Source organism: Bacillus salacetis (assembly GCF_003581585.1).
Taxonomy (GTDB): domain Bacteria; phylum Bacillota; class Bacilli; order Bacillales; family Bacillaceae_B; genus Rossellomorea; species Rossellomorea salacetis.
Genome location: NZ_QXIR01000001.1, coordinates 57,672 through 288,357 on the forward strand (window position 1 = coordinate 57,672; position 230,686 = coordinate 288,357).

228 protein-coding genes, 2 tRNA genes, 1 other RNA gene, 2 pseudogenes and 5 riboswitches (2 of these 238 only partly in view) are annotated in these 230,686 nt (G+C 45.1%); of the genes and pseudogenes, 51 read left to right on the forward strand and 182 right to left on the reverse strand.

The annotated features are described in order from the left end of the window. From D3H55_RS00255 to D3H55_RS00265, 3 genes are all read right to left on the reverse strand, one after another. Positions 1-184 carry the 5' portion of a superoxide dismutase family protein gene (locus tag D3H55_RS00255; protein ID WP_119544805.1) on the reverse strand. Its footprint begins 350 nt before the window's first position, so 184 of the gene's 534 nt are visible here — the first part of the coding sequence; it begins with the start codon at positions 182-184; the stop codon falls past the left edge of the window. Positions 185-257: 73 nt separating this feature from the next. Further along, the gene (locus D3H55_RS00260) at positions 258-464 is read right to left on the reverse strand and encodes a hypothetical protein (RefSeq protein ID WP_119544806.1); all 207 of its coding nucleotides are present in this window, start codon (positions 462-464) and stop codon (positions 258-260) included. 122 nt (positions 465-586) lie between these two features. Beyond that, positions 587-1,342: a peptidylprolyl isomerase gene (locus D3H55_RS00265; protein WP_240628441.1), complete on the reverse strand. Its 756-nt coding sequence runs from the start codon at positions 1,340-1,342 to the stop codon at positions 587-589. A gap of 85 nt (positions 1,343-1,427) precedes the next feature. On the opposite strand from D3H55_RS00265, the gene D3H55_RS23920 reads away from it, so the two are divergent. Together D3H55_RS23920 and kapB are read left to right on the forward strand one after the other, a co-directional pair. Continuing rightward, positions 1,428-1,601: a hypothetical protein gene (locus D3H55_RS23920; RefSeq protein WP_168412908.1), complete on the forward strand. Its 174-nt coding sequence runs from the start codon at positions 1,428-1,430 to the stop codon at positions 1,599-1,601. Between the two features lie 43 nt (positions 1,602-1,644). After that, positions 1,645-2,043, forward strand: coding sequence for a kinase-associated lipoprotein KapB (gene kapB / locus D3H55_RS00270; protein WP_119544807.1), 399 nt, complete (start codon positions 1,645-1,647; stop codon positions 2,041-2,043). A gap of 37 nt (positions 2,044-2,080) precedes the next feature. Here kapB and kapD read toward each other — a convergent pair whose 3' ends face one another. Continuing rightward, positions 2,081-2,728: a 3'-5' exonuclease KapD gene (gene kapD / locus D3H55_RS00275; RefSeq protein ID WP_119544808.1), complete on the reverse strand. Its 648-nt coding sequence runs from the start codon at positions 2,726-2,728 to the stop codon at positions 2,081-2,083. Between the two features lie 1,137 nt (positions 2,729-3,865). Here kapD and D3H55_RS00285 point away from each other — a divergent pair. Both D3H55_RS00285 and D3H55_RS00290 read left to right on the forward strand, forming a co-directional pair. Continuing rightward, on the forward strand, positions 3,866-5,077 hold the full coding sequence (locus D3H55_RS00285; protein ID WP_119545166.1) for an MFS transporter: 1,212 nt from the start codon (positions 3,866-3,868) through the stop codon (positions 5,075-5,077). Positions 5,078-5,123: 46 nt separating this feature from the next. After that, positions 5,124-6,974, forward strand: coding sequence for a transglycosylase domain-containing protein (locus tag D3H55_RS00290; protein ID WP_119544810.1), 1,851 nt, complete (start codon positions 5,124-5,126; stop codon positions 6,972-6,974). Positions 6,975-7,103: 129 nt separating this feature from the next. Here the strand turns inward: D3H55_RS00290 and D3H55_RS00295 are convergent, their stop codons facing one another. The 3 genes from D3H55_RS00295 to D3H55_RS00305 all read right to left on the reverse strand — a co-directional run bounded on the left by D3H55_RS00295 (position 7,104) and on the right by D3H55_RS00305 (position 8,370). Further along, a complete protein-coding gene (locus D3H55_RS00295; protein ID WP_119544811.1) occupies positions 7,104-7,319 on the reverse strand; it encodes a hypothetical protein in 216 nt (71 codons plus the stop codon). Between the two features lie 104 nt (positions 7,320-7,423). Beyond that, entirely contained in the window at positions 7,424-8,005 is a 582-nt protein-coding gene (locus D3H55_RS00300; RefSeq protein ID WP_119544812.1) for a DUF5366 family protein, read from the reverse strand. A 125-nt stretch (positions 8,006-8,130) separates the two neighbouring features. Next, a complete protein-coding gene (locus D3H55_RS00305; RefSeq protein WP_119544813.1) occupies positions 8,131-8,370 on the reverse strand; it encodes a hypothetical protein in 240 nt (79 codons plus the stop codon). 325 nt (positions 8,371-8,695) lie between these two features. On the opposite strand from D3H55_RS00305, the gene D3H55_RS00310 reads away from it, so the two are divergent. Genes D3H55_RS00310 through mnhG form a run of 7 tightly spaced genes read left to right on the forward strand, consistent with a single transcriptional unit; the run spans position 8,696 to position 14,430 of the window. Further along, complete coding sequence (locus D3H55_RS00310) at positions 8,696-11,086, forward strand: Na+/H+ antiporter subunit A (protein ID WP_119544814.1); 2,391 nt, start codon at positions 8,696-8,698, stop codon at positions 11,084-11,086. Then, positions 11,083-11,505: a Na(+)/H(+) antiporter subunit B gene (locus D3H55_RS00315; RefSeq protein ID WP_119544815.1), complete on the forward strand. Its 423-nt coding sequence runs from the start codon at positions 11,083-11,085 to the stop codon at positions 11,503-11,505. Before D3H55_RS00310 ends, D3H55_RS00315 begins: the two co-directional genes overlap by 4 nt. Next, positions 11,505-11,846 carry a Na(+)/H(+) antiporter subunit C gene (locus D3H55_RS00320; RefSeq protein ID WP_119544816.1) on the forward strand — a complete coding sequence of 114 codons (342 nt, stop codon included), beginning with the start codon at positions 11,505-11,507 and terminating at the stop codon, positions 11,844-11,846. The genes D3H55_RS00315 and D3H55_RS00320 overlap by 1 nt, the downstream gene beginning before the upstream one ends. Then, positions 11,839-13,320, forward strand: coding sequence for a Na+/H+ antiporter subunit D (locus D3H55_RS00325; protein WP_119544817.1), 1,482 nt, complete (start codon positions 11,839-11,841; stop codon positions 13,318-13,320). The genes D3H55_RS00320 and D3H55_RS00325 overlap by 8 nt, the downstream gene beginning before the upstream one ends. A gap of 6 nt (positions 13,321-13,326) precedes the next feature. Next, complete coding sequence (locus D3H55_RS00330) at positions 13,327-13,803, forward strand: Na+/H+ antiporter subunit E (RefSeq protein ID WP_119544818.1); 477 nt, start codon at positions 13,327-13,329, stop codon at positions 13,801-13,803. Beyond that, positions 13,803-14,087 carry a Na(+)/H(+) antiporter subunit F1 gene (locus D3H55_RS00335; RefSeq protein ID WP_119544819.1) on the forward strand — a complete coding sequence of 95 codons (285 nt, stop codon included), beginning with the start codon at positions 13,803-13,805 and terminating at the stop codon, positions 14,085-14,087. Before D3H55_RS00330 ends, D3H55_RS00335 begins: the two co-directional genes overlap by 1 nt. After that, a complete protein-coding gene (gene mnhG / locus D3H55_RS00340; RefSeq protein ID WP_119544820.1) occupies positions 14,071-14,430 on the forward strand; it encodes a monovalent cation/H(+) antiporter subunit G in 360 nt (119 codons plus the stop codon). Before D3H55_RS00335 ends, mnhG begins: the two co-directional genes overlap by 17 nt. Before the next feature lie 741 nt (positions 14,431-15,171). Here the strand turns inward: mnhG and D3H55_RS00345 are convergent. Continuing rightward, positions 15,172-15,540 carry a DUF2188 domain-containing protein gene (locus tag D3H55_RS00345; RefSeq protein ID WP_119544821.1) on the reverse strand — a complete coding sequence of 123 codons (369 nt, stop codon included), beginning with the start codon at positions 15,538-15,540 and terminating at the stop codon, positions 15,172-15,174. A 121-nt stretch (positions 15,541-15,661) separates the two neighbouring features. Then, complete coding sequence (locus tag D3H55_RS00350; protein ID WP_119544822.1) at positions 15,662-16,045, reverse strand: hotdog fold thioesterase; 384 nt, start codon at positions 16,043-16,045, stop codon at positions 15,662-15,664. A gap of 346 nt (positions 16,046-16,391) precedes the next feature. Here D3H55_RS00350 and D3H55_RS00360 point away from each other — a divergent pair, with 346 nt between their 5' ends. Further along, positions 16,392-16,787, forward strand: a complete 396-nt coding sequence (locus D3H55_RS00360; RefSeq protein WP_119544824.1) for a YuzC family spore coat inner layer protein — start codon at positions 16,392-16,394, stop codon at positions 16,785-16,787. A 40-nt stretch (positions 16,788-16,827) separates the two neighbouring features. On the opposite strand, the gene D3H55_RS00365 is transcribed toward D3H55_RS00360, so the two are convergent. The 3 genes from D3H55_RS00365 to D3H55_RS00375 form a co-directional block, all read right to left on the reverse strand. Continuing rightward, on the reverse strand, positions 16,828-17,049 hold the full coding sequence (locus D3H55_RS00365; protein ID WP_119544825.1) for a hypothetical protein: 222 nt from the start codon (positions 17,047-17,049) through the stop codon (positions 16,828-16,830). A 275-nt stretch (positions 17,050-17,324) separates the two neighbouring features. After that, positions 17,325-18,641: a Na+/H+ antiporter family protein gene (locus tag D3H55_RS00370; protein ID WP_119544826.1), complete on the reverse strand. Its 1,317-nt coding sequence runs from the start codon at positions 18,639-18,641 to the stop codon at positions 17,325-17,327. A 267-nt stretch (positions 18,642-18,908) separates the two neighbouring features. Next, the gene (locus D3H55_RS00375; RefSeq protein WP_119544827.1) at positions 18,909-20,414 is read right to left on the reverse strand and encodes a leucyl aminopeptidase; all 1,506 of its coding nucleotides are present in this window, start codon (positions 20,412-20,414) and stop codon (positions 18,909-18,911) included. 188 nt (positions 20,415-20,602) lie between these two features. On the opposite strand from D3H55_RS00375, the gene D3H55_RS00380 reads away from it, so the two are divergent. Both D3H55_RS00380 and D3H55_RS00385 read left to right on the forward strand, forming a co-directional pair. Next, positions 20,603-21,076 (forward strand): divergent PAP2 family protein, encoded by a 474-nt coding sequence (locus D3H55_RS00380; protein ID WP_119544828.1) that lies wholly within the window; start codon positions 20,603-20,605, stop codon positions 21,074-21,076. A gap of 21 nt (positions 21,077-21,097) precedes the next feature. Next, a complete protein-coding gene (locus D3H55_RS00385; protein WP_119544829.1) occupies positions 21,098-21,889 on the forward strand; it encodes a cobalamin-binding protein in 792 nt (263 codons plus the stop codon). A 39-nt stretch (positions 21,890-21,928) separates the two neighbouring features. Here the strand turns inward: D3H55_RS00385 and spsC are convergent, their stop codons facing one another. From spsC to D3H55_RS00405, 5 genes are all read right to left on the reverse strand, one after another. Next, complete coding sequence (spsC, locus tag D3H55_RS00390) at positions 21,929-22,633, reverse strand: stationary phase survival protein SpsC (RefSeq protein ID WP_119544830.1); 705 nt, start codon at positions 22,631-22,633, stop codon at positions 21,929-21,931. 532 nt (positions 22,634-23,165) lie between these two features. After that, complete coding sequence (locus tag D3H55_RS00395; RefSeq protein WP_119544831.1) at positions 23,166-23,489, reverse strand: YuiB family protein; 324 nt, start codon at positions 23,487-23,489, stop codon at positions 23,166-23,168. Positions 23,490-23,693: 204 nt separating this feature from the next. After that, a complete protein-coding gene (locus D3H55_RS23925) occupies positions 23,694-23,816 on the reverse strand; it encodes a YuiA family protein (RefSeq protein ID WP_168412909.1) in 123 nt (40 codons plus the stop codon). A gap of 164 nt (positions 23,817-23,980) precedes the next feature. Next, positions 23,981-24,463, reverse strand: a complete 483-nt coding sequence (locus D3H55_RS00400; protein ID WP_119544832.1) for an NUDIX hydrolase — start codon at positions 24,461-24,463, stop codon at positions 23,981-23,983. 300 nt (positions 24,464-24,763) lie between these two features. Beyond that, positions 24,764-25,981, reverse strand: coding sequence for an NAD(P)/FAD-dependent oxidoreductase (locus D3H55_RS00405; RefSeq protein ID WP_119544833.1), 1,218 nt, complete (start codon positions 25,979-25,981; stop codon positions 24,764-24,766). A gap of 402 nt (positions 25,982-26,383) precedes the next feature. Here D3H55_RS00405 and D3H55_RS00410 point away from each other — a divergent pair, with 402 nt between their 5' ends. Beyond that, a complete protein-coding gene (locus D3H55_RS00410; protein ID WP_119544834.1) occupies positions 26,384-27,379 on the forward strand; it encodes an NAD(P)/FAD-dependent oxidoreductase in 996 nt (331 codons plus the stop codon). Positions 27,380-27,701: 322 nt separating this feature from the next. After that, positions 27,702-28,343, forward strand: a complete 642-nt coding sequence (locus D3H55_RS00415; protein ID WP_119544835.1) for an SDR family oxidoreductase — start codon at positions 27,702-27,704, stop codon at positions 28,341-28,343. A gap of 153 nt (positions 28,344-28,496) precedes the next feature. Here the strand turns inward: D3H55_RS00415 and D3H55_RS00420 are convergent, their stop codons facing one another. Beyond that, positions 28,497-28,859, reverse strand: a complete 363-nt coding sequence (locus D3H55_RS00420; protein ID WP_119544836.1) for a HesB/IscA family protein — start codon at positions 28,857-28,859, stop codon at positions 28,497-28,499. Positions 28,860-29,055: 196 nt separating this feature from the next. Between D3H55_RS00420 and D3H55_RS00425 the strand changes: the two genes are divergently transcribed. After that, positions 29,056-29,757, forward strand: coding sequence for a DUF2225 domain-containing protein (locus D3H55_RS00425; RefSeq protein ID WP_119544837.1), 702 nt, complete (start codon positions 29,056-29,058; stop codon positions 29,755-29,757). Positions 29,758-29,782: 25 nt separating this feature from the next. Here the strand turns inward: D3H55_RS00425 and D3H55_RS00430 are convergent, their stop codons facing one another. Next, positions 29,783-30,049, reverse strand: a complete 267-nt coding sequence (locus D3H55_RS00430; RefSeq protein ID WP_119544838.1) for a VOC family protein — start codon at positions 30,047-30,049, stop codon at positions 29,783-29,785. Between the two features lie 206 nt (positions 30,050-30,255). Beyond that, positions 30,256-30,492 carry a YuzB family protein gene (locus tag D3H55_RS00435; protein ID WP_119544839.1) on the reverse strand — a complete coding sequence of 79 codons (237 nt, stop codon included), beginning with the start codon at positions 30,490-30,492 and terminating at the stop codon, positions 30,256-30,258. A 363-nt stretch (positions 30,493-30,855) separates the two neighbouring features. Between D3H55_RS00435 and D3H55_RS00440 the strand changes: the two genes are divergently transcribed. Continuing rightward, complete coding sequence (locus tag D3H55_RS00440) at positions 30,856-31,923, forward strand: NAD(P)/FAD-dependent oxidoreductase (RefSeq protein ID WP_119544840.1); 1,068 nt, start codon at positions 30,856-30,858, stop codon at positions 31,921-31,923. A gap of 496 nt (positions 31,924-32,419) precedes the next feature. Here D3H55_RS00440 and D3H55_RS00450 read toward each other — a convergent pair whose 3' ends face one another. Next, the gene (locus tag D3H55_RS00450) at positions 32,420-33,283 is read right to left on the reverse strand and encodes a 5'-methylthioadenosine/S-adenosylhomocysteine nucleosidase (RefSeq protein WP_119544842.1); all 864 of its coding nucleotides are present in this window, start codon (positions 33,281-33,283) and stop codon (positions 32,420-32,422) included. Between the two features lie 156 nt (positions 33,284-33,439). Beyond that, positions 33,440-33,543, reverse strand: a riboswitch (purine riboswitch). Between the two features lie 287 nt (positions 33,544-33,830). Next, positions 33,831-34,157 (reverse strand): YuzD family protein, encoded by a 327-nt coding sequence (locus D3H55_RS00455; RefSeq protein WP_119545167.1) that lies wholly within the window; start codon positions 34,155-34,157, stop codon positions 33,831-33,833. A 138-nt stretch (positions 34,158-34,295) separates the two neighbouring features. Here D3H55_RS00455 and D3H55_RS00460 point away from each other — a divergent pair. Then, a pseudogene (locus tag D3H55_RS00460) lies at positions 34,296-34,590 on the forward strand (NifU family protein). A gap of 146 nt (positions 34,591-34,736) precedes the next feature. Here D3H55_RS00460 and D3H55_RS00465 read toward each other — a convergent pair. Then, entirely contained in the window at positions 34,737-35,702 is a 966-nt protein-coding gene (locus tag D3H55_RS00465) for a 2-hydroxyacid dehydrogenase (protein ID WP_119544843.1), read from the reverse strand. A 72-nt stretch (positions 35,703-35,774) separates the two neighbouring features. Continuing rightward, complete coding sequence (gene yutH, locus D3H55_RS00470) at positions 35,775-36,776, reverse strand: spore coat putative kinase YutH (RefSeq protein ID WP_119544844.1); 1,002 nt, start codon at positions 36,774-36,776, stop codon at positions 35,775-35,777. 268 nt (positions 36,777-37,044) lie between these two features. Between yutH and D3H55_RS00475 the strand changes: the two genes are divergently transcribed. After that, positions 37,045-37,551 carry a phosphatidylglycerophosphatase A family protein gene (locus tag D3H55_RS00475; RefSeq protein ID WP_119544845.1) on the forward strand — a complete coding sequence of 169 codons (507 nt, stop codon included), beginning with the start codon at positions 37,045-37,047 and terminating at the stop codon, positions 37,549-37,551. A gap of 529 nt (positions 37,552-38,080) precedes the next feature. Here D3H55_RS00475 and D3H55_RS00480 read toward each other — a convergent pair. Next, on the reverse strand, positions 38,081-38,845 hold the full coding sequence (locus D3H55_RS00480; protein ID WP_119544846.1) for a TIGR01457 family HAD-type hydrolase: 765 nt from the start codon (positions 38,843-38,845) through the stop codon (positions 38,081-38,083). Between the two features lie 473 nt (positions 38,846-39,318). Next, a complete protein-coding gene (locus D3H55_RS00485) occupies positions 39,319-39,756 on the reverse strand; it encodes a DUF86 domain-containing protein (protein WP_119544847.1) in 438 nt (145 codons plus the stop codon). Positions 39,757-39,924: 168 nt separating this feature from the next. Between D3H55_RS00485 and D3H55_RS00490 the strand changes: the two genes are divergently transcribed. Next, positions 39,925-40,239: a cytosolic protein gene (locus D3H55_RS00490; protein ID WP_119544848.1), complete on the forward strand. Its 315-nt coding sequence runs from the start codon at positions 39,925-39,927 to the stop codon at positions 40,237-40,239. A 90-nt stretch (positions 40,240-40,329) separates the two neighbouring features. Here the strand turns inward: D3H55_RS00490 and D3H55_RS00495 are convergent, their stop codons facing one another. Next, a complete protein-coding gene (locus tag D3H55_RS00495; RefSeq protein ID WP_119544849.1) occupies positions 40,330-40,605 on the reverse strand; it encodes a YutD family protein in 276 nt (91 codons plus the stop codon). 130 nt (positions 40,606-40,735) lie between these two features. Between D3H55_RS00495 and D3H55_RS00500 the strand changes: the two genes are divergently transcribed. Further along, entirely contained in the window at positions 40,736-41,467 is a 732-nt protein-coding gene (locus D3H55_RS00500) for a YhcN/YlaJ family sporulation lipoprotein (protein WP_119544850.1), read from the forward strand. A gap of 113 nt (positions 41,468-41,580) precedes the next feature. Here the strand turns inward: D3H55_RS00500 and lipA are convergent, their stop codons facing one another. Then, positions 41,581-42,498: a lipoyl synthase gene (lipA, locus tag D3H55_RS00505; RefSeq protein ID WP_119544851.1), complete on the reverse strand. Its 918-nt coding sequence runs from the start codon at positions 42,496-42,498 to the stop codon at positions 41,581-41,583. Positions 42,499-42,800: 302 nt separating this feature from the next. On the opposite strand from lipA, the gene D3H55_RS00510 reads away from it, so the two are divergent. Beyond that, positions 42,801-43,775, forward strand: coding sequence for a M23 family metallopeptidase (locus D3H55_RS00510; RefSeq protein ID WP_119545168.1), 975 nt, complete (start codon positions 42,801-42,803; stop codon positions 43,773-43,775). Positions 43,776-43,933: 158 nt separating this feature from the next. On the opposite strand, the gene D3H55_RS00515 is transcribed toward D3H55_RS00510, so the two are convergent. The 25 genes from D3H55_RS00515 to D3H55_RS00645 all read right to left on the reverse strand — a co-directional run bounded on the left by D3H55_RS00515 (position 43,934) and on the right by D3H55_RS00645 (position 67,035). Continuing rightward, positions 43,934-44,032 carry a methionine/alanine import family NSS transporter small subunit gene (locus tag D3H55_RS00515; protein ID WP_119544852.1) on the reverse strand — a complete coding sequence of 33 codons (99 nt, stop codon included), beginning with the start codon at positions 44,030-44,032 and terminating at the stop codon, positions 43,934-43,936. A gap of 1 nt (position 44,033) precedes the next feature. Continuing rightward, positions 44,034-45,560 (reverse strand): sodium-dependent transporter, encoded by a 1,527-nt coding sequence (locus D3H55_RS00520; protein WP_119544853.1) that lies wholly within the window; start codon positions 45,558-45,560, stop codon positions 44,034-44,036. Positions 45,561-46,051: 491 nt separating this feature from the next. After that, complete coding sequence (locus D3H55_RS00530) at positions 46,052-47,620, reverse strand: Na+/H+ antiporter NhaC family protein (protein ID WP_119544855.1); 1,569 nt, start codon at positions 47,618-47,620, stop codon at positions 46,052-46,054. A 114-nt stretch (positions 47,621-47,734) separates the two neighbouring features. Continuing rightward, positions 47,735-47,927, reverse strand: a riboswitch (Lysine riboswitch). A 109-nt stretch (positions 47,928-48,036) separates the two neighbouring features. Then, positions 48,037-48,792 carry a sporulation protein YunB gene (gene yunB / locus D3H55_RS00535; protein ID WP_119544856.1) on the reverse strand — a complete coding sequence of 252 codons (756 nt, stop codon included), beginning with the start codon at positions 48,790-48,792 and terminating at the stop codon, positions 48,037-48,039. A 60-nt stretch (positions 48,793-48,852) separates the two neighbouring features. Then, positions 48,853-49,965 (reverse strand): HD-GYP domain-containing protein, encoded by a 1,113-nt coding sequence (locus D3H55_RS00540; protein WP_119544857.1) that lies wholly within the window; start codon positions 49,963-49,965, stop codon positions 48,853-48,855. A gap of 266 nt (positions 49,966-50,231) precedes the next feature. After that, the gene (locus tag D3H55_RS00545; protein ID WP_420808721.1) at positions 50,232-50,540 is read right to left on the reverse strand and encodes a YunC family protein; all 309 of its coding nucleotides are present in this window, start codon (positions 50,538-50,540) and stop codon (positions 50,232-50,234) included. Between the two features lie 51 nt (positions 50,541-50,591). Further along, complete coding sequence (locus D3H55_RS00550) at positions 50,592-51,962, reverse strand: bifunctional metallophosphatase/5'-nucleotidase (RefSeq protein WP_119544859.1); 1,371 nt, start codon at positions 51,960-51,962, stop codon at positions 50,592-50,594. 26 nt (positions 51,963-51,988) lie between these two features. Then, complete coding sequence (locus D3H55_RS00555) at positions 51,989-52,813, reverse strand: sulfite exporter TauE/SafE family protein (RefSeq protein WP_119544860.1); 825 nt, start codon at positions 52,811-52,813, stop codon at positions 51,989-51,991. Between the two features lie 41 nt (positions 52,814-52,854). Beyond that, complete coding sequence (locus D3H55_RS00560) at positions 52,855-53,697, reverse strand: DUF72 domain-containing protein (protein WP_119545169.1); 843 nt, start codon at positions 53,695-53,697, stop codon at positions 52,855-52,857. A 563-nt stretch (positions 53,698-54,260) separates the two neighbouring features. Continuing rightward, positions 54,261-55,658, reverse strand: coding sequence for a Fe-S cluster assembly protein SufB (sufB, locus tag D3H55_RS00565; protein WP_119544861.1), 1,398 nt, complete (start codon positions 55,656-55,658; stop codon positions 54,261-54,263). A 36-nt stretch (positions 55,659-55,694) separates the two neighbouring features. Next, positions 55,695-56,129, reverse strand: a complete 435-nt coding sequence (gene sufU / locus D3H55_RS00570; RefSeq protein ID WP_119544862.1) for a Fe-S cluster assembly sulfur transfer protein SufU — start codon at positions 56,127-56,129, stop codon at positions 55,695-55,697. Further along, positions 56,119-57,348 (reverse strand): cysteine desulfurase, encoded by a 1,230-nt coding sequence (locus D3H55_RS00575; RefSeq protein WP_119544863.1) that lies wholly within the window; start codon positions 57,346-57,348, stop codon positions 56,119-56,121. Before D3H55_RS00575 ends, sufU begins: the two co-directional genes overlap by 11 nt. Further along, a complete protein-coding gene (gene sufD, locus D3H55_RS00580; RefSeq protein ID WP_119544864.1) occupies positions 57,348-58,658 on the reverse strand; it encodes a Fe-S cluster assembly protein SufD in 1,311 nt (436 codons plus the stop codon). The genes D3H55_RS00575 and sufD overlap by 1 nt, the downstream gene beginning before the upstream one ends. 17 nt (positions 58,659-58,675) lie before the next feature. Continuing rightward, positions 58,676-59,461 (reverse strand): Fe-S cluster assembly ATPase SufC, encoded by a 786-nt coding sequence (gene sufC, locus D3H55_RS00585; RefSeq protein WP_119544865.1) that lies wholly within the window; start codon positions 59,459-59,461, stop codon positions 58,676-58,678. A 502-nt stretch (positions 59,462-59,963) separates the two neighbouring features. After that, entirely contained in the window at positions 59,964-60,140 is a 177-nt protein-coding gene (locus tag D3H55_RS23930) for a YuzK family famiily protein (protein ID WP_168412910.1), read from the reverse strand. Positions 60,141-60,420: 280 nt separating this feature from the next. Then, positions 60,421-60,786, reverse strand: coding sequence for a carboxymuconolactone decarboxylase family protein (locus D3H55_RS00590; protein WP_119544866.1), 366 nt, complete (start codon positions 60,784-60,786; stop codon positions 60,421-60,423). 475 nt (positions 60,787-61,261) lie between these two features. Beyond that, positions 61,262-62,095 carry a MetQ/NlpA family ABC transporter substrate-binding protein gene (locus D3H55_RS00600; RefSeq protein ID WP_119544868.1) on the reverse strand — a complete coding sequence of 278 codons (834 nt, stop codon included), beginning with the start codon at positions 62,093-62,095 and terminating at the stop codon, positions 61,262-61,264. Between the two features lie 26 nt (positions 62,096-62,121). Beyond that, a complete protein-coding gene (locus tag D3H55_RS00605; protein ID WP_119544869.1) occupies positions 62,122-62,790 on the reverse strand; it encodes a methionine ABC transporter permease in 669 nt (222 codons plus the stop codon). Continuing rightward, a complete protein-coding gene (locus D3H55_RS00610; RefSeq protein WP_119544870.1) occupies positions 62,783-63,802 on the reverse strand; it encodes a methionine ABC transporter ATP-binding protein in 1,020 nt (339 codons plus the stop codon). The genes D3H55_RS00605 and D3H55_RS00610 overlap by 8 nt, the downstream gene beginning before the upstream one ends. A 184-nt stretch (positions 63,803-63,986) precedes the next feature. Beyond that, a riboswitch (SAM riboswitch) is annotated at positions 63,987-64,095 on the reverse strand. 119 nt (positions 64,096-64,214) lie between these two features. Beyond that, the gene (locus D3H55_RS00615) at positions 64,215-64,568 is read right to left on the reverse strand and encodes a hypothetical protein (RefSeq protein WP_119544871.1); all 354 of its coding nucleotides are present in this window, start codon (positions 64,566-64,568) and stop codon (positions 64,215-64,217) included. Positions 64,569-64,890: 322 nt separating this feature from the next. Continuing rightward, entirely contained in the window at positions 64,891-65,190 is a 300-nt protein-coding gene (locus D3H55_RS00625) for a thioredoxin family protein (RefSeq protein ID WP_240628443.1), read from the reverse strand. Between the two features lie 35 nt (positions 65,191-65,225). Then, positions 65,226-65,582: a toprim domain-containing protein gene (locus D3H55_RS00630; protein ID WP_119544873.1), complete on the reverse strand. Its 357-nt coding sequence runs from the start codon at positions 65,580-65,582 to the stop codon at positions 65,226-65,228. 305 nt (positions 65,583-65,887) lie between these two features. Next, entirely contained in the window at positions 65,888-66,127 is a 240-nt protein-coding gene (locus D3H55_RS00635) for a DUF2553 family protein (RefSeq protein WP_119544874.1), read from the reverse strand. A gap of 89 nt (positions 66,128-66,216) precedes the next feature. After that, positions 66,217-66,600: a glycine cleavage system protein GcvH gene (gene gcvH / locus D3H55_RS00640; protein ID WP_119544875.1), complete on the reverse strand. Its 384-nt coding sequence runs from the start codon at positions 66,598-66,600 to the stop codon at positions 66,217-66,219. A gap of 78 nt (positions 66,601-66,678) precedes the next feature. Next, on the reverse strand, positions 66,679-67,035 hold the full coding sequence (locus D3H55_RS00645; RefSeq protein WP_119545171.1) for an arsenate reductase family protein: 357 nt from the start codon (positions 67,033-67,035) through the stop codon (positions 66,679-66,681). Between the two features lie 112 nt (positions 67,036-67,147). Here D3H55_RS00645 and D3H55_RS23935 point away from each other — a divergent pair, with 112 nt between their 5' ends. Beyond that, positions 67,148-67,300, forward strand: coding sequence for a hypothetical protein (locus D3H55_RS23935; protein WP_168412911.1), 153 nt, complete (start codon positions 67,148-67,150; stop codon positions 67,298-67,300). 42 nt (positions 67,301-67,342) lie between these two features. On the opposite strand, the gene D3H55_RS00650 is transcribed toward D3H55_RS23935, so the two are convergent. From D3H55_RS00650 to D3H55_RS00670, 5 genes are all read right to left on the reverse strand, one after another. After that, on the reverse strand, positions 67,343-67,645 hold the full coding sequence (locus D3H55_RS00650; RefSeq protein ID WP_119544876.1) for an ArsR/SmtB family transcription factor: 303 nt from the start codon (positions 67,643-67,645) through the stop codon (positions 67,343-67,345). A 36-nt stretch (positions 67,646-67,681) separates the two neighbouring features. Continuing rightward, positions 67,682-68,464 carry an SDR family NAD(P)-dependent oxidoreductase gene (locus D3H55_RS00655; RefSeq protein WP_119544877.1) on the reverse strand — a complete coding sequence of 261 codons (783 nt, stop codon included), beginning with the start codon at positions 68,462-68,464 and terminating at the stop codon, positions 67,682-67,684. A 356-nt stretch (positions 68,465-68,820) separates the two neighbouring features. Further along, positions 68,821-70,605, reverse strand: coding sequence for an acyl-CoA dehydrogenase FadE (locus D3H55_RS00660; protein ID WP_119544878.1), 1,785 nt, complete (start codon positions 70,603-70,605; stop codon positions 68,821-68,823). 70 nt (positions 70,606-70,675) lie between these two features. Then, positions 70,676-71,854, reverse strand: a complete 1,179-nt coding sequence (locus D3H55_RS00665) for an acetyl-CoA C-acetyltransferase (RefSeq protein WP_119544879.1) — start codon at positions 71,852-71,854, stop codon at positions 70,676-70,678. A gap of 37 nt (positions 71,855-71,891) precedes the next feature. Beyond that, entirely contained in the window at positions 71,892-74,276 is a 2,385-nt protein-coding gene (locus D3H55_RS00670; protein WP_119545172.1) for a 3-hydroxyacyl-CoA dehydrogenase/enoyl-CoA hydratase family protein, read from the reverse strand. A gap of 199 nt (positions 74,277-74,475) precedes the next feature. Here D3H55_RS00670 and D3H55_RS00675 point away from each other — a divergent pair, with 199 nt between their 5' ends. Further along, complete coding sequence (locus D3H55_RS00675) at positions 74,476-74,607, forward strand: YuzL family protein (protein WP_119544880.1); 132 nt, start codon at positions 74,476-74,478, stop codon at positions 74,605-74,607. A gap of 1,209 nt (positions 74,608-75,816) precedes the next feature. Here D3H55_RS00675 and D3H55_RS00690 read toward each other — a convergent pair. Further along, positions 75,817-76,734: a proline dehydrogenase family protein gene (locus D3H55_RS00690; protein ID WP_119544881.1), complete on the reverse strand. Its 918-nt coding sequence runs from the start codon at positions 76,732-76,734 to the stop codon at positions 75,817-75,819. A 272-nt stretch (positions 76,735-77,006) separates the two neighbouring features. On the opposite strand from D3H55_RS00690, the gene D3H55_RS00695 reads away from it, so the two are divergent. Then, positions 77,007-77,267, forward strand: coding sequence for a hypothetical protein (locus D3H55_RS00695; protein WP_119544882.1), 261 nt, complete (start codon positions 77,007-77,009; stop codon positions 77,265-77,267). 18 nt (positions 77,268-77,285) lie between these two features. Continuing rightward, a complete protein-coding gene (locus D3H55_RS00700) occupies positions 77,286-77,627 on the forward strand; it encodes a spore coat protein (RefSeq protein WP_119544883.1) in 342 nt (113 codons plus the stop codon). A gap of 432 nt (positions 77,628-78,059) precedes the next feature. Here the strand turns inward: D3H55_RS00700 and D3H55_RS00705 are convergent, their stop codons facing one another. The 5 genes from D3H55_RS00705 to D3H55_RS00725 all read right to left on the reverse strand — a co-directional run bounded on the left by D3H55_RS00705 (position 78,060) and on the right by D3H55_RS00725 (position 82,022). Continuing rightward, on the reverse strand, positions 78,060-78,308 hold the full coding sequence (locus D3H55_RS00705; protein WP_119544884.1) for a YusU family protein: 249 nt from the start codon (positions 78,306-78,308) through the stop codon (positions 78,060-78,062). Further along, positions 78,308-79,075 (reverse strand): IucA/IucC family C-terminal-domain containing protein, encoded by a 768-nt coding sequence (locus tag D3H55_RS00710; RefSeq protein WP_168412912.1) that lies wholly within the window; start codon positions 79,073-79,075, stop codon positions 78,308-78,310. Before D3H55_RS00710 ends, D3H55_RS00705 begins: the two co-directional genes overlap by 1 nt. A gap of 11 nt (positions 79,076-79,086) precedes the next feature. Continuing rightward, positions 79,087-79,905, reverse strand: a complete 819-nt coding sequence (locus tag D3H55_RS00715) for an ABC transporter ATP-binding protein (protein ID WP_119544885.1) — start codon at positions 79,903-79,905, stop codon at positions 79,087-79,089. Between the two features lie 68 nt (positions 79,906-79,973). Continuing rightward, a complete protein-coding gene (locus tag D3H55_RS00720) occupies positions 79,974-81,029 on the reverse strand; it encodes a FecCD family ABC transporter permease (protein ID WP_119544886.1) in 1,056 nt (351 codons plus the stop codon). A gap of 3 nt (positions 81,030-81,032) precedes the next feature. Then, on the reverse strand, positions 81,033-82,022 hold the full coding sequence (locus D3H55_RS00725; protein WP_119544887.1) for a FecCD family ABC transporter permease: 990 nt from the start codon (positions 82,020-82,022) through the stop codon (positions 81,033-81,035). Between the two features lie 207 nt (positions 82,023-82,229). Between D3H55_RS00725 and D3H55_RS00730 the strand changes: the two genes are divergently transcribed. From D3H55_RS00730 to D3H55_RS00745, 4 genes are all read left to right on the forward strand, one after another. Beyond that, positions 82,230-83,198, forward strand: coding sequence for an ABC transporter substrate-binding protein (locus D3H55_RS00730; protein WP_119544888.1), 969 nt, complete (start codon positions 82,230-82,232; stop codon positions 83,196-83,198). A 131-nt stretch (positions 83,199-83,329) separates the two neighbouring features. Continuing rightward, on the forward strand, positions 83,330-84,835 hold the full coding sequence (locus D3H55_RS00735; protein ID WP_119544889.1) for a spore germination protein: 1,506 nt from the start codon (positions 83,330-83,332) through the stop codon (positions 84,833-84,835). Positions 84,836-84,852: 17 nt separating this feature from the next. After that, a complete protein-coding gene (locus D3H55_RS00740) occupies positions 84,853-85,941 on the forward strand; it encodes a GerAB/ArcD/ProY family transporter (protein ID WP_119544890.1) in 1,089 nt (362 codons plus the stop codon). Then, positions 85,938-87,029, forward strand: coding sequence for a Ger(x)C family spore germination protein (locus D3H55_RS00745; protein ID WP_119544891.1), 1,092 nt, complete (start codon positions 85,938-85,940; stop codon positions 87,027-87,029). The genes D3H55_RS00740 and D3H55_RS00745 overlap by 4 nt, the downstream gene beginning before the upstream one ends. A 28-nt stretch (positions 87,030-87,057) precedes the next feature. On the opposite strand, the gene D3H55_RS00750 is transcribed toward D3H55_RS00745, so the two are convergent. After that, positions 87,058-87,438, reverse strand: a complete 381-nt coding sequence (locus D3H55_RS00750) for a hypothetical protein (protein ID WP_119544894.1) — start codon at positions 87,436-87,438, stop codon at positions 87,058-87,060. Between the two features lie 157 nt (positions 87,439-87,595). Between D3H55_RS00750 and D3H55_RS00755 the strand changes: the two genes are divergently transcribed. Further along, positions 87,596-87,913, forward strand: coding sequence for a thioredoxin family protein (locus D3H55_RS00755; protein ID WP_119544896.1), 318 nt, complete (start codon positions 87,596-87,598; stop codon positions 87,911-87,913). A gap of 145 nt (positions 87,914-88,058) precedes the next feature. After that, complete coding sequence (locus tag D3H55_RS23940) at positions 88,059-88,244, forward strand: hypothetical protein (RefSeq protein ID WP_168412902.1); 186 nt, start codon at positions 88,059-88,061, stop codon at positions 88,242-88,244. A 138-nt stretch (positions 88,245-88,382) separates the two neighbouring features. Here the strand turns inward: D3H55_RS23940 and D3H55_RS00760 are convergent, their stop codons facing one another. From D3H55_RS00760 to D3H55_RS00780, 5 genes are all read right to left on the reverse strand, one after another. Continuing rightward, positions 88,383-88,520, reverse strand: a complete 138-nt coding sequence (locus D3H55_RS00760) for a YjcZ family sporulation protein (protein ID WP_119544898.1) — start codon at positions 88,518-88,520, stop codon at positions 88,383-88,385. 105 nt (positions 88,521-88,625) lie between these two features. Further along, on the reverse strand, positions 88,626-89,948 hold the full coding sequence (locus D3H55_RS00765; protein ID WP_420808724.1) for a TrkH family potassium uptake protein: 1,323 nt from the start codon (positions 89,946-89,948) through the stop codon (positions 88,626-88,628). Positions 89,949-89,971: 23 nt separating this feature from the next. Further along, positions 89,972-90,628, reverse strand: a complete 657-nt coding sequence (locus D3H55_RS00770; RefSeq protein ID WP_119544900.1) for a potassium channel family protein — start codon at positions 90,626-90,628, stop codon at positions 89,972-89,974. 146 nt (positions 90,629-90,774) lie between these two features. After that, positions 90,775-90,905, reverse strand: a riboswitch (cyclic di-AMP (ydaO/yuaA leader). A 316-nt stretch (positions 90,906-91,221) separates the two neighbouring features. Continuing rightward, complete coding sequence (gene zupT / locus D3H55_RS00775; protein WP_119544902.1) at positions 91,222-92,031, reverse strand: zinc transporter ZupT; 810 nt, start codon at positions 92,029-92,031, stop codon at positions 91,222-91,224. A 380-nt stretch (positions 92,032-92,411) separates the two neighbouring features. After that, positions 92,412-93,947 carry a BCCT family transporter gene (locus tag D3H55_RS00780; protein ID WP_119544904.1) on the reverse strand — a complete coding sequence of 512 codons (1,536 nt, stop codon included), beginning with the start codon at positions 93,945-93,947 and terminating at the stop codon, positions 92,412-92,414. Between the two features lie 201 nt (positions 93,948-94,148). Here D3H55_RS00780 and pepF point away from each other — a divergent pair, with 201 nt between their 5' ends. Beyond that, complete coding sequence (pepF, locus tag D3H55_RS00785) at positions 94,149-95,960, forward strand: oligoendopeptidase F (protein WP_119544906.1); 1,812 nt, start codon at positions 94,149-94,151, stop codon at positions 95,958-95,960. 266 nt (positions 95,961-96,226) lie between these two features. On the opposite strand, the gene D3H55_RS00790 is transcribed toward pepF, so the two are convergent. From D3H55_RS00790 to D3H55_RS00805, 4 genes are all read right to left on the reverse strand, one after another. After that, on the reverse strand, positions 96,227-96,583 hold the full coding sequence (locus tag D3H55_RS00790) for an eL43 family ribosomal protein (RefSeq protein WP_168412913.1): 357 nt from the start codon (positions 96,581-96,583) through the stop codon (positions 96,227-96,229). 134 nt (positions 96,584-96,717) lie between these two features. After that, a complete protein-coding gene (locus D3H55_RS00795; protein ID WP_119544910.1) occupies positions 96,718-97,026 on the reverse strand; it encodes a nuclease-related domain-containing protein in 309 nt (102 codons plus the stop codon). After that, positions 97,014-97,193 (reverse strand): hypothetical protein, encoded by a 180-nt coding sequence (locus D3H55_RS00800; protein ID WP_119544912.1) that lies wholly within the window; start codon positions 97,191-97,193, stop codon positions 97,014-97,016. The genes D3H55_RS00795 and D3H55_RS00800 overlap by 13 nt, the downstream gene beginning before the upstream one ends. Positions 97,194-97,197: 4 nt before the next feature. Further along, positions 97,198-98,886 carry an ABC1 kinase family protein gene (locus tag D3H55_RS00805; RefSeq protein WP_119544914.1) on the reverse strand — a complete coding sequence of 563 codons (1,689 nt, stop codon included), beginning with the start codon at positions 98,884-98,886 and terminating at the stop codon, positions 97,198-97,200. A gap of 151 nt (positions 98,887-99,037) precedes the next feature. On the opposite strand from D3H55_RS00805, the gene D3H55_RS00810 reads away from it, so the two are divergent. Further along, positions 99,038-99,442, forward strand: coding sequence for a VOC family protein (locus D3H55_RS00810; RefSeq protein ID WP_119544916.1), 405 nt, complete (start codon positions 99,038-99,040; stop codon positions 99,440-99,442). A 42-nt stretch (positions 99,443-99,484) separates the two neighbouring features. On the opposite strand, the gene D3H55_RS25125 is transcribed toward D3H55_RS00810, so the two are convergent. The 6 genes from D3H55_RS25125 to D3H55_RS00835 form a co-directional block, all read right to left on the reverse strand. Beyond that, the gene (locus tag D3H55_RS25125; protein ID WP_276310190.1) at positions 99,485-99,610 is read right to left on the reverse strand and encodes a hypothetical protein; all 126 of its coding nucleotides are present in this window, start codon (positions 99,608-99,610) and stop codon (positions 99,485-99,487) included. 12 nt (positions 99,611-99,622) lie between these two features. Beyond that, positions 99,623-102,046, reverse strand: coding sequence for a heavy metal translocating P-type ATPase (locus D3H55_RS00815; RefSeq protein ID WP_119544918.1), 2,424 nt, complete (start codon positions 102,044-102,046; stop codon positions 99,623-99,625). Between the two features lie 75 nt (positions 102,047-102,121). Beyond that, entirely contained in the window at positions 102,122-102,328 is a 207-nt protein-coding gene (gene copZ, locus D3H55_RS00820; protein ID WP_119544919.1) for a copper chaperone CopZ, read from the reverse strand. 13 nt (positions 102,329-102,341) lie between these two features. Further along, positions 102,342-102,680 carry a metal-sensitive transcriptional regulator gene (locus D3H55_RS00825; RefSeq protein ID WP_119544921.1) on the reverse strand — a complete coding sequence of 113 codons (339 nt, stop codon included), beginning with the start codon at positions 102,678-102,680 and terminating at the stop codon, positions 102,342-102,344. Positions 102,681-102,999: 319 nt separating this feature from the next. Next, positions 103,000-103,899, reverse strand: a complete 900-nt coding sequence (locus D3H55_RS00830) for a TIGR03943 family putative permease subunit (RefSeq protein WP_119544923.1) — start codon at positions 103,897-103,899, stop codon at positions 103,000-103,002. 11 nt (positions 103,900-103,910) lie between these two features. Further along, a complete protein-coding gene (locus D3H55_RS00835) occupies positions 103,911-104,918 on the reverse strand; it encodes a permease (protein ID WP_119544925.1) in 1,008 nt (335 codons plus the stop codon). Positions 104,919-105,075: 157 nt separating this feature from the next. Between D3H55_RS00835 and D3H55_RS00840 the strand changes: the two genes are divergently transcribed. Continuing rightward, a tRNA-Arg gene (locus D3H55_RS00840) sits at positions 105,076-105,149 on the forward strand. A gap of 801 nt (positions 105,150-105,950) precedes the next feature. On the opposite strand, the gene D3H55_RS23945 is transcribed toward D3H55_RS00840, so the two are convergent. Together D3H55_RS23945 and D3H55_RS23950 are read right to left on the reverse strand one after the other, a co-directional pair. Further along, a complete protein-coding gene (locus D3H55_RS23945; protein ID WP_168412914.1) occupies positions 105,951-106,127 on the reverse strand; it encodes a hypothetical protein in 177 nt (58 codons plus the stop codon). 53 nt (positions 106,128-106,180) lie between these two features. Next, a complete protein-coding gene (locus D3H55_RS23950; RefSeq protein ID WP_168412915.1) occupies positions 106,181-106,324 on the reverse strand; it encodes a hypothetical protein in 144 nt (47 codons plus the stop codon). 320 nt (positions 106,325-106,644) lie between these two features. On the opposite strand from D3H55_RS23950, the gene D3H55_RS00850 reads away from it, so the two are divergent. Continuing rightward, on the forward strand, positions 106,645-107,847 hold the full coding sequence (locus D3H55_RS00850; protein WP_119544929.1) for an MFS transporter: 1,203 nt from the start codon (positions 106,645-106,647) through the stop codon (positions 107,845-107,847). A gap of 39 nt (positions 107,848-107,886) precedes the next feature. On the opposite strand, the gene D3H55_RS00855 is transcribed toward D3H55_RS00850, so the two are convergent. The 28 genes and pseudogenes from D3H55_RS00855 to secG form a co-directional block, all read right to left on the reverse strand. Next, a complete protein-coding gene (locus D3H55_RS00855) occupies positions 107,887-109,569 on the reverse strand; it encodes an acyl-CoA dehydrogenase family protein (RefSeq protein WP_119544931.1) in 1,683 nt (560 codons plus the stop codon). Then, positions 109,566-111,089, reverse strand: a complete 1,524-nt coding sequence (locus D3H55_RS00860) for a class I adenylate-forming enzyme family protein (protein WP_119544932.1) — start codon at positions 111,087-111,089, stop codon at positions 109,566-109,568. The genes D3H55_RS00855 and D3H55_RS00860 overlap by 4 nt, the downstream gene beginning before the upstream one ends. Continuing rightward, positions 111,089-111,472, reverse strand: a complete 384-nt coding sequence (locus tag D3H55_RS00865) for a MerR family transcriptional regulator (protein ID WP_119544933.1) — start codon at positions 111,470-111,472, stop codon at positions 111,089-111,091. The genes D3H55_RS00860 and D3H55_RS00865 overlap by 1 nt, the downstream gene beginning before the upstream one ends. Before the next feature lie 588 nt (positions 111,473-112,060). Next, positions 112,061-112,204, reverse strand: a complete 144-nt coding sequence (locus tag D3H55_RS23955) for a hypothetical protein (RefSeq protein ID WP_168412916.1) — start codon at positions 112,202-112,204, stop codon at positions 112,061-112,063. A 138-nt stretch (positions 112,205-112,342) separates the two neighbouring features. Continuing rightward, positions 112,343-112,651 (reverse strand): DUF3784 domain-containing protein, encoded by a 309-nt coding sequence (locus D3H55_RS00870; RefSeq protein ID WP_119544934.1) that lies wholly within the window; start codon positions 112,649-112,651, stop codon positions 112,343-112,345. Between the two features lie 18 nt (positions 112,652-112,669). Then, the gene (locus D3H55_RS00875) at positions 112,670-113,026 is read right to left on the reverse strand and encodes a hypothetical protein (protein WP_119544935.1); all 357 of its coding nucleotides are present in this window, start codon (positions 113,024-113,026) and stop codon (positions 112,670-112,672) included. A 98-nt stretch (positions 113,027-113,124) separates the two neighbouring features. Then, positions 113,125-113,436 (reverse strand): MGMT family protein, encoded by a 312-nt coding sequence (locus D3H55_RS00880; protein WP_119544937.1) that lies wholly within the window; start codon positions 113,434-113,436, stop codon positions 113,125-113,127. Positions 113,437-113,448: 12 nt separating this feature from the next. After that, the gene (locus D3H55_RS00885; protein ID WP_119544939.1) at positions 113,449-114,513 is read right to left on the reverse strand and encodes a phosphatidylglycerol lysyltransferase domain-containing protein; all 1,065 of its coding nucleotides are present in this window, start codon (positions 114,511-114,513) and stop codon (positions 113,449-113,451) included. Positions 114,514-114,645: 132 nt separating this feature from the next. Further along, positions 114,646-116,106: an aldehyde dehydrogenase family protein gene (locus D3H55_RS00890; RefSeq protein ID WP_119544941.1), complete on the reverse strand. Its 1,461-nt coding sequence runs from the start codon at positions 116,104-116,106 to the stop codon at positions 114,646-114,648. 166 nt (positions 116,107-116,272) lie between these two features. Continuing rightward, entirely contained in the window at positions 116,273-118,210 is a 1,938-nt protein-coding gene (locus D3H55_RS00895; RefSeq protein WP_119544942.1) for a DUF2207 domain-containing protein, read from the reverse strand. A gap of 105 nt (positions 118,211-118,315) precedes the next feature. After that, positions 118,316-118,798: a type VII secretion protein EssA gene (gene essA, locus D3H55_RS00900; protein WP_119544944.1), complete on the reverse strand. Its 483-nt coding sequence runs from the start codon at positions 118,796-118,798 to the stop codon at positions 118,316-118,318. Then, complete coding sequence (esaA, locus tag D3H55_RS00905) at positions 118,788-121,808, reverse strand: type VII secretion protein EsaA (RefSeq protein WP_119544946.1); 3,021 nt, start codon at positions 121,806-121,808, stop codon at positions 118,788-118,790. Before esaA ends, essA begins: the two co-directional genes overlap by 11 nt. Continuing rightward, positions 121,780-125,781: pseudogene (gene essC, locus D3H55_RS00910) on the reverse strand (type VII secretion protein EssC); the annotation flags it as partial. The pseudogene essC and the gene esaA, both read right to left, overlap by 29 nt. A 22-nt stretch (positions 125,782-125,803) precedes the next feature. After that, entirely contained in the window at positions 125,804-127,123 is a 1,320-nt protein-coding gene (gene essB / locus D3H55_RS00915; RefSeq protein WP_168412917.1) for a type VII secretion protein EssB, read from the reverse strand. Between the two features lie 14 nt (positions 127,124-127,137). Beyond that, positions 127,138-127,377 (reverse strand): ESX secretion system protein YukD, encoded by a 240-nt coding sequence (gene yukD / locus D3H55_RS00920; protein ID WP_119545175.1) that lies wholly within the window; start codon positions 127,375-127,377, stop codon positions 127,138-127,140. 79 nt (positions 127,378-127,456) lie between these two features. Further along, positions 127,457-127,750 (reverse strand): WXG100 family type VII secretion target, encoded by a 294-nt coding sequence (locus tag D3H55_RS00925; protein ID WP_119544952.1) that lies wholly within the window; start codon positions 127,748-127,750, stop codon positions 127,457-127,459. A 465-nt stretch (positions 127,751-128,215) separates the two neighbouring features. Then, entirely contained in the window at positions 128,216-128,941 is a 726-nt protein-coding gene (locus D3H55_RS00930; RefSeq protein ID WP_119544954.1) for a hypothetical protein, read from the reverse strand. 46 nt (positions 128,942-128,987) lie between these two features. Next, on the reverse strand, positions 128,988-129,782 hold the full coding sequence (locus D3H55_RS00935; protein WP_119544956.1) for a hypothetical protein: 795 nt from the start codon (positions 129,780-129,782) through the stop codon (positions 128,988-128,990). Between the two features lie 78 nt (positions 129,783-129,860). Then, a complete protein-coding gene (locus D3H55_RS00940) occupies positions 129,861-130,298 on the reverse strand; it encodes a hypothetical protein (RefSeq protein ID WP_119544958.1) in 438 nt (145 codons plus the stop codon). A gap of 349 nt (positions 130,299-130,647) precedes the next feature. Next, a complete protein-coding gene (locus tag D3H55_RS00945) occupies positions 130,648-131,349 on the reverse strand; it encodes a hypothetical protein (RefSeq protein WP_119544959.1) in 702 nt (233 codons plus the stop codon). Positions 131,350-131,382: 33 nt separating this feature from the next. Next, positions 131,383-132,825: a ribonuclease YeeF family protein gene (locus D3H55_RS00950; protein WP_119544961.1), complete on the reverse strand. Its 1,443-nt coding sequence runs from the start codon at positions 132,823-132,825 to the stop codon at positions 131,383-131,385. A 14-nt stretch (positions 132,826-132,839) separates the two neighbouring features. After that, entirely contained in the window at positions 132,840-133,118 is a 279-nt protein-coding gene (locus tag D3H55_RS00955) for a YwqI/YxiC family protein (protein ID WP_119544963.1), read from the reverse strand. A gap of 25 nt (positions 133,119-133,143) precedes the next feature. Further along, positions 133,144-133,500 (reverse strand): YwqH-like family protein, encoded by a 357-nt coding sequence (locus D3H55_RS00960; protein WP_119544965.1) that lies wholly within the window; start codon positions 133,498-133,500, stop codon positions 133,144-133,146. A 625-nt stretch (positions 133,501-134,125) separates the two neighbouring features. Beyond that, positions 134,126-134,465, reverse strand: a transfer-messenger RNA (tmRNA) gene (ssrA, locus tag D3H55_RS00965). A gap of 186 nt (positions 134,466-134,651) precedes the next feature. Beyond that, positions 134,652-135,125, reverse strand: coding sequence for an SsrA-binding protein SmpB (gene smpB, locus D3H55_RS00970; protein ID WP_119544967.1), 474 nt, complete (start codon positions 135,123-135,125; stop codon positions 134,652-134,654). Positions 135,126-135,254: 129 nt separating this feature from the next. Further along, on the reverse strand, positions 135,255-137,585 hold the full coding sequence (gene rnr / locus D3H55_RS00975) for a ribonuclease R (RefSeq protein ID WP_119544969.1): 2,331 nt from the start codon (positions 137,583-137,585) through the stop codon (positions 135,255-135,257). 24 nt (positions 137,586-137,609) lie between these two features. After that, positions 137,610-138,356 (reverse strand): alpha/beta hydrolase, encoded by a 747-nt coding sequence (locus tag D3H55_RS00980; RefSeq protein WP_119544971.1) that lies wholly within the window; start codon positions 138,354-138,356, stop codon positions 137,610-137,612. A 419-nt stretch (positions 138,357-138,775) separates the two neighbouring features. Then, positions 138,776-139,009 carry a preprotein translocase subunit SecG gene (secG, locus tag D3H55_RS00985; RefSeq protein ID WP_119544973.1) on the reverse strand — a complete coding sequence of 78 codons (234 nt, stop codon included), beginning with the start codon at positions 139,007-139,009 and terminating at the stop codon, positions 138,776-138,778. 436 nt (positions 139,010-139,445) lie between these two features. Between secG and D3H55_RS00990 the strand changes: the two genes are divergently transcribed. From D3H55_RS00990 to D3H55_RS01000, 3 genes are read left to right on the forward strand one after another with little or no spacing between them, the layout of a single operon-like run. Further along, positions 139,446-140,939 carry a phytoene desaturase family protein gene (locus D3H55_RS00990; RefSeq protein WP_119544974.1) on the forward strand — a complete coding sequence of 498 codons (1,494 nt, stop codon included), beginning with the start codon at positions 139,446-139,448 and terminating at the stop codon, positions 140,937-140,939. Beyond that, complete coding sequence (locus tag D3H55_RS00995; RefSeq protein ID WP_119544976.1) at positions 140,936-142,381, forward strand: phytoene desaturase family protein; 1,446 nt, start codon at positions 140,936-140,938, stop codon at positions 142,379-142,381. Before D3H55_RS00990 ends, D3H55_RS00995 begins: the two co-directional genes overlap by 4 nt. Then, positions 142,378-143,211, forward strand: a complete 834-nt coding sequence (locus tag D3H55_RS01000) for a phytoene/squalene synthase family protein (RefSeq protein WP_119544978.1) — start codon at positions 142,378-142,380, stop codon at positions 143,209-143,211. Before D3H55_RS00995 ends, D3H55_RS01000 begins: the two co-directional genes overlap by 4 nt. 696 nt (positions 143,212-143,907) lie before the next feature. Here D3H55_RS01000 and D3H55_RS01005 read toward each other — a convergent pair. The 4 genes from D3H55_RS01005 to D3H55_RS01020 are packed head-to-tail and all read right to left on the reverse strand — an operon-like array spanning position 143,908 to position 148,806. Then, on the reverse strand, positions 143,908-145,380 hold the full coding sequence (locus D3H55_RS01005) for a phytoene desaturase family protein (protein WP_119544980.1): 1,473 nt from the start codon (positions 145,378-145,380) through the stop codon (positions 143,908-143,910). Then, positions 145,377-146,498 (reverse strand): glycosyltransferase family 2 protein, encoded by a 1,122-nt coding sequence (locus D3H55_RS01010; protein ID WP_240628445.1) that lies wholly within the window; start codon positions 146,496-146,498, stop codon positions 145,377-145,379. The genes D3H55_RS01005 and D3H55_RS01010 overlap by 4 nt, the downstream gene beginning before the upstream one ends. 3 nt (positions 146,499-146,501) lie before the next feature. Then, on the reverse strand, positions 146,502-147,308 hold the full coding sequence (locus D3H55_RS01015; RefSeq protein ID WP_119544982.1) for a carotenoid biosynthesis protein: 807 nt from the start codon (positions 147,306-147,308) through the stop codon (positions 146,502-146,504). After that, a complete protein-coding gene (locus D3H55_RS01020) occupies positions 147,301-148,806 on the reverse strand; it encodes a phytoene desaturase family protein (RefSeq protein WP_119544984.1) in 1,506 nt (501 codons plus the stop codon). Before D3H55_RS01020 ends, D3H55_RS01015 begins: the two co-directional genes overlap by 8 nt. A gap of 147 nt (positions 148,807-148,953) precedes the next feature. Between D3H55_RS01020 and D3H55_RS01025 the strand changes: the two genes are divergently transcribed. From D3H55_RS01025 to fni, 4 genes are read left to right on the forward strand one after another with little or no spacing between them, the layout of a single operon-like run. Further along, complete coding sequence (locus D3H55_RS01025; protein WP_119544986.1) at positions 148,954-150,381, forward strand: aldehyde dehydrogenase family protein; 1,428 nt, start codon at positions 148,954-148,956, stop codon at positions 150,379-150,381. A 12-nt stretch (positions 150,382-150,393) separates the two neighbouring features. Next, on the forward strand, positions 150,394-151,497 hold the full coding sequence (locus D3H55_RS01030; protein ID WP_119544988.1) for a glycosyltransferase family 2 protein: 1,104 nt from the start codon (positions 150,394-150,396) through the stop codon (positions 151,495-151,497). A 4-nt stretch (positions 151,498-151,501) separates the two neighbouring features. After that, a complete protein-coding gene (locus D3H55_RS01035; RefSeq protein WP_119544989.1) occupies positions 151,502-152,044 on the forward strand; it encodes a glycosyl-4,4'-diaponeurosporenoate acyltransferase CrtO family protein in 543 nt (180 codons plus the stop codon). Next, positions 151,992-153,038 (forward strand): type 2 isopentenyl-diphosphate Delta-isomerase, encoded by a 1,047-nt coding sequence (gene fni / locus D3H55_RS01040; protein WP_119544991.1) that lies wholly within the window; start codon positions 151,992-151,994, stop codon positions 153,036-153,038. The genes D3H55_RS01035 and fni overlap by 53 nt, the downstream gene beginning before the upstream one ends. Before the next feature lie 127 nt (positions 153,039-153,165). Here fni and eno read toward each other — a convergent pair whose 3' ends face one another. The 11 genes from eno to D3H55_RS01095 form a co-directional block, all read right to left on the reverse strand. Next, positions 153,166-154,458 (reverse strand): phosphopyruvate hydratase, encoded by a 1,293-nt coding sequence (gene eno / locus D3H55_RS01045; protein WP_119544993.1) that lies wholly within the window; start codon positions 154,456-154,458, stop codon positions 153,166-153,168. A gap of 540 nt (positions 154,459-154,998) precedes the next feature. Further along, the gene (gene gpmI / locus D3H55_RS01050) at positions 154,999-156,534 is read right to left on the reverse strand and encodes a 2,3-bisphosphoglycerate-independent phosphoglycerate mutase (RefSeq protein WP_119544994.1); all 1,536 of its coding nucleotides are present in this window, start codon (positions 156,532-156,534) and stop codon (positions 154,999-155,001) included. Further along, a complete protein-coding gene (gene tpiA / locus D3H55_RS01055; RefSeq protein ID WP_119544996.1) occupies positions 156,527-157,288 on the reverse strand; it encodes a triose-phosphate isomerase in 762 nt (253 codons plus the stop codon). The genes gpmI and tpiA overlap by 8 nt, the downstream gene beginning before the upstream one ends. Positions 157,289-157,304: 16 nt before the next feature. Beyond that, complete coding sequence (locus tag D3H55_RS01060) at positions 157,305-158,489, reverse strand: phosphoglycerate kinase (RefSeq protein ID WP_119544998.1); 1,185 nt, start codon at positions 158,487-158,489, stop codon at positions 157,305-157,307. A gap of 186 nt (positions 158,490-158,675) precedes the next feature. Continuing rightward, a complete protein-coding gene (gene gap / locus D3H55_RS01065) occupies positions 158,676-159,683 on the reverse strand; it encodes a type I glyceraldehyde-3-phosphate dehydrogenase (RefSeq protein ID WP_119545000.1) in 1,008 nt (335 codons plus the stop codon). Positions 159,684-159,737: 54 nt separating this feature from the next. Further along, a complete protein-coding gene (locus tag D3H55_RS01070) occupies positions 159,738-160,760 on the reverse strand; it encodes a sugar-binding transcriptional regulator (protein ID WP_119545002.1) in 1,023 nt (340 codons plus the stop codon). 140 nt (positions 160,761-160,900) lie between these two features. Beyond that, entirely contained in the window at positions 160,901-161,158 is a 258-nt protein-coding gene (locus D3H55_RS01075) for a glutaredoxin family protein (protein ID WP_119545004.1), read from the reverse strand. Beyond that, on the reverse strand, positions 161,151-162,440 hold the full coding sequence (gene rpoN, locus D3H55_RS01080) for an RNA polymerase factor sigma-54 (RefSeq protein WP_119545006.1): 1,290 nt from the start codon (positions 162,438-162,440) through the stop codon (positions 161,151-161,153). The genes D3H55_RS01075 and rpoN overlap by 8 nt, the downstream gene beginning before the upstream one ends. Before the next feature lie 85 nt (positions 162,441-162,525). Further along, a complete protein-coding gene (locus D3H55_RS23960) occupies positions 162,526-162,741 on the reverse strand; it encodes a hypothetical protein (protein WP_119545008.1) in 216 nt (71 codons plus the stop codon). Positions 162,742-162,756: 15 nt separating this feature from the next. Continuing rightward, positions 162,757-163,425 carry a DsbA family oxidoreductase gene (locus tag D3H55_RS01090; RefSeq protein ID WP_119545010.1) on the reverse strand — a complete coding sequence of 223 codons (669 nt, stop codon included), beginning with the start codon at positions 163,423-163,425 and terminating at the stop codon, positions 162,757-162,759. Between the two features lie 175 nt (positions 163,426-163,600). Continuing rightward, positions 163,601-163,672 (reverse strand) — tRNA-Arg (locus D3H55_RS01095). A 799-nt stretch (positions 163,673-164,471) separates the two neighbouring features. On the opposite strand from D3H55_RS01095, the gene clpP reads away from it, so the two are divergent. Then, the gene (gene clpP / locus D3H55_RS01105) at positions 164,472-165,071 is read left to right on the forward strand and encodes an ATP-dependent Clp endopeptidase proteolytic subunit ClpP (protein ID WP_119545014.1); all 600 of its coding nucleotides are present in this window, start codon (positions 164,472-164,474) and stop codon (positions 165,069-165,071) included. Between the two features lie 200 nt (positions 165,072-165,271). On the opposite strand, the gene D3H55_RS01110 is transcribed toward clpP, so the two are convergent. The 20 genes from D3H55_RS01110 to hprK all read right to left on the reverse strand — a co-directional run bounded on the left by D3H55_RS01110 (position 165,272) and on the right by hprK (position 183,436). Then, entirely contained in the window at positions 165,272-165,529 is a 258-nt protein-coding gene (locus tag D3H55_RS01110) for an HPr family phosphocarrier protein (protein WP_119545015.1), read from the reverse strand. 27 nt (positions 165,530-165,556) lie between these two features. Beyond that, positions 165,557-166,504, reverse strand: coding sequence for a DNA-binding protein WhiA (gene whiA / locus D3H55_RS01115; RefSeq protein ID WP_119545017.1), 948 nt, complete (start codon positions 166,502-166,504; stop codon positions 165,557-165,559). Positions 166,505-166,585: 81 nt separating this feature from the next. After that, complete coding sequence (locus D3H55_RS01120) at positions 166,586-167,566, reverse strand: gluconeogenesis factor YvcK family protein (protein ID WP_119545019.1); 981 nt, start codon at positions 167,564-167,566, stop codon at positions 166,586-166,588. Next, on the reverse strand, positions 167,563-168,456 hold the full coding sequence (gene rapZ / locus D3H55_RS01125) for an RNase adapter RapZ (RefSeq protein ID WP_119545020.1): 894 nt from the start codon (positions 168,454-168,456) through the stop codon (positions 167,563-167,565). Before rapZ ends, D3H55_RS01120 begins: the two co-directional genes overlap by 4 nt. Before the next feature lie 17 nt (positions 168,457-168,473). Then, positions 168,474-168,932, reverse strand: coding sequence for an 8-oxo-dGTP diphosphatase (locus D3H55_RS01130; RefSeq protein WP_119545022.1), 459 nt, complete (start codon positions 168,930-168,932; stop codon positions 168,474-168,476). A gap of 461 nt (positions 168,933-169,393) precedes the next feature. Further along, positions 169,394-170,344, reverse strand: a complete 951-nt coding sequence (gene trxB / locus D3H55_RS01135; RefSeq protein WP_119545024.1) for a thioredoxin-disulfide reductase — start codon at positions 170,342-170,344, stop codon at positions 169,394-169,396. A gap of 184 nt (positions 170,345-170,528) precedes the next feature. Further along, positions 170,529-172,043, reverse strand: coding sequence for a tetratricopeptide repeat protein (locus tag D3H55_RS01140; protein WP_119545026.1), 1,515 nt, complete (start codon positions 172,041-172,043; stop codon positions 170,529-170,531). A 161-nt stretch (positions 172,044-172,204) separates the two neighbouring features. Beyond that, positions 172,205-172,834 (reverse strand): bifunctional phosphoribosyl-AMP cyclohydrolase/phosphoribosyl-ATP diphosphatase HisIE, encoded by a 630-nt coding sequence (gene hisIE / locus D3H55_RS01145; RefSeq protein WP_119545027.1) that lies wholly within the window; start codon positions 172,832-172,834, stop codon positions 172,205-172,207. Further along, positions 172,831-173,589 carry an imidazole glycerol phosphate synthase subunit HisF gene (gene hisF / locus D3H55_RS01150; protein ID WP_119545029.1) on the reverse strand — a complete coding sequence of 253 codons (759 nt, stop codon included), beginning with the start codon at positions 173,587-173,589 and terminating at the stop codon, positions 172,831-172,833. The genes hisIE and hisF overlap by 4 nt, the downstream gene beginning before the upstream one ends. After that, positions 173,583-174,308 (reverse strand): 1-(5-phosphoribosyl)-5-[(5-phosphoribosylamino)methylideneamino]imidazole-4-carboxamide isomerase, encoded by a 726-nt coding sequence (hisA, locus tag D3H55_RS01155; protein WP_119545031.1) that lies wholly within the window; start codon positions 174,306-174,308, stop codon positions 173,583-173,585. The genes hisF and hisA overlap by 7 nt, the downstream gene beginning before the upstream one ends. Continuing rightward, positions 174,308-174,934, reverse strand: a complete 627-nt coding sequence (hisH, locus tag D3H55_RS01160) for an imidazole glycerol phosphate synthase subunit HisH (protein WP_119545033.1) — start codon at positions 174,932-174,934, stop codon at positions 174,308-174,310. The genes hisA and hisH overlap by 1 nt, the downstream gene beginning before the upstream one ends. Beyond that, positions 174,935-175,519, reverse strand: a complete 585-nt coding sequence (gene hisB, locus D3H55_RS01165; protein ID WP_205685289.1) for an imidazoleglycerol-phosphate dehydratase HisB — start codon at positions 175,517-175,519, stop codon at positions 174,935-174,937. It lies immediately after the preceding gene. Between the two features lie 121 nt (positions 175,520-175,640). Next, a complete protein-coding gene (hisD, locus tag D3H55_RS01170; protein WP_119545036.1) occupies positions 175,641-176,909 on the reverse strand; it encodes a histidinol dehydrogenase in 1,269 nt (422 codons plus the stop codon). Positions 176,910-176,926: 17 nt separating this feature from the next. Beyond that, on the reverse strand, positions 176,927-177,565 hold the full coding sequence (gene hisG / locus D3H55_RS01175) for an ATP phosphoribosyltransferase (RefSeq protein ID WP_119545038.1): 639 nt from the start codon (positions 177,563-177,565) through the stop codon (positions 176,927-176,929). Further along, positions 177,562-178,746, reverse strand: a complete 1,185-nt coding sequence (locus D3H55_RS01180; protein ID WP_119545040.1) for an ATP phosphoribosyltransferase regulatory subunit — start codon at positions 178,744-178,746, stop codon at positions 177,562-177,564. Before D3H55_RS01180 ends, hisG begins: the two co-directional genes overlap by 4 nt. A 633-nt stretch (positions 178,747-179,379) precedes the next feature. After that, positions 179,380-179,913 carry an acyltransferase gene (locus D3H55_RS01185; protein WP_119545042.1) on the reverse strand — a complete coding sequence of 178 codons (534 nt, stop codon included), beginning with the start codon at positions 179,911-179,913 and terminating at the stop codon, positions 179,380-179,382. Beyond that, positions 179,910-180,563: a pyrophosphatase PpaX gene (ppaX, locus tag D3H55_RS01190; protein WP_119545044.1), complete on the reverse strand. Its 654-nt coding sequence runs from the start codon at positions 180,561-180,563 to the stop codon at positions 179,910-179,912. The genes D3H55_RS01185 and ppaX overlap by 4 nt, the downstream gene beginning before the upstream one ends. Further along, on the reverse strand, positions 180,560-181,510 hold the full coding sequence (locus tag D3H55_RS01195) for a nucleoside recognition domain-containing protein (protein ID WP_119545046.1): 951 nt from the start codon (positions 181,508-181,510) through the stop codon (positions 180,560-180,562). Before D3H55_RS01195 ends, ppaX begins: the two co-directional genes overlap by 4 nt. A gap of 31 nt (positions 181,511-181,541) precedes the next feature. After that, a complete protein-coding gene (gene lgt / locus D3H55_RS01200; protein ID WP_119545048.1) occupies positions 181,542-182,363 on the reverse strand; it encodes a prolipoprotein diacylglyceryl transferase in 822 nt (273 codons plus the stop codon). Between the two features lie 137 nt (positions 182,364-182,500). After that, positions 182,501-183,436, reverse strand: coding sequence for an HPr(Ser) kinase/phosphatase (gene hprK, locus D3H55_RS01205; protein WP_119545050.1), 936 nt, complete (start codon positions 183,434-183,436; stop codon positions 182,501-182,503). A gap of 250 nt (positions 183,437-183,686) precedes the next feature. Between hprK and D3H55_RS01210 the strand changes: the two genes are divergently transcribed. Next, positions 183,687-184,358, forward strand: a complete 672-nt coding sequence (locus tag D3H55_RS01210) for an N-acetylmuramoyl-L-alanine amidase (protein ID WP_119545052.1) — start codon at positions 183,687-183,689, stop codon at positions 184,356-184,358. 236 nt (positions 184,359-184,594) lie between these two features. On the opposite strand, the gene D3H55_RS01215 is transcribed toward D3H55_RS01210, so the two are convergent. The 14 genes from D3H55_RS01215 to D3H55_RS01280 form a co-directional block, all read right to left on the reverse strand. After that, positions 184,595-184,957: a phage holin family protein gene (locus D3H55_RS01215; protein ID WP_119545054.1), complete on the reverse strand. Its 363-nt coding sequence runs from the start codon at positions 184,955-184,957 to the stop codon at positions 184,595-184,597. Between the two features lie 15 nt (positions 184,958-184,972). Continuing rightward, the gene (locus D3H55_RS01220; RefSeq protein ID WP_119545056.1) at positions 184,973-185,155 is read right to left on the reverse strand and encodes a PspC domain-containing protein; all 183 of its coding nucleotides are present in this window, start codon (positions 185,153-185,155) and stop codon (positions 184,973-184,975) included. A gap of 35 nt (positions 185,156-185,190) precedes the next feature. After that, positions 185,191-186,348: a DUF4097 family beta strand repeat-containing protein gene (locus D3H55_RS01225; protein WP_119545058.1), complete on the reverse strand. Its 1,158-nt coding sequence runs from the start codon at positions 186,346-186,348 to the stop codon at positions 185,191-185,193. 20 nt (positions 186,349-186,368) lie between these two features. After that, the gene (locus tag D3H55_RS01230) at positions 186,369-186,683 is read right to left on the reverse strand and encodes a magnetosome magnetite crystal formation protein family (RefSeq protein ID WP_119545060.1); all 315 of its coding nucleotides are present in this window, start codon (positions 186,681-186,683) and stop codon (positions 186,369-186,371) included. A gap of 385 nt (positions 186,684-187,068) precedes the next feature. Further along, on the reverse strand, positions 187,069-189,948 hold the full coding sequence (gene uvrA, locus D3H55_RS01235; protein ID WP_119545061.1) for an excinuclease ABC subunit UvrA: 2,880 nt from the start codon (positions 189,946-189,948) through the stop codon (positions 187,069-187,071). A 7-nt stretch (positions 189,949-189,955) separates the two neighbouring features. Then, a complete protein-coding gene (gene uvrB / locus D3H55_RS01240) occupies positions 189,956-191,938 on the reverse strand; it encodes an excinuclease ABC subunit UvrB (RefSeq protein WP_119545177.1) in 1,983 nt (660 codons plus the stop codon). A gap of 433 nt (positions 191,939-192,371) precedes the next feature. Continuing rightward, positions 192,372-193,226, reverse strand: coding sequence for an alpha/beta fold hydrolase (locus D3H55_RS01245; protein ID WP_119545063.1), 855 nt, complete (start codon positions 193,224-193,226; stop codon positions 192,372-192,374). Then, positions 193,223-194,239 carry a serine hydrolase domain-containing protein gene (locus tag D3H55_RS01250; protein ID WP_119545065.1) on the reverse strand — a complete coding sequence of 339 codons (1,017 nt, stop codon included), beginning with the start codon at positions 194,237-194,239 and terminating at the stop codon, positions 193,223-193,225. The genes D3H55_RS01245 and D3H55_RS01250 overlap by 4 nt, the downstream gene beginning before the upstream one ends. A 259-nt stretch (positions 194,240-194,498) precedes the next feature. Next, positions 194,499-194,732 carry a CsbA family protein gene (locus D3H55_RS01255; protein WP_119545067.1) on the reverse strand — a complete coding sequence of 78 codons (234 nt, stop codon included), beginning with the start codon at positions 194,730-194,732 and terminating at the stop codon, positions 194,499-194,501. 65 nt (positions 194,733-194,797) lie between these two features. Next, positions 194,798-195,448, reverse strand: a complete 651-nt coding sequence (locus tag D3H55_RS01260; RefSeq protein ID WP_119545069.1) for an HD domain-containing protein — start codon at positions 195,446-195,448, stop codon at positions 194,798-194,800. Between the two features lie 60 nt (positions 195,449-195,508). After that, the gene (locus tag D3H55_RS01265; protein WP_119545071.1) at positions 195,509-196,279 is read right to left on the reverse strand and encodes an alpha/beta fold hydrolase; all 771 of its coding nucleotides are present in this window, start codon (positions 196,277-196,279) and stop codon (positions 195,509-195,511) included. A gap of 174 nt (positions 196,280-196,453) precedes the next feature. Next, positions 196,454-197,332, reverse strand: a complete 879-nt coding sequence (locus tag D3H55_RS01270) for a GNAT family N-acetyltransferase (protein WP_119545073.1) — start codon at positions 197,330-197,332, stop codon at positions 196,454-196,456. 132 nt (positions 197,333-197,464) lie between these two features. Next, on the reverse strand, positions 197,465-197,992 hold the full coding sequence (locus D3H55_RS01275; RefSeq protein ID WP_119545075.1) for a BsuPI-related putative proteinase inhibitor: 528 nt from the start codon (positions 197,990-197,992) through the stop codon (positions 197,465-197,467). A gap of 182 nt (positions 197,993-198,174) precedes the next feature. Then, entirely contained in the window at positions 198,175-199,380 is a 1,206-nt protein-coding gene (locus D3H55_RS01280) for a PDZ domain-containing protein (protein ID WP_119545077.1), read from the reverse strand. A gap of 197 nt (positions 199,381-199,577) precedes the next feature. Here D3H55_RS01280 and D3H55_RS01285 point away from each other — a divergent pair, with 197 nt between their 5' ends. Next, positions 199,578-200,120: a DUF402 domain-containing protein gene (locus D3H55_RS01285; protein WP_119545079.1), complete on the forward strand. Its 543-nt coding sequence runs from the start codon at positions 199,578-199,580 to the stop codon at positions 200,118-200,120. A gap of 145 nt (positions 200,121-200,265) precedes the next feature. On the opposite strand, the gene D3H55_RS01290 is transcribed toward D3H55_RS01285, so the two are convergent. The 6 genes from D3H55_RS01290 to D3H55_RS01315 all read right to left on the reverse strand — a co-directional run bounded on the left by D3H55_RS01290 (position 200,266) and on the right by D3H55_RS01315 (position 207,414). Further along, positions 200,266-201,705, reverse strand: coding sequence for a S41 family peptidase (locus D3H55_RS01290; RefSeq protein WP_119545081.1), 1,440 nt, complete (start codon positions 201,703-201,705; stop codon positions 200,266-200,268). A gap of 334 nt (positions 201,706-202,039) precedes the next feature. Further along, a complete protein-coding gene (gene metX / locus D3H55_RS01295; RefSeq protein ID WP_119545083.1) occupies positions 202,040-203,080 on the reverse strand; it encodes a homoserine O-acetyltransferase MetX in 1,041 nt (346 codons plus the stop codon). Positions 203,081-203,083: 3 nt separating this feature from the next. Beyond that, positions 203,084-204,382, reverse strand: coding sequence for an O-acetylhomoserine aminocarboxypropyltransferase/cysteine synthase family protein (locus D3H55_RS01300; protein ID WP_119545085.1), 1,299 nt, complete (start codon positions 204,380-204,382; stop codon positions 203,084-203,086). Positions 204,383-204,488: 106 nt separating this feature from the next. Further along, a riboswitch (SAM riboswitch) is annotated at positions 204,489-204,606 on the reverse strand. A gap of 358 nt (positions 204,607-204,964) precedes the next feature. Beyond that, complete coding sequence (locus tag D3H55_RS01305; RefSeq protein ID WP_119545086.1) at positions 204,965-206,095, reverse strand: trans-sulfuration enzyme family protein; 1,131 nt, start codon at positions 206,093-206,095, stop codon at positions 204,965-204,967. A 150-nt stretch (positions 206,096-206,245) separates the two neighbouring features. Then, positions 206,246-206,833, reverse strand: coding sequence for a redoxin domain-containing protein (locus tag D3H55_RS01310; protein WP_119545087.1), 588 nt, complete (start codon positions 206,831-206,833; stop codon positions 206,246-206,248). Next, positions 206,830-207,414, reverse strand: a complete 585-nt coding sequence (locus D3H55_RS01315; protein WP_119545088.1) for a hypothetical protein — start codon at positions 207,412-207,414, stop codon at positions 206,830-206,832. The genes D3H55_RS01310 and D3H55_RS01315 overlap by 4 nt, the downstream gene beginning before the upstream one ends. A 449-nt stretch (positions 207,415-207,863) precedes the next feature. On the opposite strand from D3H55_RS01315, the gene D3H55_RS01320 reads away from it, so the two are divergent. The 4 genes from D3H55_RS01320 to D3H55_RS23965 are packed head-to-tail and all read left to right on the forward strand — an operon-like array spanning position 207,864 to position 211,897. Beyond that, the gene (locus D3H55_RS01320) at positions 207,864-209,396 is read left to right on the forward strand and encodes a spore germination protein (RefSeq protein ID WP_240628447.1); all 1,533 of its coding nucleotides are present in this window, start codon (positions 207,864-207,866) and stop codon (positions 209,394-209,396) included. Next, on the forward strand, positions 209,393-210,490 hold the full coding sequence (locus D3H55_RS01325) for a GerAB/ArcD/ProY family transporter (protein WP_119545090.1): 1,098 nt from the start codon (positions 209,393-209,395) through the stop codon (positions 210,488-210,490). The genes D3H55_RS01320 and D3H55_RS01325 overlap by 4 nt, the downstream gene beginning before the upstream one ends. Then, positions 210,487-211,713, forward strand: a complete 1,227-nt coding sequence (locus tag D3H55_RS01330) for a Ger(x)C family spore germination protein (RefSeq protein WP_119545091.1) — start codon at positions 210,487-210,489, stop codon at positions 211,711-211,713. The genes D3H55_RS01325 and D3H55_RS01330 overlap by 4 nt, the downstream gene beginning before the upstream one ends. Positions 211,714-211,726: 13 nt before the next feature. Beyond that, on the forward strand, positions 211,727-211,897 hold the full coding sequence (locus tag D3H55_RS23965; protein WP_168412918.1) for a hypothetical protein: 171 nt from the start codon (positions 211,727-211,729) through the stop codon (positions 211,895-211,897). Positions 211,898-212,137: 240 nt separating this feature from the next. On the opposite strand, the gene D3H55_RS01335 is transcribed toward D3H55_RS23965, so the two are convergent. The 17 genes from D3H55_RS01335 to D3H55_RS01410 form a co-directional block, all read right to left on the reverse strand. Further along, positions 212,138-213,496: a murein hydrolase activator EnvC family protein gene (locus D3H55_RS01335; RefSeq protein WP_119545092.1), complete on the reverse strand. Its 1,359-nt coding sequence runs from the start codon at positions 213,494-213,496 to the stop codon at positions 212,138-212,140. Positions 213,497-213,528: 32 nt separating this feature from the next. Then, positions 213,529-214,413, reverse strand: coding sequence for a permease-like cell division protein FtsX (gene ftsX, locus D3H55_RS01340; RefSeq protein WP_119545093.1), 885 nt, complete (start codon positions 214,411-214,413; stop codon positions 213,529-213,531). Beyond that, positions 214,403-215,089 carry a cell division ATP-binding protein FtsE gene (gene ftsE, locus D3H55_RS01345; protein WP_119545094.1) on the reverse strand — a complete coding sequence of 229 codons (687 nt, stop codon included), beginning with the start codon at positions 215,087-215,089 and terminating at the stop codon, positions 214,403-214,405. Before ftsE ends, ftsX begins: the two co-directional genes overlap by 11 nt. A 621-nt stretch (positions 215,090-215,710) precedes the next feature. After that, complete coding sequence (cccB, locus tag D3H55_RS01355) at positions 215,711-216,055, reverse strand: cytochrome c551 (RefSeq protein WP_119545096.1); 345 nt, start codon at positions 216,053-216,055, stop codon at positions 215,711-215,713. Between the two features lie 59 nt (positions 216,056-216,114). Beyond that, positions 216,115-216,990 (reverse strand): YitT family protein, encoded by an 876-nt coding sequence (locus tag D3H55_RS01360; protein ID WP_119545097.1) that lies wholly within the window; start codon positions 216,988-216,990, stop codon positions 216,115-216,117. 352 nt (positions 216,991-217,342) lie between these two features. Beyond that, a protein-coding gene (gene prfB, locus D3H55_RS01365; protein WP_119545098.1) for a peptide chain release factor 2 occupies positions 217,343-218,444 on the reverse strand; the annotation gives its coding sequence in 2 pieces (ribosomal slippage) (positions 217,343-218,371 and positions 218,373-218,444; 1,101 coding nt in all). Between the two features lie 239 nt (positions 218,445-218,683). Continuing rightward, positions 218,684-221,203 carry a preprotein translocase subunit SecA gene (secA, locus tag D3H55_RS01370; protein WP_119545099.1) on the reverse strand — a complete coding sequence of 840 codons (2,520 nt, stop codon included), beginning with the start codon at positions 221,201-221,203 and terminating at the stop codon, positions 218,684-218,686. A 467-nt stretch (positions 221,204-221,670) separates the two neighbouring features. Then, complete coding sequence (locus D3H55_RS01375; protein WP_119545100.1) at positions 221,671-223,140, reverse strand: methyl-accepting chemotaxis protein; 1,470 nt, start codon at positions 223,138-223,140, stop codon at positions 221,671-221,673. 148 nt (positions 223,141-223,288) lie between these two features. Further along, a complete protein-coding gene (locus D3H55_RS01380; RefSeq protein ID WP_168412919.1) occupies positions 223,289-224,665 on the reverse strand; it encodes a vWA domain-containing protein in 1,377 nt (458 codons plus the stop codon). 287 nt (positions 224,666-224,952) lie between these two features. Further along, the gene (locus D3H55_RS01385; protein ID WP_119545102.1) at positions 224,953-225,999 is read right to left on the reverse strand and encodes a YecA family protein; all 1,047 of its coding nucleotides are present in this window, start codon (positions 225,997-225,999) and stop codon (positions 224,953-224,955) included. Positions 226,000-226,417: 418 nt separating this feature from the next. Beyond that, complete coding sequence (locus D3H55_RS01390; RefSeq protein ID WP_168412920.1) at positions 226,418-227,650, reverse strand: glycosyltransferase family 4 protein; 1,233 nt, start codon at positions 227,648-227,650, stop codon at positions 226,418-226,420. A 75-nt stretch (positions 227,651-227,725) separates the two neighbouring features. Next, the gene (locus D3H55_RS01395; protein WP_119545104.1) at positions 227,726-228,481 is read right to left on the reverse strand and encodes a glycosyltransferase; all 756 of its coding nucleotides are present in this window, start codon (positions 228,479-228,481) and stop codon (positions 227,726-227,728) included. A 48-nt stretch (positions 228,482-228,529) separates the two neighbouring features. Further along, positions 228,530-228,652, reverse strand: a complete 123-nt coding sequence (locus D3H55_RS25130) for a hypothetical protein (RefSeq protein WP_276310191.1) — start codon at positions 228,650-228,652, stop codon at positions 228,530-228,532. After that, positions 228,649-229,068: a M67 family metallopeptidase gene (locus tag D3H55_RS01400; RefSeq protein WP_119545105.1), complete on the reverse strand. Its 420-nt coding sequence runs from the start codon at positions 229,066-229,068 to the stop codon at positions 228,649-228,651. The genes D3H55_RS25130 and D3H55_RS01400 overlap by 4 nt, the downstream gene beginning before the upstream one ends. Continuing rightward, positions 229,055-229,192 (reverse strand): hypothetical protein, encoded by a 138-nt coding sequence (locus tag D3H55_RS23970; protein WP_168412921.1) that lies wholly within the window; start codon positions 229,190-229,192, stop codon positions 229,055-229,057. The genes D3H55_RS01400 and D3H55_RS23970 overlap by 14 nt, the downstream gene beginning before the upstream one ends. Positions 229,193-229,206: 14 nt before the next feature. After that, positions 229,207-229,836 (reverse strand): hypothetical protein, encoded by a 630-nt coding sequence (locus D3H55_RS01405; RefSeq protein WP_119545106.1) that lies wholly within the window; start codon positions 229,834-229,836, stop codon positions 229,207-229,209. Positions 229,837-229,927: 91 nt separating this feature from the next. Further along, a protein-coding gene (locus tag D3H55_RS01410) for a BMQ_0737 family morphogenetic spore coat protein (RefSeq protein WP_119545107.1) crosses the window boundary here: on the reverse strand, positions 229,928-230,686 show its 3' portion. It continues 420 nt past the right edge of the window; the window shows 759 of its 1,179 coding nt (coding positions 421-1,179); its start codon lies beyond the right edge, outside the window; its stop codon occupies positions 229,928-229,930.

Consider the following 230,686-nt stretch of genomic DNA (forward strand, 5'->3'; position numbering starts at 1 on the left):
GAGGCAGGCCGACAAGATCCAGGTCCAGTTCCACACCGGCAGCCATCTCCTGCATCTTCACCTTGCCCAGAGAGTCACCGACAGGATTTTTGATATCAACCTCTGTCTTCTTCGGATTTTGAACTGCACACCCCTGAAGCAAGATTGCCGATGCGAGCAGGCCTGTCACTAGCTTTGCATTCATGATATCTCCTCCAACAACAAAATCATCTCTACCATTGTTGCCTTTGTTGAAGGAAAATATTCTTACTCAATGCTTAAGACTGATTCTCCTCAGCTCTTCTTCTTGCTTCTTCCTCGGCATGCTTTGTCTTCTCTTCCTCTTTCTTTGATAATTTGATGATCCAACGGAATGTCAGTACGGCAGCTGTTCCAAACAGGATCATCCAGAAGGCGGCTGGAATATATTCTGTTTTATCTTCAGGAAAATAAAGAAACAGATTTAAAATAAATGCGTTATGCATATAAGGCTCCTTTCAAACTTCTCAAGTTGTAGATATTATATCAATTCCGCAAAGGTAAAACCATGTCGAAAATCAAAACAAAGACAGCCGGTTTCTGATACCCCGGCTGCCTGCAAACAATGCTATTCTTTAATGATCTCAATCTTCTCAATCACGACATCCTCTGCGGGCTTATCATTTTCGACTGTTTCAACCGCAGCGATCTTATCGACAACATCCATTCCCTCGATGACCTGTCCAAAAACGGTATGTTTATTGTCCAGATGAGGAGTACCGCCGCGTTCCATATATGTCTCAATAGCTTTTTGGCCAAAGCCTGCTTGGACCATCTTCTCTTCTAAAGAAGGGTCAATACTGGAGTTCTGCACGATGAAGAACTGGCTTCCATTCGTGCCGGGTCCTGCGTTTGCCATGGAAAGAGCTCCACGGATATTCAGCAATTCTTTTGAGAATTCATCTTCAAACGGTTCGCCCCATATGCTTTCTCCGCCAGTTCCCGTACCTTGCGGATCTCCACCCTGGATCATGAAGTCCTTGATGACCCTATGGAAGATAACACCGTCATAGTAGCCTTCCTTACTGTGTGTCATGAAGTTTTCGACTGCTTTCGGTGCCTGTTCCGGGAATAATTTAATTGTGATATCCCCCATATTCGTCACCATCTTTACAGCTTTTTCATTTTCCTGGATTTCATCCGTCAATTGCGGATATTCGATATCACTGTCATCCACTGGCCCTTCCGCTTCCTGTTCCTGCTCATTTCCTGCTGTTTCGTTTTGCCCATTGTTCTGGTTCGCTTCTTCATCGTTGGCACTTCCGCATGCGGACAACATGAACAGAAGAAGCGCAGCTGCTGCAATCGCGATATACTTTTTCACATTAATTCCTCCATCAATAATATTGTTTGTATGTATAATAGATGATAGTGCCAATACATGGCAACTCTCTCTATTATGAATTAGAATGAAAGTAATTGCTATATTACGAAAGGCTGTTTTTCATTATGCAGCCATTTTTAAAAAGGCTGTTTTCGCCTATATTGTTGCTTTCGGAAAAGAACGAGCTGGTCTTTTCTTTCCTGCTCACAGGTTTTTTTCCGGCGATTTACCAGGATATTATTTAAAATATATAGAATAGCAACAAAGTTTACGAAAAGAGCCTTAAAAAAGGAGGAAGACACATGTCTGATTTCAATAACGGAGATATTGTAACAGCACTTTATAAAACAGGAAGATACATAGGGGAAGTCACGGATTCCCGCCCGGGAGTATATGTCGTCAAAATCCTCGCTGTCTTGAAACATCCGCGGCAGGGAGACCTGCACAATCCTAAAGATGTGGATGTGCCTCTATTTCATGAAAGAAAAGCGCTCGCTTTCAGGGAAAGAGCCAACATCCCTGATAAGATGGTGAAAGCTTATGACGGGGAAATCCCTGAATATAATGATTCGCTGATTAAATCGTTCAATGATTTAAAAGTCCAATTGGGATCCGAGGATTCGGCTTTTGCACACAAAAGCCTGGAGACATTGGAGAGTGTTAAGAGGGAATATGAATTGATGTATAGCATCTCGCTCTAAAGACCAGGACCCAAATCAATTGTTGATTTGGGTCTTTTCATGCCATCTGATTAAAAATTTTGGATAAATCGATACGGTCGCCGATTGTGGTCGGTTCCGCTTTATCCAGGTACTTTTTATCTTTTTCGATCAGCTTATAAATATGGTACGTCGTCAGCGCATCATCAAGCGCCTTGTGATGCTTTCCGACACCTTCCCGTCCATATTCCTGTACCGCTTTCCAGAGACCCGTCTGATTTTGGTCTCCAAAAAAACGCTTGTATTCCATGGACAGATCAATGAATTCCCCCCCTTTAAAAGGAAAATCGATCCCCCCCTTGCTGCAATTTTGCCGCAGCACCTTCATATCCATGTTGCCCCAGGTGATGATTTTGCTCTTTCCTCTTTGATTCAATTCTTTTAGATACTGTACCAGTGAATGAAAAGGAATCCCATTATCCACATCACTTTGGGAAATCGATAGGAATTGTTTACACCTCTTTGTTAGTACCGGAAATGCTGAGAGCTTCACGTAGGAAGAAAACTTATCGGTCACTTTCCCATTCTGAACAGCCACCAACCCCGTTTCAATGATTTCAGGATAGAAACCCCTGGGATATTGCTGCCTTTCCGGCATGGAAAATTCAAAATCAATGATGATCAATTGATCGCCTTTCAACTGATGTCCCCCCAATCCTACAGTCATACCACCACACTGCCTGACCACCCTGACAAAACAACACTGTATTTGCATTCTATTCATTATATCACGATTACACTAAAAATTATGACAATTTAAATAAAAAGCGGAAGCGCCTTGTTCAGCCCCGACAGGCAAATGTTCCGAAGAGAAGAAAAGGCGCCCTTTCCTTTTATTCTCGTCGGGTTATTTGACCCCGAGGGGCTAGGCGCTGAAGCTGGATTGAATAAAAAGCGGAAGCGGCCGTTCAGCGCCGTACGGATTTCAGGGCTCTCGCATGAGATATAGGAATCACGAAGAGCGTCAGCGATTCGATGATGACTAATCGCAAGGAGAGTGACCGAAATCCGCTAGGCGCTGGCCGCTGAAGCTGGATTGATAAAAAGCGCAAGCGCCTTGTTCAGCCCCGACAGGCAAATGTTCCGACGAGAATAAAAGGCGCCCTTTCCTTTTATTCTCGTCGGGTTATTTGACCCCGAGGGGCTAGGCGCTGGAGCTGGATTAATAAAAAGCGCAAGCGCCTCAATCAGCCCCGACAGGCAAATGTTTCTCAGAGAAAAAAAGGCGCTCTTTCCTTTTATTCTCTTCGGGTTATTTGACCCCGAGGGGCTAGGCGCTGAAGCTGGATTGAATAAAAAGCGCAAGCGGCCGTTCAGCGCCGTACGGATTTCAGGGCTCTCGCATGAGATATAGGAATCACGAAGAGCGTCAGCGATTCGATGATGACTAATCGCAAGGAGAGTGACCGAAATCCGCTAGGCGCTGGCCGCTGAAGCTGGATTGATAAAAAGCGCAAGCGCCTTGTTCAGCCCCGACAGGCAAATGTTCCGAAGAGAAAAAAAGGCGTCCTTTCCTTTTATTCTCTTCGGGTTATTTGACCCCGAGGGGCTAGGCGCTGGAGCTGGATTAATAAAAAGCGCAAGCGCCTCGATCAGCCCCGACGGGCAAATGTTCCGGCGGGAAAAACGTTAAGTGCCGTACAGATTGGCTTGCTGTAAAACAGGGTAAGGGGATGACAGTATCCCTGCCGGCTTTTCCCCTTGAAAAAGCCCTGGGGGTTGCAGAGACGAGCATATATTTTATATCATTAATATTTAGTAAACCGAAATATTTTTTATAATAAATTTGAAGAAGGTGTTATTTATCTCTATAGAAAAAAGAAACCTGACAATCATGTGGTTTGCAAATTTTTTGGTTGCTGCCAGTGCCACGATGGTTCTGCCGTTTCTTTCCCTCTACCTCGAAACATTCGGAAACTTTGACAACGCATTTGTTCAGCGCTGGTCAGGATATGTGTTCGGCGTTACCTTCCTGGTAGCATTCTTTATTTCGCCTGTCTGGGGGAGGATCGGCGATAAATATGGTTTCAAGCCGATTCTTCTGATTACAGGCTATGGCATTTCCCTGTCGATTTTCATGATGGGTTTTGTAGATTCTGTGGCAGGTTTGTTCCTGCTTCGTGCTGTTATGGGGGCTGTTACTGGGTTCATCCCCACATCCATTGCCCTCATTTCCTCTCAGACACCCAAAGAAACTGCCGGGCGGACACTCGGCACCCTTCAAATGGGGACCGTGTCTGGCGGGCTGTTCGGTCCTGTCCTCGGGGGATTAATGGCTGATTCATTTGGATTCTCTTATACTTTCATTATTACCTCCATCGCCATTGCCCTTGCGGCTACAGGGGTCCTATTCGGGATAAAGGAAATCAGGCAGACATCCAAAACGGACAAAAACAAAACACGCTACTCCAGCAAAGAAGTTCTGCAGCACATTATGAAACATAAGCTGCTTTTGACCGTCATGACCATTTCCTTTATCATACAGGTTGCGAATTTCAGTGTGCAGCCTTTACTGGCACTGTATGTAGATGAGCTGACTTCAACAGCTAACATAGCTTTTCTTGCCGGGCTGGCCTTTTCAGCAACCGGTGTCGGCAATCTTCTTGCCACCCGGAGATGGGGCAGCCTCGGCGATGAAATCGGATATGAGAAGGTGCTCTCGATCCTGCTTATCCTTGCTTGCATTTTCATCATCCCGCAGGCCCTGGCAGAGCAGCTTTGGCAATTGGTCTTATTCCGCTTCTTATTCGGAATAGCCATCGGCGGGATGATCCCGAGTGTTACTGCTTATATCAGGCAGGAAGCCCCTCTTTCCATGCAGGGTGAAGTTCTCGGGTATAATCAGAGCTTCCGTTTCTTAGGAAACGTTGCAGGACCTGCGCTGGGAGGAGTTCTTTCAGGGTTCACCGGAATTTCCTCAATTTTCTATATTACTGGTGCTTTATTCTTGGCGGCTTTTGGATTATTATGGTGGAGTATGCGGCATTCCGAAAATTATGCTAATGAGCCGTATTGAATTAGAAACCTTAAAGAACCAATAAAGCTAGAGATGAGTTGAATGTATGAGAACCGTCGCCGGTTATATTTTAGTATTTTCATTGTTTCCATTTTTCCTTTTCATCCTTTTTTCTTCCGCGAAAGAAATCCATAAGGTGCAAGGTTTTCACGGCGCTCTCGAAGAAGCTGTCAGTGAGGATCAGTTCAATATTACAAAAACCAGCCTGATAACAGACAAAGACGGCAGAGTTTTTTCTGAAATGAACAACCCGTTCCGTCTGTATGCAGACGACCAAGAGATCCCTGACTTTGTAAAAGAAATCGTGGTTGCGTCAGAGGACCAGCATTTCTATGAACATGTCGGTTTCGATGCAGGCGCCATCTTGAGGGCAGTTGTCAAAAACCTGGTCTTCACCCATATTCAGCAGGGCGGGAGTACAATCACACAGCAGCTCGCACGAAACCTTTACCTTGGACAGGAAAAAACCTATAACCGAAAACTGACCGAATTATTTTATGCCCACGAAATCGAAAAATCGCTGAGCAAAGAAAAAATCATGGAACTTTACCTTAATGTCATTTATTTCAGCAATGGAGTGTATGGAATTGAAACAGCCGCGCAATATTATTTCCAGAAACCCCTGGGTGATCTGAATAAAGCAGAACTTGCTTTTATTACAGCCATCCCTAATAATCCGAATAAATACAATCCCGCCGAACATTTCGACCAAACCAAAATCAGGCAGGAACGGCTGTTGGATATCATGCAGCAGACAGGTAAACTTACCGAAAAAGAAGCTGCAGAGCTGAAAAAAATTCCGATACAATTGAACGTCCGGAAAGCAACAGACAAGTATCCCGATTACGCGGTTTATGCCGAATCTGAATTAAGGGAACTCGTTGCCAGACAGGAAGGCTATCTGAAAGAGCTCGATAACGCCAAGAGCCCTGAGGGTAAGCAAAAAATCTATGATGCGTTCGATAAGAGGATGAGTGATGTCATTAATTCAGGCGTGGTCATTCATACTTCTCTTGACCGCTCCATGCAGGAAAAAAGCATGACCGCTTTTCAGGACAGGCTGCCATACGAAGGAATCGAAGGAGCCAGTATCACGATAGATAACGACTCAAGAAAAATCATTGCGATGGTCGGCGGGAAGAACTATCAAAAGTATAACTTCCACCATGCCTATCAAGCATTCCGCCAGCCAGGGTCTGCAATCAAACCGCTTCTTGTTTACGGTCCTTATATCGAACAGACCCAGGCATCCATTGCAGAACGCGTCAGTGCCGACAACTATTGCATCGGCAATTACTGCCCTGTCAATTATGGAGGCAGACAATACGGCACAGTGACAATGAATACAGCATTTTCACAGTCTTACAATACTCCCGCTCTCAGGCTGTTTGAAAAGGTCGGGATAACGGAAGCATTCAATAAATTGGACAAGTTTGGCTTTGAAAAGGTCCAGCAACAGGATTATACCTATGCGGCTTCCATAGGCGGCTTTACTTATGGAATGTCTCCACTGGAGATGACCGATGCCTACACCTCCTTCATTGATGGAAATTATCAGCCTGCCCGCGCCATAACAAAGGTAACTGATTATAAAGGAAAGGTCCTGTATGAATGGAAAGAACCAAGAGAAACCCTCTGGTCTCAGCAGACAACAGAGAAGATTCGGGCGATGATGTCCAATTCCATGCAGAACGGAACTGGAAAATGGGCAAAAGTGAATAAACCCTATGCTGGTGCCAAGACAGGAACAACCAATAACTATAATGATTACTGGATATTGGGTTTGACTGATTCTTACACAACAGGAGTCTGGATAGGGTATGACACACCGAAGAATATGGAAAACATCGAACGGAACCGTCCGAGTCATTTGATTTGGAGAGATATCATGAAGTAGATCAGAGCAATTTGTGCTCTGGTCTTCTTTTATTGGTGCTTCTCGTATACTTTGCTGCTATTATGGCAGCACTTAACAGCCATGCCCTTCTCCTATCGATGGATCTCTGAGTAAAAAGAAAAAGAAAGGCTATACACCTCCCCCTCCTCCACAGCCTCCACCGTCGCCTCCTCCAGAACCTCCATCAAAGTTGCCGCAACTGCCGGAATCACTGTAATCCCCATAGAAGACTGTCGAAGAAGCGCCACCTCTGCCTGGCCCCCGTTGTTTACCCGGTTTCGTGGATCCAATGGCAATGACCGTAATAATAAGCGGCAGCAGAACCAAAACTATAAGAACTTCCATGTTTATCACCTCTTACTATCTTTCTACGGTAAGCAGCTGAAAAAGTTTCAAAATCTTCCAATAATAAAAAGCACTGAGCATAAGCCTCAGTGCCTCGGTGACTTCTACGGATTCAATTTAACTTCAGAAATGATCGGCAGGCTTGCCAGCAGTCCGTTGTATAACTTCAGGACGACCAGAAAGACTATCAAAAAAAGTGAGGACCAGGTAATCACTTGAAAGAAGATGACTCCGAAAAGCCCGGGTTTTGATAAAGACGGACTGATTTTGTAAATGAAATAAACAAAGTAGGCAATCGATGTCAAAAGGAAAATCACCAGTAGTCCAAGAAACGATTTCAGGCTTGCAACCGACACTAAGGCTCCAATGAAATAAACCATTGAGCCGGATCGCACCTGATGGAGGATCTCCCCTTCATTATCCTGCGAAAAGAACAGCAGGGAAACTTCATTTATAGTTTCAGCAATCAGCTTCAAGGCAGCGAACACCATAAAGCAAACAATCATGAGAAAGATAAGAAGGATGAACTTCAATTCAAGGTCTGAAAGGAACTCCCTCATCCCGGGATAAATCCCGATTTTTTTAAAGAGGTCTACAAACACTTCCACCCCGTAAACAGAAAAGGTCAAGCTGAACAGCAATATAGAAAATAAAGGCAGGTATCCTGTTAAATATGTATTTCTCACGCATTTCTCCCCTAACATAAATTTACCGCATTTCCATCATAATCTTTTATCGGCAGATTGAAAAGGGGAGGACAACGCCTATTTATGGCAGGAAAAAGGCGCAGCGGCAGCGTAAGAAGGTCTGTTCACTTCGCCAGCCTGATATACTCTCTCGGTTTAAAAGGTTCTGACCCAGTTTCCTCGGAATCTGCATTTGAATCAATCTCGATAATCTCCGAGTCAGCCACTTCATCATTCAAGCGAGTCGGCTGCAGCATGTTTTTATTTAACCACTGATTCTTTTTCTCCTCTTGTTCCTGTACGTACCAGGCACCAATAAACAGTGTGGAAAAAATCATCGCAGAAACGGTTTTTTTCATTTTCATCCTACATCACCACCTATGGATAGCATGCGCCTTTTTGGCTCATACTATTCAAACAAAAGGACCCTTCATGCTGTTATCAGCCGTCTGAATATCATTTTCCCGAAAAAATTTTGGCGTTCTTTTGCCGTGTTCCTACATATTTAATATCAGAATTTGACCTTTGCGCCCCTGCGGACTTTCATAAATGCACACCTCATTTTTTTACGTTATAATTTCCTTTGAGGCTTGTTTAAGGAACCAGGCATAATCTTTGACCAGAAATAAATTGATTATGAGGAAGATGATAAATGTTGAAGATAAAAAAATTTTATAAGGGGGTTATTCGGTGACATTATTACATTGGGCAATTATTTCACCTTTTTTGGCAGCTATCCTTGTTCCATTTTTGTATAAAAAGCTGCGTTCAATACATACCGGATGGTTTGTCCTCATTCTTCCCGCAGTGCTGTTTCTTTACTTTTTCCAATTCATTAGAACTACATCAGATGGAAATGCGATTCAGAAAACAGTTGAATGGATGCCGTCTTTCGGAATCAATTTCACTGCATATGTCGATGGTTTAAGTTTACTTTTCGCACTGCTCATTACGGGCATCGGTGCCCTGGTTGTTCTGTATTCGATCTATTATTTATCGAAAGAAAAAGAGCAGCTCCACAATTTCTATGTTTATTTGCTTTTATTCATGGGGGCAATGCTCGGAGTTGTCCTTTCTGATAACCTGATCGTCCTTTATATGTTCTGGGAATTCACTTCCATTTCATCTTTTCTCCTGATTGGTTATTGGTATCACAGGGAACGTTCCAGATACGGAGCGCAAAAGTCGATGCTGATCACCGTTTTCGGCGGACTTTCCATGCTTGGGGGGTTTCTGCTTCTCTACCTAATGTCTGGAACCTTCAGTATACGCGAGCTGGCAGGAATGGCGGATGTGCTCATCACTGAACCTCTATTTCTCGGCGCCTTGATTTTGGTCCTTCTTGGCGCATTTACCAAATCGGCTCAATTCCCATTCCACATCTGGCTTCCGGATGCAATGGAAGCACCAACACCAGTCAGTGCTTACCTCCACTCCGCGACAATGGTTAAAGCGGGTATTTATCTTGTTGCCCGTATGAGCCCTGTCTTTGCGGAGTCCGGAGTATGGCTGTGGCTCGTTGCCGGTTTTGGGATCATGACCTTATTCTGGGGATCTTTCAATGCTGTCAAACATACAGACCTGAAAGGGATCCTCGCGTATTCGACTGTCAGTCAGCTCGGATTGATCATGTCTTTATTGGGAATCGGCGCTGCCGCTCTCCATTATGACTATCTTGATGAAAACATTTATGGCGTTGCTACCATGGCCGCTGTCTTTCATCTGATCAACCACGCAACCTTCAAAGGAAGTTTGTTCATGGTGGTGGGAATCATCGACCATGAAACGGGGACAAGGGATATCCGCAAGCTCGGCGGACTGATGAACTTCATGCCGATCACGTTCACAATTGCTGTCATTGGAGCATTTTCCATGGCAGGTCTGCCGCCTTTCAACGGGTTCCTTAGTAAGGAAATGTTCTTTACCGGGATGGTGCAGGTTCTTGAAATGGATATTTTCAACCTAGAGACATGGGGGATTCTATTCCCTGTCTTGGCCTGGGTAGGAAGTGTATTCACTTTCATCTATAGTATGATCGTGGTATTCAAGCCTTTCACTGGAAAGCATCAGCCTGAAAAACTGGACAAAACGCCTCACGAGGCACCGCTTGGCATGTTGATCTCACCAGTAATCCTGGCATCGCTTGTCATTGTATTCGGATTCTTCCCGAACATCCTGACAGGCACTATGATCGAACCGGCAGTTTCAGCGATCACGACACTTACAGTCGATGATTCACATATTTATTTCTGGCACGGGTTCACGCCTGAATTGTTCATGACTCTTGGAGTTATTCTATTCGGGGTGCTGCTGTATACGCTGCTTCCTAAATGGAAGGGCATATACAATACAATCCCTGAAAAGTTCACATTGAATTCTTTTTATGACAGCGGATTGGCCAAAGGAGAACGCGGGGCATTCAAGCTGACACGATCCTACATGACCGGCTTCATCAGGAGCTACCTTGTGTATATATTCACGTTTCTCATTGGGATATTGATTGTCACATTGGTTGTAAAAGATGCCTTTGTTATCGATACATCCGATCTTGCTTCGATAGGCCTTTATGAAGTGATCATCGCACTCATCATGGTGGTCAGTTCCATCACGATCCTGTTTGCCAAGTCACGTCTGACCTCCATAATTGCCCTGGGGGCAGTCGGGTATTCAGTTTCGTTATTCTTTGTTCTGTTCAGGGCACCCGATTTGGCACTGACACAACTGGTCATAGAAACCGTTTCTGTTGCTCTTTTCCTCCTGTGCTTCTACCACCTGCCGCCGCTCAGCAGGCATGAGGAAAGAATGAGCTTCAAACTTGGAAATGCATTGATTGCCATAGGTGTCGGGGCGACCGTGACCTTGATTGCCATTGCTTCATATAGTACGAAGCTCTTTGGCTCCATTTCAGAATTTTATATTGAAAATGTTTACGAAGAAGCAGGCGGCAAGAATATGGTTAACGTAATACTTGTGGACTTCCGCGGCTTTGATACATTGTTTGAAATCTGTGTTCTTGGTATTGCTGCATTGGGAATCTTCTCAATGATCAAATTGAGGATGACAAGGAGGAAAGAAGGATGAGAACCAATGATGTTATCCTCCAAACTGTAACAACCATTGTCAGTTTCATGATTATATTGTTTTCAGTCCAGCTTTTCTTCGCCGGCCACTATCATCCCGGGGGAGGATTCATCGGGGGACTGATGACTTCAGGGGCATTGGTGCTTCTTTTACTTGCCTTTGATATTAAGACCGTCAGCAAAATCCTGCCGGTCGATTACAAACTGCTGATAGCGATCGGATTATTACTTGCTGTGGGCACAGGTGCGGGCGCATTATTGTTTGATGTCCCTTTCCTGACCCACGCCTATAACTATTTCAACCTGCCCCTGTTGGGGAAAACTTCACTTCACACTGCCGTGATTTTTGATACAGGAGTTTATTTAGTTGTTATCGGAGTCACGATGACCATTATTCAGACGATTGGAGTGAGCGAATAATGGAAATTCTTATGGCCATAGTTATCGGCATTCTTTTTACCAGTGCAGTATATCTTATGCTGTCGAAGAGTCTGCTTCGTATCATCATTGGTACAGGCCTGCTCAGTCACGGAGCCCATTTGCTTCTCCTGACGATCAGCGGCCTTAAAGAAGGTGCTCCGCCTCTTCTGGGCGAGCATGCCCCATCATACGTCGATCCGCTGCCGCAGGCATTGATTTTAACAGCAATTGTTATCAGTTTTGGTGTTACATCCTTTTTCCTTGTTTTGGCTTACCGTGCTTATCAGGAACTTGGGACTGATAACGTGGATCAAATGAGAGGAAACGAAGGAAATGATTAATTTACCGCTATTACCGATTATAATCCCGTTATTTACAGCGATCATTCTCATGTTTTTTGGAAAGAATGTCTCCATGCAAAAGTGGATCGGCGCCATCGCCACTGCTGGGACAGTCGTTGCATCGATCGTCCTTGTGAATACTGTCAGGACGGATGGGATACAGACAGTGAACCTTGGAAGCTGGGAAGCTCCATTCGGTATCACGATGGTATCTGATATGCTGTCAGCCCTGCTTGTAACGACCACAAGCATCATTACATTTTTCGTACTCCTTTATTCTTTCCGTTCAATCGGTAAAGATAGAGAACGATTCTACTATTACCCGGTGGTCCAGTTTCTGCTGGTCGGGGTGAATGGCGCGTTTACAACAGGTGATATTTTCAACCTGTTTGTCTTCTTTGAAGTCATGCTGATGTCTTCTTATGTCCTGATCGTATTGGGAGGGACAAAGGTTCAGCTCAGAGAATCGATTAAGTACATCCTGGTGAATATTATTTCATCTGCTTTGTTTGTTGTAATGGTTGCTTATCTGTACTCTGTGCTGGGGACATTGAACATGGCCGATATCTCTGTGAAAATTGCTGATGTCGACCAGCCTGGAATCCTTACGGTGATTGCCGTCATGTTCCTTGTCGTCTATGGATTGAAAGGCGCCATTTTTCCATTGTACTTCTGGCTCCCGGGTTCCTATTATGCACCGCCGACACCGGTATTGGCATTATTCGGGGCACTGCTGACCAAAGTCGGGGTGTACTCGATCATGAGGACCTATACCCTGTTCTTCTATCATGACACAGGGTATACACATGCAATCCTCGGCTGGCTGGCGGTCATCACGATCATTGTAGGATGCATCGGCGCCATCGCGTACTGGGATGTCAAAAAAATCATCATCTACAATATCATCATTGCAGTTGGAGTCATTCTTTTCGGGGTTTCCGTCATGTCTCCAGAGTCCCTTGAAGGATCGATCTACTACTTGATCCATGACATGATCATCAAAGCTGCCTTATTCCTGCTGGTCGGGGTGATGATTGCCATCACCGGCACCAGCAATCTAAGGAAGATGGGCGGCCTTATCAAAGATTATCCATGGCTTGGATGGACGTTCCTTATTGCAACTCTGACACTTGCCGGAATACCGCCTTTCAGCGGCTTTATCGGAAAGGTGCTTCTGGTGAGAGGAAGCTTTGCTGCAGAAGCCTATATCGGGGGAGGCATGATTCTTCTCTCCAGTCTGTTTGTCCTTTATTCGGTCATCAAGATCTTCTTGAATGGAGTATGGGGAGTTCCCAAGGAATATGACGGAAGAAACAAGCACAATGCCTTTTATTTATGGGGCTGCGCTGTCTTCCTGGTCATCCTTGCTGTAGCGTATGGAGTTGGCGCTGAAGCTGTTCGTCCGCTTATCTCGCAGGCATCAGAGGCACTTGCTGATCCGGGAATCTATATACAAGCAGTACTAAAGGAGTAATGTAGAATGGCCTTTCAAATACTATTGAATTTCTTTCTAGCTTTTCTTTGGATGTTCTTGCAAGTATCTTTTACTTCGACATCCTTTATCATCGGATACATTCTCGGATTGATCATTACATTTGCATTCCGCAGGTTTTTCAACAGCCGTTTCTATATGTACCGGGTATTTGCAGTAATCAGTTTGCTGCTATTATTCATCAAAGAACTGATTCTATCGAATATCTCGGTGTTAAAAACGATTCTTAGACCCAAACTGGATATCAAGCCTGGCATTTTCGCCCTTCCGACCGATTTGAAATCCAATTGGGAAATCACCCTGCTGGCAAACCTGATAACATTGACCCCGGGGACGCTGGTGGTGGATATTTCTTTTGATAATAAAATTCTGTATATCCATACCATTGATATCGATGATGTTGACGAGGCAGTTGACGATATCAAGAATTCGTTCGAAAAAGCCATCATGGAGGTGAGCCGCTGATGCTTGAAGCTATCATTCAAATTTCCCTGCTTGCTGTATCCATTTCAATGATTGGCCTTATTTACCGGGTGATTGTCGGTCCGACAACGCCAGATCGGGTCGTAGCGCTGGACGCACTAGGGGTCAACTTGATCGCCATCATTGCCCTGGCATCCATGCTGCTGCACTCAAAGTCCTTCCTGGAGGTCATCTTGCTGATCGGGATTCTGGCGTTCATTGGAACAGTTGCCTTTTCAAAATTCCTGGAGAAAGGAGCGATCATAGAGCATGACAGAGATCATTAGATTCATTATTGGATTCCTTCTTATTGCCGGGTCGTTCCTTACCCTTGTCACGGCGTTTGGCCTGATCCGCCTCCCTGATGTGTACACACGGAACCATGCGGCATCCAAGAGTGCTACACTCGGTGTGATGTGCATCCTGCTTGGGACCTTCCTGTTCTTCTTCTTGGAAGAAGGCCACTTCAACTCAAGGCTGATTCTTGGAATCATCTTCATTTTCATTACCGCACCGGTTGCCGGTCATCTGATTTCAAGAGCAACCTACAACAGCGGTGTGTCCCTTTGGGAAAAAAGTGTCCGTGACGATCTGAAAGATAAGCAGAAATATGAAGAGAAAAATATGTAAAGAATAAAATTCCAGCATCACGACCAGACCGGTCAGGCATAAGACGAACCGGCGGGAAGGCCGCACTTCGGTCTTCTTGGCGGGTTGCTTATGAAAAAGGCGTGCTGAACGCTGGAGCTGGGGGAAGAACTCAATCCTGGCTATCCACACCTGAGATTTTTTTCATCTTCTTTAACAATGAAAAGACTGCATGTTTCGGCGACTTCGAAACATGCAGTCTTTCTTTATGGACCCAGTTCTATCGGATGCTTCACTTTCTGGTATCAGTTCCGGACTTTTAGCTGCAGCTGGGGAAAGGATTCAGGAAATCATATTGGGATTTGCTATATGAGGTATTTTTGAATTGTCTTACTTACTTGCAGGTTGTGGAATAACACAATAGCCCTGCTGGAGTCTTATTCTCATCAGGAACTTCTTGCTTTGGGAATCTGGGTTTCTCTAGGGGCCACTTCCGTTTTGTTTCCTGCCCGGTTTGGACTCTAGAACCTCTTTAGGGGACCTTTCCTTTCTTATTCCTGCTCGCTTTGGACTCTAGAAACTCTTTAGGGGACCTTTCCTTCTGGCGTCAGCTGCATTTTTTGTAATCCAGCACCAATTTAATGGAAGCCATTATCACCGGATATCTCTTCTTTTTTAAGTTTGTGTTGATTCTTGAATCCCTGGAGAGTCCTACATGAATTTTGACAAACCTAACAAAAAGGACTGCAAACCGTTCATTCGGTTGATACAGTCCTTTTCATTTCAGTTGTCATATAACCTGTCCTCTACTTCCCCATCGCCTTTATGGATGACAAGGATCCCATCATGATCATTAACATATGGTTTCGCTTTTTCAAGCAAATCTTCTTTTGTTTCTTCTTTGTAAATGGCCTTATCGCTGCCTTCTTTCACCAATCCCCATCCATCATCATTGGATTTCACATGATACTCTGTCTTATTCCCGGAATCGCCATCTACATACTTCTCTGCACGGTCCGTCGCAATGGCGATGGACCTCCCCTCGTCATATCCATCACGAAGCAGGGCGTTTCCGATTTCAATCGCTTTGTTCCGCACATCTGAAGAAAGGTTCTTCCATGATGCAGGATAATCATTCTTCGACCAAGGCATACGATTCACTCCTTTAGCAGTATTTATTATTAAAATTCCCCGTTCAAGAAAAGGTAAACACGCCCTTTATCGCATTAAAGCGGTGAGGGACTGTCCCTCACCGCTTTAATGTGATAAAGTGTTATCTTTTTGGGACGACTGCCATCGTGCATCGTGATACACAAATCAAGCCGTCTTCTTCATCTGTTATCCGGATATCCCAGACCATGGTGCTTTTCCCTTGATGAATGACAGTGGCCGTAGCTGTAACGGTTCCATCCTTTTTTGCTTTAATATGATTGGCATTGATTTCAAGGCCAAAACAAATTTCTTTTTCCAGGTCGATCAGTTCAACGGCCCCGACACTTGCCACTGTTTCTGCCAATGCAACTGAAGCCCCTCCATGCAGGTACCCAAAAGGCTGCCTCGTTCTTTCATCAACAGGCATGGTTGCCACCACTTTTCCTTTGCCAAGTTCAATGATCTCCATTCCTAAAGCGCTGATCAGCGTATTTTCATTATTCAAATCTGTCACCTCTTCTATTAATTCCTTAAGCTAACTTTCTCGATATATGTACAAAAATCCTCTTTTGTCCCCTGATTTTTTATATACTCCCAATAATTCCATGATTGTTTCCCCCTTCATGAATGGCTGTTTTGATTCTAAGGTCATTTATCTAAAAAAGGGAAAGCAGCTGCTTCCCGGGATTTTCTCTGTGAATTACAGCAATAAATTTATATAAAACAGCAGCGGAGTTAACGAAAAGAACATCATGAATATAGAAAAGGCGGTGTGCATATAGTTCTCTATGAACAGGAAACGATTGTAAATTCTGCTTCCAGCTCTGGCCATCCAAGAAAGGAGTCAACATATGCATAGATACCATCCCTTCTATACACCCATACAAAGGCCGCAAACTCCAACGTGGCCGCCCGTCAATCCCTATCATACAATGTACCGGCGCCCTTATGAATATCCTCCTGTACAGCCGCAGCAGTTCATGGATTCTGCTGGAAAAACGAAACCCCTTTTGGATGAGGCCAAACTCATCCTGGATAAAGTTTCCGCATCAAATGATTTTGCCGCAAAATTAATGGGTGCGGCACAAAAAGCAGATATGAAGGAAGTAAACCGGCTGATCAAATTAACCGGGGTCCAAAGTATTCCAGGAATCAAATTCAATCCTGATGGTTTCACAATGGACTTCAGCAGCCAAACCGCACATATAGACTGCTGCCATCTGACCATTATCCTCCGATGGAAGTAGAATGCATTAAAAAGAGCTGCCTCGGCAGCCCATTTTTTTATTAATAAGGGTATCCCCCATAGCCGTATCCTGAACCATACCCATATCCGTATCCGGGATAAGCTCCATAACCATAAAATGGCGGTCTATAATAGTAAGGCGGTCTTACCAGCGCTCCTCCAATTACACCGCCAAGGACCCCTCCCAGAAAAGGCAGTCCGAATCCCCAGCCGAACCTGCTTCCATAAGCCGGATTCCTGAAGTGAAATCGCGGATCATTCATTTCTGCATACCTCCTTCTATATTTAAGGCTTCATTACCTATGTATGCAGGAAAAGTCCAAATTGCATGGGCAGAAGTATATAAATCGGATACGCCGGACCTCCGCAATAAAAAAGGATGCCTCCAATGAGAAGCATTCTTGCTTTGTCTTGTAAGTGGTTTTCCCTCTATGGGAGAGCAACACTTTTCTTACTAGAATAAATGTATTTATCAGATGAATCAGGTCAATTTTTTAGAAAGCCGCAATGACCAGCAGCCCAGCATAAGAAATGGCCCTTATAAAATGATTGCTGCAATCCAGCCAAAAATGATCAACGGAATGTTAAAGTGCAGGAATGTCGGCACACATGTATCCCAAATGTGGTTATGCTGGCCGTCTGCGTTCAACCCGGCAGTAGGTCCCAGAGTGGAATCGGAGGCGGGTGAACCTGCATCTCCCAAAGCCCCTGCTGTCCCTACGATAGCAACCGTGGCGAGCGGACTGAATCCAAGTTCCAAGGCAAGCGGTACAAAGATCGCTGCAATGATCGGGATGGTTGCAAAAGATGAACCGATTCCCATGGTGACAAGAAGTCCGACAATCAACATAAGCAATGCTGCAAGTGATTGATTCCCGCCAATGATATCAGAAGTGGCTTCCACAAGGGTTTCAACATCCCCTGTAGCCTGAACAACTGCAGCAAAACCATTGGCAGCAATCATGACAAAGCCAATGAAAGCCATCATTTTCATGCCCTCTGTCAATACCCCGTCAGCGTCTGTCCATTTAACCGAACCCGACACATAAAGAATGGCCAAACCGGCTAATGCCCCAAAAATCATGGAGTCCAGAGCAAGCTGAACATACAGGGCAGCAACAATTGAGATTATAGCAAAGATAATTCCTTTCCTGGAATAAACCGTTGCCGTTTCTGCCTTCTGTTCTCTTACATTCTTATATTGGCGCGGTTTTCTATAGCTGAAGAAAACGGCTATTAACAAACCGGCCACCATTCCTGCTGCCGGCAGAAACATCGCTTTCGGGATATCCCCCATTGAAATTGCCAATCCGCTTGATTCCATGTTCTGGGCAATGATTTCATGGAACATGAATCCGAATCCGTACGGGAGCAGGATGTATGGTGTTGTCAGACCGAATGTCAATACGGAAGCAATCAGCCTCCTGTCAATCTCAAGCTCGACCATAACCTTTAAAAGTGGCGGCACCAGGATCGGGATGAAAGCGATATGGATGGGTATGAGATTCTGAGAGAAACACGCCATTAATAAAATTGAAAAAACAATAAGTGCTTTAGAAAGCGCCTTTCTTCTGGAATCTCTTTCCTTTCCCGCCATTCGAATGACAAAATCCACAAGCAGGTTTGGAATCCCTGTATAAGAAATCGCTACAGCAAACCCGCCAAGCAAAGCGTAGCTGATCGCAATATTGGCTCCGCCGCCTAATCCTTCCGTAAAGACATTGACCGTTTCATTGATTCCCAAGCCGCCTGTCAATCCCCCTGCAAGTGCTCCGGCAATCAAGGCAAAAACCACATTCACACGGAACAAACTGAGGATAAGCATGATCAGGACAGCCACGATGACTGCATTCATGTTGAAGTCTCCTTTCAAGAGCAATAAAATATTATGCTTTAGTTCGCTAAATTGGTAGAGCGTTAAAATACTTATATTAATCTATCAGATGGGAATAATGCTGTCAACGCTTTAACGTGCTAAACCACTAAAATGTCTTATTCCAATTATTTCTTATCTCAGTTCACTTATCCCTTTTAGCAATGTACCCCATTTCAGAAACAGTATACCTGTAGATCAAAACAATAAAAAAAGCCTGCCTCAAAAGAGACAAGCTTCTCCTGTAATTTATTTTTCAGATGATTCAAAGCGTTCAACCAGTAATGCAAGCGTACGGGCCATCACGCCTGTTGCGCCGGCCGGTCCGAGATTGTGGTCGGATTTCGAAGTGGCTGTCCCTGCGATATCAAGGTGGACCCATGGCGTGCCTTCAGCGAATTCGCCGACAAAAGCTCCGCCCATTATGGCATGGCCTTCCCTTCCTGGAGAATTGTTCAAGTCAGCTATTTTGCTGCTTCTGACCCGTTTCTTGTCATTCTCTGTATAAGGGAGCCTCCAGATGAATTCTCCTGCTTCAGAGGAGGCTTCCAATACCTGCTCAAATAGAGCTTCATCATTCGTTAATGCACCTGTTTTATCATTACCGAGTGCCACAATGACACCGCCTGTCAGCGTAGCGACATCCACCAGGTAGTTTGCGCCGTGATGCTTAGCATATGTCATGCCGTCTGCCAGAGCAAGGCGTCCTTCTGCATCCGTGTTCAGGACTTCGATGGTCTTTCCGCTCATTGCTGTAATGACATCATCCGGTTTGAAAGCATTCCCGCTTACCATATTGTCTGTGGATGGAATGACAGCGACGACGTTTTGTTCAGGCTTCAGTTCCCCGATGATTTCCATTGCCCCTAGAACAGCAGCTGCACCGCCCATATCGGTTTTCATACCGACGATTCCGTCTTTCGGTTTAAGGGAGTACCCGCCTGTATCAAAGGTGATTCCTTTTCCGACAAGCCCGATGACATCATTCCACTCGTCTCTGCCCTGATATTTAAGTACAATCATTTTGGGAGGCTCCACCGATCCCTGATTCACGGCAAGAAGCGCGCCCATTCCGAGCTTCTCCATCTCTTCTTTATCAAGGATTTCCACTTCGAATTCATACTTTTTACCGATTTCCGTTGCATAGTCAGCAAGCTTTGTGGAAGTGAGGATATTACCCGGTGCATTTACCAGCGCACGGGCTGAATTAACTCCCCTGCCGTGTGCATAGCCAACCTGAAGGGCAGCTTCGATCTCAGCGCTATCCTCTTGTGAGAAGGCTGTCAGGTTGTTGATGAATGTTTCCGGGACATTCCCTTTGTGCTTGTAGCCGGGGAACCTGTAGGTAGCCATAGTGAATGCTTCGCTGACAGCATGGGCGATGTCTGAAGCATCAAGCTGATCGGTGCTCAAAGTATCCAGTGCAACCGCAAAAGAAGAGATCTTCATTTCCTGTATCGACTTGGATGCTTTACCGATTGCTTCCCTTAATCCATCGAAGGAAAGTTCCTTTGCTTTCCCCAGACCTATAAACACCAGGCGTTTTGCAGGGATTTTACCAAACGTATGTACTTTTGAAACTGCATTCAGCTTAGAGGAAAGATCTCCGGATTTGACCAGCTCTGTTAAATGCCCGTCAAACTTTGAATCCAGCTCTGCCAATTCCCCTGTGAACTCAGGAGCATTGAACAGCCCAACCAGGATACATTCCTGTTCATTTTCAAAAAAACGATTATTCACAACTGTAAATTTCATTTTATAAACACCTCCAACCCAATTATATATAAATTTTCGATATATTTCGAATGTAAGGACCCCATTTATCCAAATGAATGATTTCTTCTGGAATGATTTTCTATGGTATAATTGGGAAAACATTTTTTAGCAGAGAACGGGAAAAGAATTAAAATAAATAACCCTAGAAAGGATGTTTTGCGACAGCGATGGAACTACTTACGAATTTTCCGCTTTGGGCAGCATTAGCAGGCATTTTTTTCGCACAGTTCATTAAAGTGCCCATTCAATTTATGGCCACAAAAAAAGTCGACTGGTCCTTGCTTACTTCCACTGGAGGTATGCCCAGTTCGCATTCAGCTGCCGTAACAGCGTTATCTACAGGCGTAGCCCTTGAAGCAGGCCTGGATTCCCCCATATTTGCGGTTTCAGCCATCTTTGCCATCATTACTATGTTTGATGCAACAGGGGTAAGGCGCCAGGCAGGTGAGCAGGCCATCGTCTTGAATAAACTGGTCGGGGATTTTCAGAAGTTTGTCGGGGACGCAAAGGGCTGGCAGAAGAAGCCGGAAGAAGAAAAACGAAAAGAATTGAAGGAACTGCTCGGACATAAACCGATTGAAGTCCTTTTTGGCGGGCTGACCGGCATAATGCTGACATTGGTCATCTATTATACTCTTTAGAAACGATTGGTGGGAATACTCTTGAGAATTGTATCAATTTGCCCCAGTAATACCGAAGTGCTCGATTATTTGGGACTGACCTCCTCCCTGGTTGGAATCGATGACTTCTCAGACTATCCCGAAGAGGTCCACAACCTTCCAAAGCTCGGACCGGATCTCAGTATAGACATGGACAAGACAGCGGAGCTTAAGCCCGATTTAGTGCTTGCGTCCTTAAGTGTGCCAGGCATGGAAAAAAACATTGAAGAACTGAAGAGAAGGAATCTTCCCTTTATCGTCACCAATCCCCAAAGCTTTGAGGATATCGCCCAGGACCTGTTGACGGTCGGAAAAGCTTGCGGTGCCGAGGAGACAGCAATTGAAAAGCAGAGGGAGTTTCGGGAGAGAATCGAATTATTAAAGGAGGCAGCAGCATCTGCTCCCTCCGCTCCCGAGCTTTATTGGGAATGGTGGCCCAAGCCAGTCTTCACCCCGGGAAGGATCAATTGGCTTACAGAGCTCAGCATGCTTGCAGGAGCAGAGAATCTCTTTAGGGATGTTGAGCTTGCCAGCATTCAGACCGATTGGGAGGATGTCCGCAAACGGAATCCGGATTATATTTGCTTGGCATGGGTCGGCGTAAGGCGGGAAAAAGTCAACCCGGCGGTTGTGACCAAAAGAAAGGACTGGACCGGTTTGGATGCTGTTATCCATGACCGGATTCTTATCCTTGAAGAGGAATTGTACTGCCGCCCTTCTCCCAGACTGCTTGATGGTGCTTTAAAGCTTGGTAAGCTCCTGCATCCTGAACAGTATGGCTCAGTTGAATTCTAGGCAAAAAGAGGAAGGGCATGCAGCCCTTCCTCTTTCTTATCACTCTTCATTTTTTTGAATATATTTCTGCCTGAACACTTGCATGCTCTCATTTTCATTCAACGCTTCCAGTTCACCCTCTGTGAGCTTGCCTGTTCCCTTAGTAACGACGTATACTTCCAAATCCTTTTTACCCCAATGCTTGTACACTTCATCCACTGTTTCATAATACAGGTCAAGTCTATGCCCTTTGATTGCACTTCCAGTGTCCGCCACTACACCATATCCATATCCGGGGATAAATAATATCGTCCCTATTGGAAAAACAGCAGGGTCTGCAGCGACCGTAGAATATAAGTCCCTTTTCACTTTTACTCCTGAGTATGTAATCCCATAAGCCGGATGGTCCGGAAGCTTGCCTGTGGATTCAATTCCTGCTGTATATCCAGTTGCCGTCACCGTCGATTTTGGGTACTGGGACCAATCGATGGCATCTTCGAGCGATTTCGGTTTCGCTGTCACCGGCTCTGCAGCTGAAATCAAAGTCCGCAAACTCTTTGCCCTCTTCAGCAGCTTATCTTTTAAAGATAATGTTTTATATGAATGCTCTTTATATACAATTTCCTTTGTTTCTATTTGTCCTGTCATCCAGCTGGAAAAGGATTGTGCTTTGACTCCAGAGATTGATTGGAACGTCATAAACAATGCTGCCGCAAACAAGACAGCCATAACCATCCTCTTGGACCATTTTTTAAAATTTTTCATGTAAGAATCACTCCTCCCATCACTATTACTTTCCCAAAAGAGATGAATATATTCAGGAATTAGTTAAAAAGTCTAATAGTTTCAACTTTCTGAATAGTGATCAAGGAGTATTTTCCACACCTGAGGTGCAGCCACACGGAGCTTTGAGACCTTGTAAAATCGATGTAACGCTTATGCAATCAGGCAGCTAAAGCCAAAACCTTAAGCTGTCCTGGATGATTAGCCAAATCCATATAAAGACGTCCAAGGAGGGAAAACCAGCTGTATAGCTTTCTCGAAACTGCTTAATCATAGGAAGAGGCTGCTTTCGCATATTTTCGGAAAAATCCCAGATGCCGGATTTTCCCCTGTAAGAACGAGCAGCTCTTTTCTTTCCTGCTCACTAGGGTTTTTACGACGATATACCAGAATATTATTTGAAATTTGTATTGAATAGCAAGAAAGTTTACGAAAAGAGCCCAGGAATGTGCATTTGTGGAAAATAAAAAAACCCTATGCTGATAAGCAAAGAGTTTTCAAATAGAATATGAAATCAAAACATCTGATATCCTTTTTTCCTGAGGACCTTCATCGTGAGGCCTGCCACGATTGCACCGGCAAGACCACAAGACAATATAAGAACATCAACTGCCGTAAGGGATGTAAACTTGGTTCCAAGGGCAGAGAATGAATCCCCGGAGTTTCTAAAATAATCTATGAACCGTACTTCATCTATAATGAAGATTGTAATGAGCGGATAAATGACTGCCATGATCCATGTCATGCGCAGCAGCATATTCAGCAAAAAGCCAATACCAAAAAACAGTACAAAAAATAATAACATTGATATAATCACAACTGGAATTCCCATTTGCATTCCTGCAGCACCTCCATTGACACTAAAGTTTAGTGTACTGAATGTTTTACCTACCGTCAATAAACAATGGCAGGAAAAGGAGGTTCTTCACAAAATGAACATATTTTGAATAGGATGATGTTGGGAATGGGCATCTGTTTGAAACAAAACAAAAAGGACCGGCTCATTGCCGGTCCCCGCATATTAAAAGCTTGCAATTATTTATTATTTTTTACCGCTGCCCGAACAGCACGGACAGGTTTCAGAGCCGCCAAGAACGAGTTGGAAATACCCTTTTCCCGAGCAATATTCACATTTCTTCGCTGCTGTTTCAATCGTAGATCTCATCGTCCTTATCTCCCCTTCACTTAAAAATTTTTTATCTGATTTCTGATACTATATCATCGTTTGAATTTTTAGAAAAGGGACAAAAAAACGCGTGTACATCCATGAAAGCGAATACAATTACTTGTTTCTTTCAATTGCTTGAGTTTTCTTTAAATTTCAGAAAATTAAAAAAATAGTTTATAGCTGGTATACCCAAAGTGTTTTCCGGGGTCTACCGGGTCTAAACCTGACTTAAGCAGGCTGAAATCGTATTTGATCATCTCATGGATCATGACCGATGTTTCCTGGTTTTGAAGCAATTCCTCCTTGGCCATCCACCGGACTTCCGAGATTTCGTCCTCGCAAGGGACAGGCTTTTGGGACAGATCCTTTTGTTCGAGCAGGAACAGGATCATATTGTCACTGATCTGGTCTTTAATGACACCGGATCTTATGCCAATTATACCCGCCGCATTTGTCTCTAAGCCGGTTTCTTCTTTCACTTCTCTCTTTGCTGCCTGTTCAATGGTCTCTCCCTCATCAACGAACCCTGCCGGAAGGGACCACATCCCTTTAAGGCCGCCATATTTCTTTTTCACCACCAGCCACCTGCCATCTTGATCGATAAGCAAGCCGGCAGCCGCAAGCCATACATTTCCTCGTTTCAAGCTATCTCCTCCGCATCTAAAAGCTAATTTTCCAGTAATCACGCGGCTTTACTACATCTTTGCTTTTATAACCAGGTACTTTTGGTTTAATCACCCTGCTACTCCCACCACTTCCTTTTATAATAGGGGGTTTCTTCTCTAATCGCACGGTTATACTGCGGCTTCTTCTCTATAACCAGGTGTTTTGATATACTCTACATTTTGCCAAGCAATAATCATTAATCAAAGTTTCCCCTGGTCCTTCATTTTCTCATTCCACAAAAAAAGCAGAACGAAGTGATTCGCTCTGCTGTCTGTATCTTAAAAGAATTTAAATTTACCTTTTTTCATTACCAGGCCTGCTCCGCCTACCATGTATAAAGCACGGTTATCAACCACTTTTTTCATGAATGAAGCTTTTGTACCCATCAATTTCTTGCCGTATACCAGACCTATTGCATCGTCTTCACCAAGTGAACATACTGTTCCTTTGATGTCCGGTTTGAATTGCTCGAGTGCTTCATTGCCTTTGATCAACGCAGTGATATTTCGCGCACAAGTTTCACCTTGCTGCATTGCAATCTGAGCAGTCGGCGGGTAAGGGCGATCGATTTCTTCATTAATCATTAGTGAACAATCACCAATGACAAAGATATTATCGTGACCTGGAGCTCTTAAGTCTTTCCCGACTTTTACGCGGGCTCTCATGTTTTCGATTTCAGCTTTTTCGATTACAGGGTTTCCGCGGACACCCGCAGCCCATACAATCGTACCAGCCTGAATCTCTTCCACCTCATCTTCACCCTTTGAAATGATGACAGAGTTCTCTGTCGCTTCTTTCAATGGAGTGCCGATGCGGAATTCCACACCTTTTTTCTCCAGTTTGGCACGCGCATACTTCACAAGTTCAGGATCGAATCCAGGAAGGATCATTGGAGCAGCTTCTACACATACGATCCGCACTTTTTGGAAGTCGACATCGTACTCTTTGCAAAGCTCAGGGATCCTGTTCCCAAGCTCACCAAGGAACTCGATTCCAGTAAATCCGGCACCGCCGACAACGATCGTCAAGCGCTCATCTTTCTTGTCTTCTTCGTTTTTATAAGTAGCAAATTGATACTCAAGATGTTCACGAAGCTGACGGGCAGAATTGATGTTGGCAATCATGAAGGCATGTTCATGAAGACCTTTGATTCCGAACGTTTCTGATACAGCCCCAAGTGCAATGACAAGGTAGTCATATTCGACTTCGCCATTGTCGGTGATTACTTTTTTCGCATCTGTCTTGATATCTTCCACTGTAGCTTGCATGAAGTTCACTTTGTGTCCGTCGATGACATCTTTAATATCATATCGAACCTTGTCATGATGCAGCGTTCCTGCGGAAGCCTCGTGCAGCCATGTTGTTTCATAATGGTAATCATTCTTATTGATCAGAACGATTTCCGCTTGATCTTTACTGAATTGCTTTTGCAGGCGAGTCACTGTCATCAGGCCGCCATAACCAGCACCTAATACAACTATTCTTGGCTTTCTCAACGAAATCACATCCACCTTTTTCTTAGAATTTACGATGAATATATATGACTTAGCATCCACCGCAGGCAAGATTTTTATTTGATAAAATATAAAATAAATAAAGATAATAAATAAGTATGTGACAAATTTCACGATTGAAGATAAAAATAAGGATGAAAAATGTCATAAAATCTTAACAATATGCCCTACATTACATATTATTCTTTTTACTATCGATTTTCAAGATATATCCTTAAAGAATAAAACTTAAGAAAATTTCGACTATACTATACCCTTCATTCCACGAATGAAAACGCATACAAGATAACTGATTATTCGCAATTTTGATGCATATTTTGTGGGAAAGCGGGCTCCTGTGGTAGAATAGAGAGTATATTGCAAAACAAACTGGAGGGATATCATTTGAAAGAGGACCAAAAAGTATATGATATTACAATCATCGGTGGAGGTCCAACAGGATTGTTCACTGCTTTCTATGGCGGGATGAGAAAAGCAAGCGTCAAGATCATTGAAAGCCTGCCTCAGCTGGGCGGACAACTGTCTACCTTATACCCCGAAAAATATATTTATGATGTAGCAGGATTCCCTAAAGTCAAGGCTCAGGACCTTGTGAATAACTTAAAGGAACAAATGGCTCAATTCGAACCGACTGTATGCTTGGAGCAAGCAGTGGAAAATGTCGAAAAGCAGGCAGATGGTGTCTTTAAGTTAACTACAGACCAGGAAGTCCATTATTCCAAAACGATCATCATCACTGCAGGAAACGGCGCGTTCCAACCAAGAAGATTGGAACTGGAAGGCTCTTCTACATATGAAGGAAAAAATCTTCATTATTTCATAGACGATATGCAATACTTCGCAGGGAAAAAAGTTGTGATTTGCGGCGGCGGGGACTCAGCTGTCGATTGGGCATTGATGCTTGAGCCGATCGCTGAAAAAGTCACTCTTGTTCACCGCCGTGACAAATTCCGCGCACATGAACACAGTGTCGATGAACTTCACAAATCTTCTGTAGAAATCAAAACACCATTTGTACCGGTTGAAGTGATTGGTGACGAAGAAAAAGTGAGTCAGCTGGTATTGGAAGAAGTGCGCGGAGAAGCTAAAGAAGCTCTTGATCTGGATGAACTGATCGTTAACTTCGGTTTCGTTTCTTCCCTTGGCCCAATCAAGGACTGGGGCTTGGAAATCCAAAAGAACTCCATTGTCGTGAATTCCAAGATGGAAACGAACGTCCCAGGCATCTATGCTGCAGGTGATATCTCCACTTACGATGGAAAAGTAAAACTTATTGCCAGCGGTTTCGGCGAAGCGCCGACTGCAGTCAATAACGCAAAAGCATACATGGACCCAAAAGCAAGAGTACAGCCTCTGCACAGTACATCCTTGTTCAGCTGATTTAAAAAGAAAACCTTTAAACTTTAAAGTGGACGAAGCCAATGATGGTTTCGTTCACTTTTTTATTGTAATAGGCTGTTTTCACATATATTGTTGCTTTCGGAAAAATCCCAGGCGCCGGATTTTTCCCTGTAATACAAAATTTTCACTCTCGAAAAAGAACGAAGCAGCTCTTTTATTGAACTTTGGTCGAAAATCAAACGGAAAGAATAAAAGAACACCTTGGTGCCATTCTATGCATAGTGCACTCCACAGCGTTTATTTCCAGCATTTACGGGTAGAGCAGTTAGTAATAAAACTTTATTTAAAGAGGATGATTGCCATGAATGTACTTGTTATAGGAGCAAACGGGAAAACAGGAAAGCATGTGATTACATCCCTTGTCAACAGCAGCCAGCATATAGCCAAAGCGATGATTCGCAGAGCTGAGCAGATTGACGCAATGGAACAGCTTGGTGCCAAACCGCTTGTCGGAGACCTCGAAGAAGACTTCTCTTATCTGTTCGACGAAGTCAACGCGATCATTTTTGCTGCGGGGTCAGGAAGTTCAACAGGTCCTGACAAGACGACTGCCGTTGATGAGGAAGGTGCCATTAAAGCCATTGATTATGCCAAAGAAAGAGGGCTGGACCGTTTCATCATGCTCAGTTCCATGGGAGCTGACACCCCTGATTTAGGTCCGGACGGGATGAAGCACTACTTAGAAGCTAAAGGAAAAGCGGACCAGCACCTGGTTGAAAGCGGTCTTAACTATACGATTGTCCGCCCCGGCGCCCTTGTTGATGGAGAAAAGACAGGCAAAATCACTGCGTCCCTTTCCATTGAGGATAAAAGCGGAAGCATCACCCGGGAAGACGTAGCGGAAGTTCTGACTGCATGCCTGACTGAACCCGAAACCTACCACAAAACATTTGAAATCCTCAATGGTGAAACAGCTATTGAGGAAGCCTTGAAGAACATTTAAGAAGCTGCTTCGCTTATATTGCCGCTCACGGAAAAGAGAGAGCAGCCCTGTCCTGCTTACCTTACAGGCGTTTTACCAGAATCCGAGCAGCAACAAGGTTCACAAAAAGAGCCCCTTCCCGGCCGGAAGGGGCTTTAATATATTTAGGAGAAATCAGCAATTCTCCGGCGTACCGGTGTTCGTCGCTGTCCTGAAGGATGATCCGCATCCGCAGTTTGCGATGGCATTCGGATTATCGATGGTGAAGCCGCCGCCCATCATCGACTGCTTATAATCGATCTTTGTACCATTGAGGATCGGTGCATCCTGCTTGTTGACCACGACTTTGATGCCATGCAGTTCAAGCTCCATATCATCTTCAGCGGCTTCATGTTCGAATCCCATTCCATATGATAGGCCGCTGCATCCGCCGCCCTTTATGGAAACGCGGATGAACGCTCCTTCTTCCTCATTCTGTTTCATCATATCCTTGATCTGCAATGCTGCCGCTTCAGTGATCACTACTACATCTGACATATATTTCACCTCCATATTTACTTTAAACATCTATATCTGCTCACTATATCTTATGACTATTTAGTGTACAGTATATACCTTTTTGCTTATATCCTCAACCAATCTGCAAAATAGGCTGAAATCAATTTATGATTCTTAAGTCTTGGTTTTTGAGTTATAATATAAGCATAAAGAACTATGTGATTGGAGGATGAAAATGACTGATATAACACCGTTTTACCAGAAGAAAGTGGTTTGTCTTTGCTGCAAGAACCTTTTTCTGAGCACAAAAGTCCGGACACGGTTCATAAAATTAAGTCATCATGAAACTGATTTTCGTCCTGTATACAAAGATGATGAGATCAATCCCTTACTGTATAATGTGAATGTTTGCCCGGAATGCGGTTTTTCGTTCACTGATGATTTTACAAAATATTTTGTTCCGGCAGTTAAGCAGGATATCGAGGAACGTCTGACAAACCAGTGGATCAAGCAGGATTTCAGCGGCCGCAGATCTATCACCGAAGCAATCAATACATACAAGCTGGCAATCCTCTCTGCTTCACTAAAAAGAGAGAAAAGCATCACCACAGCAGGCCTGTACCTCAGGACCGCCTGGCTGTACCGTTCCACTCCTGATGAACAGCAGGAAAACCGCTTCCTGGCACTGGCGCTGAATGAATATATAAAAGCTTATATGAATGATGATTTTAAGGGGACAGAAATGTCGGAAACCAAAATCCTTTACCTTATTGCTGAGCTGCAATTAAGACTCCGGAATTTGCGTGAGGCTGCCTCCTATTTCTCCAAGGTACTGGCACAGCAGAAGAATTCCATTGAACCGAGAATCATTGAAATGGCCCGCGAGCGTTGGCATGAGATGAGGGATGACTACCATAAGGCCGTCCACCTTACATAGGAAAAGAGCCGAAATCCGGCTCTTTTCAATCGTATATACCGGGGCAATACGCCTCGAGCATAATCCCATCCGGATCATAATACTTAAAATGCCCTTTATGGGATGGGTTCTCTTCTACTTGTACATCATTTTCCTGCAGCTCTTCATACAATTTCTCACAGTATTCCTTGGAAATTCCCAGTACTGGATGAGCAGTATCCTTCCCTCTCTCAGCATCCTTCTTTTCAATCAAGCAAATGACCGGCACCCCTCTTTTTCCTTCCTCATAGGAAGGGGAATCCCCGAAAGCCATGACGATGGTCGAGCTCTAATCCGCCGCGATAGCAAGCCCGATCTTATCCCGATACCAATCGGCTGACCGAAAGATATCGCTCACATATAAATTGGTTTGTAGAAGCCCTGCAAAATAAGCCACAGCACTCTTCTCTTTTGTTAGGAAATAAAAAAACAGGCAGAAATAAACCATTTCTGCCTGTTCTGGTTGATTGACATCGTAAGTTAAAACATCGGGTTCTCTTCAAGATATTGATAGATATTTTCCACAAGTTCTTCCGGTGTGTCCCCCTGAACGACATCACCTTCAACAAGCGCAAAGAAGGAAGAAGCACACTTCCCGCAGTATCCCAAACAGCCATATTCGACCACATCCAAGTTGGGATCCCTTTCCAGAGCTTCAAGGGCTTTTTGTGCCCCGCTTGCAAGATTGCTGATGCAAAACTCAATAATCGGCTTCACTTTCTTCACCTCGCTAATACTACATGATAATGCTACCTTTTTTCCTGGACAACGTCAATGAATTGCCGTTTTTTTACAGATGAAAAACTCTTGGCGGCCTCCTCGTTTTCAAACCGGCTTATGTGATTAATTTGTCATAATTCTGTTGTGAAAAATCTATTATTTCGATATACTTTTTAGTGATTGAGTTTTATTTTATATGCAAAATAGATCAATATATGTCCATTATTGAAAGTGCTTACCTAAACCTGTTCCTCATTTCGCCAGCTTTGCATTCCCCGCAACCTACTATCAGCCGGGCTTCTCTGCATAGTGAAACAGAAATGAGTTCATCATTCAAGTGCAAAAGGGGAAATTACTGTTATGAAAAATTTAGTCCTGCTCGGTGGCGGATACGGAAACATGCGGGTGCTTCTGCGCATGCTGCCCAACCAGCTTCCCGAAGATGTTTCAATCACCCTGATAGACCGGGTGCCTTATCATTGTTTAAAGACCGAATACTATGCTCTTGCGGCCGGTACCATATCCGACCAGCATGTACGCGTCGAATTTCCAGAACATTCAAGACTTAGTGTGAAATATGGCGAAGTCACAAAGATTGATGTAACCAGCAAACTTGTCCACTTGAACAACGAGGAAGCCGTAAAGTATGATGACCTGGTCATTGGGCTCGGCTGTGAAGATAAATATCACGGTGTACCTGGGGCAGCTGAATTCACCTACAGCATTCAAACGATTGAAAAGGCGAGGAAAACGTATGAAACACTTTGCAACCTTCCTGCCGGTTCCGTGGTTGGAATCGTAGGTGCCGGTTTGAGCGGGATTGAATTGGCAAGTGAGCTGCGCGAAAGCCGTTCAGACCTGGATATTAAACTATTCGACCGCGGCTCGAGGATTCTCGGAACGTTCCCTGAGCGTCTGAGCTCTTACGTACACAAGTGGTTTGAGGAAAACAATGTCGACATCGTCAATAATTCCAATATCACAAAGGTTGAACCGAATACGCTCCACAATCATGAAGATAGCATTCACTGTGATGCCATTGTCTGGACAGCCGGAATCCAGCCTAACAAAATCGTCCGTGAGATGGAAGTGGAAAAAGATAAACAGGGCAGAGTCGTACTGACGAAATATCACAACATTCCGGATGACGAACATGTTTATGTCGTCGGGGACTGTGCGAGCCTTCCGCAGGCACCCAGCGCCCAGCTTGCTGAAGGGCAGGCTGAACAAATTGTCACAATCCTGCTTAAGCGCTGGAAAGGGGAAGAACTGCCGGCAGAACTTCCACGCATCAAATTGAAAGGTATCCTGGGGTCCCTCGGTAAGAAACATGGTTTTGGCCTTGTCAACGAACGTTCCATTACAGGACGAATGGCAAGGTTGTTGAAATCCGGTGTCCTTTGGATGTACAAGTACCATAATGGTTGATAAAAAAGAGGGTTTCATAAGTAAAGAGATGCATGTTTTGATCATCTTGCGTTTTTTGGACGGATTTTACCGTCCTTTTTTTGTTGCTCTTTTCACAGACTTTATTAAATCAATGCAAATTTCAAAACGGGAGGAGAGCAGGCCAGACAGTAATTCCGAAAGCAGCCAATTGTGCAGTACAACCTGCTTGTTGTGAAGCAATTCGTGTGCCTGCAAGCCATATGGTAATATGTATTTAATAGGCTCACAAAACGGTAATTCACCAAGAAAGCCCTGGTATGTAAAAAAGAAAAGAGTTGCTTTCCCTTTTTTGAGTAAAAAACTTAAAATGCGGGGTAAAATTCCGGCACCAGGGATTTTTCAGAGCGCAACTATTAATTCGAAAACGACCTTTTAATAAAACGTTGACAGCGCACACCAAAAAATTAAAAAAAGCCCGCCCCTCACATGGTCAACGGATAAACGCATGGGGGATGGGCTTTTTGCCTTGTGCCGCTTATTTGGTTTTGATGTATTCTTTCAGCACCTCCAAGACATACGCCTGGTTCGCTTCGGCTGTGTCAGGATTGTACTGCCCGCCGTTCACTTTATTATTGGACAATACCCGTATACCGAGAAAAGGAACATCGTATGCCGCAGCAATCTGCGCGCCTGCAGCTCCTTCCATTTCTTCCACAGAAGTGCCATAGTTTTCATGGAACCAGTTTATGCGGTCCACTTCATTATTCCAAACGTCGGCAGAACCGATCGTCCCCTCGACCACTTTCCCCTTGTCGTATTCCTCTTTCACGGCTTTTGCTGCTGCCAGCAATTCTTTATCGCCGTCGAAATAGCGGATATTCTCTGCATCAGGGTCTTCTCCGGCGCTGCCTTCAGATGCCATCAAATCCATCGGGATCCATTCCTTTGGTTCGATTCCTTGCCCTTCATTCAGTGAACCAGTTTTCAACGATCCCAAGTTGACCGTTCTCTCCCCAAGGACAATATCAAAAACATTCAATTCGGGGTCATGTCCTCCTGATGTCCCTTGATTGATGATAGCTGCCGGGTCATATTTTTCTATGGCAACAGCTGTAGCGGCTGCAGTATTTTCCATACCCTTTCCTGTCTTTGCAATGATGACCGGGTAACCTTCCAGCTCCCCTTTATAAAAAACGAAATTTCCGGATTTCTCTTCTTTTACCTCTTCCAGATGTCCAGCGAGTTTTTCAGCTTCGATAGGCATCGGCCCCTGGACAATGATTGGCTGTTGTTCCTTTGCGCCAGCTGTTACCTGCTGCTCCTCTGAAGTCTTGCATCCCGCAAGCCCCAAAAATGCAAATGCGGCAACCATGATCAGTGAAATAATTTTTTTAAACATGTTGTACCCTCCTGTTGAATGCTGCACCCGTAATCTCAATAAAAAGGCCCGGAAAAAGAGAATGCTCTCTGCCTTCCGGACCCTTAAAGTCAAAGTATGAATAAAAAGGGGGTATAGATTATACTCAATACCACCCAGCAGTTCGAATCAAAAAATCCGAACGATACTTCAACCCGTAGTCCGGTTCTTCCAATGGGAACCAGGTAGAGACTCTCAGACCATATTACTGAGTTTATACGAGTGTGCTATGTAATTGATTACGCAGTAAGTCTAACAGAGACAGAAGTGATTTTCAACCCGAAACACGAATGTAATTTTTATACATTCTGTTTAATGTTCGTATTTAATAGAAAAACCTCTCCTAATCAAGATAGGAAAGGCGGGATTCCCTCCATCTATATAAACCACTCATTTGCTGATCATTTGTTCTGAGTCGCAAACGGGATTTTAGGCGGGGTTTACAATCCCGCTTCGTTTGCATAGCGTGGGATTTCTGGCCACCAACACAGAAACCCTGAAACACCGTAGAGGGTGGTCCGGGTTACGCTCATCCTGCCTGGTAGCCGTATTTCTCAAGTTCAGCATAAACCGTCTTTAGTTTCGGGTTGCCCTCCCCTACTACTTTTCCGAAAATGGATACGACCGGATAAAACATATCTTCTTCAATGACGCGGGAGGCGAATTCCTTCAGTTCCTTCTCTTCCGGCGGGTTAAATATATCTACGTATCTTATTATAAACGGTTGTTCAGGATACTTCCTCGCGATGGCGGCGTCAAGCCACTCATAGGTTTCCTTTGAGGTCGGGAGATTGACACAGCTTGCACATACCTTCTCCGCCCCATACACGACGATTTCCACTTCTTTTCTTTCCATTTTTTCCACCCCTTTATCTTCCTATCTCTCATTTTACAAAATTTCCGGTGACAGCGTAACCTTTTTCACTTTCCATCATACAACGTTTTCATTTCAGAACAGCAAGGGAAATTTTAACACACGAAATCGGTCTAACGGATAGATTTTTTCTGCATATATTATTATAATAGAAAGTAAGGAAAGGAGTCGATTTTACATGACACAACAAGAATTAGTACCTCAAGTACAAGAGGTGTTAGATAAATTGCGTCCGTTTTTGCTTCGCGATGGCGGAGACTGTGAATTGGTCGATGTTGAGGATGGCATTGTAAAACTTCGCCTTCTTGGTGCTTGCGGTAGCTGCCCGAGCTCAACTATTACATTAAAAGCCGGTATTGAGCGTGCACTACTGGAAGAGGTTCCAGGAATCGTCGAAGTTGAACAAGTATTCTAATTAATGAAAGATGACCTGCAGCAGCAGGTCATCTTTTTTTATTTATTGATTTTTCTTTTCGCCCTTGATGCTTACAATAATTTCTGTTGATCATTCAGTATCTTAGGAAAAAGTTTACGAGAGTAACGATTCATGCGAAAACAGTGTTATTTATTCACCTGCGTTTTCGGGGTATCCCCTTCAAGTACCGCCTTGATATTGCTGACACACAGCTCCATCATCTCGATTCTCGTTTCAACCGAAGAACTTCCAATGTGGGGAAGGGCTACCACATTGTCCAATGATAATAATGGATGTGTTTCATCAATCGGCTCTTTTTCAAACACATCAAGCCCTGCAGCTGCGATTTCCCCATCCACAAGCGCTTGATATAAAGCTGATTCATTGACGATCGGCCCTCTGGCGGCATTAATGAAAATGGCTGATGACTTCATCATTCCGAATTGTTCCTTTTGCAAAAGCCCCTTTGTTTCCGCTGTCAACGGAGCAAGACAGACAACATAATCGGATTGAGCCAGCAGTTCCTCAAGGCTCGCATACCTTGCCCCAAGAGATTCTTCCGCTTCTGGTTTCCTGGAACGGTTATGATACAGGATGTTCATATCGAAGCCTTTTGCCCTTCTTGCAAATGCCTCTCCGATACTGCCCATTCCGATGATTCCCACGGTTTTGTGATGGATATCAGTACCGGCCATCAGCAGCGGTGACCAGCTTTTCCACTTTCCTTCTCTCACAAATTTATCAGCTTCAATCAAGCGCCTGGCCGCTGCCATCATCAAGCCAAAAGTGAGGTCTGCTGTTGTATCTGTAAGGACATCCGGTGTGTTACAGACTGCAGTGCCTTTTTCATTTGCGGCTTCCAAATCGATATTATCAAACCCTACTGCAAGGTTCGCAACAACCTTAAGATTCGGTGACTGCTCAAACAGCTCTCTGTCTATTGGATCTGACAGCATGGATAGAATGCCTGCTGCTTTTTTCGCTTTAGTAAGTAAAATTTCACGCGGGACAGAAACATTTTCATCATCCCACATTTCCACTTCATATTTTTCCTGAAGGGGAGATAAAACCTCTTCTGGTAATTTGCGTGTTACGTAAATGTACGGCTTCATTTTGACAACCCCAGCTTTCCTGCTTTTTTCTATATTTTAGCAATATCAGGGGTGGTTGAAAAGCAAACCGCTTTACACAAGCCAGGTGACGCCAGGAATGCCGAATGATTTCACAGGGACTTCAGCAACCTGATAAAAGCTGCCAAGAAACCTTTCATAATGCCGTGTGGAATTCAGGTACCCTTGCATTCGATCTCCCAGCTGAAAGTGCTGGCCTTCCGAGTCTGATAGATAATAATTCTCCACTGTCTCAAAATAATGAAGAGGAAACAGGAGCCTTGCATATACCAATCTCCAAGAAAAAGATGACAGCGGTGTGACGGATTGATAGTCACGGAAAAACTGCTGAATGTCCGGCTGGTGTGTAGTTTGCATCTGGAAATATCGTTCCCGCACATGCTCAGCAATGTCTCTTCCACTGTGGTCAAAAACCCAGTCAAATGGATTGCGTATCGTTACTTCCCCTCCCCATACGCCGTCTACAAATCGTTCGTGGCAAACTGTCCCGGAATCTGCATACACTGGATTATCGTCCATTTCGGTATCAACCAGATACTGCACTGCGTTTTCTGCGAGCGCCAAATAATAAGGGCAGCTGTCTATGAACATACGCTCGAACTCATCTCCCGGATGGCTTTCGATGACCAGCTGAAACGCCTTCTCCATCTGTTCGATTCTTTTCTCCCACAGAGATTTCCATTGGCCGATCCGGCTGATGTGGGTGATTTTCTCCTCAATCACACGTCCCCGTTGATGAAATTTTGCAAGCTTCCTCCCCAGCCTGGCTTCTGAATTCCGGCTGTGTTGATCATTTTTCAGGACAGTAAAATCCTGTTCCTTTTCAGTCACAAGAAAGCGTCCTTCAGTAGTCGGTACAAAGGACGATACAAACCGGTCCCCATATTTTTTCATATGCTCGGCAATGGTATAAAGCTCGACAAGGTTTTCCTGTTCCATATTGGTCACATTGACAATAGTATATATTGACCCCTCCACCATGTACCGCTGAGCTCTCCCATCTTTAAAAGAACGTTCCGGCTGCAGTCCATAATGCTTCGTTAAGATATCCTCCATCAACTACTCCCCCAAATAATCCATTTGTTATATATATATGAAACAAAAAGGAGCCTTCATGATGGAAAAATTGGGTGGGGGAATTAACAAGGTGCAGCTTCTAAAAACCGGACTTGTATCATAAAACTATAAGTACACACTAATTTTTGCAGATCGATTAGTATACTTAGCGGCTGGGGGCAATAATAGATGAATGAAGAGTGAGCCTGACAGCCGGAAAGCAGTATTGTAGGGCATATCCAAAATATTAAAGAAAAAGGTGACAGAGATGAAGGATAAAGAATCCAAAAAATTATCAGAAGAAACGGCACGCAGATGGCTTCGCGAACGCGGTGTGGAGATTGATGATATCGCCGAACTTGTCCTGTTCCTGCAGAAGAAATATCATCCGAATTTAGATATAGAAGAATGCCGCAATAATATAGAGAGGGTCCTGTCAAAACGGGAAGTCCAAAATGCGATCCTCACCGGAATTCAATTAGACAGACTTGCTGAAAAAGGAATGCTTGAAGAGCCTCTGCAATCCATCATTGAAGTCGATGAAGGCCTTTATGGCGTGGATGAAATTCTTGCTTTTTCGATTGTGAATGTATATGGATCCATAGGATTTACCAATTATGGCTATATTGATAAACAAAAACCCGGCATCCTTGAAAAGTTAAATGATAAATCTTCAGATAAATGCCATACATTCCTGGATGATATTGTCGGTGCAATTGCCGCCGCAGCTTCTTCACGGTTGGCACATAGATATGACGAGGATGAAGACGAATAAAAAAAGGAAGGCTGGGTGCCTTCCTTTTTTTGTGCTCTTTGAAAATCTCTTTCAAGACACTTTCCCTGCCGATGTCACGTGGGCATGTCTTTGAAGACTTCCTTCAAGACAATTACGCTGCCGATGTCACGTGGGCATGTCCTTGAAATCTTCCTTCAAGACAATTACGCTGCCGATGTCACGTGGGCATGTCCTTGAAAACTTCCTTCAAGACACTTTCGTCACCGATTTAACGTGTTCATGTCCTTGGAAACTTCCTTCAAGACACTTCCGCTGCCGATGTCACGTGCTCATGTCCTTGAAATCTTCCTTCAAGACACTTTCGCTGCTATTTTCACGCGTTCAGGTCCTTGAAATCTTCCTCCAAGACACTTTCGTTACTGATTTCACGTGCTCATGTCCTTGAAATCTTCCTTCAAGACAATTTCGTCACCAATTTAACGTGTTCATGTCCTTGAAATCCTTTTTCAAGGCACTTCCGCCAATAATTCCACGCATTTATGCCCTTAAAGACAAGCGGAGCTAAAGATCACACTTCCCATTCATCAAGTGAATTGATGGCATAGGTCGGCTGTACTTCTTTGCCGCTAAGGATTTCTTGTGTCGTAACACCAGTATGAACAAGGAGCGTATCAAGCCCTGCGTTGATTCCTGCCAAGATGTCAGTGTCATAATTATCACCGACCATCAGTGTTTTCTCCTTCGGCACACCAAGTACTTCCTGCGCTTGTTCCATGATGACCGACTCAGGCTTCCCGATAAAGATCGGCTCTGTCTGGGTTGACACTGTAATGACAGATGTCAATGAACCATTACCAGGGAGGAGCCCCCTTTCAGTAGGGATTGCAATATCACCATTCGTTGAAATGAAAGTCGCACCGTTCCTTACTCCGAGACATGCCAGTGCTAATTTTTCATAATTGATGGTGCGGTCAATCCCAACCACCACAAAGTCAGGCTCTTCTTCTACAATTCGAAGTCCCTTTTCTTCTAGAGCTGAGCGGATGCCTTCTTCCCCGATGACATAAGCTGTCGCATCTTGTTTTCTCTCTGCGATGAAGTTGGCGGTTGCCATTGATGTGGTGAATACCTGGTGAGGTTCAGCAGGTATATCGAAATCCCTTAGCTTCCCCGCAACCTTCTCAGGCGTTGCTGATGAATTATTCGTCACAAAAAGGTATGGCAGCCCTTTTTGAATCAAGCGGTTCACAAAGTCTCCCGCTTCTTCAATCTTTTCTTTTCCTCTGTACATCGTTCCATCGAGATCGATTAAGTATCCTTGATAGTCTTTCATATTAACCTCCAGCATTGCTCAATTTCAGTGAGCAGAGTTCTCCTGTTGTTGCTATTTCTATTGATTTCCGCTCCATGTGTATGACTCCGCGGGACGGTCCGAAGGGAAAAAAGGCATTTTCCCCTTTTATTCTCTTCGGGTCATTCGCCCCCGAGGCGCTGGCGCTGGAACTGGATTGATAAAAAACAGAAGCGGCCGTAGGCTTCCGCATGTGATATATGAAACACAACAAACGTTAGGGAATTGATGTTGACTAATCACAATGTGGAAAGCTTAAATCCGCTAAGCTGGACGCTTGAGCTGGATTGGGGTCTCCCCTGTCCCGCTTTAATCCCGCAGGAAACCCGTACACCTTCCGCTCCAATCAATAACTCAATACAAATTCAGCAGCCCTAAGTAAATAACCAACTAAAATAATCCTAATTATTATTTAAGCTTATTGATCATTTTTATTTTCTACAGCTCAATACCCCTTAGTTTTTAAAAGCAGAAACCGGTCCCAGCTCATTGGTGAGGTATTCTCTTACATTTGCCGGGAATAAACGTAATGACTCCATGTTTTCATTCAAGCTTTCTTCAACTTCTTGATGGTCGATTTGTGTATATTCCTGGACAACCATTTTCCGGAACCCGATTAGATTCTTCAAGCTGGTTTCCATTTCTTTGTTGATCACTTTTTCATCCAGAAGAATATCGATAATATCCTCATAGCTTCCGGGATCCCTCATGATAAATCCATCAATCATTGCATTCCCTGTATCAAGGATCGATTCGATGATAGTGTGGGAAATGCGTTCCAATGCCTGCTTTTCTAAAGCTGAATCCCAGCTTGTCCCCGATTGAAATAAGTCCAGCTGTTTCTCCATATATACCAGGATTTCTTCGATTTTTTCACGGTCAACAAAATACATCTGCAGCACCCCGCCTATTGTACAAGCTTTTTCCGGTAAAATAAACGTAAAAAGCTTTTTTAGTTTTCAACTTATAGTGTAACATATTCCTTCAAAATTCTTCTCCATAATACTACCAGCATGATATTGTCCTGCCTCCATATACTAAACAATATCGGAGGTGGCTATATGTTTTTCAAAAAGGAAAAAAACGTCATTGATAAGGAAGAAGAAGTATACACGGATTTTTCCAATGTTGAAACCATGAGGAACTTCCTTGTTCCGGAACAAACTCCTGAAGGCCCCTATGGAGCCCCCCGGGGAAAATACACCCCTGTTGAAAACAAGTCCACTCCTTGGGAAGAAGGACAGCGCTATTACAGTGCGTTCAATTACGAATTCAAATCACTCCATCAGGACATCCCAAGGCAGGACCCGGGTGCCCATCCGGTCCACGCTGACCCGGAACGAAACGAGGAACCTCCTTATACAGAAAATAAATAAGCCAAAAAACCGGCAGCCCTACACAGGGCATGCCGGCTTTATCGCTTTAAAGCAATGAGGGACTGTCCCCCGTTGCTTTAAAGCGCTGAATCATTGCTTGGATTTCTTTACGACAAAGTAAGGACAGCCAAAGTTGCAATACTCATAAAGATAATCTTTGATCGTCGTGATTTTTGTATCAAAAGTCGCTTTTTGATTCTGGTCATCAAAGAAACCTTTCAGGCGAAGCTGACCATAACCCCAGTCGCCTAGAATATAGTCATATTTGTTCAGGATATCACTGAAGCGCGCACGAAAGGCTTCCTCATTGAATCCGTCACGGAATTCCTCGATTACTTCGTAACATACGTTATTGATGCATACCATCTTACCTTCACCTACTTTCCATTTCAAACCCTTTTCCGGTTAAAAAATCTCTTATTTAAATTATAACTGATTGTCCATTAATTACTAAGAGAAAAATACATTTCTCCTGGTCATTCTAACAAATGAGGAGGTGTTTAAATTGAAGAAGAAAATACTCGCAGCAGGAATCATCGGTTTTTCACTTATTGGAACCGGTTGTGCAGATGACCTGGCTTCAGATGGTGATGAAATCTTCCATGATAGCGGCAATGCGATCAATATCAGTGAAGAGGAAGATATCTACAGAAAAACCGCTGACAATGAACATGCCCGTGGCGAACAATTCGGTTATGTAAGACACCAGAGGAGCCCTATAGAAGGAAGAGCGATCTCTACCGAGGACATGTACACCATCGACCGTGAAAAAGTCGCGGACGCCATCAGCAAAATGAGTGTCTCGATACCGAATGTCGAGGACGCATCCACTCTTGTGACAGATGAAGAGGTGTTGGTGTCCTATAAGACAGAGGTTAAAGATAAAGATTCACGTTTTGAAGTAGCCGATCAAGTGAAAAAGACAGCTCTCTCAGTAGTGCCTCGATGGTACCATGTGTATGTCACAGATGATCCAAACTTGATGCAAAACGTCGAAAACCTTGCTTCAATGGATTCTGACATGGACAATGTCAACACAGCAATTGATGATACAATCAACCAAATGCTTCAAGCCTCCCCTCAAGGGCGAGAGGTTGATGCCGGCGAAAACGCAAATGGAGAAATGTATAATGAATTGGGTGAAATGAACGAGGATGACGTTCATCAAATCAACCCTGACAGACAAAAAAGGTATGACCATACTGGCCATGACAGCATGACGGACTAACAAGAACAGCTGCCAGTGCGCATGCGAGAGGTAACCAGGCTGGCCATACTTTTTATACAGCGAAAAAGGACTGATCCCTAATGGGAGGATCAGTCCTTTTTCAATAAAACAAATTACGCTTTTTGAACTTGCTCTTCTCCCATTTCCTGTTTAGCTTTTGCAGCAGCATTTACCTGCTCATCTGCATGATAGGAAGAACGGACAAGCGGCCCAGCTTCACAGTGGCTGAAGCCTTTTTCCATAGCAATTTTGCGAAGTTCCGCAAACTCATCTGGATGGTAATATTTTTGAACCTTCAAATGCTTCTTCGTCGGCTGCAGGTACTGGCCGATCGCCATGATATCCACATTTGCCGCCCTTAGGTCATCCATGGTTTCGATGATTTCTTCTTTTGTTTCGCCAAGACCAACCATGATGCTGGACTTTGTTGGGATTTCAGGCTGAAGTTCCTTCGCACGGGAAAGGAATTCGAGCGTGCGTTCATATGTTGCACGAGCCCTGACTCTCGGAGTCAAACGGCGGACCGTTTCAATATTATAGTTCATGATATCCGGCTTCGAATCCATCAATGTCCGGATGTTATCAAACACACCGCCCATATCGGATGGAAGCACTTCAATTGTCGTAAATGGGTTTTTCCTGCGGATGGCTCTGACTGTCTCAGCAAAGACATTGGAACCGCCATCTTTCAGGTCATCACGGGCAACAGCAGTGACAACGACATGCTTCAGATTCATCAATTCAACTGAATCTGCCACACGTTCTGGTTCAGCCAGGTCCAGTTCATTCGGCAGACCTGTCTTAACGGCACAGAAGCGGCAAGCGCGAGTACAAACGTCCCCAAGGATCATGAAAGTGGCCGTTCTCCTCGTTCCCCAGCATTCATGGATGTTAGGACAGCGTGCTTCCTCACATACCGTGTGAAGATTCTTTTCACGCATCATCTTTTTGAGGCCCATATAGTTATCGTTCGTATTCAGCTTGATCTTAAGCCAATCGGGTTTACGGATATGCTCTTCTTTTTTGCTCATTATTTCATCTCCATTCATCGAAATCACTGTCTAAAGCAAACAGAGTGAAACGCTATTGAAAGCGAATTCCATGGATTTATGTAAAAAAAGTTTAAAATAACATGTTCCCTAGTCACTTTATCACACTAAAAATAGTAAGACAAGCATTCAATTCAGCCATTACCATTAATTGATATTTATGAAAACCATAGACTGTAACACACTAAAGACAGGACTATAAGGAAGGCTCTTTATTTATGCCGTAACGTTTAACTTTATCAACCAGAGCTGGAAAGAAAGGTGGAAGCAATTTGTTCAAGAAAATGATCGCCCTTATTATATGCAGCTTTTTCATAGCCCCTCCTAACCTAGAAGTTCAGGCAGCAGGAGAGGAAGAGCACCTTCCAGAGAGGATGGAACTTTTTAAGAAAATGGAAGCGGCAACGCAGATCCCTTGGTACTACCTGGCTGCAGTGGATCAATACGAGCGCAGTCTCCGCTTTTCCAGGAAAGATTTACCTAAACCGGAAAACCCTATTTCGATATATTTTCCCGATTCGGAATGGGCAGGTCCCCTGAACCCGGACCCACAAGACACAAACCCCAAGACCATTACCTTGTTTGAAGGAATTGGTGTTGACGGAAACAGCGATGGGATTGCAGACCGCAATGATGATGAAGATGTTCTGGCAGCTTTCGCACACTATATCCTCCGGTACGGAATCGATGAGGACAACTTCAAAATCGCTTTATGGAATTATTACCAACGAGATAAATCAGTCAGTATGATCATGGGCAAAGCCAAACTTTATAAAAATTACGGCCACCTGGATCTGGGAGGAAAAGCATTCCCGCTCCCTCTAAGATTCAACTACAGTTATAAGAACACCTGGGGCGACGCACGCGGATGGGGCGGGAGAAGAATTCACGAAGGAACTGATATTTTCGCTGATTACGGGGTCCCGGTAAGATCGACCTGTTACGGGGTCATCGAAATGAAAGGTTGGAACCGCTTTGGCGGCTGGCGCCTCGGCATCCGGGATATTAACAACACCTATCATTATTTCGCCCACCTCAGCGGATTTGCCAAAGACCTGAAAGTTGGCCAAACTGTGGAACCTGGTATGCTGATCGGCGGTGTTGGAAGTTCAGGATATGGACCGCCAGGCACCTCCGGAAAATTCCCACCCCACCTTCACTATGGTATGTACAAAGACAATGGATACACAGAGTGGTCCTTTGACCCTTATCCATATTTAAGAGTGTGGGAAAGACAAGAGCATCAGAAGAAGAGATGAAATCGTTTTTGAGACAAACTGCCAATGACGGTTGACGCAAATTTCATGGTCCCAGCCACCATTGGTTTGGAGCCTGGCTCAAATCTATCCTTTTGTACCTGGCTCAACATCTCGCCAAACGAAAAAGAGCTCCGGATGCGACCCGGAGCTCTCCTTGCTTATTTAGATTTCTTCACTGCGTTAAGGATGCTGCCAACCAAGCCGCCCCAAATGATCACCATACCTAGAATCATCATAAAAATAGCACTGCCTGTCATATCAGCTTACCTCCTTATAGCTCTCGGCATCTGTTTTGGCATGCCAGCTCTTGAATGTAAGGGCAACCCCCGCAATAAGGGCAAAGGCTGCTACAAACCAGCCGCCATATAGAATGAAAGCATCTGAGTACCCTTCATAGTTACCTGTATCCGTGTCAAATTCTTTAAGCAGATTTTGCTTGAATAAACCAAACATCATATATCCAAGAACGATTGGTGTGATGACGCCGAGACATACTTTCCACCAGCCGCCAAGACGGATATCCGATGCAATATTGGCATGCTCCTGGAAAGAGTTAAGCTTGCGAAGGAACCAAGCGATCGCAAGAACCTCGACTAGTCCGACGAATGCTACACCGAATTGGTTGATGAAGTAATCAGCCGCATCAAGGAAGAACAATCCGCCTTGTGTGGCAAACAGGATGGAGATGAGTGCTGCAGCTCCCCCGCCGAAAGCAATTGCCTTGTTACGGGAAATTCCGAACTTCTCAGAGAATCCGGCTACATACGTTTCCGTGATGGAAATCAAGGAAGACAATCCGGCCAAAACCAAGGAAGCGAAGAATAAGAATCCAAACAAGCCATTGAGCGCCGGGAATTCATTGATGATCTGCGGGAATACGACGAACGCAAGTCCGACCCCGCCTTTGACAACCTCTTCTACAGACAGTCCCTGGGCATTCGCCATGAATCCCAAGGCAGCGAAAACACCAATACCCGCAAGCAGTTCAAAACCGGAGTTACTGAAACCAGTGATGAATGCATTGTTAGTGATATCGGATTTCTTTGGCAGATAACTGGAATACGTAATCATAATAGCGAATGCGATGGATAAGCTGAAGAAGATCTGGCCGTATGCCGCCATCCAAACACTTGGTTCCATAATCATATCAAAGTTCGGTTTGAAGAAGGTGTTCAATCCGTCCATTGCTCCCGGCAGAGTGACGGCACGCACCACAATGATCAAGAAAAGGACGACAAGGGCAGGAATGAAGATTTTGTTGGCTACCTCAATTCCTTTTTTAACACCTTTGAACAGGACACCCAGCGTGATGACCCAGACAAGGATCAATGGTACAAATACACCGGTAACAAGGCTTCCTGTCTGTCCTGGCGCCTCTGCAAGCTTCAAGTAATCCCCATAAAGGAAACCTTCAGTATCGCTTCCCCAGCCCAGGTTAAATGAAAATACACTGTATGACATTGCCCAGGCGATGATGACCGCATAGTAGGTGGAGATGACAAATGATACAAATACCGCCCACCAGCCGATCCATTCTGATTTCCTGCTCATCCGGAAAAATGATAATGGTGCAGATCCCCTGTACTTATGGCCAAGAGTGAACTCAAGGACCAAAAGTGGAATACCCGCAGTGAGCAATGCAAATAAATAAGGAATGAAAAATGCCCCTCCGCCGTTCTCATAAGCTACTGCAGGGAAACGCCAAATGTTTCCGAGACCGATTGCGGAACCGACCGCTGCCAGAATGAATCCGGCCCTCGTACCCCATTGTGCACGATCTTCCATGATAACTCCCCCCGTTTACGTTTTTAATCTTTTGTATTTTCAGATTATTTGGATAATCTAAAAACAGTATAGCTAGTATCGGGACGAATGTCAAAGTATTATTTACCATTTCATATTTATTTCCGCCAGGCAGGGAACACAGCCAATGACACGCCAAAAACATTATATAAATATAACTTTCGAGGAATATGAAGGATTATTTTTGTCATACTGCGCCTTTCAACATGAAAAGGCAAAATAAAAGGCTGTTTTCGCATACATTGTTGCTTACAGAAAAATCCCAGGTGCCGGATTTTCCCCCTGTATATAAAGGTTTTACTCTCGAAAAAAAACGAGCAGCTCTTTTCTTTCCTTCTCACAGGGGTATTTACGGCGATATACCACGGTATTAATTGAAATTTATATTGAATAGCAACAAAGTTTACGAAAAGAGCCAAATAAAAAGAGAGAGAAGCCTTGTGTTCAAAGCTTCTCTCTCTTAGAAATCTCATTTAGCTGCTTTCAACTGATGTTACAGTTTTTTTGCCAAATACAGCGAATAGTACAAGCAGGATGATTGTTACGGCAAGGCCGATGAGCGTGCTGCCTGTCAACCCAAGGGCAAGGAAGCCGGCCGCTGCGATTGTAGCTCCGGTCAATGCATAAGGAAGCTGCGTGATGACGTGGTCGATATGATTGCTTCCCGCACCGGTAGATGACAGTATCGATGTATCTGAAATAGGGGAACAGTGATCGCCAAAGACAGATCCGGCAAGTACGGCAGCCATGGCAGGCAATAAGATGCTTACATCGGTAGCCGCAGCAATTTCACCTGCGATTGGAAGAAGGATACCGAATGACCCCCAGGATGTTCCTGTCGCGAAAGCCATAAGGCCCGCCACGATGAACATGATGACTGGAAGAAGCCCGATGTTCAAATCGGATTGCTCTACAAGCCCTGCAAGATATTCACCTGTTTGAAGTGAACCGATCAAGGTTACGATCGACCAGGCAAATATGAGGATGTATACAGCAGGAAGCATCGATTTTATTCCTTCAAGAAAGCCGAGACCCAGTGCCTTGCCATCCAGGTCTTCGGATTTGGACATTTGTCTGAAGAAAAAGATCAATGAGATGACAAGCCCGAACAATCCGCCGTACACCAGGGAAGTTGAAACATCGGTATTTTCGAAGATGGCCAGCAGTGATGCCTCTCCTTCAACAGCCTGGTACCCTGTCCAGAGCATGGCGCTGACAGTTCCGATGATCAAGGCGATAATCGGCCAGATCAAATCACCGACTGTTCCTTTTTCACTTACAGGCAGGTCATTTTTCAACTCACCAGGAATATCTTTTTCAGGATCGTAAACCTCTCCTGTATTGATGGCGCGAAGTTCATGCTCACGCATTTTCCCAAAATCGATTCCCCTGTAGGAAGTGATGAACACAAGACCGATCGCAGCCAGGACATATAGGTTCATTGGGATGATCTGGATGAATGCCGAAAATGCAGAATATCCGGTTATGGCATGGTCAGCCAAGATACCGCCGATCAGGGCGATGATGAATGCTCCCCAGCTTGAAATCGGCGAGATGACGCAGATTGGAGCTGATGTGGAATCGATAAGGTAAGCCAGTTTAGCTCTGGAAATCTTGTGGCGGTCTGTGATCGGCCTGGAGACCTGTCCTACTGCCAGTGCGTTGAAATAGTCGTCAATGAAAATGATGATGCCTAAAACAGCTGTAAGCATCTGAGCGCCTGCTCTTGTCTTGACGCGCTTCATTGCCCAATCACCAAATGCCCTGCTTCCCCCTGAGATGTTGACGAAAGCCGTAATGACTCCAAGAATCAACAGGAATAAGATGATATAGACATTCCATGTGTTCAGTTCACCGCCATCCACGAAGATTCCTTTGAACGAATCCCAGATGATTTTGAGTGTTTCAATAATAGAGAATTCAGCAAGAAGAAATGCTGCCGAAATGATCCCGACACCAAGGGACAACAGTACCCGCCTTGTCAGGATAACCATTAGAATGGCCAATAGGGGTGGTAATAAAGAATAAATTGTGTTTTCCATTTTTCTCCTCCTGTTTGATAGGGAGGGAACAATAGCAGAATGATAGAGGAAAATAAAAAAGGCAACAATAGAGAATCCTATTATTACCTTTAGTAATATAGTCATTTCTCCATCACGATCTGTAGCTCCCCATTATAATCTTTAAAAAGACTTATAATGACAGTGTTACCCTTATTCAAGGTAACCCCAGCAGAAAAGATTCTGACCAATCCTCTCCTGCTTCGGCACATATCCCCTTTCAACTCAAGATCACAGGTGTCATCCTTACTCGGTTTACTGATGAATATGTGCAGCCTCTACCCCATCGGATTTAGATGATTGTAGTAAATATTAAATTCACTCACTTACTATAACAGCTATCTGTGGTACTGACAAGAACAAATTTGTTCATTTCTGTGAATTCCCACTCGGATAAATTAATCAAGAGGAACCTCGATGGATGGAGCTGAATCCCCGCCGCTGTTAAAGAACTGAGGCACTTCGCCTTTCATCAACCCCATGGCTACAAGGATCTTTTGTTCTATTGTTTTTGTATCCGTTGCAAAAGGAATGATGATTTGCACATTTACTTGGACATGGATATATACTTTTACCATCGCATTGTTTATACCAAATTCCTGAACCTCTGTTTCTATATCAGAAACTACATCACCGATGGCGTTGAATTTAACTGGAACTTTCGGCCCTAAGTTACCCAACAATGCATTATTGGTAGCTTGCCCGATCGGTACCGAAAAGACTATCCCTTCCTCTTCTCCCCCACTCTCTTCAATATCGACATCAGTCAAGAATTCCAGGTCCTTCAGATTACCACGTTCAGCTTCCTTTAGATTGAGCTGGACAAGGTTGACGATTTCATTCTGGACACGGGTGATGATCTCTGTGTTGAACTGCCTGTATCCCCCTTCCCCGTCGGATGCGTCAGTTTCCTGGGTCACTTCATTGATATCCATCACATTGGCGATTTTCTTACTGACTGCTTTATTAATAACCAATGTACCAATCCGGCTCGTCTGAGTTTCAGCATAACTGACCAATGTGGGTTTCAATCCTTCATTGATAATCCACAAACCCCCGGCTGTGGAAAACATGAAAAATACAAACGTCAGCAGGAATACATATCGAAAAGGCAGCGGTCCTCTTCGGGGTTTATATTTTTTATTTTTAATCAAAAAAATCCCCCCTTACAAGCTATATCTATGCTTGTAAAGGGAGGATTAGCGCAAAAAAATTCATTTGACCCCCAATAATCTGCTTTCAAAGTCAGGGTCAAAATCTGTGATTGTCACATCAAGGCTCAACCTTAAATCCAAGGTATACGGATCGGCCAGTTCATCTGCACCTTCTGCGATTATGCGAACAACAGGACGTTCCGTAAGATTCTTATTCTGTCTTTCCACAATGCCTCTTCGACCGTCACTAAGGACGACCACCATTCCGTTGGGATATATCGCAACAGATTTCTTGAATGCCTGGATGACATTAGAATCAAACAGCGTCCCAGATCCGGCATATAAAATTTCCAGTGCTTCATGGGGCAGCATGGCTTCCCGATAGACCCGGTTGGATGTCAAGGCATCGAATACATCCGCTACAGCGATGATCTTGGCAAATGGGTGAATCTCATCTCCTTTGAGACCGCGCGGATAGCCGGACCCATCCAGCCGTTCATGATGCTGAAAAGCACAATGGGCAACCAGCAAAGATACATTATGTAACCTTCTCAGCAGATCAAAACCATATTCTGAATGTTTTTCAACTTCCTTGAATTCTTCATATGTAAGTTTTCCAGGCTTCATCAAAATGTCTTCCGGTACCATCATTTTGCCGATATCATGCATGATGGCCCCGAGCCCCAGCAAATCCAGCTGTTTCGGCGGCATACCAAGTTCAAGACCGATTGCCAGGGTATAAAGTGTAACATTGAAGGAGTGGTGAAAGACATAGGAATCATAGGCGAACACATCCGTCAACAATGTCAGCAAATCCCTGCTACCTTTTATCTCTTTGAGGATGGTGTCAATGACTTCCTTAAAGCTTGCAGCGCTCTGTTCCAAAGCAACCAGGTTGCCGGACACCGAATTGTTTTCTAAGTGAGTAAAGGTGGAATCGATCTTGTTGATGGCATCCTGCCTGACTTTGACAGGGATGGAGTCGGATGCTTCAATTCCGGCGGATAAGCCGTCTTCTATGTACACATACTGGATATTCATTTCGATCAATCTATGAATCATCCGCTCCGTGACGGATACGCCAGACTTGATAAGGGCCTTTCCCTGGCCATTGTATACCGTAGTGGCCATAACCATCCCTGGCTTTAACGTTTTCGTTGATAAAAATCTCATAGAATTCTCCTATGTGTTGCCCATCATTTTCGACAAAAATTACTAATATCTTCATTATAATGCATTTAAAGGTATTTTCAACCAGCCATTTCTCCACTTTTATTGATTTTGGAGACAGCAGCGAAAAATAGGAGTTTATGACCAGTAAGGATATACAATTTTACGTGAAAATCCCCTTGTACCCTTTACCCCGTTCTCATCATTCCTAAACCTGAGTACTTTTGCACCAAAAAATAACCTGAACCACAAATGGCCCAGGTCTTGATTTATATCATTTTCAGCAAAGCATCCCTGCCGGTCATACCTGCAGTGATACCCAGTTGTCCTGCTTCATGCGTCACTGATTCCAGAGGGGCATCGATCAACTGCTGGATGGTTTTGACTCCTACAGCTCTGCCGGCGATGATTTTTCTGTCCTTCAGCTTTTCATTCAGTAAGCCCACATCAAGGGCACCGCACATGATATACCCTTTATCACTCGTCACTACAAGCAGATTGGTCTTCGGAAGTTCTACAGATACCGCAAGAAAAGTGTGACCTTCTATATCAACAGGGGAAAGATTCATCAATGTCATCCTCTCCTTTCAACTTCTATGATATGAAAGAAGAGGATAAGTGGTGAAAGCTTAAGAAGATCCCCGGCCATTGAGCTTCCAAATCAATACATCCCTCAAAAATTCCGGCATGAAATAATGCTTTTCCGCACGTTGCAGCTCAGGAAAGAAGTGGCCGAATGTGAACATATCGGATGTTGCCAGTTTATAGGTTTTATGAGGATCAATCAGTTCTCCCCTGATATAAATATGTTGAATATCTTTTCCAAAGGAGACTTCACTATAGGTAAAGCCACCCATTACCTTGCCGCGGAACCCAAGCCCTTTCACTTGCAGATGATGAAGTTCTTCATCTCTTGTAGCTTTTAACACTTCCTTGATCTCTGCACCTGTAAGGGTGATCACACAAGGGTTGATCGGGTGGGGCAGGATCCTGTGAATGTCATATCTTGTCACGTCCCCTTTCTTGAGACCCTCCAATAACAAGCCGTTATTCAGGAAGGCACAATCAGCTTCGCACCATTCAAGAATCCCGTCAGACAGCAGTTGAGGGAGCGAAGAAGGCAGGAACCAATCAGCTTCCAATTCACTTTCCAGATACACCACCTGGCCACCCAAAAGTTCCTGCCCCTTTTCATGCCAAGCTTGAACCTGATGCCCTTCATCTACAGAAGCAGGCAGGCGATCTTGTTCGTACAGCTGTGCTTTCCGGGAAGCGATACGCTTTGTTTGCGCATCAATTTCAAGGATGATATGGCCGACATAGTTCCCATGCTTTCCTCCTGCTCCAAGAAGGGTTCCATTCACTTCTATTCCCTCATGAAGAATGTGATGGGTATGCGCTCCAAGGATGATATCCACTTCCTTAAATTTCCCTGCGATCCATTCATCGTCCCTTATCCCAAGGTGGGAAAGAAGCACAATCACATCCGATTGCGGGGCAAGCTCTTTCAGCCAAAAACTTAACTGGTCCATTGGTGAATATATATTCCACCCCAAAGGTTTATAAAAAGGGGCAAAATGAGCCGTCAGACCAATGACACCTATTTTGCAGCCTGACTTGGTCTCATAAATTTTATAAGGCTTAGCCCACTTAGGCAGCTTATGATCCCTTGTATAAAGATTCGCCAATAACACATCGAACTTTGCATTTTCATATAGATCATTCAGTTCTTCATATGAAAACGTGATGCCTTCGTTGTTGCCGATGGTGACAGCATCAAATCCAGCTTCATTCAGCAATTCCACATTCCCTTTCCCCAGGGTTCCTTCAGAGAATGGATGCCAGCGGTCCACATGGTCACCTATATCAAACAGAAATACCCCGTCCTCTGCTTCCTTATGCCATTGTTTTCTCTTTCTTAGAAAATCACGGATTCGTGGCCAGTTTTCAAAATGACTATGTAAGTCGTTTGTATGATAAATATGAATTATTTCTTTCAATCTTCACCCTTCTTCCCTTCACATGGTCATCCAGTAAAGCCCTGGTAGACCAGCCTGATTCCGATTAATACCAAGATGATGCGGAGGATATTGACCAGCGCAGCCGACTGCAGCTTTGAATTCAAATAAGCCCCTCCCTTCGCACCAATCCAGGCGCCGGGTATGAGAGCCAGAGCATAAAGCCAGTTAACATTCCCTAAGTATATATGTGTTGCTGAACTGACCATTGCTGATAAAAACACCATGAACATCGAAGTCGCAACAGCTACATGCGGAGGGAACAGAAAAATCAAGATCATCGCCGGCACCATCAGTGAACCGCCGCCTATGCCGAAGAGGCCAGAAGTAAACCCGACCGCAAAAGCTATACCTGCACCCAGCACAGGCGGGAACCCGTATGTATATTCTCTGCCTTCTGCATCTGTGAACCTCTGCTGATAACTGCTTTGTTTAAAGGCTTCAATCGGTTTGATCTTATTTCTGACCATAAGGATGAACGAAACCAGTATCATAAAGAAACCAAAATATAAATTGAATGACTCCATATTAAAAGATCTATTAACAATCGCCCCTATGACTGATCCGGGACCGGCACCAAGGAAAAACAGGAGTCCGCTCTTGTAATCAACCGTTTTATGCTTTATATATGATAACGTAGATGAAAGGCCGGTAAATATCATGATCACCAATGATGTTCCGACTGCCACCTGCGGCCCTAAGTCTTCCAGGAAAGCTGTATAGCCGCCAAAATAAACAAGCGCAGGAACAATGATGACTCCTCCGCCCAATCCGACCAGTGAGCCTAGTGAACCCGCAAACAGGCCAATAAGTACTAAAATGATCCACTCCATGTTGTCATCTCCAAATCCATTACTCAAATACTCGAACTTTATCAGAACAAATCAAGCTGCCTTGGCGCCAGATCCGTATACTGGATATCCAGCATATCAAGAAATTGTTTAGCATTATCTGCCGCATCCCCGCCGGAATTATTATTAAATACAATGTAAATATCTTTTGTTTGTTGTATTAAATCGTTTAGCTTCTCTTTCCACTCTGCCAATTCCTGTTCATTATACCGGTAAAGGTAGCGGACTTCCCGCCAGTTTCCTCCGTTCGGCTTCTGCCACCCATGTACATTCCTGCCATGAAAGCGGATCAAAGTCATATCATCTCTCGTCGCTTGAAGAACAGTCGGAACCGAGCCCTCACCCGACTGGGGTTCATCACAAATACTGTGGATCCAGCCTTCTTCCTCCATAAACGCAAGAGTTCCTTCTCTATATTGGGGATAAAACCAGGACTGATGCCTGAACTCCAATGCGAGAGGCAGGCCTGGAAGCATCTCTTTGCAGTACCTCAGGTAATCCACATTTTCTTTCTTGCAGTCAAACCATGGCGGGAACTGCAGGAGCACCATCGCCAGTTTGTTGGTATCAATGTATGGCTTCAGCGATTCCTTAAAGGCTTGAAACATCTCCTCTTTGCTGCTGAAGGGGATATCCCCCCGATTATGGCCGGTCATTCCCTGGTAAGCTTTCACTATGAAGCGAAAAGAAGCAGGCGTTTCCTTCACCCACTTTTCTGCATTGCGCAGCGGCTGGACAGCATAAAAGGTTGAATCCACTTCGACTATCGGAAAATGAGCAGAATACTCTTTCAGCTTATCCCTCTGTGGTGTATTGTTATACAGCGAATCATGGTCTCCCCATCCGGTCAATCCGATATATATCAAAACAGCACCCCGTTTCGTTTTGTACTTAAATATTTTCGAAAGGTCCATTTCTAAAGATAGTTGCTTTCTGCTCCAATTTCGCGGCTCCGCGGGGCGGGCGGTGAGCCTCCGGGGTCTCACCTGTCCTGCTATTCCCGCAGGAGGCCGCACAGCTTCCGCTCTAATCAACCTACGAATATAAATGTCACCACAGAGTTCAAAAGAAACATCTTTTAGAAAAAATATGACTAGTCTATATGTAATACATCTTTACCCGAAAAGCAAAGATGAAAATCCAAATCAGTCATACTAAACATACCACTGTTGGCTCTGGATGGGCAACCGGTTGGACTTTGGCTGGGATAGGAGGTGCCGGTTGATTTTATCGGCGATTTTTTGGATTTATCAGCGATTCCCGGCAGTTTATCGGCGATTCTTTTGATTTATCAGCGATTTTTGGAAATTTATCAGCGATTTTCAGGATTTATCGACCATTCAACAGAAATCGGATCCCGCCTGCCATGCCCCTGAACTTACGCATAACAAAAAAAACCGCATGCGCGGGGCATGCGGAGATTGCTGTATTAACCGATGGAACCTTCCATTTCGAATTTGATCAGGCGGTTCATTTCGACGGCGTATTCCATTGGAAGTTCTTTTGTGAATGGCTCGATGAAGCCCATGACGATCATTTCTGTTGCTTCTTCCTCAGAAATACCGCGGCTCATCAAGTAGAATAATTGCTCTTCAGATACTTTTGAAACTTTCGCTTCGTGCTCCAATGAAATGTTGTCGTTCAGGATTTCATTGTAAGGGATCGTATCAGAAGTGGATTGATTATCCATGATCAGCGTATCACACTCGATGTTGGAGCGTGCTCCTTCTGCTTTGCGTCCAAAGTGTACGATTCCGCGGTATGTTACTTTACCGCCTTGTTTGGAGATCGATTTGGAAACGATTGTAGAAGAAGTATTTGGTGCAAGGTGAGTCATTTTCGCACCTGCATCCTGATGTTGGCCTTTACCTGCCAATGCGATTGACAAAGTCATGCCCCTTGCGCCTTCACCTTTAAGGATGACAGCAGGATATTTCATTGTCAGCTTGCTTCCGATGTTTCCGTCAACCCACTCCATTGTAGCGTTGGCTTCACAAACGGCACGCTTCGTAACAAGATTATAAACATTGTTCGCCCAGTTCTGGATGGTTGTATAACGGCAATAGGCATCTTTTTTGATGATGATCTCAACAACCGCTGAGTGAAGGGAGTTGGTTGTGTAAACAGGTGCTGTACAACCTTCTACATAGTGTACACTTGCTCCCTCATCAACGATGATCAATGTACGCTCAAATTGACCCATGTTTTCGGAGTTGATACGGAAATACGCTTGAAGCGGTGTTTCCACTTTGATTCCTTTTGGTACATAGATGAACGACCCGCCGGACCATACAGCTGAGTTCAATGCAGCAAATTTGTTGTCAGTTGCTGGAATTACTTTTGCCCAGTGCTCACGGAAAATATCTTCATTTTCTTTAAGAGCTGAATCTGTATCTTTAAACACGATGCCCTGTGCCTCAAGATCTTCCTGCATGTTGTGGTAAACAACTTCGGATTCGTACTGTGCAGATACACCGGCAAGGTACTTTTGCTCAGCTTCCGGAATTCCAAGTTTATCAAATGTTTGCTTGATTTCTTCAGGAACCTCATCCCATGAACGCTCTGATTTTTCAGATGGCTTTACATAGTAAGTGATTTCATCAAAATTCAAACCGTTTAAGTCCCCGCCCCATTGAGGCATTGGCATTTTATAGAAATGTTCCAATGATTTCAAACGAAAATCAAGCATCCATTGCGGTTCTTCTTTCATGCGTGAAATCTCTTCAACGATTTCACGGGTCAGACCGCGTTTTGAACGGAAAATTGATACGTCTTTGTCAGAGAAACCGTATTTATAATCTCCGATCTCAGGCATTTTTTTCGCCATGTTGATTCCTCCATTCTAAGTGTGAATCATTCGGGGTCACTGCCCTTCCTTGACTCCTTTTTCCATCGCCTTCCAGGCTAGTGTGGCGCATTTGATCCGTGCCGGGAATTTCGCCACACCCTGCAGGGCTTCTATATCACCAAGGTCGATATCTTCATCATATTCTTTCCCTTGCATCATATTCGAAAATACTTCAGAAAGCTTCATTGCAGTATCAACATCTTTGCCCTTGATGATCTGTGTCATCATTGAGGCAGAAGCCATTGAGATTGAACAGCCTTCGCCATCGAATTTAGCATCCGTCACTTTGCCATCTTCCACTTTCATGTTGAGATGGATACGGTCGCCGCAGGTAGGGTTATTCATGTCCACCATCAGGCTTCCGTCCTCAAGCGAGCCTTTGTTGCGCGGGTTTTTATAATGATCCATTATGACCTGTCTGTACAATTGATCTAAATTGTTAAAAGACATCGCTGAAATACTCCTTTGTTTTCACTAGTCCTGAAACAAGCTTGTCAATATCCTCTTCAGTGTTGTAAATGTAAAAGCTTGCCCGTGCTGTCGCGGAAACCTTTAGCCACTTCATCAGGGGCTGGGCGCAGTGATGGCCTGCACGTACTGCAATCCCCTCGGCATCCAGCACTGTTGCCACATCGTGTGGATGAACATCATCGAGATTGAATGTGACCAAACCCGCACGCTTGGCCGGGTCCTTCGTGCCATAAATGACCATGCCGTCAACTTCGGACATTTTTTCCATAGCGTAAGCCGCCAGGTGATGTTCATGCTTTTCAATATCGTCCATTCCGATTTCCTCTAAAAAATCGATGGCTGCACCAAGGCCGATAGCTCCGGCAATGATCGGTGTTCCGCCTTCAAATTTCCAAGGAAGCTCTTTCCAGGTCGATTCATACATGCCGACAAAATCGATCATTTCACCGCCGAACTCCACAGGCTCCATGTTTTCAAGAAGATGTTTCTTTCCGTAAAGGACACCGATACCTGTCGGCCCTCCCATCTTGTGGCCGGAAAAAGCAAAGAAGTCACAATCAAGGTCCTGTACATCAACCTTCATATGCGGGGCTGCCTGCGCACCATCTACCATCATGACAGCACCGTGTTCATGAGCAACCCTTGCAATCTCCTTAATTGGATTCATCGTGCCCAGCACATTGGAAACCTTCATGATGGAAACGATTTTCGTGTTGGAAGTAACGGTGTTCTTCATATCTTCTATCGAGATTGTCCCATCTTCCTGAAGCGGGACATACTTCAATGTTGCGCCTGTTTCTTTGGCAAGCTGCTGCCATGGGATGATGTTGCTGTGATGCTCCATATGGGAAATCACTATCTCATCACCCTCGCCGACATTCGCCCGTCCGTAGCTGGCAGCCACTGTATTGATTGCCGTTGTAGTACCTCGCGTGAAAATGATTTCCTCCACAGAAGCCGCATTAATGAACTTGCGGACCTTCTCACGAGCACCTTCATATCCATCCGTCGCCCGGGTGCCAAGAGTATGGACCCCGCGGTGGACATTCGAATTATATTCACGATAGTACTTATCCAGTGCTTCAATAACCTGCAGGGGTTTTTGGGATGTTGCAGCACTGTCAAGGTAAACTAATGGATGTCCATTGACTTCCTGGTCGAGAATCGGAAAATATTTACGAATCTCTTTGGCATTCATTAATTTACTTTCCTTTCAATAACTTCAGTAAGCTGTTTTTTAACTCCTTCGATTGGAAGCTGGTTTACAACCGGCGCCAGGAATCCGTGGATAACCAGGCGCTCCGCTTCATGACGGGGAATACCGCGGCTCATCAAGTAGTAGAGCTGTAAAGGATCTACACGCCCGACTGAAGCAGCGTGCCCTGCCGTAACATCATCTTCATCGATCAACAGGATCGGGTTTGCGTCTCCGCGCGCTTTTTCGCTGAGCATAAGAACACGTGACTCCTGTTCAGCATTCGACTTGGATGCACCGTGTTCGATTTTGCCGATACCGTTGAAGATAGAAGAAGCTTCATCCTTCATGACACCGTGCTTAAGGATATAACCTTCTGAGTTTTTGCCGAAGTGAACCACTTTTGTAGTGAAATTCTGTTTTTGTTTTCCACGGCCGACAACAACAGTCTTAGTGTCTGCATAGGAACCGTCACCAATAAGGTTGGTTACATTTTCAGAAACTGTGTTTCCGTCATTCATCAGTCCCAATGCCCAGTCGATACGGGCATCTCTTGCTGCTGTTCCCCTGCGGTTCACATAGGTCGTGATGCCGCTTGAAAGATTATCAACAGCTCCGTAAGTCACCTTGGCATTGTTGTTTGCAAATACTTCGGTAACAATGTTATAGATACCTTCTTCCACATCCACTGCAGAAACGTAGTTCTCTACATATGTTACAGAACTGTTGTCATCCGCAACCACCAATACATGGTTGAAAAGCGTAGTGTCTGCATGGTCTTGGATATAGACAGCCTGGATTGGCTGTTCCACTTCTACGTTTTTCGGTACATACAAGAAGGCACCGCCGTTCAGAAGCGCAGCATGAAGGGCCGTCAGTTTGTGTTCGTCCACTTTGACGCCTTCCTTCATGAAATATTTCTGAAGCAGTTCACCATGTTCTTTGATGGCTGTCAGAATATCCGTAAAGATAACTCCTTTGTCTTTCAACTCTTGAGAAAGAGTCAGGTGAGCAGGAGTATTGTTTCGCTGGATATATAGGTTCTTGTTTTCATTATCTGTATCAATTAAAGCTTTTGCAGCTTCGGGAAGCTCACTCAAATTTTCATAAGGTTTGCTGTCTACAGTATGCTGCTTGAACTCCGTGAAGTTCCACTTATTGATCTTGGTTTTATCAGGTTTAGGAAGCTCCAATTCCCCCGCTTTAGCCAAAGCCTGGGTACGAAGGGCAGAAAACCATTCCGGCTCTCCAAGACCCTTCGAAAAGGAGTCCAGATATTCCTTTTCTACTGGTAGTTTCGTTTCTACAGTCATATTAATCCCCCTAACACTTACGCTTCTTGGCCGACAGTTTCGTCTTTGATGCCTAACTCTTCTTTGATCCAGTCATATCCTTCAGACTCCAGCCGCTTTGCGAGCTCAGGTCCGCCTGATTTCACTACGCGTCCCTGCATCATTACGTGTACTTTATCCGGTGTAATGTAGTTAAGCAGACGCTGATAGTGGGTAATGATTAAGCATCCGAAATCTTCACCGCGCATCTTGTTGATCCCTTTTGAAACGATTTTCAAAGCATCGATATCAAGACCTGAGTCAATCTCATCAAGGATTGCAATCTTAGGCTGGATCATCATCAATTGAAGGATTTCATTACGTTTCTTTTCCCCGCCGGAGAAACCTTCATTCAAATAACGCTGAGCCATATCCGGATCCATTTCAAGCTCTTCCATGTTGGAATCCATTGTGCGGATGAATTTCATTAAGGAAATTTCCTGGCCTTCTTCACGGCGGCTGTTAATCGCTGAGCGCAAGAAGTCGGCATTTGTCACACCGCTGATTTCACTTGGATACTGCATAGCAAGGAATAGACCTACTCTTGCACGCTCGTCCACTTCCATTTCCAGTACGTCTTCACCGTCGAAAGTGATGCTGCCTTTTGTTACTTCGTATTTAGGATGTCCCATGATTGCTGAAGATAATGTGGATTTCCCAGTTCCGTTTGGACCCATTACTGCATGGATTTCTCCACCTTTGATTTCAAGGTTTACACCTTTTAGAATTTCTTTACCTTCAATCTCAACATGAAGATCTTTGATTGTTAGAGTTGAACCTGCCATTATGATACCTCCGTGATTTTATAAGAAAGTTTATTTTTAACCATTCTCAATTTATTCTCATTACAATCTTATAACAAATAAAAGCTATAAGCAACTGTTAGAGCCGTGCTAAATTGAATCCAAAACTTCGTATTTCTGACCCTTTTCTATTGTTTACTTCAGCAGCACCATTCATGTAAGCAGACGCTTCTCAAAGGAGTGCTTCATATCTATTTTCTCTGCCTTGAATAAGAGTAACAAACTATTCCCAATCAGTAAATACAATGCTGATTACGTTATGAATTGCAGTTTCCCGCAGAATATTGAAAATCAAGAACTCGTTTTACCCTTAGTGCTCGGCAAGGGACATAAGCACAAGGATAGCAGGTTTTTTCTTTTTAATTTTTCCGGTATTTAACAGTCTACTTTTCAAGTTGAAACCTCATTAACCTCTATCAGAAGCCAAATACAAAGAAAAACCAGTGTTGTCATAAACACTGGTTTTTCACCTAGTTTCTTCCTATTATATATTTGCGTGTATTTTACGATCCAAATCGGCAATCATTCTTCTGCTTTCGATGTATTCATTCTCTCTTCTCTTTTCCACTTGCATACGAACATCATGCTTCCTTTTGTACGTTTCATAGCCAACTCCGTGAGCTCCATGCATCGCCTTTTCCATTTCATTCGTATACTCCATATTCAGAGAGTCGTTGATAATGAATCATTCCTTTCAAGTTTTTAACTACGTTTATAATCATACTACCCCCTGTTTTCAAAGACAAAACGCATATCAAGGGATTTCCAGTTTTTAACGGGGGTTTCAGCTGTTTTTCAAAAACCGGTGACCCTCTACCTTATATTTTTACGAAAATACCTCCATATACTTCTGATTTGAATTTTTCTTTTTTAGACAATAAAACTTTAGCACTTTAAAGCACCCGGGGACTGTCCCCGGGTGCTTTAAAGTGCTAAAGAAATCATTGTTTCAGTTGGTTTAATTCCTGGAATGATTCCTGTACAAGCGTTACAGCCTGGCTCATTGCAGCTCCCCCGCCGAACGCAGCCGTCACGCCTACCGCTTCCAGGATTTCCTCTTCTGAGCATCCTTGATCAACACACCCTTTGGTATGGTAAATGATGCAATATTCATCCTGCGAGTATAAACTGATTCCAAGCGCAATCAACTGCTTTTCTTTTTGAGAAAGCACACCTTCTTTAAAACACTGCTCCGTAAACGCATTATAATGTTGGGCCAATTCCGGCATTTTTTTAGTGAACTCGCCAAGCCCCTGCTTATAGTGATGCAGGGCGGCTTCAGTTGAATTTCTGAAATCCATTTCCATTCGCTCCAGCTCCATTCCTGTTATTGTCCAATTCAGAAATAGTATGAGCTAAAGGATGTAAGTTTATGTTTATTTAAGAACCTTTTTATGGCAGATAGGAAACGGCACATTCTTTTGGATTTATTAGCAAACATTCATAGTGCCTGATACGGGTCCACACACCCTCCAATCCTCATATAAATATGAGGGGAAATGGCTGATATTATTGTTGATAAAGGCTGTTTTCGCATATATTGTTGCTTTCGGAAAAATCCTAAGTGCCGGATTCTCCCCCTGTATTCAAAGGTTTTACACCCGAAAAACAACGAGCTGCTCTTTTCTTTCCTGTTTACCGGGGATTTTACGGCGATTCACCAGGATATTTTTGGAAATTCATATTGAATATCAACAAAGTTTAAGAAAAGAGCCTTGATGAAAAACTTTTCAGTAAACAAAAGCAGCCCTACCGGAATCGGTGCGGGCTGCTTTACAAGTGTTACTCTTGGACCGGAACGACTGCTCCGCCCCACTCTTCGAGGATGAAGTCCTGAATTTCTTTTGAACGAAGCACTTCGACAAGGGCCTTGACTGCTTCTTTGTCTTCGTCACCGCTGTTCACAGCAATAACATTCACATATGGAGAATCCTTATCTTCGATGGCAATTGAATCTTCAAGAGGATTTAACCCTGAGTCAATCGCATAGTTGGAGTTGATAAGTACTGCGTCGCCTTCTTCGCTTTCATATAATTGAGGAAGAAGAGCTGCTTCATATTCATAATCGAATTGAAGGTTTTTTGGATTTTCAGCGATATCTTCAAGTGTTGCTTCCGTCTTCTCAACGCCCTCTTTAAGAGTGATCAAGCCCTGTGCTTCCAATAATGTAAGGATACGGCCGTGATCGGCAACAGAGTTACTCATAAGGATTGTTGCACCTTCAGGAAGTTCTTCAAGAGAATCATACTTTTTTGAGTACACACCGATTGGCTCAATGTGAATGCCGCCTGCATTTACAAAGTCGTATCCCTGTTCGGCAATTTGTGACTCAAGATACGGGATGTGCTGAAAGTAGTTCGCATCGATTTCGCCGCTTTCCAAATCCTTGTTTGGAAGGACGTAATCCTGGTACGTTTCGATATTCAACTCATACCCTTTTTCTTCAAGAAGAGGCTGGGCTTTTTCAAGGATTTCTGCATGGGGAATGTTAGAAGCCCCGACCGTGATTTCCTTTGTTTCCCCACCATCAGCCTGGCCGCCTTCATCTGATGTGCCGCATGCTCCCAATGTAAGAATGCTTGCTGCTGTAAATAAACCTGCGATTAATTTTTTCATGACATTTCCTTCTTTCTTTAATGTAATTATCTTTTATCAGTTACTTTCGTCAATATGTCACCTATTATTTGAATAATGAAGACGATGATCAGTATGATGATCGTTGCCGCCAGTGTGACATCGTCCCTGCTTCGCTGGAAACCGTCCAAATAGGCAAGGTTTCCAAGACCGCCTGCTCCAATGACACCCGCCATGGCTGTAAAGCCGACAAGGGCGATGGCTGTTACAGTAATACCAGAAATCAATGCCGGCATTGATTCAGGAAGCAGGACCTTCCAGATGATTGTTGAAGTTTTTGCTCCCATTGATTTTGCAGCTTCGATGACACCCTTATTCACTTCCCTGAGTGCTATTTCAACCATCCTCGCATAGAAAGGTGCAGCCCCGATGATAAGGGCGGGAAGTGCGGCGTTGGCTCCCCTGATCGTCCCAAGAAGAAACTTGGTGAATGGTATCAGGAGGACAATCAGAATGATGAATGGGATTGAACGAAACACATTGACGACTGCACTTGTTACGGCATAAACTGCCTTGTTTTCCCAAATATTGTTGGGAGATGTTAAAAATAATAAAAGGCCGAGAATGATTCCTAGCACTAGAGTTATCGCCACCGACATCCCTGTCATATACAGGGTCTCAAGCGTCGCTTCCCACATTTTTTCACCGTCAACGTTCGGAAAGAGGGCTTCAATCATGATTAATCACCTCAATCCCAACCGGTTGTGTTTTCAAAAAGCCGACAGCTTTTTCCTCTTCAGTGCCTGTCAAGTGAATAAATAATGTGCCATATGATCCTTCCTGCGTCTGAGAAATGCTTCCCTGAATGATATTGGCATTGATGTCGTAATTCTTGATCAAGCTCGTAATAAGAGGCTGTTCTGTCTGTTCACCCACAAAAGTAAGCTTGACTATCTTCCCTTCCGGATAGTGAGAAACGAGATTTTCAATTGCTTCCTTCGTGTTCCCAGTTTCGGAAACTTCACCTACAAAGCGCTGAGTGATTTTCTGTTGAGGATTCCTGAACACTTCAAGCACTTTTCCAAGTTCTACAACCTTCCCATCTTCCATCACCGCCACCCGATGACAGATTTTCTGAATCACTTTCATCTCATGGGTGATCAGAACAATCGTAAGGCCCAAGCGCTCATTTATATCAACCAGAAGATCTAGAATGGAATCAGTGGTCTCCGGATCAAGAGCGGAAGTCGCCTCGTCACATAAGAGGACTTTTGGATTATTGGCTAGTGCCCGGGCAATCCCGACACGCTGCTTTTGTCCGCCGCTCAATTGTGAAGGATAAGCATCCTCACGCCCTTTCAAACCGACCAGGTCGATTAATTCATCGACTCTCTTATTCCGTTCTTCCTTCGAAACCTTGGTGATCTCGAGAGGGAATGCAATATTCTTCCTGACTGTCCTCGACCATAACAGGTTGAAATGCTGGAAGATCATCGAAATTTCATGGCGCGCACTTCTAAGTTTTTGCCCTTTGACTTGTGAAACAATATGTCCGTTAACATCGATGGTTCCTTCACTCGGAATTTCAAGACCGTTCAACATCCTGATCAGGGTGCTCTTCCCCGCACCACTGTAGCCGATCACGCCGAAGATTTCTCCATCATTTATCGTCAGGTTCACATCATCCACTGCTGATATGGCACCATTTTTACTGTTAAATATCTTGCTTACCTTCGAAATACTTATCATTTTACCTCACCTCTCTCATACTAAACCTATTAGATTAGTAGGTTTTAGTGCCGTTGTTTAAACAATGCTGTACTATTATTTACTATAGAATCATTCCTAAACATCTTCTGAGGAATGACTTCTTCAAAATAAAAATGCCTTCCTGCAATGAGCAGAAAGGCATGAAAATTTATCATTCACCTTTCTCTCATCTTCCAAAGCAATAAAAGCTTTGTGTGAATTGGCACCATTTCAACATAATTGACGGTTGCCGGGCTTCGCAGGGCACATCCCTCCACCTCTCTCGATAAGAGCAAGAAACTCGCTTTATTTAATTAATCCTTTAAAGGATAAAAGTAATCTTTACTTCTGAATGTGATTTTACATGGGTTTTAATATACTGTCAACAATTTTCTCAAAGAATTTTTCTCCCTTATATCACTACTGGTTCTGCTTCATGGATCCTGCATAAGGTCAGTACGGATTCAACGAACAATAGCCCCCTGTACGTTCCGGTTACAGCTATATCCTCCCTCCCCAATAGAATCGAAAGCTTTTCTTTCCCATCAAGCAGGGTGCAGATTTGTTCAGGGTTTCCCTTCACTATAAAGTCGGATTCGCAATCTGTCTCATTAATCATGTCAATTTCATTATGTTTCCCAAAAGATACCCTCTTCTTCTCGACCCCATTATCAAAAGCGACTATGAAAGGTATATCCGGCATCAATGCTTTCAAATGGTATCTCATTTTGCATTCTTCAAGCATCCTATAGATCTCTTTTTCCAATCGCTCATCCCCTTAACCAAGTCTCTTGTATACTATTTCCACCTCGTGGGTAGAAATCCTCTTGGAACTCCTCGACAACTTCTGAAGGGGATTGAGTAATGGTGTCGATTTGAAAGACAGGGAAGATAAAAAAGAAAATTTCCCGAGAAATATGTAAAAGAAGGGCATTAAAAGAGGCAGTTTCTGCATAAATTGTTTCATCAAAACTCCACAAGCAGGATCTTCCCGGGGTCCAGGGGCATCATCTTGTTTAATAGGAATTTCAAATGGAGTAAGTTAAACAGCAAAAATTCAAGAAAAGAACCAAAAAAAGTGCCGATTCCTAAACTGAATCAGCACCGATCAGGTCATTCATCTGTTCATGTAAAAACGGAACAGAATGGAATGCGTATATTTTTTTCATTAGTGTTCCTTTTTTAAAAAGAAGCAGGCAAGGTACACTTTCCACTGAATGCTCATCTGCGATAGAAGGGATATAATTCAGATCGGCTTTCATAAAGTGAAAGGCAGGAAACAATTTTTCCGTTACATCGACCATTCTACCGGCAACCATACATGTGCCGCACATAGGAGTATAAAGATATAACGCCGTGTGTTCCTGTGCCTCTATTTCATTTTTCATTTGCTTTAATGATAAACGGTTCTTCATCAAATCAGTTACGTCCTTCTTTCAAGAAATTGTGTATGGACATCTATGTTGGCTGCAATCAGCACGGAAGCAAGATGGTATTCCGGAGCAGCTGCCACCTCTTTGTACATGCGGTCGATATACAGATGTTCTGCCTCAGGAAATTCCCTTTTAAATAATTTCCTGAGCTTCTCCCCGCTTTCATCCGCATCTACAAGAATATAGACTTCCCTGTTGAACAATTCATCCACCAGCTCATCCAGCTTCGTGATGCTGATCGTCCCGTTGGTGCAAATGATGTCAACAGGTTCCTTCACAACTTCTTTCACTTTTCTCTTATCCGTGGTCCCCTCAACGATAATGACCTTATCTTCAAACATCTCCATTGAATCATCTCTTTTCGCAACTAGGGTAGCTCGAGTGACCTCTATTTATAGAGCTGTACATTATATTCATTGTCTCGCTTTTTGCGTCCGATTGCAAAGAAAAACTCTTTAAAAAAGGCTTTCCTGACAAGATTGCTCCGCATTAAAAATGTTCAGCACTTTCTTTGGAATGGAGGGGAATATCCCAAAGAAAGAGAAAGCTCTGCTACGCCGGTCTACATGTTTTCCCGGACGTTTCTTGGAATTCCTTTTTAAAATCCAGCCAAAAATGATACAGAAAAAGAGTAGAATCATCTACCCTTTTTTCAGCACCAGCCGCCTTCATCACAATCTGTATAACGTGGTTCAGCATCATCAGGTGTCATATAATTTTGAATGATTTTGTTTCCGGATGCTTCAAAATTCGGTTCCAATTGCAGGTTCTCTGCGGAATCAGGAATATCCATTTTCCCTACAAGCTGATCATCAAGATACAAATGAAGCTGACCTTCCACCAATTTTCCATTGACACGCTGTGTTACATCCAGCTTTTTAGGCTTAAGCATTACAAGTCCCCCTTATGCAAGTATGTATTTCTATCTTGCCCAAAAAACAAAACAAAACCCTCCGGTAAAGCTGGAGGGTTTTGTAAATATTAGTCTTCTTTAATCATTTCATCATATTTCTCAGAAGTCATCAGCTTGTCCACTTCTGAAGCATCTGAAAGCTCAACCGTCACCATCCATGCCTTTTCATATGGTGATTCATTGACGAATTCAGGGCTGTCATCAAGGTCACCGTTGACCTCAACCACTTTCCCGCTGACCGGGGCATATAATTCAGAAACGGTCTTAACAGATTCAACGCTTCCGAATGGCTCGCCTGCAGTGATTTCGTCTCCTTCTTCAGGAAGTTCAACGAATACAATATCCCCTAGTTCTGATTGGGCAAAGTCAGTGATGCCGATTCGTACTTTTTCCCCTTCAACTTTTACCCACTCATGTTCTTCAGAATAACGAAGTTCTTTTGGTGTGCTCATTCCTATCCCTCCATTGCTATATTCACATCAATATTGACATAATTACTACTCTAAAAGCAAGAAAACCTTGCCAAAAATTTATTTCCACGTGTCCTCGAACGTTTCTTCCTTGAATCCCAATGTCACCTTCGACCCTTCAGCAGATAACGGACGCTTGATCAGCATCCCGTCACTTGCCAGGATATCGAGCAATTCCTCATCGGAAGAATCGTTGACTTTGTCTTTTAATCCAAGTTCACGATATTTCTTGCCGCTTGTGTTGAAAAACTTCTTCAGCGGCAGCCCGCTCTTTTCATAAAAGTCTTTCAGCTCCTCTTTTGATGGAGGGTTTTCAACAATATGTATTTCATTAAAGTCTCTTCTGTTTTCCTCAAGCCACTTTTTCGCTTTTCGGCATGTTCCACATTTCGGATATGAATAAAATTGGATTGTCATATCTTCACCACCCTTCCATAAAATCATTCGCGGCCACCAATAACTAATTTCGACAGTATCACTTAAAATCCTGCAAATGGCAGCAGGATTTTAAGTGAAAACCTGTTATCAAATGGCTGTTTTCGCATATATTGTTGCTTTCGGAAAAATCCCTGATGCCGGATTTTCCCCTGTATTCAAAGGTTTTACTCTCGAAAAAGAACGAGCAGCTCTTTTCTTCCCTGCTCACCGGGATTTTTACGGAGGTTTTCCAGGACTTTATTAGAAATTTATAGTGAATAGCAACAAAGTTTACGAAATCAGCCTATCATATACAAGTATTTTCAACTGTATCAATCAGTTCCTTTAATTCTCCGACAGCCTGGTCGAGTGCAAGGGAATAAAATCGTTGAGTTCCTTTCTGGACAGTTGTCACCAGATGCTGGTCCCTGAGGATTTTCAAATGATGAGACACAGCAGGCCGGGACAAAGTCAGATTGTCTGTAATTTCATTAACAGTCAACGGCTCCTTCTCTGCCAGAAGAAGGATGATGTCCTGTCTGTAAGGATCACTCAATGCTTGAAATAAAGGAATACATTTACGGAATGTATCCATAGCTTTTTGACCCAATTTAGCATTCCTTCCCTCTTTATGATCTTACTCATATTATATACGTTCTTGCACCTTGCGGACAATGGAAGGCACCATTTTTCTCGGCATAAACCGGACAGAACTCGCCAGCATTTTATTTTTGAAACCCGGGATAATGACGGTTTTGTTTGTTTCCAGCAAAGAATTTACAGCCTGTTCCACCACTTCATCCGCCTTCATTACCCCGCTTTGGAACAGCTTGGACTGGCTAAGCTCCGCTGTACTGCTGAAGCCTGTTTCTGTAGCGCCTGGACATAATGCAGCCACTTTGACACCATTGCCTTCCCACTCATTAGCCAATGCTTCTGATAGAGAAAGCACATATGCTTTTGTAGCGTAGTAAACAGCCATCAAAGGTCCAGGCTGGAATGCAGCCGTTGAGGCTACATTCAAAATCTTACCGCTTTTTCTGGATACCATATCTTTTCCAAAATACTTAGTAAGTTCAGTCAAGGCAGTGATATTGACTTCAATCATGTCCAGTTCCTTCTGCATCTCAGTTTCTTCAAATTCCCCAAATAATCCAAACCCTGCATTGTTGATTAAAATGTCGGCTGTCACGCCCAAAGAAGCAACTGTCTCATACAGTTTCATAGCTGAGCCAGATTGGGATAGATCAAGCGGAACTGTATAGGCTTTAATCCCATAGCTTGATTCGAGTTGCTGTGCCAATTCCTTTAACTTATTTTCACTTCTTGCAGTTAAAACAATATCAAATTTACGCTTTGCGAATTGTTTGGCAAACTCTGCGCCTAATCCGCTTGATGCCCCTGTAATTATAACTGCTTTATTTTCCATTTATCGTCACCTCTTATTAAATGTTTAAACGTTTAAACATATAATAATATATTATTCACCATAGTGCAAGTTTCGGAGGCGGGATTTTTTCCGGATTGTGGCAGCATCTGAAACCGGGGCTGATGGGGCATCCATTTTCTCGTTCAAAGGAGATGTTGTAGGAGCATTTCGTTTTTCGTGGCAGGTTGGTTTGTCGCATTTCGATTAAGACTTGTCGTTTATCAACCGTTTGATGTCAAATATCTACCCCTCTTGGTCGTATATCAACAATCTAATGTCAAATATCGACCAATCAACCATACGCAGCGAAAACGCAAAGAAACCGGCCTCCCATAAGAAGACCGGTTTCAGTTCAATTACAGGACATAACGCTCTGCTTCAATCAGCTTCTCAGACGCTTCCCGTTTAACCGCAATAATATTCAACGGTGTGTAGCGGGTGAACTTACGAAGGGCTGAAAGCATCATTCTCAATGAATCACCTGTCTCAGCAGCCACCAATGTTTCCTTGGCATGTGCTTCGATTTCATTGAAAGCTTCCTGACAGAAGATTTGAGTATACAAAAGTTTCTGTTTCGATTTGTCCACGCCGTCTTTAGCGATGGCTTTTTCTGTACGAAGAACGGCCGATTCCATTGCATAAGCATTGGAGATGATATCCGCAATGTTTACAAGGATCTCCTGTTCTTTTTCAAGTGCTTTGCCATATTTCTGTGCAGCCAGGCCGGCAATCAACAAGCCGATCTTCTTCGCATTTTTAACAAGATATTTTTCCTGCTCAAGAGGTGCATCGCCAACTTCTTCCGGCATAAGCATCATTAGTTCTTCCTGAAGTGCCTGCGCTTTCTGGAATAGCGGCAGTTCGCCTTTTAGCGCTTTACGCACATATGTGCCTGGCACCAACAGGCGGTTGATTTCATTTGTTCCTTCGAAAATACGGTTGATGCGGGAGTCGCGGTACATTCTTTCAATTTCATACTCCTGCATGAATCCGTAACCGCCGTGGATTTGAACACCTTCGTCGACGATATAATCAAGTGTTTCTGTTGCAAAAACTTTATTCAACGAACATTCGATTGCATATTCTGCAATTGATTTAGCAACCTCTGTTCCGTTTTTGATTTCTTCATCCGTCAATTGGCTCATACGGTCTTCAAAAAGGCCGACTGTGCGGTAGACGGAGCTTTCCGTGGCATAAAGCTTGGAAGCCATCGTAGCAAACTTTTCTTTCGTTAAGTTGAAAGAAGAAATCGGCGTCTTGAACTGCTGGCGCTGGTTTGCGTATTTGATTGTTACATCCATTGCGCGCTTGCTTCCGCCGACAGCTCCTACTCCCAGCTTGTAGCGTCCGATATTCAAGATATTGAAAGCAATGATATGGCCTTTTCCTGCTTCACCAAGGAGGTTTTCAACCGGAACCTCTGCATCTTCCAGAATCAATGTACGAGTGGAAGAACTCTTGATCCCCATTTTCTTTTCTTCAGCACCTGTGGACACACCTGGATATTCACGCTCAACGATAAAAGCAGAGAACTGCTCGCCATCTATTTTTGCGTAAACAACAAATACATCTGCAAAGCCTGCATTTGTAATCCACTGCTTTTCACCGTTCAATACGTAATGGGTGCCTGCTTCATTCAGCTTGGCTGTCGTTCTGGCACCAAGGGCGTCAGAACCGGAGCCTGGCTCAGTCAGGGCATAGGCTGCGATTTTTTCGCCAGTCGCCAATGCTGGAAGATATTTTTGTTTTTGGTCTTCGTTACCGAATAATACGATTGGAAGAGACCCGATTCCTACGTGTGCTCCGTGGGAAATGGAGAATCCGCCGGCAGTGGACATTTTTTCCGCGATAAGAGCAGAGCTTACCTTATCCAAGCCGAGCCCGCCGTATTCTTCTGGAACGTCTGCTCCAAGGAGGCCAAGGTCGCCTGCGCTTTTCAATAGTTTTACTGAACGGTCAAATTCATGATTTTCCAAATGCTCCACCTGTGGAACAACTTCTTTTACTACATAATCTTCTGTTGTTTTGGCAATCATTTTCTGTTCATCTGAAAAATCTTCCGGTGTGAACACATTTTCGTATGAGACATCCTCGATAATGAAGCTGCCGCCTTTTACCAACTTATCTGTTTGATTTGTCATCTGTTTTTCCTCCCTTAGTTAAATTAACAGTTATTGAAAACCGAAGGCCCGGGCTCGAGCCTCCGAAAAATTAACCAATCAGTTCAAATACTCCGGCAGCACCCATTCCGCCGCCGATACACATTGTGACGACACCGAATTGGACATTGCGTCTCTTCATTTCATGAACTAAAGAAAGCGTCAATTTTGTTCCTGAACAGCCCAGCGGGTGTCCCAGTGCAATGGCACCGCCGTTGACGTTCACGATCTCTTCATTCAAGCCAAGCTGGCGGATGACCTGCAGGGACTGGGAAGCAAAGGCTTCATTCAGCTCAAACAGCCCGATATCCTCAAGTTGCAGTCCAGCCATTTTTAAGGCCTTTGGAATGGCTTCTACCGGACCGACACCCATGATTTCCGGCGGCACGCCTGCTACTGCGAAAGAATGAAATTTCGCCATTGGTGCCAAACCAAGTGAATTGGCTTTTTCACGGTCCATGACCATTACTGCGGCAGCTCCGTCACTTGTTTGCGATGAGTTTCCTGCTGTTACCGAACCTTTAACATTAAAAGCAGGGCGCAGCTTGGAAAGGATCTCCTGAGTCGTTCCTGGCCTTACCCCTTCATCTGTCGTGAAGGAGACATTCTTTTCAACAACCTTGTTCTGGTCGTTTACTGAACGAAGTACGACATCAACTGGAACGATTTCATCCTGGAACTTTCCTTCTTCAATGGCTTTCGCTGCTTTTTGGTGGCTTCTTACCGCAAAGGCATCCTGATCTTCCCTTGAAATGCCAAACTTCTTCGCCACTTCCTCCGCTGTATGCCCCATGCTCATGTAATATTGCGGAGCCGTTTCAGCCAGTCTGGCGTTAGGGCGGACCACATGCCCCATCATCGGGACAAGGCTCATGGATTCCGCACCGCCGGCAATGGCTGTATCTGAATGGCCGAGCATGATCTTTTCAGATGCGTAGGCAATGGACTGCAGTCCAGAAGAACAATACCGGTTGATCGTGATGGCAGGTACATCGTGCGGGAGTCCTGCCAATCCGCCGATATTCCGCGCCATATTCAAACCTTGTTCCGCTTCCGGCATGGCACAGCCGATAATTAAATCATCTATATTTCCTTCATAGTTCCCTGCCCTTTTCAATGTTTCTTTTACGACCAGCGCTCCCAGATCATCGGGTCTGACCGTTGCCAGTGTCCCTTTGTTCGCTCTTCCGACCGGTGTACGGGCGCCGGCTACTATTACCGCTTCTCGCATGTTTCTCCCCCATTTCTAGTAAAAAATCTCATTATGATTAGTTGCGCAGCGGCTTTCCTTTTACGAGCATATGCTGCATGCGCTGCTGTGATTTTGGCTGTGCGACAAGGCTGAGGAACGCTTCCCTCTCAAGGTCGAGCAGGTACTGCTCATCAACTTTTGTACCGAACGGAAGCTTGCCTCCAGAAATGACATTTGCCAATTTCTTCGCGATTACGAGGTCATGTTCGGAAATATATCCAGAGTGATACATTGCCTGAGCTCCAAGGATCAGTGCTGCATATCCAGTTTCACCGACAACCGGAACCTTTCTCCTGACTGGAGGAGTGTAGCCGCTTTCGCTTAGGGCCAGTGCCGCCTGCTTCGCGTCATACAGCAGGTGATCGCCATTTGCACTCACACCATCTGAATCGGAAAGGAAGTTATTGTCCCTCGCTTCATCTCCTGAAGTCGACACTTTAGCCATCGCAATCGTTTCGAATACTTTATTGGCCACCTTTTGCAGATCAAAATCGATTCCCTCAGGCATCATATCGAGGTGCTTAATATATAACTCTTTGTTTCCGCCGCCTCCTGGAATCAGGCCGACACCGGCTTCTACAAGTCCCATGTACGTTTCCATGGAAGCCTGGATATGGGCTGCCGGAAGACATACTTCAGAACCGCCGCCAAGCGTCATTCCGAACGGAGCCGCAACAACAGGCTTTTTGCTGTATTTGATATTCATCATCGCCTGCTGGAATTGGCGGACAACCATATCCACTTCAAAGATATTGTCATCCTGGGCTTCCATGAGGATCATCGCCAGGTTTGCTCCAACACAGAAGTTTTTGCCCTGGTTCCCAATGACAAGCCCTTTGAAATTCTTTTCCACTTCCGTGACAGAGTAATTGATCATCTGGACGACATCCAAACCGATTGAATTATTCGGTGAGTGGAACTCCAGAAGTGCAACGCCATCCCCGATATCGATCAAGCTTGCACCCGAGTTCTTCTTGATCACTTTCCCTTGTTTCTTCAGAAGCTTCAAATCTATCACTTTAGGATTTCTATCGATTTGTTTGTATTCACCATTAAGGTAGAAATACTGCTCACCGTCTACTTCCTTATAAAAAGATGTATGGCCGGCTCCAAGCATTTCCGAGATCCACGCCGGGACTTCCCTGCCTTCTTCCTTCATCTTGCTGACTGATTTCTCAACCCCGATGCTGTCCCATGTTTCAAATGGTCCTTGCTGCCAGCCAAAGCCCCATTTCATTGCCTGGTCAATCGATACGATATCATCCGCAATGGACCCAAGCAGTTCTCCAGAATAAAGAAGGACCGGAGAAAGGATATTCCATAAGAATGCACCTGCTTTGTCATCTGCATATACAAGCGCTTTCATTTTGTTCGGCAGTCCTTTTTCCTGCTTGCTTAATTCAGTGGATGTGGTTTTCATTTTTTTACGAGGGCCATATTCGAGAGTTTCTGTATCAAGTTCAAGGATTTCCTTGCCTTGTTTCAAATAAAAGCCTTGGCCGCTCTTTGATCCAAGCCACCCGTTATCAAGCATTTTCTCCATGAAAGCAGGGATTTCAAAAACCTTCTTTTCTGTTCCTTCTACCTGGTCATAAACGTTCTTTGCAACGTGCGCAAAAGTATCAAGCCCCACGACATCCAGGGTACGGAATGTTGCACTCTTTGGACGGCCGATTACCGGACCTGTGATGGAATCGACTTCACCGACACTTACACCGCTTTTCAGCATTTCCTGCAGTGTTACCAGCAGACCGTATGTCCCGATTCGATTAGCAATGAAGTTTGGTGTATCTTTTGCTAGAACCACACCTTTTCCAAGTACATCCTCACCAAACGATTTAATGAATGACAGCACTTCAGGATCTGTTTTTTCGGTTGGAATCACTTCAAGCAGCTTCAAGTAACGAGGCGGATTGAAGAAGTGCGTCCCCAGGAAATGCTTCTGAAAGTCCTCAGATCGGCCCTCTGACATGGCTTCAATTGAAATGCCTGATGTATTCGAGCTGATGATGCTTCCTTGTTTTCTATGTTTCTCCACATTTTCAAAAACCTTTTTCTTGATGTCCAGGTTTTCAACGACCACTTCAATGATCCAGTCACATTCGCTTAACTTTTCCATGTCATCTTCAAAGTTTCCTGCTTCGATCAAAGCAAGGTTCTTCTTAGAAGTAAGCGGTGCCGGCTTTTGCTTCAGCAGTTTTTTTAAAGCTCCTTCACTCATGCGGTTGCGGACAGCTTTGTCTTCCAATGAAAGTCCTTTTGCTTTTTCTTCGTCTGTTAATTCCCCCGGTACTATATCCAGCAGCAGGGCAGGTATACCGATATTTGCCAGGTGGGCTGCAATGCCCGACCCCATGACACCCGATCCCAGTACTGCTGCTTTTTGAATTTTACGAGCCAATATTTCTTCCCCCTTTGTATAACTTGAATGAACACTCATTCATTTTTCCTTCAAAAAAATATCGCGAATGAGTTTTGTTACTTCTAATAATATAAGATTTTACCAAAGACTGCAATATCTTAAAGTTTAAAAAATGATAAATTTTCTAAAAATAATCTTTTTATCTCTTTAGGAAAATCTATAAATGGAGGTGATATTCATGGCCAAAAGAAAGAAAAACCCATCTAAAGCAGGAATCAGCGCAGCAAGCGTAAAAGGTGACGCCGGCCCGACAGTCGAGCACGACGGCGGCGGAAAAGTAAACAGCCAAAATAATCAATATAAGAAATAAAAAGCGGATGCGCCCTGATCAGACCCGACAGGCAAATGTTCCGAAGAGAAAAAAGGCGCTCTTTCCTTTTATTCTCTTCGGGTTATTTGACCCCGAGGGGCTGGGCGCTGGAGCTGGATTGATAAAAAGCGGATGCGCCCTGATCAGACCCGACAGGCATAAGACGAGACGGCGGGAAGGTTGCTCTCTAACCTTCTTGACGGATTGGCTTATGACCCCGAGGGTCTGGGCGCTGCAGCTGGACTGATAAAAAGCGGATGCGCCCTGATCAGACCCGACAGGCATAAGACGAGACGGCGGGAAGGTTGCTCTCTAACCTTCTTGACAGATTGGCTTATGACCCCGAGGGTCTGGGCGCTGCAGCTGGACTGATAAAAAGCGGATGCGCCCTGATCAGACCCGACAGGCAAATGTTCCGAAGAGAAAAAAGGCGCTCTTTCCTTTTATTCTCTTCGGGTTATTTGACCCCGAGGGGCTGGGCGCTGGAGCTGGATTGATAAAAAGCGGACGCGGCCGTTCATAAGATGGGCCGCTTCCTCCAAGACATATTTTGAATGTTCGTTTCTTTTTACATGCCCTTGAAGATCCGTTTCAAGACACTTTCCGCCTCAAAATTCCTCGTTCATGCCCTTGAAAACACATTTCAAGACACTTTCAACCTCAATATTCCTCGTTCATGTCCTTGAAGACCCGTTTCAAGACACTTTCAACCTCAAAATTCCTCGTTCATGTCCTTGAAGATCCGTTTCAAGACAGTTTCCACCTCATAATTCCTCGCTCATGCCCTTAAAGATCCCTTTCAAGACACTTTCCAGCTCAATCTTCCTCGTTCATGTCCTTGAAAACTCATTTCAAGACACTTTCCGCTTCAAAATTCCTCGTTCATGTCCTTGAAGATCCATTTCAAGACATTTTCAAGCTCAAAATTTCTCGTTCATGTCCTTGAAGATCCGTTTCAAGACACTTTCCGCCTCAATCTTCCTTGAAAATGTCCTTGAAAACTCGCTTCAAGACATTTTCAAGCTCATAATTCCTCTTTCATGTCTTAAAGACTCGTTTCAAGACACTTTTAGGCTTTTACTTCCTTCTTCCCGTTCTTGAAATCACTCCCAGACTTATTGACACCTAACATCTCTAAAATGCCAAAAGACCGCTGTACACTCCCAGCGGTCTTTTCGGCGATATTCTGTTAATCTTCCAAACTAACAATTATTTGTTGATGACTCCTTTTAAAACAAATGCTACGTTTGCCGGTCTTTCCGCCAGGCGGCGCATGAAGTATCCGTACCAATCCGTACCATATGGAACATATACGCGCATTTTATACCCTTCCTTGGCAAGCTCGAGCTGCCTTTCTACACGGATCCCGTAAAGCATTTGGAATTCGAATTGATCATGAGGGATATTGTATTCTTCGACGATCTGCTTTGTGTACTCGATCATTGCATCGTCGTGTGTGGCTACAGCAGTATAGTTCCCATTCAGTAAGTGCATCTTGATGATTTTCTTGAAGTTTTCATCAACATCCTTTTTATCTGGAAAAGCCACCAGCGGCGACTCTTTATAAGCACCTTTTACAAGACGGAGGTTTGGAGAGTATTCATTCAACACTTCCATATCCTTCTCCGTTCTGAACAGATAAGCCTGAATGACAGTGCCGACGTTATCGTACTCTGATTTAAGGCGCTTGAAGATATCGATCGTCTTTCCACAGCGGGAGTAGTCCTCCATATCAATCGTGACGAACACACCGTACTCCTGGGCAACATCAAGGATTCTTCTCATGTTGTTCATAACGATCTCTTCGGAAAGATCCAATCCCATAGAGGTCATCTTTAATGAAAGCTGCGAATCAATTCGTTCACGCCCGATTGCCTTGATGGCTTCGATGCATTGATCAGCCATTTCGTTTGCTTCTGCTTCATTATCAATGAATTCCCCAAGATAATCGATCGTTACGGATAACCCCTGTTTGTTCAATCCCTTGATTGCTTCGACAGCGAGGTCAATGGATTCACCAGCTACAAATCGGGCTGCCCCGAAACGCAGACCATATTTCTTGGCTACTTTTGTCAATGGCTTATTCTTCGATAAGAATAAAAAAAAGTTACGCATTACTTGTTCCATGTCATTTACCCCCTGTAACATTTGCTTCACTATGAAAGCGGTTTCTTTTTAGTTAGTCTGGATGCCCGCAATCAAGTGGCTGAGGTCGTCAACTAGGACTGCTTGCCCCTTAAATCGGTTCCATGTTTATAAATTTATATTATCACCTTTATCCGTTTTTGAATATAGTTCAAACATCGAAATGAAGAAATTTATCACAATTTGTCATTTAGTGTATATGCGGGCTGGTAAGAGGAACAATAACTTTGCAAAAATCAAAGGAGGGAACACCTATGCAGCAACAGCAAAACAATCAGCAGCAGGGCGCTATGCAGCAGCCCCCGCAGGTCTTGACAACCAAAGATTCTCTATACTTAAATGATATGCTTTCATGGAATCTGCTGGCAATGAAAAAAGCCTATTTTGCAGCGGGCCACTGCCAGGATGCTGAATTGAAAGCGGAAATCAATAAATGCGGGGAAATGCATCAGCGCCACTATGAGCAGATTCTTTCCCACTTAAACCCAGACAACCCTGCTCCAACAACAATGTAGAAAGGAAGTGCAGCCAATATGAATCAGAATCAATCACAGCAAAAAATCCAAAATCCCAAAACCCAAGTTCCTGAGACTCCCCAAATGAACGACCGTGACTTAGTAAATGATATTCTAAGCATGGAGAAATATATGACAGATGCTTACTGCACTGCCCTTAATGAAGCGAGTCATGACGCCCTTTACCATGATTTGCTGACAATCTTCAATGAGACACAGAACACGCAGCGCAGCCTTTATAACAGTATGTTCCGCAAAGGCTGGTACAGCCTTGAGGCGGCTGATGCCCAGAAGCTGCAGCAGTCATACCAGCAGCATCAACAGTATGCTTCACAGTTCCCCTATAATAGTGTTCATTGATTAATTGATCAGCGAGGCTGGGACATAACTATTTTATTAGCGTCTATAGCCGAATGCTCATTTCACTTAAGATCTAATTGAATTCAAAAAGCCGAACTAATCTAAAATGCTACGATAGCATTTCTAAAATAGTTCGGCTTTTTTAGTTACTGAAAAGCTTTTGTCCCAGCCTTTGTTTGTTGATAAAGTTCTCTGATCCACTATCCGCTCAATTTCGGAAATTCTACATTTTACTACTGCTGCTACCGATGGTGTGTCCTGCTCATTTTAACGAAACCACGCTCTCTTACTGCCAGTACTTCTTCATATTCTGTTTGCTTTTTTCGAAACCACGTCCCCTCATGCCAGCCCGGTTACAAGAAATCCGCTTTCATTGTTTTCATCCACAGGAAAACTAAAAGCCAGCTGATCCACGTCACAGCCGGCTTCCCCTCATTTATCTTTTTTATCTCTATGTTCTTCGTTCATCTTTTTGATTTCCGTGATGATCCTTTTGATTTCTTCTTTGCCCTCAGGGAATTCCGAATTCCAATGCTTGGCCAGCGGCGGCATGGATTTGGCAATATGCGTATAGATGATCCATCTCGTTACGTTATCCTTCAGGTCTGGTGAAGACTCGCCAAGAAGCAGTTCAGTATATTTATCGATCAATGCGTCAAATTGTCCGTCAAAGTTCTCCATTACCTCACTCCTTTAGGATATTTCACATTGCAGGTCTGCGGGCAGGTTTTGCAGCGGTTCCCCTCCCCGCCTCTCAATTTGTAGGAGAAGCAGCACGTCAACCTCACCCTAAGGTCGCTGTCCTGTTCCCTTACATATTGTTTTTCAGAGTGGTATCGGGCCAGGGGGTTCTTCTTATAAGGGCCAAACAAACCGGCATTGCTGTCGTCCAGCAGCCACCGGAAATCCTCTTCCATTCGGGATCGGGCGTGCTGAAGATCTTCGTGCTCAATCAATCCCTCATAGATCCAGAACATATAAACCGCCACATTTTCCCATGAAATCAAATCGGAAAGGCCAGTAGAAATCTTCACTGAATCTATAAGAGGGAATAGATGATCCAGGAACACTTCCCTGGCAGCTTCTTCCCTTTCTTTTTCCCTATCTTTAACAGACTGGGCAGAATCGTCTACCAGCCAGAAACCTGGCATCCATAAACCGTTCTTGTTTCCATCTGCAAGGAATACATTGGCCGGGGATACATTCAGCTTTTTATTGAAGGCAGAGAAGGTGAACAGGGAAATGACGGCTAAAAAAGCATATCGCTTCACCAGAAGTGAAGACTGGGCTTTTCTATCTTCACTTCCGATTTTCCCTGAATAGTTCTTAAGGAAACGTTCTAATCCTTCAGGGTTGACCAATTGTTCTGCCGAAGTGTTTTCCCTGCCTCCCGGCAACTTTGTATACAGCCTGAAGGAAGAAAGCCACTCTTTCTCCCAATCAGACAATGAGGCTGCCATCATTTCATTTCAGCTACTTCTTTGATGATACAACGGCCTCTTCCATAAGGGATGCAAAGCGGGGTCCCGAATAATGGATCGCTGGTTACCTGGCAGTCCATATCAAAAACATTTTTCACCAAATTACAGCTGATGACTTCCTCGGGCTTTCCTTGGGCAAAGATCTTCTGATCTCGTATCGCCACAATATTATGGGCATAGCGGCATGCCAGGTTAAGGTCATGCAGCACCATGATGATGGTCCGCTCTTCCGTTTCATTCAATTCGAATAGGAGATCGAGGATTTCGATTTGATGAGTCATATCAAGGTAGGTTGTGGGCTCATCCAGAAGAATGATATCCGTATCCTGTGCAAGCGTCAGCGCAATCCACGCTCTTTGGCGCTGGCCTCCTGACAGTTCATCGACCCTTCTATGCTGGAACTCTTCCATCTTGGTTGCTTTAAGAGCATTTGTTACGATTTCCTCATCTTTTTGGGACCACTGCTTCAGCCATGATTGGTGAGGGTACCTTCCCTGTTTGACCAGCTGCAGTACCGTAAGTCCTTCGGGCGCTGTCGGTGACTGGGGAAGGATCGCTAATTTCTTGGCTACATCTTTTGTGGACAGCTTTGCAATTGCATTGCCATCGATCAGCACAGAGCCGGTCTGCGGCTTTAGCAGCCTCGCCAATGAACGCAGGAGCGTCGACTTTCCGCAGCCATTGCCGCCGATGAATACAGTGATTTCCCCTTTAGGGATTTCGAGGTCAAGCTCATCTATGATAATTCGGTCTCCATAACTTAACGTAAGGGATTCGGTTTGCAGAGATTGTGTCATCCGTGGGTCATCTCCTTTAGATTAACTGCTAAACTCCATTAATTTTACAGTAAATTCATATTAAAAGCTTATGCATTTTTTGTCTTAAATAGTAAATAGATGAAGTACGGGGCACCGATTGCTGCTGTAAAAACACCTGCCGGCACTTCCAGCGGCAGAAACAGCGTCCGGCCCACGAGGTCGGCGATCATGACGAGTGTCCCTCCCAGCAATGCTGCGACCGGCAGCAATGCGCCGAAGGAAGAGCCTACCAAGCGTCGTGCCATGTGGGGTGCCATCAAACCGACAAATCCGATTCCTCCTGCAAAGGCAACGGCACCTCCGACCAATGCGGTAGCCAGAGTCAGAAGAATCATCCGCTGTCTTTGGATGTGGCTCCCCACTCCGGTGGCTATTTCCTCACCAAGCTCCTGGATATTGACATTTCGGGAAAGAACAAAGGCAATCACAATCAGTATCATAGTCCATGGCAGCAGGATATAAACATCTTTCCAATTGGAAGCGTTAACTGTTCCCGTTATCCAGATATTCGCCTGGCTTGCCCTGAAGATCGGGCCTAAGATCATCAGCATCGTAATGATGGACTGCATCAAGGCAGATATCCCGATTCCAATGAGAACAAGACGGACGGGGGAAACCCCATTCTTCCATGCCAGGAAGTAAACCAAAAACGCTACGACTGCTGCACCGATGAACGCTGCAAGCGGCAGCCATTGGATGCTCACAGTCAATGCATTATTCTCGTCACTGAAAATGGCCAGAAACCCTACAACAGCTGCTCCGGCTCCGCCAGTAATCCCAATGATATCAGGGGAAGCGAGCGGGTTGCGGACCATGCCTTGCAGAAGCGCACCTGAAACCGCCAGGCACATGCCTGCCAGCAGGGCAACAATGATTCTCGGCAGCCTGAAAGATTTGACCACAAGCTGTTCGAGATCTTCGCCTCCGCCAAAGAACACGCTTAACACTGTCCATGGCTTGATGTTCATATCACCCAGCCCGGTACTGAGGATAAATATAATGGCTGTAACCGCAAGTAAAATAAGGATTTTCTTTACAGCTGATAAATCTATGAGAAATGATAGTTTTTCTTTGAAAAATCGTCTGGCAATATACCCTTTCATCCGCTAAAACCCCCTTCTTGCGATGTAAATGAAAAACGGGGCGCCCATAGCGGCGGTCATGACACCTACCGGGACTTCCTGCGGCATGATGATATACCTGGCACCGATATCTGCGGCCAGGAGCAGGATGCTGCCTGTCAATCCGGCAAAGGGCAGGAGCCATCGATGATCGACACCAATGATCTTCCTTGCGATGTGCGGGACCACAATCCCTACAAAGCCGATCGGCCCGGCTACAGCAACCGATCCGCCGGCAAGTAACACAACGATGATTAAAGATACCAGCTTGATCAGTCCTGTTTTCAAACCAAGCCCTTTCGCCACATCTTCTCCCATTGCCAGGACATTCAGCTTATTGCCGATGATAAGGGCAAGGATCCATCCGATAAGGAGATAAGGAATGACACCGCTCAATATATCAAGGCTTCTTCCCTGTACCGACCCGGCCAGCCAGAACAACACCTGTTCCAAGGCAGCTTCATTCAGGACCAGAAATCCTTGGGTGAAAGAAGAGAACAGGGCTGTTATAGCCGCTCCCGCCAATGTAAGCTTCATCGGTGTCAGGCCTTCCCTTCCGGCTGAACCGATCACATATACAGCAACGGCAGCAAGTCCTGCTCCAAAGAAAGACAGCCAGGTGAAGCTCTGCAGATTGGATACATTGAACAGGGTGACTGCAATGACCACCATGAAACCCGCGCCGGCATTGACTCCAAATATCCCAGGTGATGCAAGGGGGTTCTTTGTCAATGTCTGCATCAATACGCCGGCAATGGCTAATGAAGCTCCAACAGCGGCGGCAATGAGGGCACGTGGCAGACGGACAGTCTGTATGACCAGATGCTCGGTGGAGTCATTCCCATTGGTTAACGCCTGGTAAGCCATTTTCCAGGTAGTGTCTGTATAGCCGTAAACAATACTCATTCCGACGAACAGAACGAATAATAATAATGCTGTTAATAATATCAATGCCTGAATTCCTGATCTTCTCATATATTTAACCCTTCTGTGAAAACATATATAATAAGTAAGTACAAAAACGCTTTCTCCACTACCCATTTTAGAGAATAAAAGATTATGAGTCAATGACTTTGAAAATCATTATCAATTAATTGTTGACTTTGCAAACGTTATCTTCTAATATAGTTTTTGGAGTAACGCAAATGAAAATCATTATCAACCAAACAGGAGGAATTACATATGCGTCGTTTTTTACTGTCTTTATTCATTCTTGCTTCCATTCTTGTTCTTGCAGCCTGCGGAACAAACAATTCTAACAATGAAGAAGAAGCGGATGGCGGCGATGACAAAGCTGCTGAAGAAACAAGCTATACTGTAGAACATGCTATGGGGACGACTGAAATAAAAGGTGAACCTGAACGCGTGGTAATCCTGACAAATGAAGGTACAGAAGCCCTTCTTGCAATGGATGTCACACCTGTAGGGGCTGTTCAATCCTGGATCGGCGACCCTTGGTATGATCATATTGCTGATAAAATGAAGGATGTGGAAGTTGTCGGAACGGAGAGCGAACTGAACATAGAAGCCATCGCTAAATTAAAGCCCGACTTGATCATCGGAAACAAAATGCGCCAGGAAGAGCAATATGACAAGTTGAAGGCCATCGCACCTACTGTATTTGCAGAAACATTGCGCGGAAATTGGAAAGAAAATTTCGAACTATATTCCAAAGCACTTAATAAAGAAGAAAAAGGCCAGGAAGTCATTGCTGAATACGATCAGCGTATCGAAGACCTGAAAGCTGAACTCGGAGATAAGCTCAATATGGAAGTATCCATGGTTCGCTTCATGCCGACTGATGTGCGTATCTACCATAAAGATTCCTTCTCCGGTGTCATTCTCGATCAATTGGGATTTGCCCGCCCTGAAGGCCAGAATGTAGATGACTTTGCAGAAAAAGGTGTAACCAAAGAAAGAATCCCTGCAATGGATGGAGACATTCTGTTCTACTTTGCTTATGAAACAGGTGACGGAGAAGCAAACAAGGTTGCTGAAGAATGGGTGAACGACCCACTCTTCCAGAAGCTTGAAGTAGCGCAGGAAGGAAAAGTATACGAAGTCAGCGATCCTGTCTGGAACACTGCCGGCGGTGTACTGGCAGCCAACCTGATGCTGGATGATATCGAAAAGTACTTTTTAGAACAATAAACATGTAAGCCTGCCAAATTTGGCAGGCTTTTTATATTTTAAAGATATTTCTCCTTTCCCTCCACTTTTTTCATAAATCCCCGCAAACCGGAAACACTACCACTAGAGTAATTATAAGAGTGGTGAAATCAATGTTTTCTTTATTCAGCCGAAAAAAGGGCACCGATAGAAACAAGAAGAAAAAAACACAGGAATCCTTCGAAAAGCTTGTCAGGAAGTCAACTGACTATAAAGAGATTTTCTATTATAACGAACATACCAGCCTGCGATTTGGATTGAACTTTCTATCAACACTGGTTGATGAAGACATCATGCAGAAAGATGTCCTCCCCTCACTGCTTGGCAAGCATTTCGAAACACTTGATGATATCAAGAAGCTTGCACCGGTAATTGATATTCAGCTCTCTGATGATGAAAGCCAGATCGAACAAAAGCTTATGAATGGATATGTCCTCTTAAAAACAGAAAATGAAAGATCACGCTTTGCCTTCATTGCGGCACAAAAAGAAGTCGTCCGGCAGGTATCACAGCCACAGGTCGAGTTCAGTGTAGTCGGGCCGAAAGAAGCTTTCGTCGAGTCGATTGATCAGAACTTGAATATGCTTCGTAAAAGAGTTCCGATTAAGGAATTGATAATAGAGGATTTCGTTATCGGGAGATTGACCCATACAAAGACATCCTTGCTGTATATAGACGGCTTGTCCGACCAGGACAATGTACAAACAATGAGGCAGCGCCTTAAGGCCATTGACTTTGACCAGATCAATGACAGTTCCTTTGTGGAACAACTGATTGCCGACAATTCCAATTCTCCGTTTCCGCAGCTATTGGATACGGAACGGCCTGACCGTGCTGCCTCCGTTTTAATAGAAGGCAAAGTTGTAGTGCTGGTGGATGGTTCTCCGCATGCCCTCATCGGTCCGACAACGTTGGTTGAATTTTTCAGTGCCTATGAGGATTATTTTCTAAATTACCTGGTTTCCTCTTTTTTCAGGCTTGTACGGGTATTCGCTGTTGCGTTCTCCATCCTGATTACCCCTATCTATGTCGCAGCCCTTACGTATCACTATGAATTGATACCGAAAGACCTTATGGCCACACTCATTACATCCCGGCAGGAAATCCCGCTTCCACCCATTCTGGAGGCCCTGTTTCTTGAACTGACGATTGAACTCCTGCGGGAAGCCGGAGCCAGGCTGCCCACCAAGGTCGGCCAGACAATCGGTATCGTGGGAGGGATCGTTATCGGAACCGCATCTGTTGAAGCTGGGCTGACCAGTAATGTCCTCTTGATCCTGGTAGCTCTTGCTGCACTTGCCTCCTTTACGACACCTGTTTACAAAATGGGTAACACGATCAGGATATTAAGATTTCCCTTCCTGATTTTTGCACAGCTTTGGGGACTGCTGGGCATTGTGTTCTGTTTTAGTATCCTGATGACCCATCTCCTTCGATTAACTTCACTGGGAAGACCGTTTCTGGAACCACTATATCCTCCCCGGGTGTATGACATGAAGGATGCCATCATTCGCTTTCCATTCCACACTCAAAGCAAGCGTCCGGAATTCATGCGGACAAAGAACCCCCGCAGGTTCAGTCCCCAGGAAGGCAAAAAGAAACTCGATATTGATGAATAACCGGCGGAGGTCTTGTTATGAATCCAGTTCCTGAAAACAGAAAAATATCGCCTTTTATCGTATTCTTTCTTATCCATTCCATCCAGGTTGGGGTAGGGGTGCTTGGCTTCCAGAGGATCATTGCCCAAAGTGCCGGATATGATGGCTGGATGGCTGTCATCGCTGCCGGCCTGCTCACCAATGTCATCACCTTTTTCATCTTCAAGGTAGTGCAAAAAGGCGGCGGGGATTTGATAGAAGCCAATCAACTTGCATTCGGAAAGTGGCTGGGCAAACTATTTGATACTGTATACCTGTTGTATTTCTGCCTGATTACCGTCACTGTCACCCGTACGTATATAGAAGTCATCCAAGTCTGGATGTACCCGCGGATAGAGCCTTGGTTCTTTGCCTTATTATTCTTCCTGCTCGTTGTCTATGTTGTGAGCGGAGGACTGCGGATTGTGGCAGGAACTGCATTCTTCGGGACCGTCCTGCCTGCCTATCTGCTTCTGTCATTCGGCTTTACCTTCCCGTTTTCAGATTTCAGGAATATCCTTCCCGTATGGGATCATTCCGCACTGGATATGCTGAAGTCCACCCGGGATATGACACTGAGTTTTCTGGGCTATGAAACCCTCCTGATCTTTTATCCATATATTAAAGATGGCGAAAAAGCCCAAAAATGGGCTCATAGGGGTTTGTTGCTGACGACGATAATATTCACGGCATTGACAATAATAAGTTTTGCTTTCTTTAGCGAGAAGCAGCTTGAGAAAACGGTTTGGGCCACTCTTTCAATGTGGAAAATCGTGGAACTGCCTTTTGTGGAACGTTTTGAATATATCGGGATTGCCAACTGGTGCCTTATCATCCTGCCGAATGTTTGTATTGCTTTATGGTGTGCAAGCAGGATTGCCAAACGGTCTTTCAAGGTTAGCCAGAGAAAAGTATTATATATTCTTGCTGCTCTTGGAGTCGCTTCTGTTAGCTTTATACAGGAACGCAATCAAATCAACCTTTTAAACGACCTTACCAGTAAGGTAGGGTTTTATCTCAACTTTGGGTTCATTCCTTTTCTTCTATTGATGATATTCTTGATGAAGAAGGTGAAAAAGAAAAAATGAGAAAGTTTATCTTAATTGTCTTGAGTTTATTTATGCTTACAGGCTGCGTTGAAAAGGAGATTCTTGACGAACTGAATATCGAAACAGCCAAGGGATATGATGTGGCCGGGGAAAACACCATTAGAGGAACTGCACTTTATTCCAGGTATTTAGCCGATAAGAAAATTGAAAATGTCACCTTATCTGTAGAGGCCCCTTCCACCCGGGAAGTATTGAACCTTTTACAAAAGAAATCAGAAATGCCCCTCGTCCGAGGCAGCTTGGAGAATGTCCTCATTTCATCTGATATGGCCAAGGAAGGAATCCTGCACATTGCCGATTCCCTTCAGCGTGATGCAAGTGTTGGAGCACGAGTCTTGCTTTTAATCAGTGATGGACCTGCTGAAGATATTTTAAGAGGGAACTATGGGCTCAAGGGAACCTCCAATTATATTGCCAATTTAATTGACCATAATATCAGGCGGGGAGATCTGTCACAGACAAATCTGCACCTGTTCCTTTTTACTTATTATCAAAAAGGGCACACCCCCTACCTTCCCATCATTGAAAAAATCGACGACGGGACACTTGGCATCAAAGGGATAGCGCTCTTCAAGAAAGACAAGCTTGTGCATGAAATCGACAATACTGAAATGTTCTACTTCAAGCTCCTTTCTGATAAGTACAGTGAAGGGAACCAGGTGGTCAAACTGTCTGAAGCCAGTAAAGATATGCAAAGAAGTGTGGAAGCATCTGTGACAAGCCTGCAGTCCAAACATAAAATCGATATTTCCCATACAGCAAGGCCAGTTGATATAACCATAACCATTACAATTAAAGGAATCATAAAGGAGTATACCGGGAAAAGCCTAACCCCCAAAAAGATTAAAGACATTGAGAAGAAAATGGAAGAAGATATTGAAAAGCATTGTCTCAGTATGTTGAAGAAGTTTCAAGAAGAAGGAATCGATCCCATGGGATTCGGCCAGCGCCAAAAGCACGGGGTACGAAAATTTGATTTCAAGGAATGGGATTCGGTTTTGTACCCGAATGCCAATATCAAAGTCAGGGCGAAGGTCAAAATCCTTGAATCTGGTACAGTTGAATAGAGAGTAGAGATACACCGCCCTTCCCTCCTCAGGAAGGACAGCTCTCACTCAACCAATGGATGGCTTCGGAAATGCAGCTGCAGTAAAAGGATTCTTTTACAGGAGGCAGCTGCCCAACCCTTTTCTTCATTTCGGAAAGGCCTGTAATCACATAGCGGATGTCGATCCTTCGAGACGAAAGGACATTATACAGCCATTTCACATGATCAGTGAATATTTCAGGTGCCTGCATGCGGAAAGCCGTTTGCAGAAAATGAAAGTGTTTTTGCAGATCAGCCATTGCCTGGGAACGGCCTTTTTCTCCATACAGCTCGACAAGCCCAGGGTGTTCCTCAAAAACACTGTTAGCAATTTCGGAGACTAAACGATCGATTATATCCTGGTGTTCAAGTATACGGGTTTGATACATTCACATACCTCCCTTGGTAAAAACTTCATAAATTCAGTATACATGAAAAGCCGAATTCAAAAATGTTAAAAATTCCATTACCTATAAAAGGCAATAAAGTTTACGTAAAGTCAGGATATCAACTACAATATGGTTATATATAGAGGAGGTCAAGAAAATGCAATCCATTCAAAATCAAGAAACGTTCCAAGAACTCATTTCCCAAAGCGAGCCGGTGATCATTAAATTCTTTGCGGACTGGTGTCCAGACTGTACGAGGATGAATATGTTCATCGATGAAATCATTGAGGAACATAACCAGTATAAATGGTACGAATTGAACAAGGATGAACTTCCGGAAATCGCAGACCGCTATGATGTCATGGGCATCCCAAGCCTGCTGATCTTTAAAGACGGCGAAAAAAAGGCACACCTTCACAGCGCAAATGCCAAAACACCAGATCAAGTTAGGGAATTTCTGCAAAATAATCAATAATAGATGAAAGCACCGCTTCCCGGGAGGCTGTGCTTTTTATTTAGGCTCCAACCTTGAATCTTTACCTGTCCAATATAAATACTCCCCCAGATTGTTAGAACAGTATTGGAAAAGAATAAACCAGGGCACCAAGAGCACACTATTCTTGTATTTACTATCTATTGAAGGGGTGCTGAGCATGACAAAGAAATACAACAACGGAAGCAAAAATCAAAATTCGCCGCAAGCTGGTCATAACCAGGCTGAATTCTCCCGCGAAATCGCTGCCGGCGACAACAGCAAAGGCAACAAGCATAACAAGGACCAAAGCGACAAAACCGATAGAGACTGACAATATGTACTTTAGCGCTTTAAAGCACCCGGGGACAGTCCCCGGGTGCTTTAAAGCGCTAAAGGCCCGATCATGCAAAAGGAGTTTCCCCTTTGCCGGGAAACTCCTTCATACATTTATTTAAGTGGCTGTGTGAATTTAGTATACAAAAGCCGCTCCAACAATAATCAACAAAATAAACAACACTACAATCAGCGCGAAACCTCCGCCGTAGCCGCCGCCATAGCCACCGCCATAGCCGTAGCCGCCACATCCATATCCGTATCCGTATGGCATAATCAGACACCTCCAGATGATTATTGAGCTTTCTTCACTCAATAATATCCTATGAACTTTCTGATGAATTGTTTAGGCGGGACCAGCCCAATCTTGGGATAAAAATTACCCTGTTAAAATATCCTCTTTAGGATAACTGATTTTATCTGTACCTTTTTTGGCCAGGGAGAATGCGAGGGTCAAGGGACCGATTTTCCCGACAAACATAACGAAGATGATAATGCATTTCCCTATAGCTGTCAGATTAAAGGTCAATCCCATGGACAGGCCGACTGTCCCAAAGGCCGAGACCACTTCGAATAGAATCTGGATGAAGGGAGCTTCTTTTTCAGTAATCGTCAATAAAAACATCGCCGAGAAAATAAGGACAACACTGATCATGGAAATGGCAAGTGATTTATAGATGAACGATTCATCTATTTTGCGGCGGAAGGCATGGATATCCTTCTTCTGCCTTAGAAATGAAACGACCGCAAATAGTATCACCAAAAACGTCGTCACTTTTATCCCGCCTCCAGTTGAGGCACTCCCAGCTCCGATGAACATAAGCAGAATCATGAAGATGATCGTCGGTTCTTCCATGCTTCCTATATCCAGCGAATTAAACCCGGCTGTCCTTGGTGAAACAGCCTGAAAATAAGCACCAAGAAATTTATCAGGATTCGGCAGGCTGGCCAATGTCTTAGGATTATTGACTTCGAGGAAAAAAATGACCAGTACCGCCACGATATTGATGATCAGCGTCCCAGCAAGCATAAGTTTCGTATGAAGGGAAAGCTTTTGTATTTTTTTTGAATACCATAAGTCCGTTAACACCGTAAACCCGATACCGCCGACTATAAATAACCCTGAGATAACAAAGTTGACCAGCGGGTTGCCCACATATCCCATGAGGCTGTCCGGCCAAACGGAAAAGCCAGCATTATTAAAGGCGGAAATCGAATGGAATAAGCTGTAATAAAGGCCATCTTTCCAGCCATATTCCGGAATCCATTCCGATGCCAGCAGGATCATCGCAAATCCTTCGACAATAAAAGAGAAGACGAACAAATGCTTGACCAGCCTGATAACTCCGCCAACGGATGTCTGGTTCAGGGCCTGCTGAATGATCAGGCGTTCTTTAAACCCGATTTTTTTCCCCAGCATCAGGTAAATCAGCATGGCAAAGGACATGATGCCAAGACCGCCTATTTGGATGAGTGCCATAATGACTATCTCACCAAAGGTTGTGTAAGCTGTTCCTGTATCGACTACAATCAAACCCGTAACAGTCATAGCCGATGTGGAAGTAAATAGAGCATCCAGCCACGTAACACTTTGTGTCGACGCAAACGGGAGCTTTAATAATGCTGTCCCAAGCAAAATAAAAAACAGGAAAATCACTAAAAGCAGTTGCGGGGGACTTAGCTGGATTGACATTCTGCTTATTTTGGATGCCCTTCTTCCCACAATTAGATCCCCTCTTTTTCGAATCGGTTAAGGTCGCGATTATCCCCAATCACAATCAATAAGTCATTCTTCTGGATCACTTCCTCAGCCGGAGGCGATACAATTATGTCGTCCCCTCTTTGGATGGCAATGATATTGCAGCCATATCTGGCCCGAACATCCAGATCAATGAGGGTTTTGTTCGCCACTTTATTGGATGCGACAATTTCAACGATACTATGTTCCTTTGAAAGTTCAATATAATCTATAACCTTCTCGGATGTGATATGGTGGGCAATCCTTCTGGCCATATCCCGTTCTGGATGTATGACCTTATCTGCGCCGATTTTATCCAGCACTTTCTGATGATAAGTACTCGATGCCTTGACCCACACTTCTTTAACACCATGGTCTTTAAGCTGGAGTGTTGTCAGGATGCTTGCTTCAATATTTTCGCCAAATGAAACAATGACGTGGTCGAAGTTTCTCAGGCCCAGCTCTTTAATGACATTTTCGTCCATGGCATTAGCCCTGACTGCATGTTCTGCGACGTCCCGGTATTTCTCGACTACCTCTTCATCAATATCAATCGCCAGTACATCTGCACCAAGCTCACTCAATTCCCTGACAAGGTTCCCTCCAAAGCGTCCAAGCCCAATGACTGCAAATTGTTTTTTCATGAATAAACTCCTCCAATGACCTGTTGTTAATAGAATAACCTCTGAAGCATAAATTAATTAAGTTCTTTGTCTGCTTGTGTAATGCCCGCTTAAAGCCAAAACAAAAAGACCACCAGGAAATAAGCCTGTGGTCATAGACACAAGATACATCTCCTTCACAACGCTTACGAGGTTAGCTGACGGATTCGGGTCATGAAAGTTAACCCTGCCTTTTCAAAAAAGGATTCACCCCAAAAGAATGGTTCCCCCGCTCTAAATGATTCAGCGATTATTCTATTATGAAGACTCTCTTCGCTCTGCTTATGAAAAGCCAAATCTTTTATAAGAGAGCTATTACGAAAGATATCTTACTCCTGTAATTTGGGTTTGTAAAGATATTTCTTGTAAATAAAAAGTTAAGCTTTTTTAAGTATTTATTTATCTATTTCACTGCAAAATCTCATTGCAAAATGACTGCTGCAGGTGATTTTTCAATAATATAGCCCCTGAGTGAGTTTCACTCAAGGGCTCCATGATGAGAAATGTAATTGAGAAGCTGATTCAGCTTCCCAGCCAGCAAACGGCTTCGGAAATAACTTTATATAGAATAAAGGTTAAATGAACAAAAGTAAACTCAGGGCCATGACTGCCATACCGGCAATCAACCCGTAAATCGGCAAGTGTGTTTCATCATATTTCTTAGCGGCTGGCAGTAGCTCATCGAGTGAGATGAACACCATAATGCCTGCCACGGATGCGAAAATGACGCCAAACATCACGTCATTCAGGAATGGCATCAAAATCAAGTAAGCCACGATGGCCCCTACTGGTTCTGACAAACCTGATAGGAATGATAATTTGAATGCTTTCTTTTTGTCGCCTGTTGCAAAATAAACCGGAACAGCTACAGCGATTCCTTCCGGAATATTGTGGATGGCAATGGCTACAGCAATGGCAATTCCAAGGCCGGGGTCCTGCAGGGCAGATGTGAATGTCGCAATCCCTTCCGGAAAATTATGAATACCGATTGCCAGTGCTGTAAACGTGCCCATCTTCAATAAGGCAGGATCTCCAATCGCATTCTTCGGTCCGTTCATATCTTCAACTTTTTTCAATTCATGCGGATTACCCTGCTTCGGGATCAATTTATCGATCATAGCAATCAACAGCATGCCCGCGAAGAAGCTGATGACGGTAATCCAGTTACCGAGTGTCCAACCAAGAGAACCAGTCAGAGCATCCTTTGCTTTCACAAAGATTTCTATCATGGAGACATAAATCATCACTCCGGCAGAAAAGCCTAACGTCACTGACAAGAACTTGGTATTTGTTGAGGAAGTGAAGAAAGCGAGAAGGCTTCCAATACCGGTTGCAAGGCCTGCCATTAAGGTTAACCCGAAGGCAAGCAGTAGATTTCCATCCATGCGAATTCTCCTTTTTCAGTTAAAATTCACTGTTGTAATTTTCCCCGTTCATTTCTATTGTTCTATATGTTCTATACTCGTTTTGCATTCAATCATTACATGCAGGAAAAACAGTGCAGATAGGAAAGCCACCAGGTGCTCAATTTACTAATATGGCTTCAACAATAAAAGTTTCCTTAGGCAAACATTTTACCCCATATACAACTTACCAGTCAACTGTTATAAAAAAGGATGAATGATAAGTTTCTTACAGGAACGTATATGGCCTTTCCGTTCAACATAAAAGTTTCCTCATGCCAACATTATATATATCAAGGCAAGTGTTTGTGACACCAAAATTAAAAAGGCTGAATCATCCTTTAGACGATCCAGCCTTTTGGCTATTCCTTCTTTTCCTGTTTTTTTGATTTAAAGCGATTCGGATCACGGACCGGAACCGGCTCTTTCCTTATCATCTTAAAGAAGGCATACATGATGATGAAAAGGATGATCGTAAACGGCAATGCTGAAATCAACGATGCTGTCTGAAGTGCGTTCAACCCGCCCGCCATCAGAAGGACGGCAGCAATCGCGGCCATAAGGACACCCCAGATGATTTTCACCAGGGTAGAAGGGTTAAGGCTTCCACCTGTCGTCATACTTGCCAGGATGTATGTAGCTGAGTCGGCTGATGTCACCAGGAATGTGAAAATCAGCAGGATGGACAGGATGGACAGGACCTCTGTGAACGGCAAATGAGCGTAAGTCTCAAATAATGCAACTGTAACGTCATTATTTACCGCCTCGGCAATGGCCGTCCCATTGTTCAGATCACTGTATAGTGCGGTTCCTCCAAAGACGGCGATCCACAGGCAGGCGATCAATGGCGGTATGACAAGGACGCCCAGGATGAATTCCCTTATTGTCCGCCCTTTTGAAACCCTGGCAACGAAAGCACCGACGAATGGCGACCAGGCAATGGCCCATGCCCAGTAGAAAATGGTCCAATCCCTGACCCAGGTTCCACCTTTATACGGAGTCAATCTTAAGCTGTATTCAACAAAATGATTCAAATAATCACCCAGTCCGAGTGTAAACGAGTTCAGTATGAAGACGGTAGGTCCGGCAAAAAAGACAAATACCAGAAGGACCAGGCACAAACCGAGATTCAAATTACTGAGCCATTTAATCCCCCTGTTCAATCCCGTACTTGAGGACAGCAGATAGAGAACAAGGAGAATGCCCATGATCAATACTTGGATGCCCACCGAATTCGGAAGATCAAACACGGCTTTCAAACCCCCGTTCATTTGAAGGACTCCCAGTCCGAGAGAAGTCGCGATTCCCATGACGGTTGCTATGACAGCCAATGAATCGATGGTATTCTTAACACCTTTCCGTTTTGAAGTGACGGATTCCACAGCCGTGGAAACCAGTCCATCCTTCCCTTTCCTGAATTGCAGGAAACCGATCATAAGCCCTACCAGCGTGAAGACTGACCACTGACTGATCCCCCAGTGGAAAAAGGCATAGCCTGTTGCCACCCTGGCAGTGTCTTCTGTCAATGGCTCCATGGACTGGAATGGCGGTGTGAAGAAGTGGCTCATCGGTTCCGCAACTCCCCAGAACACAAGGCCAGCGCCAAATCCGGCAGAGAAAAGCATCCCCACCCAGGTGAAAAATGGATAGTCCGGCCTGGAATCCTGAGGGCCAAGCCTAATCTTCCCGTATTTGCTGATTGCTACAATAATGAGGAAAATGGAAAAGAGAAATACCGAAATGAGGTAAAACCACCCAAAGTTCGTAGTGGTGGATAAAAAGAGTGTCTCTGCAACTTCCCCAAATTTGCCTGGAACAATCGCTCCCAATATGACGAGAACGAGAATGGCAATCGCAGAAACGATAAAAACGGGGTTCTTGATTTGACTAAGATTCATGTTTTTAGTTCCTTTCTGTGATACGCTGATACTTGATGGAATAATTTCATAATTCTAACTAATATAATTATAAACATACTTTACCGGGCTTTTCTAATCCTTTGCTTAACTGCCCTCTTATGATCACCCCTCTGATGACGTGGTATAACCTGAATGTAGGCAGATTAAACAAAAATAACCATAACGCTTGGAGGCTGTATAATGGGAAATCAATCAAATCGAATGATGCGTAAAGAAGTGCCCGAGAATCAAACATGGAACCTGCGGGATATTTTTTCTTCCAGGGAAGATTGGGAGAAGGAATTGGATGCTGTCCAGGAGGATGTTGAATCTGTAACTCAATTTAAGAACCGACTGAATGAGGGCAGCAAAACCCTGCTTCAGTGCCTGGAGGCTAAAGAAGAACTCTTAAGACGTTTTAACCTGGCTGCATCTTATGCTTCCCTGAAACAAACCGTGGACCATACCGACACTGCCAGCCAGAAAGATGCTGCACGGGTCGAGGAAGCAGGATCAAAAATCAACGCATCCCTTGCTTTCACTGAATCTGAGATCATTGCTCTTCCCAAAGAAAAGATTGATGCCTGCCTTGCTGAAGAAGAAGGGTTGCAATCTTTTAAAAAGTATCTGACCGATCTGCAAAACCGGAAGCCCCATACACTTGGAGAAGAAACAGAAGAAACTCTTGCAGCTTTGGGTTCCGTCTTCTCGGCTCCATATAATATTTACAACCGCGGTAAACTGTCGGACATGCAGTTCGATTCTTTTGTTGATGAAGAGGGAAATGAACTGCCGTTATCCTTCGCACTTTATGAAGGAAAATACAGCTCGTCAGTTTCAGCAGATGTCAGGAGAAATTCCTATGAATCCTTTGTCAACACCTTGCAAAAGTACAAGAATTCATTTGCAGCAACCTACGCCACGCAAGTCAATCAGGAGGTCATCACAGCACGTTTGAGAAAGTATGACTCCGTGACCGACATGCTGCTCGAACCCCAGCAGGTCACAAAAGAAATGTACAACAACCAGCTCGATATCATCCAGGAAGAACTTGCTCCGCATATGAGGAAATATGCCCGGTTAAAAAAACGTGAACTCGGACTGGATAAGCTGACTTTTGCAGACTTGCACGCACCCCTTGATCCGGATTTCAAAATTGAAACGAGTTATGAAGAGGGTGCAGAAACAGTTAAAGAAGCCTTGAAAATAATGGGAGACGAATACAATGAAATGGTCGAAAAAGCCTTGTCTGAAAGATGGGTCGATTATGCAGACAATGTCGGGAAGTCGACCGGGGCGTTCTGTTCAAGCCCTTATGGTGCCCATCCATATGTACTTATGACCTGGCCGGACACCATGCGGGGAACATTCACTCTCGCCCACGAGCTCGGACATGCCGGACACTTCTATCTTGCAGGCAGATATCAGCGGATGACCAATACCCGTCCTTCCCGTTATTTCATAGAGGCACCATCTACTATGAACGAAATGCTGCTGGGACATCATTTGTTGTCAAAAGACAATGACAAACGGACAAAACGCTGGGTCATCCTGCAGTTATTGGGCACCTACTTCCACAACTTCGTAACACACCTGCTTGAAGGGGAATTGCAGCGAAGGGTCTACAGCCTGGCAGAAGACGGAGAGCCATTAACAGCCAGTGTACTGTCTGAACAAAAGTCCGACATACTGAAATCGTTCTGGGGAGACACGGTCGAAATCGATGAAGGAGCAAGCCTTACATGGATGCGCCAGCCCCACTACTACATGGGACTGTATCCATACACCTATTCAGCAGGTTTGACTGTTTCCACATTGGTTTCCAAAGACATAATCAACGAAGGCCAGCCTGCCGTCGACCGCTGGCTCGATGTCCTTAAAGCGGGCGGTACAATGGAGCCGCTCGACCTCATAAAAAAAGCCGGCGTCGATATGTCCGACCCGGACAACATCCGTAAAGCGGTTGCTTATGTTGGATCGCTTATTGACGAACTTGAGGAGAGTTATGAATAGATAAGGAAGTTTACTGCCCCCAGGTCCCTGCCTGGGGGTTTTGGTTTGCTGTTCCCGGGATTGGCGTGTGCTGTGACTTGGTGATGGGGGCTATCTACGAGTTTTCGGGTTCTATCGTCGAGTTGGCGTTCGCTATCAACGAGTTTTGAATTCTATCCACGAGTTTGGCACTTCTATCAACGACTTTCCCCTTTCTATCAACTATTTTAATTTCAAAGGAGAGCGCGGTAACCATTTCCCTCTGATTTATCTGCCTCAGCTAAGGATTAATTCCAATGAATTAACTTCTTCAAAGAATAAATTTCCCACCTTCTCATACCTCTTGAAGGTAAGTTCAGCGAAGTGAGGATCCTATTTACGGTCGTCCCAGACTCGACTCCTAAAAAGCATCGCAAGCTTCCATTGGCCACATCAGTTCCAAATAGAAGCGCATAATCTTTTATTGCGTCTACGTGAGCACTCTTTAAATCACCACCGCATTTCCTGCATTTCCACATTCCATATACTCTTTTGCAACTAATATAACTGCAGTGAGGACATTTTACGCCTCTAATCAATTCTTCCGATTTTATTCCATATTTTTTTAACACATCAACTACTGGGGCTCGATGATTCTTCTTCATCTCGTTAGCCAAATCAATCGCTTCTTTCTTTAGAAGATGTTCTCGTTTGTACTTTTCCTGTAAAGCTTCAATTTGAAATGGGAGTTGTCCACAGTGGATAACTTTTTTGTGAACAGTGTGTGAGGATGTTCGAATTATTGTACGGGGGTGCTGATGACTACCAAAGATTCAATCGGGAGATGAGATAAATGGAGGCAGGCAAGCCATTTCCTTAATTGCGCTTTATGACGTTTCACTTGAATCATTGGATCTGAAAATGCCTCTTCAACTTTTTCGTTGGTCCTGATAAGTTGATTGAATTCTGTATCAAAATTGAGAGTTCCCGGCATATTTTTTGTCTCTACTATTAGAATGTACTTTCCAGTAATGATAACGCTGTCAATCTGAAAATAGTGAGTACCATCAAATAGACGGGATGAAGAATTAAAAATTAATCTGGGGATATAAAACTGAGAGGATAATTCAGGCTCAACTTCCCTTTATAACCAGCCAGTTTGCGGCCAAGTTCATCCCCGACCAGCTCCTTTGCAGGATGTGTTTCAGGCAGTCTTTCATACAAAGCTTCCAACTGCAGAAGCTCAACAGTTACAGTACGTGGTTTTATGATCATTGCATCAACTCCTTTCCAACAGAATTTCGTCATCTGCAAGAGGAATTCCTGCAAAGAAAAAAGACTGCCCGCTGCAGTCTTTGTTTCCTATCTTAATATACTTAAGCCATTTTTTCTGTCTCCAGTCCACTATCCAGAAACGTATCGCCGCTAAGATACTAATAACCGCTGACGACACCCAAATATAATCTTCCTTCAGATAAAGTCCGCCGATTACTCCCGTTATCCCGGCTAAAAGCAGATGACTCGACCGCTTCTTTTGGTTTTCCAGTAAAGTGAATTGAAACTCGCGGATCTGCAGCATTTCCTTCTGATCCATCATCCTTTTCGGAGCTTCCAGCAGGTCTGTAACGTATTGGGTCCCTCTCATGAACGGCTGGGCACCCAGCCATTTCAAAGCAAACTGCCATTTACTCATGCCGTTTTCCCTCAGCCACTCCATGAACACCGGTCCCGCTAAATCCAGGATTTCTTTTTCAGGTGCGATATTATAAAGCAGCCCTTCAATCGTGGCAAAAGACCTTCCCAGAAAAACAAATCTCGTCGGCACCTGGATGGGAAGTGAGCGGACCAGATCGTTCATTTCCTTCTTCAGCAGCATCAAATCCATTTCTTTAAAGTTTGCCAGGTCCATGGAAAGGAACTCCCTTAACATCCTTTCGATCAGCTTAAGGTCCGCTCCCGGAAGAAGAAAGCCCAGTTCGAGCAGCAGCCTGGAGGCCTTTTCATAGTTTTTCACTAATACCGCTTCGACCATTGACTGAAGGTGGTCAGCATCTCTCTTTGTAATCTCGCCCACCATCCCAAAGTCGAGCAGGATAATGGTTCCATCTTCTTTTAACAGTACATTTCCAGAGTGAGGGTCTGCATGGAAGAGCCCAGATTCCAGCCATTGGGGAAGAAACAGCCGAATCAGCTGCCGGGCAAGCTTTTCCCTGTCGATAAGGTGATTCCCTGTAAAAGGCCCTTCAGTTATCCTTACTCCTTCCACCCATTCCATTACAATCACTTTAGATGTACTTAGTTCTTCATGAAACTCAGGGATCTTCACAAAAGAAAGCTCCTTAAACCTTTCTTTGAAGCGTTCTGCATTCTCTCCTTCTTTTACAAAATCCAGTTCTCTTTCTATCACTTCTTTCAGTTCTTTATATAACAGTTTGAAATTGATGAAGCCTTTCGGCACCGGTGCAAAGTGACGGGCAAACCAGATGATGATTGAAAGGGACCGGAAATCCGTTTGGACGATGGATTCTATTGATGGACGCTGGACTTTTATCGCTACTTCTCTTCCATTTTTGGTCCTTCCTTTAAATACCTCTCCAATCGAGGCAGAAGCAACGGCTTCAGTCTCTATGTGCTGAAGGACATCCTCCGGCAAACTCCCCCATTCGCTTTGCAGGACCTCTTTGATTTCTTCCCAGGGAGCCGGCGGAACCTTATCCACAAGGTCTCCTATCTGCCGGATAAATCCTTTTGGCATGATATCCGCCCGGATGCTCAGCAGCTGTCCGATTTTGATTAATAACCCTTCCAATTCAAATAAAGTATCCCTGAAACGGATACCTACCTGTTCCCACAGCTTTTCTCTATCTGCAGCAGGCTTCCTCGTAATTTGATACCAATACACTTTAATGAAAATCCAGAAAGCCAGGGATAAAACCTTCCACATTCTGTACCAGCGTTTATTCTTCATAATTACCTCCCGCTTATGTACTCCTCCCCTTATAATACTAAAGAAAACAGAAAGTCAGGAATATTTTATCAAAAGCAGAACAAGTGTTCTTGTTTTTTACTGTGATTATGGTTATAATAATATTAGAAAATTCAAAAAGGAGTGACGAAGGATGAAGCAGGCAATACCTTATCTTATATTCAACGGGAATGCATTGGATGCCCTGGAATACTATAAAGAAGTCTTTGAAGGTGAAATAACTGATTTACAGACATTCGGTGAAGCGGATTACCCAACGCCGCCTGAAGCAGAGGATAGAATAATACATGCCCGTTTCAAAAAAGGAGACCTGCTGCTGATGGCCTCTGACACTTTCCCAGGAAGCGAGGTGCAGACGGGAAGCAATCTCTCATTGGTTCTGGAGTTTGAAAGTGAAGAGGAAATTAAAGAAGTCTACGATCGTCTAAGTGCCCGCAGCAAAATACATATGGAGCTTCAAGATACGTTCTGGGGAGCTAAATACGCAAAAGTGAAAGATCCATATGGAATCACCTGGGATCTGAACTATGCCAGATAAAAGAAAAAACACACAAGCAGCAATCTCTGCTTGTGTGCCTTTCTATAATTCTGTACTATGTCCGGCTCCATGTGAGCCGGCATCCGGATTGGCAAATTGGGCATAAACCACATAACCTGCCGTAATCAGCAGCAAATAAACTACAGCTGAGATTACCCACTTTTTCATGATAACCCCCTCCTACAGTTTCACTCTCTGGAGTCTAAGTGCATTCAACACTACCGACACTGAACTGAAGGCCATTGCAGCCCCTGCCAGCCAAGGGGCAAGAAGTCCGATAGCGGCTATTGGAATGCCCAAAGTGTTGTAGGCAAATGCCCAGAATAGGTTTTGTTTGATATTCCTGATCGTTTTCTTACTCATGAATATAGCATCGGCAATGCTGTTCAAGTCACCTCTGATAAGGGTGATATCCGCAGCTTCCATAGCCACATCGGTTCCGGTTCCGATTGCCATACCGATATCGGCAATTGCCAGTGCTGGGGCATCGTTGATTCCATCACCCACCATTGCTGTTTTCTTTCCTTGATCCTGCAGCTTTTTGACTTCGTCGGCTTTGCCTTCAGGAAGGACTTCCGCAATAACCTTCCCTATGCCTGCTTCTTTTGCTATGGCCTCGGCTGTCCGGCGGTTATCCCCTGTCATCATGATGACTTCAAGTCCCATCTCCTTCAGTCTGTTGACGGCCTCTTTGGAAGTCTCTTTTATTGTATCGGCAACAGCAATTAACCCGGCATATTTCCCATCTACCGCCACCAGCATCGCTGTCTTCCCTTCACGCTCCAGTTCGTCCTTATCCTGCAGGACTGCTTCTTCCAGATCGATGCTTTCACGATTCATCAATTTTATTGTCCCAATGAGGATCCTGCGTCCATTGACAGCCGCCGTGACCCCAAATCCAGGAATTGCTTCAAATTCATCGTTTCCCGGAAGATCAATTCCTTTACCCTTTATGCCCTCTACAATAGAAACGGCAAGGGGATGTTCTGAAGGACGCTCAGCAGCGCCAACCAGCTTCAGGAATTCCGTTTCACTCAGGTCGGAATTTGTTATCACATTGGTTAAGACCGGTTTTCCATTTGTGACTGTACCCGTTTTATCAAGAACAACCGTGGTGATGGTATGAGTTGTTTCAAGATGCTCCCCTCCCTTAAAAAGGATGCCCATTTCAGCGGAACGTCCGGAACCAGCCATGATGGAGGTCGGTGTCGCCAGTCCCAATGCGCATGGGCAGGCGATAACCAGGACTGCAATGAGTTTTTCCAGGCTTTCTGCAAAATCACCGGGTGTGATCCAGATGAACCATATAAGGAAAGTAATGACAGCCAGCCCGACCACAATTGGAACAAAGATCCCTGATATCCGGTCAGCCATCCTTTGAATCGGCGCTTTAGAACCTTGTGCTTCTTCCACTACTTTGATTATCTGGGCAAGAGCCGTGTCCCTGCCAACTTTTGTAGCTTTTATCTTCAGGAACCCATTTTTATTGATTGTAGATCCAATGACCTCATCTCCGACCGTCTTGTCGACCGGAACACTTTCCCCGGTCAACATGGATTCGTCAATTGCAGAATGCCCTTCACAGACTTCCCCATCGACCGGCACCTTTTCGCCAGGCTTTACGTACACAATATCCCCAACCATTACTTCTTCAAGGGGAATTTCTACTTCTTCATCGTGTCGCAGGACTGTGGCTGTTTTCGCCTGCAGCCCCATCAGCTTTTTGATCGCTTCTGAAGATCTTCCTTTTGCTCTTGCTTCAAACAGCTTCCCAAGGATGATGAGTGTGATTAGAATGGCGCTTGTTTCGAAATAAAGATCGGTCATGCCTTCGGTGCTTCCTATCGATTGTACCGCCAAGAATAAACTGTAGAAGTATGCGGCTGACGTACCCAGCGCCACCAGTACGTCCATGTTGGCGCTCTTATTCTTTAATGCTTTATAAGCTCCCACATAGAACTGCTTTCCGACAACGAACTGCACAGGGGTTGCCAAAGCAAACTGCACCCAGGGATTCATCAGCATTTCCGGCAGATAAATGAATGAGGTGAATTCAAAATGGCTGACCATCGACCAAAGAAGCGGCAATGAAAGAATTAAAGAAAAAAGGAACTTCCCTTGCTGCTTCTGAATCTCTTTCTCTCGGTAATCAGCTGTATCCTCAGGATTTTTTTCAATCGTCTCCCTGGCTCCATAACCAAGCTTCTCTACCTTCTTTACTAAATCGGAAGCCGTAACAAGGGAAGGGTTATATTCAACGGTGGCTTTTTCAAGTGCAAGGTTGACGTTAGCGGTTGAGACTCCTTCTGTTTTGTTGAGGCCTTTCTCAATTCGGTTCGCACAAGCCGCACACGTCATACCTGTAATATCAAACTCAGCCTTTTCAGTTACCACATCATACCCCAGATCTATTATCTTCCGCTGTAAATCTTGAGGGGCGGTAACCGAAGGATCAAACTTGACTGAAGCTTTTTCCAGTGCAAAATTCACGTTTGCTTCACTGACGCCGGCTACTTTCTTTAATCCTTTTTCAATTCTGGAGGCGCAGGCAGCACAGGTCATCCCTGTGACTTGATAATTGATGTCTTTGATTTTTTCACTCAATTTAAACCCTCCATATACCTATATAGGGTATAAATTCCCCCTAAAGAAACGCGCCTCTTTGGCACGTTTCAAAGATTATTGTACGTCGTATCCCTGTTCATCAATTGTTTCTTTGATGGTGTCCAATGTCACTTCATTTGTGTTATAAGAAACATCCACTTTTCCTGAATCCAAATCGACTTTAACAGCTTCAACTCCATTTAATTCACCGACACTTCCTTCAATTGCTTTTACGCAGTGTCCGCAAGACATTCCAATAACATTGAGTGTAACGTTTTCCATTCTTAACAGCTCCTTATTTTTTCATTAGTTTTTGGATGGTGACCAGTACTTCATCTAGTACTTCCGTATCCCCTTCCTGGATCCGCTCAAGTACACACGTTTTCATATGACCTTCAAGCAGGATTTTGGCAACACTGTTCATCGCCGACTGTGTTGCTGATATTTGCGTAATGACATCATCACAGTACGTATCATTTTCAATCAGCCTTTTAATGCCGCGGATTTGTCCTTCTATCCGGTTCAGCCTTGTGACCAGATTGCTTTTCACTTTATCTGAATGGTGGCTTTTCCTGTCATGATTCGATGAGCAACTTGCATCGATTTCAACCAATTCTTCCGGACTCGATACCATTGCGTCACCTCCCTTAACTCTAATTTACTATACCCCCCTATAGTATGTAAAGTGTTTGGATTGATATAATCTTCTACTATTACTCCATTATTATTATCCTCACGATATATGTACTTGCCTCAACTTCTTCACTTACTATCAATTACCAGTCAAGCTGGGGAATCAGTTTTTCCCCTGAAAAAAATCCCCTGATATTTGAGAATTTTTTGGTCTTGACTGAAGAAACTGTCCAGAACCGATTTATTCAAGTAAAAAAACCTGCAAGCTCCTGACATAGCAATGAAGAAACACCGGCAGAACCCCCTCTGCCGATGTTCCATCATTCAACTTTAATGAAGAACTCTTCTACATAAGGATTCTCCGGTGCATCTATCACTTCATACACAGGATCCTTGATGAACGGCATCATATAGCCGTTTAAGTCGATTTTATCCACCATTCCGCTCACATTCACCCAGGTATCCGGCTCAAGTGAACCAAGTTGTTCATCTTCAGCCAAAAGTCCATACACCCCGGCATCCGCCACACAACAAGTAACGGTAAAACGCGAAATCACAGCCTGGTCTCCCTCAAAGCTTTCGTCTTTATAGATGAACCCCTTAAGCTGGATTTCCTTTCCGATAAACGCATCAAGGTTTTCATCAATAAGGCTGAGTGTTTGAATGAATTGTTCATCACGCACATAAACTTTTTCTCGTTCCGATGCAAGTACTTTCAGCTTATCAAAGTCCTCTTCAAGCGGAAATTCTTCATAATTCCCCAGTGTGGCTTCAACCGCTGATTCTTCTTTGGAGGTCTCCTTTTCATCAGCAGCGGGAACTTTCTCCCCTGTGGACGGCGGTGCGGAATACATACCGCTGCCGATATTAACTCCTCTTTTGGAAGCCACCGAGCTGTCCAGCAGGTTATCAGGAAGCATAAAACCTAAAATCACCGGAATAATGAACAAGCTGTAAACAGAGACAGTTTTCAGGAAACCCCTCGGAAGCTCGTGAGCATCACATCCGCAGGAGTGCACTTTATTTGATGAAGAAGTCCCTCTGATTATCTGAATGGCTCCGAGAAAAATAAATACTCCCAAGGCAAAATACATATAACCATGCATTTTCTCTGCCACAAAATTGGCCATGTCAAAGGTAAGGAAAAGTTTAAGAAGCAGCAGGGCATAACCAATCAGTATGATCCCCCGCAAATATGTGTGAAATTGTAAAGTTCGCAACTATAAGCCTCCTATCCGAAAAGAATTTGGAACAGCAATGTGCAGAAGTAAACAACAAGCGTCACAATCACTATAAATAGCAAGACGAAACGCTTTTTGAAATACGCCAGCATCAACAAGGTATTTTTGAAGTCGATCATTGGTCCATATACCAGGAATGCAAGAAGAGATCCGGAAGTGAAGATGGGTCCGAAAGAGGAGGCAACGAAGGCATCTGCCTCTGAACATAGGGATACTGCATATGCAAAGAACATCATTACAGCCGGTCCAAAAATTTCATTTGAACCGACGGCATTTAAGATTTCCCTATCCAGGAAGGTTTGAAAGCCAGCCGCAATTAGTGCACCGATGATCAAGAATTTCCCCATATCAAAGAATTCATCACTTGCATGGACAATCGTTTCCATGACCTTATTGGAACCGTGGTGATACTCATGATGGTGATGTTCTTCCCCGCTGCTCTCCCGAAGAGATGCTTTTTTCCCGTACAGTTTGTAAAGAGCAGCACCTATGAGCAGTGCAGCTACAAATGCGACCCCCATACGTCCGGCAACAACTGATAGGTTATTCTGAAATGCATAGTATGTAGAAGCCAGGACAATGGGGTTGAGGATCGGCGCGGTCACCATAATGACAATAGCCAGATGAGCTGGAAGCCCCTTTTTGATCAAGCGCCTTGCCACGGGAACAATAGCACATTCACAAATCGGCAGAAGGGCGCCTACAAAAACAGCAGGCAATAGGGCGAGGTATGGGTACCTCTTGGGAACAAGCCGTTGAAGCGTATTTTCCGATACGAAAACCTGTATAATTGCGGACGCAAAAACACCTATTAATATAAAGGGAATTGCCTCAAGCAGGATGCTTAAAAAGATTGTGGTCATATTTGTGAAGCTCGAATTCAGCATCACATCCGGCAGGAATTGTGTCAGTCTTTCCCCAGCCAGAAACAGGCCGATAAACAGGATAAACAGCAAGACCCCGACAAGGTCCTGGCTCCAGGCCCGCATTATGTTCATGATTAACCCTCCTATAATCGTAATCATTTCGGTTTATATTATATACTATGCTCGTCCCTGAAATCTATGATTATTTTAAATCCCTGCAATTTGATCGGTAAATTTCAAAGGTAAACGATTGACGTTATCACCATTTACCTTTATAATAATATTCTGTGTCCCAGTAGCTCAGCTGGATAGAGCAACAGCCTCCTAAGCTGTAGGTCGCAAGTTCAAATCTTGCCTGGGACGTTAATAAAAAGGAGCGGGAAACCCTTGATATATTAAGGATTTTCCGCTCCTTTTTTTATTATCTTTAAATGGATTAATTACGTACTTTCTACATTTGGGGTCGGAGTGGGTTCGAAAGTGTATTTTTTATATACAGGAGTAAATCTGCAAAAAATACAATTGGGTATGATAGGAGGTTGCTTTGTTTTAAGAGGAATTTGAATCAGCAAGAGCATGCTGAAGAATAGGAGTGGATAGAAAGGCCCTAACGGGATTTGAGTATAACAGAGTGATACATAAAAGCGAATACCTTTAGAGGGTTTCTGATTAATTACAGGTGGATATGACGAGACAAAGCCCCCATTACCAGAGAAATGAGAGCTTTTTTACAGAAAGCTCATTATTAGTTCAAGTATCTCACTGTATCTTTACACTTTGGGCATGTAATTTCATTAATCTCTCTAAATCGAATATCCTTCAGCATCCTTTTTTTAGATTCATAAAAGTGACTATACTTATAACCACATTCAGTAGATTCTTTATCTCTTATGGCATGGATTTTATTGAATACTTCACTAGAAACAGTTGGGAACAGCATTTACACCTCTCCTTTAACCTGTTTTCTAATATAATATCCTTTACAAAAAAATACAAACTTTCCACAAAAATATTTGTTAACCCCTTTAAAATGAGGGGGCTTTTGTGTTCTCTACAAATTATTATCAAGAGCCTGGCTCGTTGTATTTCGATTAGCTCTTAGAAATATGGGTGATTTTTCCTGGATTTAAACCATCCTTATTACCACCTGCGGCATATAGGTGTTTAATCATATCCCCCGCTGCTTTTAAATTCTTTCTTCCGCAATTTCTTCTCCAGAATCATTTTCAGAAGTATTCTCTTCTTGTCTTTTTGTATTAGATGCTTCTTAGCTTGCTCCTTTCTATGATATATAGAAAAAGTGTGAAATCCCTTTGGCTGATCAAGGAATTCCACACTCATAAATCAATTATACTATCCATATAAACTTAGTTTCCTTCCGTGCCGTTAGTCTCTTATCTTCTGATCCGGCCGATTCTTTTCATGACAGGGATACTGTAGCAGTCGTCACAGACGCCACCGTTGTCCCGGAATTCTATTTCATCCTTAATCTCTTTCCTGCATTTAGAGCAAATCATTTTCTTGGTAACCTGCTCCATTCCACCACCTCCATATTATGACAATTCGACATTTTTCAGAGTATTCCTTCTTTTCGTTCGCTAAGGTGCCAATTGACTATCTAAAACGGAATTTATTGCGTTAATTGCTGCTTGAGAAATTACTCCCAAAAAAGAAGAGCAGCTCTTTCCTTTCCTGCTTACGTGGTTTTCAAGGTAAATTACTAGGTAATAATTACTTAATATTAATAGTAATGAAGCAACAATGTTTACGAATAGAATCTAAAAAAAAGATACCTGAACGGTGGGGTCTGTAGTATATTTAGAGAAGCGAAATATACAACTAACATGTGAGGGTTCTTATGTGGAAAAATAAAAATGTCTGGATCATTTTGATTGGTGAGTTTGTTGCCGGGCTTGGATTGTGGCTCGGGATCATTGGAAATCTTGAGTTCATGCAGGAAAAGGTCCCATCTGACTTTTTAAAGTCATTGATACTGGCGGTTGGACTGCTGGCCGGTTTGCTGTTGGGACCGCTGGCCGGCAGGGTGACGGACCAGGTTGATAAAAAGAAAGTGATGCTGATTTCCGGCTTCGGCCGTGCTGTCAGTGTACTGTTTATGTTTGCAGCCATTCACACCGGTTCCGTTTTGTGGATGGTGGTCTTCATGATCTGCATCCAGATATCCGCAGCCTTCTACTTTCCTGCTTTGCAGGCTGCCATTCCAATGGTGGTCCAAGAAAAGGAGTTGCTTCAGTTAAATGGAGTCCATATGAATGTGGCTACATTATCGAGGATACTAGGGACGGCTTTGGCCGGGGTTCTTTTGGTTGTCATTTCTTTATCCATGCTGTACTTCCTTTCTTTGGCTGCCTACTTAGTCCTGTTTTTCCTTACCTTCTTTTTGCAATTAGAGGAGCCCGACCAAGGCGTCATTCTCAAAGGCAAAGCACAATCGGGAGGATTCAAGGAAGTCTTTCCGATTATCAAAGGTCTTCCAATTGTAATGATGACCCTGATCATGACACTGATTCCTTTATTATTCCTTGGCGGGTTCAACCTGCTGGTCATCAACATCAGTGAACTGCAGGACAGTTCAGCCATCAAGGGCTGGATCTACACATCTGAAGGGATATCCTTTATGCTTGGAGCTTTCTTTGTTAAACAGATCAGCGGCAAACGGTCACCATATGTCATCCTGTTCCTCTTCTCATTCGTTATGGGAGTTGCTCAGATGATGCTGTTCTTTGCTGATCAAGCCATCTTGGCTGTGTGTGCGTTTGCTGTGTTCGGCTTCGCAGTCGGCTGCTTTTTCCCGACTGCCGCTACAATATTCCAGACGCGTATTCCAAAGGAGTTTCATGGCAGGTTCTTTTCGTTCCGGAATATGATGGACAGGTTGATCTTTCAAGTGGTCCTGCTGATGACCGGTTTGTTCCTGGATCTTATGGGGCTGCAGCACATGACGCTTATGTTCGGCATCATTTCCCTTTCGGCAACTGCACTTTTCTATGTTAAGTACCGCCAGTTGAAAGAAACCGTCCTTGCTGAAAAAACAGGCTGAAAACCAAAACCCACACCGGGCGTCCGGTGTGGGTTTTGGTTATTTTACAGGGTACAATCGCGGGTTGCAGATAATATTAAAGTAAGAAACGGATTTCATCTCTCTGTCGAGAATTTGTTCACTCCATGTTTTTTCAATGAAAACCTCTGCTTTGGCACGTTCCCTTTCTCCGCCTCTTGCTGCTTCGTCTAAACAGATCCAGCTTTCATAGATGGACGTCATGAGGGCGCCGACTTTCTTTGCATGGAATGTCTGAACATCTTCAGATGAGACAGCCACATAATCAGTTAGTCCTTCAACCTCTTCCAACCCCTGCAGAACAGGATCTTTCAAAGCGCTTAATGAAACCGGAACTCCCATCAGCCTGTCTTTCATCTCCGCAATAAAGAGCTTGTGTGCTTGATGCCGGTTCATTAACCGCAGGATTTCCAAGCCAAGAATATTGGCCGTTCCTTCCCAAACCGTCAGCACTTGTGCATCCCTCAATAGTCTTGGCAGCACAAAATCTTCAATGAATCCATTCCCGCCGTGCAATTCAATTGCCTCATGGGCAAAGTGAATGGATTGTTCCGCAGTTTCTTTTTTTAATAACGCAATCAGAAGACGGTTCATTACCATCTCTTTTTCGGAAACAGGCTGCTCGCGGGACATCACTTTATCGAACAACTCTATCAGTGAAAAGACTGCACTCGTTTCAATTTCCTGCTTGACCGCCAGATGTGTCAATGTCTCTTTCACCATTGGATACTCGGCAAGCTTTCTACCGAAAGCCTCCCGGTGAAAAGCATAATTTCGCGCTTCCATATAAGCACGCCTCATGATGCCGATGGATGCGACAGCATTACAGACCCTCGACAGGTTGAGGGCTTCCATCATATAGTGGATCTCTTTGGAAGGTTCCCCGACAAGGAATGCCTCCGCTCCTTCAAATTCGACTTCAGCGGAAGGAACAGCACGGACACCAAGTTTGTCTTTCAATCTTCTGATTTTGATGCCATTCAGTTTGCCGTCTTCCTTTCTCCAAGGAACCGCAAACAGACTCAATCCCTTTGTACCCGGCTTGGCCCCTTCCATCCTTGCGAGTACCATTGCCACTCCGCACATTCCCGAGTTGGACGCAAAGTACTTTTCACCGAAAAGCTTGTAACTGTCCCCTGTCAGGACAGCTTTGGTATCATTGGCACCGACATCCGATCCCCCCTGCCGCTCCGTCAGAAACGTGGCTCCTTCATACAATTCCGTTTCCCCTGTTGATAAGACATGCGGCAGGAAACGCTCCCTGATTTCATCACTTGCATAGTGTTCCAACAAATAAGCGGCTGCCATAGTGAGGGTAACGGGACAGTAGAAGCCAGGTTCTGACTGCGACAGTAAATATCCCTGGGCATAGGAATAGAGATAGTTCCCTTTTCGCCCGAGTTCCGGAATCTGTTTATGGATATAGCCGACAATCCCCTTGTTATAGGTTTCCTTGACCGTTTGTTTATACCCTTCGTTCACCCAGATTTCTGAGATATCCTCACCGAAGCGGTCATATTTAATCAGGCGCGGCTGGCCTTCACGGTCTGTGTGGACAGCCCGTTCATCAATCTCCCCTGCGCACATCCTGCCGAACTCCCCCAGTTCCCTATCGGCCCACTCTCTCATATCGTCAGCGAGCAAACTATTGATCAGGTTGATAAAATGAGGGTCCTCCAGGTAAAAGTTTTCGATTTTTTTCATTTTATAACCTCACTTTTGTGTTCATCTTTTAACACCTGCTTGAGGATCTTGCCGGTGGCATTCCGCGGAAGTTCCTTTACCTGTTCATACAGCTTGGGAATTTTATAGCCTGCAAGTTTGCCGGTCAAATAGGTCTGACAGGATTTCTTTACATCTTGAAACTCTTCTGTTGAGACGATGAAAGCTTTCACTGTTTCTCCCCATTCCGGATGAGGCACGCCTATGACGGCTGCCTCGGTGATGGCAGGATGAGTAACCAGCGCTTCTTCCACCTCTTTTGGATAGATATTGACACCTCCGGAAATGATGAGGTCCTTCTTCCTGTCGACAATCCAGATATATCCTTCTTCATCCTTTTTGGCCAGATCCCCGGTTTTCAGCCACCCGTTATGGAAGGCTTCCTTAGTTCTTTCCGGATCCTTATAATAGCCTTTCATGTTGCCGTCACCATAGAGAAAAATTTCCCCGACTTCTCCCTGCGGCACCTCTGCCCCCTCATCATCCGCAATCTTAAATTCCGTTCCCAGGGCACCCCTTCTTCCAATACTGCCGGTATGTTTTTCATGTTCTTGCGGAAGCAGGAGTGTCCCGGTTGGCCCCGCCTCTGTCAGTCCATATACACAGCATAAGCTTTCTGTTTTGAACTTTTTCTGTATAAACTGAACTTCCTGCTTGGAGAGCGGTGCCCCCCCATACACCCAGAATTTCATAGATGATAGATTGAAAGCTTCAATATTTGGCATCTTTGCAGTAAACAAATAGGCTACAGGCGCTCCAAAGAAATGAGTGATTCTTTCTTTGTCCACCAATGATAAAAGAGCTTCTGGTGTGAATGCCGGCGAGAGGACATGGACCGCCCCCACATAGATACCGGCAGCAAGGAATAAATGAAGGGGAGCTGAATGGCTCAAAGGCATCATATGGAGTATCCGGCTCTCCGGTTTCATCTCCATCTCAACACACATCATGATGGCGGCGCTTAAGATATTCCTGTATGTAAACAGAACACCTTTAGGCTTACCGGTTGTTCCGGAGGTATAGAGAATAGCAGCTTCGTCATCTTCCACGAGGTTGCAGGCAATCGGAATCTCCTTGCCGCTTTCAAGCAGCTGCTGGAAGCTTTTCCATGATTCCAGAGCACTGCCTGTCTTGATTAAAAAGAGATCTTCATTCTGAATGTGAGACACAGAAGCAAACAGCATCTCATGGACAACAAGAGCTTTGGCATCACTGTGCTCCAGGATATACTGCACTTCTTCTCCTGCCAATTTGGCATTTATAGGTACAATGATGCCTCCCAGACGCATTACAGAAAAATAGGTGATGACGAATTCCATTGTATTCGGCATATAAAGAACCACTTTGTCTCCTGCGTCAATACCCTGCTGTTTTAAAGCAGAGGCAAACTTGTTCACCTGATGATCCAGTTCCCAATAATTCATACGCTGTTCCCCTGAGATGACGGCTTCTTGATAAGGATATTTACGGGCATTTCTCTCCAGCAAAGTAGAAATATTCATCATTCATCTCTCCCCAATTGTTCAAGTCTGGTCACAAAATCATCTCGCAGCTTCTCCAAATCATGTTTCATCGTCTCAAGCTCATTGATCCGGCCGCTCACCTCCTCGATTTTTTGATTGCCATATTCTATGGTCCTCTCCAATTGAGCTTTTCCGCTTCGATCCCGGTCAAAAAGATGGATCATTTCTTTGATTTCCTCCAATGAGAAGCCAAAGTTTTTCCCCCGGACGATGAGCTTAAGACGGGCATATTCTTTTCTCGAATACCTCCTTCTGCCATTCTCATTCCGCCTGGGCGAAATTAGCTGAAGTTCTTCATAGTACCTGATGGTTCTGGTCGTTATATTAAATTCATCCGCCAGTTGTGATATTGAGTAATTCATTTTGCCCCTCTCGAATCTGAATTTTCCAACAATTATATTTTACCATTGACGTTAACGTAAACTTCAATGATTTTTTAGAACAAAAGCGGAAGCACCTTGTTCAGCCCCGACAGGCATAAGACAGGCCGGCGGGAAGGTGGCTCTTTCACCTTCTTGACGGATTAGCTTATGACCCCGAGGGGCTAGGGGCTGGAGCTGGATGAACAAAAGCGGAAGCACCTTGTTCAGCCCCGACAGGCATAAGACAGGCCGGCGGGAAGGTGGCTCTTTCACCTTCTTGACGGATTGGCTTATGACCCCGTGGGGCTAGGGGCTGGAGCTGGATGAACAAAAGCGGAAGCACCTTGTTCAGCCCCGACAGGCATTAGACAGGCCGGCGGGAAGTTTCGTGTCCTTTAACCTTGTTGATGGAGCGGCTTAGGACCAATGAGGAAGTTGATGGAGGCGGACTGCAGCTTACATTCTAAGTTCCAAAGTTAAGGCCTTTAAGTGATTTCGAAAAATAAAAAAACCACCAGCAACCTGTCATCTGCTGGTGGTTTTTGCATCAGTATGAAAATTGATAGGAGCTTACCGAAAATGGCAGCTTTACCGCTTCTCCTCATCATGATCAAGGACATGATATTTGCTTTCATCAAAATTTTCGAGATCCTTCTTTGATTTACGGCGGAATAACAGCACAATGATCAAAGCAGGAATGGCCAGAATGATGTAACCGAAGATCAAATTCATAAAGCCTTCCATAAACATCTTCCTTTCAAAAAGTACTTAAGTCCATTATATCTTTTTCAGTGTCAATTCGAAAATCATTGATACGTCCACAAAAAAAGGAACGTATCCCGGCAGGACCGCACCTCTCCATTCATTGATCTATTTTTTAAACCGATTGCCTGTATTCATATATACCACCATAAATAGGACGATGCCAATAAACAGGCCGAGTCCCAGACCAAAAAGCCACTGGATTTCAAGCAGTTCGCTGGCTGGCCATAATAGCATGCACAACGATAATACAAATATCATTTTCCCCATGAATCGGCATAATGCCGGCTCATCATACTTTTCTTTCTCCTCTTTCGGCAAAGTATTGTAACCTGCTATCAGGGAAGCCCCTTTTCCGTTCATAAGGAATATCCCGAGGGTAATGAATGCCAGGAAGAGGATCAAGGTTACAATCATCGTTATCACCCTCCTGTTCTACCAAAATGATTTTGTTGCAAAGAAACCTGTGATGAGGACGGTGGATGCACCGATGACCACCATCAGCATACCCTTCGAAGTGTGCTTGGAAAGTTCTGCCCCCTCAATGATCAGCCCCGTGCCGATCAACCCGAATGCAATCATTTTTAGTATGACAGACTGAAAAGGGATGGAAATAAAAACAAGAAGTGAACCCATTGGCATGAGAATGGCGAAAAGAAGACCAAGAGGATTCCGCAGTTCCCCTTTGAACTTTTCTTTTTCCTCAGCTGTTAATTTGCTATACTCTTTTCTCGCTGAAGCTGCACCAAAAACAAGGACTAAAACTATACCTATCCCCAAAGCAATATCCATCCCTGCTCCTCAATTCTTAATCAAGTTTTTGATTTATTTAAACATATATATCCAAATATAAACACAAAAAAAACTCTCTTAAACCCTAAGAGAGTGCCTTAATTCTCCGGCTGCCACCGGTATTTTTGAAGGTTGATACCGCCATGAAGGCCGACTTCGACTCCTTCAATCTCCAGGTTCAACCGCTGCTCTTCAAAAGCTTCCTCGTCTTGAAGAGCGATCTGTCCCTTTGCATTGATTACCCTGTGCCAGGGCAGATTGTGCTTCCAGCTCATGGAATGGAGGATCCTGACTACCTGGCGGGCAGCACGAGGACTTCCGGCCAATCCGGCAATCTGTCCATAAGTCATGACCCGTCCCCGGGGGATGCGTTTAATAATTTCTACAACTTCTTTGGTAAAAGGTGTCATGGAAAGAACTCCTTACAATTTTTCGGGAAACTTATTCAAACGCGGTTTACCATTTATCAGCAACATCACCTGCATGAAGGCAATCGGAAGAAGGGTCTTCTTGTAAGCCAGATATTTTGGCTCCCAGGTGGTTGAAAATTTGTCCTTGAACTCCTTCAATCCCCTGAAGTTATAAAGGGAATTTCCATATTGGTAGGCAAGCCCGATGATCTTTTCGCTGGTAAAGGCATGGCTGCAGTTTCCGACATTGGAAAGCGGCGACATCCCCAGACTGCAGATTTCATAGCCTTGAGCCTTTGCCCAGTTGAAGATATAAATAAACAGGACATCCATGGTTCCATTGGGGCTTTCCGAAACCTTCCTCATTAGATCGATACTAAGAGTATCCTTAAAGTTAGTGGCCAGTGTAGAAAAGGCAATCATCTGTCCTTCAGAGTCCCTCAGTACGGCAATTGGAAACCTGCTTACATAATCTTCCCTGAAAGAAGCAACCGAGAACTCTTTTTCCTTCTGGTTTCCAAGCCATGATTTCGAAACCAGGTTAATCTCACTTAACAGCTGCTGGCTGAACGGAGGCTTGATGACCTCAAAATAGAAGCCCTCCCGATTGAATTTATTCATGCTCGTCCGCAGCTTTGCGTTCTGCTTCCCTTCCAGTGTAAATCTTCCGAGGTCTACCCGGCCTTCCTCACCCAGCTTTATGAACCTGCAACCAGAGTCATGATAATAGGGCATATACTTGGAGCTGATTTGATAGAAAACAGGTTTCAATCCTTTTTCCCTGCTATACTCACAGAATTCCTTAATTGAACCCTTGATATTTTCTTCAATTCCGACCGGGTCTCCCAGTACAATCAATTTATTTGCAAAACGTCGATAAACAATAAAAACCGTTAGGTCCTTAGTCCAGAAAATCTCCTTATCTTTTAAAAAAGTCAAATGAGTCAAATGACCGCCTCCCCGTACCTGCAGAATCGGAATCATTTGTTCAAAGTGTCCCTCCAAAGGACATACGGGAGATGCAGTGCCGTCTAAAGACAGCTGTTTCAAGGTATCAATTTGATGATTTTCCAGCATGAAATTGCCTCCTGATAGAATTACCTCATTACTATATCATACAGAAGACCCTCATAAGAGAGATTTTTACATAAAATCTTAAACTCAATAAAAAGGACTTGCGTTCTGAATACGCAAGTCCTTCCAGATGATTTAAAACGGATATTCCCTGTACTCCTTCTGGACAGAAACCCATTTTGTCTGGGTGAACTCTTCTGTCACCCAAGGATTCCCGAACCTTCCCATTCCGCTTGATTTCGTACCGCCAAACGGGACGGTCGGGCTGTCGTTGACAGTCTGGTCATTGATATGGGTCATTCCGCTTTCGACTTTAAGGGCACGTTCTTCTCCCTTTTCCAAATCCGAAGTAAAGATCGCAGAACTTAAGCCGAACTCTGTGTCATTTGCCAATTCGATTGCCTGATCATCCGTTTCTGCTTTGATGATTGAAACAATCGGAGAGAAAAGTTCCGTTTGGGCAAGCTCGCTCTTATTGTCGACATCTACAAAAATCGTCGGTGTCAGGATATTCCCTTCACGCTTTCCTTCCAGTACACATTTAGTTCCGGCTTTCTTCGCTGATTCTATAAACCCAAGCGCCTTTTCGATTTGGCCGTTATTGATCAATGGACCAATCACTGTGTTCGGGTCGGTTGGATCACCGTATGGAAGCTGCTTCGTTCTTTCGGTGAATTTCTCTATAAACTCATCATATTTTTCCTCATGCACAATAATCCGGTTGATGATCATGCAGATCTGCCCCTGATGAATGAATTTCCCAAATATTGCAGCATCTACAGCTCTGTCAACATCCGCATCTGAAAGCACAATGAATGGGTTATTCCCGCCGAGCTCCAATGCAACTCGTTTCAGCATGCCCCCGGCAATTTTGCCGATGTGCTTGCCAACAGGAGTCGATCCTGTAAAGCTGATGAGCTGGGAATGAGGCGTTGTCAGCATATCGTCGCCTATCTCTTCAAGATCGGTTACAATGCTGTTGAATACACCTCCAGGGAGCCCTGCTTGTTCAAAGGCCCTGGCAATGATGGCTCCTCCAGTCAAGCTCGTTTGAATATCCGGTTTATGAACTACTGTATTTCCCAAGGCAATAGCAGGGGCAATCGTTCTCATCGAGAGGTTCATCGGAAAGTTGAACGGCGAAATGGAAGTAATGACTCCGAGCGGCAGATGATGAACATGGTTCACTTTATTCTCAATCATAGATTCCACTTCCTGGACTTCTTCCAGGTGATAAGCCATTTTCGCTGCTTCTCTTGTCAGGCCGATGGTCAGTTCAAGTTCAACATGGGCTTTTACGACATTGCCCCCGGTTTCTTTTGAGATGATCGGGACAATTTCATCCTTATGCTTTTCTAGATAATCAGCTGCTTTCAGGAGAATCTCTTCTCTTTCCTCCGCAGACGTCCGGCCCCACTCCTTCTGGGCATCTTTTGCAATCAGAAACGTTTTTTCAAGTTGTTCAGCCGTTGCCAAAGATAAGGTATTGATTACGGAGTCATCATATTTATTCAAATTATCAATGGTCCGGCCGCTTTCACCCCTGGTCCACTCACCGTTGATGAAGCTCTTGGTGTACTGTTCAAACTTCTCCATTTTAATTCTCCTCTCTTTTTTACGTGGAATTCTTCTATATAGTAGTGATCTTTTCAGCGACAGAAATTATTTATCCTAAATGATTTTCTATCAAACATAAAGAAACCATATTCAGGAAACTGAATATGGTTGATTAAACACTATTTGAATGGGAATGTATAAATGCTCAATCCGCCCCGGCTCCTCCCCCTCCGTCTCCGCCACCGCCGTCGGAACCTCCGTAATAACCTGCATCAGTTGAGCCTGACGATGGAGCAGCAGGAGGGATACTCCACTTCCATGAATTCGCAATGAATACATAAGGATTCTGATCGGACATGACCAAAGCGGTTAACGGTGCCCTCGAGATTACAGCTTCATCTTGGACACCATTTAGCCAAACCTTTTTTACTCCAGGCCTGCCCTTGATCATCATGGATCGTATCATCCATTTATCCAGCACTCCTTCTGCAGGGATTCCCTCTCTTCTTAGTTGCTTCTTGAACCTCATTATACCGGTTCTCACACCTAGAGCATCGGCTGACACAGTATGGCGGGGCACCAGGAATAGAAGGATTATAAAGAATACAGCACTGATAACTAACAGGGTATATGCTCGTTCGTTATATATTTGCGCTGCAGTAAATATGGAAATGAGACCAAAAACAGCGTATGGCCACTTCGCTCTTAATTTCCATCCCCATAAAAGAAACACACCGCTGATGCCGGTGTATATCGAAATCAAAAGAGTACTTTGCTGATCAAAGTAACAGGCTGCTAATATGGCCGCCAAGATAAGGACCGGAACGAATCTCGTCATGATCTTAAACCATGTATCTCTCAAAAGGCCGTGTTCTTTTGCTTCCATTATTACGTCAGAAAACCATTCTTTCTCCTGTTCTTTAAACTGTTTCACCTTTGAATGATACTTCTTTAAATGACGCTTTTGATCTTTTTCCATTTTTGTGGCACCTGCGAGGTCATTCATGGAAAAAGAAGCAGAACCGTTCCTGCCTTTTCGCCTGAACACCCAGGACACCAGTTTCTTTTCCATCTCGGTAAGGCTGTCCTCATCGGTTTTTAAAGTGAAGAACAATGTCTCATCAGGGGAACGGGAGTCACTGAGGAACCGGCTCGTTGACTTCTCTTTACGCACCGATACCAATCCTTTCTCAACTAAGGAATATATCCCGGCAATAAACCCCATATGTGAAAATTTCCCTCTTTTAATTACAAGATAAAAAAGGAGGGGGTCCGTCTCCAGGGCATCAATGGGTTCACTTCTTCCCTTCAACCTGCTCAGGAAATGCCCCAGGGTTGAAACAAGGACTGCCATTCCAAGCAATACAGCCAGACTCAAAAGAATATTATTAAAGGATTTCATTTGTGCTTTCCTAAGAGCGGATTCAGCCCTGCGCTCTTCCTCTCCGGCGATGACCTTTTTCAGCGGTGATGGTGCTTCTGTCTTTTCTTGCGCTGTCATGATACTTGATGGAAAGAGGAGGCGTGTCTCAGTCAGGGAATACATTTTTGATACAGGTGAAGTAAATCTTACAACACTCGGACCTTTCTCCTGAATGTTTCCAGCACGCCCATGATAGAATGCAGCATAATTAGCAGGTTCAACTTCTTCAGGAAAAACAAAATCAATCGTAACATTGTTCAAGTCAACATCATGGTTGGAACCGGAATTAAAGAAAGGGACAGTCAAATCACTATAGGTATCATACGAATCAACCGCATTCCTAAGTTCATAAGCAAACACAAAGGTTCTGGTGCTGTTCGATATCGGGAAAGGAGATCGATAGGTATTTCCCTCCTTCTGCACTTTCAGGGATTGCAAATCTCTTTCCTCCAAAAAACCGATTTCCGCCTCTTTATTTATGAGCTCATAGGCTTCATACCACTCCACACCCTCATGATTTTCTTGGTGAATGGACCTTCTAATGCTTTCATAATCACCATTGAACGTATAGGTGAATACTTCATTCACCAGCAGATTTCCATTCGGCTGTATCCAGGCACGAATGTGCACTTCATCGATACTATAGGACTTTGCATACGCAGTCTGTCCTAATGCGAAGAGAAAAAGGAGAAGAACCAGTATCTTGATGAACCTATTCATTCTTGAAACACCCCCTCTTATAAAAGCAGAATTCAACCTGGCTTTACAGTTTACTTCTTCAAAAATGAAAAGGATCCCGCAGTGAACGGGATCCCTTCCAATGCTTCATTTCACGCCTTGCCTTCCTTGATCAGATCTATTCCAAATGACGATAACCAGAATGAGAAGGAGGATACAAACCCCGGCAAAGACTGAAATCAACACAGAGAGGGATGAAGAATCTTGCGGGGTTTCTTCCAAATCTCCCAATCTCGCAGAGTTTTCAGCCCCGCTGAACAATTTCAGATTCTCCGACCTTGCCTTGATCGTATTGGTTCCTTTCTCTTCACCTTGGAAAATACGTTGCTTCAATGCATCTAACCTGCTGCCAGCTGCCTCTTTGAACGTCAATCCCTTTTGTTCTTCAGGAATCTCAACTTTTTCAGTAGATGACTGGTCATGGAGAAGATCATTATTCTTCTTGAATTTATTATCCTGATAGTCATTCGGTATGAGCTCATTGATATTGGTATTGGCCGATACAGGAATGGCATAGCTAGTGCCTATTACACTCATTAAGATCAGAATGGCCAGGATTTTATCCCTCATACGCTTCCGATCCCTCGTCCTGCTGTCTGCTGGACCTTCTATTCAATAACACCTGCGCTGCAGCGAGTCCAATGACGACCAACCCTAAGATGACCGCCGCTTGATTGAACATTGAATCGGTACCATATTGGATCGACATGTACACAGCAGACATAGGATCCTTGAAATTAAAGTTAGGTGTCGTTAAAGCCAGCAATGGTGTGACAAAAAGGGCAATGAGCCCTACCGAGATGAACAACCCTAATAAACGATGGGCTGAAAAAGCGACCCGTACCAGTCCTGAACCAGCCAGCAATAAAAGAATCGTAAAGATTGTCCATTCTACCGACCGGGATTCCACCAGTGGGTATATCTCCAGACCATAAAGGCTGATGACAAATCCGACAATGAGATTCAAAAGCAGGAAAATGACTCCTTGAACCCAGAACGGTGCGTTTTGGAAATAGTAGCTTGTATATCCGATAAGCAAGCTGGATAACAGGACGATGAACAAGACAACCACCGGTGGGATAACACTGGCTTTCTTCTCCTCTGGTACATCCCCTTTAACATTCAGGGGACTTGTCAGGAAGTCATATACATATCCATTGGATTGTCCGTCCACAAAAGCGTTGCCTAGAACACTGAAGACATCATCACGTATCAATTGAGTGGAAGCAACATTGGCTGCCCACTTATTATTCAATGTGTCAGCATCACTTTGCACGTTCGTGATATTTGAGCGGAGTTCTTCCGTATAAGACACGATAGTGGTCTGGCTCTCGCTTACATTATCCAGGAAAGAATGGATGGTCTTGATTTCACTCCCGATCTGCTGCTGATTTCCAACTAAGTCAGGACCTGTTAAACCAGAAGCCGGTGTCGGAGCCGTTTGCTCAGGCTGCTGAATCCTGTTCAATACTTTCTCTGCCTCTTGATTGATGGCAGTCAGGCTCTCTGAAAGCTGTGTTTGCTGGTCATCAAGTGTTTGGTTGTATTCTGCAGCAAAGACAGTGAAGGAGTCCTGAAGAGTATTGAGTGCGTCCTCTGTATCTGGCAGCGCTGCATTCATTTGATCCCACTCTGTCTGTTCAGCCTGGTTCACCTTCAGGATTTCATTTACTTCATTTTTCAACTCTTCATCTTGCAGAACTGCAGCCTTGACGCCATTTTCAGTCAGCATCCCGTTCAGGACTGACTCATATCGGTCAAGATAAGAGTAATATTGAAGCAGGTCAATAAGCTTATAGTTGTTGATTCCGCGGGCAAAATAACCGGATAAGGTGTTGTACCTGCTTTGGGATAAAGCTGCTGAATTCAAGATGGCATTCTCTTTTTCCTCGATAGCTGCACCAATATTCCTGACGTTGTCAGAGAACATTTCCAATTCCTTCGTTAACGCCGCATTTGTTTTTAGCAGACTCTTACTATAATCTTCTAACTCCTTAATATAGGTGTTCAGTTTATCAATTTTTTTTGTCAATCCAGCTCTTGCATTGCCAAGTGTCTCAATTTCTTCTTTCAACCCTGCAATGTCCCTTTGTAACTGATCCACAACAGCCTGTAAGGGATTTACCGATGTGTCATTTTTTTCGCTCAGCTGTTGGTGAACTACACCAATTTCCTTGTTAATCTCTTCCAGTTTTTTGGCAGCCTCAGTTACTGAGTCAACCGTTGGCTCCTTTAATTCCTCCAAAGTTTCTTTCAATTTTACCATTTCATCAGATATTGCTTTCAATTCTTCAATTTCCTCAGTGAGGTTCACTGGAGCCGGCGGAGGATCACTTGGTTCACCCGGCTCTCCTGGTTCATCGGGGTCGGTTTCACCCTCTTCTGGTGAGGTAACGTCCGGTTGAACATCCGGTTCGTCTTCCTCGTCCTCTTCCGGCGGCTTAGGAGGGTCCGGGACAGGCGGCGGATCAAATATCTGCCCATCTCCTTCAGCCAGCTTGTTGTTGAGTTCAAAGATATTTCCCTGAAGATTATTTAATGCAGTGGTATCCCGCAATTGCTGATAGAAGGTCAATACCCGTTCCTGGAAGGAATAGAAATCTTCAACCTGTCTTTCAACTTCGTCAAATCTCCGCTGCTGCAAATTCGTCAACTGCTCCTGGTTGCTCTCCATGTTGCTGTTCACCTGTGTCAAGCCTGCGGTCAGGGCTTCACTTTGTTCCGAGAACAATGATTTGGATTTCAAGTAACGCGGCTGTTGATTCTGAGTCGATTCATTAATCATCTGGACAGATTGCGCTTGAATTTCGGCCAGTAATTGTTTCTGGTTATCCTGATATTCACGGTACTGATCTACATATTCAACAAAACCGGAAAGGCTTTGCTGAAAGGATTCCATTGTATTCTGCTGTTCAGGTGACCGGCTGTCAGCCTGCTGTATCGAATTTTGCAGATTTGCAAGCATCGATGACTGCTGCTCAATCTGGCCAGCCAGATCTTTGGAACTTGGTTTGTAGAAAGACAGCATCGTTGTTTGGAAAGCCTGTTCCTTTTCAAGGATCTGATCGAACTCAGCCCTGATGTTTTCCATGTCCGCTGACACGTAATTCCAATAGAGCGTAGACATTTTCTGATTGACTTTCTTTGTAGCTTTTTCAATCTCCAATAAGACTTTTTCTTTGTTGACAGCATTAAGCTGTGCTTGAACTTTGTAGTTCAGATTTGATTTCTCCGGCCTTTCCTCATCATAGGTCATGACCTTGTCTGAAAAGTCCGAGGGTATATATACTACAGCGTCATATTTAGAACTTTGAAGACCATTTTCCCCGGCACTCCTGCTGACAACCGTCCATTCAAATGAGGATTGATCCCCCAATATGGTTGGGAGGTCCCCTCCGAACGCCAAAGGCTCACCGTCGATTTCCGTCCCTGCATCTTCATTTACGATAGCTATGGACTGCGTGGCGTTTTCTTTCACTTTCAGCGGGTTTTCACCAACTGAACGAAAAAAGAGAAGAGGAGTTGCAAGAATCATCATGACTGCTAACAAAAGTTTGAACAGGCTTACTTTCTCTGTCATGCGTGTACTTTGACAGCCCCCTGTCTATGGAATCAAAGAGGGCTATATGCTCACTTTCCTGAAGAAGAGCTGTATTGGCCAGGACTTTAAGGACATTTGTTTTTCCTTTTTGTGCCTGCCCCAATACCAGGCAGTGTTTTGTTTTATTGAAATTCACATGCACCGGGCTGACAGATTCTTCATCCAGGCCGATTGGAAGAAGGCCTTCCTGTTTCCTTGAACCGGTATACTGGGTGAAGTTGACCATTGTCAATTCTGAAGGAAGCATTGGCACCGGCTTTGGTGAAGCCATTCCAGTGTACTTGTCATTGAGCAGCTGAATATCCTCCCTTAATAAAGTCAGCTGTTCAAAGTCATCCTTTCCTTCGACCGGGAGGAAGACTTGAGAGAAATACGCGGAATCTTTCTTCACAATGGCCCTTCCCGGTATGGCTTCAGGTGAAAATGGCAGCCTTCCCAGCATGGTATAGGCTTCTGAACTGTCCATTAAATAATGGACTACCTTCGTTTTAAGATTATTCATTAACGACTGGCGGATGGAATTCACCCTTGTCGCGGTAAAGAACATATAAATCCCGAGTGACTGTCCGTCACGAGCAAACTGATTGATTTCTGTTTCCAGCTCCTGCATTTCCTCTTTGACCAAATCGAAATTATCGATGGTGACGAATAAGAGGGGAAGCTTTTCTTCACTGACCGTGTTGTACATTTTAATCGAGCTGACTTCCTGCTTCTGGAACAGCTGTTTTCTTCGGGCAATTTCATCATCGAGGATCCCGGCGAATTTCTCTATCTTCCTTTCCTCATCAATCAGGAAGTAATCCGCTGTATGAGGCAGCTGCTTTAATGGCAATAGTCCTCCGTTTCCAAAGTCAAGGAGGTAGTAATGAATTTCCTCAGGTGTGAATTGAGCGGCCATTCCCATCAATAGGGTGATGAGCGTTTGGGTCTTTCCATAACCGGATGAACCAAAAATACCGACGTTTCCATCTTCAACAACCTCATAATGATAAGGGGTCTGGCTCTGTTTCTCTGGTTCATCGACCATAGCCAGGAGGATCTTTTTCTCTTCCATCTGCGGGAATCCCGTCCGATAGATACGATTGGCCAATGGAGGGAGCCATGGACTGGACAGCCTCTTCAAGTCCAACTGCTTCTCAAGCGCTTCAATACGATCTACAACCGCATCGATTTCACTGACCATTTCCTTTTGGTGGCTTGGTTTCGCCGCCAATTCTGAAATCGGAATCAATCCCAGATCGGTGACAATCGCCACTTCATCCTCTGCTTCAAACGATTCCTCTTGATAAGGCGCACCGCTCCAGGCAGATTGGAACAAGTCATACACCTCATTGTTTCCAACCTGGAGGTACCCTCTTCCTGTAACTGTAAGAGAAGCCGCATCCCCATTCTTGAGGATTTCCCGGCTGTCCTCGGTGTTTTGCACTTTCAATGCGACCCTGAACCTTGCATTACTCCAAATTTGGTTATCAATCACGCCTCCAGGCTTCTGAGTAGCCAAAATGAGGTGAACACCCAAGCTTCGTCCTATACGTGCCGCACTGACCAATTCCTTAATGAAATCCGGTTCTTCACTCTTCAATTCTGCAAACTCATCAGAAATGAGGAAAAGATGCGGAAGAGGTTCTTCTGTTTTCGCCTGTTTGTAGAGCCGCGTGTAGTCGTTAATATGACTGACCCCGTAGCGATCGAATAATCGCTGTCTCCGTTTCAACTCGCTTTTTATGGAGGCAAGTGCCCTGGAACTGAAGTTCTTGCTTCCTTCAATATTGGTGATCGTCCCCAACAGGTGCGGCATATCCTTGAATGGCTGTGCCATTCCACCGCCTTTATAATCGATCAGCAGGAATGCTACTTCATGGGGATGAAAATGGACGGCCAAAGAAAGAATGTACGTTTGTAAAAACTCACTCTTACCTGAACCCGTCGTCCCGGCCAGAAGCCCATGAGGACCATGTGCCTTTTCATGCAGGTTCAGTTCGACGACATCTTCCTTCCCCTTCAATCCAACTGGGACAGCCAGCGATTTAGCGGACTCCCTGGACATCCAGTTTTCTTCGATTGGCAGCTGGTCAACATCCTTGACCTTCAGCATTTCCAAAAAAGACACGCTTTCCGGGATCGAGTTGGTCATACCGATTTGATGATTGAGAGTACGCAGGGTCCTGGCATACTGCTCACTTCCTTCCCGGTCAAACTCGTCCATCCGGAACGGGATCTTTACGGCTTTCTTATCCTGGATCAGAATATCCCCTTCCCTGTCATTGATATAACGGATGAGTGTATGGACGTTATCCGACAAGCTTTCTTTTGCTTCTGCCGCGAAAATCACAGACATCCCCAAATGAGCGTACTCTCCTTCGAGGTATTGCAGGATCACATGTTCAGAGATAAGCTGATGATTTGTAATGATAAAAACATAATGAGGTGCAAAGCGCATTTTCTCCGAATCTTCTTCAATATCCCGTTCACGAAGGACCTCGTATATGGAGGAAAGGATTTGATCCCTTGTTTTCTCGTTATAAATAAATCCTTTAGCGAATGACTGCGGCAATTGAAAGTGCGGAAGCCATTTCATCCATTCCCAGTCCGTATATTCCTCTTCATGAAAAATGAAAATGAATCTTACGTCATGGTAACTATGGAAAAAAGCCAATTGACCGATGAGCTGATGAATCTCCTTTTTATAAACAGATTCCTTCCCGATCAAACCAACTGCTCCTTTAAACAGATCTGCTGTTACAGGCAGGTGATCAATTTCACGGTATGTCCTTTCCAGTTTCTGCGATTCCTCCATCAACTCATCCATTTCCCGATTCGATAAATCGGACGAATTGACGGAAATGCTGTAGCTGGCAGGCAATGTCCCCCTCCCTAAACGGAACTGAAGAAAGTCCGGACTTTCAATGCCCCTTTCCCAGAGGCGCCCTGACAACTGTTCTGTAAGATATTTCATTCTTTCAAAAGAGGGAAAATGGAAGTGCAGGACATCTGATTGTTTCTCGGCAAGCTTATGCAGTTCATTTCTCTTGCTCTCTAAATATTGAGTGTATATGCGTGTCCTTCTCTCCTGTGATTTCTTTCTATTCCTTTTGTCTTTAAAGAATTGGACAGTCGAGGTGACAAGGGTCGTTGTGAACATCACCATGGAAATGATGATGAATATTCCCCTCGGTATCACAATGGCTACAATTCCCATGACAATCAGCATCATCAATGGAGGAAGGATAATCAGCCACAGGCTTCGGTTGTTATCACTCGATTCCTGGCTCGGAAATGACAGCTGCACCTTATCATCAGGGAGCTCATACACCATCCGCGGGGTACGCCGGTAATTAGGATACTTTTTCTGCATTTCAGATGTAGGGCGGATGGACTCAACTAATTCTGTTTGGTAGTCTTCAATGCTATGTATCTCGATTAAATCGTTTTCCAACAAGGTAATGGTCATGAAAGGGGAAAAGAGGATATCCCCCATTTTCAGCTTTTTCTCCCCGGCCGCCAGATGTCCGTTGTGATACAGAGAAGATGATTCTCCTGCATCCACCACCCAGTCTTCCTGTTCATTTCTATACAGGAAAAAGGAACTTTCCGTGCCCCCCCTGTATTTATGATGAATGTCTGCTTGCGGATCATCAGCAGAAATACTGATTTCTTCTTTGTGGCCGATGTAGTATGTTCTAGGGCCTCCCGGATATGAAGTCAGTACAATATCTACTTCTTTATCGCCTGCGGACACTGTATTTTTCAGTCCGGGTTCAAGGACAATTGCTTCTTTGCCGTCTTGATAAAGCATGACAGCATCTCCTGAAGCCTCAACCTGAATAGCCGAAGACAGTGAAAGGATTGTAATGGAATCCTCCAACCCCGGTCCCAGAGTGATTCTTTCATTTTGATTTCCGATCATGATCGATTGATAGTAGTGATCGTGGAACACCCATAAGGCATACATATGCTGACCCCCAGTTCGTTTGTTAGTCAGATTTCTTCTTATCATCTGCTTCAGGTTTGGAGGATTTCTCCTCAGCAGCTGCAGGGTCCTGCTTCGGAGCTGCATTCTCTTCTGTTTTGGCTTCTTCTGCCTTTGTTTCTGGTTCTGGTTCTGTTATCGTTTCTTCAACCTGAGATTGTTCGTCCTCAAGAGCTTTCATCTCATCCTCATATTCCGCTATTTCACTTTCGATTTCATCCAGCTTCTGCTGCCGTTCTTCACTGTCGAGATCTCCATCCGCTTTTACCTGCTCACGGTATTTCAAGAGCCCGAACATGATCAAATCCCGGTCCTCGAGGAATCTCGCTGCTTCCAAGGCTTCTTCCGCCTTCCCTCTTCCGATATTGATCCAGTACTCATAATAAAGCGGGTCGGATTGAAGTGACACCGTGTTACGGACATTTTCCTTCTGCTCCTCTGTCAGTGATTCGTTGATGATATAGGATAGTGCCAGCTGATATTGAGTGACCTTCGGAATTTCTTCAATATCATAAGGCTGTAGTTCCGTCACCACATCACTGTACTTGTTAAGGAGAAAGCTTTCCTGTGCGGCTACCACCCTTTCCTGCTTTGGATACATGAAGAACAGCGAATAAATGGAATAGATAAGGGCGGGAATTAAGAGGATCGATACCCCCAGCAGGACATATCTGTTTAACTTCCACTTCTTCTTGCTTACAGACATCAAAAGGGAATCAGTCTTTTTGGTTTCCTCTATCAAGTCGTTTATGACAACGCCGAGCTGTTCCATGCTCTCTGCTTTCAAGATTCTTTCAGCAGCTGGTGACAATTTAAGTGTCTCATTAAACTTCATATACTCCTCAAATGTATGCTGCCTGTCAGCGATGGCAGCAGCGGCAGCCTTCGTCTCCCTCAGCAGGAGATCAGCATCTTTTTCATAAGGGGGCAGACTTTCCTTGACACCATAATGGATGAAATGCGGGGTCAATCCCTGGTCAAAAACAATGTTTTCCGGACAGACAATCAGGTGCAGGCGGGTCAGGTTATGCCTCTCGACTTTTTGAACGAGCTGGAGGGAACACATTAACCTTTCCTTATCACTGCCTCTTAATTGGGATGGAAAAGCAAAGCCGTCCGGAATGATATTCCTGATTTGCAGTTCATCATTTTCCATTATGATTTCTTTCTCTATGGCAGGGTCTATGCTTTTGAGAATGCTGATTTCCGATATATCATCCAGTCGTATCTTTTCTTTTTGAAAGATCAATGTCATCTTGTTTTCTTTTCTATGTACTGCTGCTTCAAGCTTATCTTGCAGGTATGATCCTTTTTTTTGTGACATTATCCTGGTCTCCTTCATAGAATTTCAATACGGTCTCCAGAACGGATTCCCGCATCCATAAGCCGGATGCTGCCCGGAATCACTTTCCTTTTGTTCACGACCCGGATCCAATATCCGTCCCTTGGTTCAGATCCAAGCTTCTGAGTCTGCCACACAAGATCAATCATTTTTTTTACAGTATGATAGTTTGATAGCCTTAAATCAAAACAGTCTTTATCGTAACGGTCCAGGTCGATTGTGATTTCGATATACATGTCAGGTTTCACCTCATAAGGAAGGAGCGCCCCATAAATCAATAAGCGCTCCTTCTTGTTTAAAATGTTCGGGATAACCTTATCCGCGAATTTGATTGGCAATTTGAGCATCTGCGTCTTCAAGGGACTTGGCTGTGCTGGTCAATTGCATTGAGATGTCTTCTAGCAGCTGCTGCATTTGCAGGAATGAAGGGCGGAGCGTTTGATATTGTTCGGCGAATGCACGGCTGGATTCACCTTCCCACATGCCTTCAAGTTCAGAAATCATATTATCCAGACGTGAAATCTGTTCTCCTACCTGGCTGCTTTCACTTGTGTAACGGTTGGACATACTGATCAATTCTGCTGGGGTAACACGAATAATTCCTGACATATTAATTCATCTCCCTTTTCATAAGTATTGGTGGTAATCATCTATTTCATATCAGAATACCCATATAAGAAAAACAGATTCTTAAAACCTATGTAACCCGTTTTCTCCCAAAATAAAGTAAATTGTTTCCATACATTCATTAATATAGTATTACAAACACCCATCCAACTCAATTCTTCCAGGAAAAAGGAAACTATTTGACTATTACTCTATATTCTTCAAGGGACATTTGGCATAATTATCCTTACGGAATTCTGGGTGAATAGTATGGGAACGAGCCCCTGGACCTTCCCTGGGTGATGAATATTATGGAATAGAAGCCCCTTAGTTACAAGTCCTTACTTTATATCCTTATTTTTACTTCTATAAACCTTTTTTTATCGAAAAATACAGACTTTTTTCACGGTGTAAGATAATCATTTCCAGAACTGAGTTAACTTATTACCTATTCATTTTCTTCCTTGTCTATTGAGCTCTTTTCTCCCGTCTGGCTGATTCCCTTGCCTTTTTTGAAAGACCAAACTCAGGATATAACGATCTTACTGAAACTATATTCTTCTTTAGATAGAAAAACTTATGAAGAAATATTGAAAAAAAGGCGGGTACCAACGAAATCAGAGAGTAAAGGACGACCATAATGATGATTTGAAAAGAATCTGTAAAAAAAGAAGACATCAGGAACTGCGCTATAACATAGCCGATTCCGGCAGCAGCCAGATATGGATATGTATTAATCTTCATTTCGTTTCTTTGCAGTTTGTAATACGTACCCGAGTAGAGCATTTTCAAATTGAAGACCTGAAATAAGACGAGCAGCCCTATTAATAGGAACAATCCCATAACGAATGGAAGCACTCCTTGAACTCCCATATGAAGATAAACTAGCTTCTGTACGACTAAGAAATATAGATATGCATTGAAGATACCGTAAATCCCCATGAATAAATAGTAAGGTAGTTCAAGTTTATATGGAGTGAGAACTAAAGGAATTGCGGCAAGGTGAATCAGCACTGTTGGAATTATCACAGGCCAGAAGAATGTCCAGGAGAAAGGCTGCGCCAAGATCGGCAATACCCCTATCAGGTCTGTCAAGATAAGAACGAAAACCAAAATATTACCCCTATTTTCTTTAGGAGTCTGCAGGTTCAAATAAGATAACATTATCTCATTAATGGCTTGCTTGTTTTTCATAAGCTTACACCTGCTTATCTTTTGATTTTCTCCGCCCCGGTCCTATTCAATGAACCTGCTGCTTCTGTTTCACCCTTTCGAAAGTCCCGGTAATTTCCTTCACCAACACTTCACCCGCTGCCTGCCTGGCGTGCAGCCATTCAATCCCATCTTTATTGACCATCCTCAGCGTCCAATTATAGGATGGAGAAGAGAGAACATGTACCCCTTCAATGGCCCATTCAGATTCACTTCTGTAAAATACCATCAGTCTATTGGAATGAATTTTCCTCTGCACTGACCTCCTGAACTGCTTAACCAGCAAACTATTCTCGCCTAGTTCATTATTTATACGAACTTGATCCAGGTTGAATATGTCTTGTTCCTTGGAATACTGATCATAATCCCTCGGGAGCAAACACAGGAGGTCATTCATACGGACAGTCCGATCCTCGATACCCATCAGCATCCTTGGAAAGATTACCTGCTTCATTGTCCATTCCGGAGCCGGATGAGTATAGATTCTAAAACCGGATTCATCTTCTTTCATGCATTCGACAACTATCTCATCACTAAAATAAAAAAGGCTTTGTTCTTCTTCGTCTATCACAACCTCGGCCACCAACTTGCTTCTTGCCAACACCCACATGGCACCGATGAAGGGCTCGTCGAATTTTAATTCTCCATCTATGTAATCCACTAATTCCATGCCATGAAGCTTTTTGAACATCCTTTCCCATTCTTTCTCCAACTCATTTTCTCCATAATGAGGAAATGGATTGGATACACCTATCAGTACTTTTCCGCCCAGCATTTTAACGAGTAAATATAAATCTTCATTTGTCAGCTTCCAGTTTGCCAATGTGAACCCTCCTCATCTCATGACCCAATCAATTATTTCCTTAGGGATTTATCAAAACTGCATATAAACGCTGCTTCTTCATAATGCCTGCTCACCATGGCTCTCTTCTTTCAGAAAAGTTATGAGACTATCCATATCTGTTGTAAAATAACAAATTTGACCGGGATCATATGCTACTTCATGTTCAACAATCAAGTATTCATCAAGAGGGATGTTATTAAAAAATTTCTTCCATTTAAACTTCTTTTCCATCTTTTTTGTTTCTTCCTCTAACTTCTTTCCATCAAATTTGAAAACGCCATAGCTTGGAAGGTCGATTTTTATGCCGGGAAGTCGATTTGTTACCTCTTCTTTTATTTCATCAGTAAGACTCATCTCAGTGACCATGACTATTTTTTCCTCTGCCACATCCATGATTTTGTTTGATTGATAGTCGTATTCCTCATTAATAAGTTCTCGCTCTGTAAAAATAGCGATACAATAATGGGTTTCTTCAGTTTTCTTTTTTGAGAACATATTGAGCATACCTCCCTATAAATTGGTTCCGAAAAAAGCGTTAAAGAGAAGTGGATTTCCGCTCCAGGTGGAGGACTCTCGCATGAGATAAAGGAATCACGAAGAACGGAGTGATTCGATGATGACTTATCGCAAGGAGAGAGACCGAAATCTGCTAGTCGCTGGCCGCTGGAGCTGGATTGGCCTCCTCAGCTTCTCTCACCTGTCCCGCTAATCCCGCAGGAGGTCGTACACCTTCCGCTCCAATCCTCCCTGTTTTAATAGCACAAACAATAAATTTAAAAATAATAACCTCATATCGGTGAGCAGTTTTAAAAAGAAATACCAATTTTAAAGAAGTCTTTTCCCCTTAACTTTTCCTTAGATTCTTTGGCAGAGCGAATTGAGGATAGACTTTTTTTACAGTGTCTTCATTCTTCTGGATAAAGTAGTACCGGTGCAGGGAGGTTGAAAAGAAAGCAGTCAATATGGACAATATTGCTACCCCTGTAATGATGATGGTCATGAACAGAGATTCAGTCATAAACGAAGAAATGAGAATCTGGGCGATGATATAGCCTAGACTTGATGCTGCTATGAATGGGGAAAGCTTTAGTTTATTCCCTTTCTTCTGCAGCTTTGCATATGTACCGGAGTACAGCATTTTTACATTGAAAATTTGAAAGGACACAAGCAATGCAATCAGCAGAACTAATCCCGCAATGAAAGGCATCTTGCTATCAATGCCTATATTGACGTACAAGAACTTCTGGATAACCAAAAAATAAATATATGTATTAACGATTCCATATACCCCCAGGAACAGGTAATAGGATTTCTCATATTTGAAAGGATCTGCAATATATGGGATCGCCCAAATGTGTAAGAGGACCACCGGAATGACTGCCGGCCAGAAAAATGCCGATGAGAAGGGCTCACCCAATATAGGAAGCAGCCCAATGAGATCCAGGAAAATGATTAAAAACGCGATCACGTTCCTCCTGTTATCCAATGGTCTCTGCAAATTCAAATATGATAGTGCGATTGGATCTATATCTTGATGTTTTTTCAACTCTGCCACCTCTTAAAATTCTTCTTTACTTTCTCAATCAAACCACGAACCAACTTTATCAATCAGTGCTGTAGTCCCTTTTTTAATCGCATCCCCAACAGAATCACTTTCTCCATCGCCATCAACATCCATAAGCTTTAAATCACTTAATAAAGTGGTCACCACAATTCCCCCTACAGCTCCAGCCACAGCACCTACAGCTATACCGACAGGCCCGCCTAATGTTCCTGCATAAGCACCTGCCTGGGCACCAGCAAAAGCGGAACCCCAGATGGAGGCACCCGCTACAACGACATCTCCCGTTATGTTCCCTGCAATCTCACTGCCGGATAATCCATCTTGGTTTCCATAGTACAGATCGCCGGCTACTGTCGCTCCCAGCCCTATATATCCAATTTTGTTTCCCGACCATTTGAAGGATTCTTTCACGCTTGTCATTGGATCCACCAGTTTATAGAGCCTCGTATGATTTGTAGCATTCGCACCAGAATACGTTTTCTTTTTTACATTGTATAATTCCGGCCTATCTACTTTTAACCTTACTCTTTCTTTCCCTTGCGCTGTCGTATAATAGCTTTTTGTAACGCCAAATCCATGGCGGGCAAGATTCACTCTTTTCGCAGCCCCGTACCCCGTTGCAGTGACCACACCCAGATTGGCGGCCGCATTAATCGGCTGGTCCCGCCATTGATCAAAGTTGATGCCAAGGGTCGGTGTCGGGTCCCATTCAGGCTGAAGTCCATTTACGGTATCTGCTGCTTCGGCTCCGTTTTCAACAAATCGTGGATTATTGGTCAAATCAAAATAAGGGTTCGTTGACCCGCTGTCAGCCTCATAATCAGGGTTGTAAGAGCTATTGGGCTGATATGAATCGATGGAGATTTTGCCGCTGGAGAAAAGACCTTGAATCTGCTGGATGTATTGATTCATCAATTCCACATTTTGCTGGACAGGCTCAAGATTGGCTGATTGGCTTTGGTCAAATTGATGAAGCTTTTCCACCGTTTGATCTTTTTGCTGTCTTGCAGTATGCACTTCTTGGAGAAAATGTGCGTCCGTCAATCTTGGGAGTGAGACGATGTCCTGTACACTTTGAATCGTCCCATTAGACTCACTTGTTAAATCCATGACGATGTCTCTTCCACGATTCAAACCATTTTCTATTTCATTTTGCAGGAAGCCCTCCTGTATATAACCATTTTGAGCAGGCTCAAGCCCTTGGACCTCGCTTTTTATGGAATTTAAGGCAGCCTCATAGGCAGCTGCCATCTGCTGATAGAACTCCAGGAAGGATTGATGGGAATCTTGATAAAAAGCCCTGATTGAATGCCCTCCTCTCCCTTTGAATGAAGCATCATCAGAGACAAAACGGCTGACCGCAGACTCAATTTCCATCATTTGATCTTTTTGCCGGTTCAATGTTTTAAGAAGTTGGTCAATTCCTGCTTCCAGTGACATCACATCAAGTGTTTTCATCCTGGTTCCTCTCCTTACCTGACTTTGATATGCGAAGACAAATTCTGATCAGTGTCCCTCATACTATGGACGGCTTCCCGTGTCGAGCTTTCATTTCTGATGAGCAGTTCTTTATAACTCTGGAGCATCATTTCCATTGTCTGATTCAACTCATTCAACTTAGTAACCACATCCAAATGATTTCCCTGTCCAATATCATTTGGCATGTCAGGCTGAAGAGAGTCTGCGGACGCTTTTATTTTTGAGAGATTCTCTTCTATCTCACCCTGCACCAAGCGGATTTCATTCCCCATCAAGATACCTCCCCGAATGTTAAATCTAATTGACTTCAGCTTTTGCTCTTTCTTCTGCTTCAAGCCTCTGAATGGTATGTTCAATTGCTTGTATTTCACTTTGTATGCTTTGTATCTTGCTGTTCAGCGCAGAAAACACTTCACTAAACTGGGCCGTTTCAATATCTGTAAAGTAATGAAGCATCCCTCCAAGCCTTATTTCATCAAATTTATTCGCAAGAGTGCCCTGCCAGGTATAAGTGGAAAGTTCAGGGTCCGTAATCGTTTCCCGATAACTTGAAAACTCCTGCTGGTTTCCATGCAGCTTGCTGCTGCAATCCTGGAGCCTTTGAAGCTGGTCACGCTTTTCCCTCAGCAATCCGTAATAATAAAATAAAGACAAGAACCTTCACCTCACCAGATTAATTTATATATAAAATTTTCCAATCTTTTTAACTATAACATGGATGATAATGTGCCAGAATGATAGAATCTGTTTATTTTTTCCACCATTATCGTTAGTTCTTTACTCCTATTTTGTTGATATTTCTTCAAAAGAAATACAAGTGCTCATTCTTAAGTAGCACAGTTTTTTGGAAATTAAACCTTATTATCGAAATTTTTCAACTATTAGTTCTGCCATACAAAAAGCAGCTGTAGACTATAAGTCAAACAGCTGCTTTTTATAATTTGTTAAATTCGAATGCTGGTGAAAAAATAAAAACCACCAAATATGTATTTGGTGGAGACGGTGGGACGTGCTGTTCCATGCTTTCGACATGGCACTGACTATATCTTGAACCTTATCTGTAAGGCTCTTTGGCGTATTATGCGAACTGTAAATTTACCTGGTCATCAGGCAGGAATCCGCATCCTAGTACTGCCGCTTGGGCAGCCTATAAGTCGATACACGGCTGTTGGATCGCTCCACATACCGCTCGGCATTGCCTTATCACATAGTGTGACTTAGGTTTCACCGATAAAGCCAAATTTTCACTTGTATGTTGCCATACAAGGCGACTAATAATTAATCGAACCCACGTCCAGACATATCGCCACTTAAGCGTCTACGAGCGTAGTCGATACATTCGCGAGTTCGCTGCAACATCTGCCTATCGACGGGCGTCCGTGCAGCTAGTCTGATTAATCTCTTCCTTCATCCTCAGACGGTGGAATCCGGCGTAGCCCACTAAAAGTGAGTCCCTTACCCTACCACATGGGCGATGGAGGGAGGAACCGCTAAGCTAGCTTACGCTGCTAAAGCGAAGTTGTTGTTAGATTTGCCAGTTATTATTGGCGTTGACGTTTTAACGTGGACGATCCCCACGGCTCGCAACTCAAGCTCGAACTATCCCTGTCGAATCCGTAACGTCCCCATGATAGGTGGTTATTTTCGCTTCAGCGAAAAAACCTAAAGGGAAGAACGGGAAGAATAAGTTAAGCTCAGTCACTTATTCAGTTGTTCTTACTGCCGCCTGTTAACCTAGCGACAATTATCATTATAACAAATCTGCAGGTATTTGCAATGATTTGGCTCTTGGTAAATTACGTTAATCAGTAATTACCTTTCTGCCTTTGAGCAAGTTCTCGCTGGATGGTACGGTTTGCATCCTTCCGTTTCAAGTCTTCACGCTTATCATACTTCTTTTTACCTTTGGCAAGACCGATCAACAGCTTTGCTACTCCATTTTTAATATAAAGCTTCAAAGGCACCAGGGAGTAACCGGCTTCTTTCGTCTGGCCGATCAGCTGCGAGATCTGTTTTTTATGAAGAAGCAGCTTGCGGGTCCTGAGCGGCTCGTGATTATAACGATTTCCCTGTTCATAAGGACTGATGTGCATGTTATGCACAAATACCTCACCCTGCTGGATCCTGGCAAAAGAATCTTTTAAGTTCACCCGTCCGGCCCTGATAGCCTTTATCTCAGTTCCTTGCAGGACCAGTCCCGCTTCATAGGTTTCTTCCACGGTAAAATCATGGCGCGCTTTCTTATTCTGTGCGATTAACTTTCCTTCACCCTTTGGCATGTCGGCTTCCCCCTCTTTCTCTGGCAGCGGCTGTTTTCTCTATTTACGAGCCGCCTTTTTAGAATAGTATCTTCATTATACAAGTTGAAAGCAAAGGAGAAAAGAAATCTCCTTTTCTCCTGAGATGGCTTATTTTCGTTTTTTGGGCTTTCTCTTACTTCGAGGCGCATTTTCAAATTTCTTGCTGCCTTTTTTCTTTTTGTTTTTCGGCGGGCGGGTTGACCATTCACCTGATTCTTTCTTTGGCTTTTCGCCGCCTTGTCGGTCTTTTTGTTTCGTCCTTACCACAGTCGGGCGTTCTTCCCGAGGCCGTTGATTGCTCTTCATCCCGACGATTTCAAAGTCGATGGCACGCTCATCTTTATTGACGTTTACCACACGGATGGTAATTTCGTCTCCAATCCTGAAGACATTCGCAGTCCGTTCACCAATCATCGCCATCGATCTTTCATCAAAGCGGTAGTAATCATCTGTCATATAGCTGACATGGACAAGGCCTTCAATCGTATTGGACAATTCGACGAACATCCCGAAGTTTGTAACAGAAGAGATGATGCCCTCGTATTCCTCCCCGACTTTATCAAGCATGTACTCTGCTTTTTTCAATTCATCGGTTTCCCGTTCAGCATCAACTGCACGTCTTTCACGGCTTGAGGTGTGCTCTGCGATTTCATCCATTTGGGCAGCCCATTTCGCTCTCGTGCTCTCGTCCAGTTTGCCTTCGATCAAGTATGTCCTGATCAGACGATGGACAATCAAGTCCGGATACCGGCGGATCGGAGAAGTGAAATGAGTATAATATTGAGTAGAAAGACCAAAGTGTCCCAGACTCTCAGCATAATACTTAGCCTGCTGCATGGACCGCAGCATGACTGTGGAAACAACCATTTCTTCCGGCTTTCCTTCTACGGCTTCAACGATTTCCTGCAGTGCCCGTGGATGGACAGAGTTTGCTGATCCCCTTACAAACAAGCCGAAATTCGTAATGAATTCGAAGAACTTCTGCAGCTTTTCTTCTTTCGGGTCTTCATGGATACGATAAATGAACGGAACATCCATCCAATGGAAATGTTCAGCGACCGTTTCATTGGCCACCAGCATGAACTCCTCAATGAGGCGTTCTGCCACCGAACGTGTCCTTAACACCACATCCGTCGGCTTTCCTTCGTCATCCACCAATACCTTCGATTCCTTAAAGTCAAAATCAATGGCTCCGCGCTGCATCCGCTTCTCTCTCAGGATTTGCGCAAGCTCTTCCATCTTTTCAAACATAGGGACGATCGGCTGATAATGTTCACGGAGCTTTTCATCTTTATCGACAAGGATTTTATTCACATCGGAATACGTCATGCGTTCAGTCGTTTTGATGACACTTTGGAAAATTTCGTGTTTGACCACTTCACCTTGAGAGTTAATCTCCATCTGACATCCAAGTGTCAGGCGGTCCACTTTAGGATTCAATGAACAGATGCCATTTGAAAGGCGGTGGGGAATCATTGGAATCACCCGGTCCACCAGGTAAACGGAAGTTCCTCTTTCAAATGCCTCTTGATCGATTGGTGAACTCTCTTCCACATAATAACTGACATCAGCGATATAAACGCCAAGCTTGTAGTTTCCGTTTTCCAATTGTTTGACTGTTACCGCATCATCGAGGTCCTTGGCATCCGCGCCGTCAATCGTTACGATGGTTTCATCACGCAAATCCCGGCGGTTCTCAAGCTCGGATGGATCAATTTCATCAGGGACATTGTTGGCCTGCTCCATCACTTCATCAGGGAATTCGACCGTGATTCCGTGCTTATGGATAACAGAAAGGATATCCACACCTGGGTCATTTTTGTGTCCAAGGATATCGATGACTTCCCCTTCGGCACTTTTTCGGCCTTCCGGATAAGAAGTCAGCTTCACGACAACCTTATGTCCTTCCACCGCTCCCATGTTTGCCGCTTTAGGAATGAAGATATCACTTGAGAATTTTTTGTCATCCGGGATGACAAATCCGAAATGCTTGCTTTCTGTATAGGTTCCGACAACCTGCGAAACTCCTCTTTCCAGGATGCGGACGATGGAACCTTCCCTTCTGCTGCCTGAGGATTCAGAAGATACTCTTGCAAGGACAATATCCCCGTTCATTGCATTATTCGTTTCATTCGGTGGAATGAAAATGTCATCCAGCCCCGGCTCATCCGGAATCACAAAGGCGAACCCCTTTGCATGCCCTGACAATTTACCACGGACAAGATTCATTTTCTCCGGCAGCCCGTAACGGTTGCTTCGGGTGCGGACCACAAGTCCCTTTTCCTCCATAGTGACAAGTGCTTTGACAAACTCTTTGAAATTGGAAGAGCCCTCGATTCCGAAAGCCTCTTCCAGTTCCTGCACCGTTAATGGTTTATAGGCTTCATCTTTCATATAAGAAAGCAGCTTGTCTATTTTTTGGCGAATGGAATCATCCATTTTTCAAACCTCCTAAAGCATGTTTTAAACAGTCCAATCCAGCCCTTCAAGGAATGCGAATACATCTTCATGCAGCTGTTCCTTTTCCTTATCGAGCGTAATGACATGTCCTGATTCTTCATACCATTTTATCTTTTTATTATCAGATTCGACGGCGTTATAAATGATGTTAGCCGAATCTGTATTAATCATATGGTCGTTCCGCGCCTGGACCACGAATGTCGGACTGTAGATCATATCCACATTATCTCGCACATCCGCAATCAGGCCCTGAAGTGCTTTCAGTGTATTCATCGGTGTTTTCTTGAATTCCGCTATTTCTTCTTCGATCTGCGCAGGGTCTTTCCCTTCAAACTTTTTAAATTCCCTGGCATAATCGACCACACCTTCATACATCACTTCTTCGCTTTTTATGTACATTGGCGCACACATCGGTACAATACCCTTTACAGGTACAGTGTAACCTAATTTCAGTGAAAATACCCCTCCAAGCGAAAGACCGGCTACGGCAATTTCCTCATAGCCTTTGCTCTTCAGATGGTTATATCCGTCCATGACATCCTTCCACCAATCTTCAGGCCCTGTATGGACCAGTTCCTCCGGCGGAACGCCATGTCCTTTATAGTGCGGGGCATGAGAAGAATAGCCTTTTTTCTCAAGGAAGCGGCCAAGCATGCGGACATCGGCAGAATTCCCTGTGAATCCGTGCAGAAGCAGGACAGCACGCTTTCCTGCCTCAAATGTAAATGGTTTTGGCAAAACAGTTTTCATCGTTGTAACTCCTTTTGAAAATATAGTAAACAACTGTGATTTTGTCAGCTTATAAAGGTTCATTTTTTTAAAAGGCTGTTTTCGCATATATATTGATGCTTTCGGAAAAATCCCAGATGCCGGATTTTTCCCCTGTATACAAAGGTTTAACTCTCGAAAAAGAACGAGCAGCTCTTTTCTTTCCTGCTCACAGGGGTTTTACGACGATTTACCAGGATATTAGTTGTAATTTATATTGAATAGCAACTAAGTTTACGAAAGGAGCCTTATTAAACAAACGTTTGATTAACCTTGAACCCACCCTTTATTTTAAGCAAATACCTGCAAAACAATCCAGTAATGAAGCCTATTGCACATAAAAAATGCCGCTGTAAAAAAATGAAAAAAACCCGGCCGTTTTGGACCGGGTTTTTCTATGTTTAAAAACCGAAGTAAGTTACTGCAAGAGTCAAAATGAAAAATAGTACGGAAAGAACAACTGTAACGCGGTGCAGCACTAAATCGAGTCCGCGCGCTTTCTGTTTTCCGAATAGCTGTTCTGCACCACCTGAGATGGCACCTGATAAACCTGCACTTTTACCTGATTGCAATAGTACAACTACGATAAGGCCAATTGAAACAATGATAAGTAAAGTGATTAATAATGTATGCACGAGTCCCACCTCCTGAAACGAACATCAAACAATATCTTTCATTTTATCATACACCAGTCATAGTCACAATAAGGTTTTGAATTTTTTGGCGATGAAGTGATGGGGCTTCTCAGCAGCCTTTGAATTTAAGCGTTTCATCCTGCTGAAAATGGGTAAGGGAAAGTGAAGGAGTAGGCTTGTCAGCCGAAAGGTGTCATTATTAGCGGCCCTTCAACAAAACTCCCCGGGAATTCGCCCCTGTAGAACAAGGACTTCTGCAATCGAGCAGCATTGTTTAATCTATTCCCTTCCGGAACATCCACCAAGTTGATTTCAGATCACCCCTTACATATTAAACTCTGTCCTGTCCCCCCTGTACAGAGAACACTTATCGCTTTTCAACTTGTGTATAATAATTGTATAATAGTTGTATCATTTAGTGAGATGAGGTGAGCACGTGAAAAAGGTCATAATAATTGGTGCAGGCCCAGGCGGTTTGACAGCAGGGATGCTCCTGGCGAGTAAGGGCATGGACGTGACAGTCGTAGAGAAGCAGCCTTTCATCGGCGGCAGAACATCCTCTATGAAAATCGGAGAGTATGTGTTTGACAGAGGACCGACATTTCTGAATATGCCTCATATTCTCGAGGAAGCCTTCACTGAATCAGGCAGGAACCTTCATGATTACATAAACTTAAAAGAAATCGACCCAATGTATGAGCTTCGGTTCGATGACGTTTCCTTCAGTCCGAGCAGGAATCAGGAATACACCAAGAAACAGATACAGCAGCTTTTCCCAGGCGATGCTGCCGGATATGAACGATTTATGCGAGAGGAAGATGCGAAGCTTCAAGCACTTCTGCCAATTTTGCGGAACAAGCACGATTCGCTGTTTGATTATTCCAAATGGCGGTTCCTTAAAGCCCTTCCGAAGCTGAATGTAGGGAAATCATTGTACGGACGGCTTTCAGATTATTTTACAGATGAAAGGCTGAAACTCGCCTTTACCTTTCAATCGAAATATCTTGGGATGTCCCCATGGGAATGTCCAGGTGCATTTACGATATTGTCCTATATGGAGCACGCATACGGCGTCCATCATCCCGTTGGAGGCGTGAATCAAATCACGAAAGCCATGGCTGCCGTCATTGAAGAATACGGCGGCAAGATCATGACAAACGCCGGTGTAAAGAAAATCATGACGGAAGGAAACCGGGCAAATGGTGTTCTTCTTGAAAATGGTGTCACTCTCTCAGGAGATGAAGTGATCGTGAATGCAGATTTCGCCCATGCCATGGAAAATCTCCTTCAAGAAGGATTGACAAAGAAATACACGCCGGAAAAACTGCACAAGAAAAAGTATTCCTGCTCGGCGTTCATGATGTACCTCGGCTTGGATACACAATATGACCTGCCTCACCACACGATCGTTTTTTCAAAGGATTACAAAAAGAATGTCGAGGAAATCACCGGTACAAAAACCCTTTCAGAAGATCCATCAATCTATATCCATAACCCCTCTGTGACGGATGGTACACTGGCACCTGAGGGTAAATCGGCTGTCTATCTGCTGGCGCCTGTACCGAACAACTTCAGCGAGATCGATTGGGAAAAGAACAAAGGGAAGTTCAGGAAGCTTGTACTTCAGCAGTTGGAAGAGCGTACTGGCTTCAAAGGGATTGAACATCATATCGAGGAAGAAATTGTGTTCACACCTTATAATTGGGAACATGATCTCAACATTTATAAAGGAGCGACCTTCAGCCTTGCCCATAATCTCCCTCAGATGATGTATTTCAGGCCGCACAATAAGGTGAAGGAAATCGACAGGCTCTGGCTTGTCGGAGGCGGTACCCACCCTGGAAGCGGACTGCCGACAATCATTGAATCCGCTCGTATCACAAGCTCGATGATATTAGAAAAACATGCTGTCCGGGAGGTGTCTGTATGAGAACAGCCATTATTGGCGGAGGAGTCGGCGGACTGACAACCGCCCTTTTATTAAAACAGAGAGGGCATGATGTCACGATATTCGAAAAAAGCAGCAGACTTGGCGGCAGGCTCGGTTTCATTGAGCGGGACGGTTTCAAGATTGATAAAGGGCCAACCATCGTCCTTCTGCCGGACATGTTAAAGGAAGTGCTGAAAGACGCCGGCGTGAATATAGATGAACTGGATTTGATTCAATGCGATCCACTTTACAAACTTCATTACCCGGACGGAAGCCATTTCTATAAATATAGTAATCTCGAAAAACAGCTTAATGAAATAGAGCGTGTCTATCCCGGAGAACAGCAGAACTACCTCCGCTACCTGAAAGACATGAAACACCGGTTCCAAAAAGGGAAGCTCGCATTCCTCGATAAGGATTTTGTAAAAAGGGCCGATTTTTTCTCAATGGGTAATATGAAGACATTGATGGAACTCAAGGCATTCCACAGTGTGAGAAAAAGCACCAGGGCTTACTTTACTCATCCGCGCCTGCAGGAAGCTTTCTCTTTTCAGACGCTGTACATTGGTGGTTCACCGGATAATGCGCCTGCCCTCTACTCGCTGATCCCTTACAGTGAGCATGAACACGGGATCTGGTATCTGAAAGGCGGATACGGAAGACTGGCAGATATATTAGCAAGACATGTAAAGGAAGCTGAAATCCCGATACATCTTGAGTCTGAAGTCACCAGGCTCCAATTTGCGGGAAACCGATGTACAGGGCTTGTATTAAATGGAAAGCAGAAAAACTTCGACGCTGTTGTCTTCAACGGGGATTTTCCAGGGATACACCGGCTCATCAATAATGAAAAGCCGAGGAAAAAGCGCTATAAAGCATCATCCGGCTGTCTGCTTCTCTATTTCGGTTTAAACAGGAAATATGACGAGGCTGATGTCCATCAGTTCTTCATGCCGGAGCATTTTCAGCATCATATGGACGCCGTCTTTTCCAGCAGCAGGCTAACGGAAAACCCCTCCATTTACACTTTTTATCCGTCAAAAATCGATTCCAGTCTCGCGCCGGCAGGTAAGAGCGTGCTGTATTCACTTATCCCGGTTCCTTCCGGTGATAAGATCGATTGGAAAAATCAAGATGATTATATAGAAGGAATTCTGGAAGAACTTGAAGCCAGGGGTTTCCCCGGCCTTAAGGAAGCTGTTGAATGGATGGAAGTGAGGACTCCGGAAGATGACCAGCAGGATGGTCTGTATCAGGGAGGCAGCTTCGGCATTGCCCCCACACTGAACCAGTCAGGGGTCTTCCGCCCTCAAGTAAAGCCCTTCTCCTATGAAGGCCTTTATAGTGTCGGTGCTTCCGTTCATCCCGGAGGAGGCATCCCAATCGTGATGCAGGGAGCAAAACTGCTGTCAAATTATATGGAAAGGGAGATGACAAGATGAGAGAAGCTTACCAGGCATGTGAAGACATCATTAAGAAGCATTCAAAAACCTTCTACAAGGCGTTTTCATTCCTGCCGGAGGAAAACCGCAACGCCGTATGGGCAATCTATGCATTTTGCAGAAGAGTCGACGATATTGTGGATGAAAGTGATAACCCGGAAGCTGAGCTGGAAACATTCAAAAAAGAGTTTTCCCGGTTTGCCAGCGGTGAGCATATGTCGGACTCCCCCTATTGGACAGCACTCCATGATGTTTTTCAACGGTATGAAATGGAGTTCGCTCCGTTCGAGGATATGATCAAGGGCCAGGAGATGGATCTTTCAGGGCGGACCTATCATTCTATCCATGAGTTTGAATCGTACTGCTATCATGTTGCAGGGACAGTCGGACTCATGCTGCTTCCTGTCCTGGCCCCTGGAAAAGAACAAGCATTAAGAAATGGTGCCATCGCCCTCGGCATAGCGATGCAGTACACCAATGTCCTGCGGGATATCGGAGAAGATATGGATCGGGACAGAGTCTACCTGCCAGAGGAAATCTTGGCGGAACATGGCTATTCAAAGGCTTTGCTGAAAGGAAATGTACTGAACGGCTCCTTCATTTCTATGTGGGAAAGCCTAGCCGAACGCGCAGAGGCCCACTACCGGGAAGCAATGGAAACCATGTTCCATTATCCATCCTATTCGCAGGTGCCTGTCCATTCAGCCGCTGTCTTCTACCGCGGTATCCTCGACAGCGTTCGTGCCAACGGCCATAACGTCTTCTCTGAACGCGCTTATGTATCAGAAAAACAAAAAGAAAAAATGCTTGCCGGTTTGTCCACAAGCTGAAAGAGAGACCCGGGAATAAGAGGCTACTGAATAAGTCCAACAAAATCTATATTTTATGAAAAGGTGTTGATTTCCGTTCCAGGTGCACGACTCCGCGGGGCGGGCGGTGAATTAAAAAACGGTAGCGCCTTGATCAGGCCCGACAGGCATAAGACGAGCCGGCGGGAAGGTTGCTCTTTAACCTTCTTGACGGATTGGCTTATGACCCCGAGGGGCTAGGCGCTGTAGCTGGATGAGCCTCCTCGCTGCGCTTGCGGGGTCTCACCTGTCCCGCTAATCCCCCAGGAGGTCGCGCACCTTCCACTTCAATCAACGTTGAAAAAAGATACTATCTAACAAAGACTTATTTTGTAATAGAATTATCATTAAAAGTTGGTATTTTCCATTGATTCATCCTTAACAAACAATGATTTTCATTACTCATATAGGACTACGTCTTATCTTTTTTCCTCTTTAGACACGGATGTAATGCGGCAGAATCCTCTGCTCTATTATGGAAGAAATCACAGGTTGCTATGGTAATAATTTTAACAAATAAAGATAGGTGTATTTTAAAGAAAAGAAGCCGACACTCCTTCATTTTAGAAACGAGTGTCGGCTTTTCCTTTAACAATCAAAATAAAGTTTTCAAAACCTAGAGATTTCCAGTGACCAGTGATCACCGGGTCTCTCTTTTTCTGATGGATCCTCACTTTTTCATCTGTTCTTACCCAGGATCGTCTTGGCCACGTTTTTCCCGCTGATCACCACCATCGGCGAACCCCCTCCAGGGTGTGTCGTTCCACCGGCAAAATAAAGATTTTCAATATCCTGTGAACGGTTGAACGGCCTTAAGAAGGTATCTTTTTTTGTATTCGAGGCAATCCCGTACAAAGCCCCCCGGTAAGCTCCGAACTGCTCCTGTATATCTTCAGGCGTCACGATTTTTTCTTCTTTCAGGAATGGACGGATCAACACCCCCTGTTTTTCAAGCTTGTCATAGATAGATTCTTTATATCTATCAGCATCAAAAGATGCCGTATTTTTCTCGCTTATTGGGGGAGCATTGACAAGGATGAATAAATTGCTTCCTTCCGGCGAGACCGATTTGTCCGTAAAGGAAGAATTGCTTATGTATATCGTTGGATCATCCGGCCACCGCCCTTGAAAAAGATCAGAGAATTCCCGTTTATAGTTACCGGAAAAATAAGCTTGATGATGGATCAGGGAATCATGGTGGTGGTCAAGTCCTGCCATGATCACAAAAGCTGAAATGGAGGGAGACGTTCTGCCTATCCTTTTGTCAGTCATCACCCTTCTTTCTTCATTCCTGACCAACTTAGGCAGTGCATGAAGCAGATCGCCGTTCAATATGACATCATCAGCTTCAATCCTTTCTCCACTCCGGAGCCTGACTCCTGCAGCCCGGCGGTTTGTTGTGATGATTTCCGCCACTTCCGCCTCAGTATGTATTTCTGCGCCATGTTTTACAGCAAGCTTCGCTAAGCTTTGGGCTAGTTTTACTGTTCCGCCTTTTACATAATAAACTCCCTGGACCATTTCCAGGAACCCGATCATTGAAAATGTCGCAGGACTGGTATAGGGAGAAGAGCCGATATAAGTAGCGTACCGGTTGAACACCTGCAGAAGAAATGGATCCTTGAAAAACCTGCGGTGAAAGTGATCCATCGTTTCCAGGGGTTTCACCTTGGTGAAAGCTGAAAAAAGGCTTGGTGAAAGATAATCCTTCCATGATGAAAATGTTCGATGGAAAAAGGCTTGTTCTGATAACTGGTAAAGCTTCCCGACTTCACCAAGATAATTTTCATAGTGCCGGTAAGCATAAGGGTCGATCACTTTCAGCTGCTCCAGAACCGTTTCCTTTTCTGTCGACATTAAAAAACGCCGGCCATCCGCACTCCAGTTTGCTGTATGATCATCAAGCTTTACCCATTCATAGTAGCTGCGAGGATCTTCTCCCGCTTCTTGAAATACAGAATCGAACACATGGGGCATAGTGATGGTATTCGGACCAAAGTCGAACGTATGGCTGCCCAGTTTTTCAGGCTTGAGTTTCCCGCCAAGATGCTTATTTCTTTCATAAAGGCTGACAGAACAGCCGCTGCTTGCGAGAACAGCGGCTGCAGCAAGCCCTCCAAGACCTCCTCCGATAATGACGATCTTCTTCATGAATAGGTCCTTCCTTTCCAGCTGTATCCTTTGTTTCTCAGTCCGTACATCATTGAATTAAAGATGAGGGCGATGAATGCACCGCTTGCAGCCGGCATCCAGAGTGCAAGCATCAGCCGTTGTTTGATCACGAAATTCACCCACATTTTTTGCAGCACAGTCAATACCAGAGGAAGGAAGAACAATAGATTCCAATCTTCAAGGAAGCCGTTCCAGAGCCCATAAATCGCCAGCGGAAGCGGAAAGACATAGAAGATCAGGTAGAACAGGCTGATCATGAGGACGAAGGGTACAGACCGATTCAATCCCGGGAACAGATTTTTCGTGAACCCTTCCCATACTTCTTTATTGCGGCTGTACATCTTGCATGTGACATAGTCCGTCACATTGCATAGCACCACTCTTTTCCCGGCTGCTTTAACCTTGCGGGTGATATGGACATCATCGACGATCGAATCCCTTATCCCCTCATGGCCACCCGAAGCTTCATATGCCTCCCGGCTGAAGAATAGAAAGGCTCCATGGGCTGCGGTGAACTCCTCCCTCGTTGTATGATTCGCCGCCCATATCGGAAGGTGAAACACTACAAAGAATTGCTGCAGGGGGACAAGCCATCTTTCAAGGAGCGATGTCACAGGAAACTTTGGAAATCCAGTGATCATCCCGGCTTTTTTTGATTTTAAGAAACGAAGTCCCTGCTGCACTGTGCCAGGCTGAAGTTTGACATCCGCATCAAGGAACAGCAGATAATCCCCTGTTGCTCTTTGGCTGAGCTGCCAGCACGCATGGACTTTTCCGCTCCATCCTCCCGGAAGCGGCCTGCCTTCCAGGATTTCGAAACGCTCGTCCCCTCCGACTGCCTCGTAAAGCAATTCCTTCGTCCCGTCAGTCGAATTATCATCAAGAAGCACGATTTCCAGAGAGGGATGAGTCAGCCCTTTCAGATTCCTTACAAGCACTTCTGCATTTTTTTCTTCATTTCGAAGCGGAACAAGAATCGATACCTTTTCATTTCCATCGATACTTGTTTCTGCTTTAGACATCGAAGGAAGAAATAAGCTGTTGATGACTGTCCAAATGAGAAAGACAGCAAGTATCGAACAATATAGAATAAGCAAAAATCAGGCCTCCTCCACAGTCCGGATTTTATTATAAGCAAACCCTGCCGCCAGGATGAAGATCAATACGACAAAGCTGGCCAGCCAGAGACCGTTTATGAGCCCAAGCAGCATGAACATGCCTGACACGAGGATATATAGCAGCACAATCCGTTTGCTTCGGTATCCATCCTTTTTCTCCGGCCACTTGCGCAGCAGTACCAGCGTTATGTAGATGATTAAATGAAAAAACAGTGCTAGAAGGAACCATCCGCTGAAGTTCTTAAAAGGAACTCCATAGTAAAACGACAGTCCCTCATCCCATATCCAATACTGTTTTACATGAAAGGCAACCGGGTCGATGATGAGGTCCATCCCCAAGGTAAATACGGCTCCTGTCACTATGTAAAGGATACTGTGAAAAAACCTCTTTTTTTGAAGAAGAGGTGCTGTCAGCACGGATGCGATGACATGGGAGGTGGAAATGACCAGCAGCCAGGCGAAGCCGATTGCAATCGGCACCCCCCAAAGCTGCAGACCAAATTCAGAAGTATATTTGTAGCTTCCGAACAAGAAACCGAAGTGGACTCCAAGTCCTTCTGCCAGCATGCTTATAATGAATATCATCCCGATAAAGAATGCACCGGTAATCCTCCCGTAAGCCGAAAGGAAATAGACACTTCCAACCAGTCCCGAAAGCATCAAAAAGACTGCGTTTGCCCATTGAAGAGACGCGGGGAGCAGATCGAACGAAAGAAGAACGACACCGCATGCATACCAGAATAAGAAGAAATAGTAGAGCAGATTCTCCCCGCTTAAAGATCTAGCCAATCTTTTTCCCTTCCGCTGATATTTCCTCCTCGATCAAGTCAGCTGTAAGCTGTCCTGAAAGTGTCACCATCGGCACCCCGCCTCCAGGGTGGGTTGAACCCCCGGCGAAATAGAGGTTTTCAAGCATCGTGCTCCGGGCCGGGATCTTGAATCCGCCATTTTTCTTCTTGTCTGTATTGACTCCATAAATTGAGCCCCCATTAGCACCATATAATCTTTGGATGTCGTCAGGGATGAATTCATAATCGAATTCTATATGTGAACGGATATCTTCCATCCCCATCCGCTCAAGTTTATTCAGCACAATGTCGCGGTACTCCTGACGATACTGTTCCCAGCTCTCCCCCTCTTTCAAAGGCGGCACGTGAGTTAATATGAACAGATTTTCTTTGCCTTCCGGTGCCTGGCCCGGATCATTCTTCGCCGATACGCCGATGTAAACGGTCGGATCTTCTGCAGGGCGCCCCTCATCGAATATCTGGCGGAATTCCTTTTCAGGATCCTTCGAGAAGAAGAAATTGTGGTGCTGAAGCTGCTCGTACTGTTTATCAACCCCAAGCAGCATAACAAGTCCCGATACAGTCGGTTCATATTTTTCCAGTGACTTTTTCGTTTCCTGTGACTGCGGATGATTCTTCAAAAGCTTTTGGTAGGCAGGAAGAGCTTCCAGGTTCGATACGACAATATCCGCTTCCATTTTTGTACCGTCTTCCAGCTGGATTCCTTTCGCCCTGCTGCCTTCAGTCAAAATCTCTGAAACCGGGCTGTTCGTTTTCACTTCGATCCCCAGCTCATCACAAAGCTTCAGCATCGCTTCCGCAATCTTGTACATGCCTCCCTGGACATAATAGATCCCAAGGCCGAGCTGGACATGGATCAGCTGGGACAGCACAGCCGGCGCATGATAAGGAGAGGAGCCGATATACATGATGAAGAAGTTGAAAAGTTGCTGGACCCTTTTATCCTTAAAATGTTTTTTCGTCGCCTGGTCCATGGTTTTCAGTGGATCCATGGCCATCAGTTCTTTGAAATTATGTAAAGCACGGAGATCATTGAGGCCGGTAAGGCTTTTCTTGTAAAAGCTTTTTAAGTTCAGGTCATACATTTTGCCGCAGTATTCGAGGTATTGATAAAACGCCGAGGCATCTTCCGGTGAGAGTTTCCTGATTTCATTTAACATCGTCGGGATGTCACTTGTCACATCGAGAGCCGTTCCATCCTCAAAAAAAGTTCTCCACTGCGGCTCAACCCGTTGGATGTCAAGATAGTCATGAATATCCCTTCCCGCCCTTTGGAACAGATTCTCCAGCACCCATGGCATTGTCAGGATCGAAGGACCGGTATCAAAGGAATACCCTTTGCCTTGGCGGATGTTCAGTTTGCCGCCTGCCCGTTCATTTTTTTCGCAGATTGTCACATGATGTCCTTTTGATGCCAGGGAAATAGCCGTGGAAAGGCCCCCAAGACCTCCACCGATCACGATTGCACTCTTACTCATTTGATCTCCTCCTACTGTTAGTTGTTGAGATAACCGGGTAAAACAGAATCAGGCGTCCATTGAAGGTTATGTTTCGACTTTTGCTTAGCCTCATTGTATAGTTTAAGTATAATAAATGTAAAGATTTTATGTAACTGTGTAGAAAGGATGGATATCGTGACTTTCCGCCGTACAGACCTGAAGGATATCGAGCAAAAGATGATCGCCTCCCGAAATGCATCCTTACAGTGGCGAAATACCCCTATTTCAACGAGATTAAACCACATGAAAGCACTTCGGAAGCGGATTGTGGCTGAAATGGACGAATGGACGGAGCTTTTGGTCAAGCATGGCAACAAAACAGCAAGCGATGCACTGAGCGGAGATTTATTTTCTGTGCTGGATGCCCTCTCCTATTATGAAAAACATGCTGAAAAGATACTGAAGAAGAAAAAGAAAAAAACCCCGCTCCATCTCTTTGGAGGCAGATCCTTCGTCAGTTACGAACCGCTGGGGGTGGTCATGGTCTTTGCACCATGGAATTTCCCCCTTCAGCTTGGACTCATACCGGTCATATCAGCGCTTATCTCCGGTAATGCCGTCATCATGAAGGGTTCGGAAAAACTGGATCCCGTAAACGAGAAGCTCGAAACACTCCTTGCAGAAGCAGGCTTTCCGGAAGGTGTGTTCCAGGTAATCTACGGTTCCAAAGAAGAAGCTCAATACGCTATCGGCCAAAAGCCTGATAAGATATTTTTCACAGGAAGCTCGTCAGTCGGCAAAGCAGTCTTAAAACAAGCTTCACAATATGTCATTCCCTGCGATATGGAGCTCAGCGGGAAGGATCCGATGATCGTTTTGGAGGATGCCAACATTGAGCGCGCCGCCAGGGCTGCGGTATGGGGCGCATTCATGAACAGCGGACAAGTATGCGTTTCCGTCGAAAGATTATATGTACATCGCTCCATTTATCACTCGTTCCTTGAAAAAGTCATCCATTTCACCAAGGAACTGAAGCAGGGGCCGGAAGCCGACCTGAATCAAATGGCAACTGAACAGAATTGGCTGACTGCCCGGGAGCACTTGGAGGACGCTTTGGAAAAAGGAGCCGAAATGCATACAGGCTTTCTTCCTTCGCAAGGCCGGTCCCTTCACTTCCCTCCGGTCATATTGACAGGCATTACGAATGAGATGAAGTTGATGCAGGAAGAAACATTCGGACCGCTCCTGCCGATCATGACATTTGAGACTGAAGAAGAAGCAGTCAAGCTGGCTAATGATTCAAGCTACGGATTAAATGCGAGTATCTTTTCCAGGGATCTTCAAAGAGCTGAAAGGATTGCCGTGCAACTTGACAGCGGAAGCTGCACGATTAATGACGTGCTGCGGAACATAAGCAACATGCACCTCCCATTCGGAGGGGTAAAGATGAGCGGGTTTGGGCGGTACCATGGAAAAGAAGGGCTCCAGGCTTTCTGCAACATCAAATCGACAATGATTCATAAAGGCAGAAGAAATAAAGAAATAAACTGGTTTCCATACCGGTCCGACACAGCTGAATGGCTTAAAAAAGGGCTGATTTGGAAATATAAATAAGGAGGCGGCGGCATGCATCCTGGCTGGTTATACCTGCTACTAGGCAGCTTACTGCTCTGGAGAATTGCAATACCCGGAGGAAAAAGATCATCCCACCAGAATACTGACAGACTGTCCATCATCATTCCGGCACGCAATGAGGAGAAAAACCTGCACGCTCTGCTTTCATCTTTAAAGGCTGAAGCGGCCTCAATCCATGAAGTGATTGTCGTCGATGACCACTCTGAAGATGAAACAGGCAATATCGCAAGGAACTATGGGATGAGGGTCATCGTACCCCCTCCTCTTCCCTCAGGCTGGTTCGGGAAATCGTGGGCCTGCTGGAACGGTGCGAAGGAAGCCGATGGAGACGTGTTCATGTTTCTGGATGCCGATACTACAATCGAACCCGGCGGTGTGGAAAACATACTCTCCTCCCGGCAAAACAGCGGCGGCGCACTCACGATTCAGCCTTATCATAAAATCACCCGTGTTTATGAAAATCTGTCAGGAATGTTCAACCTCATTGCCGTCATGGGTATCGGCAGCTTTCACATTTTATCAAGGGTGATCCCCCCTGCCGGTGCTTTCGGACAATGCTTCGTCTGCACGAAAAAGGATTACGAGAAAGTCGGGGGCCATAGTGCCATTTCACATGAAATATTGGAGCATATGATGCTGGGAAAAACCTTTCTTAACCATGGCATACCGCTTCGCAATTATATTGGCAGGCAAGCTGTTTCAATGAGGATGTATCCCGGCGGTGTAAAAGAACTGACCCAAGGCTGGAGTAAAAGCTTTGCCTCCGGAGCCGGAGCAACGAATCTTCTGCTGCTTATCCCGATCATTCTCTGGGTTTCCGGCAGTCTTTCAGCCGGGTTTTCGCTTTTGGGGCTTGAAGGTGCCTCAGGCTATGAAACAGCAGGCATCCTTACCCTTTATGGATTGTACAGCATCCAGTTCTATATTCTGCTGAGGGCAGTCGGCAGCTTCATCTGGTCAGCCTCCCTCTGTTTTCCGCTATTATCTTTATTTTTCATCACTGTATTTGCTTATTCTGCAATAAGAACGTTCTTTATGAAGAATGTGGCCTGGAAAGGGCGCAGTATTTCTTTAACCAAGAAGAAAGGGCGGTGATATTATGCTGGTGACTTTTCCGTTCTGGTTGACATTGCTGCTCAATATCGTGTTATGGCCGGTGATCCATTTGTCCTTATCATACATATGCCTCCATATGGACCGCCGGTATTTTACAAAAGAGTCATTGCTTTACCAGGAGAAGAGATGGGAGTCAGGAGGAAGGTTCTATGAAAGAATCGGCATCAAGCACTGGAAAACCCTTCTGCCGGATGGCGGCGGTGTCTTTGACGGCGGCTTCCGGAAGAAAAAACTTGCAGGACGGGATTTGGATTATTTCGAAACCTTCATACTGGAAACCAGACGTGCCGAATTCACCCATTTGATTCTGATTCCCCCAGCATTGATCTTTTTCATCTGGAACACAGAGCTGGTAGGGTGGATCATGGTTGTTTATGCATTTGCGGCCAACATTCCGTTCATCATGATACAGCGTTATAACCGCTTCAGGTTTCAACGCATCCTGCAGCAGCGAAAACAAAGGAGGGCTTGCCTTGACAGACAGGGAGAAAAGTTCAACAGAGAAAAGAAAAACCGAGCATATTGATATCTGCTTAACGAGAGATGTTGAATCTTTAGAGATGACGACCGGTTTCGAAGCCTTCCGGTTTCAGCATAATGCCCTTCCGGAGATTGATTTTCGCGAAATCGACCTGGGCACATCCATTTTCCAAAAGCAGCTGAAAGCACCTTTTCTGATCAGTTCGATGACCGGTGGTACGGAAACAGCAGCCCAGATAAACGAAGCGCTGGCAAGAACTGCGGAAAAGCACGGCTGGGCAATGGGCGTCGGCTCGATGAGGACAGCGATTGAAAATGAACAAACTGCTTATTCGTTCAATATCCGAAGACATGCTCCTTCGATTCCTATCCTGGCAAACCTCGGGGCTGTTCAATTTAACTACGGATATGGAGTGGAGCAATGCCAGCGAGCAGTTGACCTCATTGAAGCGGACGCCCTCGTCCTCCATCTTAACAGCCTGCAGGAAGTCTTCCAGCCGGAAGGCGACACCAATTTCAAGGGGCTGTTGAAGAAGATTGAACAGGCAGCAAAATCGCTGCCTGTCCCTGTCGGAATAAAGGAAGTCGGCATGGGGATCAGCAGCAGTGCAGCCCGGCATTTATATGAAGCGGGGGTTGCATTCATTGATGTGGCCGGTTCAGGAGGCACTTCTTGGATTCAGGTCGAAGCCTATCGTTCAAAAGAACCCATGAGGGCGAAGGCAGCAGAAGCTTTCACGGAGTGGGGCATTCCTACAGCTGAAAGCCTGATGCAGATCAGGAGAGATGTTCCAGCCGTGCAGCTATATGCGAGCGGGGGAATGAAAAATGGTGTCCATGCAGCAAAAGCCATTGCCTTAGGTGCTGATCTTGCCGGATTCGGAAGGTCGCTCCTTCCACATGCAGCGGCATCTGATGAAGAAGCACTAGATGAACAATTTCAGCGCATTGAGTTTGAACTACGGACCGCCATGTTTGGAATCGGTGCGGCATCGCTCTCTGATCTTAAAGGAACGGAAGCATTGCGGAGATTAATTTAGGAGTGAGCCTATCTTTCAGGCACCCTTTTTGAGAAGGGTGTCTTTTGAGTTTCTAAGACCTCCTATTGGGTAAAAATTCCCGTATAAAAAAATCCGCCCACTAAGTGGACGGATCTCCTCGAAACTATTACTTCTTGATGTTGTAGAACGTTTTCGCTCCAAGGTATTGTGCAGTGTGTGCCAGTTGGTCTTCGATGCGAAGCAATTGGTTGTATTTCGCCACACGGTCCGTACGTGAAGGAGCACCTGTTTTGATTTGGCCGGCGTTGGTAGCAACCGCAATGTCAGCGATTGTGCTGTCTTCTGTTTCACCAGAACGGTGAGAGATTACAGCAGTATAGCCAGCGCGCTTAGCCATTTCGATAGCATCGAATGTTTCAGTCAATGTACCGATTTGGTTCACTTTGATCAGAATGGAGTTACCGATGCCCTGCTCGATACCTTGAGCAAGCTTGCTTGTGTTTGTAACGAACAAGTCGTCTCCAACAAGCTGAACTCTGTTTCCGATTTTTTCAGTAAGAAGTTTAAAACCATCCCAGTCGTTTTCATCAAGACCGTCTTCGATAGAAACGATTGGATACTTGTTGCACATCTCCTCGTACCAATCAACCATTTCTGCAGAAGTGCGGACAACGCCCTCACCAGAAAGGTGATATTTCCCGTCTTCTTTGTTGTAGATTTCAGAAGCAGCAACGTCCATTGCAAGAAGAACTTCTTCCCCTGGCTTGTAGCCGGCTTTTTCGATCGCTTCAATGATTGTAGAAAGAGCTTCTTCGTTTGAATTCAGGTTAGGAGCAAATCCGCCTTCGTCACCAACAGCTGTGTTGTAGCCTTTTCCTTTAAGGACGCTTTTCAGGCTGTGGAAAATTTCCGCACCCATGCGAAGGCCTTCTTTGAATGTTGGAGCACCAACAGGCATTACCATGAATTCCTGGATGTCTACGTTGTTGTCTGCGTGCTCACCGCCGTTAACGATGTTCATCATTGGTACTGGAAGCTGCTTCGCGTTGAAACCTCCAAGGTATTGGTAAAGTTCAACTCCGAAGAAGTCAGCAGCAGCGCGTGCAACTGCCATGGAAACACCAAGGATTGCGTTTGCACCCAGCTTGCCTTTGTTTTCTGTTCCATCCAGTTCGATCATTGCTCTGTCGATTGCAACCTGGTCTGTTACATCCATACCGATGATTTCTTCAGCGATTTCGTTGTTTACGTTTTCTACAGCTTTTTGTACACCTTTTCCAAGGTAGCGGCCTTTGTCGCCGTCACGAAGTTCAACTGCTTCATATTCACCTGTAGAAGCACCTGATGGTACCAATGCGCGTCCAAAAGCGCCTGATTGTGTGTAAACTTCTACTTCAACTGTAGGATTTCCGCGGGAATCCAATACTTCGCGAGCATATACGTCTGTAATAAATGGCATGTAAATTCTCTCCTTTAAAATGGGTTTGGTTTTAATTACCTGTTAACACAAGTGTTGATTTCCACTCCAGGCACGCGCTTTCCTGGGGGCGGGCGGTGAGCCTCCTCGGCTTCATAAAAAGCGTAAGCGGCCGTTCAGCGCCGTACGGATTGGAGGGCACTCGCATGAGATAAAGGAAACACGGCAAGCGGAGCGCGCCGATGTTGACTTATCGCAAGGAGAGAGACCGAAATCCGCTAGGCGCTGGCCGCTGGAACTGGATTCGCCTGTGGGGTTACGTTCCAGTAGGTACGTAACCTTGGTCTCACCTGTCCCGCTAATCCCCCAGGAGTCGGTGCCTTCCGTTCCAATCAATTCATTGAGAACAAGGTTTAAATTTTTACAGAGCTTTTGTTATTAATACTACTTGATTAACAAGTAAAAACGCTTTGATTTTCGTTTCATCCACTCTCTTTCCGGAGTCGGGCATGAGTCCACCCTCGGCATGCGCCCAGGGGACCTACACCCTAGGAGAGTGCATTCCGCTGCAATCAACAAAACTTACTTCTTAATCAACGTCTCACCAGTCATCTCTGCCGGTTTGTTTAGGTTTAGAAGATCCAGCATTGTCGGAGCCAGGTCTCCAAGGATACCGCCCTCACGCAATGATACGCCTTCTTTTGTTACGATGACTGGTACAGGATTAGTTGTGTGAGCTGTCATCGGATTACCTTCAAGTGTGACTACTTCATCTGCATTTCCGTGATCGGCAGTGATGATGGCTGTTCCGCCTTTTTCCGTGATCAGGTCAACAATTTTACCAAGGCATTCATCAACAGTTTCGATCGCTTTGATGGTCGGCTCAAGCATTCCGGAGTGGCCGACCATATCCGGATTGGCAAAATTGAGAATGATGGCATCCTGCCTGTCATTTTGAATTTCATCGAGCAGTGCTTCTGTTACCTCATAAGCACTCATCTCGGGTTTCAGGTCGTATGTCGCAACATCTGGTGAATTGATCAGGATCCGTGTTTCACCAGGGAACTCCGCTTCACGCCCGCCGCTCATAAAGAACGTCACGTGAGGGTATTTTTCTGTTTCAGCTATGCGCAGCTGCTTCAAGTTGTTTTGCGAAAGGACTTCACCAACCGTGTTGTCCAGATTCGTCGGCTTGAATGCCACATAACCGTCAACTGTTTCACTGAAGTGTGTCAGACACACAAAGTGAAGGTTCTTCGGATGTTTCGGCCCTCTTTCAAAGGAACGGAAATCATCATTTGTAAATGTATTTGAGATTTGGATTGCACGGTCCGGCCTGAAGTTATAGAAAATGACTGCATCCTCTTCTTCAATTGTGGCAACCGGTTCACCATTGTCTCTTTTGATGACGGAAGGAAGCACGAATTCATCGAAGATTCCATTATCATAGGAATCGACAATCACTTCAAGCGGGTTGGAGTACTCCGGCCCTTCACCATAGACCATTGCCCGGTAAGCTTTTTCGACACGGTCCCAGCGCTTATCGCGGTCCATGGAATAGTAACGTCCGGAAATAGTCGCAATTTCGCCGACTCCAAGTTCACGCATGACATCCTGCGTCTGCTGGATATACTTCTCAGCTGTTTTCGGTCCTACATCACGGCCATCAAGGAAAGCATGGACATAAACTTTCTTGAGACCCTCATCGGCAGCCATCCTCAACAGCGCAAACAAGTGGTCGATATGGCTGTGAACACCGCCATCGGAAAGCAATCCGAAGATATGGAGTGCTTTGTTCTTTGTTTTCGCATGCTCCATCGCATCGACGAACGTTTGATTTTTTTCGAACTCGCCCTCACGGATGGACACATTGACACGTGTCAGGCTTTGATAAACAACCCGTCCGGCACCGATGTTCAAGTGGCCAACTTCGGAGTTCCCCATCTGGCCCTCAGGCAGTCCGACCGCTTCTCCACTCGCAGTCAGTGTGCTGTGGGGAAACTGATTCCAATAACGGTCGAAATTCGGTTTTTTTGATTGAGTAACAGCATTCCCTTTGTCCTCTTCACGACATGCAAATCCATCTAAGATGATAAGAGCAACAGGAGATTTACTCATTTGAACCTGCCTCCAATAGCTGCAGGAATGATTTCGGCTCAAGGCTGGCTCCTCCTACAAGTGCTCCATCGATATCCGGCTGGGCCATGTATTCACCGATGTTTTCCGGTTTAACACTTCCGCCGTACTGGATGCGAAGGGCTTCGGCAGCTTCTTGAGAGAATTGTTCGGCAACTGTCTGGCGGATGTGGGAGCAGACTTCATTCGCATCTGCTGATGTTGAAGATTTGCCGGTTCCGATTGCCCAGATTGGTTCATAAGCGATGACCGTTGATTTTACTTGATCTTCAGACAGTCCATCAAGTGCTTTCTTCACTTGGTCACCGACGATTTGTTTCGTTTGGTCAGCTTCACGCTGCTCCAACGTTTCACCGACACATACGATCGGAGTCAAGTTGTAGTTAAAGGCGGCTTTTGCCTTTTTGTTAACTGCCTCATCCGTTTCATTGAACATTTCACGACGTTCGGAATGACCAAGGATGACGTACTTTACGCCAAGATCCTGTAATGCAGCTGGACTGGTTTCACCCGTAAAGGCTCCGCTTTCCTCAAAGTGCATGTTCTGGGCACCGATTTCAACTTGATAGTCAGCTGTACTTTCTACAAGACGGTCAAGAAATAATGCCGGGGCACAGATTACGGACTCCACTTTATCAGAAGATGGAACGAGACCGTTTACTTCTTCAGCAAAATTCTTTGCTTCCGTCATCGTTTTATTCATTTTCCAGTTTCCTGCAATAATTGGTTTTCGCATTCTTCTCATCCTTTCCTTACTTGTCGTTAAGTGCGGATACTCCCGGAAGTTCTTTGCCTTCCATGAATTCAAGGGAAGCTCCGCCGCCAGTGGAAATATGGCTCATTTTATCGGCCAGGCCGAATTTCTCAACCGCTGCGGCTGAATCCCCTCCGCCAATGACAGAATATGTATCTGCAGCATCGGCTAAAGCTTGGGCAACGGCCTTCGTGCCATTTGCAAACTTTTCAATTTCAAATACACCCATTGGCCCGTTCCAGATGACCAGACGGGAATCTTTGATGACATCAGCATATTGCTCCTGTGTTTCAGGTCCGATGTCCAATGCTTCCCAGTCAGAAGGAATCTCATTGATTGCCACGACTTTCGTGTTGGCCTCGTTCGAGAAGTCGTCTGCCACAACCACATCAACCGGCATATAGAATTTGACGCCTTTATCTTCTGCTTTTTTCATGAATTCTTTCGCTAAATCAATTTTATCTTCTTCCAGCAGGGATTTCCCGACCTCATGGCCTTGTGCTTTTACAAACGTATAAGCAAGTCCTCCGCCGATGATTAAGTTATCTACTTTTTCCAGCAGGTTATCGATGACACCGATCTTATCTTTGACCTTCGCTCCCCCAATGATTGCAGTGAAAGGGCGTTCAGGTGTCGTCAAGGCTTTGCCAAGGACCTCAAGTTCTTTTTCAAGAAGGAAGCCTGCAGCTGCAGGAAGATGTTCAGCAACTCCTGCTGTGGAAGCATGTGCTCTGTGAGCAGCTCCGAACGCATCGTTCACATAGACATCGGCAAGTGCCGCAAATTCTTTTGCAAGCTCAGGATCGTTCTTCGTCTCGCCTGGATAGAAACGGACGTTTTCAAGAAGCAGTACATCGCCTTCGCTCATTTTTTCGATTTCAGCTTGGACCGTTTCTCCGTACGCCTCATCCGTTTTCGCTACATCTTTCCCAAGAAGGTCGGAAAGACGCTTTGCAACAGGAGTCAATCTTAACTCTTCAACAACCTGGCCTTTTGGGCGTCCCAGATGGCTTGCAAGAATGACTTTCGCTCCCTGCTCGGACAGGTATTGAATCGTTGGAAGTGCAGCTTTGATCCTGGTTTCATCCGTCACTTTGCCTTCGCTCATAGGCACATTGAAGTCTACACGGCAGAATACACGCTTTCCTTTCAAGTCGATATCCTTGATGGTTTTCTTGTTCATTTCAAAAGGCCTCCTTCTGGATAATCGGGCATGAAACCCGTTTTATGAAAAAAGAAGAGCGGGGAATCCTCCCCGCTCCCCTTCATCCCATTTCATTATAGATGCTGGGACATAATTTATCCAACATAAACCCTGATAAATTATGTCACATTCATCATTTAGGATATCACATTTGGTTTATAACTCTTATAGACCTTTAGATGCGATATAATCAACAAGGTCTACAACACGATGAGAGTATCCGCTCTCGTTGTCATACCAAGAGATGACTTTAACCATGTTGCCTTCCATGACCATTGTAGAAAGGGCATCGATTGTAGAAGAATCAGGATTTCCATTGTAGTCGCCTGATACAAGCGGCTCTTCGCTGTATCCAAGGATTCCTTTAAGGTCGCCTTCAGATGCTTGTTTGAAAGCATTGTTTACGTCTTCCACAGTTACTTCTTTATCAAGTTCAGCAACAAGGTCAACAAGAGAGACGTTTGGAGTAGGAACACGCATTGCTCCGCCGTTCAGTTTGCCTTCAAGTTCCGGAAGAACAAGAGAAACTGCTTTTGCAGCACCAGTTGTAGTCGGGATGATGTTTTCAGCAGCTGCACGCGCACGACGGTAGTCTTTATGCGGAAGGTCAAGGATCTGCTGATCATTTGTGTAAGAGTGAACTGTTGTCATCATACCGCGTTTGATACCGAAGTTATCGTTCAATACTTTCGCGAATGGTGCAAGACAGTTTGTTGTACAAGATGCATTAGAGATAACATCATGGCTTCCTGCTTCATACTTGTTTTCGTTAACACCCATAACGATTGTGATGTCTTCATCAGAAGCCGGAGCAGAGATGATGACTTTCTTAGCGCCTGCTTCGATGTGTTTCGCAGCATCTGCGCGCTTAGTGAAACGGCCTGTAGATTCAACCACTACGTCTACACCAAGATCTCCCCAGCCAAGTTGAGCAGGGTCGCGTTCAGCAAGAACCTTGATCTTTTTGCCGCCGACAACAAGAGTGTCGCCGTCAACTGTCACTTCTTGATCAAGCTTTCCGTGAATGCTGTCATATTGTAAAAGGTGAGCAAGCATGTTAGCGTCTGTCAAGTCGTTTACTGCTACAACCTCAACGTTATCGTTTTTTAAAGATGCGCGGAATACATTACGTCCGATACGTCCAAATCCGTTAATTCCAACTTTTACTGTCATGAATAAAGTCCTCCTTTAAAATGGTTAAGGAAATTTTATATATTTCAAAAGGTATTACCCTTTTAAAAGCTCTTTCGCCGCGCCTTCATCCGTTATCAGAATCGTGGAATGAGACACGCTTTTGAAATAGGCCCTTATCGCCTTCGCCTTTGATCGGCCGCCAGCCACCGCAATGACATTCGGCTTGTTTCTCAAGTCTTCAAGCTGCAGGCCGACAGTCGTCACTTTATGTACGACTTCGCCTTCTTCGTTAAAATAATAACCGAAGGCTTCTCCGACTGAATCTCCCGCAAGGATCTTCTTGAGCGTTTCTTCACCGGTCTTACGGCGTTCAGCCATTGTGACCGCATCGCCGATTCCGTGAAGCACGATGTCAGCGGATTTGATGAGACTGAGAACATCCTTGATTTCAGGCTCTTTGATGAAAGATTTGTACACTTCCGTACTTACCTGGTCAGGGACATAAAGCACACGGTGTTTGGCACCGGTCCTTTCCGCCATTTTGGCGCAGATCGTATTGGCTTGATTCTTCACATCTTCGCCGATACCGCCCCTCGCCGGAACGAATAACACTTCATGCCGGGCAAATTCCGGTGTCAGCTTTTCTGCAACAGCCGCCATTGTGGATCCCCCGGTTACCGCGATGATATTATCTCCAGACAGAAGGCCTTTCATACGCATTGCCGCCGATCTGCCTAATTCTTCTTTTACCCATGGAGACTCATCACTATTCCCCGGAACGATAAAAACTTCATGAAGATTGAGTAAAGCTTTCAATTCCTTTTCCATGGAATCAATCCCCGTTATCTCCCTCATCATGTCAGCTGTCTTCCTCAGAAGCAGTTCCCCTTCAGCCGTGATGATCATCCCTGATGATTTAATCTCGATCAAATCCTGGTCTTTCAGAAACTCGACTTCGCTTCTCAGGACTCTTTCCGTCATCCCGAGTGACTGAGCGAGGCTTCTTCTTCCAACAGGCTGCATCAATCGCACAGATTTGAGGATTTGATGTCTCTTTTGCATAACCTGGAGCAGGTCTGGTAATAATCGTTTTTGTATATCAATAATCGATTCCATCAAAAAGCTCCTTCAAGTTTGTTGGTTGGACTCAATACGTCCCCATAAGACATATTATGTCCCACCTACCGCAAAAAAATTTCATCCCTGCTTTCAACGTTAGTTTAACAAGGGATGAATCAAAATTCAACTATAAAAACTCAGGATTTATCTTGTAAACGTTTACTTACTGTAAAATAATCAATTTGCCCATACTGAACGATTTCCCCGTCGATCTCAACCACCGGGATCATCAACCCAAATCGCTCTGTCAGCTCGTCACTCTTGTCGATATCATATTCGTTCAGTTCAAATGGGATTTCTTCTTTTATGAGCTTGAGCATCAGCTTCGCATCTTCACATAAATGACATCTGTCTCTGGTATAAAAATTAACCGCCGGCAGCTTGTTTTCAATCATAACGTTTTCTCCTTGTCGACGAAGGGATATTGAGCTGATCCCTGTACTTCGCCACTGTTCTCCTCGAAACTTTCATTCCTTTTTCAGCTAATCGTGCTGAGATCGCCTGGTCGGACAGGGGTTTCTTTTTATCTTCCTGTTGCATGAGCACCGTGATTTCCGCCTTGATTCCTTCAGAGGAAGCAGAATCCTCCTCTTTCCCTATACCGCTGACGAACAATGCTTTCATTTCATATGTGCCATAAGGGGTGCCAATATACTTCCCTCTTACAGCCCTGCTGATCGTCGACTCATGCACTCCTATTGTGTCCGCCACTTCTTTCAATGTCAAAGGTTTGAGCTCCTTTGGGCCATGCCTGAAAAAACCTTCCTGCTTTTCAACCAGGCACTTGCCTACTTTCATCAAGGTCGTTTTGCGCTGATCAAGCATTTTGACGATCCATTGGAACTCCTGCTTTTTGTCCTGCAGGAACTTTAATCCTTCCATATCTTGAAAAGATGAAATTCGTTCATCATAACCACGATTGTACTGGATTTTCATGACGCTGCCATCGAGTAATTCAACTTCCAGCCCATCGCCCTTTTGCGTGACGAACATCTCCGGCCGTATATACTGCGGCGGCTCGGAAGTGAACCTGGCTCCCGGCCGGGGATTCAGGGTTCTAAGGTAATCCGCAGTCGATTGGACGTCGGCGAGAGTAATTCCCAGCTCTTTCGTGATTCTCTTCCACATCTTTTCACAAAAATCCACAAAATGATGTTCAATGATGGATCTGGCATGCTCCGGGGCTTGGACGTCCCTAATGATTTGCAGAAGCAGGCATTCTTTCAAACTCCGAGCCCCAATTCCCGCAGGTTCGAGACTCTGAAGGAGTTCTATATAGTTTACCAGGTTCGGTATGGGAGGAAGACTATCAGTGTCATTGGGCAAGTACCCGTTCCCATCCAGGCTGTCAAATAAGAGGGACAAATATCGCCGGTCTTTTTCGGTAAGCGTTTTCAAATCAAGTTGTGATAGAAGATGCTCCCACAGCGAAGGCTGCTGCGCTGCCACCTCTTCAATCCAATCAATACTCATTCCGTTCGTTTCGCGCATTCTATTATATCGTTCCCCATTAGGAACAGGTTCAAGCTGAAGAAGCGGATTCTCCAGGGCTTTATTCTCCAAATAGGCATTCAATTCCTGGGAGGAATACTGCAGCAATTCAATCGCCTGTGTCAGCTGCTGGGTCATATTCAATTTCAATGATTGCCGCTGCCATAATCCAGTATTGAGATTCATTCCCGATCCCTCCTCTCTTTATTTTACAACAGATAGAGGGCAGAGTGTATGGAAATTAGTTGGTTTGGGAAGATTCCCGTTAGTGTTATGGCACTTCCTTCGTCGCAGTAGTTGATGTGTCGGAAATTGCCGTTTGGTCGGTAGGGAGGTGATTTTCGCCGAAAGAGAGCCTGAAATCGCCGAAACCTATTCCGGTACCGTCGATAAAGGCGCCAAAACAGCCGAAACTCATCCCAAAATCGCCGAAAAGATGTTTTGTCATCAAATCAAAAGCCTTGAACTCCCGATCAAAGGAATTCAAGGCCAGTTTGTTCTTTTATTTTTTTGGTATCTCGCAGCCATTTTCATCACAGACAACGCCGTCTTCACTGTCGCTGTTCAACAATGTGATTTTGTTTTCTTCTTCTTCTGCGATCACTTTTCTCAATGCCTGAACAAATACCTCGGTCGGCTGTGCGCCTGTGAGGGCATATTTGTTATTAATCAGGTAGAAAGGAACGCCTGTCACACCGATTTGCTGTGCAGCCTTCTCATCGGCACGGACTTCAACTGCCATGTCGTCACTCGAAAGCATCTCTGCAACCTCATCGCGATTCAATCCTGTTTCAACCGCAAGCTCTGTCAATGTTTCATGATCTCCAATATGCCTTGATTCAGTGAAGAATGCTTTTAAAATGCGCTCTGTCACCTCTTTCATCAGGCCCTTTGTTTTTGCAAACATCACCAATCGATGCGCATCAAAGGTATTGGTCAGGATCATCGTGTCCATTCTATAGTCCAAGCCAACCTCTTTCGCCATGTTCACCATGTTTTGAGTATTGGCTTTAGCCTGATCTATACTCATGCCATATTTCTTGGCGAGCTTCTCATAAATGTTATCTTCAATATCCCGCTCTGCTGTCGGGTCCAATTCAAAGCATCTGTACGTCACTTCGATCGGATGGTCAATCTGCTTAATGGCGTCTTCCAGACGCCTTTTGCCAATATAGCAGAATGGTCAAGCAAAGTCTGTCCACATTTGAATGTGCATAGTAATCCCTCCAATTCATTATTCACCTATAGTATAGTTTGTGTTTCGATATTTTACACGAAATTTGCTTTTGTTCATTTTAATATAAAAAGGCCCCTGCGCTGAAGATCAGCGCAGGGGCCTTTGGCAACGCCCTCGGAGGGAATCGAACCCCCATTTTAAGAACCGGAATCTTACGTGCTATCCGTTGCACCACGAGGGCAATCAGTACGACAAGCGTACGAAATCTTATTATAGTGCAGAAACGAAGGAAATGCAATAGTTTTTGAGGAACAGAGTTTATGGGATACATAATGAAGCTTAGTACGGTATCGTAAAAAGGCTTATCTATCTAATATGTTTCAAAATCTTAGTCCCACCCGCCTGCTTGTTGACCTCCTGCGGGATCAGCGGGACTCGTCCAGCTCCAGCGGCCAACGACTCGCGGATTTCAGGCTCCTTCCTTGCGATAAGTCATCATCAACTCACTCTATTCGTTGTGATTCCTTTATCTCATACAGAAGCCCTCCAATCCGTACGTCGTTGAACGGCCGCTTCCGCTTTTGATAGGTGAGACCCCGCAGGCGCAGCCGTGGCGGCCAATCCAGCTCCAAGGCCCCAGCGGCTAGCAGACTTCCCGACTCCTCCTTGCGATTGGTCATCATCGAATCGCTATCGCTCTTCCTGATTCCTATATCTCATGCGGAGTCAGTCCAGTCTGTACGCCGCTGAGCTGGGCCTTTCCGCTTCTTGGTTCACCGCCCGCCCCGCGGAGCCGGACATCCGGAGCGGAAATCCTTTATGTTTGTTTAAATAAAAACAAAACAATAATCTTTTATTAACATTAAGCATAGTTTAAAAAAGGAATGGATGGGTATGATGTAGAAAGGATTGTTGAGGGAAAAATTAGTTACAAGAGGGCTAATTGTTTGACCTTTATTGACCAACTGGTGTATTATATCAGTACATAAAGTATTTGTATGTTTCCAACATAACATTAATATATCGAAGGAGGAAATAAGATGAACTTAATTCCGACAGTTATTGAACAAACAAACCGTGGTGAGCGTGCTTATGACATTTATTCCCGCTTGCTGAAAGACCGTGTAATCATGCTTGGAAGCGGCATTGATGATAATGTTGCCAACTCCATCGTTGCGCAATTGCTTTTCCTTGAATCAGAGAATCCTGAAAAAGATATCTCCATTTACATCAACAGCCCTGGCGGAAGCATCACTGCTGGTATGGCGATTTATGATACCATCCAATACATCAAGCCTGACGTACAAACAATCTGTATCGGTATGGCTGCATCCATGGGTGCATTCCTTCTTGCTGCAGGTGCAAAAGGCAAACGCCTTGCACTGCCTAATGCCGAAGTGATGATTCACCAGCCGCTTGGAGGGGCACAAGGTCAAGCGACAGAAATCGAAATCGCCGCAAAACGCATCTTGTTCTTGCGCGAGAAGCTTAACCAGATCCTTTCTGACCGCACTGGCCAGCCTCTTGAAGTGATTGCCCGCGATACAGACCGCGATAACTTCATGACAGCTGAAAGAGCGCTTGAATATGGTTTGATCGACCGTATCATTACAAGCAATGAAATGAACGAAAACAAATAATAGGTTTATCAGAAAGAGCATCTGTTGATCAGGTGCTCTTTTTTTGATTGGCAGAAGTGCCTGGATCGGCAACTCGGCGATAGATTGGCTTAAGTCGTTGATAGACATCCCAAACCCGTCGATAGGTGCAGAAAACTCGACGTTAGCCTCCTATCTCCCCAACAAAAAAACTCCACCTAAATAAAGATGGAGTTTCTAGATCAGCTTTCTTTCTGCACGAATTCTGTGAGGTGCTTTACCGCTTCTTCTTCGTCGGTCCCGTCTGCGATCAAAGTGATTTCAGTTCCTGAGCTGATGGCAAGGCTCATCAGGCCCATGATGCTTTTGGCATTGACTTTCTTGCCGTTTCTCTCCAGGAACACTTCTGATGAAAAACGGTTGGCTTCCTGTACGAATAAAGCGGCAGGGCGTGCTTGCAAGCCCGTTTTTAATTTTACTTCTACATTTTGTTCGATCATGCTTCCTTCTCCCCTTTGTCCATATGGTTAATGTTTTATTTTTTCACCAGCACGCAGCTTTTCTGCGATTTCATCTATTTTTCTGAGTCTGTGGTTGATGCCTGATTTGCTGATGGTTCCCCCAGATACCATTTCCCCTAGTTCCTTCAATGTTACATCTTGGTAGGTGACTCTCAGTTCGGCAATCTCCCTGAGTTTGTCCGGCAGGATTTGCAAACCCGCAGTCTGTTCGATGAAGCGGATATTTTCGACCTGCCTTAAGGCAGCACCTATAGTTTTGTTCAGATTGGCGGTTTCGCAGTTTACAAGCCTGTTCACCGAGTTTCTCATGTCGCGGACGATCCGCACATCCTCAAATCTGAGCAAGGCACCATGAGCACCGACCACATTCAGGAATTCAGTGATTTTTTCCGCCTCTTTAAGATATGTGATGAATCCCTTTTTGCGTTCCAATGTTTTGCTGTTCAATCCAAAACTGTTCATCAGCTGAGACAGGGCTTCATTATGCTCCTGATACAGTGAAAAGATTTCCAGGTGGTAGGAGGAGGTTTCCGGGTTGTTGACGGAACCTCCTGCCAGGAAGGCACCTCGCAGGTATGAACGGCGGCAGCACTTCTTCTGGATGAGCTGTGCTGAGATATCATGGATGATTGTAAAACCCTCGCCAAGGATATGGAGGTCCTCCAGTATTTCCTTCGTGTCTTCATTCAGGCGCACGATGTAGATGTTGTTCTTCTTCAGCCGCATTTTTTTACGGACCAGGAGTTCAACCGGTGTGGCATAGTTCTTCTTGATCAAAGAATAGATACGCCTTGCGATCGCTGCATTTTCTGTCTGGATGTTGACGACCAGGGACCTGTTGGCAAAGGACAGCGATCCGTTCATTCTGATCAATGCGGATAACTCCGCTTTGGAGCAGCAATCCTTTAAATCAAGATTGGTTAATTCTTTTTTTGTAACTGACGCAAACGACATCTCTTCACCTCCCTAAGACAAACGCTTGCATACCTTGCGTTGGCCATGCCGTACTGTTCTGCTGTTGTGCAGCAATTTGAATTATTCAATTTCTTTGAGATTGGGTTTACTGATGAGTGAAAAAATGATCTCCGCTACTTTACCGGTATCGTGGCGAATGACGCCATCGTAATAGGAAATGATTTTGTCTTCGATCACTTGCAATCCCATTGAAGATAATCGTTCAAAATCAAATATGACCGGTTTCGCCATTTCTTCCTCGTAACGGGCTTCAATTTCCTGGGGAACTTGTTCATTGTTGACGATAACCGTATCAATGAACCCGTCATGGAGATGATCGTAGATGGCTTTTACATGATCGGCAGCTGTAAAATTCAATGTCTCCCCGGCCTGGGTCATCAGGTTGCAAATATACACCTTCCTCGCCTTGGAGCTGCTGACTTCCTTCCCGATCTCAGGGACAAGCAGGTTGGGCAGGATGCTGGTGTATAAGCTGCCGGGTCCGATGACAATCAAATCTGCTTCCCGGATTGCCCGGATCGTTTCGGATACGGGGATGATTGTTCCCGGGGTCAGGAAAACGCGTTTGATTTTCTTGCCGGAAAACGGAATTTTCGATTCACCGCTGACAATCGTTCCATCCTCCATTTCTGCATTCAGGACGACGCTTTGGTTGGCTGAGGGAAGCACTTTCCCTTTTACATTCAGGACTCTGCTCATTTCCTGGATCGCATGGACGAAGTCGCCAGTGATCGATGTGAACGCTGCAAGGATCAGGTTGCCAAGCGAATGGCCCGATAGCTCATTCGAAGTTTCAAAACGATGCTGGAACATCTGCTCGATCAGAGGTTCCACTTCCGACAATGCTGCCATTACATTGCGGATGTCACCTGGCGGAGGCACGTTCAGGTCGTCCCTCAGACGCCCTGAGCTTCCCCCATCGTCTGCCACCGTTACGATAGCCGTTATATCTAAAGGATATGTCTTAAGCCCTCTGAGAAGAACAGGCAGTCCTGTTCCGCCGCCGATGATGACTACCTTGGGATCTTTGGCCTTTTTCATGTCAGCTGTTCCCTTTTTTTCTGGATGTCCCTGTGAGTGATTTTTGTGCTGTAGTCATTTTCGAAATGATGGCCGAGATATTCCGCCAGTGCAACAGAACGGTGCTGGCCGCCGGTACAACCGATTGCGATGACAAGCTGGCTTTTCCCTTCCCGTTTGTAGTGCGGCAGCATGAATGACAGGAGGTCTGTCACTTTCTCCAGGAACTTCTGGGTCTCGCTCCATTTAAGGACGTATTTGGAAACATCCTCTTCCAGTCCGGTTCGCGGTCTCATATGTTCGATATAATGCGGGTTAGGCAGGAATCTCACGTCGAATACGAGATCGGCATCGATCGGGATGCCGTGTTTAAAGCCGAAGGAAATGACATTGACCGTAAAGATCGAACGTTTATTCACCGAAAATTCTTCAAGGATTTTTTCCCGCAGCTCTCTCGGTTTCATCGTTGATGTATTATATATTGTTTGGGCGCGGCCTTTCAGTTCCTCTAAAAGGAGCCTCTCCTGCTTGATGCCTTCCATCGGCAGTCCTGAAGGAGCAAGCGGGTGCGAGCGCCGTGTTTCTTTGTACCGTCTGACCAGGGACGAATCATCCGCATCGAGATAAAGGATCTGCGGTGTCACCCAGGAGCTTTCCGCAAGGTCATCCAGTCCCTGGATAAGGTGATCGAAGAATTCGCGCCCTCTCAGGTCCATTCCCAATGCGACTTTGTTCATTTTCGTCCCTGACTCTTTCATCAGTTCGAGAAATTTAGGAAGGAGAGTCGGCGGCAGGTTATCCACACAGAAATACCCCAAATCTTCAAAACTTTGTATGGCGACGGTTTTTCCAGCCCCGGACATGCCGGTGATGATCACCAATTGACCATCTTTCGTTGAACCTGTACTCATGTTCTCTTCCTCCTTGATTAACTCGGGTCTAATTTATATGAGAGCAATTCGAAGTCTGGTGTGTATGTAAAGGTGCCGTAGATGATCCCTTTTCCATGTACCATGTATTCCAGGATGTGGCGGTCCCCTTCAGCCATCGGAAGGTTCTTGATTTCGTCAAAACCGTGCCACTCCAGGATCCCTTCTTCACACTCTGAAAGGTTGACTCCATCCGCTTCAGTTGCGAAAAAGGTGAACATCATCCACTCTGAAACGATTTTGTCTCCGTCTTTTATAATAAATGTGAAAATCCCTTTGAGCTGAGGATTGCGCAGATAGATTCCTGTTTCTTCACGATACTCCCTGATCACAGCATCTCGGATCGATTCTCCCTGCTCCATCTTGCCGCCCGGTGCGACCCACCAGTTCCTGCGGGGCTTTTGGAGAAGAAGGACTTTATCTTCGTTCAAATATAGACAATTTGTCACTCGCTGCATTCATTTTCACCTCAAGCTTTGCATCTGTTTACGTTGCTCTTTATTATACTATGATTGTACCTCACCTACAATGTTCGAACATTTACCAGAAGGTGCTTTAACCCTCTAAAGCACCGAGGGACAGTCCCCTGTTACTTTAAAGTAACAGGGGACTGTCCCTCATCGCGTTAATACGGTAAAGTGCTGAAGACAAAAAAAGAGACACAGGCGATTCCTGTGTCTAACAAGGGATTTATTTCTTAAAAGGGGGTCAATTTCTTATTATCTATATTACCCGCATTGTGTTTCACTAGTGTTACAGTACGTTTAAGGTGTCATTACGGTTTGTAAATTATTTCTATACAAAATACGGTAATTTATGACAAGCTTTGTCGAAAAAGGAGAAGCCTTGGAATACAAGGGCTCTCCCTGATATTTACAACTTAATTAGACAGATTTTCGACAATCTTTTTTTCGACAGGTTACTTCTTCTCCGCCAAATTTTCGACGAGTTCTTCGACGTAATGCTGTGCTGCTTGGGCAGCCACACTTCCATCACCTGTCGCCGTGACGATCTGGCGCAGCATTTTTTCGCGAACGTCGCCGGCAGCGAAGATTCCCGGAATCTTGGTTTCCATCCTGTCGTTTGTTTCAATGTAGCCCATGTCGTTAGTAATACCGAGTTCCCTGAACGGTTTTGTCAGCGGAAGCATGCCGATGTAAATGAAGACACCGTCTGCATCGAACGGCTTCTCTTCACCATTTTCAGTGGATACCAGTGTAACGCTTCCTACTTTACCGTCTTTCTCGTTGATTTCTTTTACCGTATGATTCCAGATGAAATCAACCTTATCATTATTGAACGCCCGGTCCTGAAGGATTTTTTGCGCACGCAGCTCTTCACGCCTGTGGACGATCGTCACCTTATTCGCGAAGCGCGTCAGGTACACGCCTTCTTCAACCGCGGAGTCTCCCCCGCCGACAACCACAAGGTCTTTTCCTTTAAAGAATGCGCCATCGCAAACCGCACAGTAAGATACGCCCCGGCCTCCAAGTTCATTTTCGCCAGGGACGCCAAGCTTTTTCCACTCTGCACCTGTAGAAATGATAACGGAACGCGCCTTGTACTCTTTGGATCCCGCTTTGATCGTTTTGTACTCTTCCCCGTCCACAATTTCCTTAATGTCGCCATATGCATATTCAGCACCGAACGCTTTAGCATGTTCGAACATTTTGTTGGAAAGGTCCGGTCCAAGGATATGGTCGAAACCTGGATAGTTTTCAACTTCTTCCGTGTTGGCCATCTGACCGCCGGGAATTCCGCGTTCCAGCATCAGTGTCGACAGCGCCGCACGGGAAGTATATACTGCAGCTGTCATTCCAGCGGGGCCGGCGCCCACGATGATGACATCATAAATTTTTTCCTCTGACATATTGAACACTCCTTTACACAAAGACTGCTTCACAGGTATTCCGTGAATTTTTCATAAAAAAAGAGAGAGCAAACTATTCACTCCATCTTCACTTCGCTGTCCTGTAAATACAGATATTTTTTAGTATTTCCTATCTACTCATATCCTATAAAAAGAAGAGCATATTCGTCCATGAATATGCTCATTACTCTAAATAGGATTCAACTATTTCCAGATATTTGTTCAAAGTGGAGGCAGTGATCCCATATTTACCTGAGATTAATGTTTTTGTTCTTTTGTCGCCTCTTAATCTGTGCCAGATGTATTCTGTTGCAGCAGCGCAGGCTTTAGCGTTTTTCAGCGATTTTTCGGCCTCAAGCAGCTTGCATGCAATGGTGAACCATGTCAGGAATAATCCGGAATCCACCGCATTGATCGGGTTATGAATCTCGTAAATCGCCAATGCCGTTTCATGGATATGCTTGATTGACCGGCTTCCCTTGATGGCTTTGCGCGATTCGGCCTTCAGGATTTCAGCAAGATACAGCTTTTCAGCACGGTTCAAATCATCCACTGCGCCAAAGTCCGTATGTGTGAGCACTTCCTTCTGATGGTGAGAAACGGAGATCAGGAACAGTCCGAACAGTCTCTCTTCAGCGTACTCGCTTTTCACCTTTTTAAGGATGGAAGATACATGATTTTCAAATCCTTCAATTTGCGGATTCTTATCATTCCATGGCTCTGCCCCTGCTTTTTCAGGATTCTCTTCCATTACTCTTTTCCAGGCCTGTTCAGCTGTCTGGATATGGCCGGTGTGGTAAGCAGCATGTGACAGCCAGTAATAAAAGCTGGCGTCTCCCTGGAAGCCCTGCTTCTGAAGCGACTTCAGCCACTCATACGCTTTATCGTTGCGGCCGATCAAGGCAAAGGTCGCACCCAGCTTGTAACGCTGCTCATAATGGAACGGGCGGACTTTTTCGAGGCCTTCCATCAGTTCCTGCAGTTCTTCATTCCTCTGCTGGTAGAAATAAAAGACGGCCATGTTGCATAAAGCATGAAGGTTTCCAGGATTCTTCTCCAGTACCTCTTCAAGCGTGGCGGCCGCTTTTTCCGTGCTGCCGAGGTAAAAATAAGCAAGTGCCAGGTTATTGTACGCTGACCAGTACTCCGGATAATCCTTGATGACTTCTTCCAAAAGATCTACTGCTTTTTGAAAGTTCCCTGATTCAAGCAGGTTTCTCGCTTTTTCCTGGTTTGTGATCAGCTCATCGTGTTCATAAAGCGTATCCAGGGCCTCATCTGAGTCAAGCTCAAGAATTTCAAGAAGGTCTTCAGCATCCTCGCTGAATTCTCCGTATTCTTCTTTTTCCAGATAATTCGAGACATGTGTATAAGCTTCCTTGAACAATCCAAGATGGGCATAATTGTTGGCCAGGAAGTAGTGGCATTCCACCATATGCGGGTCCAGGCTGTCGATGATCATATGCAGCAGCTGGTTGGATTGAGAGTATTCGCCCATTTCCGTGTGCACGATCGAAAGCTGGCAGGCGATCATCGGCTCAAGCGGTTCGAGCTGAAGGGCCCTGTTAAGATATTTTTTAGATTTATTTAATTCCCGGCGATGATAAGCCTTGATTCCTTTGTTGAAATAGTACTCACCCGTGGGGACAAATGATAAAATTTTGCTTTTATCGTTTCTTGCATTTGAACCTTTTCTCATGAAAGTCCTCCGAAACGTATAGATTAACTACAGTAGTATAACACACATATTTCAGTTGCTAAACCACCGGAGGAGGATATTTTCTGGAAATTGATCCTTTAGTGCGTTAAAACACTGGGGGACAGTCCCCTGATACGTTAACGTATTAAAGGACTGTCCCCTTATTTGTAATGGCGCTCTTCGAGTGTCTGGAAGACTTGGCTCAATGGGAGGTCCTGTTCTTTCAGGAGGACGAGCAGATGATACAGCAGGTCTGCGCTTTCCCATTTTAGTTCTTCTTTGTCGCGGTTTTTGGCGGCGATGATGACTTCCGCCGCTTCTTCGCCGACTTTTTTCAGGATCTTGTCGACACCCTCTTCAAACAGGTAGGTGGTGTATGCCCCCTCCGGACGCTGGTCGAAGCGGTCTGCAATGACCTTTTCCAGCTGTGAAAGGATCGAACTTCCTGTGACAGAACCCTCTTCTGCTTTATAAATGCTCTCCTCAAAACAGCTTTCGTTCCCTTTGTGGCAGGCAGGTCCTTCAGGCTCCACCTCAACCAATATCGCATCCTGGTCACAGTCGTACCTCATTTCAATGATGCGCTGGGTGTTCCCGCTCGTCCCGCCCTTATGCCAGAGTTCCTGGCGTGAACGGGAGTAAAACCAGGTCTCCCCTTTCTCAATGGAAAGATTTAAAGACTCGGCGTTCATGTAAGCCAATGTCAGGACCTTCTTGGTTGAGGCATCCTGTACGATGGCCGGCACAAGCCCTTTTTCGTCGAATTTGATCTTATTTAAACTATCATTCATCTCACCACAACCTCCTTTTCCTGCAGATATTCTTTTACCTGCTCAACGCTCGTCTCTTTATAATGAAAGATCGATGCAGCCAGGGCGGCATCCGCTTTTCCATTTTTAAAAACCTCTTCAAAGTGCTCTGCATTCCCGGCTCCACCCGACGCAATGACCGGGATCGACACCGCTTCACTGACCGCCTTTGTCAGCGCAAGATCAAATCCATTCTTGACCCCGTCACTGTCCATGCTTGTCAGGAGGATTTCCCCCGCTCCCAGCTTTTCGGCTTCCCGCGCCCATGAAACAGCATCTTTATCAGTGACTTTGCGGCCGCCATGGGTATAGACCTTCCATGTTCCGCTTTCGCCTTCATACTTGGCATCAATAGCGACGACAATGCACTGCGACCCAAAATACCTGGCCCCTTCGGAAATCAGTTCCGGGCGAAGCACAGCCGCAGTGTTCAGTGACACTTTATCCGCACCCGCACGGAGGATATTCTTCATATCCTCGACAGCATTGATCCCGCCGCCTACCGTAAAAGGAATCGCCAGCTCTGAGGCGACCTCTTTTACAACATCGATCATTGTTTTCCTGCCTTCATGGGATGCCGAAATATCAAGGAATACCAGTTCATCCGCACCCTGTTCGTCATAAAATTTTGCCAGCTCCACCGGATCGCCTGCATCCCGGAGCTGCACAAAACTGATACCTTTTACAACCCGTCCTTCTTTCACATCCAGGCATGGAATGATCCGCTTGGTCAGCATGATGACACCTCTTTCACCGCATCGGCCACCGATACTTTCCCAGTGTAGACCGCCTTTCCGACGATCGCTCCGGCAACGTTGTTATCTTTTAAAAGACGAAGATCTTCCATGGAACTCACGCCGCCGGAAGCAATGACTTCCTTCCCGGTCGCCTTCGCCAATTCAACCACCGCTTCTACATTCGGTCCGGAGAGCATACCGTCTGTCGCGATGTCGGTAAAAATAAACGTTTCCGCACCTGCACGGGCAAGCTCCACACCCAGGTCAACCGCCTTCAGCTCTGACGTTTCAATCCATCCGTGTGTGGCAACATAGCCATCCTTGGCATCCAGCCCGATGGCGAGACGGTCCCCATACTTGGCGAGCCAGTCTTTCACGTGTTCAGTATTTGAAGCGGCGAGGCTGCCGATGATGACACGCTGCACTCCATTATTTAAATAGTACTCTATATCTTCTTCGGTACGGATGCCTCCGCCAATTTGAACTTTGGCACCGAGTTTATTTGCAACATCGATCACAAATTGATCGTTCACACGGTTCCCTTCCTTGGCACCATCAAGGTCGACCATATGGATCCATTCTGCTCCCTCGTCAACAAAACGTTTCGCCATATCGAAAGGGGAATCCCCATAAATAGTTTCCTTGCTGTAGTCTCCCTGCAGCAGACGGACGCATTTCCCGCCGCGCATGTCGATCGCAGGATAGATTGTAAAACTCATTATACCCCCGCCTCCTTCTCCACAAATCTTGTAAAATTCCTGAGCAGCTTCATGCCGAGGTCGCCGCTTTTCTCCGGATGGAATTGCATACCGAAGATGTTGTCCCAACCTGAAATCGCCGGTACTTCCACTCCGTATTCTGCAGCCGCCAGTACATGGTCGGGGTTGGGTTCGGAAAGATAATAGGAATGGACAAAGTAGACATGTCCTTCGGAGAGTCCATCAAGCAGAGGAGAATCATTGACAAACCGAAGCTTGTTCCAGCCCATGTGGGGGATTTTCATCTCCTCCGTCTTTCTCGGGATCCGGATGATACGCCCTTTTAACAGCCCAAGGCCTTCCGTCGTGCCGTTCTCTTCACTTTCCTCATACAGCAGCTGCATTCCAAGGCAGATTCCGAGAAGGGGTTTTCCGAGGTCAGCAGATTTCTTTATAAATCTGGCGAGCTCCTGCCTTTTTAAAAGAGTCATTGCATCCCGGAAAGAGCCTACCCCCGGCAGAAGCAGGCCGTCTGCTTTTTGAAGTTCTTTCACTTCTCCGCTGATAAAATAAGGAACATCCAGCCGCTCGAGTGCCTTTGCGACACTGAACAGATTTCCCATTCCATAATCGACAATCCCGATCATTTATAACATTCCCTTCGTAGATGGTACTCCCTGGATCCTCGGATCGATGGTGGTGGCTTCATCAAGGGCACGCCCTAAAGCCTTGAAAACCGCTTCAATCATATGATGGGTGTTGTGGCCATAGTGAACGATGACGTGAAGGTTCATCCTTGCTTCCAGTGCAAGCTTCCAGAGGAATTCATGGACAAGCTCGGTGTCAAAGGTGCCGACCTTCTGGCTCGGGAATTCCGCCCGCATTTCCAGGTGCGGCCTGTTGCTGAGGTCTACTACCACCTGTGCCAGTGCTTCATCCATCGGCACGAACGCATTTCCATAACGCTTGATCCCTCTCTTGTCACCCAATGCTGTTTGCAGGGCCTGGCCGAGGCAGATCCCGATATCTTCTGTCGTATGATGATCATCAACGTCAACATCTCCCTGTGCGTTGACATTCAAGTCAAACTGACCGTGCTTGGCAAACAGGTCCAGCATGTGCGACATGAATGGCACTCCCGTTTCAATGTTGGCATTTCCGCTTCCATCTATCGTAAAGCCGAGCTCAATATTCGTCTCATTCGTCTTGCGGCTCAATTCCGCCTTCCTGATATTCTCCATAACACTTCACTCCTTCACCGTATTAAAAGGGACAGTCCCTCTCAGCGCTTTAACGCACTAACGTAACAGGGGACTGTCCCCACTTGCGTTAATGTGTTAAAGCGTCGTCCTTTTATTTCCCGAACCGCGCCTCGACTGCCCGGGCGTGGGCTTCGAGGCCCTCCAGCCGCGCAAGCTTCGCAATTTTGCCGCAGTTTTCTCTTAATGCTTTTTCACTGTATGAAATCACTGATGACTTTTTCGTGAAGTCATCGACATTCAATGGAGACGAAAAACGAGCCGTTCCATTTGTCGGGAGCACGTGGTTCGGACCCGCAAAGTAATCACCCACTGGTTCTGAACTGTATCTGCCGAGGAAAATCGCTCCCGCATGGCGGATCTTGGCCATCGTTTCCATCGGCTGACCAGTCATAATTTCCAAATGCTCTGGAGCCAGATCATTGACCAATTCAACTGCTTTCTCCATATCTTCTGCCAGATAGATCGCACCGAACCTCTCCACGGACTCTTCCGCGATTTCACGGCGCGGCAGATCAGCCAAAGCTTCATCAACCGCTGCTGAAACTTCCTCGGCAAGCTTCCGGGAAGTCGTCACCAAAACAGCCGATGCATTTACATCATGTTCTGCTTGAGACAGCAAATCTGCTGCAATCTCTCCCGCAATCCCTGTCTCATCTGCCAAAATCACAATCTCGCTCGGTCCGGCAATCATATCAATCGCTACATCACCGAACACCTCACGCTTGGCCAGCGCTACGTATATATTACCCGGACCGACAATTTTATCGACCGGCGCAATGCTCTCGGTCCCATATGCCAGCGCACCGATTGCCTGGGCACCGCCAGCCTTCCAAATTTCCGTGACTCCCGCAATCCGGGCAGCAGCCAGGACAGCCGCCGGTATCCGTCCCTTCTCATCCGGAGGGGTGACCATGACGATCCGTTCGACGCCCGCCACCTTTGCGGGAAGGACATTCATCAACACAGAAGATGGATAAGCGGCTGTGCCGCCGGGTACATAGACACCGACAGAATCAAGGGGAGTGATCTTCTGCCCGAGCAGCGTGCCCTTTTCATCTGTATCAAACCAGGAATTCCGGCGCTGCTTTCCATGAAAGTCAGCGATATTTCCTGCTGCTTCTTCAATAATGCTCATCATTTCAGGACCGATTTCTTTAACAGCCTCTTCGATTTCCTCTGAAGAAACCCTCAGTTCACTAAGTCTGGCCCCATCGAACTTTTCCGTGAATTTACGTAACGCATCGTCTCCATCCGATTTAACATCCCTCAGAATTTCCTGGACTGATTTGCGCTGGTCTTCCGTGCCGGTGTCGATTGAGCGCTTAATCGATATATTCCCTTTGGCTTCGATAATCTTCACGATGTCTTCCCCTCCTTCTAAACCGTGATACGGCTGACCACGTCTCTTAATCTTTCTGCCAGCTCATCAATTCGTTCATCCTTCATCCGGTAGCTGACCGGATTGACAATCAGCCTGGACGTGATGCCAACGATCTTTTCATACTCGACCAGCCCATTTTCCTTCAAAGTCCTTCCGGTCGATACGATATCCACAATCCGGTCGGCAAGCCCGATCATCGGCGCCAGCTCAATGGAACCATTCAGCTTGATGATTTCAACCTGCTCCCCCTGTTCACGGAAATAGCCTGATGCAATCGTTGGATACTTCGTGGCAATCTTTGGCGCTACCTCACTCATCGTGGTTCCCGGCAATCCGGCAACAGCCAGGTAACAAGGGGAAATTTTCAAATCAAGCAGTTCATATACATCACGCTCTTCCTCCAGCATGACATCCTTTCCAGCGATGCCAAGGTCAGCCACCCCATGTTCCACATATGTCGGCACATCCATCGGCTTGGCAAGGATGAATGTCAGCTTCTCTTCCGGCACTTCGATGATCAGTCTCCGGGAATCATCGAATTCAGGCGGAAGATTGTAACCCGCCTGTTTCAGGAGTTCAAGTGCCTCATCAAAAATCCGCCCCTTAGGCATCGCGATGGTCAACTCCGTCATCATTCCTCACCCCCTTTTCCATTCTTTCCGATAAAATAACTGACCTCGATGAATTCTTTCGAAAATTCATCAACATCGCTGATCCCTTTCCAATCCTGGAGCACCACACTTTTCCCTTGGTGCCTCAGTTCCTGTGCGTACTGGATAGCTTCACTTCTCCGCTCACGGCTGAAAAGCACACAATGATCAAGGACCGCGCTTTCCGAGAACCCCAAAGCTTCCAGGGTGTGGTCCAGCTGCAGGGCAAAACCGGTAGCCCCCGATTCCTTCCCGAACTTTTCCATCAACTTGTTATAACGGCCGCCGTTGCCAATTGGAAATCCGACATTCTCTGCATAAGTTTCAAAAAGGATCCCCGAATAGTAGCTCATGTGGCTGACCAGGCTTAAATCAAATTTCACATATTGGTCAACGCCATAATCTTTGAGAAGGTCGGCCAGCTCTTCCAACTGTTCAATCGCTTCCTGCCCGGCCTCTCCTTCCATCAATGGATAAGCGCCGCGCAATATCTCTTTGCCACCCCTTAATTTTAAAAATGAAAAAAGGCGCTGCTTATCAATGGATGACAAGGACAGGCTGTTGACATGGTCCCGGAATCCGACATAATTTTTTTCATACAGGAAGCGGCTTAAAATATTCGCACGCTCTTCAGTCCCGAGAATTTCTTTAAAAAGCTCATTGACGAATCCTATATGTCCGATAGAGATGGTGAAATTGCGCAATCCGGCATTTTTCAGTGCCGAAATCATCAGCGAAATCACTTCGCCATCAGCTGAAATCGTTTCGTCCCCGATGCATTCGACTCCGAATTGTTCAAATTCAGCCGGCCTGCCTCCTTCCCGCTGCTGGGCACGGAAGACATTAGCGCAGTAAGCAAGCCGTAATGGCTTTTTATTGCGAAGGAGCTTGGATGCTGCGACCCTTGCAATCGGTGCCGTCATATCGGGACGGAGCACCAAGGTGTGTCCCTGCTGGTCGAGGAGCTTGAACAGCTGCCTGTCCAGGATTGCCGATGCATCCCCGACTGTCTCGAAATATTCCAGTGTCGGTGTTTCTATAAATTGATAGCCGCAGGCTTTTATCGTTTCTTCCATTTTCGTTTTTAATGATGATTTTGCTTGATAGAGATTGGGAAACGTGTCCCTCATCCCCAATGGCTTTTCGAACATGAACAGCTTTGACATGGCAACCACCTTTTCAATCTGAGTTTTTACAATATCTATTTATCAGGCACTTTCCGTCTTTTTATATGAATTTCGAAGAATCCCGCTGTCATTCACTGATAATCCCGCCGGTAAAGAGTTACTTCCCCTTTTTCGAGAGATAACCTTGGACCCGGGAAAAATACGGCTTTTGTGATTTTTTCAAAAACAACAAGTACGAAACACTTTTATTATGGCACTGCAGCCGGATTATTGAAAATAGTTAGAATCCTTTAGTTCGCTAATGTGCTAATAAATTAAAGTTAATAGTAGTGTACCTCTACTCGTTTTGCCCGTCAACCGTTTTGATTAGCTTGCCCGGAACGTAAAAAAAGACCCCATCCGGCTGGAGGGATCGAGGGTGCATAACTGGCAGGGACTTCATCCGGCTATAATGATAAGGTCATGTTCCGGCCTTCCAGCATATTATCGACGCTTTCAGACATGGTTTCGGCGTTTCTGGGATTGGTTTCGGCGCTTTTATCAGCATTTTCGACGATTCCTGGGTCGGTTTCGGCGATTCCAAGGATTTATCGGCCAATCGATAAAATTCGACATAAAACATACAAAAAATCCCCCTTCCAGCAAAAAAGAGCAAGCTGAAAGGGGGATCCATCATTTTTCAACACCATAAATTTCATCGTCTTTCCATCTGTCGGCAAGCTCTTCCTTCGTATAAATCACTTTCATCGGATTGCCTCCGACAAATGAGCCTGCCGGAACATCCTTGTGGACCAGCGTACCGGCTGAAACGATCGCACCGTCACCGATCTTGATGCCGGGAAGGATGGTCGTGTTGGCGCCGATCATGACCTCGCTTCCGATTTCCACCTCACCGAGACGGTATTCTTTTATCAAATATTCGTGGGCAAGGATCGTCGTGTTATAGCCGATGACCGTGTTGCGCCCCACAGATATTTTCTCAGGAAACATGACATCAAGCATGACCATCAGGGCAAAGGAAGTTTCGTTCCCGATCTTCATTTTTAAAAAAGTTTTATAAAGCCAGTTCTTCATTCCCAAAAAAGGTGTATATCTCGCCACCTGGATGACGACGAAGTTTTTGACGACTTTCAGGAAAGGAACGGTTTTATAAACATGCCAAAGAGAATTTGCCCCGTCAACTGGATAACGGGTGGTCCTTCTCATCGTCTTTCCATCCCGACGGCATCTAAAAGGTCGGCCATCGTCTCCAGCATGAAATCCGGTTCATACTGGTCAAGGTGTTCACGGCCCTTTGCCGTCCAGGCGACTCCGGCAGTGCGGGTCCCCGCGTTCTTACCAGCAAGGATATCATGGTGATTATCTCCAACCATGATTGCTTCGCCCGGTGCAGATCCAAGGGCTGACAAGGCTTTTTCAACCGGTTCAGGATCAGGCTTTGCTTTCTCCACCTCATCAAGGGTGATGATGACATCAAAGAATTGATCAAGGTTCGTTAGCTCCAATCCCTTGATCACGACATCGCGGACCTTTGTCGATACGATTGCCAGCTTGCAGCAGTTCTGGCTCAGGGTCTGCACTGTTTCAAAGACACCTTCGAATTCAGTGACGAGGGAATCATGCTGTTCCAGGTTGTATGCGCGGTACATCTTGACCATTTCCTCGACGGCATCCGGGTTCACTTTTAAAAAAGATTCCTCAAGCGGGGGCCCCATGAATTGCAGGACATCTTCCCTTTTATATTGATCAGGGAAATAGTGATTCAATGTATGCAGGAAGGAGGCTATGATCAGTTCATTGGTATTGATCAATGTTCCATCTAAGTCGAACAGCACTGTTGTGATTTTTTTACTCATATCGTTGTTGCTTCCTTTCCTTTGGCTTTCGTGGCTTCAGCACGTCTCCAGATAAATGCGACTGTCAGGGTCAGCAGGACTGCCGTGACAAGCCTGATGACCAGGAGCGGCAGGACTGGGATGCCGAGCGGAACAAAGATCAGGGTGTCCTCGACCACCGCATGGCAGGCAACGAGGAAAATGAATGCCAGTGTGACATCCTTTCTGCTCACTCCGTCTTCTTTTACCGCCTGGATCATCACACCTGCTCCATAAGCAAGCCCGATCAAGAGGCCGGCTGCCATCGTTGTGGAAGTGTTGGCATTCATCCCCATCGCCTTTGTGAACGGCGACATCCAATTGGAGAAGGCCGCAAGCCACTTCTTATCTTTCAAAATTTGCAATGCGATCATTAGCGGAATGACAATCAAGGCAAGCTGAAGGATTCCATACCCTGCTTTTTCGAAGGCCAGCAGAATGATCTGCCCCCAGCTTTCCGGGTCTGCGCCCTGTGGCGGCATCATCCCGTACTGAGCGAGTTCACCGCCGCCATTCCATACGAGATTGATGACAATTGCGGACACGACCGCCAATCCGATCCTCACAGTAAGGATGACCCAGATTTTCACGCCGACCTTCGCCGCAACCGATGATTCAATCAGCAGGTTGTGGCAGAAGCTGAGCATGACCGCTACAATGAACACTTCTTTCACCGTCAAATCAAGTGAAAGAATCCCACCGATCGCTGCGTACAAATTGAGGAAGTTCCCAAGAACGAGTGGAATCGCCGCATCCCCTGAAAGGCCGAACAATCCCATGAATGGTGAAATTTTCTCAATGATCCAAGGCAGGATCGGCGTATGCTGCAGCATGACGACGATCATCGTGATCGGAAAAATGACCTTCCCCAAGGACCAGGTTGTCTTCAGCCCGGCTATTGAGCCGTTTTTTATAGATGTTCCAAGCATACTCCTTACTCCCCTTGTTTGTTCTATTTCTCTAGGCTTCTACATCATTATAGGGTTTGGCTGCATATCCCTTCATTCTCCTGTAAATCCACAGGCCGACGGCAATTATTATCAGGACGATCGAAATCACCTGTGCAATGCGGAGATACTCTGTCAGCATCAAGCTGTCGGTCCGCATTCCTTCGACAAAGAACCGGCCGATGGAGTACCAGATCACATAAGAAAGGAACAGCTCACCGACCCGTAGATTCAGTTTGCGGCGGATGATCAATAGTAATATGAATCCGGCAATATTCCAGAGAGATTCATAAAGAAAAGTCGGGTGATAATATGTACCATTGATGTACATTTGGTTGACGATAAAATCGGGCAGCATCAGATTCTCCAGGAACTGGCGGCTCACTTCCCCGCCGTGCGCTTCCTGGTTCATGAAATTCCCCCAGCGGCCAATTGCCTGGCCGAGGATGATGCTTGGGGCAGCGATATCAGCTAGCTTCCAGAAAGACAGCCCTTTTGATTTGGCAAAAAAGTAGGCAGTCGCTACGGAACCGATGAGAGCGCCATGAATGGCAATGCCTCCATTCCAGATTTTGACGATATCACCGGGATTTTGCGAATAATAATCCCATTCAAATGCGACATAGTAGATGCGGGCAGAAATGATCGCAATCGGGATGGCCCAGACAATCAAATCGATGAATGTATCTTTCGGCAATCCAAGGCGGTCGCTTTCTCTCACCGCTAAATATAACGCCAATGCTATCCCCAATCCGATGATCAATCCATACCAATGAACCTGCAGCGGACCGAACTCGAACGCAATCGGATCAAGGGGCCTAATCGTAGACTCCATACTCAAACACTCCCATTCTTCAAATCAAATATCCTTTAACGCACTAACGTAACAGGGGACTGTCCCCGGCTGCGTTAACGCGTCATTGCACTAAAAGAGTCAAACTCTTTCAGCTCTTAAAAGGGGTAAAGCCGGTCTTAGAAATCTTCCTGATCGCCTTCGTCGATGACGTCACTCAGGCGGTTGGTGAATTGTTCCGCTGCATTGACTCCCATTCGTTTCAGGCGGAAATTCATCGCGGCGACTTCGATGATGACGGCAAGGTTACGCCCCGGGCGGACCGGCACCGTCAATCTTGTGATGTCCGTATCAATGATCCGCATTTTTTCTTCTTCTAATCCCAATCTGTCATATTGCTTGGTTTTATCCCACAGCTCCAAGTCGATGCAAAGTGTGATCCGCTTATAGCTCCGGACCGCTCCTGCTCCGAAAAGGGTCATGACATTGATGATGCCCAGGCCGCGGATTTCGAGCAGATGCTCAATCAGCTCAGGGGAACTGCCGACAAGTGTATCGGTGTCTTCCTGGCGGATTTCCACGCAGTCATCCGCAACAAGACGATGCCCTCTTTTCACAAGCTCAAGAGCTGTCTCACTTTTACCAACACCGCTTTTTCCTGTAATCAGTACACCTACTCCATAAATATCCACCAATACACCATGGATGGCGGTTGTCGGAGCAAGCTTGCTTTCAAGATAATTGGTCAGGCGGCTGGAAAAACGGGTCGTTTTCATCGGGGTTTTCATGACAGGGACATCATTGCGGGTGGAGGCTTCCACCAATTCCTGGGGGATATCCATGTCCCTGCTGATGATGATTCCCGGTGTAATGTCGGTGCACAGCTGATCCATGCGTGATTTGCGCTGGCTGTCATCCAGTTTTTCAAGGAAGCTTAGCTCTGTCTTTCCAAGAAGCTGGATCCGTTCTGCGGGATAGTAGTTAAAGTATCCTGCCATTTCCAATCCCGGCCGCGATATATCACTTGTGACGATGGGGCGATGCAGCCCTTCCTCCCCGCTCACCAATTCCAATCCAAACTTCTCAACAATATCTTTCGCGCGTACTTTTGCCAAAAAGAAGTCCTCCTTTTTTATGCGAATCATTATATGTATCAGGTATTTTTGACAGATCTTAACCCAGACAGCTGCCCCTGCATCTGTAACTTTGCGCAAAGACCTCTGTAATGAATTCATCCTAACTCATTTTAGCACTTTTCTACAGGTGACTACCACCTTGGCAGACCTTGTTTTTCCATTGGGGTGTCCACAATCTGTCCAACTATCCTATATATCAAATGAAAACTGGATAGAGAGGTGGATAAATATGAAAATTGCCATTGATGCCGGCCACGGTTACAGCACACCCGGAAAACGAAGTCCCTCAGGAATGAAGGAGTATGAATTCAACAGGGCGGCTGCCCTGTCAGCAAAAGCTGCTCTCCTTACTTATGAAAATACGGAGGTCTTCTTTACTCATTCTGATCAAGAAGATGTCAGTTTAAAACTCCGGACCGATTCAGCAAACAAATGGGGTGCCGATGTGTTTGTCTCCATTCATGCAAATGCTTTTGGAAATGGGTGGAATAACGCAGGGGGAATAGAAACTTACGTTTATAAAACAAAACCTGCCCCGGCAGTAAAACTGGCGAACATCCTGCAAACTAGAGTGGTGTCAGCAGCCGGTCTAGCAAACCGGGGGGTGAAAGCAGCCGATTTTCATGTGCTGCGGGAAACGAAGATGACTGCCGTGCTCGTGGAATGTGGATTCATGACAAATCAAAAAGAGGCAGCACTGCTCGGTTCAACTCAATACCGTGAATCTTGCGGAGAGGCAGTTGCTCTTGCGGTGGCAGAGTACTGCAATCTGACTAAAAAATCCTTGAAAAGCAGTTTGTATAAAGTCCAGACAGGAGCTTTTTCCAAAAAAGAAAATGCAGAGGCATTGGCTGCCAAGCTACGAAAGGCGGGGTTTCAAGCATTTATTTCGAGGGATTGAAGTTTTTCTTTGAAAAAGGCTGTATTCTTATATATTGTTGCTTTCGGAAAAATCCCAGGTGCCGGATTTCCCCCCTAAAGATTTTACTTTCAAAAAACGAGCAGCTCTTTTCTTTCCTGCTCACCGGGGTTTTTAGGAAGGTTTACCAGAGATATTATTTGAAATTAATATTGAATAGCAACAAAGTTGACGAAAAGATCCCCAAAAAAAAGAGTGAGAAGCAGTTTTCATGCCTCTCACTCTTTTCGTTTTTTCATTGGCTCAATAACAGCTTTTTGAATCGCTATATTGATGATGGACAGGATGATTGCGGCAAGGAATGCCATCCCGAAGCCATCGATTTCGAAGCTGTCTCCCATTATGCCATCAGTGAGCAGCAATGTAACTGCATTAATGACAAAGAGGAACAGCCCCAGTGTTAAAATGGTGGCCGGCAGTGTCAGCAAAATCAAGATCGGCCTTACCAGTACATTTAAAATGGCAAGAATGAAGCTGGCGATGACGGCCGCTCCGAAGCTGGATACTTCAAATCCTTGGAAGTAACCGGCAAGACTGACAAAAACCACCGCATTGATTAAAATTCCGATCAGCCATCTCATTGTATTTACCCCTTCTTATCTTTTAGGGAGTACAAACGCAGCTATAATATAAGCCAAGCCTAACGGGAAGAACCCAGTCGGGAACAGCAAAATGACAAAGAGGATCCTCAGTATGTTTGCGCTTATGCCGGTTTGTTCGGCGATACCGCCAATCACTCCCGCCAAGACCTTATTGGTACGTGAACGACCAAGAGCCATTCAATATCATCCTCTCTTACATCTTATGTGTTGTCCTACATATCATTCTTCTCTTCCGATTTTTTTATGAGGACGGAACCTGTTTTTGTGTGAGCAAAGATATGCAGCTTCCTATCCGATTCACTTTCCTTGGAGAAGTGAACATGCTTTTGTACCACTTCATTTTTCTCTTCTACTATATTGATACCCTCCATCTCGATCTTAAAACTGCCAAGGTTGGACTTGGCTTCTCCTTTCAAGCCGATGGAATCAGGAACATATAAATCAATACCGCCTGTGACAGCCTTGGCATGAAGGGTGTCCGCCCTTTCGCCTCTAAGGCTGCAGACAATGGTCCCGTTCAATGACTGCAGGTCGGTTTCCACCACATCACCTTCAAGGTAAACCTTACCGTTGATGGACTCCGCTTCTACACTATCTGAATGGATATTAGCCAAATGAATGGCTCCGTTGGAAGTATCGACTTCTATCATCTTCGCGGTCATATCCTTCAACTCCACTTTTCCATTGCCAGAGCGGACCTTGAACGAAGCAGCCTTCATCCTTTCCGACTTCACGGTGCCGTTAAGAACCTTGACCAAGACCTTTTCATACTGCGCTTGAGGCACATAGATGGTGGAATTCACCTTCATCCACTTCAATTCAGTGGATAAGCGCATCTTACCGTTTTCTATATAAAAATCAGCATTGGCGAGGAACGATCTCCTTGCTTCTTCAAGGTCATCTGTGCGGTATACTTTCACCTGACACTCGACCCTGACCTCATTTTGGTCCCAAGGAAGAACCTCCACCTTTCCATTCGCTACATCTATTGCAATTTCTTTAAGCGTTTCCACTTCAGTTTCCTGAAACACGTGGGAAAGCTCAATCGATTTATTAAATTCGAAATCCAAATCAATGTTCTTAACTTTGTTTAAAGCGGACTGGAAAAAGTCGATCAGTTTATCCTTGCCATTATTGAAATGCTGAGATGATTTTCCGTCTCCCTGATAGCCTGATTTCTCGCCAGAACCTGTAAAGAGCCTGGACAGGTCATCAAGCAAATCAGTTTCTTTCTCCTTGTAGCTTGCTTTCTCTTTATAAGGGGTGTCTTCTTTATCTTTATCCAATGCATCCAGCAGTGTCAATGCTTCCTTGGTGGACAGCTGGCCTCTTTCAACCATTTCCAATATACGTTTGCGTTCTTCATTCATCCTTATCCACTCCTTCAAAGTTATAACAGTACTTTTATTCCCTTATACACGTTCCAAATAACGACGGCCAATGAAATTAGCAGCGAAAACCCAATGGCGAGGAAAATAAAGACCGGCACTCCGCTTCCTACTGATAAAATACCGATATCAAAGAATATCCCCGCAATGACCAGCGGCAGTGCAATCAGCGGCAGCAGATGGGATAGAAACGCTGATTTGGCATGTCTTTTCGTTTCCGGATCCGTTGTTAAAAAATAGACTACAATCGGAAAGATGAACCCGGCGAAAAAGATGCTGAAATAACAAAGGGATGAAAGCAATTTGTTTGTCTCCAAGGCAGTCACTCCCCTCTCTGTTATTAATATTTACGATGTGACTCCCTAAAGGTTTCATAGCTGAAGTGTTTTCTTTAAAATAATCTTCCCACATTTTCCGGTTTCTTCCCTCCATCGCAAGGCTGAGAAACGGTACGTATCGGGATGTGTTTTTCACTTATGCGCGCAGGTGATTCCTGCTCCAGATGTGCGGCTGCGCGTGGCTGGGTGCTGGAACTGCATGTGGGGTCCGCCTGACCCGGTAATCCCGCAGGTGTGAAACACTATCCCTTTAGCGCTTTAAAGCAAGTGGGGACTGTCCCCACTTGCTTTAAAGCGCTAAAGCTTTCTATAGACCAAAAAACAAGCACCCGCGACCCGGGTGCTTGTTTATGATCAAACTATGTTAGCGGCTGCTGCCGACTTCTTCTTTTTCTTTGATCCGTTTTTCCATCCTCGCCCTGTCGCGTTCAAGGATCGGCTTCAGGTATCTGCCTGTATAGGACTCGGGTACCTCGGCGACTTTTTCCGGTGTGCCGGTACCGATGATGGTTCCGCCTTTGTCGCCTCCTTCAGGACCTAAATCGATGATATAGTCCGAAGCTTTGATGACATCGAGATTATGTTCAATGACAAGGACAGTATCACCATTTTCAACAAGACGCTGAAGGACAACCAGAAGACGGGAAATGTCATCCACATGGAGACCGGTTGTCGGTTCATCCAGAATATAAAGGGAGCGACCGGTCGAGCGGCGGTGAAGTTCAGAAGCGAGCTTCACCCGCTGGGCTTCCCCTCCGGATAGTGTCGTCGCAGGCTGGCCAAGCTTGATGTAGCCGAGGCCGACATCCGCTATCGTCTGCAGCTTGCGTTTGATTTTCGGGATGTTTTCAAAGAATTGAAGTGCATCCTCGATGGTCATCTCAAGTACATCGGCAATGTTTTGGCCTTTATACTTCACTTCAAGCGTTTCACGGTTATAACGTTTGCCATGGCAGACCTCACACGGTACATATACATCAGGCAGGAAATGCATCTCGATTTTGATGATTCCATCTCCGCGGCATGCTTCACAACGCCCGCCTTTCACGTTGAAGCTGAAGCGGCCTTTCTTGTAGCCTCGCACCTTCGCTTCGTTTGTACTTGCGAATACATCACGGATATCATCGAATACACCTGTATAAGTGGCTGGATTGGACCTTGGCGTTCTGCCAATCGGTGACTGGTCAATGTCGATGACTTTATCAAGGTGTTCAACACCCTTGATCTGCTTATGTGTTCCCGGCTTCGATTTGGCTCTATGAAGCTGCTGGGCAAGAGATTTATGGAGGATCTCGTTGATCAGCGTACTCTTACCGGATCCCGACACACCAGTAACAGAAGTGAATATGCCCAGCGGAATCTTCACCTTGACGTTCTTCAGATTGTTTTCCTTGGCACCGACCACTTCGATGTACCGGCCATCAGGCTTTCGGCGTTCAACCGGAAGCGGGATGAACTTCCTCCCGCTCAAGTATTGGCCAGTCAATGAACTATCATCTTCCATGACTTCCTGCGGTGTACCGGCAGATACGATTTCACCGCCGTGAACACCTGCCCCTGGGCCGACATCAATCAGATAATCGGCGGCAAGCATGGTGTCTTCATCATGTTCCACCACGATGAGGGTATTCCCGATATCACGCATATTCTGCAACGTGGAAATCAGCCGGTCATTATCTCTCTGATGAAGGCCGATGGACGGCTCGTCCAGGATATAAAGGACACCTGTCAACCGGGAACCGATCTGGGTAGCCAGCCTGATGCGCTGGGCTTCCCCGCCCGACAAGGTACCGGCGGCACGGCTGAGTGTCAGGTAATCCAATCCGACATTCACGAGGAAGCCGAGCCGTTCACGGATTTCCCTCAGGATCAAGTTGGCGATTTTCATTTCTTTCTCCGTCAATTCAAGCCCGGCAAAAAACGCTTCCGCTTCCTCGATGGAGAAAGCTGTCACTTCACCGATGTGGAGGGAATCGACTTTCACAGCAAGGCTTTCCGTCTTCAGGCGGTACCCTTTACATTTAGGGCACGGCTGCTGCGCCATATACTTTTCCATCTGTTCACGTATATAGTCTGAACTTGTCTCTTTGTAGCGGCGTTCTACGTTCCGCACAACGCCTTCAAATTGAATATAGTTCTCCCTTACCTGTCCCCAGTCATTTTCATAACGGAAATAAACTTCATCACCGTTTGATCCGTAAAGGATTTTATCAAGCTGGTGTTTCGGCAGGTCTTTTACCGGGACATCCATATCAATTCCAAAGTGGTTGCAGACTGCCTTCAATAATTGCGGATAGTACTGGGAACTTGTCGGCTCCCATGGTGCGATGGCATTCTCATTCAACGTCTTTTCCATGATCGGGATGATGAGCTCCTTGTCCACTTCGAGCTTGGAACCGAGCCCATCACAGCTTGGGCATGCGCCGAACGGGCTGTTGAAGGAGAACATTCTCGGTTCAAGTTCGCCGATGGAAAATCCACATTCCGGGCAGGCATGGTGCTCGCTGAACAATAATTCCTCTTCACCGATCACATCTATGATCACACGGCCATCGGCAAGGCGAAGAGCCGTTTCAAGCGAGTCGGAAAGCCGGGCTTCCACGCCTTCCTTCACAACGACACGGTCAATGATGACCTCTATATCATGCTTCTTGTTCTTCTCAAGCTCGATGTCGTCTCCAAGATCAAGGACCTCTCCGTTGACGCGCACCCTTACATATCCCTGCTTTTTAATCTCTTCAAAGGTCTTCACATGAGTCCCTTTCCTGCCGGAAATGATCGGCGCAAGGACCTGAAGCTTTGTGCGTTCGGGGTATTCCAGGATCCTGTCGACCATCTGCTGGATGGTCTGAGAACTTATTTCGATCCCGTGGATGGGGCAGACCGGTCTGCCGACACGGGCATAAAGCAGGCGCAGATAGTCATAGATTTCTGTAACTGTCCCAACCGTAGAACGCGGGTTTCGGCTTGTTGTCTTCTGATCGATCGAGATTGCAGGGGATAATCCTTCAATCGCATCGACATCCGGTTTATCCATTTGGCCGAGGAACTGCCTCGCATAAGCAGACAGCGACTCGACATACCGCCTTTGGCCCTCGGCGTAAATCGTATCGAAAGCCAAAGACGATTTCCCGGATCCCGATAAGCCCGTCAATACGACGAGCTTATCCCTCGGAATCGTTATATCGATGTTTTTTAAGTTATGTGCTCTAGCTCCTTGTACTACTATTTGATCTTTAGCCATTTACCGGTCATCCTTCCGCTTTTAACTCTAGAATCGTGTCACGCAGCTGGGCGGCACGTTCGAAGTCCAGCGCTCTCGCCGCTTCCTTCATTTCTCCTTCTAAGCTGGCAATGAGCTTTTCTCTCTCTGGCTTGGTAAGCTTTGAAACCTTCTTTTGCGGCCCTGCATACTCTTCCTGCTCTTCTGCAGCATGGGTCGCACGGATAAGGTTCGGAATGCTCTTCTGAATTGTCCGGGGAGTGATCCCGTGTTTTTTGTTATATTCCGTTTGAATTTCACGGCGGCGCTTCGTTTCATCCAGTGCCTTCTGCATCGAGTCCGTCACCTTATCTGCATACATGATGACGTGGCCGTTGGCATTCCGGGCAGCACGGCCGATTGTCTGGATAAGTGAACGCTCGGAACGCAGGAACCCTTCTTTATCCGCATCCAAGATGGTCACCAGCGACACTTCAGGTATATCAAGCCCTTCCCTCAGGAGGTTGATCCCGACCAGGACATCATATTTACCCATCCGGAGATCCCTGATGATTTCAATCCGCTCGAGTGTTTTGATTTCCGAATGCAGGTACTGTACCTTGATCCCGATTTCCTTCAGGTATGCCGAGAGGTCTTCCGACATCTTTTTCGTCAAGGTGGTCACCAGTACGCGTTCGTTTTTCTCGATCCGCTCATTGATTTCACCGATAAGGTCATCGATCTGCCCTTCAATCGGACGGACCTCGATTTCCGGATCCAGCAGGCCGGTCGGCCGGATGATCTGCTGAATCATTTCAGGACTGTGCTCCTCTTCATATGGACCCGGTGTCGCGGATACATAGACGAGCTGATTCGATTTCTGTTCAAACTCTTCAAATCTCAGCGGGCGGTTATCCATTGCCGACGGAAGCCTGAACCCATGATCGACAAGGACTTTTTTCCGCGCCTGGTCACCGTTGAACATTCCCCTGATCTGCGGAAGGGTCACGTGCGATTCATCGATGACAATCAGGAAGTCATCAGGGAAATAATCAATGAGAGTATAAGGTGTCGATCCCGCAGGACGGAGCGTCAGATGACGGGAATAGTTCTCGATCCCGGAACAGAATCCCATCTCCCTCATCATTTCAAGGTCGTAGCGCGTCCTCTGCTCCAAGCGCTGGGCTTCAAGCAGTTTATTTTCTTCCCTCATGACTTTCAGCTGTTCTTCGAGCTCCTGCTCAATATTTTCAATGGCGATCTTCATTTTCTCTTCACGGGTAACGAAGTGGGATGCCGGGAATATCGCGACATGATCCCGCTCGCCGATGATTTCGCCGGTCAGTGAATCGACTTCCCTGATCCGGTCAATTTCGTCTCCGAAAAATTCGATCCTCATGCAATGTTCATCCCTTGAAGCCGGGAAGATTTCGACAACATCGCCGCGGACCCTGAATGTCCCGCGCTTAAAATCGATGTCATTCCGGGCATATTGCACATCCACCAGCTTACGGAGCAGCTGATTCCGTTCAATTTCCATCCCTACTCTTAATGAGACGACGAGATCCCGGTATTCCTCAGGCGAACCGAGTCCGTAAATGCAGGAAACACTGGCAATGATGATGACATCCTTCCGTTCGAACAGTGCTGATGTCGCCGAGTGCCTAAGCTTGTCGATTTCGTCATTGATGCTCGCATCTTTTTCGATGAATGTATCTGTCTGCGGAACGTACGCTTCCGGCTGGTAGTAATCATAGTAACTGACAAAATATTCAACCGCATTGTCGGGGAAAAATTCCTTGAACTCACTGTAAAGCTGTCCGGCAAGGGTCTTGTTATGGGCAATCACCAAGGTGGGCTTGTTGACTTGCTGAATGACATTTGAAACAGTGAAGGTTTTTCCTGTCCCTGTAGCCCCAAGCAGGGTCTGATGCCTTTTCCCATCGCGGATGCCCTGGGCAATTTCCTTGATGGCCGCCGGCTGGTCTCCTTCCGGCTGATATTTCGATTGCAAATTAAATTGATCTTTCACCATCCTGCCTCCCGTTCAAATAGACTTATCTATATCAAATATACCCTGTTAGCTCATTCTCTAAAGCCTCTCTGCTCAATAATCTCATTCTACCACAAGCTCACTGCAAAAAACCAACAATAAGCGAACAAAAGTTCGTGTTTGTTGGATGCTTAATAAAGAGCTGCATTCATACAGATTTTCACTCTGGAAATTCAGCGTGGCGGAGTTTATCCTTGATACTGTTTTTTTCTGACCGTGGATATTTCTATAGATTGGCCCCACCGGTAAAAAGGAGTTTAGTATAAAAGGAAAGCCCTGTGTCCCCATGCATACTTCTCAAAAAAAGCTGAGCTCTTCTCTTTCCTGCTACAAGGAGGAGCTTATTTGAAATTCATGTTGGATAGCAGCAAAGTCCTTGAAAAGAGCCATATAAAAAAGAAAAAAACCAGCATCACAGCCGGTCAATCCTTTTTAAGAATGAAGAGATTTTTCTATGGAAGAGACCGTTCTCCTCCAAGAAAGGATAATGGCTGCTGTTTTCAAACACGATAAGTTCAGAATCCGGTATCCCTTCCGCCATTTCAATGGAATACTCCAATGGGCATTGAACATCATGCCTTCCGCAGATGATCAAGGCAGGAGCAGTGACCAGTTTCAGCTTCCTTGTGACATCAAAAAGCTGGAATTCCCTGTTCATGAAATTCATGCGTACGGCTGACAGGCCTTTATGGATTTTTTTATGGAAGTAGTCATGATAGTTTTCAGGCTTGAAGAGTGACAGCTTTGTCCGGCTTATGGATATTTCTTTTCTCTCCGCTGCTGATAGGGTCTGTTGCTTCAGGCGTTCATTATAATCCTGCATGACCTGAAATTGCGGATGGCCGGAATGGTAGATACATTCTTTTGAAAAAGTGTAATAATCCCTTGCGGCCGCACCGGCTGCCACCAATCCCTTCAGGCTTCCGGGGAAGTAGATCCCGTAAATCACCGCCAGGATCCCCCCGGTCGAGTGCCCGGCAAAAATCCACTGTTCATATCCAAGCGCTTCACGGACAGCTTCCAGATCAAAAATGGTTTCAAGCATGCTGAGCTGATAATGTTCTTGTGCTCCAACCGAACTTCCAGCTTCGCGCAGGTTCACCAGAATGACCCTGCGGGTGCTTGTGAACTCATCGGCAAAATAATCCCCGCTTTCGTTAAAAACAGAATAGAGATGCGTGACACACAGCGGTTCACCTTCTCCAGCAGTAAAGATCTCAAACGTCCCCCTGGTGGTTTTCACTACCCTTCTCTGCCACTTTGTCAACGGACTTCCTCCTTCCGCAGACAGTCTGCTGCAAGATTGCTGAATTCTCTTAAATAATGAAGATAATTTTCTCCGCCATAGTTGTACCGTTTGTTGTACATTTTTACAACCACCGCCTGATATTCAGGAATCATGAGAATGGCTGGGCCGGTAACTCCCAGGATCTGATAGGACCCTTTTGGTACGAGTTCTCCCAATTCACTTTGAGCGGCAGGATCACCTTGTACATACCAGAAAAAACCGTTTTGCGGCAGCTCTCGTTTTTTATAGGAAGGACTTTGATTCGAAGTCGCAAGCTCTATGACTTCCCGGGGAACGATTTGTTTCCCGTCGACTTTTCCCATTTGCAGATGAAGGTTTCCCCAAAGCGCAAGCTCTCTTGCAGATACGAAAAGATTGGACTCCATCCCATCCGTTGTTGCACCAAGGCTGGAGATCGCTTTTTCCCCGGGATCCACAACCACTTTAGCGAGATGTTCACTGGGTGTTGTTTCCCACCCGGTTTCTTGAAATCCCAATGGATCAAACACTCTTTCCTTCAGAAGCTGTGGAAAACTTTTACCATAAAGCCTTTGAATCAAATCAGTCATCATCAGCACATTGATACCCCGGTATGCCCAATTTTCCCCTGGAGGGAACTCACGGAAAGGCCGGCCGGCTTCATCAAGATGCAACCCATGGGAATGGGTAATAAGATGGCGGATGGTTGTGCTGCCAAGCAAGTCACGGCTGTATTCCGGAAAATATTCCGCAGCAGCATCATCGAGGCTTCCGATCTTCCTTTCAAAAACAGCATAAGCCGCCGCAAGACCCAAGTAGCTTTTTCGGGCAGAGGCGATGTTGAACCTCGTCCTGCCGGTGACTGAAGAGGCTCCGGAACTGTTAGAAAGTCTGCCGCTGTAATGTTCGAGCACTGTCCGGTTATCTTTTATGATAAACAGCGCCGTCCCGGGACTTTGATTTCTATCCTTTATTTCCTCGACCCAGGAAACAAGTCTTTCGTACATATGCAAATCTCCCCTTTTATTTTTTATTTTTCATATTAGAAGAGTTCGAGAACAGACAGGCATGAACCTTGTTAATAAAAATGTGGATAGATTGTGGATTTTGTGGATTATTTGTTGATAACCTCAAATTACCGTTGATAAGATGTGGACTATTTCATGAACCAATCGAATGAACTGGGGATAACTTGAAATTATCCACAAAATTTCATCTTTTATCAACAACCTTTTTTCCCAAAATAAAAAAGCACCTGAAAATTTCAGGGCTTCATCCGTGATTCTTCGCTTTATTACGCATACGATTGCTGTACCAAAAGCCTGCTGTCAGGGACGCCGCGTCCACGACAATCAGTGCCCAGGTGTCGGTGTATCCTTTGTAAACGGAAGCCGCTATCAGGGCGACCGTCAGTATCAGACCGACAATATGGTTATAAGTGACCCGTGTAAACAGGACAACGAGCAGTCCGGGCAGGAACAGGCCCAATATATATTTAGAAATCATAGTACTCTCTCCTCAAAAAAATCCGTTACATCTATAGTACCAAAAATCGGAATGGAAGAGATAGTTTATTCTTTCGATGTATTCAATCCTTCTACAATCTTCTTCGTCATTTCACTGAGCTGTTCATGCGGAATGTTTTTTTCCGAAAGCATTTCCGGCAGGATATCATCGAGGAAATACTGCACTGAATCCATCTCCCGGAATTTCAGGATGGTGGCAAGTGCTTCTTCGTAAATCTCCAGGAAGAGCGGTTCAGGATTGCCTTTTTGGATTTCGCCGAAGGATTCGTACAGCAAGTCGATCTTGTCGGCAACAGAAAGGATCCGGCCTTCAAGGGTAGAATCTTTCCCTTCCTTGAATCTCTCGCGGTACACATCCTGATATTCTTCGGGGAACTCCTGGTCGATGAACTTGGTGACCAGCTCTTCTTCTACCTCGCTGAAGAGCCTTCGGAGTTCTTCGGATGCATACTTCACAGGGGTTTTGATATCGCCTGTAAAAAGCTCCGCATAGTCATGGTTCAATGCTTTTTCATAGAGAGATTTCCAGTTGACGGCATTTCCATTGTGCTCTTCCACCGTCCCCAGGAACTGGGCTATCTTGGTGACTTTGAATGAATGGCTTGCGACATTGTGGTCCTGATATTTGAATCTTCCCGGGCAGCGAATGAGTTTTTCCACGTCCGAGAGGCTTTTGAAATAATGGTGGATCCCCATAATTCCTGCTCCCTTCTAACACTAGTCTCTATTTTTAGGTTTCATTTATTATACTCCTTTTCATTCCCTCTTCAACATTTTTTTAACATAATAAAATACTGCTTTGTTAAAAGAATTGGAAAAGAGAGTCGGGAGCTGATGCTTTGCCTTTTCAAGGATGACCAGCTCGTGTCCGGGATGGTCCTTATATAACCGATATTGGTTGTTGATCCAGTCGGATTTCCCTCCATATATTAGAAGCAGCGGCACCTTAAGCTGGAGAATCCGGTCTGTACAGTCATAATATAAAGATTGCTTATAAAAGTGATACCATATGTTGAAATTAGCCTTTTCCATATGCGCGCGAAGCTCCTGTTCAGCTTCCGGGGTCTTGGCGTGCGCTTTTGCTAAAACATTGATCATCAATTGCGGGCGCTCCCTGATGGTCCGCATGCCGAGAAGGTGCATGACCTTCAGCCTGACAGTCTGCACTTTTGGATATCCGCCTGCAAGGACGAGGATTTCCACCCTTTCGATAAATTTAAAGGTGAATTCCTGCGCGATCACTCCACCGGCCGAATACCCCAGAAGAACACACTTGCTGATATCCAGATGGTCTAGAATCGTTTTGATCTCATCCACATAAGTATCGATGCTTATGTAATCCCCTTCGCATGGAGAATCACCGTGTCCCCCGAGGTCCGGAATGATCAAGCGGAACTGCTCTTTCAAGGGATTTTGGTATATAAATGATTTCCGGCCGAGCCCCGGGGGATGGATCAATAGGATTGGTTTCCCTTCCCCGATATCCTCGAAAAACAACTCCCTCTGCCTGAAACTGCAAACCGCCATTCCAAACCCTCCTGTCTGCGTATTTTCAAATAGCTTTCGCAGAACACCTCTATACCATACAAAAAGCAGGGGCACTTTAGCGCTTTAAAGCAGCCGGGGACAGTCCCCCACCGCTTTAAAGGACTAAAGTTCAGCAGCATAAAAAACTCCCTTCCGAAATGAAAGGGAGTTGATTTATGCTTGTGATGTAATCGGGTGCTTGAATATTTCCGGCAGGACCAATCCTTCTGCGGTTATGACGAACATTACCTCTTCACCCTTGAAAGGCACTGATATCAGCCGATCCGAAGTGCTTTCGACTGTGAAATGAAAAAGGACCTCTTTCACTTCAGCCGGAGCGAGTCCAGCAGCCAGCTCTTCAATATCTATTTCTTTCGAACAGATCACATCAAACAAATGCATCGTCTCCCCTTCCACCTTCATCAGGATGACCGCTTCCTTTTCAGGACAGTAGTAAATATCATCCGGGAATGCATATGTACAATAAAACATCAGCAACTCTGCATTCCCTGCCGCACTGAACTTCGTTGAAACAGGCTTCCTCCTTTGGGCCAAATCATATATGAAATCAATATCTTCCTGCAGGCAGCCATCCAGTTTCTTAAGAGGAAGTTCCTTCCCCCGCACAGCCTCCAGCTTTAAAAGCGGCTGGTGCTCCCCGACTGGACTAAAGCCGAACCTCGGATAGTATTCAAGGACAGTCTTGTTTGCAAAAAGATAGGCTATATCGGCACCCTGATAGTCTTCCATGACCTTCTTCATCAACTCCGCTGAAAGGCCCTTTCCCCGATGATCGGGATGGGTCATGACTGTACCGATCTGAATCGCCTTCCTGTGTTCTCCATCAATGACCAGATCAATTTGATTGACCGATACATTTGCAATTACCTTATCACCGTCAATATAAGAATACGGTTCATACTTGTCTGTCCAAAAGCCCAGCTTATACCACTTCTCAAAACTGATGCCAAATGTATCATAAGCCAGCTGATTGAAGCTCTCCCTTAAGATATCATTTCCCCTGTACCCCTTGACAAACTTATAACCTATCATCTCCACTCCCCATTTCTCTTTGTGCACTTTATCACTTTAACGTATCAGGGGACTGTCCCCACTTGCGTTAGTGCGCTAAAGCATCTCTAAAAAAAGAACAGCAGCCATGCACATGACTGCTGCCCATCCATGCTATTGATTCATCTTGATCGAAATCGGTGCCTTTTTGCCGCCTTTTGGAGTCAGCCACACCTCCAATGTGGTGCCTCCTTTAAGCTCTTCTCCAGGCGGAAGCTTAATCGTATAAGACAGCTCTTCTCCCTGAGCCAGCGTCTCTTCACCCAATACCTGCATGAAAGCCGCCGCGCTGGAATACAAGTATATCTGCTTGCCGGAAGAATCCTTCACGGCAAAATCATAACGCTGAGAGCTTGAAAACTGGAACGTCACTTCTTCTTCTGTCTGGTTCTTAACGGTATAAACAAACTGGCCGTTCTCATTTTTCGTAAGAGATGGTTCGATCTCTCCTGCCACGATTCCCTGCCCCCCTTCTTCTCCACCTATTTCATCATCAGGTTCCTCATTCCCCTCATTACCCTGTGAGCCATTCCCTGACTCATTTGTGCCGGAATCTTCACCCTGCTCGACACTCATCCCGCAAGCTGCCGTCATTCCGATTGAAAAAAGCACAACCATTAAAGCAATAAGCTTTTTAATCACAATATACACTCCTTTCTGCCAATTAAACTCCCGTTATTGAAGTGGACGGGAATCCGCAAATAAAGTTACACTTTTTTCTGAAAACGGGCTTCTGTAAAATAAAAGCCTTATGAGAGAATATCCCACAAGGCTTATAAAACGGGCAATGAGCTGATTATCGCCAGCACCCTTACTCTATCTTTTTACACAAAATGATATCCAACCTTGGACGACCATTCACGGTCTTCCTCAACAAAGATGATTCCAAGCTCATGGTGATCACCTTCATAAAGAGCTCCCTGTGCAAAACGGATCTGGCCGTTTGTATCGATTACCTCAAGCTTACAGTAGGCCCTGTTTTGCTGCAAAGCCTCATAGAATTCTTCTTCCGTCTGTACATGGAATCCATTCACCTTCGTGACCATTTCACCTGAAACAAGCGACATCTTCTCGGCCGGAGACCCCGGAAGAATGGCTAATATCATCAAGCCCTGGGATTTCCTCGAGAAATAATAGGACCTCTCACTGTCCTGCACCCTCTGTCTGTAAGCCAGCCATTCACGTGCAATGATCGCCAGGACAGCTCCGGCAATTGAAACATATGGCGCAAAGTAGCCCGCCACAGCAATCGTCAGCACCAAAGCGCCGAGCCAGAACACCCGGTTGCCCGCTTCCTTAATACTGATATGCGGAAGTGTGCTTTTCACAAGCTGGCCGAAACCAATAAGGAATGGGAATAACACCAGAGAATATGTACTGGAGCCGACCGTAAAGACCGGCCACCAGTCCCAAGGCAGATCCAGTGGACCAACAGGAACCAGGAGGAACATCGGCACAACCCAAAGCTTCTTTCCTTCCTGGACACCGACCTTGAGTCCGCGGGAACTCCTTATCAGCCTGGGAGACGTTTTCTTCCAGCCGCTGTGGCTGATCAACACACCTTCTATCAAAAGCAAAGTTCCCAGCAAAACGACAACAGCATTCAGCAAACCTTCATTCAGCTGCTCGATATATGTATTGAAAAAAGGGATTTCAATCCCAAAATAACGCACTGCCAGCAGCAGGAAATACCCCAATCCGACAGTATAGGCCGGTGTCAGCAGCCTTGTTTTGAATGTCAGCGCCAACACGACGGTGACGGCCCCGATCACCAGTAAACTTCCAACGGGGATCACAAGTCCCGCGCCGATGGTCAACAGCGAGAATCCCAGTCCAAGCAGAAGCCCCAGGGGAAATAAAAAACGCAATTCATGATACATGTCATAAATCCTGGTATGCAGCTCCCGTCTTTCCCTTTTCACACGGAAAAAGCCGCTGAATAAAGCCATTATAATAGAGAAGTATAACAGCGGATTCAAAAACAGCTTGCCGCCTGCCTTCAAAACTTCCACAAGCCAATGCTGTACCAATGGTGTTCACCATCCTCAACGTGTTAATCTTTTCTATCATTTTATCAAATCGGGACGGTAAAACCTATTGAATTCTCACATTATCACCCTACTAATTTTTCCAGTCGTTCGACAAACACATATTTTCCCGGGAAATATAAAGGAAATTGCCGCGTCCTGGCGAATCATTAAGTGACGATTGTCGGGAGGAATGCAAAATGAATGTCGTAGTTTACTGGAACCATGTCGGAAGAGAACATGGAGGGTTGAAATACACCAGGGATATCCGAAAGAAAAGCCCTGATATAATTGAGGAAGCCATTCGGTTAAAGGAAGCCCGCGCCCTGAGTCAGCATACACCCAACCGATTTCTGGCTCTGAACGATTCACTTGTTTTAGAACTTCCTCCTGAAGGCTCCGGAAGAAAATTCATCATCATTTATCAGCTCGATCTCGGACTGCAATTTTCTTATGGCTTCAAAAGCTCGCATAATGGCTGGCTGATTGATATCGTTCAATATGAAAAGAAGAGGGAAGACTTGATTTGTGTACACGATTTGCTGATCGATATCCGTGTCTTTGAGGACGGAAGCTACCATGTGGTTGATATGGATGAATTCCACGAAGCCTGTTCTTTGGGTGCCCTTTCAAAAGCACAGTTGGAGGAAAGCCTGGCATCGCTGGCCTATATACTGGGGAAACTGAATCAAAAGGAATTCCCGGATTTGGAGCTGATGGAGATTAGAAACCGGTACTTCTAAATAACAAGGCAAAGACCCGGGTCTGACCGGGTCATTGTCCTTGCAGTCTATCTGCTGCGGCTCGCTTGACAGGAACAAATCTACGCAATACCTCCTGTCCGCCGCCGCTTTGTATCATTTTTCCGATCCCCAGTCCCTTGTCCGCTTAATTCAGCCTCTTCAAATAATCCAAAGCCGCCTTCAGCTGCACATCATTCTTTTCATCTTTTACAGCTATATAGATTTCTTCCTGAAGCTTGGCAGCTGTTTCGCTGTCGATCTTCCCGGTTGTACCCAGGTCATGCTTCTGCTGAAAACTCCGGACAGCTGCTTCCGTTTTTTTATTGTAATATCCATCTGTCCGGCCGGGACTGTACCCAAGCCCTTCAAGCATCTGCTGTGCATTCGCGACCTGCTCATTGTTCATTTCAGCTTCAAGCGGCTTCTCTGTTTCGAGCGGATGAGAGTAGAAGTAAGCCGGCTGCTTGACCATGATATCAGGCTGTATTCCTTTTTTATGGATCCAGTTGCCTTTAGGGGTCAGCCATTTGAACATCGTCAGCTTGATATTGCTTCCGTCCCCCATCGGGTATGGCTGCTGGACTGTGCCTTTACCGAATGTTTTCGTCCCGATCAGCGGATATCCGCCCGCTTCTTTTAACGCTCCAGCAAGGATTTCGGATGCCGAGGCACTTCCTTCATCCACAAGGACAGTGATCGGATAAGGCTTTTTCTCTTTGTTTTCCGAGAAATATTTCAGCGTATCCCCATTCCGCTCCTGCACCTGTACATATGGTTTCTCTTCCGTCACCAGTTCCGCAAGCATTTCATTGACACTCGACAGCAGCCCGCCCGGATTGCCCCGGACATCGATGACCAGCCCGGCGAGCTCCTGTTTTTCAAGCTCTGCCAGCTGCTTTTTAAAATCCTTCGACGTGTTTTCAGAGAATGAGGAGACTTCAATCACTCCATAATGTTTTCCGTTCTCATTCTTCACATCTGAATGAACGGTCTCAAGTGGAATTTCGTCTCTTTTCACACTGACTTTGATCGAATCTGACAGACCTTCCCTCATTATCTCCAATTCAACTGAAGATCCTTTCTCACCGCGGATCTTCAAGGTGGCTTCATATAAATCCAGGCCAGTGATATTCTCTCCGTCCACTTTCAGGATCTGGTCATTCGGCCTCAACCCTGCTTTTTCAGCCGGCGAATTCTTGAACGGCGCCACAATCAGCAGCTTTCCATCCATCACCGTCACCTCCGCACCGATTCCTTCAAAGGATGAACCGAGAGAGTCATTGAACTGCGACGCTGTCTTGGCATCCATATAGACCGAGTAGGGATCGCCCAATGTCTCAAGCATTCCCTGGATCGCTCCCTCCACCAGATCCCCCTTGTCCACTTCTTCTACATATTTATCTGCAATAAGATCGTAAGCCACTTCGACTTTATGAAGCCTGTCACTCACCGGCCCCCCGCCTGCCAGTTCTCCTTCTGCATTGCTGGTGAACGATTCCTTCAGGCTCATCCCGCCATACATCCCCCCTGCACCGGCAAACAGGGAAGCGGCCGCTATGATAATAAGGCTTTTACGCTGATCCATTCCGTTCCCTCCTATATAAAAGCTCCAACAGCACCTTTTATGATAAGACTGTTTTCGCATAAATTGTTGCTTTCGGAAAAATCCCAAAAGCCGGATTTTTCCCCTGGATACTAGAGTATTATTCTCATCAGGGAGACCAGCTCTTTTCTTTCTTATCTACAAAGGTTTTCAGATGAATTATTGATAAACCCTTGAATCTGTATCAATTAGCAACAAAGTTTACGAAAAGAGCCTTTGATAAAAAAGACACCACACAAAAACGCTTGAACAGCGGTGCGATGTCTTTGCTATTGAAACTATATGCAGGATGGGGACAAGTTATGAGTCTCCTTATCTATTTTTCCAAGTGCCCTGAAATATAATGGCCCCACTTTTCAAATTCCGTCAAAAAACCATCATGGCCAAAGAGGGTCTGTATTTCATAAAAGGCCGACAAGGATACGAGTCCGCAAAATTCCCTGATCACTTCAGGCGGGTAAATCAAATCGTGTGTGTAACCAATGGCGGTCAATTCAGGGCGGAACTGTGCTGCCGCTTCTCTCCAGCCGCCTCGCCCCTTCCTGATATCGTGGCTGTTCATCGCAGCCATCAGGTACAAATAGCTGTTGGGATCAAACCGGCCGGCCAATTTTTCTCCTTGATAAAGGAGATAGGATTCCACTTGATAGAGAGAGTCAGAGGCTTTGGTCCGCTGGAATCTCTTTTCGAATAGCTCCCCCGATCGGTAGGTGACCATGCCGGCCATCCTTGCCACTTTCAAGCCATTCACTGCGGCAGGTTCTTCGTAGTGCCCTCCCCGCCAGCCAGGGTCTGATATAATGGCTGTTTTTCCAATTGCATTAAAGGCAATTCCATAGTCTGAAAAATACGGAGTGCCCGCAAGCAAAAATACTTTTTTGACAAACGAAGGATAAAGCAGGCCCCATTCAAGAGCCTGCATCCCTCCAAGCGATCCTCCAATTACCGCTTCCAGTGAGGAAATCCCAAGCTTCTCAAGACCTTTGAATTGGGCATTTACCATATCCCTTACAGTCAGCTCGGGAAATGTCATTCGATAAGGGGCTCCAGTGACAGGATTGATTGAAGAAGGGCCTGTGGATCCGTCACAACCTCCCAGGACATTAAAGGTCACAATTAAAAATTCATTTGTATCAATATAGGCTGAAGGACCGATCAGTCCCCTCCACCAGCCCGGCCGGTCCTCCGTTCCGATACTGAGATGGCTTCCTGTCAGGGCATGGCAGACAAGGATGACGGGACCAGATGCTTTCCCCGCCATCTCGTATGCCAATTCCACACTGCTGAGATGGCTGCCGCTTTCCAGCTGGAGATCTCCCAGCCTGACACTGCCGGTTTGATAGATTGCCTGGCTCATTCTTTAGACAGAAGCAGCTGCTGCAGCAGCTTTAGTAATCGCCTGGTCAAGATCCGCCTGCAGGTCTTTGACTGATTCCAGGCCGATGGAAAGCCTGATGAGTTCCTCCGTCACACCAGTCGTTTTCAAATCTTCGCTGCTCAGCTGCTGGTGCGTGGTAGAAGCCGGATGGATGATCAAGGACTTGGCATCTCCGACATTGGCCACGTGTGACCACAGATTTATGTTATCTATCAATTTCCGGCCTGCTTCCCTTCCGCCTTTGATGCCGAAGTTCACAATCGAACCATGGCCGTGGGCAAGATACTTTTCAGCCAAGGCATTTGCCGGATGGTTTTCCAGCCCCGGGTAACTTACCCAGTCCACAGATGGATGCTTCTTTAGGTAACGGGCGATTTCCAGGGCATTGCTGTTATGTTTGGGAACTCTAAGATGCAGTGTTTCAAGCCCTTGTAACAGAAGGAACGCATTATGGGGGCTTAAGCAGGCACCCAAGTCACGCAGAAGCTGCACCCTCAGCTTCACTGCATATGCAGCTTCGCCGACATCGACATACCGAAGGCCGTTGTAGCTAGGGTCCGGCTCGGTGAAATCCTTGAATTTCGGGCTGTTCCAATCGAATCGGCCGCCGTCGACAATGATACCGCCGATGGCCGTCCCATGTCCGCCGATCCATTTTGTAGCAGAATGGATGACGATATCTGCTCCGTATTGAATCGGCTGGCATCCATAAGGAGATGGGAATGTGTTATCCACAATCAAAGGGATGCCGTTGGAATGGGCAGCATCTGCCACTTTCTCAATATCGAGGACGTTCAGGCTCGGATTCCCGATCGTCTCAGCGAAAACCGCTTTTGTTTTTTCCGTGATGGCATTCCGGATATTCTCAGGATCGGTGCTGTCCACGAATTTCACCTTGATACCATAACGGGGAAGGGTTACGGCAAAGAGGTTGTAGGTTCCTCCGTAAAGCTTTGATGAGGCAACAATCTCATCGCCCGCTCCCGCTATATTTAAAATCGCCAGGGAAATGGCCGCCATTCCAGAGGAAACAGCCACTGCCGCAACTCCTTTTTCAAGCAGCGCAATCCTCTTTTCCAAAACATCGACCGTCGGGTTGCCGATCCGTGAGTAAATGTTTCCGGGCTCGCTTAATGAAAATAAATTCTGTGCATGCTCCGTGTCATTAAAGACATAAGAAGTCGTCTGGTAAATCGGGACCGCACGTGATCCGGTAACGGGATCCGGCTCCTGGCCTCCATGCAATAATAGTGTTTCCGGGTCGAATTGATGATGTGTCATAACTGGTTCCTCCTCAAATTTTTAAAAATGGACTGGAAGCGAAGAGGAATGGCATACGAAAAAGCCCTCTCCGCTAAGAAGAGGGCTTGAAAGGTCAATGCTCCTCCTCTTATCTTCCAGACTGGTTACAGCCTGTAGGATGTAGCACCTTTCCAGGCAAAAAAAACTGCCTGTAGGTTGCCGGGCTTCATAGGGCCTATTCCCTCCGCCGCTCTCGATAAGAGATATCGATTTACTTATGAAATATATATGTCGTATGAATTGGATTATAACTGACTGTTTTTGTAAGGTCAACTACTTTTCAGAATTTTTTTACATTAATGATGAATTTGAAGGGGTGCATCGCCACGGACGTTGCACCCCTTCAGATTTCTTTTTAGTAAACTTTGTTTTTATTCAATATAAAATCCAATCGTATATACCCCAGTGAGCAGGGAAGAAAAGAGCTGCTCGTTCTTTTTCAAGAGTAAAACCTTTGAATACAGGGGAAAAATCCGGCACTTGGAATCTTGCCGAAAGCAACAATATAAGCGGAAATAGCCTTTTTACAAGCATTTCGATATGCCATTGGCAGGCATTTGTCTACTTTGAGGAATCGACAGCATCCCGGAATGCCTTGATGATATCTTCCTCATCTTCTATACCGACTGAAATTCGGACAACCCGGGCATTTACGCCGATCTTACTCCTCGCTTCTTCTGATAAAGCACGATGGGAAGTCCCTTGCGGATAGGAGACAGTGGTTTCCACTCCTGCTAATGTCGGCACGATTTTCACCCAGTCCAACCCTGTGAAAAACCTGTGGATATCCCTTTCTTCGGAAAGCTCGATGGTCACGATGGCTCCGTTTCCTTTTTCCGAGGCAGTCTTAGGATAATAGACTTTTTTTACACCATCATATCCATCGAGGGCTTCAGCCAATTTTTCAGCATTCCGGCATTGCTGCTTCATCCGGAGAGATAAAGTCTTGCAGCCCCTGACCGTCAGCCATGCTTCGTGCGGACTGAGGTTGAGGCCGAGGTTAATGACTTTATTTCTTGCTTTTTCCATTAATTCTTCCGATCCCGTCGTCACACCAGCCGTCACATCACTGTGGCCGCCTATGTATTTGGTCGCGCTGTGAGCGACGATATCCACACCCTCCTTATAAGGATTCAGCAGATAAGGAGTAGCGAATGTATTATCAATCATAGTGCGGATGCCGTGTTTCCGGGCAATGGCCACCATTCCTTTAATATCTTCCACCCTTAAAAACGGATTCGTGATGCTTTCACTATAAAGAAGCTTCGTCTCCGGAGTGATACTGTTTTCAATTTCTTCCGGATTACTGAAGTCAGCAAAAGAGATGGTGATTCCGAATGTCTTCAACTCTTCGTTCAGAAGATGATACGTGCCTCCGTAGATATCTTCAGCAGCTACGATATGGCCGCCGGTTTCCGTCACCGCCAATATCCCGGCCAGAATTGCCCCAAGTCCCGATGCTGCTGCCACGCCGGCAGGGGCATCCTCAAGAGCAGCTGTCATTGCACCCAGTTCATCGGTATTCGGATTGCCGGACCTTGTATATAGATAAGGGGATTTCCCTTCATAGAACCCTTCCAGTTCTTCCAAAGAGGAAAATGAAAAAGCAGAGGTTTGATAAATCGGTGTGGTTTTGCTTTTGATGCTGCGGTTATGCAGCGTGCTGTGAACAACTTTTGTGTCGAATTTCATCTTCAAGAACCCCTTTTCTAGTAGAAAACGCTTTTTCTACATTATACGCCAGCAGATTCCGTCTGTCATGCTTTACTGTTTTAACGCACTACCGCGATGGGGGACAGTCCCCTGTTATGCTAAAGTAACAGGGGACTGTCCCCCTAGGTGTTAATCCATGGACTCCACAAGCTGGATCATCATTTCCTTGTTCATCGGACCAAGAATCTTATGCTGGATCCTGCCTTCCGTATCAATCATATAGGAAGTGGGGATGGTCTGGGCTTGATAGATAGTGCCCTGGGTTCCCTCCTCATCCAGCGGAATCGGGAAGCTGAGTCCATACTCTTTGGCAAATTTCTCAATGGCCGGACGACCCTCATCTATGGTTGTCAGATTGACCGCAAGCATTTCGATATTGGCCTCTTCCCGGTACTTTTCATAGTATTCCTGCATGTGCGGCATTTCCGCCTGGCACGGCGGACACCATGTTGCCCAGAAGTTAAGAATCACTTTTTTTCCCTTATAATCAGAAAGCGACACTTCTTTCCCCTCTAAGGTCGTCAAGGTGAAATCCGGTGCAGCGTCCCCTTTTCCTGGACCCTCACTCCCGAATTCGACGTCCAGACCAGATTCTTGCAGCTCTTCTGCAACCTGTTTTTCCATTTCCTTTTTAGAAGACTGATTCATGATGATATTCCCGATGAATAAACCCACCAGAACTGCAACCAGCCCAATACCCAGGATTTTTTTGCTCATGGAGCACTCCTCCTTATTCTACTCATTGCCAGCACGCATATCGTTATAATGAAATAAGCCATGCTTTCAGTGGATATGATTGATCCCTGGAAAAAATTATTCAGCAGCTGGATGACTATAAAAAGCAATAACCAAACCTCCGCTTTTCCCCTTTTCAAGAGGAGATAAAAAAGGCAGAAGCTAATCAGGAGAATAAGGGCACTCATCATCGTGCCGCTGTCAGCAAGGAAATCAGAAGCTCCCTCATAAACAAGCACTACCAGCATCCACGCAATGATGAGCTGCCGCTTCTCCCCTTTAAAAAATATGTATAACAACGCTGCAGCTGCACCTAGCCAGAATCCATTAGAACCTCCATTAAAGTAAAGGATGGACAGCGGCTGCCTGATGACACCTGCAAAATCAAACAATATGATGCTCAGTTTCCAGGTCAGTATAAAATAAAAGACGCTGTTCCCGAACCATTCATTATTATTCTTTCCAAAATATAGCCGTAAAAATATCCCTGTCACGATAAAAGCTGCGGCCAGCGCCGCCCATGCGGAAGGAGAGCTGAACGCGCCGATACTATACCATTTCAAACCCATACCTCCCTGCAATTTTATGCAGCACTACACTATCTCCTATCATAACAGCAGGCGAACCGTAACCGCCGGTTAAATTTTGAACAAAGTAAAAACCCTTCCCTGATACTGTATGCCTTCTATGCGCATTTTTCATCACGGCTTATCTCCATTTCGGGCTCTACACGCCTTCTGATTCAGCTCACATCTCCGTTTTGGACTCTACGACCCTTCTACGCGCCTTTTCATTCCAATCCCAACTCCGTTTTGGACTCTAACCTCCTTCTACGCGCCTTTTCACTCAAACTCCGCCTCCTTTTTGGACTCTCCCCGCCTTCTATACACCTTTTAAAATTTTTCAGGTCCATCCCAAGCCCTTTCATCCAAAATTTCTAATCTTCAAGAGCCATTAATTACATAACTAAGCAATTCTTGTACACGCTATGAAGTATCGGAGGTGGAGAATCGTGCTTAAGAATAGACAGCAAAAAGAGAAAGAAAAAACGCAGTGTTCCGGTTTGACTTTTTCACTCGATGAAAACGCAGAGAAGCTGCAGGAAACGTTCAATTATCCATGCAACCAGGATCTTTCGGTCAGGCCTTTCACTATTTCTGCTTTTGACAGGAAAGCTATTCTCTATTTTGTCAACGGGATGAGCGACAGCCAGCTGATCGAGAAAGAACTGCTTCCGCAATTGATTTCTCCCTTTCCGAATCAAAATAAGGAAGACCATTTAAATCTCGATTTTTTTGCTAATTCCGTTCCCATAAAGGATATTAAAGAGGATTGTCAGTTTAACAGTATCGTTTCCAACCTCTTGATGGGTGATTCTGTACTTCTCGTTGATGGTGAAGATAAAGCCTACCTATTCGGAACAGCGAGTTTTGAAAAAAGAGGCGTGGAAAAATCTGAAGATGAAGCTGTTTTAAAAGGCCCGAAAGAAGCGTTCATCGAGTCCATCGCAGTGAATATCTCCCTGGTCAGGAAACAATTGCGTTCAACTGAACTGGTGACAGAATACGTGACTGTCGGGGATAAAGGTCTGAGCAAGGTGGCTCTAATGTATTTAAACGACGTTGCCAATCCAAATCTACTTGAAAAAATAAAAAAACGGCTTAAACAAATCAAGTCTGATGAGGTGCAAAACCTGGGTCTCCTTGAACAGCACATTGAAGAGCGCCCCTATTCATTGGTCCCTACCGTTTTATATACGGAAAGACCGGATAGGGCAGTTAGTTTCATCAATGAAGGGCATATTGTCCTGCTGATGGACAGTTCACCAAGCAGCCTCGTCCTACCTGTCACGTTTTGGTCCTTTTTCCATACCTCTGAAGATTATTACTCAAGATGGCCATACGGAAACTTCACAAGGTTTCTGCGTCTGATGGCGATTTTCATTACCATCATGACACCTGCCACTTATATTGCTGTAACCAATTATCATATCGAGATGCTCCCGACCGATCTCGTACTGGCCATCTCCTCTACTCGGGAGGAAGTCCCATTTCCCGCCATCTTTGAAGTGATAATGCTACTTATTGCCTTTGAACTGATTAGGGAGGGCGGCGTAAGAGTGCCAAGTCCTATAGGCCCGACAATCGGGATCGTCGGCGCCTTGATTTTGGGGCAGGCTGCTGTTGAAGCCAACATTATCAGTCCGATTCTTGTCATCGTCATTGCGATCACCGGACTTGCATCTTTTGCAATACCAAACCTATCGTTCAGCTACATGATTCGGCTGTCGACCTATATCTTTCTTTTGTTTGGCAGTCTTTGGGGGTTCCTCGGAATCGGCATCTGCATCACCATGTGTATCGGGTACTTAACGACATTGACATCCTTTGATGTACCCTTTCTTTCACCGATGGCACCGCATTATCCTTCTTCAAAGGACCTTGTCATCCGTCCGCCGATCTGGAAGCAATGGCTGCGACCGTTAAATGTTTTTCCGCTTGAAGAAGAGAAAATGAAAAAGCCGAAAGGAGAAAACAGCGAATGATCTCTCCTCAGGATAGAAAGCTTGGCACCCGGGAATTGTTCGCAATGATCACCATTACCCTGGGCATTAAGTTCACTGATATGACCGCCACACTTCTATACAAGGAGACAGCCCAGGCAGCTTGGGTCATTCCACTCATATCCGGACTTATCATGATCATACCGCTCATTTGCATTCTCATTCTGGTCAAGCATTATGAAGACAAAAACATTATTGACATCACCTATAGGATTACAGGGAAATTTTTCGGTTTCATCATCGGGATGCTTCTATTCCTGATTGCCTTTTCCGCAACAATTGTGGACAGCAGAAGCTACGTGGATATCATCAACACAATGTACTTCCCTTCCACCAGCACGATCCACCTTTACTTTGTTCTCATAGTATCGAGTTATTTCCTTGCCAACCGCGGGCTGCTGGCAATCGGAAGAACTGCCTGGATCACCTTCCCATATATCAAAGTATCATTGTTTTTCATCGTGATCCTATTATGGAGTGAGCTTCATTTCGGATATATTTTCCCTATAGCGGGATACGGTTTAAAGGAAGTAGCTGCCCGGAGTGTGAGTTATGCCTCCATCACCAGCGACCTGCTGTTTTTTTCGATTCTCTATCCTTTTTTCAGGAACTATAAAACATTTAAAAAAGCCACCCTGTTTGGCCTTGCTGTATCCACTCTGGAATTAATGGTTTTCTTTGCCGTCTACATCATGTACTTCGATTACCCATCAATCGAATATATTGCCTATCCTTTTCATGAAATATCCAGGATGGTGACCTTTGGAAGATATGTGTCTCATATAGAAGCACTGTTTTTTGCTTTTTGGAGTGTGGCCAGCTTGATCCGGTTTGCCATTTACCTATATATTTCAACAGCCTTTTTTGCTTATACTGCTAAAATCAAAGAGTTTGAACCGTTGATTCTCCCCTTTGCGATTCTGGCAATCATGTTAGGGCTTATGCCGGAAAATGTGGTCCAAAATGTGCTGATCTTAAGGAGCAACATCATCCTGACAATAACCTCCATCATGTTGTTCATGATCCCGGTCACGCTCCTGATTGTTGCAAAACTGCGAGGTGAATTTAAAAAATGAGACTGCTGCTGTTGCTGGCATCCTGCTTGATTATACTGACAGGCTGTGCCGACAAAATCGAACTGGAAGAAGAAGGATTTGTTCTTGTCATAGGTGTCGACTTGCCGGAAAATGATGAACCCGGGCTCGACATTACGTACCAGCTGGCCGACCCGCAGGCGGGGAGTCCAGGCAGCCAGCCGGGTTCTCAGGAATACAAAACTATTACGATCAGGATGCCGGACCTGATCTCTTCCCGTGACATGCTGAATGTAGGGGAAACACGAAATATCAATTTCTACCATACCAAAGCTATCATTGTAAGTGAAAGATTTGCGAAATCTGATAAATTTCTGGAAGGCATTGGTGCTTTGGGAAGGGATCCTGAGGTGAGAAGGGATATGATCCTCCTTGTTTCCAAAGAAAGAGCCGATGAATATCTGCGGAACAATAAGCCGGCATTCGAAGCCAGTCCTCACAAATTCTATGATTTCATTTCAAGGAGATGGGAGACGAATGCGTTAGTCCCGAAAGCAGACCTTCAGCAGATCCTCCATGACATTGAGGCAGATTCCGGTTTGGCCATGGCAACCTATACTACATCGAAAGAGATTGAACCCGATACCAAAAAGAATGAAGATGATTATCTGCCGGGTGAACTATATAAAAAAGGAGGAACCCCGGTGCACATCATCGGAAGCGCCGCAATCCGCGACGGGAAAATGGTTGGAGCTTTGACTGGTGAAGAAGTCCGGATCATGACCATTCTGAATGCAGGTTTGAATCCCCAGGACATTGCATTCACGTTCCCGGATCCCATAATGGAGGAGTTCCGGATCACCGGTCAGGCGACAAATACCAAAACGACTGTGGATGTGGATGTCAGCAAACCTCAGCCTGTCATCACGGTGGACGCTTGGCTGGAAATAAGAGTTCTATCGATTCCAAGTATGGTCAATTACGTAGAGGACCTTTCTAAACAAGAACTACTGGACAAATACATGGAAAAACGATTCGAATCACTTGCTGGGGATTTTGTGAGAAAGACACAAGAGGAATTGAAGGCAGAAGCTTTCGATTGGTCGCTGACCGCAAGGAGAAAGTTTTTCACGCTCCAGCAATATCAGGAATATGACTGGATGAAGTCCTACCCTGATGCGGATGTAAAGGTGAACATGCATGTGAAGCTGGAAGGCTTCGGAAAACTGCTCAGGCCCCGAAACAAGAAAATGATTACTGACTGATGGTGGTGACAGGATGTTTTGGTTTACCCTTGTATTGTGCTCGTATCTAGCCTACTATTCCATTCGGTATGCACGGCTGATTTGGAAGGACAAAAATAAATTGGGAGCCCTGATGGTTTGCCTCGTTGCAGGATTACTAGGGATCATGCCTTTTATTGATTTCTGGCTCTTTCAGGACAAATAAATAGGCTGTTTTCGCATATTTTGTTGCTATCGGAAAAATCCCAGGTGCCGGATTTTTCCCCTGTATACAAAGGTTTTACTCTCGAAAAAAAAACGAGCAGCTCTTTTCTTTCCTGCTCACAGGGGTTTTCCCGATGATTTACCAGGATATTAGTTGAAATTCATATTGAATAGCAACAAAGTTTACGAAAAGAGCCAATAAAAAAACCGCTGAAAAATCCTTTCAGCGGTTTTGCAGTCTTTACATATTGATATATTTACGCGGGTTAACAGAGTTTGATTTTGCTGCATTCCAAGGGCCTTGGTGCAATTCAAAATGCAAATGCTGCCCGAAGGAATATCCTGTGTTCCCCATTGTTCCGATTCTTGAGCCTTTTTCAACAAACTGTCCATTGCCTACCATTGATGCTGACATATGGGCATATACAGTCGTGAACGTTTTGCCGCCTATGGAATGTGTCATATAAACAACATTACCATAGCTTGAGCTGTATTCGCTTCTGATGACATAGCCATCTGCAGCAGCTACGATCGGCACACTTCCGCCGGCTGCAATATCTGTTCCATAGTGGAAACGAGGTTTTCCATTCAACATATCATATCCGTATTCAGTCGTAATATACCCTGAAGCAGGTCTTGTCCATCTTCCTTCAGAGACTGCAGGTGTCGATTGGACCGGTGCTGCAGAAGCATTGCTGTTTCCGCCTGAGGATTTCTGAGCTGCTTGTTGGGCAGCCTGCCTCTCGGCTTCAGCTTTACGCTGTGCTTCAAGCTGTTTTTGGCGCTCAATTTCTTTTTGGCGTGCAAGCTCGGCTAAACGCGCCTGCTCGGCTTGGATCTGGCCGCCGATTCTCTTTTCGAGTTCTTCAAGCTCATTAGCATGTGCCACAAGTTCTGTCTTCTCTGTTTTCAGCTGTGCCTGCTCGGCTTCAAGCTCTTTGAAAAGAGCATTCTTTTGTCCTTTTTGACTGTCGAGGTCTTTCTTGAGAATGACAAGGTTCGCTTTGTCATCTTCCAGCTTGGCAAGCTTGTCCTCTACTTCAGCCTGCTTCTTTTCTAATTCTGCCTGATCAGCTTTCTGCTCATCAATGATTTTTTTATCTGCGCTGACTATTGCATTTACTGCAGTGATGCGGTTGATGAAGTCACCGAAGCTCTCTGCGCCAAGGAGCACATCCATATAGCTTGCAGATCCGCCTTTTTCCTGCATGGAACGTGCGCGTTCTTTAAGAAGTTCATTACGCTCAGCAATTTTCTTCTTAAGTTCTTCAATTTCACCTTTCAGCTTTTCGATTTCTGCATTTGTCTTTTCAATCTCAGCTGTTTTCTCTTTAATATTCTCTTCCGTATCGCGGATCTTTGTATCTAAAGCGGCAATTTCAGCTTTGATTTTTTCCTGGCGTGAAACATTATCACTGATTTCACTTGTCTTTTCATCGATTTTGGAGTTGACGTCCTCTTTCTTGCTTTGCACTTCTTCCTGTTTACTCTTCAGTTCATTAACGGAAGAATGAGCGCTGGCTGTTACCCCCATAGTTTGAAGACTTCCGATTGTTAGTGTTGCGGCAATTGATAAAGTAACTAATGTTTTCCTTTTCAAGCGACATGCTCCTTTCGGCTTCTATCAACCTATTAAACTTTCAAAAACTTTCTGACGGACATAAAGCTACCCCAAGCCCCGATCAGGCATCCCATAAGGATGATCAGGATGTTTACTTGATAAATGAACGGGGTATATTCAAGTATCTGCATAAAGCTCGTTCGCAACTTTGGTTCAATGTACTGATAAGCATAATAATAACCCGTAGATACTATTGCTATCGGAATGATAGAGCCGAGGATCCCCAGCCATAATCCTTCTAAGATGAACGGCCAGCGTACAAACCAGTTTGTAGCACCGACTAGTTTCATAATTTCAATCTCTTTCCTGCGGGCAACGATTGTGATCTTAATTGTATTGGAGATTAAGAACATTGCCGTGAAGAGCAGTCCGATTATCAATACCAAACCAACATTGCGACTCATCTGCAGGAAGCTGAATAGCCTTTCGATCTTGGCTTCCCCGTAAAGTGCATCATTAACATTTTCATACCCTTTTATTTCATTGGCGATCCGCTTGGTATCCAATGGATCATCCGCTTTTACTACAAAGACATCGTATAAAGGATTTTCTTGTTCAAACAGACGAAAATCTTCCCCCATATCTTCCATCAAGTTACGCAGTTCATCTTCTTTGGAGGAAAACTCAATACTTTCAATTCCATTTATTTGTTCAATCTTCGTTTGCATTTCTTCAATTTGCGGTTGTTCAGTACCCAGTTCCACGAGAACCCGGACCTCTACATCTTTCTCTATATCCGTGGCAATCTTATTCATATTGAGCATCAGAACTACGAATACACCGACAAGAAGCAATGTTACTGTAACGGCACTCACTGATGCAAAAGTCATCCAGCCGTTTCTTCCAAGGCTCTTCAAACTTTCCCGAAAATGTCTTCCTAATGTTCTAGGCTTCATAACCGTAGTCACCTCGCTGTTCATCCCTGACGATTCTGCCGTTTTCTATGGCAATTACACGGTGTTTGATTGTGTTGACGATTTCCCGGTTATGTGTGGCCATCACCACGGTAGTTCCCTGTGTGTTGATTTCTTCAAAAACATTCATGATTTCCCAGGATGTTTCAGGGTCAAGGTTTCCTGTGGGCTCATCTGCTATGATGACTTTCGGCTTGTTCACAATGGAACGCGCCAGTGAAACCCTTTGCTGTTCCCCTCCTGATAATTCATCCGGGAACATTCTGGCTTTGTGCTTCAGCTTTACCAGATCAAGGACTTCCATGACTCTTTTTTGGATATTCTTTGGAGATTCCTCAATGACTTCAAGTGCAAAAGCGATATTTTCATAGACTGTAAGGGTCGGAAGAAGTTTGAAATCCTGGAATACCACACCGATGTTCCTTCTTAAGTATGGCACCTGCTTGGCCTTCAGCTTGGTCAGGTCAATCCCATTGACAGTGACTTCACCCCTGGTCGCTTTCTCTTCCCTGTACATCATCTTGATGAAGGTAGATTTCCCAGCACCGCTTGGGCCTACGACATAAACGAATTCACCTTGTTTTATATGTATATCGAATCCGTTTGCCGCCATTATCCCGTTCGGATACTGTTTATATACGTCTTTCATTTTAATCATTTTTTTACCACCCAAGTTAAACATTTATAGTGTTCGATCGAAGATGTCTTATTTCCAGGTCTTAAGTGACTTATGTGTTATAGAGATAGAAGATATTGTTGAAAAAACTCGAAATTAATAACTTACTAAAAGTATTATAACATCATTACCAAGGAAGTTAAGGATAATTTATATTACATTTTGGTATCAAAACGAAAAGAAAATAGCATAATTTTCCTTATTAAAGCATAGTTGTATATGTTAAGTCCGGGAGAAAAGGATCATATTATTATAGAAGGATAATAGGAAAAAGAGCTTAGTGTCGAAAAATGCATGGGCAAAGACTCCTTTCCGGGATTGTCGAAAAGTCATTTAAGGAGTTTTGTTATAGAAGTGTAACGATACAAAACTTTAAGGGTTTTAAGAGTTTGTTACAGAAGAGGATTGATCTGACCTTGCCTCTTGGATTATTTCATCGGCTTGAATTCATAAGATCCAGGGTATTATTTGGGTTTGCAGCTTTTTCTGTTTGGCAGATAGGATTTCTACTGAAATATGAATTCTTGTAAATACTATTAAATAGGAACAAAGTTTTCATAATAGCCTTTTACAAACAAAAAAAGAAAGTCCGAAGACTCTCTTTTACTTTTTCTCCGCCAGCCATTCTGCGACTGCATCGGCTTCTTCACCTTCAATGATGTTCTCCGGCATAGCGCCTGGTCCATTTTGGATGACAGCCAGGATTTCATCTTTGCTTAACTCAGAACCGATTTTGCTCAATGCAGGACCCATTCCGCCTGACAGGTCGCCGCCATGGCAGCTGGAGCATTTTTGATTGACGATTTTTTCAGGATCGATTTCCGTTCCTGCTGCACTTTCAGCAGCATCCTGCGGGTTGTTTGCATCACTCGCTTCGTCAGAAGCATTGCTGCAGCCGGCAAAAACAAGTGATGAAGTCAGCAGGATACCCAATAAACTCTTTTTCATTGCGATTCCTCCCAGAATGAAAAATAATGCGTTTCCTCTCATTCCTTATTATACCAGGATCAGACCCGTTTAAAACCTTCTCCAAGTACCTCCGAAGCATCCATAGTCACCACAAATGCAGACGGGTCAATGCTTTTGACCAGTTGTTTCAATCTTGTGAACTCACGCTGATCGACGACACACATAAGAATTGGGCGCTCGTCGTCCGTGTATCCGCCGTATGCTGATAGTTTTGTCACACCGCGGTCAATTTTATTCAGGACACCTTCGCGGATTTCTTCCTGGCGGTTGGTAATGATCATAGCCATTTTGGAACGGCCGAAGCCAACCTGTACCAGGTCGATGGTCTTGCTTGTCACGTAAAGCCCGATCAACGCATATAGACCTCTTTCAATATCGAAAACGATGGCAGCCGATAAGACGATCATGCCGTCGATGATGGCTACGCAGGTGCCAAGGGATAACCCTGAATATTTGTTGATGATCTGGGCGGCAAGGTCGGTCCCTCCCGTTGATGCTTTTCCTCTAAAAACGATTCCAAGTCCAAGCCCGACTCCGATACCGCCGAAAAGTGCGCCAAGGAGCGGATCCATGGACCATGCTTCCCAATCTTCCGTCAAAAACACTACCAGCGGAAGGAATATTGTTCCGAGTGCCGTTTTGAACCCAAACTGAAAGCCCAGGAAAATCAGGCCTGCTATGAATAGCGGAACGTTGAAGGCCCACTGGACGTAAGCCGGCTTCCAGTCAAACACCGCTTTGGTGATTGTGGAAATCCCGCTCACTCCGCCGGATGCTACTTCATTCGGGAGTAAAAATACATTGAAGGCGATCCCGACAATCGCCGATCCAACGAGTACATATACATATTCCAAAAACTTATTCAGCCCCGGGTTTTGCTGTGCCCCGCGGCGTCTTCTGTCCTTCTTTCCCATCCCTGTCAGATCTCCTTTGATGTATTGAATATTAGTATGGCCAACAACCGGAATTTCATAGGTGCGCGGCGCTTTACCGCTTTAAAGCGCCGGGGGACAGTCCCCTGTTACTTTAAAGTACTAAAGCAGCCACCTTTCCTGGAATTCCTGTGTCGGCCTTCGTCCTTTAATGAACAGCCTTTGAGAGTATAGCATGAGGGATGAATGCTGTAAATATTGGTACTTTAACGTGTTAATGCGGCACCGCGGCGGGGGACTGTCCCCGGATGCGGTGAAGCGGTAAAGCATTCCACTCTTCTATGAACATAAAAAAACCCCCCTTATAATAAGGAAGGTTTTGAATTGGTTCTCTTTAGTTGATCCGTGAACGGAGGTAAGCATTGATGAAGTTGTCGATGTCTCCATCCATGACGGCCTGCACATTCCCCATCTCTGTATTTGTACGATGGTCTTTGACCATGGAGTAAGGATGGAAGACGTAAGAACGGATCTGGCTTCCCCAGCCGATTTCTTTCTGTTCACCGCGGATCTCCAGCAGCTCCTGCTCCTGTTCTTCAATCCGTCTTTGATAAAGCTTGGCTTTCAGCATCTTCATCGCCTGTTCACGGTTCTTGATCTGTGAACGTTCTGATTGGCATGTCACAACCACACCTGTCGGAAGGTGAGTGATACGGACAGCCGAATCAGTCGTGTTGATATGCTGACCGCCGGCACCGCTCGCACGGTACGTATCGATTTTGATATCCTCAGTACGGATATCAATTTCAATCTCTTCATTGAATTCAGGCATGACTTCGCATGACACGAAAGACGTATGGCGGCGGCCGGAAGAATCGAATGGAGAAATCCTTACCAGGCGGTGGACACCTTTTTCGGCTTTCAAATAGCCGTAAGCGTTATGCCCTTTGATTAACAAGGTGACACTTTTGATCCCTGCTTCATCTCCCGGAAGGTAATCCAGCGTTTCAACCTTGAAGCCTTTTTTCTCCGCCCAGCGCTGATACATGCGCAGCAGCATCGATCCCCAGTCCTGCGATTCCGTTCCGCCCGCACCTGGGTGAAGTTCCAGGATTGCGTTGTTTTTATCATGTTCTTCGCTGAGCAGCAGCTGAAGTTCATAGTCATTCAAACGTTTGTTTAACTCTTTTGTTTCTTCTACAAGCTCTTCCTGAAGCTCTGCATCGTTCTCTTCTTTAACAAGCTCGAGCGTCACTTCCAGATTTTCCTGCATCTCCTGCATGTCTTTATACTGGTTGACCAGATCTTTCAATCCATTCGCTTCATTGATGACTCCCTGGGCCTTCTGCTGGTCATTCCAGAATTCAGGATCCACCATGACTTCATCAAGTTCCGCTATTCGTGCTTCTTTGTTCTCGAGGTCAAAGAGACCCCCTGAAGTCCGCCAGTTTCCTGGCTGTATTTTCCAATTGTGATTTCACTTCAAAAAGTTCCATCAAATTCACCTCGGTTTATTTAGTAAGCGTAAGTTTCATTATAACGTTTATTGAACAGGAATCGCAAAGTTTCTATAATGGTTTACCCGCAGAAAAACTACCTGACACCTCTTCCATCAAGAGAAATCAGGTAGTTTCTTAAACGGTGTTGGAGAGGATGATGTGATACCCCCCTGCAAAGTGCGGGCTCTGTCCGCTTCAACGCCGACATGATCACTCAGCCTTCCAGGACCAGATCCTTACTCTACTTTACCATGACAATTTTTATATTTCTGACCGCTTCCGCAAGGGCACGGGTCGTTTCGTTTTATATTTTCCGCTTTGCGAACAGGCTGTTTCTTTTTGGCTTTCCCGCCGCCATCCTCTTTTGGATTGACCGCCTGCCCTTTCGCCACTTCCTGACGCTGAAGGTTATTGCGGATTTCCGCTTTCATTACATAGCGGGCTGCATCTTCCTCGATTGACACGACCATATTTTCAAACATCGCAAACCCTTCATGCTGGTATTCGCGCAGTGGATCTGTCTGGCCATATGCACGAAGGTGGATACCCTGGCGAAGATGGTCCATCGCATCGATGTGGTCGATCCATTTGGTATCAACCGCACGAAGAAGGACAACTTTTTCGAATTCACGCATCTGTTCGGAAGTGAGCTCTTCTTCTTTTTCGTTGTAACGTTCCTGAACCTTAGCGTAGATGAGGTTGACCATCTCTTCAGGTTCTTTCTTTTGAAGATCTTCAATGGCCAGGTCGCCTTCCTGGAGGAGAGTGGCATTGACGTAATCGACGATGCCTTTCAGATTCCACTTTTCTTCCTCTTCAATGATCGGTGCATGTGCTTCAACAGCACGTGTGATCACAGACTTGATCATGGATTCGACAATCTCACGCAGGTTCTCGGAATCAAGCACTTCAAAACGCTGTTTATAAATGATTTCACGCTGCTGGCGGAGAACATCATCATAAGACAGAAGCTGTTTACGGGCATCGAAGTTGTTACCCTCAACCCGTTTCTGTGCAGATTCGACGGCACGGCTGACCATCTTGCTTTGGATCGGCTGGTCATCCGCCATTCCAAGGCGTTCCATCATCGATTTCATGTTATCGGAACCGAATCGGCGCATCAGCTCATCTTCCATTGACAGATAGAATTGTGTGACACCCGGGTCTCCCTGACGTCCGGAACGTCCACGCAGCTGGTTATCGATACGGCGGGACTCATGCCGCTCCGTACCGATGACCGCCAATCCGCCAAGATCAAGTACACCATCACCAAGCTTGATGTCGGTACCACGGCCGGCCATGTTTGTCGCGATGGTCACGGAACCTTTTTGACCGGCTTCTAAAATGATTTCCGCTTCACGCTCATGGTTTTTCGCATTCAAGACGTTGTGGCGGACATCTTTTTTCGTTAAAAGCCTTGAAATCAATTCAGATGTTTCAACGGCAACCGTACCGACAAGCACAGGCTGCCCCTTCTGGTAACGTTCAGCGATTTCTTCCACGACGGCACGGAACTTCCCTTCCATGGAAGCATAGATCAGATCCGGACGGTCATCACGAGCAATCGGCTTGTTCGTCGGGATCACGACAACATTCATATTATAGATGTTGCGGAATTCCTCTTCCTCTGTCTTCGCCGTACCCGTCATACCGGACAGCTTCTCATACATACGGAAGTAGTTCTGGAATGTGATCGTCGCCATGGTCATGCTTTCATTCTGGATTTCGACGCCTTCTTTCGCCTCGATTGCCTGATGAAGGCCGTCACTGTAACGGCGCCCTTTCATCAAACGTCCTGTGAAGGAGTCGACAATCACGATTTCCCCATCCTGCACAACATAGTCAACATCATTATGCATGCTGACATGCGCCTTCAAGGCTTGAAGGATATGATGGTTCAGGGTTACGTGTGACAGGTCAAACAGGTTTTCGATATTGAAGGCTTTCTCTACCTTTGTAATACCTTCTTCTGTCAGCTGCACACCTTTTGTTTTTTCATCATAGGTAAAATCCGTCTCTTTGCTCAGCATGCGGACGACAGCATTGGCCTGCATGTAAAGCTGAGTCGATTTCTGCGCCTGGCCGGAAATGATCAGCGGTGTACGGGCTTCATCGATCAGGATCGAGTCGACTTCATCAATAACGGCAAAATGAAGCGGACGCTGAACCATTTGATTTTTATAAAGAACCATATTATCACGCAGATAGTCGAAACCCAGTTCATTATTCGTGCTGTACGTGATATCGGCCGCGTATGCTTCGCGCTTCTCTTCTTTCGACATTGAATTCAAGTTAAGGCCGACAGTCAGTCCAAGGAAGTTGTAAAGCTGGCCCATTTCCTCAGCATCACGGCTGGCAAGGTATTCATTGACCGTTACAACGTGAACGCCTTTCCCGGTAATGGCATTGAGGTATACCGGCATTGTGGATGTCAGGGTTTTACCTTCACCCGTTTTCATCTCGGAGATATTTCCCTCATGAAGGGAAGCACCACCCATGAGCTGGACGCGGTAAGGATACTGTCCAAGGACCCGCTTTGCCCCTTCACGGACAACGGCAAAAGCTTCAACAAGCATATCATCGAGGCTTTCCCCATCCTGATACCGCTTCTTGAATTCTTCCGTTTTCTGGCGTATACCGTCATCGGAAAGCTTGGCCATATCCTGGCTTAAAGCCTCGATCTGGTCAGCATATTTCTCCAGTTTCTTCAGCTCGCGTTTGTTGGGATCGAACACTTTATTTAAAATTCCAATCATGTATGAGCGCTCCTTCTAGTGGAAATGTAATGATAAAAAACTGTTTAGATTGCTTCTTTGAAAAGATTTGGCCCTGTATCAGGAAGGGCGGCTCCTCATTCAAAGTGGAAACCGGCCTTAAGAAAAAAGCCTCTTAAAAAAGCTGCATTGTTTCGCAGCCGCTTATTGACGAATATAATCATGCGGAAGTATCCGCTTCAAAATCAGACAAACCTTCACTAGTAAAAGTTCTCTGTTTACCAGTAAAATCCTTTAATAAAAAAACGCAATATTCCCTATTAATATTACCACTATCGAGAAAGGGTGACAACAACTGACAATTGGGCCCTTTCTGCGCACTTCACCGCATTAACGCATGAAGAGGGACAGTCCCCTTTAGCGCTTTAAAGCAGCCGGGGACTGTCCCCGGCTGCTTTAAAGCGCTAAAGTATCAAAGGCATTCCCATATCCAGGAATGCCTTGTGCCTTCAGTCATTTAAGATCGATTCAGCTTTACGTGTTGTTTCTCCCATCAATTCTGCAATGGTATGGTTGTCATCTGTTAAACATTCCACTGTCGCACTCATCTCTTCAAGGCTTGCAGAGGACTCTTCAATGATGGATGCTAATTCAGCTGTTGATCCTTGGGTGCTGTCGGATTGTCTGCCGACTTCTTCTGCCAGCTGCAGCAATGTCGTTACATGTCCTTGAAGTTTAGAGAAGACATCTGATGCCAGATTGAATGATTCTGTCACCTGCTCAGTAGATTCAAGTCCTTTGCTGATGAACCGGCTGCTCGTTTGGACCTTGGCCAGTGCATCATCATTATTCATGTTTAACTTGACCAAATTATCATTGATGCGGTCAGTCGTCCTCCCGCTCATTTCCGCCAGCTTCCTTATTTCATCTGCAACGACAGCGAATCCCTTTCCAGCCTCACCAGCCCTGGCTGCTTCAATGGAAGCATTGAGTGCCAGCAGGTTGGTTTGATCTGTGATCTCTTTAATCTTCCCGGTGAACGTATTTGTTTCTTTGATTGTATCCGTCAAGATTGAAAAGGTTTCATTCAAACCTTTTACCAATGAAGCAAGTTCATGAATATCTTTATTTAATTCACTTGTCTTCCCTTCACTTTCCGTGATGTGCTGATTGGCTGTATTCGTTTCTTCCCGCAGTTCCGTGGATACAGAGTATAAGTGGTCCATGGAATTTTTTGTACTGAGGGCATTACCCGTAATGCCTGTAATTTGCTCAGACTGCACCTGGCTTCCGGCTGCCACTTCGCCGATGGCTGTTTTCATTTCTTCCTGAGAGGCAAGGTTCGTCTGCACCTGCTGATTTACAGCAGCCAAATCACCTACAATCCCGCTGACCTTATCTTCAAGCTTTTTCTTCAGCTGCTTCTGATGTTCCGCTTCTTCCGCCGCCGTTACCATCATTTCCTGCAGCTTTTCATCCTGTTTGGCATTGAGATGGATCATGACACCCAATATGACGCCGCATAGAACATAAGCCAGTATGGATGTAGGGATGAATGTTTCAAGAAGATCGTTTGTTTCTATAAGATAAAAATCCACTGCCAAAATGACGAGGCCAAGGAAATACCCGATTCCGAAAACCACACGATTAAAATGCAGAGCAGAAATCAATCCCAGAACAAATAAGATGGGGACAAAATCCACAGATGGTTCCAAGATAAAAAGAGCAGATAATGTAAAGGCCTGGATAGTGATGATGCTGACCAAAGGAAATAACTTATATTTTTTAAAAATAAATTGAAACCCGATAAAAAGAAGAACAAACGCTGTTATCTCTGATAAATAGAAAAGGGCTTTGGCCATCTCTCCCGACATAGATGCTGAAATACCCGCTGCCAATAAAGAAATCAGAAAGGTAACAAACATCAGAAGGTTCTTCTTCTTCACATCACTTACTCTAAGCTGTTCTACTGCATTCATATGAATTCCTTCTTTCTTCCAATTGTTAAAAACTTACTTCCTGTTTATTTTGTCGACGCGTTCTTGAAAATTTTTACTGTAAAAAGAAGGATATACAAAAGAAAAGACACCCTCTGTTTGGAGAGTGTCTCTGCAGATACCTGGAAAATCAGGAAGAATATTTTTCCGTATTCTTTTCTTTCAGTTCTTTGACTTTTTTCTCGAGCTTATCTCTCATATCTTTGCGGATTTTATTCTTCCGTTCTGCTTCATGGTCGAAATATTCATCCACCGTTTCATGCCTGATCTTGATCAATTCCCTGTACTCGTCCTCGGCTTCATCATCCTTGAATTTATCCATTTCTTTCAGTTTATACCTCAGGTTGCTCATGATATTTTTGGCTCCAAGTGATTTGAAGTAAATATCATTTTTGTAGCCAAGCATTTCAAAATAAATGTCATTGCTTTGGCCGAGGATATCGAAATAGCGGTCATTCCCCCATGCCAGCCATTCCCAATACAGGCGCCTGTATTCTTCTTTCAGGTAGCTGTTCAATTCACTTTCAGAATAGACGGATTTGTACTGTCCACCGCCTGCTTCTGCCACTTCCTTCAGCTTGACCTGCCCCTCGTTGTCGACATCAAACCCGATGATATTCACCTCTGCCTGGATATCGGATTCATTCAGGGATTTCGCTGCAGAGACAGGATCGCCATCGCATGTTTCCACACCATCACTTACGACATAAATGACGTTTTTGATATTCTCGCCTTTTTGGTCTTCCAGGTCTGTTTTGGCAGCCTCGATTGCCCCTGCTAAAGGGGTCCATCCTGCAGGATCGAATTGTTCAAGCGATTTGCTGAAGCCTGTCTCATCATAAGCCCCCAGGTCATAAACAACCTCGTTGCTCTTGCATGACATTTCCTTGTCGGCATCTGAACCGGTGCCTTTATGTCCATACACTCGGAGCATGATGTTCGACCCGTCCGGCAGATCCTGGGCGTAATTCTGTATTGCCTGTTTAGCGAGCTTCATCTTTTGCCCGCCGCTGACTTCGCCTGCCATACTTCCGCTCGCGTCCAGAAGGATGGCCACGTTCACCTTTTCCTGCTCAGGTATTTCAATCTCATCCTCAGGGGTTGAAGAATCAATTGTTATGATGGGATCCACCTTCTCAAACCCTTCCGCTTCCTTTTCAATATCGGCGGCAGCCAGGGAGACGACCAGCGAGTAGGCCTCTTCACCTGTCAGATTATCAGGTGCTTTTTCTATTTCCTCCAAAAGCTCTTTCATATATTGTTCATCTTTCCCCAATTTTTCCGCGTCGTATTTCCCTTTTTCCTTCACGATTTCTTCAACGTTATTTAAAGCCGCTTCGGGTATATCCTTTTTGGGTTCTTGACCTTCTGTTTCCTGATTTGTCTCTTCCGTTGGCTCCGGACTGGAACCTTCAGCATCTGATGCCTTTTGATTCTGTGAACACCCTGCTGCAGTCCCTCCCAACAAAACGAACAGCAGAATAAATGCCCAGGTTTTACGTTTCATCCTCATTCCCTCCCCCATTTCTCCTATATAACAGCTCAACTAATAAGTAGCCAGAATGAGCCGGCTTCAAACCACGAATTTACAACTTTAATACTACCTGGCAATTTTAACATTATATTCCACAAAACTTATGAGCAATTAGTAACGAATCCGGGGGCTGTCTTACCCGCTGTTTCATGGTGAAAAATGATCTGCACCCCATGTATATCAGCCGGAAGCCCGGCAAAAAAAAAGACGGCCCCGGAACATTACCGGAGCCATCCTCTTGATGGAGCGCTGCTCATGAATCACACAACAGCCAATATAATTTTCTTCATTTCCTTGGACCGCCTGGAGATACTGTTGGCCGATACGCCGAAAGCTTCCGCCAAATCTTTTTGGAGATAGTCCTTTTTCAGTTCTGTCTCACCTTTGATGACTTCGATGATTGAAGCGGAATAGATTTGCGGGTTCCTGATTTTCGGGGACTCACTTTCAAAGTACTGCGAAAGCAGTTTGGCAGCTTTTTCAATGTTTGCCTGGGTCTCTCCCTGTTCCGTCAAGAAAGCTTTCATTGAATCAACCGCCTCTGTATAGGCAGGATTCCCTTCCGCAGGGGTCTCTTCCAAAGCTGCTTCCACTTTCTCTTGAACGGCATCTCCACTCTCAGTAAACAGATAGAAGCAGTGATCAGCCAGATAAAGATAATTTGTAGTGAGATATTCTTCCACAGAATCTTTTCCAGCGTTTCTCATTCTTTCGATCATGGCGTCTTTGCATGTCCCGGCAATCCCCGGATAGACAAAATACTGTGCAAATGGAAGGTAGCTGCCGCCGTTTTGCAGCAGGATCCCAATAAAGAAGCACCCTTCGACAATCTCAGGATTTGCTCCCTTCACATCGAAGGTCTCTCCTTCCACAGTATCCTCGATGATCAATTCAGACCCCTTGGCCGAAGTGACGACACCCGCTGCCAGTCTGGGACTCTTCCACGCTTCCAAACTTTCAAGTGTCTGAGGTCTCGTCACAGTCCTGCCCTGCTTCTCGACAAATCGTTCCATCAGTGACTGTCCGCCCTCAAGCTTTTTCGTCACACCGTACCAGCTCAGGAACGCCATTTCGTAAATTTCCTGGTCTTTGTTCATCACGTTCATTTCCGAGAAATAACGGTGGTAATCACTCTCAAGCTCTTCACTATTATGTACGGCAATGAAGTCATATGCCTGGGCCTGCAGTATCTCAAGCTCCCCCAGTACCAACTCATCAATATTGACAGCGGCGTGATTCCCGCAGCATTTCTTGTATTTTTTGCCGCTTCCGCACTCACACTGATCGTTCCGGCCGATTGTTTTCATACGTTGTACCTCCTGATGCTTTCTTCGTACTTAAAATAAAGCTCACAAACTTCTATTATAATCTACTTTTCATGAACATTAAACCGTTTCAGGAAAAGACGCCTCATGTAAAACTTGTTAATTCACCATGAGGCCTCCTTTAATATAGACTGTCTTCGCATATATTGTTGCTTTTGGAAAAATTCCAGATGCCGGATTTTTCCCCTGTATTCAAAGTTAAAAGAACGAGCAGCTATTTCTTTCCTTCTCACCGGGGTTTTTACGACGATATACCAGGATATTAATTGAAATTTATATTGAATAGAAACAAAGTTACGAAAAGAGACTTAATATAAAACATTTACACGCTCCTTCCGTATTCCCAAGGCTGCCGCGGCAGCCTGCACCTTGGAGATGCCGGCAAGAGAGTCACAAAGGATCAACCGCCCTGCTTTTCATTGATGGCTGCCAGATATAACTTCTCCATATTTTCGATCATCCCGGCAGAATCCCAGTATTGCTTGCCCCATTTCAGCGCTTTGTCCCTTAAAGCTTCCCGTTTGCCTGAATCCTTCAGGAGCGAGGAGATCCGCTGGGCCAGCGCCTCACTGTCACCTTGTGGAAAAACGAGGCCGGTTTCACCATCTTTCACCATTTCCGGCATGGCAGCCGCGTCACTGACGATGACCGGAACGCCTGAGACCTGTGCTTCTATCACAGTATGCGGCAGTGTTTCCTGAAGGCTCGGGTGAACCAGAATATCCGCTTGCCGCAGAACAGGTCCCACATCCTTGATGAATCCTTTGAATTTCACATTTTCTGTCAATCCCCTGGTACGGCACTTTTCTTTAAGGACATCTTCCATATCCCCTTCTCCAAGGATCCAGCATTCCCAGTCTTTCCGTTCTTTCGATAAAAGGAATAAGGCCTCGATTAAATAGTGAATCCCTTTAAGGTACACAAGCCTGCCCATGCAGAGGATGATTTTTTTATCTGCCGCTTTACGGACAGGTGCTTTCTGCACACCTTTCTGCATTTTTTCTATATCAATTCCATATCGGAAGGTGTGGATCTTGCCTGAAGGGACGGCGTACTTGCCCTGAAGCAGAGCTGTAAGCCAGTTGGATGCTGCATGAAGCCTGTCACTTGCATGGCAGCCCTGCTTCTCGATTTCGTGGCAGTATTGCAATTCAGGAGTGCTCCATAGCTGCTCATCTGTTTTATAAAGGTAGCGGGACTTCCACACATAAAAAATTTCGCCTGCCAGGTACCCGTTGACACTTGTGACAAGGGGAACACGCGGAGGCTTGATGCGGCTGAGTGAAAGGGCGGCGGTAATGTCCTGGGCATGGATGATATCATACTTTTCTAACGAAAACTCGGATACTGCAGACTGGAATAGATGCTGCTGCCTTTCCCAGAAATACATGAACGAACCTGGAGGCAGGCCCGGCTGCTCGGTCTGGAGCACATGAGCGACATTTTCTTCATAAGAGCTGAAATTGGCGGAAATAGTGGTATTGAGGATCTTCGCTTTCGTATTCTCTTTATTCGTACTGAGGATGTCCACCTCATGTCCTTTTCGTTCCAATTTCTCTTTCAGGTTGGAAACAAATGACCAAATCCCTCCACCGCCGGGCAGTGGATAAACGGTCGCCAATAATATTCTCATTGTCATTCAACTCCCTTCAAACATACTTTCCAAGAGCCATGGGGACAGGCGCTGTGCCTTTCCCTGTCCCCTTCATCATAAAGGCTTCCGTTTTTTCCTCAGAGGAATCGATCCCAACTTCCTGCGGGCTGCTGCCCCGTTTTCGTTAAACAAACTGAAGGGCTGTTTATACCTGTTCTTGACCTGCTCGGCTTCTGCCAGCAATTCACTATGATGTTTTTTGGTTCCCATATTATCATGCACCCTGTACTGGACAGTGAGCAGGTCCATATATTTCATAGGCACAAGCAATGAAAGTTTGCACCACATATCATAATCATGTGTGTACCTCAGACTTTCATCAAATTTCCCTGCCTGCCTGATCAAATCCATATCCGCCATCACTGTACACCCATTGATCGGGCATCTTACAGCCAATGTATCAACCATCCCCTGCCAGGTTGTATCACGATATCGCATCTCGCTTGTCACCGATCCATTTGAATCCATGAACTTGAACCCTGTATAAGAGAGCCGGGCATTGCTGTTCCGCATGAATGCCAATTGAGATGCCGTTTTGTTCGGCAAAAATAGATCATCAGAACTGAGCCATGCAAAGTAGTCACCGGTAGCAGCATCAATACCCGCATTCAATGCAGTGGCGGTCCCTCCATTCGGCTTTTGGATATATTTGATCCTGCTCAGATAGGGGGACAGTTTTTCAGTATGCTGTGTTGATCCATCATTCACGACTATCACTTCAATGTTGGGATAGGTTTGATTCAATGCACTTTTGACCGCTTGATCGACATATGGGCAGTTATAGAATGGAATAATGATAGATACCTTCATCTCATCACCTCTTAATATAGAAATTAAAATGAATTCGTTAAAAACTTTTCACCTGTTCAGATAGAGATCCCCGGGTACCCGCGGGATTTTTCCGGGAGCTGCATCCTGCACCCCGGCCCACACAGGAAAACTGCCGCTGCCTGGAGTCCCGGCAGCAGCAGATCTTTTCACAGGATGACGATCTCGACCTCCGCTGCTTCCAGCTGGTCTATTAAATAGCATGCGACCTGCGGCTTCGGTTCCTTCAAAGAAATGATAAAATAGAAAGCATGTGGATATATCGAGTGGCGGATGTCTTCGTCTGATGGGATGGGCAGGGCTGTCGGGTGGGAGTGATAAATGCCCGTGAATTTATGGTCTGCCAGTTTCATAGCTGCAAATGTGCGGTCCATTTCTCCGAGATCCATTGCAAATGATAGTTCGCTTTTTTCGACATTAATCATTCTCCAAACTTTCTCACAGCTGCTTCCCTTTCCTGAAAGCAAACCGCATGCCTCCAGCGGCGATGCCTGCAGACAGTGCCTGATCATTTCATCGTAAGCTTCTTTCCAAAGAAAACAAACCTGCTTTTTCTTATTTTGATCCACAACCGCACCCTTTAAATTTAAAGGTTGATTTTTGGGGAGTTTCTTTCACTTTTTTTCTTCTTGTAGGAGAAATCCTTGTTTTTGAAGCGTCTCTGTACATCCGTTGAACATCTTCCCGTCTCATTCATTTCACCCCCTTCATTTGCTGTAGCGCATAGGGTTAAAAACCGTTGTTTTGGAACTTTTGCTGACAGGGAAATAGTCATACTGATCTTTCAGGAGGGACTGCTCCTCTTTGCTCATTTGCGGATTGCTTACCCCAGCCTGTCTTCCAGAGGGAGCGCTCCTTTGTTTTGCACGGTAAGCAAGCTGGTCGTTCTGCATACTGTTCATTTTCTTTTTCAGCGACTGAATTTCTTTTTGAAGGGACCATAGATTCGTCTCCGATTCTTCATGCTTTTGTTTATACTCCTCAGCCTGATGTTGCAGCTCTTCTATCTGCTGAAGATATTCTTTTTCCTTTTGTTCTTCCAAAACGATCCTTTGCCTTTCCCCTTCCAGCAGGCTCTTCAATTGCTGTTCCTTCTCTTCCTTCACCTGATCCATCTTGTCCTCATAAGTATTCGTCCATTCTTCCATTATGGTGAGTATCCGATCGAGCTTTTCCTCCTGCAGGCCTCCATTCTTACGAGAATCCTCCAGCAGCACCTTCACATCATCCAATCCTGCTGCCAGGCCGGAATGAAGCTCATCCACGCCGGATAACCGGTCCATTACTTCTTGAAGGTACTCTTCCTGGCTCTTTCCAAAGAATAGTTTCCATAACATACAAGCTGCCTCCTCGTTCTTTGTTTAAGTCTCCTGTTAAAAGTTGAGAAAAAAATAAGGAGGAGCATGAAATCTCCTCCAGTCTCCCAAATTAGTCATCCAGATTATCAAGAAGGTCTGCGAACGTATCACACTCATCGAATTCTACAAGCGCTTCTACAAGGCCGCTGTCAAAGACAACAACATTCGCTGTGTTTCTCAGGATGAGGCGGAATCCTTCTGTGATTGTTCCCATCAAACCTGTGAAGATCTGAAGCTCATAGAATACCTGCTCAGGAACACCGTCAAAGTATCTTACACCTTCACCAGTTGCAGTCAGAGAGCCGGCTCCGCAAGCTACGTTGTCAATAGAGGACGGATTGAAAGTAAAGCTGAAATCAGATTGGATTCCTGTTGCAGTCGGAGTAGGTGTCGGACTGACATCAGTATCCGTGAATGTGTAAGTGAATGTGCTGTCACCCAGCGAGCATTCCTGACAGATTTCTGCACGCAGGCTTGATAGTCCAGTTACCTCTAATCCGTCCGTTCCGAAGATTGCCGTTGTATCTTCATTTCGAGCAAGCGCAGTAGCCTGGCATTCACAGTTGGCTACAGGGAATAGACCCGGACATTGTCTAGGGAATTCAAGCAGGCTCAAGTCACAGTTAACAGTAGGCTGAGGAACAGGGATGTTGTTTGTACGAGGGAAGCAGAACTTAGCCAATACTTCCAGCTTAACAGGGAACTCTACTTGAACATCTTTACATAGGATGATTGTCAGCGGGATCATAGGGCCAAATGGATCAGGACCCATCAACACTCCGCCAGTCTGGCAAATTACTTGTGTCACGCGGCAGTTGATATTTTCGTT

What these genes read in the sequence shown, in the direction of transcription:
- D3H55_RS00610 (WP_119544870.1), bottom strand. Translation starts at nt 63,802, where the DNA reads ATGATAAGTATTTCGAAGGTAAGCAAGATATTTAACAGTAAAAATGGT.
- gap (WP_119545000.1), bottom strand. Translation starts at nt 159,683, where the DNA reads ATGACAGTAAAAGTTGGAATTAACGGATTTGGACGTATCGGACGTAAT.
- ftsE (WP_119545094.1), bottom strand. Translation starts at nt 215,089, where the DNA reads ATGATTAAAATGAAAGACGTATATAAACAGTATCCGAACGGGATAATG.
- D3H55_RS00925 (WP_119544952.1), bottom strand. Translation starts at nt 127,750, where the DNA reads ATGTCAGGAATTATTCGTGTTACCCCAGCAGAATTGATCAGTATGTCC.
- kapD (WP_119544808.1), bottom strand. Translation starts at nt 2,728, where the DNA reads ATGACTGTAGGATTGGGGGGACATCAGTTGAAAGGCGATCAATTGATC.
- D3H55_RS00625 (WP_240628443.1), bottom strand. Translation starts at nt 65,190, where the DNA reads ATGAAAAATGAAATAGAGGCACAGGAACACACGGCGTTATATCTTTAT.
- sufU (WP_119544862.1), bottom strand. Translation starts at nt 56,129, where the DNA reads ATGTCTTTTAACAATTTAGATCAATTGTACAGACAGGTCATAATGGAT.
- D3H55_RS00495 (WP_119544849.1), bottom strand. Translation starts at nt 40,605, where the DNA reads ATGGTATGCATCAATAACGTATGTTACGAAGTAATCGAGGAATTCCGT.
- D3H55_RS01195 (WP_119545046.1), bottom strand. Translation starts at nt 181,510, where the DNA reads ATGCTTGGAACATCTATAAAAAACGGCTCAATAGCCGGGCTGAAGACA.
- D3H55_RS01210 (WP_119545052.1), top strand. Translation starts at nt 183,687, where the DNA reads ATGAAAATTGCCATTGATGCCGGCCACGGTTACAGCACACCCGGAAAA.
- D3H55_RS00540 (WP_119544857.1), bottom strand. Translation starts at nt 49,965, where the DNA reads ATGAGATTTTTATCAACGAAAACGTTAAAGCCAGGGATGGTTATGGCC.
- D3H55_RS00555 (WP_119544860.1), bottom strand. Translation starts at nt 52,813, where the DNA reads ATGGAGTGGATCATTTTAGTACTTATTGGCCTGTTTGCGGGTTCACTA.
- D3H55_RS00335 (WP_119544819.1), top strand. Translation starts at nt 13,803, where the DNA reads ATGCTTGAAGCTATCATTCAAATTTCCCTGCTTGCTGTATCCATTTCA.
- D3H55_RS00860 (WP_119544932.1), bottom strand. Translation starts at nt 111,089, where the DNA reads ATGAATATTTCTACTTTGCTGGAGAGAAATGCCCGTAAATATCCTTAT.
- sufB (WP_119544861.1), bottom strand. Translation starts at nt 55,658, where the DNA reads ATGGCGAAAAAAATGCCTGAGATCGGAGATTATAAATACGGTTTCTCT.
- D3H55_RS00810 (WP_119544916.1), top strand. Translation starts at nt 99,038, where the DNA reads ATGAAGCAGGCAATACCTTATCTTATATTCAACGGGAATGCATTGGAT.
- D3H55_RS01390 (WP_168412920.1), bottom strand. Translation starts at nt 227,650, where the DNA reads ATGAGAATATTATTGGCGACCGTTTATCCACTGCCCGGCGGTGGAGGG.
- D3H55_RS00835 (WP_119544925.1), bottom strand. Translation starts at nt 104,918, where the DNA reads ATGAACATAATGCGGGCCTGGAGCCAGGACCTTGTCGGGGTCTTGCTG.
- D3H55_RS23955 (WP_168412916.1), bottom strand. Translation starts at nt 112,204, where the DNA reads ATGAATTTGATCTTCGGTTACATCATTCTGGCCATTCCTGCTTTGATC.
- sufC (WP_119544865.1), bottom strand. Translation starts at nt 59,461, where the DNA reads ATGGCAGGTTCAACTCTAACAATCAAAGATCTTCATGTTGAGATTGAA.
- D3H55_RS00475 (WP_119544845.1), top strand. Translation starts at nt 37,045, where the DNA reads ATGAAGGATAAAGAATCCAAAAAATTATCAGAAGAAACGGCACGCAGA.
- D3H55_RS00660 (WP_119544878.1), bottom strand. Translation starts at nt 70,605, where the DNA reads ATGACAAATCAAACAGATAAGTTGGTAAAAGGCGGCAGCTTCATTATC.
- D3H55_RS01330 (WP_119545091.1), top strand. Translation starts at nt 210,487, where the DNA reads ATGAGACTGCTGCTGTTGCTGGCATCCTGCTTGATTATACTGACAGGC.
- D3H55_RS00760 (WP_119544898.1), bottom strand. Translation starts at nt 88,520, where the DNA reads ATGCCATACGGATACGGATATGGATGTGGCGGCTACGGCTATGGCGGT.
- D3H55_RS01380 (WP_168412919.1), bottom strand. Translation starts at nt 224,665, where the DNA reads ATGAAACGTAAAACCTGGGCATTTATTCTGCTGTTCGTTTTGTTGGGA.
- D3H55_RS00665 (WP_119544879.1), bottom strand. Translation starts at nt 71,854, where the DNA reads ATGCGAGAAGCGGTAATAGTAGCCGGCGCCCGTACACCGGTCGGAAGA.
- D3H55_RS23970 (WP_168412921.1), bottom strand. Translation starts at nt 229,192, where the DNA reads ATGAGACGGGAAGATGTTCAACGGATGTACAGAGACGCTTCAAAAACA.
- eno (WP_119544993.1), bottom strand. Translation starts at nt 154,458, where the DNA reads ATGCCATTTATTACAGACGTATATGCTCGCGAAGTATTGGATTCCCGC.
- D3H55_RS00590 (WP_119544866.1), bottom strand. Translation starts at nt 60,786, where the DNA reads ATGGAAATGGATTTCAGAAATTCAACTGAAGCCGCCCTGCATCACTAT.
- D3H55_RS00295 (WP_119544811.1), bottom strand. Translation starts at nt 7,319, where the DNA reads ATGGAAGTTCTTATAGTTTTGGTTCTGCTGCCGCTTATTATTACGGTC.
- D3H55_RS23920 (WP_168412908.1), top strand. Translation starts at nt 1,428, where the DNA reads ATGAAAGTAATTGCTATATTACGAAAGGCTGTTTTTCATTATGCAGCC.
- D3H55_RS01385 (WP_119545102.1), bottom strand. Translation starts at nt 225,999, where the DNA reads ATGAAAACAATCGGCCGGAACGATCAGTGTGAGTGCGGAAGCGGCAAA.
- trxB (WP_119545024.1), bottom strand. Translation starts at nt 170,344, where the DNA reads ATGTCAGAGGAAAAAATTTATGATGTCATCATCGTGGGCGCCGGCCCC.
- rapZ (WP_119545020.1), bottom strand. Translation starts at nt 168,456, where the DNA reads ATGAGTACAGGTTCAACGAAAGATGGTCAATTGGTGATCATCACCGGC.
- D3H55_RS01075 (WP_119545004.1), bottom strand. Translation starts at nt 161,158, where the DNA reads ATGATTGAAAACAAGCTGCCGGCGGTTAATTTTTATACCAGAGACAGA.
- D3H55_RS00675 (WP_119544880.1), top strand. Translation starts at nt 74,476, where the DNA reads ATGGCCAAAAGAAAGAAAAACCCATCTAAAGCAGGAATCAGCGCAGCA.
- D3H55_RS00700 (WP_119544883.1), top strand. Translation starts at nt 77,286, where the DNA reads ATGAATCAGAATCAATCACAGCAAAAAATCCAAAATCCCAAAACCCAA.
- essA (WP_119544944.1), bottom strand. Translation starts at nt 118,798, where the DNA reads ATGAGGGATAAAATCCTGGCCATTCTGATCTTAATGAGTGTAATAGGC.
- D3H55_RS00895 (WP_119544942.1), bottom strand. Translation starts at nt 118,210, where the DNA reads ATGAATAGGTTCATCAAGATACTGGTTCTTCTCCTTTTTCTCTTCGCA.
- D3H55_RS23950 (WP_168412915.1), bottom strand. Translation starts at nt 106,324, where the DNA reads ATGGAGCAGGTTACCAAGAAAATGATTTGCTCTAAATGCAGGAAAGAG.
- D3H55_RS00360 (WP_119544824.1), top strand. Translation starts at nt 16,392, where the DNA reads ATGCATAGATACCATCCCTTCTATACACCCATACAAAGGCCGCAAACT.
- hisH (WP_119545033.1), bottom strand. Translation starts at nt 174,934, where the DNA reads ATGATCGGGATTGTCGATTATGGAATGGGAAATCTGTTCAGTGTCGCA.
- D3H55_RS01255 (WP_119545067.1), bottom strand. Translation starts at nt 194,732, where the DNA reads ATGATTTCTAAATATATATTGGGCCTGTTCCTGCCCGGACTGCTCGTT.
- D3H55_RS00420 (WP_119544836.1), bottom strand. Translation starts at nt 28,859, where the DNA reads ATGTCAGATGTAGTAGTGATCACTGAAGCGGCAGCATTGCAGATCAAG.
- D3H55_RS01395 (WP_119545104.1), bottom strand. Translation starts at nt 228,481, where the DNA reads ATGAAGGTATCTATCATTATTCCATTCTATAACTGCCCATATGTCGAT.
- D3H55_RS00980 (WP_119544971.1), bottom strand. Translation starts at nt 138,356, where the DNA reads ATGAAAACTGTTTTGCCAAAACCATTTACATTTGAGGCAGGAAAGCGT.
- copZ (WP_119544919.1), bottom strand. Translation starts at nt 102,328, where the DNA reads ATGGAAAACGTTACACTCAATGTTATTGGAATGTCTTGCGGACACTGC.
- D3H55_RS00740 (WP_119544890.1), top strand. Translation starts at nt 84,853, where the DNA reads ATGAATCCAGTTCCTGAAAACAGAAAAATATCGCCTTTTATCGTATTC.
- D3H55_RS00455 (WP_119545167.1), bottom strand. Translation starts at nt 34,157, where the DNA reads ATGGAAAGAAAAGAAGTGGAAATCGTCGTGTATGGGGCGGAGAAGGTA.
- D3H55_RS00870 (WP_119544934.1), bottom strand. Translation starts at nt 112,651, where the DNA reads ATGATTGTAACCTTGATCCTCTTCCTGGCATTCATTACCCTCGGGATA.
- D3H55_RS00745 (WP_119544891.1), top strand. Translation starts at nt 85,938, where the DNA reads ATGAGAAAGTTTATCTTAATTGTCTTGAGTTTATTTATGCTTACAGGC.
- lgt (WP_119545048.1), bottom strand. Translation starts at nt 182,363, where the DNA reads ATGGAGTCTACGATTAGGCCCCTTGATCCGATTGCGTTCGAGTTCGGT.
- spsC (WP_119544830.1), bottom strand. Translation starts at nt 22,633, where the DNA reads ATGAAAAATTTTAAAAAATGGTCCAAGAGGATGGTTATGGCTGTCTTG.
- smpB (WP_119544967.1), bottom strand. Translation starts at nt 135,125, where the DNA reads ATGCCAAAGGGTGAAGGAAAGTTAATCGCACAGAATAAGAAAGCGCGC.
- D3H55_RS00850 (WP_119544929.1), top strand. Translation starts at nt 106,645, where the DNA reads ATGTGGAAAAATAAAAATGTCTGGATCATTTTGATTGGTGAGTTTGTT.
- D3H55_RS01185 (WP_119545042.1), bottom strand. Translation starts at nt 179,913, where the DNA reads ATGAGAAGGACCACCCGTTATCCAGTTGACGGGGCAAATTCTCTTTGG.
- D3H55_RS01375 (WP_119545100.1), bottom strand. Translation starts at nt 223,140, where the DNA reads ATGAATGCAGTAGAACAGCTTAGAGTAAGTGATGTGAAGAAGAAGAAC.
- hisIE (WP_119545027.1), bottom strand. Translation starts at nt 172,834, where the DNA reads ATGAATGATAGTTTAAATAAGATCAAATTCGACGAAAAAGGGCTTGTG.
- D3H55_RS01270 (WP_119545073.1), bottom strand. Translation starts at nt 197,332, where the DNA reads ATGATAGGTTATAAGTTTGTCAAGGGGTACAGGGGAAATGATATCTTA.
- esaA (WP_119544946.1), bottom strand. Translation starts at nt 121,808, where the DNA reads ATGACAGAGAAAGTAAGCCTGTTCAAACTTTTGTTAGCAGTCATGATG.
- D3H55_RS00305 (WP_119544813.1), bottom strand. Translation starts at nt 8,370, where the DNA reads ATGAAAATGAAAAAAACCGTTTCTGCGATGATTTTTTCCACACTGTTT.
- D3H55_RS00950 (WP_119544961.1), bottom strand. Translation starts at nt 132,825, where the DNA reads ATGAAAACACTTGATGTGATGTCACTGGAAGCAGGAATTGACCAACTT.
- D3H55_RS00730 (WP_119544888.1), top strand. Translation starts at nt 82,230, where the DNA reads ATGCGTCGTTTTTTACTGTCTTTATTCATTCTTGCTTCCATTCTTGTT.
- D3H55_RS00260 (WP_119544806.1), bottom strand. Translation starts at nt 464, where the DNA reads ATGCATAACGCATTTATTTTAAATCTGTTTCTTTATTTTCCTGAAGAT.
- pepF (WP_119544906.1), top strand. Translation starts at nt 94,149, where the DNA reads ATGGGAAATCAATCAAATCGAATGATGCGTAAAGAAGTGCCCGAGAAT.
- zupT (WP_119544902.1), bottom strand. Translation starts at nt 92,031, where the DNA reads ATGGATGGAAATCTACTGCTTGCCTTCGGGTTAACCTTAATGGCAGGC.
- D3H55_RS00780 (WP_119544904.1), bottom strand. Translation starts at nt 93,947, where the DNA reads ATGAATCTTAGTCAAATCAAGAACCCCGTTTTTATCGTTTCTGCGATT.
- D3H55_RS00425 (WP_119544837.1), top strand. Translation starts at nt 29,056, where the DNA reads ATGACTGATATAACACCGTTTTACCAGAAGAAAGTGGTTTGTCTTTGC.
- D3H55_RS00485 (WP_119544847.1), bottom strand. Translation starts at nt 39,756, where the DNA reads ATGTATTTTGTTGACCGTGAAAAAATCGAAGAAATCCTGGTATATATG.
- D3H55_RS00735 (WP_119544889.1), top strand. Translation starts at nt 83,330, where the DNA reads ATGTTTTCTTTATTCAGCCGAAAAAAGGGCACCGATAGAAACAAGAAG.
- secA (WP_119545099.1), bottom strand. Translation starts at nt 221,203, where the DNA reads ATGATTGGAATTTTAAATAAAGTGTTCGATCCCAACAAACGCGAGCTG.
- sufD (WP_119544864.1), bottom strand. Translation starts at nt 58,658, where the DNA reads ATGACTGTAGAAACGAAACTACCAGTAGAAAAGGAATATCTGGACTCC.
- D3H55_RS01215 (WP_119545054.1), bottom strand. Translation starts at nt 184,957, where the DNA reads ATGAGATGGCTGATCGGAATTTTAATCAATGCGGTGGTTTTTGTCAGT.
- D3H55_RS01030 (WP_119544988.1), top strand. Translation starts at nt 150,394, where the DNA reads ATGCATCCTGGCTGGTTATACCTGCTACTAGGCAGCTTACTGCTCTGG.
- ftsX (WP_119545093.1), bottom strand. Translation starts at nt 214,413, where the DNA reads ATGAAGCCTAGAACATTAGGAAGACATTTTCGGGAAAGTTTGAAGAGC.
- D3H55_RS00330 (WP_119544818.1), top strand. Translation starts at nt 13,327, where the DNA reads ATGGCCTTTCAAATACTATTGAATTTCTTTCTAGCTTTTCTTTGGATG.
- D3H55_RS00720 (WP_119544886.1), bottom strand. Translation starts at nt 81,029, where the DNA reads ATGAAAGGGTATATTGCCAGACGATTTTTCAAAGAAAAACTATCATTT.
- uvrA (WP_119545061.1), bottom strand. Translation starts at nt 189,948, where the DNA reads ATGGCTAAAGATCAAATAGTAGTACAAGGAGCTAGAGCACATAACTTA.
- D3H55_RS23965 (WP_168412918.1), top strand. Translation starts at nt 211,727, where the DNA reads ATGTTTTGGTTTACCCTTGTATTGTGCTCGTATCTAGCCTACTATTCC.
- tpiA (WP_119544996.1), bottom strand. Translation starts at nt 157,288, where the DNA reads ATGCGAAAACCAATTATTGCAGGAAACTGGAAAATGAATAAAACGATG.
- D3H55_RS00515 (WP_119544852.1), bottom strand. Translation starts at nt 44,032, where the DNA reads ATGACAGGCAGTGCTATTTTTATGATGATTCTAGGTATGGTGATCATT.
- D3H55_RS00630 (WP_119544873.1), bottom strand. Translation starts at nt 65,582, where the DNA reads ATGGAGATGTTTGAAGATAAGGTCATTATCGTTGAGGGGACCACGGAT.
- D3H55_RS23935 (WP_168412911.1), top strand. Translation starts at nt 67,148, where the DNA reads ATGGCTGTTTTCGCATATATTGTTGCTTTCGGAAAAATCCCTGATGCC.
- D3H55_RS00855 (WP_119544931.1), bottom strand. Translation starts at nt 109,569, where the DNA reads ATGAAAAAAATCGAAAACTTTTACCTGGAGGACCCTCATTTTATCAAC.
- lipA (WP_119544851.1), bottom strand. Translation starts at nt 42,498, where the DNA reads ATGAGCAAAAAAGAAGAGCATATCCGTAAACCCGATTGGCTTAAGATC.
- D3H55_RS00380 (WP_119544828.1), top strand. Translation starts at nt 20,603, where the DNA reads ATGGAACTACTTACGAATTTTCCGCTTTGGGCAGCATTAGCAGGCATT.
- yukD (WP_119545175.1), bottom strand. Translation starts at nt 127,377, where the DNA reads ATGTATATCGAAATCACAATCGACCTGGACCGTTACGATAAAGACTGT.
- D3H55_RS00995 (WP_119544976.1), top strand. Translation starts at nt 140,936, where the DNA reads ATGAGAACAGCCATTATTGGCGGAGGAGTCGGCGGACTGACAACCGCC.
- D3H55_RS00930 (WP_119544954.1), bottom strand. Translation starts at nt 128,941, where the DNA reads ATGAAAAACAAGCAAGCCATTAATGAGATAATGTTATCTTATTTGAAC.
- D3H55_RS00370 (WP_119544826.1), bottom strand. Translation starts at nt 18,641, where the DNA reads ATGAATGCAGTCATCGTGGCTGTCCTGATCATGCTTATCCTCAGTTTG.
- D3H55_RS00940 (WP_119544958.1), bottom strand. Translation starts at nt 130,298, where the DNA reads ATGTTCTCAAAAAAGAAAACTGAAGAAACCCATTATTGTATCGCTATT.
- D3H55_RS01360 (WP_119545097.1), bottom strand. Translation starts at nt 216,990, where the DNA reads ATGGGAAAGAAGGACAGAAGACGCCGCGGGGCACAGCAAAACCCGGGG.
- cccB (WP_119545096.1), bottom strand. Translation starts at nt 216,055, where the DNA reads ATGAAAAAGAGTTTATTGGGTATCCTGCTGACTTCATCACTTGTTTTT.
- D3H55_RS00375 (WP_119544827.1), bottom strand. Translation starts at nt 20,414, where the DNA reads ATGAAATTTACAGTTGTGAATAATCGTTTTTTTGAAAATGAACAGGAA.
- D3H55_RS01285 (WP_119545079.1), top strand. Translation starts at nt 199,578, where the DNA reads ATGAATGTCGTAGTTTACTGGAACCATGTCGGAAGAGAACATGGAGGG.
- D3H55_RS01220 (WP_119545056.1), bottom strand. Translation starts at nt 185,155, where the DNA reads ATGGCTCTTGGTCGTTCACGTACCAATAAGGTCTTGGCGGGAGTGATT.
- D3H55_RS00690 (WP_119544881.1), bottom strand. Translation starts at nt 76,734, where the DNA reads ATGGAACAAGTAATGCGTAACTTTTTTTTATTCTTATCGAAGAATAAG.
- D3H55_RS01180 (WP_119545040.1), bottom strand. Translation starts at nt 178,746, where the DNA reads ATGTCAAAGCTGTTCATGTTCGAAAAGCCATTGGGGATGAGGGACACG.
- gcvH (WP_119544875.1), bottom strand. Translation starts at nt 66,600, where the DNA reads ATGAGCACACCAAAAGAACTTCGTTATTCTGAAGAACATGAGTGGGTA.
- D3H55_RS01000 (WP_119544978.1), top strand. Translation starts at nt 142,378, where the DNA reads ATGAGAGAAGCTTACCAGGCATGTGAAGACATCATTAAGAAGCATTCA.
- D3H55_RS00750 (WP_119544894.1), bottom strand. Translation starts at nt 87,438, where the DNA reads ATGTATCAAACCCGTATACTTGAACACCAGGATATAATCGATCGTTTA.
- D3H55_RS00600 (WP_119544868.1), bottom strand. Translation starts at nt 62,095, where the DNA reads ATGAAAAAATTAATCGCAGGTTTATTTACAGCAGCAAGCATTCTTACA.
- D3H55_RS01060 (WP_119544998.1), bottom strand. Translation starts at nt 158,489, where the DNA reads ATGAACAAGAAAACCATCAAGGATATCGACTTGAAAGGAAAGCGTGTA.
- mnhG (WP_119544820.1), top strand. Translation starts at nt 14,071, where the DNA reads ATGACAGAGATCATTAGATTCATTATTGGATTCCTTCTTATTGCCGGG.
- D3H55_RS00545 (WP_420808721.1), bottom strand. Translation starts at nt 50,540, where the DNA reads ATGACATTGATGAATCTTTCCCCTGTTGATATAGAAGGTCACACTTTT.
- D3H55_RS01310 (WP_119545087.1), bottom strand. Translation starts at nt 206,833, where the DNA reads ATGAGCAAAAAAATCCTGGGTATTGGGCTGGTTGCAGTTCTGGTGGGT.
- D3H55_RS00440 (WP_119544840.1), top strand. Translation starts at nt 30,856, where the DNA reads ATGAAAAATTTAGTCCTGCTCGGTGGCGGATACGGAAACATGCGGGTG.
- D3H55_RS01110 (WP_119545015.1), bottom strand. Translation starts at nt 165,529, where the DNA reads ATGATCGAACAAAATGTAGAAGTAAAATTAAAAACGGGCTTGCAAGCA.
- D3H55_RS00655 (WP_119544877.1), bottom strand. Translation starts at nt 68,464, where the DNA reads ATGGAAAATAAAGCAGTTATAATTACAGGGGCATCAAGCGGATTAGGC.
- D3H55_RS00465 (WP_119544843.1), bottom strand. Translation starts at nt 35,702, where the DNA reads ATGAAGCCGTACATTTACGTAACACGCAAATTACCAGAAGAGGTTTTA.
- D3H55_RS01070 (WP_119545002.1), bottom strand. Translation starts at nt 160,760, where the DNA reads ATGGAATCGATTATTGATATACAAAAACGATTATTACCAGACCTGCTC.
- D3H55_RS00450 (WP_119544842.1), bottom strand. Translation starts at nt 33,283, where the DNA reads ATGTTTAAAAAAATTATTTCACTGATCATGGTTGCCGCATTTGCATTT.
- D3H55_RS00575 (WP_119544863.1), bottom strand. Translation starts at nt 57,348, where the DNA reads ATGAATGCCAAAGAGATTCGTAAATATTTTCCGATTCTCGACCAGGAA.
- D3H55_RS00800 (WP_119544912.1), bottom strand. Translation starts at nt 97,193, where the DNA reads ATGATCATAAAACCACGTACTGTAACTGTTGAGCTTCTGCAGTTGGAA.
- D3H55_RS23930 (WP_168412910.1), bottom strand. Translation starts at nt 60,140, where the DNA reads ATGGAGTATACGAATGAAATGGAAAAGGCGATGCATGGAGCTCACGGA.
- D3H55_RS01305 (WP_119545086.1), bottom strand. Translation starts at nt 206,095, where the DNA reads ATGAAATTCGACACAAAAGTTGTTCACAGCACGCTGCATAACCGCAGC.
- D3H55_RS00645 (WP_119545171.1), bottom strand. Translation starts at nt 67,035, where the DNA reads ATGACAATCCAATTTTATTCATATCCGAAATGTGGAACATGCCGAAAA.
- D3H55_RS00955 (WP_119544963.1), bottom strand. Translation starts at nt 133,118, where the DNA reads ATGGGGAATGAAATCCGCTTGGTGCAGGGTGAGATAGAAGAGAATCTC.
- D3H55_RS01290 (WP_119545081.1), bottom strand. Translation starts at nt 201,705, where the DNA reads ATGGATCAGCGTAAAAGCCTTATTATCATAGCGGCCGCTTCCCTGTTT.
- D3H55_RS01140 (WP_119545026.1), bottom strand. Translation starts at nt 172,043, where the DNA reads ATGAGAAAAGGTTCAAATGCAAGAAACGATAAAAGCAAAATTTTATCA.
- hisA (WP_119545031.1), bottom strand. Translation starts at nt 174,308, where the DNA reads ATGAGTTTTACAATCTATCCTGCGATCGACATGCGCGGCGGGAAATGC.
- D3H55_RS00805 (WP_119544914.1), bottom strand. Translation starts at nt 98,886, where the DNA reads ATGAAGAATAAACGCTGGTACAGAATGTGGAAGGTTTTATCCCTGGCT.
- D3H55_RS01005 (WP_119544980.1), bottom strand. Translation starts at nt 145,380, where the DNA reads ATGAAGAAGATCGTCATTATCGGAGGAGGTCTTGGAGGGCTTGCTGCA.
- D3H55_RS00520 (WP_119544853.1), bottom strand. Translation starts at nt 45,560, where the DNA reads ATGGAAGATCGTGCACAATGGGGTACGAGGGCCGGATTCATTCTGGCA.
- D3H55_RS00490 (WP_119544848.1), top strand. Translation starts at nt 39,925, where the DNA reads ATGTTTTTCAAAAAGGAAAAAAACGTCATTGATAAGGAAGAAGAAGTA.
- hisG (WP_119545038.1), bottom strand. Translation starts at nt 177,565, where the DNA reads ATGATGACGGAGTTGACCATCGCGATGCCTAAGGGGCGGATTTTTGAT.
- D3H55_RS01405 (WP_119545106.1), bottom strand. Translation starts at nt 229,836, where the DNA reads ATGTTATGGAAACTATTCTTTGGAAAGAGCCAGGAAGAGTACCTTCAA.
- D3H55_RS00365 (WP_119544825.1), bottom strand. Translation starts at nt 17,049, where the DNA reads ATGAATGATCCGCGATTTCACTTCAGGAATCCGGCTTATGGAAGCAGG.
- D3H55_RS00865 (WP_119544933.1), bottom strand. Translation starts at nt 111,472, where the DNA reads ATGAATTACTCAATATCACAACTGGCGGATGAATTTAATATAACGACC.
- D3H55_RS00395 (WP_119544831.1), bottom strand. Translation starts at nt 23,489, where the DNA reads ATGCAAATGGGAATTCCAGTTGTGATTATATCAATGTTATTATTTTTT.
- D3H55_RS00415 (WP_119544835.1), top strand. Translation starts at nt 27,702, where the DNA reads ATGAATGTACTTGTTATAGGAGCAAACGGGAAAACAGGAAAGCATGTG.
- D3H55_RS00880 (WP_119544937.1), bottom strand. Translation starts at nt 113,436, where the DNA reads ATGACACCTTTTACCAAAGAAGTTGTAGAAATTATTAAACGCATCCCC.
- ppaX (WP_119545044.1), bottom strand. Translation starts at nt 180,563, where the DNA reads ATGAGTAAAAAAATCACAACAGTGCTGTTCGACTTAGATGGAACATTG.
- D3H55_RS00770 (WP_119544900.1), bottom strand. Translation starts at nt 90,628, where the DNA reads ATGAAAAAACAATTTGCAGTCATTGGGCTTGGACGCTTTGGAGGGAAC.
- D3H55_RS00530 (WP_119544855.1), bottom strand. Translation starts at nt 47,620, where the DNA reads ATGGAAAACACAATTTATTCTTTATTACCACCCCTATTGGCCATTCTA.
- essB (WP_168412917.1), bottom strand. Translation starts at nt 127,123, where the DNA reads ATGTCACAAAAAAAAGGATCATACCTGCAAGATAAGCTTGAAGCAGCA.
- rnr (WP_119544969.1), bottom strand. Translation starts at nt 137,585, where the DNA reads ATGGATGATTCCATTCGCCAAAAAATAGACAAGCTGCTTTCTTATATG.
- D3H55_RS00755 (WP_119544896.1), top strand. Translation starts at nt 87,596, where the DNA reads ATGCAATCCATTCAAAATCAAGAAACGTTCCAAGAACTCATTTCCCAA.
- hisF (WP_119545029.1), bottom strand. Translation starts at nt 173,589, where the DNA reads ATGCTGACCAAGCGGATCATTCCATGCCTGGATGTGAAAGAAGGACGG.
- D3H55_RS01025 (WP_119544986.1), top strand. Translation starts at nt 148,954, where the DNA reads ATGGATATCGTGACTTTCCGCCGTACAGACCTGAAGGATATCGAGCAA.
- D3H55_RS01020 (WP_119544984.1), bottom strand. Translation starts at nt 148,806, where the DNA reads ATGAGTAAGAGTGCAATCGTGATCGGTGGAGGTCTTGGGGGCCTTTCC.
- D3H55_RS00345 (WP_119544821.1), bottom strand. Translation starts at nt 15,540, where the DNA reads ATGCCTTGGTCGAAGAATGATTATCCTGCATCATGGAAGAACCTTTCT.
- kapB (WP_119544807.1), top strand. Translation starts at nt 1,645, where the DNA reads ATGTCTGATTTCAATAACGGAGATATTGTAACAGCACTTTATAAAACA.
- D3H55_RS01300 (WP_119545085.1), bottom strand. Translation starts at nt 204,382, where the DNA reads ATGACACATCATCAATTCGACCCGGAAACACTATTATTGCATGGAGGC.
- D3H55_RS00725 (WP_119544887.1), bottom strand. Translation starts at nt 82,022, where the DNA reads ATGAGAAGATCAGGAATTCAGGCATTGATATTATTAACAGCATTATTA.
- D3H55_RS00290 (WP_119544810.1), top strand. Translation starts at nt 5,124, where the DNA reads ATGAGAACCGTCGCCGGTTATATTTTAGTATTTTCATTGTTTCCATTT.
- D3H55_RS00635 (WP_119544874.1), bottom strand. Translation starts at nt 66,127, where the DNA reads ATGCTTAAGCCTAAAAAGCTGGATGTAACACAGCGTGTCAATGGAAAA.
- D3H55_RS00510 (WP_119545168.1), top strand. Translation starts at nt 42,801, where the DNA reads ATGATCGCCCTTATTATATGCAGCTTTTTCATAGCCCCTCCTAACCTA.
- D3H55_RS00705 (WP_119544884.1), bottom strand. Translation starts at nt 78,308, where the DNA reads ATGGAGAACTTTGACGGACAATTTGACGCATTGATCGATAAATATACT.
- D3H55_RS01225 (WP_119545058.1), bottom strand. Translation starts at nt 186,348, where the DNA reads ATGAATGAAGAACGCAAACGTATATTGGAAATGGTTGAAAGAGGCCAG.
- whiA (WP_119545017.1), bottom strand. Translation starts at nt 166,504, where the DNA reads ATGTCGTTTGCGTCAGTTACAAAAAAAGAATTAACCAATCTTGATTTA.
- D3H55_RS00885 (WP_119544939.1), bottom strand. Translation starts at nt 114,513, where the DNA reads ATGCTGGAAAATCATCAAATTGATACCTTGAAACAGCTGTCTTTAGAC.
- D3H55_RS00480 (WP_119544846.1), bottom strand. Translation starts at nt 38,845, where the DNA reads ATGAAAGACTATCAAGGATACTTAATCGATCTCGATGGAACGATGTAC.
- D3H55_RS23925 (WP_168412909.1), bottom strand. Translation starts at nt 23,816, where the DNA reads ATGAGATCTACGATTGAAACAGCAGCGAAGAAATGTGAATATTGCTCG.
- D3H55_RS23945 (WP_168412914.1), bottom strand. Translation starts at nt 106,127, where the DNA reads ATGAGTGTGGAATTCCTTGATCAGCCAAAGGGATTTCACACTTTTTCT.
- metX (WP_119545083.1), bottom strand. Translation starts at nt 203,080, where the DNA reads ATGAGCCAGGCAATCTATCAAACCGGCAGTGTCAGGCTGGGAGATCTC.
- D3H55_RS00875 (WP_119544935.1), bottom strand. Translation starts at nt 113,026, where the DNA reads ATGGATATTGCTTTGGGGATAGGTATAGTTTTAGTCCTTGTTTTTGGT.
- D3H55_RS01260 (WP_119545069.1), bottom strand. Translation starts at nt 195,448, where the DNA reads ATGGGGATCCACCATTATTTCAAAAGCCTCTCGGACGTGGAAAAACTC.
- D3H55_RS01325 (WP_119545090.1), top strand. Translation starts at nt 209,393, where the DNA reads ATGATCTCTCCTCAGGATAGAAAGCTTGGCACCCGGGAATTGTTCGCA.
- D3H55_RS25125 (WP_276310190.1), bottom strand. Translation starts at nt 99,610, where the DNA reads ATGAAAAAGTGGGTAATCTCAGCTGTAGTTTATTTGCTGCTGATTACG.
- D3H55_RS01265 (WP_119545071.1), bottom strand. Translation starts at nt 196,279, where the DNA reads ATGGCGGTTTGCAGTTTCAGGCAGAGGGAGTTGTTTTTCGAGGATATC.
- D3H55_RS00890 (WP_119544941.1), bottom strand. Translation starts at nt 116,106, where the DNA reads ATGGAGAAGTTTGAACAGTACACCAAGAGCTTCATCAACGGTGAGTGG.
- D3H55_RS01120 (WP_119545019.1), bottom strand. Translation starts at nt 167,566, where the DNA reads ATGAAAAAGGCCAAAGATCCCAAGGTAGTCATCATCGGCGGCGGAACA.
- D3H55_RS00320 (WP_119544816.1), top strand. Translation starts at nt 11,505, where the DNA reads ATGGAAATTCTTATGGCCATAGTTATCGGCATTCTTTTTACCAGTGCA.
- D3H55_RS00825 (WP_119544921.1), bottom strand. Translation starts at nt 102,680, where the DNA reads ATGGTATCGAGTCCGGAAGAATTGGTTGAAATCGATGCAAGTTGCTCA.
- D3H55_RS00315 (WP_119544815.1), top strand. Translation starts at nt 11,083, where the DNA reads ATGAGAACCAATGATGTTATCCTCCAAACTGTAACAACCATTGTCAGT.
- D3H55_RS00715 (WP_119544885.1), bottom strand. Translation starts at nt 79,905, where the DNA reads ATGACACAATCTCTGCAAACCGAATCCCTTACGTTAAGTTATGGAGAC.
- yutH (WP_119544844.1), bottom strand. Translation starts at nt 36,776, where the DNA reads ATGGAGGATATCTTAACGAAGCATTATGGACTGCAGCCGGAACGTTCT.
- D3H55_RS00605 (WP_119544869.1), bottom strand. Translation starts at nt 62,790, where the DNA reads ATGATTGAAGCCCTCTTTCCGAACGTTGACGGTGAAAAAATGTGGGAA.
- D3H55_RS00695 (WP_119544882.1), top strand. Translation starts at nt 77,007, where the DNA reads ATGCAGCAACAGCAAAACAATCAGCAGCAGGGCGCTATGCAGCAGCCC.
- D3H55_RS01035 (WP_119544989.1), top strand. Translation starts at nt 151,502, where the DNA reads ATGCTGGTGACTTTTCCGTTCTGGTTGACATTGCTGCTCAATATCGTG.
- clpP (WP_119545014.1), top strand. Translation starts at nt 164,472, where the DNA reads ATGAACTTAATTCCGACAGTTATTGAACAAACAAACCGTGGTGAGCGT.
- D3H55_RS00790 (WP_168412913.1), bottom strand. Translation starts at nt 96,583, where the DNA reads ATGAAGAAGAATCATCGAGCCCCAGTAGTTGATGTGTTAAAAAAATAT.
- gpmI (WP_119544994.1), bottom strand. Translation starts at nt 156,534, where the DNA reads ATGAGTAAATCTCCTGTTGCTCTTATCATCTTAGATGGATTTGCATGT.
- D3H55_RS00325 (WP_119544817.1), top strand. Translation starts at nt 11,839, where the DNA reads ATGATTAATTTACCGCTATTACCGATTATAATCCCGTTATTTACAGCG.
- D3H55_RS00430 (WP_119544838.1), bottom strand. Translation starts at nt 30,049, where the DNA reads ATGGCTTTCGGGGATTCCCCTTCCTATGAGGAAGGAAAAAGAGGGGTG.
- rpoN (WP_119545006.1), bottom strand. Translation starts at nt 162,440, where the DNA reads ATGAATCTCAATACTGGATTATGGCAGCGGCAATCATTGAAATTGAAT.
- D3H55_RS01130 (WP_119545022.1), bottom strand. Translation starts at nt 168,932, where the DNA reads ATGCAGCGAGTGACAAATTGTCTATATTTGAACGAAGATAAAGTCCTT.